This window comes from Enterococcus sp. AZ009 (assembly GCF_050548785.1).
GTDB classification, from domain to species: domain Bacteria; phylum Bacillota; class Bacilli; order Lactobacillales; family Enterococcaceae; genus Enterococcus_D; species Enterococcus_D entomosocium.
Window position 1 is genome coordinate 2,420,083 of sequence record NZ_CP172960.1, and the last position, 230,686, is coordinate 2,650,768.

The following is a 230,686-nucleotide window of genomic DNA, read 5'->3' on the forward strand; positions in this document are numbered from 1 at the left end:
GTAACATAAAGTCACGGTCATAGGCATCCTGATAGAACTCCCACTGGAATAATCCTTGGAACTGAGTGTCCATTACTACAGCAACGTCTAAAACTCCACCTTCAATCACTTCATCATCATTGACTACCGCTAGCGGTAATGTGCTGATATCTGATGCTGCAGCGTCTGATGACGACTCTCCTGTATCTGTCGAACCTGTTCCACCTCCGTTACTTTGTCCGCAAGCCCCTAAAACAAGCGCTGCCAATAAAGTAATCATGCCAAACTTCGTTTTCTTCATACTCTTCCTCCTTATTAAATCCCCTCATTTGTGATTCACTGATAAAAAAACCAAGCAAACAGTTTTTTTTATCTTAAAATGGCTTTTTTATTAGAAAATCTGAACGAGATTAACTAAATTATAACAATTTTCTCAAAACTCTTTCCGTCAATAATTTCATCAATCTATGAAATTATTGAAAATAAGACGAAAATCATTGATAAATCGCTATTGCTTTTTTTCAAATATCCTTAAGTTTTTCTTTTATGACGTTCCTTTTCTCTCATATTTTTCGAAAAACGCCTTGTGGAAACTGTCAAAAAAACCTTCTTAGACGAGAAAAGATGTGATACTATGAAAAAAAGGAGCGTTCAGTGAAACTATGTCAGACAAACGAATTTTCTTACAAACGAAATCGAAACCTTTTGCACCGATCTCACAGCTCTTAACTCAGCGGTTGCTTCTGGCTTACAGCTGTGTGTTGATTCTACTCGGCTTGTTCACCTCGCCGCCTCAGGCATTGTGGCAAGGATCGCTGGCTATTTTGAATGCCCCTAGCAATTTGATTTCTGATTATTTTGCAATCGGCAATCTCGGAAGCGCCTTTTTGAATAGCGGCTTATTGACTTTGATTAGTATCCTGCTTGCTAAAAAGCAAGGAACCATTATTAGTGGTCCGATGATCGCCGCTTTCTTTACCATATCCGGCTTTTCTTTTTTTGGAAAAAACATCTTTAACTCTATCCCCATTCCCTTGGGTGTCTATCTATACTCTTACATACAGCAAAGGCCCTCAACCCAGTACTCACTTGTCGCTTTATTTGGCAGTGCTGCCTCACCCGTCATTAGTTACTTAGCATTTGGCTTAGGCTTACCTTTGCCCCTAGGAATCGCGTTAGGTTATGGAATCGGCATTTTGATTGGCTTAACACTCCCCCCACTGGCAGCACAATTTTTACAATTCCATCAAGGATTTTCTTTGTACAATATTGGCTTTGCCACCGGTATTATCACTATGTTTTTCACTAGCTTTTTACGATTATTTGACATGGAAGTCTATTCGAACAAGCAATTGACGACTGACTATCACTATTATCTGACGGCTTTCTTGCTGATCCTTTGTTTTTTCTTGTTTTTTATTGGTTATTTTTTAAATAAACGATCGGTAAAAGGTTTAACGGATCTTTTTAAAACTTCTGGGAAACTGATGACCGATTATGTCACAATTTTTTCACTAGGAATCACCATGATGAACATGGCAATGATGGGGCTCTTGATGTTAGTCTTTATTTTCCTGCTGCAAGGCGAGCTTTCCGGTCCACTTTTAGGGGCTGTATTGACCGTGATTGGTTTCAGTGCCTTTGGAAACCATTGGAAAAATAGTTTGCCCGTGATGATTGGGGTGGTTTTAGCCACCAAAGTCGGTTTGACTTCTGATGTATCCACCTTCAGCTTATTACTAACAGCGATCTTTGGAACAAGTTTAGCTCCGATCAGTGGGTATTATGGTCCTGTAGCTGGTATCTTAGCAGGCATCGTCCATGCAGCACTGGTCACAAATATCACTTATTTACATGGAGGATTGAACTTATACAATAACGGTTTTTCCAGTGGATTTGTCGCGGCGGCAATGGTACCATTGTTAGATGAATACCAACAAATCAGAAGGCGGCGAAAAAAATGATTGAAAAAGAACGGGCACGACGAATCGTCGATGAAGTAGTCACCTACTTTTTGTCCCATGACTGTCAAAAGATAACGAGCGAGATGGCCTTTGAAGCAGAAGGTTTCAAAGCAGTCGTGCAGGGCCCTTTCCCTGAACAGCCCTCTGATCTAGAACATTTTATCAACATGCTCAATACACCAAGAGACAGTACCTTGGAAAACTATTACGTTGAACTGTTGGGCGGTCATCAAACGATCCATGAAGAAAAAGATTACTATTTATTGGGATTAATGATCGATGAAGCCGCCATTATGTATGATGAGGGACAACTAGTCGTTGAACTGTTTCGCAAAAAATATGACTGAAGAGTAACAAGCAAACGACGTTTCTGATTTGTGGATCACACAATTCAGAAACGTTTTTTTGTTCGTTCCTCGTGACAAAATTGAAAGTTTATTGATAGATTTTTCACACTCCTTTTCAGAAAACTAGCGTTATACTTTCATCATAATAAAAAACGAGGTGACCTATTTATGAAAAAATTTTTGATTGGACTAGCAGTTGTCGTGCTTGTGGGATTTGGTGCATTGCAAATTGCTGAATCAGTCATCATGGGAGGCGACAGCTATTATGTCCAAATCACGACAGATGGCGAAAAGACGACTTCTAAAGATGACAGTGGCAATGTCTATACTCAATACCACTATGAACTACCGGCTTATGACGAAAATGGCAAAAGCAAAACCCTTGATTTCAATGGTTTCCAAGAGCGGCCTTTGCGTAAAGAAGCCTATTTGAAACTTACTTGGAATGAGAAAAAAGGCGTGACCAGCTATGAAGAGGTCAAAGAAAAAGACATTCCCGCAAAAGCACTAACTCAATTAAAAGGAGCGTAACTTAATCATGGAAAAAATTATTCAAGCAAGTGAACTTACTAAAGTTTACGGAAAAGCCAACGAAAAACAAACCGAAGCCTTGAAAGGCATCAGCTTTGATATTGAAAAAGGTGAATTTATCGGAATCATGGGAGCTTCAGGCTCCGGTAAGTCTACCTTGTTGAACATTCTTTCAACCTTGGATCATCCAACCAAAGGTACGATCCGCATCAACAACAGCGACATCACCAAACTAAAAGGCGATGCCTTGGCAGATTTTCGCAGCCGTGAAATTGGCTTCATCTTCCAAGATTTCAATCTCCTAGAAAACTTAACAGCTTCTGAAAACATCGCGGTGCCCCTTTCTTTACAAGGGGTCAAACCAAAGATTATCCAACAACGGATCAAACGAGTCGCAGAACGTTTGTCTATCACGCATATCCTCGACAACTATCCGGCAGCAATCTCAGGTGGGCAAAAACAACGGGTGGCAGCCGCTCGAGCCTTGATCACGGAACCAACGATTCTTTTTGCGGATGAACCGACAGGTGCCTTGGATTCAAAAAGTGCCAAAGACTTATTAAATATGATGGACGACTTGAATACCAATGACCAAGTATCGATTTTATTGGTCACTCATGATCCCCTTTCTGCCAGCTATTGCCAACGTATTTTATTTATCAAGGACGGGAAGATCCATCAAGAAGTGAAACGTGAGGATCAAAGCCGGGAAGAATTTTACCGCAAGATCCTTGTCATTCTAGGAAACTTGGAACAATAAGGAGGAAGAACACATGCTTTGGAAATTATCACTTACCGGAATCAAAGGCCGGTTGAAGGATTATATCGTCCTCTTTTCTGGTTTAGTCATGGCCTCAGCCATCTTCTATATGTTCGAATCAATGGCCAGCAATGAAGCCTTTTTAAAAAGCAACTCGATCATCAGTATGGTGGTCTTTATCTTTCGCTTTGGTTCTGTCTTATTGGGGATCATCACCTTTGCCTACATTTTATACGCCAATTCTTTCTTAATGGCGATGCGGCAAAAAGACTATGCCATGTTTATGATGCTAGGAGCCAAAGGACGTAAGATCGCCCAAATGATTTTCATTGAAACATTCTTGGTCGGGATCGCCGCCACTGCTGTTGGTTCTTTACTAGGTATTGGATTAGCCAGTGGTGTCAATACCTTACTAGTGAACCAATTAAATTTACAGATCAGCCATTATGCGGCCTTTAATCTACAAGCATTAGTCGTGACACTTGCATTCTTCTCGATTCTCTTTTTGATCGCTGCTATCTTTAATGCACGGGCAATTGCCAAAAAATCAATTTTAGCCTTGTTACGAGAAACCAGCACACCGGCGCAAGTCAAGCAACGTCCTTTCATGCTCTTTTTGCAAACTGTCTTAGGGATTTGTTCTTTAGCAGTCGGTTATTATATGATGAGCGACTTGATGAAATTCCAATTGGTGGGGATCGGTGTTGCCCTAGTTACTATTATTTTAGGGACTTACCTCGTCTTTCGTTCCGTGATCATCACGATTTTATCTTTACTGAAGAGGACCGATGCCATTGCTTTGAAAAGGTTAAACAATTTCACCTTGTCTCAGCTAAGCTTTCGGATTCGTGATTATACGCAGATGCTATCGATGGTAGCCATGCTCTTTGCTCTAGCATTAGGTGCTTTGACTGTTGGTCTGGGCTTCAAAAACGAGATCCCAATTATGGCAAAATCCGTTGCCCCTTATGACTTGTATTTGAATAATGCCCAAAATGCTTCTGACGAAAAAGTTGCAGCCTTAAAGCCGACTCTTGATGTCACTTATAGTCTGAAGGAAACAGACGACACCCTTTATTACAATAAAGATCAATTCAACAAGAACAACTTGCTCAGCACCAGTACGAATCAGTTGAGTATCGACGTTACCTACAACAAGCTGTCGGGAGACCAATTAGCCAAAGACATCACCGCGCAGGACCAATTGCGTAGCTACCTCTTGCCAGAACAACGAGGCAAAGAGATCCAAGTTGTCGATCAAACCGCTTTTGACACAATCAATGCCCCTGAATCCAGCTTGCGAATGGTGCAAGTCAAAGACTTTCAAGCAAGTTACGATGCATTACATGAATTGGCGCAAACAAACCAAGAAACCAATACTACTGAAACTGCCGATACGAATTTTTCGCAACGGGTCTTCGTCTATGACACGTATAATGGTCTCTTCTCCGGTTTTGAATTTATGGGCTTTTTCTTGGGGATCGCCTTCTTGACGATGTTAGCAAGCTGCTTGATGTTTAAAATTCTTTCTGGGGCCAACAGCGACATTCAACGCTATACGATGTTGAAAAAAATCGGAACCCGGACTAGCTTATTGAAAGGATCGATCCGCAAAGAGATTGGTGTGCTCTTCCTAGTTCCTGGTATCTTAGGGATGATCCATGTCTTGTTCGGATTACAAATGTTCACAACATTGATGATCGATCCGTACCACGATCTATGGCTGCCCTTTGGCATCTTTATTGCTCTCTATGCCATTTATTACGTGGTGACCATCTGGTTATACACCAACATCGTTTTACGACCAAACAAAAAATAACTCGTACAGACTTTCTGAATTGCTCAACGCAAAGAGACCATCAATCCGCTTGATGGTCTCTTTCATTTCGTCGCTCTTCTATCGAAAAAAAACGCCGTTAGCTTTGAGGTTTAACGCCCATATGCATCGCCGCCGCACCTCCTGCATAGCTTTTGACTTGCAGCACATCAAAGCCAGCTGCCTGAAATTCTCGTTTCAATGCCTCCCTGTCAGGAAAATCCCGCGCAGACTCCTGGAGCCAGGAATATTCTTGATAGCTTTTGGCGAACAGTTTGCCAAATAACGGCATGACATGGTAAAAATAAAAAGTAAACAGTTGCCGCCAGCCGATCAGTGTGGGCTGTGATGTTTCCAGACAAACGATTTTCCCGCCTGGGCGCAGCATCCGATGGATCTCCGCCAAGACTTGTTGGCGATCCGCGACATTTCTCAACCCGAACCCGATCGTCACATAATCAAAGTGCGCGTCTGGAAAGCTTAATGCCATCGCATTGCCAGTCTGCCACTGGATCTGCGTTTGTTGCTTTTTCTTTGCCTTTGCTTTGGCAACCGTTAACATTTCTTCGCTAAAATCAACGCCGGTCACTTGCCCCGTCGGACCGACCGCTTCATTTAAAGCAAACGCCCAATCCCCGGTCCCGCAGCATAAATCTAATATCTCAGCACCCATTGGTACTGCCATCCGTTTCATGGTGTCCTTGCGCCACCGTTTGTGCAGCTGAAAGGAGATAATACCGTTCATTCGATCATAACGGGAAGCGATCGATTCAAATACATCATGTACTTTGGTTTCTTTGGCTGTTGTTGCCATTGCGGCACGTCCTTTCTTTGTTCCCTCCGTTTTGCTGTTGCTTCACGTGCTTCTGCTTTTTAGTCTAGCACGAAAAAACCTGCGGAACAAAAACCCTGCTTTCCCCTTTTCCTCCAGTAAATTCCCCACAAAAAAACAGCCTTTCCTACATAGCTCCCCGCTTGTTGACCAAGGCAATTCGGTCAGCAACAAGCGGATCCAGCAGTGAAAGACTGTTCTTCTTCTGTTTGTTTTAAAACAGGTTGTTCACGTTTAATCGATGAATTCCCAGATATTGTTCCAATAAGAAACACGGTCTGCGCCATTTTCATCTTTGTAGCGCACAGAAATCAAATTACGGATGTCATGAACAGGAATGTCAAGGGTGACAGAATCCGTTACGGGTCTTTGTTGCACGTTGTATGTTCGATAAAAGGTGCCATCCATATAGACGTCAAAGGTACTAAGATTGGAATAAAAAATTTGCAGCTGATTGTTATGAACAGCAAGATTGATCAACTCACCAGTGACAGCGCGTGTGCCGGTCTGAAGCGTGAGACTGTCTTCCCCTATCAAAATGTTTTCCGTCTCTGGCTGATTCCCCGAAACTCTACCGTTGATCGTTACCGGGGTCAGAACATTACCAGCAGCTGCCTGTTCATCCACTCGAGCAGTCAAGTTCCATTCCATGCGATCCCCCGGTGCGATTGGTCGTTCTAAGTGGATCGTGATACGATCGCCAGAAAGACTAGCCGAGGCTATATTGTCTTGGTACACGAGCGCATCGACATTTAAGAACGTCAATAAATTCGGCGAGATATCTAGTGTCACGACAGCATTCTCAATATCGTCTTTCCCAGAATTTCGCGCATCGTTGCTTTCTACGATCGTCCGCAAGATCAATTGATTGCCGACGGTGATAATCGGATTGCCTTCTTCATCACGATCAAAGCTTTGCGGTACTCGCAACGTAATCGATGGGTCAGAAGGTCGAATACTGGTGACTTCAAAGGAGAGCGCTGGTGGGAAACGTTCATCGCCAATGGCATCACGATACCCTAAATAGTCCTCATAATCGCTGGCGGACGGATTCGTGCTCCCCAACTGACCATTGGGTTCCGTCGTGGTCGTATCTGGTAAGGTTCCTACGAAATCGTCGTAACGATCATTTGCAAAATCTTTCGCGTAAAATTCGATATACACATCCTCTTCAGGATCAAGGCGACGTGGTAATTGATACTGCCATGGCACGGAGTTGCCTTGTTCGGCATCAAGCGTAATGACATATGGGTCACCTGAAGCATCACGGATCAATCCTTGCGCGGTACTCGCATAAATGGCGACTCGCTCTTTTGGCTGGTCGTCTTGCGGAGAATGAAAATCCATGATCCCCGAAACTGTTGTCGTCCGTTCATTAAAGACCTGATCCTCTGCCACTTGCAGACCAGTCGGTGGTCGTACATCCACGACGACCGCATCAGGCAAAGCGGCAATACTCTCTTCTGTTGCATGAATGAAAATCGAATCATCAACATCCTCCATCGTTGGGTCTAATCCTCGGTGGGCACGCAGCACTTCAAAACGTTGACCTGTCTTGAAAAAGTCGTCCCGCGTCCATGCGATCACACCATTATGCACCTCACCAAAAACATCGACAGTTGATTTGGAGGAAAGCCATTGCGTTTCAAGCTGGTTGCCCGCTTCGTCCTTCAAAGCAACTTCCACCCAGACCTCATCATCCCAAGCATCGCGAATCGCCCCCGTGTATTCATACGGAACGACCGCTTTGGCATAAAAGGTTTTGTCGGCATTGGTCGGGGTCACTAAGTGCTGGATCATTGGCGGATAATTATTGGCAGAAAATCGCGTGTAGGCATTCCCGCCCCTAAAAGTCGTACTGTTGAATTCATTTGAAAAAGGCTCTCCCGGCTGCGGACTAACGATTTGTGCAAAATTGACATTGCCTAGTTGATAGCTCAGTGGATTCCAGAAATTGTCCGGATCACCATCTAGATTCACGTCGTTGCGCTTTTCCCAAACCGCTAGTCCAACACGATTAGACATAAAGGTACTGTTACGGTTCGAATTAGAAAAAGCTTGTCCGCCATTCGGACGATTATTTCGGAAGTCATAAAACAGTGGTTCATCAATCACAAAATTGCTTCTGGCAACCGAACTGATTATTCCATTATTTGCACCTAGGGTCCGACCTTCCATTCGAAAAGTCGCGTCTTTTCCAGCTAAGAACTCGGCTTCTCCGCCTTGCATCCAAACAGCAGGTCCACGATGTGCATAGATATGGATTCGACTGTTTTCACCTTGTGCATGAAAAACCGAAGTTCCACTGCCATCAAGAGGAAATTGAATGCCTTGTCGACCAGCCGTATCTGAGCCATTACTGGCAGTAATGGTGGAATCAGCAGATGGGTCAAATTCTCGTTCTTCATCATTGTACTGATCAAATACGGCAAAACCTGTTTCATCAATATAGATGCAATCATCTGCCGCAGTTCTGGTGCCTGCATGGTTAAAGATATTCAACTGACCGGCTGACTCCACATAGAACTCGTTGTTCCGCCCGTACATCCGCACTGCAGCCGCATTTCCGTGGTATTTGACGATATTCATTTTCCCTTGGTCGGCAAGCACAAAGGTCTGTTCCCCGACTAAGCGAAACCGCATAACTGAACCATACTCATGATGTTGCCCATCACCAAACATATTAAACTGCGACCCTTCCCCAGTTACCGTCACATTGCCGCCGAGTTTGGTGGTCGATCCCGCTTTTGAAATTTGATTGACAAAAGCAGTGGTTCCTCTCGGTACACCACTCGTGGGAGCAGGCGCTCTAGAATAGGAGTTTACGACCGCACCACCAGAAATAATCGTACGAGAAAACTTATTTTGCGTTTCATCCCGTTGTCCAATCAAGGAAATGATTGCGCCGTTCGCTCCCGCTAAATTCATTTGTGATGAGGCATTTAAGACCGTGCCTTCTCCATCGACTTCAAAAATCACCTCGTTAGTACGTCCTTCGAGATTTGCCCAAATTGCTTGCCACTGGACACTATAGAGATCTACTTTGGAACCCTTATTGACCCGAAACGAGGTTGAGATATTATTGTTGTCTGGTCGGAGCCGAAAAATCGGCTGCGTATTTGAGATCTTGACATCCGCCTCATCTGTGATCAAGACACTTTTGACATTAAAGCTGCCAGTATCTGAACTGTTGCCCGCGGCTGGGTTCCTGTGAGCCACCCAATGGAACGTTCCGCGAATCTCGAGATTTCCTTGTTGCAAATAAAGGAAATTATTGCCTGTACTTCCCTCTAGCACACCACTTTTTGCCTCGATATTTTCTATTTTGACCGTCCAAAAAGCTGAGGCTGCCAACGATTGTTGATAGATCAACGCGTTTAATCCTAGATTGTTTCCCTGAAAATCGATCGTCATATTTTTCAACTCAAAGACCGCTGGCTGATGATCATGGGTAGTCGTCAGTTCAAAGAAACGTCCAGTAGGATTCGTGCTATAGTTTGGTGTCCCGTTCGTGTTGAAACGCTTCGGTGTGGTTAAGGTAAAGCCATTCCCATCGATGGACACCGACCGATCCAACGCTGTTAAACGATTGTTGGCCTCATCCGTATAATCAGCGGTAATGTCAGCGAGAAACACGATTTCAGAGATCGATGAATCACTAAAAGCAGCCCGCAGCGCTTGATAGTCCGAAACTTCGGCACGCTCTCCTTGCGTCGCCCGTTCTGAAAGCAGTTCGACTGCCGCTGACTCATTGGTTTCCTGCTGCAGAATGTCAAGCAAGGCTACTTCTTCTACAGCCTTGTCAGCTTCCAATCGCAAGGCTTGTCGTTCCTCGAGAGAAGGCGGAGCGATTTTTTGCAGCGTCCGATTTCCCCGCTTAAGGACAAATTCGATGGCTTCTTCTTCTCCTAAAGAAACTGGTAATGCCAAGGACAACGTTTCTTCCGTAGGCGCCACTTCGATCGCCACACCATAAACACCCTCTTGTTCAGCTGGATGCAAGGTCGCTTCCTCAAGCTCAAGCATTTCAAACATTTCTAATGACACCAGCGCTTCATGATTTGCCATCAAGAAAAGCGTCTCGCCAGCGGCTTGTTCCGATTCGATCGTCAATACATATTGTCCTGTTTCTGGGTCAAAGTGACCGGACACTTCATAAGAATTGCCACCATGGATAGCAAAGACCGCATACAAGACAGAAATAAAGATAAAGACCCCTAATGCAGCGGCAGCCAGTTTGATTTTCGAGACAGTCGCTAGAACAGTAAATGATTTCATCTAGGCACCCCTTTCCTTTGATTACTCCAACAGTTCTTGTCCCGTTTCAAAGCTTGATAGATAATACAGCTTGATAACGACACTTGCCGAAAACGCATCTGCTCCTGACGTATTGCTTCCTTGCCGATATTCGACTGATTCAACTTTTAAAAAGCGATTCAGGTTTTCCATCCGATCAATAAAACGCACGATTCCTTCATTCGTCTCACTCAGGAGGTCAAAGCCGATCCTTGTGACCCGAAATTGCGTAGCCAAAGGATTGTCACCAGTCTGATCTGCCATTTGTTCTGGTGTAGGGTAAAGCATCTCCTCATTAAAGGTCGATTGCAAAATCGTGATCGGCAATTCCGTTTCAAGGGCAGCGAGATCGGTAAAATAAGACTCGATCGCCATGCCATTGGGAATGATCGGCACCTCATTGACCGTCTCTGAGGAAAGAAGGTCTGGTTCCCCTTGTAGGTAAACCAGCTGTTCCTGAATGTCGCGGATCTCTGCTTCGATCCCAGCTAATTCCTGAGCCAATTCGATCCCTTCGGCACGTTTGGGATTCAGTAAAAATAGCCAGAAAATAAGTACGGAGGTAGCGAGAACTAGCGCAATTACCGCGGAGATGATGATGTGTTTTTTGGAGAAAAAGACTTTAGTCATCCGCTTCCACCTCGCTTTCCTCTTCGCTCTCTTCACTGATCACTTGTGGTGCAGCGATTCGTGAGAGGTAGACAGTGATGCGCCCATCTTGCGGCGTTGAACTATGAGAAAAAGATTCATAAGTCACATGATGTACCCAATCGATTGCTTCAAAAGCCGATTTAAGGCGAATCAGACTTTCATAAACATCCCCTTGGACTGCCATGCTCACCAAAGGAAACAATGGTGTACCGTCTTGGGCTGTTTCGGACATTGTCCCCTCGCCATTTAGCAGCAAATTATACGAATTGATGGTCACATCGATTCCTGATGCCACTTCCTCAAAGGTTTCCATAATAGGCGCTGTGAAATATTTCTCTTGCTTTTGCAAGGCAATGAATTCTTGCAGGTCTTGAGATTTTGACGCTAGCATCTCTTCTAACTGGCGCTGGAAAACGATGCGCTCTGCTTGACTAGACATGATATTGCTTTGATTATTGGTCACCAGCCTTTGATAATACCAAAAGCCTAACCCACAAACCCCAACGACTACTAACGAAAGGAGAAGCGAAACCGAAAGAATGACTTCAAACGCCCGATTACGGATAAATTTATTAGGCAATAGATTGATGTTCATGGTTACACCTCTTTCGTCGCTAATCCCGCAGCCAAGATATAGCGGTCGGGAATTTTTTTCTTGCTGGTTTCACTTACTTTTGCGGAAATCGTTTTGACCGGCAAAGAAGACAACTCATGAAATATTTCTTGGACTTCTTTCCGCAGCATTGGATGACCGCCGACTAAGTAGATTTTTTTCAATTCACAATCAGGCGAGATTTCCTGATAATAGTAAGCAATCACCGAATTCAAGGTTTCTGCTAACCCTTCCAGTGCTTGGATCTCCGCACTTTCCCTAAAGTTCACTTGCACAGATTGGGCTTTTTCAATATATTTCCAGTTGGCTTGATTATAATCTTCATACTGCACGTAAGTCGGCACCAATTCTTCAAAAAAGGTGATATTAGCGATGCCAGCATCTAACTCGACCAGCACAAAATTTTCACTCCAGTTGATCTGTCGCTGAAACATACGACTATACGCCAGAAAACTGCAATCGACGCCCATCAGCTGATGGCCGCCTTTTTTCAATGTGTCGCCGAGTTGAATCAAAATCGGCTCTGATGTGACCACGACTGGCACATTGCCATTGATGGTAAACCGATTCCGCTGGATGACCACAGCTTGCGGTTCTGCTTTCTCTTCCTTCTTGCTGGCTTTTTTCTTTTGTGCTTTTGGTGCTTTTTCCTTGTTACCTTTACCAAGGATCAGTAGATCAAAAATCGGGTTTTCAAAAGGCAAAGAGATGGACTCCCCCAATTCAAAATACAAGTACTCGCGAATCTCTTTTTCCGAGTTCATCTTACCGATTGGGATCTGTTTGATCAGCAGACGAGAATTTAGTGCCGTGATCACCACACTCATCGTGCGTAATCCCAAGCGTTTGGCAATCTCATTGAAGGCGGCTTCAAGACTATCAGGATTGCGCAGCTTATCATCTTTAAAAATCGTACCATTCACAACCAGCTCGCCGTATTTGAGACGGTCACCTTTTTTGGTACAGTAACGGATGCAGTTTTTTTGGATGTCGATCCCTACTAAGCGGGGAATTGTTTTTTTGCCAAACATACGAGGACCTGCTTTCTTCTTGTTGGTTTTATATGAAGGAACCAACGTTATTTCTATGTACAACGCTTGCTTAGCAAATCAAGCAAACGCCAAGGTCAGCAACCCAATTCAAAGGAACCAGCCGCTGCCAAGATAAACCATGCCGGTAGCAATGGCGATAAAGGGACCAAAAGCAATGTAGCGGCTTTTGACTTTGCCCCGTAGCATTTGGATCACGTAAAAGATCACTGCCAAGCAAGAAGCGACAAATAAAACCGTCAAGACTTGCACTGGGCCGATATACACGCCTAAGACGGCAAATAATTTGATATCGCCGCCACCCATGCCTTTTTTACTGAGCTCCGCTAATAGATACAATGGCAAGAAGCCAGCAAAGAAGCCGACGAGCCAATACCACCAAAATTCATTTTGCGGTTGGATCAACCGTAAACCGATCCCTCCGGCGAAAAAAGGGGCTAACACTTTATTGGGGATCAGCTGATAGAAGATGTCGCTGGCAGAAATAATGGCTAATAAGGCTAATAAACACCAAGCGGCAATCACTTCAGCAGTGCCCCAAAACAGCAAGGTCGTACCCGTAAATAGCATGCCGATCAACACTTCATAAAGAAAAGCAATCAGCGGGATCTTTTTTTGACACTTACGGCACTTGCCTTTTAAAATAAGGTATGATAAAACTGGAATGAGGTCCCTTGCACCTAATGTCTGTTGGCAGTCATCACAGTGCGAGCGAGTCAGCAGGGATTCCTTTTTGGGAACCCGCCAACCAACCACTAGGAAAAAAGAACCTAGACACATTCCTATGATGAAAAGATAACCAATGATTAGGCCCATTGGGATCTGTTGCAAAATTTCGTTCATAAAAAACTCCTTTTTTCCTGGGGGTGGTAGTGCTTAAGTAATTTGGTTCATGTTTATGTTAAATGTTTTATGGTGTTCCGGAACCGAATAACTGAGCACGTGTTAAACTGCTTACTGCATCTTGATCCATACCTGTTATAGCAACAGATGGTTTTGTTCCCGCAGATAGGGCAGCAGCTGGGAGATCCATTGTTAATGTCCCTTCTGATGTAATAGTGAATTGCACAGTTGATAATGAAGCGAAGCCCCCTCCATTATAAAGACCAGCAGTATTTACATCAGCAAGTGTGAAGGTATTATTATTTCCTCCACTAGCAAGACCTTCAGATGTTGACTGGTGCAATACCGCTGCCGAATAAGCAGTCTGAACATCTGAAATCGCTGCATCTTCACGGGCGTTCTGAATAATATTTCCGATTGCAATCACACCAATCCCTGATAGAATCGCAATGATCACAACAACAGCAAGTAACTCAACCAGCGACAAACCTGTCTCATCTTTCATTAATTTGTTAAAACGATTTTCTGTTTTTTCTTCTACTAAAATTGCACTAAGCATACTTTATTTACTCCTCCTACTTTTCCTAAAAATATATATCAAACAGAATGTCTAGGAACTCTGTTAATATCCAAATTGTTATCCTTGAATAGCACCAAAAAGATCAAACATCGGTACCATGATCGCAGCGACGATCAATCCAACAATGACACAAATAACTAATATCACTGTCGGTTCAAGAACTGTTTTGATTCGTTTACTGGACTCGTCCACTTCTTTTTGAAAGATAATACTTAGTCTTTTCAGCATATCTTCAAGGGAACCAGTACTTTCCCCGATTTCTACCATCTGAGTGACTAATAAAGGAACGTTAATGTTTCCACGAAAAATATCACTCATTTTGCCCCCTTCTTCTATTTGAAAGGCACAATTATCAATGATTCGCTTGATAGATTTATTGGACACGACATCCCGACTCATATTCAACGCTGTGACCATACCAACCGAACTACCCAGTAAAGTCGACAAAGTTGTCATAAACAGTGAATAATTATTTTTAATCGCTAATTCACCGAATAATGGTATTTTTAAAATGAAACGATGAACGGCAAAATCGATTTTTTCATTTCGACGGATGAGCCAAAAGCCGATCATAATGCCTACAATAAAGATTGCTAAAACCCATCCTCTAGTTTGAAGAAAGTCACTGATAGCCATGGTAATCACAGTAATTCTTGGTAAGTCTGTATCAAAACTTTCAAATACTTCGACAAACATCGGGACGATCATAACTAGTAAAATGATACCTACAACAAACGTCATCAAGATCAAAATGATTGGGTAAACCATCGCTGTTACGAGACCACTCCGATTTTCAGCACTTTTCTCATAGTAATCCGCCATATCCGTTAAGTTTTTTTCCAAAGATCCTGACATTTCCGAAACGGCGATAACGCTTGTCAACAAAACTGGAAAAGCATTTGGGTGGGCTTTATAGGCTTCTGAAAGTGGTCGTCCGCCATCAATCTCATCCCGAACTTCGCCAAGAATTTTCTTGAAATTCGGATTTTTTTGCTGTTCTTCCAGCATTCGTGAAGCATCAACAATCGTAATCCCCGAAGCGATCAATGTCGAAAACTGGCGTAAGTATGCAACTAATAATTTTAGAGATACTTTGTTGAACAATTGAATCTCTTTATTCGCCAAGGTTTCTGGCTGTTCGATCAAACTGTTGACTTTGATATGCTTTTGGCGCAGCTTTTGGCGGGCTTCAACGGAGGAATTGGCACGTAAGCTGCCAGAAAACGTTTCGCCTCGGACATTGGTGCCTTGATAGGCAAAGAGTGCCATCGGCTATTCGCCCCCTTCCTCCATCAAGTTATCTGCCACATCGGCATCGACCCGTTCCGCAGCAACGAGTTCTTCTAAAGAAGCGCTCATGGTATGCATGCCTTCGTTTTTTCCCATCTGCAGCATATTATGGATCTGGTGGGTTTTCCCTTGACGGATCAAGCTGGCGATCCCTCGGGTATTGAGCATCATTTCGGTTGCTGCTACCCGTCCGTTGCCATCGATCGTTGGCAGCAAGCGCTGGGACAAGATCCCTAGTAATGCGCCAGCAAGCTGTGTACGAATCTGAGTCTGCTGATCGGCAGGAAAGACATCGACGATCCGTTCAATAGTCGCTGGGGCACTTGACGTATGCAAGGTTCCTAATACCAAGTGTCCCGTTTCCGCTGCCGTCAAAGCAATCGAGATTGTTTCAAAATCCCGCAGCTCCCCTACTAAGATGACGTCTGGATCTTGACGCAGGGCAGCTCGTAAGCCATTGCCAAAGGACATGGTGTCGCTGCCGACTTCGCGCTGGGCAACGATGCTTTTTTTGTGGTTATGGATGTACTCAATCGGGTCTTCCAACGTCAAAATATGCGTCTTTTTGGTATCATTCAAATAGTCCAGCATCGCAGCCAGTGTCGTTGATTTCCCTGAACCGGTCGGCCCTGTAACTAAGAACAAGCCTTGGCTTTTATGGATCAGAGTCCGCAAGACGGTCGGCATACCGAGTTTGCTTAGCTTCGGGATCTCGATGGGGATCTGCCGCAAGGCGATCGAAACGGTATCTTTTTGGCGGAAAATATTGACCCGAAAGCGACAGATGTCGCCTAGTTCGTAGGCCAAGTCGGTCTCGCCTTTTCCCTTGAATTCCTCCCATTGCCGTTGGTTGCAAAGGATTTCGGCAATGGCTTCGATGTCCTTGGTGTCGATGGTCGGAACCCCTTCGATCGGTAGCAAGTCGCCGTGGCGACGAAAAATCGGCGGTACGCCTTCGACTAAATGGATATCCGATGCTTTTTGTTCGACGGCGATCATCAACCAATGATCGATCCGCTCTTTAGGTGACATGGCAGCAAATTGCGCCGCTTCGTTGCGATTGACGCCCTGTGTACTGCTGGCAGTCGTCGTTTTTGTCACTGCTTGCCGTTCTGCTTTTTGAATGATCTCCCGCGTCGAGACAGATCGGTCTTGATCGCTCTGGCGACTGTGGGCACGTTTTTTTTCTCTCAGTTCACGATTTTCCCGAATGCGGGTACGGGTCGGAGCTGTTTTTTCTCTCGTCGCCCTTTTGGTTGCTCGCTCTTGTGTTGCCACTCTCGTTTGATCCATTAAACCAGCCCCTTTCTATGTGCATTTCCTTCTAAAACAATGTATGTAGTTCTCCGGTGATCCCTGGATCACCGATAAATCAATCAGCGCCTCACTCTTCTGCAGCGACCACCTTCAAGACTTCTTCGATGGTGGAAAAGCCTTGTTGCACTTTGTCTAACCCATCATCCAACAAAAAGCGCATCTTTCGTTCCTGAACATAATCCATCAGCTGGTCGTTGGTCGCTTTGTTCGTGATCATACGGCGCAGCTTGGCATCGATCGTCAACAGCTCTTGGACGGCCATTCGCCCTTTGAATCCCGTATTGCCACACTTTGGACAGCCCACGGGTTGTGCCAGTTCCGTAACCGTGATGCCATAGGATTCAAATAACTGCTTGTCCTTGTCGCTGGCTGGTCCTACTGTCTTACAAGAAGAACAAAGGGTTCGGACGAGCCGTTGAGCTAAGATGCCTTCTAACGCATTGGCAACCAGAAACGGTTCTACCCCCATGTCGACTAAGCGATTGATGGTGCTGACGGAATCATTGGTATGCAGGGTGGATAATACCAAGTGCCCGGTCATGGAAGCCCGAATCGCAATCTCCGCCGTTTCGCCATCTCGAATCTCTCCCACCATCACGACATTGGGGTCTTGTCGCAAGATCGACCGTAATCCAGCGGAAAAGGTCAAACCGACATTGCTGTTGACTGCCACTTGGTTGATGCCTTGCAGCTGAAACTCTACTGGGTCTTCGACGGTGATAATATTGATCTCCGGCGTGTTCAACTCTTGCAGCGCCGCATACAAGGAAGATGATTTCCCTGATCCTGTCGGTCCTGTGACAAGAATGATTCCATGGGGTTTATGCAAAATCGCTTTAAAGGTCGCCAATACCTTCGGTTCAAAGCGAAACTCATCTAGGCGCCGAATGCCACTGGAGCGATCCAACACCCGAATCACGACTTTCTCCCCATGAATGACAGGCAAAACCGAGACCCGCAAATCAACCACGTTGCCCCCGTTACGAATCATTGCCCGACCATCTTGTGGCACACGTGTTTCGGTGATATCCAAGGAGGAAATGATTTTCAGTCGTGAAGTAACACCAGTCTGAATACTCTTAGGCAAGTTTTCATGGGTACGAAGCTCCCCATCGACCCGTAAGCGAACAACTAATCCTTTTTCTTGGGGATCGAAATGGATATCACTGGCGCCCCGATCCACTGCATCTTGCAGCAGGGTATTGACCAATTTTACGATTGGCGAATCATCTAATTTTGAGTCGCCTTCTGGATCGATGGTTTCAACGAGAGAGTCGCTCAAGCCATCCAAACTGATCTCAGAAGGGTAATCGCGAACGATCAGTTGTTGGATATCGGCATTGTGGGCTTTTTGCGGACGAATCAATAACCCAGTGATCAAACGCATTTCATTGATCGCCGCATAATCCCCAGGGTTTGCCATCGCAACGGTCAAGCGGTTGCCTTTTTTTTCTAATGGAAAGACGCTGTGCTGTTTGGCAAACGAGCGGGGGATCAGGGACAAAACCTCTGAGCTGATCTCTAAGTCAAACAGGTTGCCTGTTTGTGTTTTCTCAGCGGTGGTTGAACTTGGACTACTCTCAGACTTTTTGAGAGGCCTTCTAGGTTTTCTACGTGGCGTTCTTTCACTTGATTGCGGCAACTGGCGCCCTCCTTTCAATAATCGAGTTTGTTGATATAGTCAAACATTCGTGTAACGGTTAAATATGCTTCATCATCAGACCACATGTTTCGATCCAAAAAACTTCTGAGGATCGTTACCTCCCCCGGTTGCGCCTGACTTTCAAAGTCGCGGACGCGATAATTGACGCCTAATTGTTGCAGTTGATTTTCTAGTTCCACCTGGTCATCCATATAGTAAGGTACGAGAACGACCGTTCCTTCAAGACGACGGTTATGAGCCCCTGTTGCTAAAAATGTCGGGTCAAATAATGCCAAATCTGGCAGTATTTCCATGACAAAGGTCGACTCTCTATCCACAGCTAAATGAAAGGGTTCAACGCCTGTATGACCCAAGATCAGCTGGGCACCATTTTTTAAGGTGATTTGATTCCAATACGCTGGATCTCCATAATAAGAATCAAAAACCGCTGAACTGCCGGCTTCTGCTAATGCCAATCTACGAGCAGTTTTCGGCGCATCGATAAATGAAAGCCCGTGAACCTCCATTATGGTATTGCTGCCATCCAATGTGATTCTTGACGGGTCATGGGGCACTGTGAATTGATTTTGATTCTGAAAATACGAGAAATCATCGATCGTTCCACCACTAGGCATCATCGTATTCGTCAGCATAAAATCACCATAAACAGTAATCCTTCGTTCCGTATCTTCGGTACTATGCACGATCGAGCCTTCCGTGACTGGTCCCGCATAAAAATTGCTGCTCGTCAGAACCATCGACGGCTTCATAAACGTCAAACTATCATCTGCCGCAGGGTTCTGTTTCGTAGCTTCTCGATGATAAAAATTAAAATAATTGGTATTTAATTCGCCTAACCCAGTGCCCGCATCCGGTGAATTTACGGAAACATTCAGATGGCCTTCAGCAAAGAGAACCCCTTCTTGCTCAACTCTCGAAGCCGAACTATTGGTGTTGTTGATCCATACGTTTCCAGCAAGGATATCCGTATATGCTTGTGAGAGGACCAAGCGACTGCCAGCTCGACTGCCCAAATCGATATACATTCCTAAACCGGCTTGCAAGAAGATGTCTTTGATCACGTTCAACCCGTTACTAGGCTGTCCGCCATCATTCTGGATCGCAAGCAGACTTTTTGCCGAAAATTGCCCGCTTCCCTGTCCTTCCATCTGGACCCCATGATTAAAGAAAAAGGAACCATCGAAATGCAGCCAATTAAGAATCGGCTTTGTTCGAAAATCTAAAAATCTGCCGTCTTGAAAATCTTGCAGGACATTGTTGGCAAACCCGAATTGCAAGAAGTCATCCGATTCAAAAGCGAGATAATCAAACGATGGACGTACGCGTTGAAAATCGGCGACTTCAAACAATTTTCGAACCCAAGTATCGGCGGATACAGCTTGCCCTGCTGTAGAGGGTAAGTAATAGGGATAAAAAATGTTTCGCCAAATATCCAGCTGTGTTTGTCTTTGTTCGAGGTCTTCTTCTTCAAGCTGCATTTCATAGATATATTCGGCAGAAGCTGTATGTACTCGCGGTTGCCCTTCAGCCAATTGCGTCTGATCCGTGACTTGCGATTGAATTCGAATAATGATTTGAAGATTGGTTTTATCTGGCAGCATCGAGGCGGATTGGATCCATCCTTGCTCCCCACCAGATTTGGTCATTACATAAGGGGCGATCTCATTATATTCATAGTCAACGACAGAGGAGGTAAAAGAAAATGTATCATCAATGGTCTCATTCACATCGACTTCGTCCAGCACAAATCTCAATTCGTTATCTAGATGGTCTTGCCAGTCATTATTATTAGAATAGAAGCCGCCATTCTGCATGGTTCGAGTGATGAAATCATCTATTCTCAGTTTTAGCTCCTGAGAAGCGAGTTGAAAGGAATATTCGTGTACATCTTCCACTCGACGGAAGCTATCTATCGTTCGAATTTGTGAATTGACATTTCGAGCAACAAGGAAGACCAAGCCAATCATCAAAGAGGAAAGAATGATCGCCGCGAGGGCATAAATCAGCGCAAAACCAGCTTCATTTTGTCTACCATCTTCCATTCCCGGGTACCCCCCCTCTTGCTTTCTCATTGTCACGATAATTGATCGTAAATTCTCGTTTATAGATAATCTGCTTGTGGTAATCAGTGACCAGCTCCTCCATCTGCCACCAGCCAGTCAAATCATCATAATAATCCGCAAAGTTGATCGTTTCCGTGTAAAATAAAACGAAAAACTTGGTCTGGATACTGAACGTATCGCGATAATTTGGCGTATAGTGATGGGTCAACGTCGCTTCATTCTCATTTTTTTGTTGAATGATCTTTAACTTAATCGTAGGATCTTTCGTATCATAGACTCTGGCACGAATATTGTTGGTATCTGTGATATCCGTCACAACCATTCGCGGACTGCCCTCTTCCGTAATCGTTGCCCCTAAGGTTCCTTCGGGCATTGTTTTGACAATATGTTCCTCGTGGAAAAGAAGACTATCATATTTTCCTAAATACCCCGCATGTTCATAGATACCATCAATTTTGGCGATTTGGTCTGCTTGCGCCAAGATTTCATTCGCTATCCCTTGAAAGGCAGCAATTCGACCTTGACGAACAGAAGCTTGGACGATCAAAAAGAGTGTCCCAGAAAAGAGTGCAATGATGATGCCGAATATGACCATCGCCCCTAACAATTCGACAAGCGTGATTCCTTGCTCATCCTGTAATCGATGCTTCATCTGCGCCCCTCCTTTGCAACTCCGCAAGAACAGCCAGCCCTTTCAATAGTCTACTACCCAATGCAGATACGTTTCTGTCAAAAATGCGCCCGTTTGTTTATCGAAGACCTGAATAATAAGTCCGAGCCCGAGCTGACGACGGTCGTAACTGTCTTCTCGCAGTCCATGACTGGGGTCTTCGCGAATGGAGACCTTGACCAAATAGTTGGTGGTTTCTTCATTCTCCGACAAGTACGTTCCCATATAGAGGCGATTTTCTTCCGAATTTACCAAGGGCTGCGGCAAATGAGCGCCAGAATGATCGTATACCACCTTGCGAATAAATCGGCCCCGATTGAGATCATCTACAGCAATCGGGATTTCTTCATACATCGGTTGCCCTTGCGCATTGTATTGAATCCCTGAATTATCGAGGACCAAATGGTGTCGGCGAACTTCTGAGGGATCATCTGGATCGACCATCATCCAAGAAGGTCTAGCCGTAAAGATCCCGATATTCAAATCCGCCAAGTCTTGAGTCTGTGCCCGGTATATTAGCCATTCCTTGACATCATCTCGTGCTGCGATGGCTTCTTCCATTCGGGTATTGTAGCTAAGGATCAGGTTATTTTGGATGATCAGCATGGCGATCATGACCATTGCGATCCCGAGAATGACGATCGCTCCAAGGATCTCAACCAGGCTGAACCCCGATTCATCAAGTACACTATGTGCATGTCTGCCGTTTTTCAGTTTTATCACCTGCTTTTTGCCTAGCCTCCGATCAAGGAGAATCCTTTTCTTCTAGCTGGTTGATACTTGTATCTGGGTCAAGAAAAGATAATTTGCTAAGGGTAAACCCCCAGTGAATCAGTTTATTGAAATCAGGGTAGTCAGCTAATGGAATACTTTTTTTGGCTTTGCGTGTGATGCGGATTCGTTCCCTGATATAATGATACCTTTCTTCTTCAACCAGTCGCTGAATCTCGGCGATCCCTTTTTCAACATCAGGATCTTCGACATTCGCTTGCATGTATTGTTGATAGAAATAATCCAAATACTTCCCGTATTGAAGAAAATAACGGTATTCAATTTCTTCAATGACCATTTTCACGTGAATCTCTCCTTGACTTATTTTCTAGCAACTTATTGAAGTGAGTGCAAATGCCGATAGATGATCGCAGTGGCACTCTCTGGCCGATCATTGTCTAACTGAAAGACCTCCTTTAATGATTGTCGATCAGAAGCCTGAATGACTTCGACTTTCGGTAAAAGTTCGTAGGCAAGATGGCTATCGTCTGCGACACTTGTATCGATCATCACTTGTTCGATCAGTGAACGGGTGACGCCATAACCGTCTTCACTTTGATAGGATCGGTCCAAAGGGAAACTATAATAAAACCAGCCATCATCGGGATTATAGATCCAAGTATTTCGATCAATCTGACGGTAATCGCTCAAAGAACCGAATTCGATCATAATGGCTTCTGAATCGATCTGGGCGGGACTTTCAGAGACAAAGCTGCTTAGCGTTTTCACCGTTTGGGTCGGATACAAGCCAGCAGCATCGGGAAACGCACTGATCATCTCTGGCAAGTGAAAGGCACTGCCTAACCCAGATTCTGTCGTCGTGTAATCAAATGACGACTGGTCAATCGTTCCCTGTTCTCCGAGATACGTGAATCCCGTAGGTTCCTCACTGGTGGAAAAGGGGCTGGCTAGCTGCGACTCCGCCCAGTTTCGAACAAAATAACGATACCCTTCAAGATAATAACTATAGGTCAAGTTGGCTGCTTCAAAGGTCCACTCAGCAACCGGATCAGCAGGATTGAGCAGCAGCAGTTCCCCACTCATTTTCTGCATGACCGGTTGTTGGTTTCGTCGAAAGGAATAGCTGAAGTGAGCTTCGACAAGGACCGGTTCTTGCCAGAGATCTGGTGGACCATCGATCAAGTCTGATGACGGTGGCTCCTCCATTTCTTCATTGCCTTCGGTGCGATCGTAGAAGTTCTCAGGATTTTCCTGTTCTTCAGCGTCTAGTTCCCCCAATAACTCCTGCATCTCTTCACTATCGAAGGCATCCAAGGGAGGCGTGGGTGCCAACTCTTCGATCGTCTCATCGCTGATCCAAACCATCACTTGACCATCAAGAGCATTTCCAATGAGTTCTGGGATCTGCTGGGTCACGTTCTGATACCCCCTTGCTAAAATTTCGTTTTCATCAAAGCGAGACAGTACTGGTAATAAGTCTGGCGCATCACTCGCATCTGCCGCCTGCTCAAAAGCTGCTTCCTCACTGTCTGGCGCGATATAGCGCAGCACTTCTTCAAAACTTGCTCGGACAAAGACTGGCACTTCACTAGCGTTCATTACCCGAACGGATCGTTGGATCGTCGTCCCTGTAAGGGTCATTCGTTCCTGCCATTCTTCCAAAATCTCGATTTTTTCGAACACTTCATTTTCATCCGCTAATCGACGAATATGAATAGACTGATTATTCTGCCAAATCAAGATGCTAAGCAACAAAAGAAAGAAAAGCAGACCCGCGATACTATTTCTTAACACAATTTTTTTTGCACCCTTGTTTCCTCTTTTCTCAAGTAAAGAGATAAATGCCTAATAGAATGAATAAGGCGATCAATGATACACAGAAGATGATGGATAATATCAAGTTTTGATCAATAAAACGAAACACATCTGCTACATGGTTGATACTCATTGAGACTTCTCCAACGAAACGGTCTGCTTCGATGGCTTCTTCCCCAAATGCCTGTCCATCACCAATGACGGATAAATGATAGCCCTGCTCTTCGTCAGCCTCGATCGATAGTACTCGGCGAGCAATATAGCCGGTTCCTGAGCCATTTGTAAAGACCGCGAGCCCGTTTGGCTGTACTTGAGTGAAGGCTTGTTCTCTTAAAATGATCAAATCTTGTGTGCGTAATGCGGAGCTGTCAAGATTCGCCATCCCATTATCTGATAAACGCACCACCCGATGATTAAAAACTGTCATTTCGTTTTGATCAGTCACATATAAGCCGATAAACGTAAATAGGACAGTCATGCTACAAACCAAGAAAATCAGATAGATGATTTTCAGTACGAGATTGCCAGATTTCTTTTTGGCTGTTGGTTTCTTCGTCGCGGCTTTGCCTTTTTGCGGGGGACGTCGTTTCTGGGAAACTTCCGCTGGTTTTTTTCCGTGCTTGTGGGTCCCTTTTGATTTGGCATTAGGATGACTTGATTTTTTGATTTTCCCCTGCTCGTTGTGCTGACTTGGACGTGCTTGCTGCGGTGGACGCTTTTTCTTTTTGCGTGGTGCTTCACTGGTCGTACTGGCAGCTGCTCTTTCTTTTTGCTTGCTAGGATGCTGCTTTTCGGTCGGTAATTTGGGGCGATTCGCTGTGCCAGCCGCTTTTTTTCGTTTCTTTTTCACAGGCGCCTGTCCTGTCGGTTCTTTTTGGGTCGGCTTTTTTGGTCGTTTCTTGCCACTAGAAGGGCTGGCTTGCTTTCCTTGCGCCTGAAACTTTTCGATTCGGGGATTTCTCGGTGTATCCTCTGATTGGTCTCGTTTTTTTTCACGTTTGGCAGGCTGTGGCGGACGTTTTTTTCTTCTAGGTGCTTGCGACTGATTACTCATTGGCATCTACCTCGCTGCCCGCTCGTTCCATCCCTCTTAATTGGTTTGCATAAGTATTGGCATTGGCATTTTCCTGCAAGCGATCCTTGACGGTCCGAATGGACGCTGGCAAATTCCCTGAGCCTCGACGATTTGCCGCGCTTCTTTGCAAGTCTTCAAACAACGAACGGGTCGTCTCCGCTTCTTCCTTGCGGGCTGCTTCGATTGCTTGTGCACGTGTGCGTTCAATCTCTTCCAAAATCTCTTCGGTCGGCTCATTATCATAAATGGTTAGATCATAGGCCTCAATCAACGCATTCAGCTTTTGGTCATAATGGATGTCCGTAGCATAGCGCCCTGTCAACCACGCAGTTGCTTCCCGATAAGTTGGGGCATTTTCTTTCCAAACGGGGGCATAAAAGCGCGGGTTGCCTGTGATGCCTCCTCTTAGTAAGCGAGCGTAATCTTCGATGGATTCACGGTAACTTGGGTATTTACGGAAATTGGAAGAGATCGTATACCACGCACCACTTCCATCATCTTCTTGCGTATTGAAGGTCACTTTTTGCCCACGAAAGCTGCCCTTGATGCCAAAGAGATTGTGGTTTGGCGGACTGGATAAGGCACTATTTCCTGAGCCAGTCTCCAAGATGGCTTGTGCGATCATCACTGAAGCATAAAGATCATTGTTATAGGCAACATCCTGCGCGTCAGAACCAATCTCATTGATGAATTGTTGTGTCGTTAGATTACGAGAAACCGAAAATTGAAAGTTGCTTTCCCGCTCTTCTTCATCGATCGGCGATTCGGGTTCTTCAGTGATTGGATCGGGCTCTTTTTCTTTGTCCTGATTGGTTTGATTCCCATTTGATTGGTTGTTTCCGCTATTGTTGCTGCTGTTGGTATCGTTGGTTTCTTGCTCATTCGTTTCAGGTCCAGCAGGCTGATTCGGCTGTTGATCGCCTTCTGAAGGATCTGGCGTCGACGGAACGTCTTCGGCCTCTTGATTTTCTGTTTCATCCGTGCCGCTCTCCATCTCTTCCTCGTCTGTCTGTCCCTCGTCTGCCGGTCGTTCCACATCATTTACGACTTGGACTTCCGTTCCTTTTTCGCCCTGCTCCGCTTCTTCTGGAAGGGTTTCTTTTGTTTGTTCTGGAGGAGTATCAAGTTGCTCCGTTATCCTGTCAGCTCCTTCGTAAGAGACCGGTCGGAGGGCATCCGTTATCGATTGCCCACGACTTTCTCGTTGTGCATCGATGGTTTCCATATAAGTAGATGGTTCTACACCTAAGATCGATCGAACCATGGCTTCAGAAATCGTTTGATTATTGATGATTCCGATAAATGCTCCGATCGCTAACAGACTTTTTACGTTTCTTCTGGGCTTTTTCATCTTCTTGATCCTCCTCCTTGGGGCTGTTCTTGCTGGTGCCTTTTTTTGGTCGTTCATGGTCTTTGCTTTCATTTTTCTCAAGCTGCACAAGCAGCAATTGATAATGAAAGGCATTGTTCCGCAAATACATCGTAAAACCTAGCAAAAGAGCGAGTAAAAACAAGTGACTGATAGTGACATATTCTCGAAAGGCAGAGAGATAAAAATAGGCGGTCAGCTGCAAAAATACCGCTAATGGGATCAAAGAAGCAATAAAGTAGATGCGGTATAAGAATAAGAATCGTTGTTTTTGCTTTTGGGTTCTCATAGACTGCTCCTAACGTCTGTATTGCCTTCGATCAATGCTTTTTTTTCTAATAGATAGCTTTCGCTTTGGAGAAGATCAAAGTAAGCGGCTTTTCGTAAAAGATTGTCATAGTCCATCTTCATAATGCGTGCGTAAGGTTTTCTAAACCATGGTCGCTCATACAATTTGACTCGTGATTCAATCACGCTGCATTCATAAAAAACTAAACTGATATCTTTAGCAGATAGGTTGTTGTCGACCACTTGCTGCACTTGCCCTCTCTCATAGGTCAATTCTTTTTCGTTCAACGTCATTTTTTCGATCTTTTGTACGAGATTGTCATTGATGCGCCAAACCTGTTCGAGGTATTTGGCTTTTTGAAAAAGATAGGTATATTCTCGTAAGCTGATTTTCAATTGCGTATGCCAGTTCTCGTCTTCTTCATCGGTCAAGCTGTTTAAATAGTGGATACTATTTTTGATCAAAGAGGCTTCTAAGTTTTCGATGTAGATCTCAAGCTTTTGATTGGCCAAGCGCAAGCGCTCTTTGCTTGCTCGTTCTCGTTTCGCCTCTTCCTCCAACGCTAATTCATTGGCGTTGACTTTGGACAATTGCTTGGCTTTTTTTGACTGTTTTTTTTTGCTGCTTTTTTTTCGAACTTTCTTTTTGAACTTTGGTGGCTCATCCGCACTGACCTTTTGGAACTCGAGCGTGTCTTCCAGTTCTTTTTTCATTGCATTGGTTTTGCCCTGACGTTTTTCTTCATGGACTTGCGCTTTCGGGCGACTCACAAACGTGACATTTTGTTCGTCGATCACGCTTTGTACGATTTTTACCAGTTGCTCTTTAAAGTCGTTCGCATCACTTACACCAGCGGGGGCTTGCTGCTGCAAGCTAGCATGCAACTGCATCGTAAAGGGAAACTCTTCTTCGGTGTATGCGATTGGTACAAACTCCAAAAACAAATTGCTTTTCTCATCGGACACATGATTGATGCCGATTTGCGTCCACACAAACTGAGGAAATTGCTGTTCCAAGGGAATGCGTAATTTTGAGTAATCGATTTTTTTCCGTAAGATCTCCATCTCGATATGATGGGTGAAGGCTTCGATGGAATAAAATTGCTCAAAGTAATGCGTCACTTGTTTGCGAATCGAGGATTTGAGCGGCCACTTTTTTTGATAGAGGTTGTCACAGGCAGTGATTACTGATGGAAGTGCCTCTTGTTTGTAAAATAATTCCTCAAGATTTGGACTCAAGGTTGGATAGATGGCAATTTTTAAAATATCATTCGTCACATTCGTCCCAATGACCAACATTCTCATAAGAAATCAAGTCGTAGTTGTTGCCTGTGATTTCTTATACAGCATATATGGTCCTAGTGGGTTTCCCTCCTTTGTCGTGTCGCTCTCGGAAATTATTTAGCAGACCTTTTCGTCTATTCCGACTCATAACCTTCTTTTTAGTCTGGCAGATTCAACACTTTGCTATGCTGGATCAACTGCTCAAACAACCCTTTCGATTCATGATGAAACGTCGTAAGTCGTTCTTGGTATTGCTTGATCTCTTGACGGATTTTCATCACTTCCATCGATGCTTCTGAAATGATCTTGTGGGCTTCATTTTCCGCCATTTGACGTCTTCTGTCGGCTTCCAGTTCTGCTTCAGCAGCGGTTTCCCGTGCTTTTTCTTTTGCTTCGATCAAAATCGTCGCCAGCTCGTCCTTCATTTGTTCGACCTTTGCCAGCTCACGTTCCAAGTCACGCTGTAAGACATTCTTATCTGCCAATTGTTCGACTCTTGAACGTTCGAGATCCCGATATTTCGCTTCCGCTTCTTGCAAGCGCAAGTTCAACTGTTGATTTTCATTTTCAAGCGAAGTGATCCGCCGCATGCTTTCGACTTCTTTTAATTTGTAGTTTTCGATTATCGCCGCTTTTTCTTCTAAATGAATCGCTTTTTCTTCAAAAGCCTGGACTTGCTTGCTTTTTTCTTCTAATTCTTTTAGCAGTTCATCTTCTCTTTGACGCAATTGTTCGAGCTCTTCTTCTACTTCGATCAATTCGTCTTCTTGACTCGTCAACTGCTCAATTTCTTGCTCATAATTGGTTTTGAGGGCTTCTTGTTGACGTTCTGCTTCTTTTAACTGCTGCTGTAACTCGTTGTAGCGCATTTGCAGCTGCTTGTTTTCATAAATGATACTTTCTTGTTGCGTCGCTTGCGAAGCCATCCGATTGATGGATTCTTGTTTGTTTTCCAATTGCTTGGTCAAATGTTCGACGGTCTTGGTCAGTTGTGAAACGGTATTTTCTAATGCCAGCAGCTCTTCTTGGGCATCATCGTCATACTCGTCTTCCTCGTATTCTTCATCCTCGTACTCGTCGTCCTCATATTCTTCATCGTCATACTCATCGTCATCATATTCTTCATCATCGTACTCGTCTTCGTCGTACTCTTCTTCATCATATTCCTCGTCGTAGACATGAACGCCTTCGTAAGTTTCTTCATCTTTCTTTTTGCGAAATAATGCCATGTTACCCCTCCTGATTCCTCACTCATCGATGATTTGATTCGTTAACAATTTAGTGTGTCTACAAATTGGTCTGCTTGTTCGTCTGCTTTCGTGAAAAGTTGCACTTTCGCTGTTCTATCCGCGGTCGTTCTTTCAAACGAGCTGACGTTTCTGCTGTGACCTTTTGAGCAGTGATGTCCGTTTCCTTCTTGCCATCATTCGTTCAAAAAAAGAAAGCAAAAACCACCACACCCCTTGATTTTCACGACCTCCATTTATTTTGGAGGATAGAAATCAAGTCAGTGAATCGGCCTGTTTCTCAATAAAATAGCCATTAAACGAAAAGACGGCTTCCGTTCGCAGAACATCTGTTGTCTATTTGATAGTATCAAAGCAAAAACAGATTGAAAAATCAGATATTTCTTCACTTGATGAAATATCTGTCAGAGCGAGTCGGTTATCCACATGATATTGTTAAAAATTGAGCAAAATATCCTCGTATTAAGGAAACGAATGGTCTTCTTTAAACGATCTTTATCTTAAATCAACAATCACGCCTTCCTAACCGCCGATCAATCCCCTCAAAAAAAATCAGCGACCTTATAAGCCAAGGTCGCTGATCGATTCTTTACCTATTATATAGTTTTACTGCTCAGTCATCTTTCATCTATTGGAAGCGATCCCTTTTCTCTCAGTTTGAAAGCCGGTTCCTGTCTACCGATCCGCAACTGTAAGTTTTTTTCTCCCTAATGGGCTGCTCTTCTCTTGCCTTCAAAAAAAGAAAGAACCGTTTCTTGAAAATCAGTTTTCTTTAAACGAACAACTTTTTATGCATGTATAATGTCGCCATCCGATAATCATAATGGATCATCGAAAAGGCTAATAGCTCCCCATTTCTCAGATAGCTGTCGTCTCGTACGATCAATGCGGGCATGCCTTCTTCTAGATGAAAAAACGCAGCTTGTTCCTGTGATAGCGGTTTGCTTTGAATGAACTTGTCGATGAAGGCGACTGTCAGTTGTTTTTCTTCTGCCAAAGCTTGGAACATTGACCCCTCCATCATTGTTTCGGAGATCTCCCCTACGATTTCAGGTATATAATAGGAACGCTCAATCAAATACGGTTTGTCATCTAGCGTGCGAAACCGTTGGACTTCGATAAAGTGCTGATCTTTCGCAAATTGTTTTTGGCTTGGGAGAAACAACGCCTCTGATACTTTGACCAGTCGCTTTGAGGCTTTGACCGTTCGAATGTTTTTCTCGCCCCGGGTCAAGTCTTCATTGAAGCCAAGATCTCCTTGTTCAATGGTCGGTTTTTGGTTGTTATGAAAACGAATATACGAGCCGCGGCCTTGCATCTGGTAGATCCAGCCCATCTTGCTCAACTTATTGAGGGCTTGGCGTAACGTATAACGAGAAACTGGATAAATTGCCAAAAGCTCTCGTTCACTAGGCATCTTCCCCTGCTCATTTCCAATGTCACCAGCTTCGATTTTTCTGATCAATTCTGCTGCTAAGTCTTCAATACTGAGTTTCGTCATCTGCCTACTCCTTTCCTTGCGATTCTCTACTACTATTATCGTCTTTGGCGTAAAAAAAGCCAGCTATTTTTCATAGCCGGCTTATCAAAAAAACGGAAAGATTATGCCTTCGTTGCGTTTGCTTGTTCGTCCTTGTATAATTTGCCATCATACATTTTGATGAATGGGAACCAAATCAAGAAAGCAACGACTGCACAGATGATTGCTAAGACAAAGGCACGCCAGTCACCACCTGAACCAATAAAGCCGGATAAGCCAATTGGGGTCGGCCACGCTACTTGGGCAATCGGTGGGTTAACAAAGCCTAAGTTGATGCCAAAATAAGCAACGGACATTGAAACCATCGGTGCTAAGAAGAATGGGATCGCCGTGTACGGGTTGTATACCACTGGCATCCCGAACAAAATCGGTTCATTGATATTGAAGAAGGATGGCACGATCGCTGCTTTTCCTAAAGCACTTAACTGCGCTGATTTTGCAAAGAAGGCGATGAAAATCACCATTCCTAACGTCGCTCCTGAACCACCGATCGTTACGAAACTATTGTTAAACTCACCCGCAAAGGCAATGTTGGCACCATTTTGGTTTTCCACCATATTCGACAATACGATTGGCGTCAAGAATGAGGTCACGATCGTTGCCCCATGAATACCCACGATCCAGAGCGCATGCATGAAGAAGTAGATAACAAGTAGTCCGACCCAGGTACTGGTCAATTGCGTCACGAAACTAAAAGGAATCGCAATGACTTTGAAAATATCTGTGCCCATTGCGACTAATGCACCATTGATGACGATTACAGCTAATGAAGTCAGTGCCGTTGGGATCAATGCTGTAAAAGAGGAAGATACTCCTGTTGGCACTGTGTCAGGCATTTTGATGACAATATTGCGTTTCACACAGAATGCGTAGATTTTTACGGCAATAATCGCCATGATGATCGCTGTAAAGATCCCAGTTGTTCCTAAACGAGTCACCCCGCCAGCCATTTCCCAACCATCGATGATTTTTTGGTCATCAGAAATGACATTGACTAATGTTGCCATACCGCCTTCAAAAACTAATTGTGGCAAGCACATAAAGAACGCCATCATTGAAAGCAACGCGCCATTGACTGGGCTAAGAACGATTTTTTCTTCTTGTGCTTGGATTTTGGTGTACTCGTAACCAAACACGACACAGAAGTAAAGTGCTAAAATCCCCATCGTTGCGGTATTACCTAACATGTAAAGATTTTGGATCTTATCGAATGACGCACTCCAAATGCTCTCTAATGCAGGGAAGCTTTGTGGTAAAACGCTGACGATCAAGAACATTGATCCTACAATAGTGAAAGGAATCGACGCCATCCCGGCTGCCATGACCCCACGAACGATCCGTAATTGTGAGATTTTCCCCATTGGACCCATTAAGTAGCGGTCCAAGAAGGCAAACATTTTGTTATTTTCTGAATCCATTGACTGTTCCTCCTTGAGTTTCAAATGTAGTCAAATACGTGAAATATTTGTCGCGGTCATGCTCGATCAACCACGCTTTACGCTGGATGAACAGGCACGCGATCATGCCGACAGTAAACAAGGCAAGTAAGATGCCTCTACCCGATTGATTCATAAAAGGAATCAATGTTGCTTGCTGTCCGATCAAAATAAATAGAATTGCAATCAGATTGACACCGAATTGGAGCCAATATCCGATTTTTGTCACCAGTAAACGATTCGATTGCTGCCAATATTTTTGAGTTTGTTCAATAAGTATAAGTCCATCAACGATCAATAAGGCAATGGGAATCAAACCAGCCCATGTCCATTGAGACAGACTCAATATGGTCCAATAAAGATTGACAAAGAAAAAGATCGCAGTCATATAACGAAAAAGTAAAAAACGATTAAACCGCATACTTTTGTTTGCATATTCTTTCTTGGCTGCTTGGGTTACCGGTTTCCTTTTGGTCACAAGTCCTCCTCCTTTCTTTTTGCTTTCGCTCAACAACTTGTTCGAACAAGTTATATTCTAGCAGAATTCTTGTTGAATGCAACCGATTTCTTTTTGAAAGTTTCCTCTGAAAATAATCTGCTTTTTCATTTGTTATTTCTGAAAAGTTAAGCTGATCTCAAGGAACCGTGCAGGATAATACTGGAATGTTCCTGATGTTTGGCTTTTGTTCGAGCAGAAAAAAAGTTGTTTTTAGCGTTACTTTTTGCAAAAAATGTTTGTTTCTGAAGGCTTTATCCCCCATGCAAGGCAACAGGTTTGTCAACTTACTAACTTTACAGTACACTCTAAGTAACAAAATAGTTGATTTCAAACATGCGTTATTTTTATTAATCGACATTGCCTGTACTCGTTCCTTAAAACGAAAGGAGATCTCCCAATGGATGTATTAGAAACTTACTTAACCAGCATTGAAGATCCAGTAAAACAAGAAAAACTCCGTGCCTTATTTGCCGCTATTACCAAGAAATTTCCTGACCTCGTTCCAGTCATTAAATGGAATCAGCCGATGTTCACCGCCCATGAAACCTTTATTATCGGTTTCAGCGTTTCAAAACCGCACTTTTCTGTCTCTCCAGAAACCAAGTGTCTTGAACAGTTTACCGATGCCATTGAAAAAGCTGGCTACAGCCATACGGATAACATTTTTCGCATCAAGTGGACTGAGCCGATCGATCAAGCATTGATTGAAGACATGATCGCTTTCAACCTGAAAGACAAAGCGGAGATGACCCGCTTTTGGCGCTGAGCCAATTGAGACTTCGTAAAAGAATAGCAACCAAAAAATCCGCAGAAGCCTGTTCGCTTCTGCGGATTTTCTGACTATTATAAGCCCAATTCTGGTGCCGGATCAAAGAATCCTGACCATAAGCTTGTTGACATCCCTAAATGTAGATGGACGCCAGTTGAATTTCCAGTCGTTCCCATACCGCCTACATATTGTCTAGCTGAGACGCTTTGTCCGACCGAGACAGCTGGCAATGTACTAAAGTGCATGTAGTAGCTGTAAATGCCATTGGCATGTTTGATGATCACATAGTTACCAGTTGACGGACCATAGCCCGCTTCGACAACTTCGCCTGCTTGAATCGCATAGATCGGTGTTCCTGTCCCCCCGGTAAAGTCGATGCCATTATGTTGATTTCCTGATGCCCCTGTTGGATCTGTTCGATACCCAAAACGACTCGAAATATGAACCGAATCGACTGGCATTTGCCATCCACCTGTGCTTGCTTGTTCTTTTGGCTCAGTTGCTTGCTGCACAGGTGCAGGAGTAGCTGCAGTTTTTTCTGGAGCCACCGATGTTTCTGGTGCCACTGCTGCTTCCGTCTTCGGCTGTGCTGCTGTCACTGCTGCTTGTTGAACGGCAGGATTTTCAGCAGTTTTAGCTGACTCGGCTTCTGCTGCTTGCTGGCGTTTTGCTGCTTCTTCTGCTTCTTTGCGCGCTTTTGCTTCTTGTGCTTCTTGCTCAGCCAGTTGCTTCAACGCTGCTTCTCGTTGCCGTTTTGCTTCTGCTTGATCCGCTTCCAATCGGTCTTTTTTCTCTTCTTCGGTGTTCAATGCCAAGGCAAGGTCCGCTAGTTCAACTTCTTGATTCAATTTGACATCAGCTAATTCCGCTTGTTTTCCTTGCAATGCGCTTGACTGCTCTTCGATCGCAACCAATTGTTCCTGCAACTCTTTTTCCAATTTCTGGCTCATTGCGATATCTTCTTGCTGTTGTTCGACGATGCTATTGCTGGCATTCATGATCGTTACTGAAGCAATCGCCCGTTGAATGGCTTCTCCGATGGATTCAGCATCAACGATTTTTTGGAACAACCGATTGGAAGGTTCCGACGTTTGAATGTCACGCGCTTGATTCGCCAGTACCTCTGTGCGCTTGATGATTTTTTCTTCAAGGACTTGGATCTCTTGTGCCAAGGCATTGACTTCTTCTTCCGTCGTCGTTTTCTTTTGTAGGATTGCTTGGATTTCTCCTTCAATCGATTGAATCTCTGCCTCTGTGGATCGTTTCAGTGATTCTAATGAGGTAGATTCATTTTTTATGTCACTGATTTTTTCATTTTGCTGCTGGATCTTCTGATCAAAGCTGTCTGCGGATACCGTCACGACAGGCAGCGTCAGCAAAACAAGTGAACTTGCAACCAAAAGTGTCTTTTTCATTTTTTCTCCTTAACTAGATGTGTCTTATCGCTTTCTCTAGCATACCGAAAGATTTCATTCTTGGGGCTGTTTTCACACAAATAACATCTGGCTGCAAGAAATTGACATCTAGCTGAAACAAAATTGTTAGAATATTTCAACGAAAAAGATTGCTTTTCTTCGTCATTTAACCTTCGTTACTTATCAAGCGGTTCGTCTCCTGACCGATTGTCTACGAAAGTGCCGCGATTCGCAGCAATCAGTACTGGACCTATGCTATACTGAATAAAAACGGAGGTTCTCATGATACAACAAGTGACCCAATTTACTGATTCTGAATTAGAAACCATCGCCCAGATTTGGCTGCAAAGTAATTTGGATGCCCATGACTTTATTTCGGCTGCCCATTGGCAAGATAACTATGATTTTGTGAAAAAAGCCTTCTCTGATGCCCTTATTTACACCTATTCGGTGGATGATCAGCCCGTCGGCTTCATCGGGATGTTGGGTGATTATATCGCTGGTATTTTCGTTTTGAAAGACTATCGTGCCCACGGCATTGGCAAGCAGCTTTTACAAAAAGCACAAGCAGAACACGAGAAGCTGACTCTGAATGTCTACCAAAAAAATACAGCTGCTATTGCGTTTTATCTCAAAAACGGCTTTACCATCGTTTCTGAACAACTGGATTCTGATACCAATGAAATCGAAAACACCATGGAGTGGCATCGTTGATGCTGCTCTTTTTCCTTTTTTTTTCTACCTGTTAGTTAACGAACCCTTTGGAAACTGTTTAATAAAAAAAGTATAACTGATCAAACAACATATTTCCCAGCAATACATATAGGACAAATATACAAAATTTGAATGAGCAACATGATTGATTATTTTTCCCTTCGTGCAGTCCCATCTTCCCTTGGATTGGCACTGTCAAATGGTATAAAGCAGTGGATACTATGGTCATTGATGCAATGAAAGTAAACAGCCTCCTCCTAAATTTTAGGAGGAGGCTGTTTAGGATTGAATCGAACTTATACAGAAGATTCTGCTGGATACTCCCGCAAGCGATACCCGACGCCGATTTCAGTGATCAAATATTCTGGCTGTAGCGTATTGGTTTCGATTTTTTTGCGAATGTTTGAGATATTGACTCGTAAGGTTTGTGCATCCGCTGCAAAAGGTCCCCAGACTTCACTGGTGAGCGTATCGTAAGTGACGACTTTGCCTAAATTCTTGAACATTACTGCCATGATACGGTATTCGTTTTTGGTCAAATGGATCTCATTTTGATTCTTGTACAGGATTTTCTTCTCAAAATCGATCGTTAACTCCTTGTTTACGAGAATCGGGCTGCTACTAAAGGCAGCTGACTCCTTGTGCCGCAATGCCGTGCGGATACGGGCAAATAATTCATTGGTACTGAAGGGCTTTGTTACATAATCATCGGCACCGAGGTCTAACGCTTGCACTTTGTCTTGTTCATCTTTGCGGGCAGAGATCACGATGATCGGTGTGTTCATGCGCTTACGAATGATTTTTAACAGCTCCATGCCATCAATGTCCGGTAAGCCCAGATCCAGCAAGATGAAGTCAATAGTTTCTTCCTGCAAGAGCATCAATGCCTCCATGCCCGTACCAACTGACGTAAAGTTGTAGTGTTCTCTTTGCAAGACGACCTCCATAAAATCAACGATATTCGAATCATCTTCAATCAATAAAAAATGTCGCTGCATGTTCTTCCTCCTTACTGCTTTAAATAAATACGAAAGATGGTACTGCCGGCTTTCGTTTCGATCGCCAATTTGCCTTCATGGGCATGGATGATGGTTTTAACGATACTCAGTCCGATGCCTAGTCCATTTTTGGAATCCACCGGCACTTCGGTGTCATTGGTCAAATTCGCTTGGATTTTTTGGTATTGCCCTAGGGGGATCTCCCCTTGGTTCTCGATTTCAATGACCACTTCTTGCTCCTGAAAAACCCGCAAGAAAATCGGTGTATCGGCGGTTCCATGGCGTACGCCATTTTCAATCAAATTAAACAAGGCTTGTTCGATCAAGATGGGATCGACTTGGACAAAAATCAGCTGATCGGGCATCTTCACGATGATTTTTTGTTGCGGATAGACTTTTTTTAGGTGCGTTAAAACCGCTTCGATAATTTCTTCGATTGGTTCTTCACTGCGCTTGACCGCCATGTTAGTCAAATTGATGCGGGTCACCGACAGTAAGTTTTCGACCATGCGGATCAACCACTGGGATTCACTTTGGATATCTCCTAGCAGCTTTTGTTTCGTTTCCTTTTTGATCGCGCCTTCGGTTTCGCTCAATGTTTCGGCAATGCCAGAAATCGTCGTCAGTGGCGTCCGCAAGTCATGAGAAACCGCACGCAGTAGATTGCTGCGGACTTTTTCCCGTTCGTTTTCTAATTGGATCTGTTCTTTCTCACTCGCCAGAGAGACTTGCTCCAACACGGTAGCAATTTGGGTGATCACAAGGCGCAAGTAATTCAATTGACTATTGGCCAACTGATGCTCCTCGTTGCGTTCTACCCCAAGGGCGCCTAGTGGTTTGCCGTTTAAAACGATCGGCAAGTAAAATCCATTGGCACCAATCAGAGTATCTGTGCCGCGACCGGCTTCTTTTTGATTTTTCACGACCCAAAAAGCGACGGCTTTCTCATCCTTGCCAGTTAGTTGAGACAATGTTTCTCTTGAAGAATGCAGACTTCTCAAGTGACCTTCTCTGTCATATAACGCCACTTCTCGCTGGAGTAAGCGTGCCAAATAGGTGGTCGTACTTTCATAAATGTCTTGCTCATTCCGCGTTTCCATGTATTGTTTGTTCAACTCATACAATATCTCCATTTGATGCTCTTTTTCCTTGGCATTTTCTGCCTGGGTCTTCAATCGAACCATCAAATTACTGATCATTAAGGCAACGATCAGCATGATCACTAATGTGATTGGATAGCCTGCTTTATAGACCGTCAAGGAATACAAGGGTTCGACAAAGAACCAATTGTAAGAAAGGACACTAATGATCGATGCCATGGCACTCCAAAGATAGCCACTTGTGTAACGTGCCACTAAGAGAACAAAAAAGATATAAACCAGCATCAAATTCTGATCGCCGAAATGTAAGTACTGCATGCCTTCTGTCACTATGGTAGCGAGCATGATCAGCCCAAAGGTCAAGGTGAAATCTCGACCACCGCCTTCAAATAATTGCGAAAACTTCAGCCGTGGTCGCTGCATTTTTTCTTTAAAAGGAATCAAATGGATCTCAATATCATCAAGGCGCCGAATCAAGCGGTCTTCCAAATCCTCGACAAACAATTTTTGGAACCACTTCTGAGAAACCTGTTTCCCCATGATAATGTCACTGGCACCCGTCATTTTGGCATACTCTACGATGGTCTCAAAACTGTCATCCGCTTCGATGTTGATGACTTCTGCTCCCAAACGCTCTGCCAATGGCACCTCGGTAGGTGTATCATCTAACGATCGAACTTGAATCACCGTCCATTCCGCCCCCACTCCTTGGGCTAAGCGGGCGGTCCAACGAATGCATTTCTCTGCCATTTTAGGCAAGCGATCATCAATAATCGTCAAAAGCTTGCTTTGGACTCGTTTTCGACCGCCGTTCATTTGATTGATATGATTGGAAGCTTTTTGGATCGCTAATCCACGTAAATGATCAAGTTTTTCTGGCGTAAAAAAGTTTTTTAGTGCCCGCTTGGCATTTTCATCGGCATAGATTTTGCCTTGTTCCAACCGATCAATCAGTTCGTCTGGTTCAACGTCCACCACTCGTAAGCTGGCGTGCTGGAAAAAGGTGTCGGGTACAGTTTCTCTGACTTCCACTTCCGTGACCTTTTCCACGATGTCATTCAGACTTTCGATATGCTGGACATTGATGGTCGTGTAGACGGTGATTCCTACATGCAAAAGTTCATCAACATCTTGGTAACGTTTTTTGTTTCGCGCACCAATGGGATTGGTATGTGCTAACTCATCGATCAAGACGATATCTGGTTTTAGTTGGATCAGTCGATCGATATCCGGCTCATATAGGGTCAATTGCTTGTGCTGGTATTGCTTTAATGGTACTTGTGGTAACCCTTCAAGCAATCGATTGGTATCGGGACGTTTGTGGGGTTCGATATAGCCGATCACCACATTTTTGCCCATGAGCAAACACTCATGGGCTTCGGTTAACATCGTATAGGTTTTTCCGACACCGGCAGCAAAACCGAAAAATACCCGCAGCTTGCCACGTTTGGGGCCAAATCCGGCTTGCAGCAGCATCTCTTCTGGGATTGTCTGCTGGTTGTTTTCACTCATAGATGCTTCCCCCTATTCTTCGGGTAATTGATCGAGCTGCTGATTCAAGGTCATGATATTGACATATTCTCTCGTGGAGAACAGATCAGCTACTTTATTTCTGTTTATTATATCATGAATTGTTTGTTCATCGATGCCTCTTGTGTCAGCGATCCGCGGCAGTTGAAAAAGTGCCGCTTCGACACTGATATCAGGATCAACGCCACTACCCGAAGCGGTCACGAGATCGATCGGCACACTGGTTTGGGTTGGGTTTTCTGCCAGTAACGCCGCTGTCCGCTCAGCTACAGTCTTTTTTTGGGTCGGATCATAGGGCGACAATTGTGAAAAGGTTTGATCACGGCCTTGGAAGTAACCTGCTTGGTCAAAGGGTTGTGCAAGCAGCTCAGACCCTTTGACCTCTCCACCTTCCACGATCTGACTGCCGTTGGCTTGATGGGCAAAAAAGACTTGTCCGACACCGGTGACCAATAATGTATAGAGACCGCCAAATAGCACGGTACTAAATAGTAAAAATTTGATACTAGCAAAGAGGGTGTTCTTCATCATGTTTTCCTCCTAAATGACTCTTTGACTCTGATGGACTTCTCTTATAGTAGAACAGCTGACAAAAGCAAATCTACTAGCTTGATACAAATGAATGGTGCGATGATGCCGCCTAGGCCGTAGACGACAAGATTGTGCCGCAGCATTTGGCTGGCTGGTTTTTCTTGGTATTTGACCCCTTTTAACGCCAGAGGGATCAAGGCGATGATCACGACTGCATTGTAAATGACTGCGGACAAAATCGCCGTTAAGGGACTACCAAGATTCATGATATTCAGCGCTGCAAGTTCTGGATAAATCGCATAAAACAGGACAGGGATCACTGCGAAATATTTGGCGATATCATTCGCGATACTAAAGGTCGTCAATGCCCCACGGGTCATCAGCAGCTGTTTACCAATTTGGACTACTTGCAGTAATTTGGTTGGGCTGGAATCAAGGTCGATCATATTGCCCGCTTCTTTGGCTGCTTGTGTACCAGTGTTCATCGCCATTGCCACATCGGCTTGGGCGAGTGCGGGTGCATCGTTGGTTCCATCCCCCGTCATCGCCACCAAATGCCCTTTTTCCTGATATTCGCGAATCAGGTTCATTTTGTTTTCTGGTGTTGCTTCGGCTAAGAAATCATCGACGCCCGCTTCCGCAGCAATAGCAGCTGCCGTCAAGGGGTTGTCTCCGGTGATCATGATCGTCTTGATGCCCATCTTGCGCATGTCGGCAAATTTTTCTTTGACGCCGTTTTTCACGATGTCTTTTAAATAAACGACTCCGAGTACCTGGCCATTTTTCACTACGACCAATGGGGTTCCACCAGCCTTAGCGACTTTTTCTACGATCTCGTCACACGCAGTGGGATAGGTCTGCCCTTTTGCCGTCACATATTGCTTGATCGTATCGGCAGCTCCTTTACGGATCTCATCGCCACGATAATCGATCCCAGACATCCGTGTTTTGGCACTAAAATCGATCCAATGGACATCAGCTTGCTGAAATACCCGTTCACGAATATTGAAGGCTTCTTTGGCTAAAATTACGATACTGCGTCCTTCTGCCGTTTCATCGGCAAAAGATGCCAACTGCGCTGCATCTGCTAACTCTTTGGCGGTGACCCCCGGTACCGGTAAGAACTCGCTGGCACGGCGGTTTCCCAGAGTAATGGTTCCTGTTTTATCCAGCAGCAAAACATCCACATCTCCTGCAGCTTCAATCGCGCGTCCACTCATGGCGATGACGTTTTCTTTGGTCAAACGGCTCATTCCAGCGATCCCAATCGAGGAAATCAAGGCGCCGATCGTGGTTGGTGCGAGACAAATCAGTAAAGCGATCACGATCACACTGGAAATCGCCGTTCCCCGACCAGATAACTGACTGCTAAAATCAGTAAAGGGAATCAATGTGATGGAAACAGCCAAGAAGATGATGGTCAGTGTCACTAAGAACAGCTGCAAGCCAATCTCATTGGGTGTTTTTTTCCGCTGTGTCCCTTCCACCATCGCAATCATCTTATCCAAAAAAGAATGACCATTTTCAGCGGTCACTTTAATGACCAAGTAATCGGAAACGACTAAGGTTCCTCCCGTGACTGCACTACGGTCGCCACCAGATTCACGAATGACAGGTGCTGATTCTCCTGTGATGGCACTTTCGTCCACCGAAGCAGCACCTTCCACGACATCCCCATCGGCAGGAATTTGTTCGCCAGAAGGAACATAAACCAAGTCGCCTTTTTTCAAATCGGAGGAACGGACTTCGATAAAAGCCTCTTTGGCGACATCTTCCAAGGACATGACTTTGTAGGTCATGATGTCTTTTTTGGCTTGCTTCAAACTATCCGCTTGTGCTTTGCCGCGCCCTTCTGCCACTGCTTCGGCAAAATTGGCAAACAATATAGTCAACCATAAGAAGACGGTCACACTGATGCTAAACCACAACGGGACCGTTTGTTCTTGAAAACATAAAATCGTTGTCAAGATCGCCCCTAGGTAAACCACAAACATCACGGGGTTTTTGATTTGTTGGCGAGGATCCAATTTCTTAAAGGATTCGCCGATCGCCCATTGATAGATTTTTTTCATTTTTTCTCTCTCCTATTTCGTTGTAAAGAAGTCTGCGATTGGGCCTAAAGCCATCGCTGGTAAAAAGCTCAGTGCACCGATCACGATGATCACAATAATCAGCATCGTGACAAAGACTGGACTCGTGGTTGACAAGGTTCCTTCATTACGAACGGTTTTCTTTTTGGCACCCATGTTTTCTGCCAGATACAAGATGGCTGCGATGGGAACGAAACGTGAAACGAACATCAAGATACTACCCAAACTATTCAGGAAAACAGTATCTGCGGTCAAGCCGCCAAAGGCACTCCCGTTGTTGTTGCTGAAGGAAGTTGCTGCATACAATAGTTCGCTAAAGCCATGGGCGCCTTGGTTGGTTAGCCAGCTCATGATGTCAGGATGCAAGGTCATCAACATAGCCCCGAAAAGCGTCAGTAGCAATGGCGTCAAAATAACGATACTCGTCATTTTAATGTCAAAGGCTTCGATTTTTTTGCCGATATATTCTGGTGTTCGTCCCACGAGTAAACCAGCGATAAAGACCGTCAATAATAGAAAAGCGATCATGCCATAAAGTCCGCTACCGACACCGCCAAAGATGATTTCCCCCAGCTGCATCAAGAACATTGGGATCGCACCCCCGAGTGGTGTGAAACTATCCAGCATGGCATTGACTGATCCACTGGAAGCGGCGGTGGTACTCACTGCCCAGAGGCTCGACCAACCGATACCAAAACGTACTTCTTTGCCTTCTAGATTGGCCGTTCCAAGCACTTGACTGAATTGCGGTCCATAGGCTTCACTGATCACTACGCCAATAAAAGCAAGGATCAAAAAGACGGTTGCGGTGATCAAGATCGTACGTCCTTGTTTCCACTCTTTGATCCAAAAGCCAAAGGCAAAAATCAAAGCAGCTGGCAGCAACAAGATCGCTAAGTTTTCTAAAAAATTACTGAACATCGTTGGGTTTTCAAATGGATGGGCAGCGTTGGCACCAAAAAAACCGCCGCCGTTGGTCCCTAATTGCTTGATGGCGATTTGACTCGCTACCGGTCCGAGCGCCATCCAAAAGGATTCTCCCTCAAATCCATTGACTTCAATGCCGCTGCTCAACGTTTGGACGACGCCTTGAGACAGGAGCAAGATTGCTAAAATCAATGAGAGTGGTAAAAGGATATAGAGCAAGGAACGGGTGATGTCTTGCCAAAAATTTCCTACTGTTCGTTTTTGTTTTTGCTGCAGCCCACGAATCAAGGCACAAAGTGCGGCTAGTCCTACTGCCGCAGATAAGAAATTTTGCACCGTTAATCCTAATGCTTGGGAAAGATTGGTCAGTGCTTCTTCCCCAGCGTAAGCTTGCCAGTTCGTGTTCGTTACAAAACTGACGGCTGTGTTCAATGCTAAGTCAAAGGACAAATTCTCAACGGCCGCCCCTTGCGGTAACCAGTGCTGGACCATCAATAATCCGGTCAATCCGATGATGGAAAAGACGCTGACGGCCAAGACGGAAAATAGATAGGTTTTGGCGGTCATTTCTTTTTTGCTGACCGAACCAATCACTCGATAGGTCAACCGTTCAATGGGTTGAATAAAGCGGACAAACCGCGGTGTTTTTCCTTGCATGATTTCTTTGATATACCAGCCCAAAGGAACCGCTGCTGCTAGTAAGATAAGTAAAAATAAAAAGCCCTGCACAAAATAGCTACTCATCGTTCTCCCCCCTCAAACAAGTACCAAAAGAGATAGATCATTACGATCACTCCGATTATTCCTAAAACAAGATTCATATTCTTCACTCCTTCATGACGTAAGCATACGCAAAAAGAAATAAAAATAGTGTAAATCTTCTGCTAGCATCTTTATATCTTCTTTATACGGCTGCTTATCGGACAAGAAAACCGCAATACAGCAGGTTTTTTTTAGAAAAAAAACAAAAACAGCGGATATCGTGAAGGATATCCGCTGTTAGAGTCATTGAGACTTATTTTGTTTTTCTGCTTTTGTTCGTGTGTTTCTTACGAAAGAAGACGATCCCCGCTAGTGCAATAAGGCTCACTCCTGCAATCGAATAGCCTTGAGTGATGGCTGTACCGGTCTTTGGTAACACCCGCTTGTTCTTTGCGGTCGCTTTGCTTTGTTTATCAGGCTGTCCTGCATCCGTTGGTTTTTCTTGCCCTTTATTAGAATCATCTTTCTCTGGCTGCTTATCATTTTCCTCTGGTTCTTCTGCTTTTTCAATGACTTTGATCGTCGCTGTGGCGGTGACTGCTTCTTGTGAGTCAGTACCAAATAAGCGTGCGAAAAAGTTAGGAGTTGCTGCTTCATCGGTTACGATTGAATAGGTGACTTGATAGGTTCCGGTTTTTTTGGTATCAACCGAACCGTCCACCAACAGTTGCTCCAACGTAAGTGTCTTACCATCACGATCTGTAGCGGAGACAAAATTGTCGGCAGCTGTCCAGTTGTCACCAACATAAATCACGCTATCTTTCACAGTCACAGAGGTCTGGTCTGCCAACACGGTAATTGTGGCAGTGGCTTCGGCTTTGCCATTGCGATAGGTTACTTGGTATCTGCCTGGTGTGGTGCTGTCAACTGTACCTACTGTTGTGATATCAGTCAGTTGCACTTCGTTGCCGTCTTTATCTGTTGCAGACACAAAGTTATCGGCTGCTTGCCAGTCTTCACCCTCATAAATCGTACTGTCTTTGGCAACTACCGTTTCTTGGTCAGCCACCACGGTAATCATCGCAGTTGCTTTTACATTGCCATTTTGATAAACCACTGGGTACTCGTCTGCTTTGGAGGTATCGACTGTGCCACTAACCGTCACTCCTGAAAACGATAGATTTGCTCCCGTTTTGTCTGTGGCTGAGACAAAGTTGTCGGCAGCTTCCCAATCGTCGCCGACGTATAAGGTACTGTCTTTAGCTTTAATGCTTGTTTGATCAGCTAACACGGTGATCGTCGCTTTCGCCTCAGCTTTGCCATTGCGATAAATTACTTCATATTTCCCTGGTATGGCGCTGTCGACTGTACCTATCGTTGTGATATCAGCCAGTTTTACTGCGTTGCCGTCTTTGTCTGTTGCCGACACAAAGTTATCGGCAACTTGCCAGTCATCGCCTTCATAAATCGTACTATCTTTGGCGACTACCGTTTCTTGGTTGGCAACGACCGTAATCGTCGCCGTTGCTTTGACATGGCCATTTTGGTAAACCACTGGATATTCGCCTGCTTTGGAGGTATCGACTGACCCACTAACCGTCACTCCTGAAAATGGTAGGTTTGCTCCGGTTTTGTCTGTGGCTGAGACAAAGTTGTCGATTGCTTGCCAGTCATCCCCGACATATAAGGTGCTATCTTTGGCTTTAACTGATGTTTGCTCAGCTAACACGGTGATCGTCGCTTTCGCCTCAGCTTTGCCATTGCGATAAATTACTTCATATTTCCCTGGTATGGCGCTGTCGACTGTACCTATCGTTGTGATATCAGCCAGTTTTACTGCGTTACCGTCTTTGTCTGTTGCCGACACAAAGTTATCGGCGACTTGCCAGTCATCGCCTTCATAAATCGTACTATCTTTGGCGACTACCGTTTCTTGGTTGGCAACGACCGTAATCGTCGCCGTTGCTTTAACATGGCCATTCTGGTAAACCACTGGATATTCGCCTGCTTTGGAGGTATCGACTGACCCACTAACCGTCACTCCTGAAAATGGTAGGTTTGATCCGGTTTTGTCCGTTGCGGAAACAAAGTTGTCGGCGGCTTCCCATTCATCACCGACATATAAAGTACTGTCTTTAGCTTGAACGCTCGTTTGATCCGCTAACACGGTAATCGTGGCAGTTGCTTCGGCTTTGCCATTGCGATAGGTTACTTGGTATTCTCCTGGTACTTTCGTATCCACGTCACCACTGGTGGTGACTTCTGCCAAGCTTAACGGTTGTCCCTTCTTATCCGTTGCTGAAACAAAATTATCCGCAAGCTCCCACGCATCTCCAACATAAAGTGTACTATCCTTGGCAACGACTGTTTCTTGATTGGCAACCACGGTGATCGTGGCGACTGCTTTTTGATTGCCATTTTGATAAACCACTAAATATTGGCCTTCTTTGGAAGTATCCACGGCTCCACTAACTGTCACATTTGAAAATGGAACGTTCGCTCCTGTTTTGTCCGTTGCCGAAACAAAGTTATCAACCGCATGCCAGTCGTCCCCGATGTATAAGGTGCTGTCTTTGGCTTTAACCGAAGTTTGGTCTGCTAAGACCGTGATCGTAGCTGTTGCTTCGGCTTTGCCGTTACGATAGATTACTTGGTATTCTCCAGGTGTATCCGTGTCAACTTCACCGGTGATGGTCACTTCTGTGATTGCCACTGTGTTACCGTCTTTATCCGTTGCCGCTAGAAAATTATCAGCTGCTGTCCATGCATCGCCCACATATAACGTGCTGTCTTTGGCTGCCACCGTTTCTTGGTTGGCCACCACAGTGATCGTCGCTGTCTCGCTCACGTTGCCATTCATGTATTTGACTTCATAAGTGCCGACTTTAGATGTGTCGACCTCACCGTTGACGGTAATTTCCGAGAAGGTCAACGCATTGCCATGCTTGTCTGTTGCTGAGACAAAGTTATCTACAGCATGCCACTCGTCTCCCACATAGATTGTACTATCTTTCGTGACGATCGTTGATAAATCTTCTTCTGGCGTGATGCCCACAGAGAAATGATTGCCCGTCCGATTCACTTGGACTTCTTTTCCGAGTTGAAGCTCCTGGGGCACAACGTAGCCTTCTGGGACGTAAGAAACATAAAGCGTATAGGTCCCTGTATAAATATCAGCTAATTGATACTCTCCCTTCTCATCCGTTACAACAGAAATAACATCTCCAGTCAACTGATTCCAAAGCATCAATGTAACGCCTGCAATTTTCTGAGTTGGTTCTTCGGTATTATAAACATCAAGTGACGCACTAGTTTTGTAAATGATCCCGTTTGAATCACCTGCCGAAAATTGCAGGTTAGTCACCGTCGAAGTAGCCGTCCGTTTGGCTTCCGACAAGGTATCAATCGTATCAGAAACGATCGTTGCTGAAGCTGAGATTTGGCCGGCGTTTTGTGAAAGTACGTTGTAACTGATTTCGATATTTTTCGTTAAAACATAGTTTGAAAAGACAAGCTGTACGTCTCCGTCAACTTCTTTGATTTCGTAGCTATCGTCTGGCACATTTGAAACATTGATTGACCTAAGATCGATTTCACCATTGGTATTTCCCAATGATTTTAGAAGGATCATTGGATTTGCTACTTTTTTCGAGCCATCATCGATATTTTTTGTTGTGACCTTGACCTGAGTCATGTTTTTTGTATTATTCACGGTATTTTGAGTAATCCCAATAATATCCGTCGCTGTATTGGAGACCGAAACGGTTGTTGAGCCTTGCTGATTATTTGATAGCGGCTCTTTTGCAAAACCGGGTACATAAATCGTACTCATTTCCTGCCAACCATTGGCGTACTTATAGGAAATGATGTAGCGATGGTTAGTCGTCCCAAAATCAAAGGTATAATAGTTGGTTGCCTCATCATGGGTGATCGTTGGATAATTCGGATCGCTTTCTTTCATGGCTTGATTATCATAATAACCACGATCCCAGTACTGTGGATAAATGCCACTGACTTGTTCATTGGAAACATCGATGATCGAAAACACAACATCCGTATTTTTCGGAACATGGGTCTCAACAGTCAAATCACTGATGGTATCTTGACGAGCGTTGACTAAAAACTGATTCTTACTGCTTTGGAGCGTGCGTTCAGAATACAATTTTCTTCCGGTATAGACGGAGGTATGAACCGTGTCAAGTCCTGTCGCGGAAATAGTGATTGGAATTGTATCGTTAGGAATTGATTTTGTCGGTGCTAAACTATCTGGCACATAATTGAAGCCAATATCAAATTGAACAGAATAGGTAATGGGCGACGTAAAGGTGACCATCGTTCCGCCTGCTACTTCTTCAATCGTATAATCAGTTCCTAAAGTATAATAGAAGCCGACTTTTGGTACCTTTCTTAAAGAAAGATACTCGGGATGTTCAATAAACATTTGTAAATTTTCGATCGGTTGTGAGGTGCTGCCTTCGATATTGACTGAAGTGTCACTGGCATAGGCACCATTTTGATCATAATTTCCCCAAGCAGTTTCAGCGTTATTGGGATTAAGAACACTGATTGGTTCGACGTAGTTGTCTTCAACGATTTTGAATTCTTTATTAGCAATTAACGGTGTCGAGACATTGAGGATGATATCTTTCTGATCAAAGGGTACGGTTATGTTCGTGGAACCAAGAGTGAGATTGCTGTCTTTTGTGGCCGTCACAATCAGTTTGTCCCCATTATTTTCGACAGAAAAATAATCCGTAAAAGTCACATTTTGATAGAAGGCGTCTCTTGCTGTTAACTGTTTCGCCGTGATCGGCTGTCCGTTTTGACTCGAAAGAATGATTTGTTGACCTGCTTTCATCTCCGTCGGCATTTGATGAATTGATACATAGTAGTTTCCTTTAGAAAGGCCATTCATAAAACTGGCAGAAGCAACCCCCATATAATACCTAGAATCGACTTCTTTTTCATCTTTACTGGTTGCTGCGGTAAAGGAAAATCCTCTGTTTTGGGCAGCTGTTTGTTTTAGCTGTACCGAACCAAATCCGGTCGTCGGATACCCTTTTGAAAAAGAAGAAGTATAATCCGTCAACGCGGTCAAACTCATCGTGAATTGATAAGAAACACCATAGGCCTTTTGCTTGTCCATTTGTTTGACTTCAACAGCAGTATTGTAGAGACTATTTGAGGTGATTGTGTAGTCCGTCCCTTCAGTCAATGCTGTTTGTGTTTCTGGCTTGATCTTTCCTTTGATATCCACTTCATAGCTGAAGACTTTTAACGGTTGGGTCTCAATCTTTTTGAAGGAAGCCCCCGGCGTATCAACCAAATGCAGTGAAAGAGTTCCCGTTCCAGATAATGTCCGATCGGTATTGTAGTAAACCATTCCTTGCATCCCAAAGACATTTTTTTCTGACACATATTGAATCGGGTCAACTTCTTCATACAAATCAATGGCGTAGCTTGTCTGGTTTTGATCGCCCATCTCAATGGTTAGCTGAGGCTTGTCTTCTGAATAAAGATAACTGGTCAACTCGATCGAAAACGATGCATCATGAATGGATTGGTTAAAGGTGATCGTTAATTGATGGGCGCGACTATCTACTGCCCACGAAGCATTGATTGCTTCATTTGTTCCTTGCATATCACTAAAACCAAGGCCTTCCGGCAGGTCAAAAACAGCTGTGGTACCGGCTAAGTAGTCTTCGTCATTGATTTCAAAGTCTAATTTCAGTTTCACCGGACTATTGTTTAAAATCCGCGTTTCTTCCGTTTGACTGAACTCCTCACCAGCAATCGTCAGTAATGTGCCTTTTTCTAAAAGCTCTTGTCCATTGATGCGGGTGCTGACACGGGAACTCTTTTCGGCTCCTTTTGCCTCTTTCGATTCAGTTTCTGAAGAACTTGTTTGCGTCGAATCTGTAGTATCTGCTGTATGCGTTGATGAAGTTGTAGCAGGCGTTTCACTTTGACTCGTTGTTGCTGCATCCGTCTTGGAGGTTGCTTCGCCGCTTTCTTCTGAAGAACGATCCGTTTGAGTAGTCTCAGTTGTTTGCGCGTCGCTTGTGTTTGTTTCATTGGCAACGCCGCTGGTTGATTCCAGCAGATGATTTGAGTTATCTAAAGTACGAATGGTCTGTTCCTGTTCCGTGGTTTCCGCAAGCGCCATGACCGGAGTGATCACTTGGGACAGACCTAAAGCGGTAACAACAATGCCATGACGAATTCGTTTATTTCTCTTTTTCATTTTTTTCCTCCATTAAATATATGTAGTTTTAACTGATTGCTTTACGGATTTTTTTTCCAACTTCTAATTCTTCCCCATTAAAAAAGCAAAGAACATTGTTTGTTCGATCAATCATTTTGATTTGTCGCGCATTAATAATGTACGATTTGAATACTTTATAATACTCAGGCAAATCTAGCTGTTTGATGACCTTTAACGAAGTTTCAATGCACTCAACTGATTTCTTTTGATGGAATACGATTCGGTTTCGCTCACCTTTGATCGTTGTTATGTAGTTGATTGCTTCTGCATCAACGATCATCAACTCTCGTTTACTAACAATTTTTAATAAGTGTTTTTTTCCCAGCAATGATCGTTTCACTTCAATTGCTTCTGTTAACAAATTTCTTAACTGCATTGCCACATCCTTTTCTTCTGTATCGATGATTCCTAAAGGACAGATAAGATTCAGTTTCTTGATTTCGATTTTGGACGCATAGGCACCATAAAAAGCAATTTGACACTTTTTGCACTGCTCCCTCAATCGCCCTGCTAATTGAAAACTTCGATCAAATCCCATCATTTCAATGGAAAATAAAAATAAATCGTTCACATCTGTTAAGTACCCTTCAAGAAAAGAATCTAGTTCTTCCGGTGAAATGATCTCCACCATAGAATAAGGAACATGACTTTCAGTGATCATTTTTTTCATCAAATTTCCATTAAAAAAGTTGTCATCTACTATATAAACAGCGAAATTGCTCAAATTTGCAGACATCTTAATTCTCCTTTTCACATCATTTCTAATTGTATTCTTAATTAAAAATGCCTGCTTGCACTTTCAAACGAATTAGCGAAACGTTTATGCAAAAACGGTAGTTTAAATTAAAAACAAAGTAAGAAAAGACTTTATAATTGGTCTAAACCTATTATAGTAAAGGAGTTCCCGTCGTACTGCTTTCTTAACACATTTATAAGACAGAAAGCGCAAACAACAATAAAAACTTATGTTTTTTTAAGTAGTTTAACTAGTTAAATATTCCAAAACTTACCGACTACTGCCCAACCTTTCTAATGATTTTCAAAAAAATAACCTTCGTTCAAATAAAATATTAATCGTTATTTATTCTTCGTTTTTTCGCAAAAAAAAGCTACCCTTCTCTTTGGGCAGTCCGGTTAAGGGTAATCAACTGTTTCCTCTGAAGATTTTCCATCAAAATAAAAGTGATCGTTCGCTGCTGCAAGATGCAATCAAAAAAAATTTTCTACTTAATTTACCATATCGAATCTTCATGAACACGACAAAAAACCATTTATTTCGAACAATAAATGGCCTGTTTGCTGCTTTTATTATGCTTCTGATTTACATGCATCCCGTGAATTTTAATTGTTTTCTTTTTTTCCTTCTATATTAATACGGAATTTCTTACAAGTGCTCATGGGGTTTTATCATCTGTTTTTTTTAATGCTCGTTTTAGTTTTCGATTATGCCAAATCAGATAAGCGATGATCAAACATAAAACACCACCAATCGATAGATAGAGAAGGATCGGCGAAGCGGTTTCTTCAATACTGACATCTTGCTCGTTTCTTTCTTGCGCTTCTTGCCTTGCAACTTGGAAGGTCGGCTCTCCCTGCCATTCTTGATCGGCTGCTTTGAGGGTCGCTTTTATTTCATACTCTCCTGATAGCAGTTCCTTTCCATCCAGCGGAAGTGCGTAATTCATTAATGCATTGGGCGCTAATTGGATCTCTTTTTCTCCTTTGATGGCTGTTGCTTTTCCTTCATGAAACACTTCATAAGCAAGCGTGGCTTTACTGAGATAATCGGCTGCTGCATTTTCCACCGCTACGATGATGACATTGCGGCGGTTGATCTCTTCCAAATGGGCTTCTTCAATTCGGACCGCTGGCGGGATGTCTGACTCTTTATTTCGGAGCAATACCGCCACTTCTCTTGCTAATAGGTTTTGAACATTCCCTTGAAATTCTTCACTGCCGGTTTGCTGTACGTATAGTCCCCCTGCCAAAATCCCATCAAAGGATTTAGATGGCATCCGGACTGTCAAGGTGATTTCTTTTTGTTCATTAGGGGCTAATGAAAGTGTTTCATCACTCAAAGTAACGAGTTCTTCGATCGCGTACGGAGCAGAAGGCGTTGCTTCCTCATTTACCCCAGAGTACTCAACGACGCCAGTCATGTTCGTGACCGCTCGATTAAACGATAGCTGTAGATTGATTGGTTGCTCGCTTTTATTGGAAACCATGACTGCTAGTTTTTCTTCTGCCTTGGGCTCCAGCAACAAATCATAGTACATTAACTCTTTGTCCCGCTGTGACTCCGGCAATTTGATTTGAACATCGAAGGTATCAAGTGAATCTGCTGCCCCCGTACTACTAGTACCAATGAAAAATAAGACCGTTAGAATACTTACTACCCAATACTGAAATCCTTTGCCTCGAAGTTTGTTCTGATGCATCCTGTCAGATCCTTTCTACACAAAATAGGAAAGAAAAATCAGCTAGCATAAAAAGCAGCCGCTTAGGCAAGCTGCTTTTTTTCTGCTAACTGTTAAGCAATGACTACTAACCTATGGGGTCGTCGGAGCACTGCTGATCGTCCAAACGAGGGTCGTTTGATAGGTTGCCGATTGTTTTTCCGTATTGGCTGGGATCGAAAGGGTAAATTGTTCTAGAGGCATCGACGTTTCACCGATCCCTTCACCAGCATTGGCGGTCAAGAAAGCATATTCATTGTTGATCGCCGCAAAATCAAGCTCGCCATTGGCAATATCACTGGTTCCGGTTGGCGGCGAACTTAAGTTGTTGGTCAATGTACCCGTATCTACCGTTAATACCGCACCGTCCAACGTACTGTCTCCTGCCGTAAATTGGGTTGCTTGCCGTACTTTAATTGCCCAAGAAGAGTTTGCCTGTCCTCGGTTATCACTGACTGCAACTGCCCCTCTTTGCAGCGTGGACCCATCGCCAGGTAGTCCAGTCCCATCCGTAGTAGCCACCCACGTTTCGGCATTTTCTGTTTGGATCTCATGGGCCCCAAAATCTAAATTCGTTGGTAGCTGCGTATTGGGATCACTCCCGCCTTTATCCGGGTCAAACACGATGCCACCAGAGGTATATTCTACGACACCGGTCGTATCGTCCGCTTGCACCGTGGTCACAATACTAAGGGCGGTCAATACCCCCAATGCGCCTATTACCGATTTCTTTGAAATCATTTTGCCATCCTCCTTTTTTTGATGCAAATGATCAATGTCAGACTAATGAAGAATCCACCTATTAAGGGCAGCCAAAAGTGATTGGTTTCAGCAAGCTGCGGCAGTGGTTCTTCTACGTTAGTGACCGTTTCTTGACTGGGCGGTGGTTCAATTTCTTCATCAATTGAATCACTGCTAGCTGTTTCCGTTGGTCCTTCATAAAACTCAATGTTGCCGGTCGTCGTATTGGCTACTGCTGATGGAACGAAACTGCAGAAACTGCCGATCATCAAAATCAGAAGCAGCACAAGGGAATTCTTTTTCATTCTGCTCTTCCTTTTCAAGGTGTATCGGAAACGGTCCACACGACTGTGGCGCGATACTGACCTTGAAATTTAGGTGTTTTCTCAGGTACAAATAAATTGAACTGGGAAAAATTAACGGTCAGTCCACCAGTCGATGCCGCATTTTCCAACGCCACCACATTTTTTTCGACATTTTGCTGCAGGGCAATCGTTGCATTATCAGGTAAAACCACTCGACCATCCGTAAAGGTCGAATTGACAGTGCCAAGCTGAACCCTTAATTCGGCGGCTGGCAATGTGCGTGTCCCATTGACCCAATTGGTGGATTGTCTGACCTTTACTTGCCATTTTTTCTGCCGATTGCGGGTATCATTGATCCGTAAAATCCCAGTTGTAGCAGCTGCGCTTTGATCGCCGTTGGCGGTTGCCCGCCACGTCTCACTCTTTTTCGTTTGAATGGCATGTCGGCCAAAATTCAGCTGAGTCGGTAGATTCGTCCGATCCATCGTCAGTGCTTCGACCATGAAATAAATCATGGTTTGGCGACTGCTGATATTTAGCGCACTAAAGTTCAAGAGATTGATGTCCGTCGGCTTTGCTTTCAAAACAGAAGCGGAAAAATTAGCGGTCCAATTTGCAGTCAACTGACCCGGACCTGAAAGTAACGTCGGAATTTGAACATCCGTTGCTCCTAAAACAGCTGCATCCGCCAGCTGTTCTTGGACAGTTGTCAAATCATTCAACGCTGAGTTCACGGTGCTAAGCAGAGTATTGAGCAACCCTTGCAGCAATGCGCGCACGACGCCGCCAATATCGATGCCGATCACTCGGATCTGGGTATTTTGAATCGCGGTACTTAAATTCCGTAGAATTTGCGGGACATTGGTTCCTAAGACGACACCAAGGTTCGAACTCATATTGGCATATAAAGCTTCTTTCTGGGTCGTAAACTGCAACGGACTGGTAAATTCAACATTCCCAATATTTCCGACAGTCTTTAGTAAAGAAATCTGCTGATTGATCGCTGTCAAATCGATTTGAACAATCCCAAGGTTGAGATTTAGTGAACTGGTCAAGGAATCAAGCGCTGTTAAGATCGCATTCAAAAGTGGGACATTGGCAATATTGACTGTGGTCGACGTCTTGATCGATGCGGATCCATTGGCACTAATGCTAGTTCTCAATTCTGCTGGGATCGCTAATAAAGCAAGTTTATCTTCCCCACTGACATTGACAGAAGCGTTCAACCCGCCGTTGCCTTTAATAGAAAAAGTCACTGGTCGATTTGTCACGCTACCTGGCCATGGAACGCTTACTGAGGTGCCACTTGTATTGGCACTCGTTAAATTGCTTAAAATCTCCACATCTAAAACATTCACTGCTGCTTCGGCTTTTATTGTCGTTGTTAAAAGATACAAATTGACGAAACTGATGCTGGTCAACAAGAAAATCAACTGAGCGATCGTCCATTTGTAAAGACGTTTTCCCCTCCTTCTGCTTTCCATACCATTTCTAACCCTTTCTTTACGAAACGATGATCATTGCTTCAAAACTATTGTTCACTAGAGATACCAGCGGAGGATGTCCACTCCGCTGGTAAAGTCATGCTATTTTTGTTGGTCTTTTTTCTTTCTTGCTTTGAAGAACAAACCAATTCCTCCTACAACGAAGACTGCTGCCCCAATCAGTGAAGCATACCAAGTTCCTTCAGATCCCGTTTTCGGTAGGTACTTACTTCCCCACCAGCTTTGGTTGTTATTGCTACCGTTGCCGTTGTTGTTCCCCCAACTGCCCCAGTTACCCCAAGCGCCGTTGCTTCCGTCGGTACCATTCGTTCCATTGGTACCGTCCGTGCCATTGCTACCGTCCGTGCCGTCGGTACCATCCGTACCATTGTCACCCGTTGGTACCACGATTGGTGTTGCTGCACTGCGGTATTCTCTGCCACCTGCTGTAACGATAGCCACAACGTTAAGGGTTTCTTCTGGTGAAACATCCTCTGGGTCTAATGTGATGCTGAAGGCACCATTCCCATTGGTCGTTCCAGTTCCGACAACGTCACCCGCTTCATTCAAGATTTCGATCGTCGCATTGGCTGGCCCATTCCCGAAGACTGGATAGCCATCGGTAGGATTGCCAGTGATCGTGGCAACCGGTGCGTCAACCGTCAAGGCACCGACTACGGTCGTCGTCGGATCACTTAAGGTTTCGCCTTCGGCTAAAGCAAGAACCGTAACGGTTTCGCCTTCCGTCGCTTCCGCGGATAACTCAACATCCCAGTCACCATTTTGATCGGCGATCGTTGTGATTGGTCCTTCAGCCGCGAAGATGGTCAGGAATCTACTTGTTAACGGATCGCTGATGGTAACGGTGATCGTAGCACCTGGCTCACTCGTTCCGCTGATCGTTGTATCACCAGCCGTAACTGGGTCAATGGTTGGTGTATCTGTCTTGATGCTTTCATCATCGACAGGTACGACGATTGGTGTCGGATTACTGCGGTAGTCATCCCCACCAGCAGTGACGATCGCCACAACCGATAAGTTTTCTTCTGGTGCGACATCCTCACTAGTCAATGTGATCGTATAGTCACCATTTTCATCGGTCGTGCCTGTTTCAACGACATCCCCCGCTTCATTCAAAATTTCAATCGCTGCATTGGCAGGCCCGTTCCCGGCTACTGGATAGCCTTCTTGGGAATTACCCGTAATGGACGCTGAAGGTGCGTTGACCGTGATGCCATTAACAACGGTCGTTGCTGGTTCACTGGTGGTTTCTCCTTCACTTTGCGCCACTGCTGTTACGATTTCATCTCGAGAAACTTCTGCAACTTCCACTGACCAATTTCCTGCTTCATCTGCTTCGGTTTCAACCGCTTCTTCGCCCGTTACCGTCACGGTGACCGTCGATCCCGGTACAGCAGTACCATTGATGGTCGTATCACCAGCTGTGACTGGTTCGATGATTGGTGTGGCGGTTTGATCAATCGTATTCTCAACGGGCACTACAATTGGTGTCGCATTACTACGGTAGTCTTTGCCGCCGGCTGTAATGATCGCAACGACGTTCAATGATTCTTCAGGAGAAACATCTTCACCAGAGAGCGTGATGGTGTAGTTGCCATTTTCATCGGTATTGCCTGATCCAACGACATCCCCCGCTTCATTCACGATTTCAATCGCCGCATTTGGTGCTGCCATCCCCGTCACTGGATAACCATCCTCTGGATTGCCAGTGATGGAAGCGGTCGGTGCTGAAACCGTGATGCCATCCACACTCACTGTGATTGGTGCACTAGGGTCTTTTTCAGGGGATTGTGCCACAACAGTGACGGTATCACCCTCCGCAACTTCAGGTACTTCGACTGTCCAATTGCCCTCTTCGTCCGTTTCAGTTGTGATCGGTTCATTTTCACCAATCGTTACCGTCACCGTTGAACCTGGTTCGGCAGTCCCGCTGATCGTCGTATCGCCAGCTTTGACTGGATCGATCGTTGGTGTTGCAGTTTGTTGCTCTTCTTGATCCAAAGGTACCACGATCGGTGTCGCATTACTGCGGTATTCTTTGCCGCCAGCTGTCAGAACTGCGACGACGGTTAGGCTTTCCGCTGGTGCAACAGCTGTTGGTTCAAGAGTGATGCTGTAGCTTCCTTCTGCGTCTGCAGTTCCTGAACCGACGATTTGTCCATCGCTATTCAAGATTTGCACGGTGGCATTGGCTGGTGCCGTTCCAGTTACTGGATAGCCATCCGTGCTATTGCCTGTGATAGTTGCACTAGGAGCAGTGACCGTCAACGCACCCACACCAACTGTGACTGGAGCGCTTGGCTCTTTGTCAAGTGATTGTGCCACAACAGTGACTGCATCGCCTTCAGAAACTTCTGGTACTTCTGCCGTCCAATTGCCTTCGTCATCCGTTTCAGCCGTGATTGGTTCCGCATCTGGTACGGTGATCGTCACGGTTGAACCTGGTTCAGCCGTTCCGCTGATGCTGGTATCCCCCGCCGTGATTGGATCGATCGTTGGTGCTGCTGTCTGATCCACTACCGTATCCGCTGGTACGATGACCGCTGTTGGATTACTGCGGTACTCTTTCCCACCAGCTGTAACGATGGCAACGACGTTTAAGGTTTCTTCTGGATCGACAGTTTCAGCAGTTAAGGCCACTGTATAGTTGCCGTCCCCATCAGCAGTGCCTGTTCCAACGACTTCATTGTCTGCGTTCAAGATCTCGATCGCTGCATTGGCTGGTGCTGTACCAGTCACTGGGTAGCCATCCGTGCTGTTGCCGCTGATGGAAGCTGTTGGTGCTGCGACAGTCACTCCTTCAACGATGACAGTGATTGGATCACTTGGGTCTTTGCCGTCACTGTCTGCGACGACTGTGATGGTATCCCCTTCAGACAATTCAGGCACATCGACACTCCAGTTGCCCTCATCATCTGTTTCGGCGGTTTCTTCTGTGCCGTCAGGTAGTGTCACAGTCACAGTTGAGCCTGGTTCTGCCGTTCCGCTAACTGTTTCATCGCCTGCTTTGATTGGATCAACCGTTGGTGCCGTTGTTTGATTTTCACCCGGTTCAGCTGGCACCATGATTGGTGTCGCTGGACTACGATAATCTGTACCACCAGCTGTGACCACCGCAACTACCGTCAAGTTTTCTTCAGGAGAGACATTTTCACTGGTCAAATCGATCGTGTAAAGCCCTGCATCATTGGTCGTACCCGTTCCAACTGTCTCGCCAGCTTCGTTCAAGATTTCGATGGTCGCATTCGCTGGTCCTGTTCCGGTCACTGGATAACCTTCGGCTGCATTGCCACTGATGGACGCACTAGGAGCCGCCACCGTTAATGCACCGACTGTGATCGTTGCTGGTGTACTTGGTGTTTCATTTTCTACTTCTGCTACTGCCGTAACAGTCGTCCCTTCGGAAAGCTCTGGCACATCAACTTGCCAATTGCCCTCTTCGTCAACTTCGGCTGAGATTGGGTCTTGCTCACCGACCGTCACATTGACTATTGCTCCTGGTTCGGCTGTCCCGCTAATTTCTGTTGCGCCGGCAACTGCTGGATTGATCGTTGGTGTCGTCGTTTGATCCGCAGGTACCACGACAGCCGTTGGTTGACTACGGAAGTCATCCCCACCTGCTGAAACGATGGCAATGACACGGACCGTTTCTCCTGCTGATGCCTCTTCACTGGTCAAGGTAACGGTGTAAACACCATTCTCATTGGCCGTCCCTGTGCCAATTACTTGATCATCAGCATTTAAGATTTCGATTGACGCATTAGCTGGTGCTGTACCAGTTACTGGATAGCCATCTGCACTATTGCCAGAAATCGTTGCCGTTGGTGCTGCCACGATCAGCCCTTGCACCGTCACTGTTACTGGTAAACTTTCTGTTTTGCCGTCTGCCAAGGCAGTAACTGTCAAGACATCATCCAGAGAAACCGTCGGCACAGTTGCCGTCCACTCACCTTCGTCATTCGCTGCCACTGTAACAGTATCGCCGTTTGGTAGTTCAACCGTTACATCTGCCCCAGGTTCAGCCGTTCCGCTAACGGTTGTAGCCCCAGCAATCACTGGTGCGACAGTCGGTGCCGCTGTTTGGTCTTCTGCGTTATCTTCTGGCACCACGATAGTAGTTGCCGGACTGCGATAGTCTTGACCGCCGGCTGATACGATAGCCACCACTCGCAAGGTTTCTGCTGGTGAAACACCTTCTGTCAAGGTGATCGTATACTCACCGTCTCCATTGGCAGTACCACTGCCTACCACTTCATTGGCAGCATTTAAGATTTCAATGGTTGCGTTGGCTGGTGCTGTTCCTGTGACTGGATAGCCGTCAGTACTGTTGCCCGTGATCGTTGCGGTTGGTGCAGCCACGTTCAAGGCACCGACACCAACACTGATTGGTGCACTTGGGTCTTTGCCTTCAGCTTCAGCAACCACTGTGACCGTGTCGCCTTCTGAAAGTTCTGGTACGGTGACTGTCCAATTGCCTTCCTCATCCGTTTCGGCAGTCACTGGATCTTCTCCAGGAATCGTTACCGTCACCGTTGAACCAGGTTCGGCAGTTCCTCCGACGGATGTATCACCTGCTTGCACTGGATCGATCGTTGGGGTGGTCGTTTGGTCTGCTGGTACCACGATGGAGAGCGGCGCACTGCGGTACTCATCGCCGCCAGCTGTTACCACTGCCACCACCTGAAGTGCTTCTGAAGGATTAACATCGTCGCTGCTCAATGTGATGCTGTAAGCACCTTCCTCATTTGCTTCACCGCTACCAACAACCTCACCGGCTGCATTTAAGATCTCAATCGCTGCATTTGGCGTGGCCGTTCCGGTTACTGGATACCCCTCCGAACTATTGCCGCTGATCGCTGCTGTCGGTGTCGCCACAGTGAGTGGATTTACGACGACCGTAGCTGCATCACTTGGTGTTTCCCCATCAAGGGTCGCTACCACAGAAACAATTTCTCCTTGAGAAACCTCGGGCACAGTTGCCGTCCAATTGCCTTCGTCATCCGCTTCGGCAGTGACTGGCTCTGCGTCACCAATCGTGACTGAGACTGTCGCGCCAGGTTCAGCCGTACCACTGATGGTCGTGTCGCCGGCTGTCACCGATTCAATCGTTGGGACTGCAGTTTGATCCAAAGGTACTGTGATTGGTGCAGCCGCACTGCGGTACTCTTGACCACCGGCTGTGACTACCGCCACCACCCGTAAGGCTTCAGCTGGAGACGCGTCATTACTCGTTAACGTGATCGTATATTGGCCTTCGTCATTGGCGGTGCCAGTACCTATGACCTCGTCATCGGCATTCAAGATTTTGATGGCTGCATTGGCTGGTGCCGTTCCCGTTACTGGGTAACCTGCGGTACTATTGCCGCTGATCGTCGCGGTTGGTGTAGCGATCGTCAACCCATTGACTCCAACACTGATCGGTGCACTTGGGTCTTTGTCTGGTGCTTGTGCGACCACTGTGACGGTTTCTCCTTCAGAAACTTCAGGAACTTCAACTGTCCAGTTCCCCTCGTCATCGGCTTCACCAGTAACAGGTTCTTCACCTGGGATCGTTACCGTCACCGTAGCGCCTGGTTCTGCGGTCCCACTGATCGTCGTATCCCCGGCATTGATTGGGTCGATGGTTGGTGATGCTGTTTGTTCAAGCTCATCTGCTGGGACCGTCACCGGTGTGGCAGGACTGCGGTACTGATCTCCGCCTGCTGTAACGATCGCAACGACAGACAAGGTTTCTTCTGGTGCTGCATCGGATGGTGCGATGGTTACCGTATAGTTTCCATCCCCATCGGCTGTCCCAGTACCGATCACATCGCCTGACTCATTCAACACTTCGATCGCTGCGTTCGCTGGAGCAGTCCCCGTGATTGGATAGCCATCGGTACTATTGCCGCTGATGATCGCTGTTGGTGCTGCAACGGTGACTCCATTGACTCCAACGCTGACTGGCGCGCTTGGCTCTTTGCCTTCGGCTTCCGCAACGACTGTGACTGTATCACCACCAGAGACTGCTGGCACTTCCGCAAGCCAGTTTCCTTCGTCATCCGTTTCAGCCGTTACTGGTTCTTGATCGGTGATCGTCACAGTAACCGTCGACCCTGGTTCTGCCGTTCCGCTAATCGTGGTATCACCTGCTGTGACCGGATCGATCGTTGGTGTCCCTGTTTGTTCAATGTCTGCTGGTACCGTGATTGGTGTGGCATTACTGCGGTAGTCTTGACCGCCCGCTGTCACAACTGCCACCACCTGCAAGGCTTCTTCTGGCGCCACATCGGCTGGATCTAAGGTCACGGTATAAGCACCCGTGTCATCCGCCGTCGTGCTACCAACAACATCGCCTGCTTCATTCAAAATCTCAATGGCCGCATTCGGTGTCGTTGTTCCGCTGACTGGATAACCATCCGTGCTATTGCCTGTGATGGAAGCGCTCGGTGCACTGACCGTAACACCATCAACGGTCACGGTAATCGGTGCACTTGGCTCTTTGCCTTCAGCTTCGGCAACGACTGTTACCGTATCGCCTTCTGATAATTCAGGAACCGTCGCTTCCCAGTTGCCTTCGTCATCGGCTTCTGCCGTGATCGGATCGCCTTCAGGCAGCGTGATCGTCACAGTTGCCCCTGGTTCAGCCGTTCCGCTGACGGTCGTATCCCCAGCTGTTACTGGGTCGATCGTTGGTGTTTCAGTTAAATTTTCTACATCATCTGCAGGAACTACAAGCGGTGTGCCTGTACTGCGATAATCTTCACCACCAGCCGTCACGATCGCTTCCACTCGTAAGTTGTCGCCAGCTGTCACCTCTTGAGGATCAAGGGTGATCGTGAAGTTACCATCCTCATCAGCTGTTCCGCTACCAACGACCTCTCCTGCTTCATTCAAAATTTCAATTGCTGCATTGGCAGTCGCTGTTCCCGTTACTGGATACCCATCTGTGCTATTTCCGGTGATCGTAGCCGTTGGCGCCGCCACGGTTAAACCGTTTACACTCACGGTGATTGGGGCACTCGGAACTTTGCCTTCAGACTCAGCTACGACGGTCACGGAATCGCCTTCTGATAATTCAGGAACCGTTGCTTCCCAGTTGCCTTCATCATCGGCTTCAGCCGTGATTGGATCGCCTTCAGGAAGCGTGATCGTTACCGTTGCCCCCGGTTCCGCTGTCCCACTAACGGTCGTATCTCCAGCACTGACTGGATCGATCGTTGGTGTTTCCGTCTGCAGGATATCTGCAGGCACCACAACAGGTGTTGGGTTGCTTCGATAGGTTTCGCCGCCAGCGGTCACAACCGCTGTCACATTCAGGGTTTCTTCCGCGTCAACATCCGCTGGATCTAACGTGACTGTATAAACACCATTCTCATTGGCGGTACCTGTTCCGACAATTTCGCCATCCGCATTGGTGATCTCAATGGCCGCATTTGGTGCAGCTGTTCCAGTCACTGGATAGCCCTCTTGACTATTTCCTGTGATCGAAGCTGTTGGGGCATTGACCGTCAAGGCAGACACGGTGGTACTTGCTGGCTGACTTGGTGTTTGTCCTGCTAGTTCGGCGACAGCTGAAACCGTATCGCCCTCTGACACTTCGTCCACATCAACACGCCAATTGCCCTCTTCATCGGCTTCCGTCACGATCGGATCGGCACCGTTGACCGTCACAGTAATCGAGGCACCAGGCTCAGCCGTTCCGCTGACGCTTGTATCCCCGGCAGTCACTGGTTGGATCGTTGGTGTTCCCGTTTGTTGCTCGGCATCGTCTGCTGGAACGACGATTGGCGTATTGCCACTGCGGTAAGTTTGACCGCCAGCAGTAACGATTGCAGCAACATTCAAGTTTTCATTTTCTGCTACATCTGCTGGGTTCAACGTGATACTGTAGTTGCCGTTCTCATTTGCCGTACCAGTGCCAACGACTTCACCCTCGGCATTGGTGATTTCAATGGCTGCATTTGCTGCGGCTGTCCCCGTCACAGGATACCCATCGGTGCTGTTTCCTGTAATCGAAGCCGTTGGGGCATTAACCACTGGTGCTGCTACCGTTGCCGTCGCAGGTTCACTCGCTGATTCCCCATCCGCTTCCGCTACTGCTGTGACTGTATCACCTTCTACCAATTCAGGGACATCGGTCGTCCAATTGCCGTCACCATCTGCGGTTGTGGTAATAGGTGCACCGCCGTTGATCGCCAATGTGATGGCTGCGCCTGGCTCAGCTGTTCCGCTGATCGTCGTTTCCCCTGCTGTCAATGGATTGATTGTTGGTGTATCGGTTTGATCTTCTGGTGTATCTGGCGCAAACCAAATCGAGTTATTGCCGTCAGCATCCGTAAATAAATCAATGGTGATCAAATCAAGTTGAGACATCGTTCCTTCGAAGCGGGCTTCGTAAGGATTAGATGGATTCGCCACGCCGTTTTCAACCAATTGTGCATAGGTCGGACTGGTGACATTCGTTGGAATGACTACATTGGTTTGACCTAAAACAGATGCAGAAGCGATTTGATCTGCTAAATCTGTCGTTGCATTGAAGACTGTTTGTGCCGTTTCAACCGTTGCGTTTAAAGTGGCTTTAGCTGTATTAACGGTACTTTGTACCAACGTATTGATTTGACCGATCAAGGTACCGATGCCTGGAATCCCACTTGCACCATCCAAAATACTGACTTGAATCTGGGCTGCTTGTAAATTATCGAGAATTTGATTGATGCGTTGATTGATAACGATAAATAAACCATCATCCACATTGGCAATCAGGGCACGTTCGTTATCGGTTAATCCAGCTGGAACTTCAAAATTCGCTTGGCCAAATTGTCCAAGTTGATTTAATAAGTCTAACTGGGTAGTGATTTCATCTAAGTTGACGGAAATCACTTGGCTAACATCCACGATTGAAGCCGCTGTATACAACGGATTTGGCAAGCCGCCAACGATTGTTGGCGGAATATCAAGTGCATCAGCTAAATTTTGATTGACGATTCCATCCACCGTGCTGATCAAGGTATTGACTGCTGGTGTGACTGTACCGATCAATGTTTGCAAGGCTGGGAAATTCCCCAGTTGGAGTATCACATTGGTGGAAATCGATGCATTCCCTGCCGGTTGAACCAAACCAGTAAGGCCTTGAGGAACCCCAACAACCGCGACTTTATCCCCATTCAAGACATCAACCGTTACTGCATTCGATCCAGAAATCGAGAAATTGACTTGGTTCGTTGCACCAGGAGTTGCATAAGGTGCAGACGCACTCGTGCCTGAGTTATTAGACGCTGTGATATCTGAGAAAAGTTCAGCTGAAACCAAAGCAGCTTCAACCGTCGTTGGTGCCCATAACAAACTTGCTGGCACAACCACCGTACTTGTCAACAACATTCCACTGACAGTTAAATTCGCAATAATATTTTTCTTTGTTCGAACGCGTGTGTTTTTCTTTGAATCCATGAGCTTTTTATAATTAATGCCTTTCATTCATTCTCCTCCTGTTCGAAAAAAATTTAACCGACAAAAGATAAAACTGATGATCTCTGGAATCCTTCTTTCCCCCTTTAAAACCAGATGAAAATCTATTTCAACCCAACACCAAAAGGCATAGAGAGAAAACAAAAAGTAACCGATCGCAAGGCGAAGATTTTTTCGCATGCTTTCTGAAAAACCCAGTGATTTTTGTTCAAATAGTTTAGAAGCACATTAGCTCACTCTTGTGAAACTAAAAAATAAAATAACTAAACGAACACACTGTGTACCAAAATTCTAGCAAATTTATTTCTTTCCAACAAATTATAAACACGATAAATAATTAAAAAAACACTGAATTTCACCTTTCAAAACACAAAAGGTTTATTTTATAAACAAGCAGAAATTATTTATATTTATCTTATAAACAAATGTATAATGATAAAATATTGCCTTTTTTCGTCAGTTAACCTTTCTTTTTTTTATATTTAATCAATATAATGAATACGATTTCAATTGCATGTTTATACACTGGGATAGAGAAAAATGATGATTGTGTTTTTCATGATTTTAACCTCGTTTTTTACCTCCGCAAATAAAAAAACAAAAATAATTTATACGTTTTTCACGATATCACCTAAAATAACTCTTGCTAACGAAAAAAAGGAATCGAAACGCTGGCAGAAAGTTCTGTGAAAAAAGAATGAAACTATTCTATCAAAATCAACGTTGCACTATTATGAACGATTATTTCTTCAGTTGCTCTTCACTGCTTTTCATCCTCACCTAGTTATTTGGTCCTACATTTCGGACGTAAACGTTCATTCTACTTTAAGCGGTTATACTTGTTGGTAAGAAGGAAACACCGCTGCCCAATTGGCTTCTTCTAATACGACTTAAGGAGCAATAAACGATGCATTGGCTAGTAATGATTTTTCTATTGATCTGCCTCAGTTTTGTCTAAAAAAAGCGTGAGAACCGAATGTTCTCACGCTTTTCTACGATCCCCCTTTGAGGATCCTCTATCACAAAGATTACTGAACGATTTCTTCCACCAAATCAAGGAAAGTCTGAAATAAAAGACCTTTTAGATTCCTCTATTGGCTTTACTTTACTATAATGAGGATACATGATTTCATTAATTCAACGAGAGCGGAGGCTTTCTTATGTATGGCGAAACGATCAGACAAATTCGATTGAAAAAAGGCTTCACCCAAAAAGAAGTCTATGGCACGATTATTTCAAAGTCTTATGCCATCGAGTTCGAAAAAGGCAAGCATCAAATTGCTGCCAACTTGCTGTTGCAAATTTTAGAAAATCTCTCAATGGATATCGATGAATTTCTCTATATCGCGAATGGCTATCGCCTGGATGAGCAAAACAGCTATAATCATCGGTATAATCAATATTCAAACAAACACGATCTGCCAAATTTACAAAAGCTGTTACAGGAACTACAACAAACCACTAGTAGACTGAACAATATCCGTATTGCAGAGGTTCGCTCGCGAATTCGCATGCTACAATGCTTGGCAAAACATGGGGTCTATCGACAAAGTGCTGTTTTAGAATGCGATCGCCAAACGATCACTTCTTACCTCATTGATGTTGAGAGCTGGACGTTACAAGAAATCCAACTATTTGGCAACACCATCGATCTTCTGGACAACGACCATAATTTCCTCTTTTTCAAAAAAGTATCCAAGATGCTCGAGTACTACATCGATATGGAAAAAGGTCGTGAAATCTACTGCGCCTTGCTGATCAATTTGATTGAATATACGCTAAAACACCAGCAGTACGATGCGACGGAAGTTCTCGTTGTCCAATTGAAACTTTTAGCGACAGACTACAAAGAATTTTTCCACCAAACCGTCTGCAAGTTTTTCCAAGGCGTGTTGCTCATAAGAACCGGCGATCAAAAAGCTGGTGAAACGATCACGCAAAAGATGTTGGCTATTATGCGAGAACTGGATCAAGAAGCCCTTGCCGATGATTTTGCTTTGCTATTGGATGAAGATTATCTCCAAGCATTTGCCTCCTCCGAGTGATAAAGCGGCAACTGCAGCGTTCGTTAATAAAAAAAGGAAGTGATGGCAATCATCACTTCCTTTTTCAGCTATTAGCTAACACTACGTTCGTCTGTCGCTCCAAAGTATTGATACATTGGTTTTTGGTTGCCATTGAGCAATTGATCCACCGTCACAAATTCATAGCCTTGCGCTTTCAGCGTTTGAATAATACCAGGTACGGCTTGAACGGATTTCGGATGAATATCATGGAGCAGAATTATTGAACCATCGTAGACATTATTTTGTACGACCTTCAAAATTTTGTTCGGATCTTTTAGCTTCCAATCCTCGGTATCAACACTCCATTGAATGATCGATTTTCCTGCCGCTTGGGCGCTCTGTTGATCGATCGCCCCATACGGCGGGCGCAAATTCTTAGGTAAGACTCCTGTTGCCTGATAGATTGCTTTGTCGGTCTTAGTTATTTCAGCTTTGACATCCTCCGGCGACAACGTATTTAATTGCGGATGTGAATAGGAGTGACTGGCAATTTCATGCCCTTCCTCATGGACTTTTTTCGATACTTCAGGATATCGATCCACCATTTGTCCTAATTCAAAAAACGTTGCTTTGACATCGTTGTCCTTTAAAATCTTCAAAAGATCTAATGTGGTTGTGTCGTTAGGGCCATCATCGAAAGTCAGTGCAACATATTTTTTGTTTTGGTCCAATGTCGATTGTTGCTCTTTCAATTGATCCGCATTAACAAGTTCCGGATCAATAAACGGTGCAATCTCTTTGTACGCCAACGTGATCTCAGATACGCCAGTTTGATTTTGGGGCAACTGGATCGTTAATTTTTCAGGATCATACGTAAATTTCGACTCATAGGTGATTCGATCCATCGCCAAGACCGCATCAATGACTTTATCAGGTTCCTTGGCTTGGTCTAAAATCTTTTGCTGAATGACTTGCTGGATCCCTAGCAAGCTGCCCTCGTCTGGAACCAAGTCTTTCAAGGATAATTCATTGCCGGTTTTCTCGGAAATAAAAATTGGATCGGCAACCACGCTATCCGCATCTTCAAAGCGACCAGTTTCCCGATTCCAAACATAGCTGTCCGCTTTTAAAGAATAGGTTGACACTTTCGATGCGACAGCTTGTGCTTCAATCCGAGCAACAGTGACTGTCTCTTTGTCGGTGTGTTTTTTGCATAATTTGTTCGCCATGGTCGACAATTTCTTGCTTGCATCTTTGACAGGAATCGTACTTTCTTCTTTTGGTCGGAAAATCAATTCTTTCTTGTCCCCATTAGACAATGTTTCGAGTTTTGCTGGGATTCCCTCTTTAACTTGTTCTTCTTGGATCGATGCCAATAACTTTTCAGCAGCAGCCTCATATTTTTCCCGTGCCAAGGCTTCTTGCTGCTTCAACGTAAAGGCGATATAGCCGCCAGTGGCGATAATGACAATTGTCAGAAGCGTCATCAATGAAAAGAGATACTTACGATGGGTTGGCTTCTTTTTAGAAACTTGACGATTGGTGGTTTGCGTGCGTTTTGCCGTTCCCGTTGTTTGCTTTTGATGTGATTCGACCCTTGAAAAAGGTGCTTGTTTTTCAGACATCGCTTCTTTATGTTGTGAATTATTTGAATAATTGCTTGATTTCTTCATAAACATTCTCCCTAAAACATAATAACGTAAACAAAATGTAACATAAGCGTAATAATATTTCAACAGTGTTACAGAGATTCTTATAAACTTCTCTTTTTGTTCACCATTTTTGAGAATTGTTCTTAGAAATCTTTTATTCTGATACTAATAAAATCAAGCCTGTCAGTCATGATATCGTATTCACTCCTTTTTATTTTCGTTTAAAAATAATGAGAGATATCTTTTTGTACTTTGATGTTTTTTCTGTTTATAATTCAGCTTGTGGCAATTACTTTAAAGGATGTGTTCAAAATGAAACACAAGTCAGCAATGTATTTATTTATTCTCACATTAGTCATCGGTTTAACCTATCAAATGCTTCCCTATACACCCCTAAGCGATTCCGTTTTATCCATCGTTGGTACTGTATGGAATGTGATTTTGGCATTTGGTGCAGGGTACTTCCTCTTACGAAGGACCTTTTTGGAACAATTCAAGCATTTTCGTTTCATTGTTTTATTATGGGGTGTGCCTTTCGTCATTTTGACTGGCGTGTTCTTTTCCTTTATTTATGCCGCTATTTTTGGACAACCGACAACTAATTCGATCAGCGAGACTATCACCGTCCAAATGGTCTTTCTACAAGTTCCCTTCATGCTCATGGGGGAAGAATTGCTTAGCACCAATCTCTTGTTGGCTTTACAGAAAAAAGGACTCTCTTTCTTCTGGTCTTCCGTCATTTGCAGTGTGCTATTCGCTTTGTGGCACATCCCAGCGTACGGTTTTCATCCAGCACAATTATTGATCACCTTGATGCCTGCCAGATTGGCACTCAACTACGTTTGGAAAAAATCCAATAGCGTATGGGTCAGCTGGATCTGCCATTTTCTTTATGATTCCCTTGGGTTCATTTCATTTTTAGGTAAATAAGCAACAAAAAGGACAGCTGAATCGCAGCTGTCCTTTTTTTAGTCAGTAACGCCTTTCCCCGATGATTTAATCAATTGTTACTTTCGCTTTTTAAAATAAAGCCAGCTTGCCGTGGCGATAAAGCACAAACCAACTACAAATGGGAACAACGTCCCCTGCTCATCGGTTTGCGGCAATCTTTGTGCAGAAGCGCTTTTTTTCGAAACAACAGTTTGCACAGGAGCTTTTTCTCTATTATCAGAACTATCAACTGTTGCAGCTTGTTCTTTTGTATAAACGTACGTCACAGTTGCCCCCAGCTTGCCGAATGTTCCTTTCGCATTTTGTGGCAAACGACTTCGATCTAAGACGTAGTCGTTGATTGATATTTAGTATTTTTCTGTGCTAGCATCGTAAGGTTCGCCTACATTTCCTGATAGGATTTGGGAAGCATGAATTTCGTTACCTTCTGTGTCTACATACTCCACCGTTACATCCGCTGCTGGTACCGGACTTTTTGTGTAGATGTAGGTGACTGTTTGCGCTGTTTCGCTAAACACACCTTTACTGTTTTTTGGTAATTGGATAGGCTACAATTAACTAGACAGAAAAATTAAGGTGTGTAGACTAGAAGAAAACATACCAGGAGGAATTTTTATGTCTAAGAGAACACGAAGAACTTTTTCACAAGAATTCAAGCAACAAATCGTCAATCTTTACTTAGCTGGAAAGCCACGTGTAGAAATCATTCGAGAATATGAACTAACGGCTTCAGCATTTGACAAATGGGTAAAGCAATCTAAAACGAGTGGTTCATTCAAAGAAAAAGATAATCTTACGCCTGAACAAAAAGAATTGTTAGAACTACGTAAAAGAAACCAGCAATTAGAAATGGAAAATGATATTTTAAAGCAAGCAGCGCTGATATTCGGACGAAGAGACAAGTAATCGATGCGAATAAGCATCTTTACCCTATATCAGCGATGTGCAGAATATTAGGTCTATCACGTCAGTCCTATTATTATCAATCAAAACCAAAGAAAGATGAATCAGAACTTGAAGAAGTAGTCGCTGAAGAATTTATCCGCAGCCGAAAGGCCTACGGCTCAAGAAAAATAAAAAAAGCCTTATCAAAACGAGGCATTCAGATCAGCCGACGAAAAATTAGTAGAATCATGAAAAATAGAGGATTAAAATCGAGCTATACTGTTGCTTATTTTAAAGTACATCATTCTACTTGCAATGAAGCCAAAACGACAAACGTATTGAATCGTAAATTCTTAAGAGACAACCCATTAGAAGCGATCGTAACAGACTTGACTTATGTACGAGTCGGGAAAAAATGGAATTATGTCTGTTTCATTTTGGATCTGTTCAATCGAGAAATTCTCGGCTATTCTTGTGGAGAACATAAAGATGCCGTTCTAGTAAAAAAAGCATTTAGCCGTATCAAACAACCTCTGACAGAGGTTGAGATTTTTCATACTGATCGTGGAAAAGAGTTTGATAACCAAGCTATTGATGAATTATTAACAACTTTTGATATCAATCGATCATTAAGTCATAAAGGCTGTCCTTTTGATAATGCCGTAGCTGAACCAACTTACAAGTCGTTGAAAGTAGAATTTGTCTATCAATACACATTTGAAACCTTACAACAATTGGATTTGGAGTTATTTGACTATGTCAATTGGTGGAACCACCTTCGGTTGCACGGTACACTTGGCTACGAGACACCGGTTGGTTACCGTAACCAGAGATTGGCGCAGCGAATCCTTGATAATGAGCTCGGATGTGCTAACGCTAGCGAGGCAGTCTAACTTTAACTGTTAGCTCCTGCCGAAGATCGTCACATCCGAGGAGGCTCATTGTCAAGGACAATCGGAATAGCATACGGAAAGAAGTTCTGCACCTTATAAAATTTGTCAAAAAAACTGTTGCCATTCCATCTACTCGTTTTTCTAGAGTGAGTTTCATCTTTCTTTTTGGCATACAAAATACCCCCTATACAGGACTTTTATATTTCAGTGTCCTATATAGGGGGAGCATATCATCGAGTATTCAACGTGGTCTTTTTTCAACTAGTTTAAAACATATCTCTCACATAAAAATGTAGCGTTACATCAATAAATTCCTTATATTATCCACGTATTGCCGATACTAACTGCTTGAAACTAACTTTGATTTTATTAGTATTAATGGCAATATAAATAGAGAAGCAAATCAAAAATAAAATAAAACTTACTAAATTAGAAAGTAACATATTTGATACTATAAAAATAATTGTTATAATTATTTCCTGAATAAGATTACCCACAATATTTATCTCTAGTACTTTGCTTAACAATAATTCAGCTAAAATACATCGGAAAGCTAAGCAGATCATTATTCCTAAAACTACTAAATCAATATTGTTAAAATAAAAAATAGTAATCACTGAAAGAACTATAGTTAACAATAAAGAAGCCATATTGGCCAGCAATATATATTTCTCTTTTCGGATTGTTTTTAAATAGGTATTTATTAACAGAGACATTCTTCCTTCATAAATAACCATTGGAAATAAAACGCCCATAAATCTTAGACTGTCTTTATATGCTGGGAGCCAGTTTTCTAAAATTATTCGTATAGGATTAAAAAAGAGTAACAACGAAAAAGTAAGTGGAACAAATACTGTTCTGATTTGCTCATAAAGAATTTTTAAATTACTACGATTCGTACGTCGTAATAAAGGAAAAATCACAATACCAACAGCGTTTATAAAAGTCATAAACATATTCGAAATACTTAAAGTAAATGACAGTTTACCAAAAGTTTCTATATCCCATTTATTTTCCACAAGTAACCTTGTAATCCCAATAATCAGCATACTTGCAATATTACTAATCATTAGGTTACTACCAATTTTTATATTTTCAAGTATTTCAGAAAAATATTTTTTCCCCCTTTTCACCTTATTAAAAACAATATCATTAATCTGATATATTCCCCATAAGGTTACTATTAATCTTGAAAATATGTCACTTACTGCTAAAACAACAAAACTTCTTCCCCCTAGAAACAAGTATATAAAAATAAAGACTATATATATATATCTATCGAAGCGAGAAAGGTTAGCATACTCTTTAATTCTATTCGTTGATTGAAAAATATATAAGATAAACATTCTTAAATTCGTAATGATGGTAACTACAGCTGTACAGAGTAAGATTAGACTCTTTTCTCCAGAGTCATGTCTTAATAATACATATAGGACGATTCCGAAAGCAATAAATATTTGCGATACAAATAAATACCAAAACTGGACATTTAAACTAACCTTATCTAAATTGTCATACTCTTCCCCACCTATTTTTAGGTATATTCCATCAAGCCAACCAAAATGCAAAAAACCTACATAGCTTGAATAAAATACATACAATTGCCAGTAGCTATATTCCTTGATTCCCAAAATCCGAGGAACAAATAAATTTAAAACTACTGATATTATTAATATCGATAAATTAGCCGATATTGTATATCTAAGATTTCTAAATAAATTTTTTGCTTTATTATTCATTTATATTTATCATCCTCAATGGTGAAGCATCTTCGCCAAAGCTTCTTGCCAACTAGGTATCTCAAAACCTATGTTCTTTGCTTTGCTCAGATCCATCACTGAATATTGTGGACGTTCTGCTTTTTGTGGGAATTCTTCAGAGGTGACAGGCAAAACAGTAACTTTCTGATTGTCTTTGAGGATTTCTTTAGCAAATTCGTACCATGAACACACCCCGTCGTTTGACAAATGATACACACCATATGGCGCTTTCTTTTCAATGACAAAAAGCATGAATTCCGCTAAAGTTCTGGTCCATGTTGGTCGCCCAAATTGGTCATTGACCACAGTTAATGTATCCCGTGACTCCGCTAGTTTTTGCATGGTAAATACAAAATTATGTCCGTACTGACCAAATACCCATGATGTTCGAATGATATAATAATCCTCCAAGGTTTCTTGAACAGCTTGTTCTCCTAACAACTTGGTACGGCCATATTCATTCAATGGATGTGTCGGATCATCGACCTGATACTCGCCGTCTTTTTTCGTGCCGTCAAACACATAATCGGTACTGATGTACACCAATGTTGCTCCGACTTCTTTTGCGGCCAAAGCAACATTTTTCGTTCCTTCGACATTGATTCGTTCATCTATCTCTTTGCCTTCGTCCTCAGCTTTGTCTACTGCGGTGTAAGCGGCACAGTGAAAAATGACTGAAGGCTTCAATTCTTTAATAAATGTCTTTGTCTGTTGGGCATCGGTGATATCCAATTCATCTCGATCCGTCGCCACTACTTCTTGTTGAGGCATCTGTTCATTTAACAGATGACGTAATTCTGTCCCTAGTTGTCCATTACTGCCAGTGATTAAAAACATTTTTCCCATCCTTTCAAAAAAGCAGGATCACTCCTGCTTTATTTGCTGTTGCTCTTTATTGATCGTTCTTGGCATAAGCCGCTTCTACAGCTGCTTTTCCCGCATGCCACCATGCTTGATTTTCAGTATACCATTGGATGGTAGCATCCAAGCCTTCTCGGAAATCAGTAAACTCTGGCTGCCAGCCTAACTCTTCACGGAGTCTTGTGGAATCAATGGCATAACGGAGATCGTGTCCTGCGCGATCCTTGACTTGATCATAAGCATCTTTCGGCTGTCCCATAGCCTCTAAAATCATTTCTAAGACAGTCTTGTTGTCTTGTTCACCATCAGCACCGATCAAATAAGTTTCCCCGATTTTTCCTTTTGTTAGGATTAACCAAACAGCGGAAGAATGATCGTTTGTATGAATCCAATCTCGGACATTCTTTCCTTCACCATACAATTTAGGGCGAATACCGCTTAAGATATTCGTAATCTGACGAGGGATAAATTTTTCAATATGCTGATATGGACCATAATTATTGGAACAATTAGAGATCGTCGCCTGTAAGCCAAATGAACGAACCCACGCACGAACCAAAAGATCTGAACCTGCCTTCGTAGAAGAATAAGGACTTGAAGGATTATACGCTGTTTCCGCGGTGAATTTTTCTCCTGCTCCTTCTCCATGACCTGGAAGATCTTCTCGCAGTGGGAGATCGCCATAAACTTCATCCGTCGATACATGATGGTAACGCACATTATACTTACGACAAGCTTCCAACAAAGTATACGTACCGATCAGATTTGTTTGTACAAATGGAAACGGATCTTTCAATGAGTTATCATTGTGAGATTCTGCCGCATAATGCACTACAGCATCTGTATCTTGAACAAGTTTATCTACCAATGGTGCATCAGTGATATCACCAACCACCAATTCTACCCGGTCTTCTGGTAATCCGGCTAGATTTTCTTTATTGCCGGCATAGGTCAACTTATCCAAAACCGTCACATGAACGTCCGGATGATTGTTAACGACATAATGAACAAAGTTAGAACCGATAAACCCAGCTCCTCCAGTAACAATAATTTTTTTCATTTCAGCTTGCTCCTCACTCTAGATCTCACCATATACAAATGGATTTTCTGCTTCGAACACTTTTAATGTTGGGTGATGATGATCTTTTTCCGACATAATCGCTTGTTCACGACCAATCGGCCAATTAATGTCTAGATCTGGATCATCAAAGGCAATTCCACCATCCGCTTCAGCATTGTAATAATTATCGCATTTGTAAAGGAAGTTCACATCTGGAGTCAGTGTCACAAAACCATGCGCATAGCCCTTTGGTACCAGTAATTGACGGTGATTGTATTCCGAAAGAAGATACCCTTCCCATTGCCCATAGGTAGGACTGCCTTTGCGGATATCAACGATCACATCCCAGACCACACCAGTCACTACACGAATCAATTTTGTTTGAGCCGCTTCACCCTTTTGAAAATGAAGCCCACGTAAAACGCCTGGTTGTGTCGATAAAGAATGGTTATCTTGAATAAAGTCATAGGCAATACCTGCTTCTTCAAAATCGACCGCTGAATAACTTTCTGTAAAAAAGCCGCGGTGATCGCCAAAAACAGCAGGTTCGATGATTTTCACATCGGTTAGTTTGGTAGTGGTTACTTTGATTTTCCCCATGATTACGCCTCATTTGCTAAACGGAGCAGGTAGCGTCCGTATTGATTTTTTTTCAATGGCTGTGCTAATTCTACCAGTTTTTCTTTAGTGATATAGCCCATCCGATACGCGATTTCTTCTAAACAAGCGACTTTTAGATTTTGTCGTTTCTCAATCGTTTCAATAAACGTCGAAGCCTCCAACAATGATTCGTGGGTTCCGGTATCTAGCCAAGCAAAGCCGCGTCCCATTACTTCAACAGACAGTTTACCTTTTTCCAAATAAGCTTGGTTGATATCTGTAATTTCTAATTCTCCACGAGGCGATGGTTTGATTTTTTTCGCGATCTCTACCACGTCGTTATCATAGAAGTAAAGACCTGTCACCGCATAATTTGATTTGGGCTCTTCCGGTTTTTCTTCGATCGAGATGGCTTGCCTTTGGTCATCAAATTCAACAACTCCAAACCGTTCCGGATCATTTACATGGTAGCCAAACACTGTGGCACCCGTTTCTTTTTGCGCTGCACGTTGCAGCATTTGTGACAAGCCACCACCATAATAAATATTATCACCTAATACCAGACAAACACTGTCGTTGCCGATAAATTCTTCTCCAATGATAAAAGCTTGGGCTAGACCATCCGGACTTGGTTGTACTGCGTATTCAATATGGATTCCTAATTCATTCCCATCACCAAATAATTCTTGAAATCTTGGTGTATCTTGCGGTGTTGAAATGATCAAGATCTCATGGATCCCTGCCAACATCAAGACGGACATCGGATAATAGATCATTGGTTTGTCGTAGATGGGCATTAGTTGTTTCGATGTCGCTTTAGTTAATGGGTACAGACGAGTGCCTGAACCACCTGCTAGGATTATACCTTTCATTATTATTTCCTCTTCCTAAAAATCAAGCTATTATGATTAGTCTCTTCTAAAAATATCTCTCGTATAAACTTTGTCCTCTACGTCTTTAAGCAAAGGTTCAACACGGTTTGATACAATCACATCTGAAATAGCTTTAAATTCTTCAAAGTCTTTAACCACTTTAGAATTAAAGAAATCTTCCGCATCTAATGTTGGTTCATAAACAACCACTTCGATTCCTTTTGCTTTGATCCGTTTCATAACACCTTGAATTGATGAGTAACGGAAATTATCAGAATTGGCCTTCATTGTTAATCGATAAATTCCGACCACTTTAGGATTTTTAGCAATAATTTGTTCTGCTATGAAATCTTTACGAGTTGTATTTGCTTCCACAATGGCTCCGATAATGTTGCTTGGTACATCTTCATAATTTGCTCGAAGCTGTTTCGTATCTTTAGGTAGGCAATAACCGCCGTAACCAAATGAAGGATTATTGTAATGTGATCCAATACGTGGATCTAATCCCACTCCTTCAATGATTTGTCGGCTGTCTAAACCACGAGACTCTGCATAGGTATCTAATTCGTTAAAATAAGCTACACGCAAAGCTAAATACGTATTTGAAAATAGTTTGATGGCTTCTGCTTCTGTTGAATGTGTCAACAAAACAGAAATATCCTCGTCTAATGCATTCTCTTTAAACATATTCGCAACTTCTTGTCCACGATCAGAATACTCTCCAACAACAATCCGTGAAGGATGCAAATTGTCATACAATGCTTTACCTTCCCGTAAGAATTCCGGAGAAAAAATAATATTTTCAGTTTGGAATTTTGCTTTCAATTCCAATGTATATCCTACCGGTACAGTAGATTTTATGATAAATGTTGCATCTGGACGAATCAATAAAGCTTTTTCAATGACATCTTCTACTGTAGATGTATTAAAATAGTTTTTCTTTTCGTCGTAATCCGTTGGTGTTGCGACAATTAAGTAATCTCCAAATAAAACAGCCTCTTCAAAATCTTTAGTGAATTCTACGTTCAAATCATCTCGTTCAAGAAATTCATGAACTTCTTTATCTTCCAGAGGTGATTGTCTTTTTTGCAGCATATCGATTTTTGTTTCAACGATATCGTATGCCTTTACTTCTTCTTTTTGACTCATTAAAAGTGCATTTGCTAAACCAACATAACCTAGTCCAAAAACCGAAATTTTCATAAATGTTCACTCCTATTAATAGTAGTTTAGTTATCTACTATTATCATCTAAATTCTATTAGTTAGTTTGAATATAATATACTTTTCTAAAGTACCCATTGAAAAAAGAACTTTATAAACGCTTAGTTTCCAAACACTTATTCCCAGATATTCTTTTAAATAGACTATTTCAGAATATTTAATAATTTTTTGTCGTTTAAAAAAGCTTTTTATATTTTTTTTAACAGTATTCCCACCAAAGTGTGTTACTTGCTGTTTAACTATAATAGCAGCTTTATAGTCCTTTTTTTTAAGTTTAAAAAAAAGATTATTCTCCTCACCATATAAAAAAGTTCTTTCATCAAACAATCCGATACTTTGAAAAACAGAAGCCTTAATCCCAAAAAAACACCCTGAGATTACGTCAACTTCTTTGATATCTGAATTAAAATCTGAATCGTAAAATCTTGAGAGATTCAATTTATTCATAAGAAATGTTGAAAAAGCGAAAGTTTCAGATAATATATGGTAGTACTTTGGAAGCCTCCATGCAAAATTTTTAGCAATTTCCCCACTTTTATTCTTTATCAATCCACTTACAGCAACAAATTTGTTAGTATCTAAACACTCACAAATTTTCCTAATTGTATTCTCATCAACTTCTATATCTGGATTACTTATAATAAAATTATTAACCTCGTAATTTTTTAAAGCATAATTCAATCCAAAATTATTTCCTGCTGCATACCCTCTATTTTCTTGAGTTGAAAGAACCTCTATTCTATCATTAGACATGCTAGTCAAAAATTCATACGAATTATCAGTAGACTTATTATCGACGATAATAATCTTATCTAAAATTTTGTACTTCTCTATATTCTTTACATATTCTTTGGTCATCAACCAATCATTGTAGTTCAAAATAATCATTATATTCAAGGGAAATCCACCTTATATTTTATATTTAGGGTTTTTTATTTCTATTGGAATCCCTATGAACCGTTAATCTCATAAAATTTCAGAAATATGAGCTTAAAAATAAAAATTATGGTTTATTATTAAACATACTAATTTGATTAATTTTTTTTGAAACATTTTCCCATGAATATTCTTCATGATATTTTACGGCTTCTTGTCTAACCTTAGAAAAAATTTCTTCATTTGTTAGCAATTGTTGAATTTTATTTGACAATTCTTCAGCTGAGTCAGGTTCTTCCAGTAAATATCCATTTTCTCCATTTTGAATAAAATGTCTCATTTCAAATTTATTCGTACCGATACAAGGCAAGCCAAAGCTTAATGCTTCTATAAAAACTAAACCATACGCTTCAAACTTTGAAGGCATACAAAATATATCGCATATTTCAAAATAGTATTTTAAATCTTCTTGACTTAAATCTCCCAAAAAAATGATATTTGAATCCAATTCATAACCATTTAAATGTTTAGGTCCTGCTATATAAAGTTCTAGTTCATCAAATATATCATTTTTTAATTTTTTAAAGGCTTGGACTAAGACTGGTCCGCCTTTTCTCTCAAAATCACGACCAACGAATAAAATTCTACGTCTATTCTTTTTTCTGACAGTTAGAGGCAAAGGTAAATTAATTCCCCCTCCAACATGAAAAACTTTTTCAGCAGGAATTTGTTCTACGTTAACCAAAAAATCTTCAAGTGTTTTAGACATTGTTAAGATTCCTTTAGCTTTTTCATACCTTTTTTTTTGTATTTGATCTCTTTTTTCTAATTTAGCAATTGGGATATCTTGAAAATTACTATATTTAAAAGCTTCAGGATCATTTTTTCTAACATGAAGTAAAAATCCTACAGATAAGTCTTGATAAATGTAAGAATCTTCAATTTCTGCTAGATCACCAATTTGTAAAATAAATACCTCTGCTTTATTATCTTTTATTTCTCTATTTATATTTTTGGAGACCTTATTTAAAAAAGGCCAGTTAAAATTCATATTTTTCTCAAATTCTCCATATTTAATAAAAGAATAAGCTCCAAATATAATTTTATTTAACTTTGAACTTTGATGTACTTCGATATTTTTAATTTGGTTAGTTTTTTCTAACGATTCCTTTAAAGAATATGTCGTCCCTGACCAAGTTTTTTTTTTGTTTTTATCCCAATTTGCTACAAATATCATAGTTAATAATCATTCCTTTTATTTTTAATACAGAATTATTACAATACTTTGCTTTATGTTTTGAAAAGACTTTATTTATTTTTTAGCATTCAAAAAAATATTTGTACTTTCTTAATTTTAATTCTTCTAAGAATCCTAAGAAATAATTCAACTATTACAAAAAGCACTGTTCAAAAATGAACTTACTTAAATTTTTATCATTCTTTCGTTTGATGAAAATACTTACCTTACATTTATTTTGAGTGGCTTATCTTCAAGATAGCTATTTTTGAATTTTTAATAGTAACGATTTTTTAGATTAATTATTATACAACAACGTTATTAAATTCTTATACATGAAAAATTTATATAACCACCTATTTTAATTGATTATTTACATTTTTCCTAGCAATAAAGAGCAGTAAGATAGTACACCAATACCCTGCTGAAAGATAGCCACCTCTTTGAAATGAAAAGATTGTAAGCATACAGGCTAACCAAAAGTTTGTCTTCCCCATATAAAAAATCAACAAACAAAAAAGAATAAGTGGAATCAGTCCTAATTCTGTTAATAAATATGCAAATATATTAAAAATAGGTGGGGAATTGCCAATACCAATCCCTCCAATATAATCAGAAACATATTGCCAACTACCCACTATCCTAGCCGTTCCAGAACCATCGTTACCATTTATAATTTCATTAAATCTAATAATTATCGTTTGAGTTAACTCTTCTCTGAATATTAAAATTAACACAACAATACCAATAAAAAATAAAATAATTTTTCTATTGAATAATTTCTTAAATGATTTTGATTTTATCATTTGTATTATGGGAAGAATTGCTACAGTTAGTATCGTAGAGAACGAAAACGTAAGTAATGAACAAAAAATTATAAACCAATTTTTTTTATTACTAATTCTAAAGCCTACCTGATTAAAATATGAAAGAGCTAATGAAACCGTCAACATCATCCCTAAACCTTGCGGCTCATTTGATAATCCACGCAATCTTATAATTGAACTTCCACGATAAGTATAACTTTCAGCATCCTGTCTAGAAAAATACCAGAGAGCCCTATAAGGCAACCCAATTAATTGAGCTACGTATATATAGAGAGAGAGAATACACATTAGCAATGTATAGTTAATAAATATCTCAATTACTTTTTTTTGTAAATTAAATTCGGTTACAAAATTATATACATTAAATGTAAAAAGTAAAAAGACAGGTATTTTTATCAAATAAATCAAAGAACTATTTAAATCATAATTAGTAGTAGATATATTTATTCCATAAAATATGTTAGTAATAACAATTGAAATACATAAAATAAAAATAAATATTTGAGAAATTTTAATTTTATGGAAAAATACGCTTGAGCAAATCAGTCCCAAGATCAAAAAAATATCTGAGAAAGTTCCTCCAAATGTAGGAGAAAGCATCAAATCATTTAGAAAAAATGAAAGACATAATAAATGTATAGAAAGATGGGCCATAGTTTCAGAAAATTTATTCAGCACGGGTATATCCCTTTTTATGGATTTATCTATGGTCACATTAGGATAATTCACTAGCTCTTACCTCCTTTACTCTTTAAAGTTTTTCGCTCCTTGCAACATATATTTTAATGCTTCTATTCTCTTTACGTTATTACTACTATCGTATCTTCTCAGCCAAAATTGTAAAATAAGGAAAAAAGATAACTTTCCACCAAGAGCTTGGTATAATGCTCCTTTATCTACATAATATTTTTTATTGAATCCCTCAAACCACGAAGACATGTCATTATAAACATCAGAAATTGTTATAGGGATTGAATAAATTTTTAATTTAGTTTTTAGAGCACTCCATAAAAATAGTGTGTCTTCTCCAGAACCGTATCGTGTTCCTCCACCAAATAATAGTGAGAAAGATAGGTTCTTTTTTAGTATGCTATTTCTTTTAAATGTAAAAGTGACAGTTCCATATTTCAGTGAATTATAAAACTTTACTTTTCCTTCTTTTTTTGTAGTTTCTCGGATTTTATTTCCTTGATGAACTCTAACATTAAATATAATCATATCTGCATCTGGATATTTTGAATAGGCTTCGTTAATTATTTTTTCATATCCATCCACAAAAACTTCATCCTCATCAGCCATTACAATGATATCATCAGAAGCCCTCATCAAGGCATTATTTCGACTACGACCTACTCCTTTTTCAGACATAGAATAGAATTTCCAAGTCCTGTCATTTATAACTTGTTGTTTATATGAAAAATTTTCTGATATATTTGGGGTTTGATTAATGACAACTGCATTTGTTTGAATATTCATTTTTTCTAATAAAGACATATCTTTATTCATACTTGATACTAAAACTTCCATAATAATTACTCTACCTTGTACTTTCTGCTTTTTCCCAAAATGGTTTGGATTTTCCAGTAATCTCTCTGTAGCCACCAATTAGCTGAGCCAATATTGTCATTACATAGTAAGAAAGAAATTTTAAATATTTATTACTTGAATTTCGACCAACTAATGCTAGTAAATATGCCATGAGCTGTAGAATAAACAAAAAAACATATATTGAGTTAAAACTGTCAATTGCTAAAAACAGATTTGTTATAAAAACAATTACATGCATTAGATATAGATTATTTCTAAGTGTTCTATGTGAGATATAAAAAAGAGTAAATAATCCATGGTCAAAGAAATTATATTTATTGAGATCAATAAAATTAATCATTATTATTTTACGTGACATTCTAATTTTCCGATTAAACTCATCATTATCTGTTTCTCCTGCTTTTTCAAATGCTATTGCTTTTTCATTGTAAAAAGCTTTTTTTCCTAAATTAACAAATTTAGGTGGAAATATACTATCATGACTATAAATTGGATTGATTTTCATATATTCTTTTTTTCTAACAGCATATATACTTCCATTACCAGCTGTTATAGAGGCTAAATCTGATTCGATTTTTCTCATCCTAAGATCCAGATCCCAATAGGTGGATTCTGATTCACTTGTTGAATTTACACTATTATTAGTGTAAACTAGTTTACCTGCTACATATCCTATCTCTGAATTTGATAATGATAACACAAGCTCGGTAACTGAATTTTTTTCTAACATAGAATTAGCATCAGTAAAAACTATAATTTCCCCCTGAGCTACTTCTACTGCTTCATCCTGTGCATTTGTTTTTCCTTTTCGTTCTTTCACAACATGTAACTTAACTATTTCTGGAAATCTTGCTACATATTGGTTAACTATTTCATTCGTTGTATCTGTGCTATTATCAGAAGCAACGATTATTTCTAGTTTATTAGCTTCATAATCCAAGCTCAACAAATTTAATATTTTTTTTTCAATGACAGATTCTTCATTGTGGGCTGGAACTATTATAGATACACTTGGACGATAACTATCATCAAATTTGACTTGCTTTTTATGGATAAATTTATTCAAAAGTTCAAGCAATATAGGATAACCTATCATGGTATATACAATTAATATTAGAAATAGATAAAATAAGATTTTCATAATTCCCCCACTTTACTCTTCGTTACCAGTAAACCTTTCTTTGGTAGAACTGGTTGTCGAAGAAATACCTTCTTTAACTAGCACCTTTTTAATAGTTAAAAAGAAAATAATAATATCTTGTTTGAAAGTCACGCTATCGACATACTCACAGTCTAACTGAAACTTTTCTGTCCAGCTAATTGCATTTCTGCCATTAATTTGTGCAAGCCCAGTTAACCCCGGACGTACTAGATGTCTTCTTTTTTGTTCTGCATTATAAAGCTCTAAATACTCCACAAGCAACGGACGCGGTCCAATAATGCTCATATCACCTTTTAAAATGTTTATCAATTCTGGAAGTTCATCCAAACTAGTTGCCCGCAGAAGTTTTCCAAATTTAGTTAGGCGGATTTCATCTGATAATAAATTTCCCGCAGAATCTCTTTCATCAGTCATTGTTCGAAATTTATACATTGAAAATATTTTTTCATTTAATCCTGGACGCTGCTGTTTAAAGATAACCGGTGATCCTAACTTTATTCGAACTAATATAGCAACTATCAGCATAACAGGACTCAATACTATTAACCCTATCCCCGATAAAAGTACATCCAAACCTCTTTTAAAATATTTTTCATATACTCCTAAAGAATTATGCATTTTTAATCGCTCGCTTAATTGTTGTAATTACTCGTTGTAAATCTTCATCTGTCATCTTTGTATCTGAAGGCAGGCAAACACCTGTCTCAAATAATTTTTGTCCTACATTATTTCCAATATAGTCATATTTTTCAAATACAGGTTGTAGATGCATTGGTTTCCAAATAGGACGAGACTCAATATTCTCTTTCTCTAATTCATCCATTAAATAGTTTGGATCTATTCCATCAAGAGTGATTGCGGATAGCCAAAAGTTAGAAACACTATAATCATTTTCCGGCATAAAGTTTATTTGTGTCAGATTTTTTAATTCTTCTTTATAAAAGTCATGAATGTATCTTTTCTTAGCAACACGGTCATTAAGAACCTTTAACTGTCCTCTTCCAATTCCAGCCACGATATTACTCATCCGATAATTATAGCCTATTTCACTATGTTGATAATGACGTGCTTTATCTCTTGCTTGAGTTGACCAAAATCTAACTTTCTCAATTCGTTCCGCATCCTCAGAAACAAGCATCCCACCACCAGAGGTAGTGATAATTTTATTTCCATTAAATGAATAGATACCATATTTACCAAAAGTACCTGTATATTTCCCTTTATAAGTGGTTCCCAAAGATTCTGCCGCATCTTCAATCAATGTCACATCAAATTCTTGACAGATAGAAAGAATCTCATCCAACTGTGCAGCTAATCCATATAAATGCACAACAATGACAGCTTTTGTTTCTGGATACTTTTCTAATGCTTTTCTCAACGCTACAGGATCCATATTCCAAGTTTCTAAATCACTATCTACAAAGACAGGAGTAGCACCTTGATAAATAATTGGATTTGCAGTCGCAGAAAAAGTCAATGATTGACAAACAACAATATCACCTTGTCCAACCCCCGCCGCTTTCAGAGCCATGTGGATAGCAGAAGTACCTGAAGCTAATGCAGCTGCATGTCCAATTTTTACAAACGAAGCTAATTCCTGCTCGAACCCATTTACATTTGCGCCTAGTGGAGCAATCCAGTTAGTGTCAAATGCTTCCTTTACAAATTCTTGTTCATATCCTTTATCACTCATATGAGGTGATGCTAATAAAATTCTTTCTTTTTCCATTCTTACTCCCAACTTTCTATTACACGTGTAGGATTTCCTACATTTTTTGTATTTTTATCAATATTTCTAATAACAACACTACCCGCACCAACAATAGAACTGTCACCAATAGAAATATTTTGAATAAGTTTTGCTCCGACTCCAATTTCTATATTATTTTGAATAAGTGTGTGTCCGGAAATACTTACTGTTGGATATATAGAATTAAAATCACCAATTGTTGAATCATGTCCAATAGTAGAACCGATATTAATCATATTAAAATTTCCAATATTAATATCAGCAACAAAAGTTGTATTAGCCATTACTACATTACCTTCACCAAACTTGATATTGAATCCTATTAATGCTGTAGGATCGATTAAATTTGGAAACTTTAAATTTTTGTTTTTCTTTAATTTCTCTAGAATTATCCCTTTAATTTTAGGTGAGGCGACTCCAATAGCTACACCAATGGGTTCTTTCCAATTTACTAATTTATCAATTGCGCCCATTATAATCCCAACTTTCTATAACTCTCGCAGGCACTCCCACTAATTTTTTTTTATCATTTACTTTTTTTATTACTACACTACCTGCCCCTAAAATATTTTCATCTCCTATTTTAATGTTTTGAATGACCTTTGTTCCAACACCAATTTCGTTATATGATCCTATTTTAACATTGCCTGATATATTAACATTTGGATAAATAGAATTATAGTTTTGGATCTCACAATCATGTCCTATTGTAGAATGAATATTGATCATATTAAAATCCCCAATACGAATTCCTGCAGTAAATGTGGTATAAGGTGAAATTATATTTCCAATTCCAAACTTAACATCTTTCCCAATTAATGCTGTAGAATCGATGATATTCGGAAAAAACAAATTTTCATTGCTTTTATGTTGATTATAAATGTTTTCTTTGATTCTAGGATTTGCAATTCCAATAGCAATTGCAGTACCTTTACTTATCCTGTTTAAATAATTTAAATTTCCAAGAATGGGATAGCCAAGCATTTTTTTTGGGAGAGATTGATAATTATCATCAACAAAACCCAAAACTGTAAAAGTTCCAACTCTATCTAACAAAAATAAGATTTCTTTTGCAAATCCACCAGCACCAACTATAATCAATTCCGTTTGAATCACCTCATTTATTTGATTCATTTGCAAATTTCACGATTTCATTAGCCAATGAAGCACTCTCTTTAGGAAGTGCTTCTACAAAATAAAGTACCTCTTCCAATGAATATCCTTTGATATTTCCAACAAAAATTTTCTCAAAGACTGCTTCATCATTCCGTTCTTTATCTAGTAATAATTCTTCGTATAATTTTTCACCAGGCCGAATCCCTGTTTCAATAATCTCAATCTCTTCTTCGCTATAACCACTTAGACGAATCATATTCTTCGCAAGATCAACAATTTTCACCGGTTCGCCCATATCTAAAATGAAGATTTCGCCACCTTTAGCAAGTGCCCCTGACTGAATAACTAAGCGGCTAGCTTCTGGGATTGTCATGAAATAGCGAGTCATGCGAAAATCAGTCACTGTGATTGGCCCGCCTTTTGCTATTTGCTCACGGAATACTGGAATCACACTGCCTCTTGAACCTAAGACATTGCCAAAACGCACAGCAGAAAATTTCGTGCACCCTTTTTCATTTAAGCCAGTAACAATCATCTCAGAGATGCGCTTTGTTGCCCCCATGACGTTTGGTGGATTATTGGCTTTATCCGTAGACACCATTACAAAGTTTTTCACTTTCGCAGCTTTGGCAGCTTCAGCGGTATTTTTCGTTCCGTAAATATTGTTTTTAACTGCTTCTTTAGGATTGTATTCCATCAACGGTACGTGTTTATGTGCTGCCGCATGATAAACGATATCCGGTTCGACTTCCTTCATGATTTCAAACATCTTTTCTCGATCTTGTATATCGGCTATAACAGGAACGATTTCGGTAATATTATCTTTAAAATTGATTTTCAACTCACGGTCAATTAAGTAAATCGAGTTTTCTCCATGTCCTAACAAAACTAGTTTTTTAGGATTGAATTGAATCACTTGGCGACAGATTTCGGAACCGATCGATCCACCAGCACCAGTCACTAATATCGTCTTTCCAGTAATTTGATCTTTGATGGAGTCGATATCCAATTTGACTTCGTCTCTGCCTAGCAAATCAACGACATCGATTTTCTTCAAACGTGATGTGCTGATTTTTCCAGAGGCGATTTCTTCCATTGATGGCATCGTGTTGACTTTGACATGCAAAGGTTCAATTAAGCTAAAAATACTCCGCAATTTTTTCCGTGACAAGGATGGAATAGCGATCGTAACCATATTGATCTCATACTTTTGAATCAAATCAGGTAAATCACTGATACAACCCAAGACTTTTTTCCCAGAAAGATAAGTGTTTCGTTTATTCGGATCATCATCGACAAATCCGATAATATTAATATCACTTGCCGTTTTCGAACCTACAAAGCTATTATAAAGAATACGGCCGCCTTCTCCTGCACCGACGATCAGGGTATTTTTGACAACCTCATTGGACGTCCCCCTCATGTTTTTTCTTTCAATATAGATCCGCCAAATCAATCGACTAGCAATAATCAAAAAGAGCGAAAGAAAGTACGTAAAGATCACTAAGCGCACGCTATAGGTTTCATCACCGAAAAACAAGATCACGTTACAAGTAAAAGCGCTGCATGATACAGCCAAGAAGATAGCAATCATTTCTTTCAAGTTCGTGTAACGATTGATTCGAGAAAAAACACGAAACACGGAACCATAAAAAAGATAGAAACCGACAGAAAGGCTCACCGACATCAATGTAAATTCTTTTGGAATCGCCACAAAGGGTTTCATAAAATAAACTGCTGCTATATTCGCTGCTATGATCAATAAACTATCTACAACTATCAAAGTTACAATTTTTCTTCTTCTCGTTAATTCAAACAACCCAGTTGCCCCCTAAAATAACCCGAATTTCTTTTTTTTCACTTCTGTAAAAGCTGGAAAACTGATTTGATCCCCGTTTATCAAATCTTTTGCTACTTGTTTCATCAATGTTACTTTGAGCATGCCAAAATCTTGCTCAATTTGCTCATAAGCTTCTTTTAAATTAAAGGTGCGTTTTGTAACGCCATGAGCATCCGAAGCGACCATCTGAACAAGATTATGTTCAACCATTGTTTTTGCTGTTTTTTGGATTTCTTTTCCAAATACGCCGACATAACTTGGCGCAGTTAACTGTGCCAAACAGCCCATATCCAAAAAAGGGATGAGATTGTTAGGGTCTTTTCTAAAATGAGCATTCCGCTCAGGGTGGACAATGACTGGAATCTTTCCCAGCTGTAGTAAATCGAAGAATATTTGTTCTGTATACGTAGGCACTTCAATCGTAGGAAATTCTATCAAGATATACGTATCATCAAGATCTGTAAAAAGGATGTCATTTTTCTGTATATCCTCAATTAAATCTCCTGTTATCCTAACCTCTTGCCCCTCAAGAACTGTCAAGGGCAGGTTCCGTGCGTCTAATTCTTCTTGTAAAGAGGTAACGAGAGAAATGACCTCTGACTTCGGATTGCGGTATTTTCCATTGTTATGATGTGGGGTACAAAGGATATGCGTAATTCCTTGGCTAATCGCTTTTTCGGCCATAGCGATGCTCGCATTGATGTCTTCAGCCCCATCATCAATTCCTGGTAAAATGTGGCAATGTAAATCAATCATTTCTCTCGTCTCCTTCAAATTAATTAATTTCCATAATAATAGTAGTAACCTGAATCTTTCGAGTGTTCGGCACCGTTATAGACCACCCCAATGATTCTTGCTTGAACCATATTCAAAAGATCTCTCGCTTTTGTTAAGGATTCTTTACGTGCAACATTTTCTCGAACCACTAAGATCGTCCCATCTGCTTTAGATGCCATGATTTGTGCATCGGTGACTGCTACAACTGGTGGCATATCAAAGATAACCACATCGTAAAGGTTTTTCGCTTCTTCCATCACTTGGTTCATTCGTGCTGACCCAAGTAGCTCAGATGGATTTGGTGGTTTTGGTCCGCTGGTTAAGACAGATAAATTATCAATCACCGTTTTTTGAGCTGCTTCAAGGACGCTCGTTGAGGTACTTAATACGGTACTCAATCCACTCGCATTGTTTAAGCTAAATGTTTTGTATACAGTAGGCTTTCGCATATCGGCATCAACTAACAATACTCGTTGTCCTGATTTTGCAAAAACAACCGCTAAATTAGCTGAAGTTGTCGATTTCCCTTCACCTGGACCAGAAGAGGTAACAACAATGGTCTTGATTTGTTTATCTGCTGAAGACGCAAATTGAATATTTGTACGGATCGTACGATATTGCTCTGAGATTGGTGAAGAAGGATCAATTAGCGTGATCAAACTTACTGCATGTGTCTGTGTCCCAGTACGTTCTTGTTTTTTTGCCATCATTGTTCCCTCCTAGACCCGGCTACGACTACGGCGTGATTCTGCCGTTTTGTCGCCTTGCGGTTTCTTAATAAATGGTGCGCTTGGCTTTTTCTGAATGGTTGCAGCCAATTCTTTTGGTGACATTTGGGGTACAGTACCCAATACGGTAAAGCCTAATGTTTCGGTTACAAATTTATCATCTTTGACAGTTCGATCTAGTAGCTCCAATAAGAAGGCTAAACCGACACCGACCATGATCCCTAATACCAGACCAATGGCTAAATTTAGTTTGTTGTTAGGTGAAACTGGTGTAGTACTAGCTACCGCACTTGAAATGATTGAGATTTTATCAACATTCATAACATCTTGGGCATTTTCTTGAAAGACCAATGCTGTCGTATTGGCAATATTTTGCGCTGACACTGCATTTGTACTAGTTGCCTGAATGGAAAACATTTGTGAGTTCTGTGACTGGTTGATCGAAATGGATTCTTTCAATTGTCCGACAGTCAAGTCAAGGTTATTTTCAGACTCCAAACGATCCTTTACTTGTGTCATAACCAAGTCACTGACAATCATATCTTTATACGTATTGATCATTTGCAAGTTTGTATTCACATCGTTGGCATTGGTAGTTTCGGATTGAGGCAATGTCACAATCAACTGAGCTTGTGAACTGTATTTCGGTGTAATGACAAAGAAGGTGAATATCCCTGCTAAAGCTAAACCAGCAAACATTGAAATAAAAATAGCAGCTAAGTGTTTCCGTAGAATTGCGAATATTTCTTTTAAGCTAATTGTTTCTTCCATCTTTTCTCCACTTTCCTATTCATTCTCTAGATTTAGTTGAGCTTTCAACTCTTTTTGAACTCTTGCTAGTTCTTCGTCACTCACACGCTGATATGAGATGCCGTCTTGCATGAATCCTTCCCCTTGCAACTGATCTTGTTTGATCGTTTGAAAGGCACTGCGATAGTTAAATGCTAAGGTTCGCATGTCATCGAAACTCATATCTGTCTTCATGTTTTGCTCAACGGCATTTAAGATCGTTTGATATTGGGTGATTCCATCAAGACTCAAGACTTTCTTAACGATCCCTTCAACGATTTTACGTTGGCGTTCTTGACGCCCATAATCGCCGTTTGGATCTTCATAACGCATTCTTGAATAGGCAAGGGCTTGTTCGCCATTTAGTGATGTACGTCCGATAGCAAAATCAAAGCCGTCTTGCGAAAAGGTGATTTCATTATCAACTTCAATGCCGCCAACCGCATCGACTAATTCTTTCAAACCAGCCATATTGATTGATACATAATGATCGATCGGAATATCCAAGAATTTTTCTACGGTATTCATTGCCATCGCTGGTCCACCAAAAGCATAGGCATGATTAATTTTATCTGTCGTCCCATGTCCAACGATATCAACATAGGAATCTCTTCCAATACTCACCACCGTCGTCTGATTGTCTTGTGGGCTGATGGTCGCCACCATCATGGTATCAGAACGTCCTTGTTCGACTCTTCCTAAATCACCGGTATCGATCCCCATCAGTAAAACCGAGAAGGAATCTTTTTGGGATAGGTCGACATCATTTTCACGTAGACGATCTTCTCGATCACGTTCGACTGATTGATAGGTTTCTTGAATTGAGTTTGATACATCAAAATATAATTTTGCAGCGACACCGATCATTCCGATGACTAAAACTGCAACGATTGAAAAGATGATTAAAAAGATTTTTTTTCCTTTTGACATTTGCTTTCCTCCAGTTATCTCTATTTTCTTCGATACATCTTTAAATTAGTAAACAGTGTCTGAACTTTGATCTGTCCAGGTGCCATCTCCTGCGGATGTATCCTCTGAATAACTTTCCGTTGAAGCGGGGGGTGTATACGTGCTGTATCCTGTGTACCCCATTTGGGTAGCGACTTTATCTGCTAATTCGGTGAATTTCTCTTTCAATTCTTCGTTGCGAACTTTGCTGATACTGTCGACTGCACTCAGGTATTTTTCTAAGGTGACTTCACTTGTCACCTCATCCCCATCAAGCATTTCATCAAAAGTTTCTTGTAATTTTGCAATGCGGTCCAATTGAGTATCCGCATATTCTAAATAGGAAACAACTAACTCTTTCCATTTACTATCCTCAAAAAAGCTCAGATTTTCACGGACATTCCCAACATCCGTTTCTTTTAGATCAGCTCTAATGGTGACATCATTTTCAGCACTTTGCCAATTTGAAACACCTTCAGTAAATAAGGCTTCCGTATCCGCTTGTACTTTTAATTTTGCCTCGATGTCTTTTAGCTGATCATCAAGGGCGGTTTTTTCTTGTTGGATCTCCACTGACTCACTTGGTAGTGCATCATCATCGATCCCATAATCATCTGCAGATACTTTCACTGCAGAAAGTTTTGCGACTGTTTTAAGAACGTCTTCTTCTTTAAGATCTTTCCGCAAAAACGTTTGATCTTCGTTGCTGTAAAATTCAGCAATTTCATTTGACAACTCATTGATGCGATCTTTTTCGCTTGCAATCGCTGTCTGTGCATATTCGACTCGCTGCTGATATTGCCTTTGGTTATTTTGTCGGTAACCAATAAAACAAATTGTAACGGCGCCAATACCAACGGCTAAAACAGTCAAAGTCTTTATTAACGGCTTTCCCATGAACACACTCCCTACTTCAATTGTGCTTGTTTAAGCATTCTGCCTTCCTCTCACATAATAAAGGCAATTCTAGTTTATTATAAGAGAAATGTATCATTAAATAAAGGAAATTCCCGTTTTTTATTTATTAAGGTATATTTTTCGTCAATAAAAGACTTATATAATGCCAAACATCAGTTATTTTAAAAAACCATAAATAACGTCTACTTTACTTGACAGTTTTTTTAAACCCTCATTTTAAATAATGAATAATTCAGTTATAATCGTTGTTCTCATCACCTTTGAAGGTTGTCACATCATAGAAAAATAACCTTAAGAGATTATATTCGTTCACTTTCTCAACATCTTTTCATTATAAATAGAAAAGATAAGAAATTCAGAAAGTATTTTTATACACTTTTCTTGTTATTATAAATTAATTTGGCAAAGCTGAATTCTTTTCTTGGCGCACTTAGGGTTTCCTTTGCGGCTGCTATTTATTTACGTCAATCGTTCCTGTTAAAATTATAAGTTGTCTTTCGCAAAGTGACTTTTTTCTTCAATTCTGTTCCCCTTAATATTCAATCGCCCCCCGAAAAACAATAATCATTTAATCTTTATTCCACCACTAAAAACTTATCGTCTCGCCCACTCTCTGGCTATTCAATTTCCATCAATCTTCTTCGACATGCTGGAAAAAACGTGTTTCTACCTATATATATGCCGATCGTCAGTTGATTTATAGAAAATGCAAAAAATCTCGCATAGACTCAGGTATAGATTTCACCAATCGATGAAATACGTGATTTGTTTTTTCTTCCCTATCTTCTTTAAGATGAATAAGTAAGATTTGCGATTTTGTTCATGAAAGGAGCCACGTCTTGAGAAATTTTCAAATAAATTTTATTACTAATACTGCAACGATTCGATGGCTGAAAATTTTGAGGGCATTCGAGAAAAATTATCAATGTTCGACTCAAGGTTTGGCAAAAATTTCAGGAAGTACCACGCGAACGATCGTTACGGATGTGACGGATCTAAAAGAGTACTTTGGCGATTGTTTATCGATCGACTCTTCTCACAAGGGCTATATTTTTTCGATCAAACATTCCGCTGTGTATTTAACGAAAAAACGTGCACTGATTGCCAATGAGATTCTGTTCCATATCATCGAAAGTATTTTCCACAATGATCTTTATAGCTCATCTGAATGGGCTGAGAAATACCATATATCAGAAAGCACTGTTCTTCGCTATTTGCGGAAAGTGCAACCGATTTTTTCTTTCTATCGTTTGGAGATCCAAACCAATCCTATTTGCTTTATTGGTGAGGAGATCAATATTCGCAAGTTTTTCCATGATTTCTATTACGAATCGGAAATTACTGCCCATACGATTTTTCCGCCGATCGCCATCCAAAATATCACTGCTAGCGCTTTTTCTAGATGTTATCAACTTGACCAGCATGCTTGTTCATTTGGTGAATTCAATTATTACTTGTATATCACCTTTGAGCGCCATTGTGCGGGTCAAGGTATAGAGTTGCCTAAGCAAATAAAAAAGATATTTGAGCAATATAATGATTTTCGGCTATTTTCTGAAATCAACGAGGCAATGAGTGAACAATACCAAAAAGAACTTCCCTATGAGGAAGTCCTTTATTTGTTCTTATTGGTGAAAACCCGTCGCTCGATCAGCAATTTGGCGATCGAACAAACCTTTTGTAAAGAGTATAATCATTGGCCTGAAATTAAGCAGCTTGCTGCAGCCTTTGTCAAGGATTGTTTGCCAGATACTCAAGATAGCGCTCGTGACCGGCTCTTAGTAGAATCCTTTTTTACGGTAGCAAAAATCAAGCAATTATTATCCCCCTTATTAAACCATATGATTTCGGATACCGTTCATTTTGTCGAAGAGGCGTATATGGATGATTACCATCTATTTAAAAACTATCTGTTGACGCAACCATTAGCCAGAGAAATTTGGGACAGTATCACACTGGAACACTTAGGAACGAGTCTTACGATGTACGTTACCTCTATTAAATCTTTGTACTGGCAAGCAAAGAAGAATATCGCTTTTTTGTTTGAAGGCCCCTTTTATTTATGCCAATTATTAAAATGCAAATCTGTTCGTTATTTGCGCAGCTCTCGGACATTTTATTTTCCAGACTCCAATGAATTGTCGGCAGGCTATTTGGAAAAAAATCAAATTGACTTGATCGTCACCAACTATACGGAATACATTACCGAATATGCCCAAGACATTGATTATTTGCTATTCAAAACTTTTCCCGATGAACACGACTGGGAAGCTTTAGAAGAAAAACTGAATGCCAACTTCAATCCTTGATAAACGAAAATCTTGGCCCTTTAATTTTATGGGACTGAGGAATCATAACTGATTCTTCAGCCCCATTTTCATTTTAGGTATTAAAAAACATATCGTTCTCTAGTATGATTAGATCACCACAAAATAAATAACTGAGAGAACGATTGTAAGGACTTGTGAGCAATTTAAATCAAAATAGAGCGTATCGTTCGGGTCGGCACTGACACAGCGATACGCTCTCTACTTATGCCTTATTCTATTAAAAGCAAAAAAAGAAGCAGCCACTTCATTCAGTGAGCTGCTTCTTGCTAGTTGATTGATTAATCAAGAATCGTTACTTTTACTTGACGACGTCCCCATTGGATACATTGTGCTACGTTATCAAAGTGAACATCAATGATATTTCCTTTGATCGCGCCACCAGTATCAAGCGCTAGTGCTACGCCATAGCCTTCAACATTGACTAAGGTGCCTAACGGAATCACGCTTGGATCCACGGCAACTGCCATTGGATTTTTACGTAAGTCTGTACCGCTTGCTGTAAAGAAACTGGAGCCAGCTTCTTTATAAGAGTAGGCAGTTGATTCCATCATCAATGTCCGACCACTACTTGTATTGCTGTTGTTGCTATTGTTATTGTTAGTGTTTGTATTGCTTGAGCTGCTATTTGAGCTATTGTTACTGCTTGAAGAGCTGCTCGATGATGAGGTGCTGCTTTCAGTCGTATTGCTGCTCGATGAAGCAGCCGCTTGTGATTCAGAAGCGCTTGAACGTTCGGCAGCTTGGGCTGCTTCTTTTTCTGCTTTTTCTTTCGCTGCTTGTTCTGCCGCTTCTTTGGCTGCTCGTTCTTCTGCTGCTTTTTCAGCAGCTAAGCGAGCTGTTTCAGCTTCTTTGCTTGAAGCGATTTGTGCCAAGGTTGATTCGTTTTCTTTCAATTGGGCTTGTAGATTCGCAATTTTTGAATCCAGTGTTTTGGCTTCTGATTCTAATGCGGTTTGATTTTCTTTCAATGATTGCTGTGTTGACTGTGCTTTTTCTTCTAAAGCTTCTAGCTTTTCTTTTTCAGCTGTTAATGAATCGATCTTTTCTTTTTCCAAGTTTTGTAACATCGTCATCGCATAGGCACGATTGATAAAATCTTGGATGTTTGATGATTCTAACAGTACCGTCCAGTCTCTGGTAGCCCCGCCATTGACTTGGATGTCTTTCATACGTTCCGCAACGACTGCTTCACGCTTTTCAATTGTTTCTTGTGCAGTTTTGATTTCTGCTTTGGTTGTTGCTAATGATTCTTCATTTTCAGCGATTTGAGCTTTTAGCTCTTCTACCTCACTGTATTTCGCATTCACATCAGTCAATGCAATCTGTACTTCCGTACTGATTTCCTGACTTTGCTGCATGACGGCACTTTCTTGCTCTTGCAATGATTCAAGTGACTCAGCCTGCGCAAAGATTGGAGAAACGATTCCTGCCGCAAAGACAGCGACAACGATTGTTCGTAGTTTCTTTGCCTTCAAAAAATTCCCTCACTTCTCACTATGTTTTCCAACATATCCTATTATACAAATTCTTAAGAAGAATTTTATTGCAGGACCTTTACAATTTGTTACAAATTATCGTAATAGTGGGTGTTTTAATCGTCTGTTTCAACTAAAATCAGTCAGAAGTGGGAAGAATCAGCATTGATAAGGGTTTATTTTTTGTAATCTTACCGTAACAAACCTATTTTTTCTTACGGATCGCTTCAATAAATCGAGACAATTCCTGACTGCTTTTTATCTGATTGATTTCTAACTTTTGAAAGTTTTTTAAGAGTCTTCTTTGATGGAAATTCAATCTCGGTAGATTCTGTTTTAATACGCGCCATTCTTCTGGAAACGCTGCGAAGCGCCCTTGCCAATCGTTTTTATATTGCTCAATATTTTCAGCCAATTCTTTTTTGTGCTGTTCAAAGGCTTGATTGACCTGTTGCACCGCTTTCTGAAAGGCAACCAAGTTAGCTAGGGTATAGCCCATATCAAAAGAGAGAACCATTAATAAGAAAACTGGTAATAAGAATCCTACGCGAGCACTCAATGTTTGAACAATCTCCAGCATTTGCGGATGAACAAATCGAACAATGAGCACACAGCACACGCCCCAAAAAAGAGAAATCGGCAATGCCACCCTTCCATTGATATTTAATGGGACTTCTTTATAATCCCACCATGAGGCATGAAAAAAACGCTCAAGTAAATAACTTGTCACATATTCAAGCACGGTAACCAACAACGCTGCCGCAAAGAACAGTGGAATCACTTGCTCATGCAATGGCCGCAATAAATAGACAACGCCAAGAATCCCAAAGCCGTAGATGGGTGTGATGGGACCAACAAGGAAGCCCCGATAAACAAAGTGCTTGGCTTTTAGTGAGCAATAAATGGTTTCCCAAAGCCAACCGATAAATGAGTACAAGAAAAATAATAAAATGATCCGTTCAAATTGAACCATACCTATCCGCTCCTTTTCAAACTGTCACAATGATCTGTGCAATCGTACTTGTCATCACAATCATACCACAAATCAATCAGTCTTATTTTGAATCAGTGCAGTAGCTTATTCCCTGTTTGAACGTTCTTTTTTCGTTGCTTATTGATCACCAAAAATAATTGATGGGTGCACTTGTTCTTTCAAACTATAGCCACACAGTTCTTTGTTAAAGGTAAAATGATCTTGTTCCACATTTGCAATGATCTCATCTTCGGAAAATCCGTGAAAATCGTAGTCATTGATATAACTGCGAAGTAATACTAATTTTGCATCGATCAAGAGAACTCTTTGGATATCCATCCAAAAAGCCATGTCTTTGTTTTTCAATATTTTTTTCAATTCTGCTTCCTGTGCTAACCAGTACGCATAGACTGATGGCATTTCACCTTTAATGGTTTCAGCAGATAATCCTTCTCTCATTTTTACTAGATACTCATTTACTGATTGATAAAACAATTTCCTTCCCCCTAGTTCCATTATTTTTAAACGTAGATCTTATGTTTCTTCTATTCCTCGCCGCTTTGAGCTATCTTTCTCTATCCGGCTGTCGCTGATGTCGCCCTACTTTTTGTATCGAAAGAAGCCATAGTATTTCGCAACAAAATTCTGACAATTATTCAAAACAAATAGATAAATAAAAAACACACTATTATTTTATAGATATAACCGACACAATTTTTAACTTCACTATTCTTTTAATGCTTCCTTTCTTTTCTAAAGCATAGCAAAAGTCGCCCCGTATTTATAATCAACTTTTGCATCAATCTAAGAAAAAAGTGAAAATAAGCGGTAACAGTCAGTTATTTCGGCTTCATTTTTTTAAATTTATTATTTAACAATCCTTTATTTTTTTCTTTTCATGCAGTAACTGAGAATATTTTATTGCGTTATTTCCTTTCCTATTATACGATTAACTAAATAATGTTGGTTATTTGAAAATAGAAAACAAAGGGGAACGTGAGAATAATGAGAAAAAGTGTTGTTTTTAGTTTATTGGGGTTCACACTTCTTTTTGCTGGCTGTACGCCAAAAGAGGAGAAACCAGCTTCAGAAAGCACGGAAAATGCAAGCGCTACAAGCTTATCTATGACTTCGTCAACAGAAGTCGCGCAAGAATCGACGGGCTCTTCCAGCGAAGCGTCTTTACCGAGTTCGGAACAAACCATCACAGGCGTGAGTGGAACAAACTATACCATCGATTTGCCTAGTAATTGGCAAGAGGTACCCGATTTCACTTCATTGAATCCTGACAATGATTTCATGTTGTCAGATGCGTTAGAAACGAAATACTTAGCTGCAGTCGTTGAATCGAAACAAGATTTTGCCGATTTAGAAACTTATCTCGGATTGGTTCAAGAAAATTTGGCAACAAGCTTCGATACGACCGCCACCTTTTTACCAATTCCTGACACGAAGGCCTATTTCGTTGATTTCCCAGCGACAGTTGAAGGGCTAAATATCCACTATATTTATTATGTACTTGAAACCGACAATAATTATGTTCAGTTGTATGGTTGGACGTTAGAAAGCTTATACGACTCTTCAAAAGACGAGCTAACAGCGATCATGAACAGCTTCAAAGAAGAATAAACAAAACATCTGGAACCATTTTGGCAAATAGCCGCAAAAATGGTTCCAGATGTTTTTTCATTTTATCTACGGACTACAAGACGCTGTCCTACAAGAATCAATGAGCCAGAAAGATTATTCCACTGCATCAACTGATTCACAGTCACACTGTAGCGTTGCGAAATGCCCCATAGAGTGTCTCCCGAACGTACGGTATAGGTGGTGCTGTTTGATGAGGAAGTGTTCGTTTCTTGAACATACGCTGCACTTACCCAGCCACGCCCTTCAATTCGATACCAGACGTTGTTGCCATTCACACTGGTTCCGGTCTTTTGCGCAACCGCGCGAAAAGAGGAGTTGTTTAACAAAGAACCAACTATTCTGGCACTGGTAGACGCATCAGAGCGAATATTCAATGTTGCGGTTGTACGAAACTCTTTGTTGATGCTTTGCTCAGAGCTATTACTTCCAGCGTTCACTTCTGTCACGTACGTAGCACTCACCCAGCCGCGTCCTTGAATTCGATACCACACATTGTTTCCGTTGACACTCGTTCCCGTCTTTTGAGCGACTGCTCGAAATGTCGCATTACTTGCCAAGGAGCCAACAACAGAAGCGCTAGTCGATGCATCTGAACGGATGTTCAAGGCAGCAGTTGTGCGGAACTCTTTGTTGATGCTTTGTTCGGCATTGTTGTTATTGTTGTTATTGTTGTTACCATTATTATTGTTGTTATCATTCCCACCCGTATTCGATGAGATCTCCGTCACGTGAGCAGCACTTACCCAGCCACGTCCTTGAATTCGATACCACGTCGTATTGCCGTTCACACTGGTACCAGTTTTTTGCGCTACTGCTTCAAATGTTGCATTGGCAGCCAATGAACCAACGATCGAGGCGCTTGTGGAAGCATCCGAACGGATATTGAGTGCTGCATTTGTTCTGAATTGCTTATTGATCGCCTGCTCAGAATTGTTATTGTTGTTATCATTTGAACCGCCACCACTTGATGTATCGTACTGGGTCAAATTGTGCGTTTCAATCAAGTTGTTTAGCTTACTTGCATAAGAAGTATCGGTGGCATAACGTCCTTGCAGCCATTGAGTCGCGTCACGATAAGAATTTGTATTAGACTTCCATGCCCCATGGTAGAAGAAAACACCCGGCGAAAATGAGGTAGTTCTCAAAACGTGTGCATTGTCTTGAAAAGATTCTTTTAATGAGGGGTATTTACGAAACCTAGCAATAATCGGATAGAGATTGCCATTCCCGTCATCTTCCATGGTTTGCATCTCTACAAATTGTCCATTGTAAGATCCCTTGATACCAAACATATTATTTGCAAGAGTGGTCAGCGTGGATTGCCCCCAACCCGATTCTAAGATCGCTTGGGCAATCATGACCGAAGCGTAGAGGTCATTTGCCCCGGCAACTTCTTGTGCCATTGGTCCTACTTGCTGAATAAATGCTTGCTGATTGTTGGAACGTGCCATTGGATTGTTGTAGTTGGGCATGACCTTCGTTTCAATGGCGATCCGCTCTTCTTCTGACAGAACAGGAATATCACTATCGGTTTCTGCTTTATTCTGTTCAGAAGCATCATCTGCTGGTGCATTTTCGGGTACCTCTTGGATGTCTACTCCATCCGCACTTTCAGCTTCTGATGGATCGGTACTATCTTGAGTTGCTGGTGATCCTTCGTTCACTTCTTGATCTTCTACAATGCTCACTGAATCATGCGTCGATGTGTCTTGGGTTGACTCTGCTGTTTCAACTACTTGAACACCATTTTGGGCTTCTGCTGACTCGAGTGTATCTGCTAAAACATTCATCGGCAAAATATTCACCGTACTAACAAGTGCAGCGGTTGCCGCCGCACTTTTACGGTAAAGAAGCCCTCTTTTTTGTTTCTTCGCACGATAACGAAGTTGTTTTCTTTCTTCCATTTGTCTCTCCTTAAAACTACAGCTAGCTACTTCTTACATTCTTACTGCAAAGCTAGGTGTAAAATGAGCGGTGCTGCCAACAGAAACATTTTGTCCTGGGCGTGGTGCATGAATGTATTGTCCGCCACCTAAAGCAATGGCTACATGATAGGTGCTACCTGATGAACCCCAGAATAAAAGATCTCCTGGTTGTGCTTGGCTAACGGAAATCACTGTACCGGCTGTTTCTTGTGGCACCGTCCATCCACCAATATCTCTCCCTGTTACTTGTAAAAAGACATAGCGAGTAAACCCAGAACAGTCAAAGCTGTCCGGTCCTTTGGCACCCCACACATAGGGTTTTCCGATATGCTTATAAGCTTCTGCCACGATTGCAGCACCATTTGTTGATGCTGGTGCAGAAGGTGCTGGCGGCGTCACGATCGGTGCAGGTGACGGAGCAGGCGTTGGCACCGGTGTTGGTGTAACGGGCGTCGGTGCAGGAACTGCAGGTGCGCTGTCCGCTGGTGTCTCCGGTGCTGCAGGTGTCACTGGTGTTTCTGGCTCTTGAATTTCTGGTGTATCTACTGGTGTTTCCTCTGGAACCTCTGGTGTTTCAACCGGTTCAGATTCTTGTGTATCCTCTGGTTGCGTTTCTGCTGGTGCTTCTGGCTCTTCCACTGGCGCTGGGCTCTCTGTTTCTGCGTCAGGTTCTGTGCTCTCTACTTGAACAGCTGCTTCATTCAAGGCTGCTTCTTCCGCTGCAGCTTGTTCTGCCTGCTGTTGCGCCGCTTGTTCCGCTTGGGCTTGTAAAGCAGCTACTCGGGCAGCTTCTTCACGAATTCTTGCTTGCTCCGCTTCATAGGCTTCTTTTTCCGCACGCAGCTGTTCTTTTTCTTCTTCTTTCGTTGCTTCTTCGTAGGCTAAATTACTAACTAAGACATTTAATTCTGCTTGGCTTGCTTCCAAAACACCTTTTTGTGCTTCCAGATGGCTCTGTGCTGCTTGCAATTCTGCCACTTTTTCTTGTGATTCCGCACGCTTTTGTTCAACAGCTTGTTGGTCGGCTTTTTGCTGTTCGATCACTTCATTATTCGCTCGAATGATCGTCGTCATCGCATGCAAACGACCGACTAGATCACTGACAGAGTCCGCCTCTAGTACCGCTGTTAGAAAATGGTCGCCTTTTCCATTAACTTGTGTTTCTCTGGCTTGCTTTTCAATGTTTTCTGAGCGTTTGGCAATGCGCTCTTCTAACTGACTGATTTCCTGATCCAATCCTTCGATCGCTTGCAACAAATCACTTTGCTGCGCTAAAATGATTGCTGCTTCTTGATTTAACGAATCAATTTCTGCAGACAATCCGTCAATTTCCCCTTGTACGCTTTGACGTTGCTGTCTCAACTGATCAATTTCGTTATTTTTTTGTTCGATCAATTGATCGTGATTCGTAGCAAAAACGGTCACAGGTCCGCCGAATGATGACAATACAATGCCGCACATACACACTGTTGCAAAGATTTTCTTCTTCATCTGATCCTCCAAATTCAGTTTTAAAACTTTTTTTTCATTTATTTGACCATTTTCATTTTACCATAGTTCAGCAACAAACCCAATCCGTAAGCGATTTACATTTTAGTTACATAAATAAGCTCTGTTTTTTTATTACATGTTCCCCACTCCTATCCCACCGACACGCCGAGTGAATCCCTATGTATCAACTGTTCAAGAAAACTTCATAGAAAAAGTCCTTTTTCTTAAGAAAAAATAAATAATGTTGTAGATTTCACTTTTATTACATTAATTTTCTGCAAAATATGCTTGATTCACAAAGTTATAAACAGACGAAAAAAGCTCCTTCCTAGTGTTTTCTAGAAAAGAGCGAGTTTTTTTGTCTGTGTTATTCACGATAAGGGAGTAGTTGTCTCATTACGGCGATTTGGTCATCAATGGTCTGTTCTGTGATGTGACCGGTCAGAGCCAAAATCCCTAATCCTTCAATCACGAACATATAGTTTTCTGCAATCACTGCCAAGTTTTCATCTTTTAATACACCTTGCTGAACGCCCACTTGAAAAATCTCATGGATCGTCCGTTTCGTCTCAGCGAGTTGAGCTTGCTGCAGTGAACTGGAGGCTTCGGTTTTATGCGTATAGTAATACTCGTAGACGGCTCGCAGCATACCGTCAGAAATGCTGTGGAGTAGACGCTTGCGATGGTCGGAAAAATATTTGTTTAAAATCGTTTCAAAGGGTACTTGCTCCATGATCATCTCTCGTACATCATCAAATTTTCGTTTGGAACGCTGCTCTAACACTGCCAAAAAAATCTCATCCACCGAACGAAAGTACAAATAAATGCCGCCGCGACTAATGCCGCACTCTTCGATAATGTCCTTCATTGTCGCATCAATCAAACCTTTCTTACTAAAGACGACTTTGGCACTTTCAAGAATCAAATCACGCTTTTGTTGTTTTTTCTTTTCCGCTGTAGTCAATTCGCTCTGCTGCTTCTTCGCCATTTTTTTGGCTCCTTTCATCACATTATTAATGACACTCGTGTCATTTTGTTGTATAATCAACCTAACTTAAAAATGACACAAGTGTCATTATAAAAAAAGGAGTTTTTACAATGAATACAAAAAGCAAAACCTATCGCCTTGTCATTCGTGCCATTTTAACTGCTATTATTATTTTACAGACGATGGTGCCTTTCCTTGGATTTATTCCGATCGGTATCACTAGTTTGACGATCATCCATATCACGGTAATCGTCGCTGCCATCGTTTTAGGGACAAAAGACGGGATGTTCATTGGCTTAGTCTGGGGCATTTTTACCATGATCCGTGCGTTTACCTCCCCGACAACGCCCTTGGACATTGCCGTTTTCACCAACCCAATCATCTCGGTGGTCCCCCGTGTGTTGGTTGGCTTAGTGGCTGGTCTCTTATTTACGATCATTTACAAAAAGACCAAAAAAGTCGTCGCTGCTTCGATTGTTGCAGCAATCTTTGGGACCATCACAAATACAGTTTTGGTCTTAACCCTAATGGGAACCTTATATACTGGCTTAGTTGCCAATACCTATGGTGTCGATGCTTCGGCTTTATTCGTGACCCTCGGTGGAATTGCTATAACAAATGGAATCTCTGAGGTGATCACAGCTGCGATCTTAACACCCATTCTAGTAAAAGCCTTATTTGCGGCAACCAGTTTACGTCCAGAAAATCGTTAGTCCCTTCTCTTATCCTATCATTTTTTTCACGTTCTGAGTACTCTTTGCCCAAACATTAAAAGCCCCCGATTTAAGAAAGCTTCTATTGTATAGAAAGGCTTTCTTAGATTAGGGGGCTTCTTCTTTTATTGGTTAAAAAAAGGTGGACAGCAAGGCAAGGATCGCTAGACCGCCTTGGGTCAAAATAATTTTCTTGTCGCTAGTCACACTGCCATATGCAGCTACTAAGATAATGTAGATCAGCAACAAGCGACTGATTTCCAATGGTGCTGAAGCAAAGGTAATACTATACAGTAACCCCAAACCAATGAGTCCATTGTAAACCCCTTGGTTTTTGAACAAGGTCACAACGATCGGTCGTTCAAGTTCTGCTTTCGTCACGTTGAAGACCCGCGCCGTTGCTTTGGACGTAGTGGCAAATGTTTCTAAATAGAGAATATAGAAAAACTCTAAGGCAACCAGTACAATTAAAATCGTCGATAAAATCGTCATCTTTATTCTCCTTGTTGAGCGACAATGATCTCGCTCGGTTTGGCTGCAAAGTCAGGCATTTGCTGGAATAATTGTTGCAGCAGCGGGTTTTGATTGTGGGCGGTGATCGCTTCTTGACTCGCCCATTTTTCGACCATGACAAACCGATTGTTTTCTTCCAATGATTCATAGAGATGATAGCCGTGGCAGCCATCCTCAGTTCTTGCCGATGCTATTAATGGGGTAACAGCGGCTAAAAAATCTGCCCGCTTTTCTTCTTTGATGTAAAACGTTGCATTGATGATTTCCATCGTTTTCCCTCCTCTTATAGAAATGTCGTAATTTGTTCTGCGTCTAACCGAACGGATTCATAGCCTAATTCTTTGGCTTTTCCGACTGAAAGGATCATGACAGGAACATAACGTTCTTTGTCTAAGCCAAAAGCTTCTGCTAATTGATCTGCTTCAAAGCCGCCGATTGGGTTGGTTTCATAGCCATGCGCCCGCGCAACTAACATAAATTGCATCGCTGCTAAACTAGCGTCGATCTTCACCACATCATTCATTTGTTCTTTTGTAAGATTTTCGTAATGAGGAATGATCGCTGCTAATTGTTGGTCACGTACTTCCGCTGGCATTTTGCCTTCTGCTACTGCTTTGTTATAAATTTCTTCTCCTAGTTCATGACAAAGCATATCGCCAAAAATCAAGACCATTGCAGAAGATGTATCATTTTGTCGGACGTTGAAACGAATCAACGGTTTCAATTTTGCTTTTTGCTCATCGCTTTCCACAACGACAAAGCGCCAAGGCTGCATATTGACTGAGGAAGGTGCTGTCGTTGACTCTTGGATCATGGTCAACATTTCTTCATGGGGGATTTTGTAGGTTTCATCATAGACACGAACCGATTTTCGGCCAAAGGTGATCTCTGAAAAATTGTTATTGCTGTATTCTGTCATGGGTTTGCCTTCTTTCATGGAACTAATTTCATAAGTAATGTTAGAAGCTGTGCTTCTTCTTCTTCGGTCAAATTGATGCCTAACGACTCCTCAGAGCTGGCATGCTTTGAAGCACAACTAGCCAAATCGGCTTGTGCTTTCGGTGTCAAAGAAACAAAAATCTCGCGGTTATTGTCTTTGTTTCGTTCCCGTGTCACAAATTGTTTTTCTTCGAGAATCTTCAAATGCCGAGTGACCGCTGCACTATCGATCTTCAATTCATTCTGTACTTGATTTTGGGTACAGCGTCCTTGCTCATTCAAAAACTGCAGCAACTGATAACGGGTCAGACTAAAGCCAGTCTCTTTTTCAAAGATCGCCGTTAATTCTTGATTCACGATTTTCATCCGATACAGCAATCCGCTTAGCTCACGTAAATTCATTGCATAAACCGCTCCTTTCATCATTGACTTGTCAACTGTTGACTAGTCAAGTATAAATCATTTTCTTTTGCTTGTAAAGAGTAAGCAAAAAAGACCCGCAGCTAGGCGAACTTCATCAAGGATCGAATCAAGAATCCTTTGGCGAAGTTGCGCCATTAGGCTGCAGGTCTTCGTTACTCCGGTATTGAGAAAATACTGGAGAATTTATTTTATTTTAATTGGAAGAGTTTCTTCAAGCCCATCACAATCAGTGTAGAGATCGCTGCAGCAACGAAGATGATCCCCCACGTGCCGGCTTGAATTGGCATCGTGTCTAATAGCTCATTCATAAACGGTACATAGACCGCTGAAAGCTGCAAGCCTACGGAAAGGAGCAATGCCCCCATCAACGGTTTATTTTTCAAGAGAGTTTTGTCTAAGCCAAAACCGCTGCTCTTACGAACGTTGAAAATATGCATCAATTGTGCTACTGCCATAAAGGTAAAGGTCGCTGTTTGTGCATAAAGCAACTCGTGATCCGTCAACATCAAGAAATTGAAGAAGCCAAACGCCACCAAACCAATCACAACACCACTTAAAATGATGCGTCCTAAGAAGCGTTTGTTGACGAGGCCATCAGCTTTCGACCGTGGCTGACGTTTCATGATATCGTCTTCTGCTGGTTCAAAGGCTAACGCCATTGCTGGCGCAATATCGATGACTAGATTCAAGAAAAGGATATGCAGCGGTTGGATCGGCATTGGCATCAAGAAGATGACACTTAAAAAGATCGTCACGATCTCAACCATATTACATGAGAATAAGAAAGAAACATATTTTTTGATGTTGTCAAAAATGATGCGTCCTTCTTTGATGGCATCGACGATTGTTCCAAAACGGTCATCCGTTAAAATCATATCGGAAGATTCTTTGGCTACTTCTGTCCCACGAATCCCCATGGCGATCCCGATATCGGCGCCGTTGAGTGCCGGCGCATCGTTAACGCCATCGCCAGTCATAGAAACGATATCGCCTTCTTCACGCAAGGCTTCCACAAGTTGTAATTTATTTTTTGGAGAGACTCGAGCAAAGACAGCGACTTCTTCGATTTTTTTGTTAAAGCCTTCCTGCCCTGCCAATTCATCGATCTCGCGACCTGTCATGGTTTTTTCATGATCTTTTAAGCCAATTTCTTTGGCGATCATTGATGCGGTCTTCGGATGGTCCCCCGTGATCATCTTCACTCGGATCCCCGCTTCTTGGGCGACCTTCACTGCTTCTTTGACATCTGTTCGTGGCGGATCGACGATGCCCGCAAAGCCTTGGATCTTGATTTCCTGCAGTGCTGCTTTCAGCTCTGCTTCGTCCGTTCCACCTTGATAATCCTTGATGCACCCGACAGCGATCACCCGCTGCCCATGACTGGCTAACGTGTCATTGTATTCATGAAGTTGTTCTTTTTCTGTGGCATCAGCATCAGCTAAATCAATTAAGACATCTGGTGCCCCTTTGATGATCAATGTCCGTTGCTCTCCTTCATACACGGTCACCATGTATTTGTTGTCGGAATCAAAGGGCATTTCTGCGATTTTCTTCAGCCCGCTGTCCTGCTCTTTTTGCCGATCGATGCCGATCTTTTGACCTAAAACGACAAACGCTCCATCCGTTGGATCACCGAGGATCTCGTATTGCCCTTCGTTTTCACGTAAAGTGGCGGTGGTACATAAAGCGCCATTTGCAACCATCCCTTGCAGCGCATCATGATTGGCTGCATCGATCTCGGAATTATCATCCGAGTCTGCCTTATAGAATTTTCCGTTGGGTTCATACCCATTTCCTGTCACTTTGAACATTTCTCCTGAACCTAAAATGATCTCAGCAACCGTCATTTGGTTTTCTGTCAGCGTCCCCGTTTTGTCACTGGCAATGATACTGGTGGCGCCAAGAGTCTCTACGGCTGATAACGTTTTGACGAGTGCTTTGTGCTCGGCCATCGTCCGCATGCCTCGAGACAATGTGATTGTCGAAACGGCTGGCATTGCTTCAGGTATCGCTGCGACCGCTAAAATAATCGAGATATGGATCATTTCGACAAATGGCTGATTCGTCAAAATACCTGCGACCAAAACTGCCACCGCAGCAAAGAGCGCTGCAATAATGATTGCTTTTCCTAGCTTGTCCAATTCGATATCTAACGGCGTTTGACGTTTTTTGTCACCCGTCAGCATGTCACTGATTTTTCCAACCTCGGTCTTCATGCCGGTTTCTGTCACTACTGCATAGGCATTTCCCCGAGTTGCCGCAGTTCCTGCGAAAACGACATTGCGGCGATCGCCTAATGGAACATCTTCTTCATAAGTTTCTCGTGCATCTTTTTCAACAGCTTCTGACTCACCGGTCAGCGCTGATTCGATGCAGGCAAAGTTGCTCGTTTCAAGTAAGCGGGCATCTGCCGCAATAGCATCCCCTTCTTCCAAAACGAGAATATCGCCTGGAACGATCTTTGCCGACTCGATCTCCATTACTTCTCCATCACGAATCACTTTTGCGGTAGTGTAAATCATGCTTTGAAGTGAATCAATTGATTTTTGTGCTCGTAATTCTGTAATGAAACCGGTCATTACAGCAATCACCACGGCAATCAATACTGCAATTCCTTCAACCGTTTCCCCCATCGCAAAAGAGAGTAACGCAGCTGCTAGCAAGAGATAAACAATCAAGTTGTTCAAGTTATGCCACAGCAATTCCCATACAGAAAGGGATTCTTGTTGCTGGATCGTGTTTTCTCCGTATTTTTCTAAGCGTTTGTCGGCTTCTTTCCCGCTTAGGCCTTGCTTGCGGTCACTTTCAAAATGTTTCAAGGTCTCTTCAGTCTTTTGCTGGTAAAATTTTTCCATCAAATTCCTCCTTTTAATTGTAAACTTCTTGCCGAGGGTTTCCACGTTTCTGAAGGGATAAATCGGTACAGATACCTTGCACAGTCATTTTTTGATTTTTAATCGGTTCAGGCAATTGCTGATTGAAGGGAATATAACCAATAAGAAAAGCAAGCGCAGATTGACTGGCTGAGGGAAAAGGTATGTGTGATGAGCATCGATCATTTTGCGAGCAGTGAAGTAACTTTTTTTGGTAGTCGCAAGTGATCTTTCTATGTACGTACTTTGTGAAAAAACCATTCGGCCTATTTCTAACCTATCATGGATGAAGATGTTCGCAAAGGATTTTGCTTCACAAGTAAAGTAAAAAAACAGTCGTGACAAAATTAGCACCTCAGCTTTTGGTGTCGATTTGACAGCGTGCCAGTAATGGCAAACAGGCACTCGTTTCGGCGTTTTCTTAATAACCTGAGCTTTCGCTATGTTGTGATTTACAATGTTACAACTCTAGCAAAAAAATAACTTTAAAAAGAGAACGCTCATTGTCCTTACTTTATTTTAACAAAAAAACACAAACTTTTGAACAAAAAAACTGTTTACTGCTAAAAAAATAGATAAATCGCTGCATCTTTCCGCTTACAATCTAATTCCTGATCGTCAAAAAAGCCTAAAGTTAAAACAAGCCATTGATCCTTTGTGTTCATTCAACACGAGCTCACCACTACCCAAAACAAGCATTCCTGTGTTGAATTGTGAATCACCAACCGAAGAATGCTTCGTATTTATTCTACTTTATGAGGGAACTTCCTCACTCTCGATATAGCAATAGACCCTCAGTTCAGGCAAAGCCTGTTTTATTTGCTGCTCAATGGTATCAATAAACGTGCTTGGTTCTTCATCCGGCGCTAGTTTCAAGCTAAGGTCGGCGACGATCAAAAGTTCCTCTGGGCTTAGATGGAGGGTTCGTAAATCTTTGATTTGAATGATGGCAGGGTTGGCTAAAATTTGTTTGATCGCCATTAAATCTGATGCGGATGCCCCTTCGCCAATCAAAAGGCTATAAAATTCTTTGGCTAAAAAGACAGCAGCAGCTATCAACAACAATCCACCTAAAATGCCCCCGAGGGAATCAAATACCGGATTGCCTGTCAAAGCAGTCAATGAGATTCCTGCGATGGCGATCGTCACACTACCTAAGGCAAACAAATTTTCCGTGAAGCCTAAAAGCAGATCGGAATCGCGGCTTTCTTTTAAGAAACGGACGAGGGGCTGGTTTTGCTTGTTTTGTTCTTTGACTTCTTGCCATCCCTCTTGTACAGCCGTCACTTCAATGAACAAACTGACAAATAAGATCGCTGCCACCAGCTGGAGCTGTTCCACTTCGTGGGTTGGGTCCAGCAAATCGCGGCTGGCTTCAACAACCGCTAAAATCCCACCGCCTAAAAAAACTGTCATGGCAACTACGGTACTAAAAAAATAGGTCGCTCGTCCTTCACCAAACTGATGCAGTTCACTGCGTCCTCGCTGTGCTCGGTTTTCACCGATGGCTAGAAGTCCTTGATTGATGCAATCGATCAGACTATGGATACTTTCGTTCATCAAGACAGCACTGCCGCTAAAGAAGTAGCCGTTGGCTTTCATGATCAACCCTAAGACGTGGGTCAGCAAAACGATTCTACGGGCTTTTTGTTCTTGCTGTTTTTCCATCATGGTTCCTCCCCCAGTGTATGACTTGCTGCAACAAGTTGTCTCTTTTCTTAAGAATAGCACTGCACTTCTGAGATGCAAACGAAAGCGGCTTGAGAGACTGAACTTGTTTTCAATCGATTTTTAAAGGTCTGAGGGTATAAAAAAAGTCAGGAATGTTCCTGACTTTTTTCTCTTGATTAGTAGCCGGTTCCGTCATCAACGACATCCGAGCCGTATCCGTCACCAGTTCCTGCACCTGTCTCGTTTCCAACACCGGTTTGTGTTTCTGTATTGGCATCTGCTTGCGAATCTGCTGGTGCTTGACCTAAGGCTTTCAGCATATCATTACGGATTTCATTGTAAGAATAGTCTTGAATATATACGATCGATTGTCCATCATAAGATTCCCCATCGTACCATTCAAAGGTATGTTTTTGAATATCGAACCCAGACAACATATTGCCCGCTAAAGATACTAAGTCTTCAAACTTAAAGTTTGTATTCACATCTTCGCTGACAGAATCTAAAATTTCTTGGTACTTGGTGACATTATTGATTTTCAAAGCTTGGTGGATCGCTGCTTCAATAACTTCTTGCTGACGGTTTCCTCGATCCACATCAGTATCCATTTTCCGGATACGGGCAAAAATCAAGGCTTGTTCACCGTTCAACAATTGACGTCCTTCTGGAATCAACGTTTCTCCCGTGTTGTCTGAAGTATATTTCTTGTTGATGTCGTAAGGCACATCAACAGTGATTCCGCCAATCGCATCGATTATTTTTTCAAAACTTGTAAAATTGATGTTTACGTAATAGTCAATTGGCAATTGCAGGTAGTTTTGGACTGTTTCAATCGTTGCGTCTTCCTCACCAATCGTGAATGCACTATTGATCTTGGCTGTAGTAGCAATTGTCCCAGTTCCTGTTCCATCATAAATATTGGTCCAAATATCTCTAGGGAGACTAACCATATCGATTTTCTTGTTTTCGCCATCATATACCATGTAAATCAAACTGTCGGTACGGGCACTGTCCAAATGTTCTGTCTTTTCACGTTCCGCGTCATTATCGACACCCATCAGCAAGATCCCAAACTTTGAATTAACATCAGAAGCTTTCAATGAGTTGTCTTCTTTACTTTTATTGGAACTGATTACAGCGGATTCTTTAAACATTTTATCCACTGAATTTTTTGCTGCATAATACGTATAGCCGGCAAATAAAACGATGCCTGCAATGGCGAAAAGAAAGATTCCTCCAATAATCACGCGTTTGTTGCGCGCTTTGTGGGCTCTTTGCTGTTTATATCTCGTCTTTCTATCCATAGTGCCTCCTTCATTTCTCCTGAATTGCTCTCCCCGATTGTACCAGAATTTTTGCGATCCGCCTATTTTTTTAAGAAGTTTTATTCTTTTTCTGTGAAGTCCTTTAAACATTCCTTAAAAATAATTCTGATGATGAAAGAAAGCTGGATAATTAGTCAACTTCTATGGATATTTTATTAAAAAACGATTTTTTTCATTCACCCTTTTTTGATGGATCAACTTCTTTTTCGACAGTAAGCTGAATAATTACACCAAATGGATCGCGAACACTTGCATAAAAAAACGCAAACGGATTTTCACTAGGTGCCTGGATCACCTGACTGCCCTTTTCCACTAGTCGTTGATAAAGCTTTTGAGCTGTTTTGGTGTCGTCTATCGTCAAACTCAAGGATAAGTGATTCCCTGCTTGAATGGGCTCCCCTTCGATCAATGGATTGTCAGCCAGCTGCAACTGGAAATCTCCGATTTGTAGGATGGAATGAGAAAGATACTGTTCTTGACCTGCAAGAATCTCCAGTGTTGGATCAAGTTTTTCTTGATATTCTTGGTTGGTGATGGCGAATAAGAGGGTCGCGTCTAATGTTTCCTGATAAAAGTGGATGGCTTCTTGGGCTTTGCCGTCTAAGGTTAAAAATAAAGCGATTTTTGGTTCGATCATTTGTTGGTTCCTCCTTTTCTTGTTACCATAAGTGTAACTGTGAATATTGCCAAAACTTGGCACCATTGGAGAAAGAAATGAAAAAATCAGAACGTTTAACTCAGGAGCTATTGTATTTACAAGGAAAAACCACTTTTCATCTAGCTGATTTGATGAAAACCTTTGCGATTTCAAAACGCACAGCCGTCCGCGATGTCCAATCGTTGGAAGAGCTGGGATTGCCTCTCGTGGTAGAAACCGGTCGTTATGGCGGCTATCAGATCTTAAAAAATCAACTGACCCCCTTGTACTTTGACAAAAATGAACGTTATACCCTTTTCTTTGCTTTACAGCTCTTACAAAAATTATCCGATTCTCCTTTTGATCGGAGCTATCAAGGGCTGCGGCGAAAACTTTTGCAGTCTTTTTATCAAGGAGATACCGACTGGTTAGAAAAAATGGAGACGGCGGTTTCATTTCAAGGGGTGCCTCAATTGACGAGTGCACCGATCCTCTCAGCGCTTTTTTCAGCGATCGTACAAGAACAGGTCATCCAATTTACCTATCAGCGTTATCAAAAAACGAACAAGACCGTACAACCCTTTCAGCTGGATTTTCGTGCTGGTTACTGGTATTGTTTGGCCTTTGATTGTCAAAAGCAGGCCTTTCGCCGCTATCGCTGTGATACAATGCAGGGACTTGTTGTAACGACAACAAAGGGCTATCCCTTAGATCAGTTAGCCAGAAAACAGACGCAACAGCGAGTAATAACTCAAACATTGGCCTATCAGATCCGCTTGATACCGCAAGTGAAAGAACGAGTTATGCAAGAACGATATCCTGACATGAGAGTGACCGAACGCTCTAGTGAGCTTTGTTTGGATGGCTATATCAGCGAAAATGAGCTTGATTTTCTAGCTGACTTTCTCTTGCAATTTGGGCCAACCATCAAAGAAATCGAACCGTTAGCCCTCAAACAGGCGTATACTGAAAAAGTTCGGCGGATGCTGCAGCCATTTACAACTGACTAAGCGTCTTCACGCTGTTCGATGATGGTTGACACTCTGCCTAAAACGATTCTTACTTATAAGGAGTTTTCTACCCATGTTTCTTTTAAATAAAAAAACCTTCCAAGCGTTGGCAGCCCCCTATTTGACGGAAGGAGCTGTGATCGGCTATGCAAAATGGCAGTCCTTCAATGCCATCACCAGCCGTACCCTGCTCGTCTTAGATGATCAGCAATTGACGATTTTGGCATTGAATCTTTTCTCGACAAAAGTCCTGCAGCACAAAATCTTGCCGCTTGCTGAGCTAAAAAAACAGCACAAAGATCCTGTTGTAGGGATGCTCGTCCCGATTCGCTTTACTTATAAAGGGGAAACCTACCGTTTTCAAATGCAGCGAGTGATTTTGCCCTTGGGCGATTGGCAAAAAACCTTTCTTGCCCGCTGGCAGGCGTGGTAAGTAGGCAGCAACTGGCAAGTTCTGATTGTAAAAGAAAGAATTTTCATGAAATTTACACTCTTTTACAAGAAAGTTGTTGTATTTTTCTGATAATGTTTTCGGCTATTTCGTTCTATGGTAAGATGTCCCTAAAGAAATGGAGGCTGTCTATGGTATGTATGGAAAGTGAACGGTTAACGATCCGTCCGTTTCAAGAAAGTGATTTTGCCGATACCTTTGCTATTTATCAGCAAGCGGAAGTTTGCCGTTTCTTACTTCATGAGCCTTGGCAGACAGAAACGGCAGCGGCGTCTTTTGCCAAAAAATGTCAACAGCACACCTTGACGGACCAAGCAGGTCTTTCTTTGGCGGTACTACACGATCAAACGGTCATCGGCGATTTGTCGGTGTGGTCTACTGGTCAGCCGTCTTCCGTTGAAATCGGCTATGCCTTCCATCCGTCATTTGGCGGACAAGGGTTTGCTCAAGAAGCCTTGAAAGAGTTGTTGGACTGGTTGTTTGCCAGTCAGAAGATCCATCGGGTCCAAGCGACGCTAGATGCCCGCAATCAGGCCTCAGCCAAGCTTTGCCAACGGATTGGATTGCGCCAAGAAGCACATTTTATCCAAGACTGGTGGAACAAGGGGGAATGGACCGATAGTTTGGTTTTTGCCTGTTTAGCCAGTGAATATCCTGCTCATCCGAAATAATTTAGGAGGTTTTTTATGATAAGCTTGTTACGCTACGCCAAGGATTATCGCAAACAGATTATTCTTGGTCCGTTTTTCAAATTTTTAGAAGCGGTGTTTGAATTGGTCCTGCCTTTGCAGATGGCCGCTTTAGTCGATGAGGGGCTACGGCAAAACAATTGGTCGAAGGTCGTTGAAATGACGATCTGGATGATTGTGATGTCCGTGGTGGGGATGATCTGTGCAGTCATCTGTCAGTATTATGCTTCCGTCGCTTCTCAAGGATTCGGGACAGAATTACGCAATCGCTTGATGAAAAAAATCAACACCCTTTCCCATAGCGAACTGAACTTATTCGGTACTGATACGTTGATTACTCGAATGACCAACGACATCAATCAGATGCAGATTGCTTTGGCGATGCTGATTCGGCTGGTTGTCCGGGCGCCCTTCTTAAGCATCGGTTCTGTGATTATGGCCTTTGTCATTGATTGGCAAGCTGGCTTGATTTTCCTACTCGTTTTACCGCTCTTTTGTATCGTCTTATTCTGGATCATCGCCAAAACCGTGCCATTGTATAAGAAAGTTCAAGTCCATTTAGATGAGTTGAATGAGCTAGTTAGTCAAAATTTAAGCGGGATTCGGGTGATTCGTGCCTTTGCCCGCACAAAAACGGAAACGAAACGCTTTGATAAGGCAACTGATGATTTAAGTGATGTCTATTTACGGGTGACAAACCTGTCTGCTTTATTGACGCCTGCCACCACCTTGATCATGAATGTCGGCATTATCGCGTTGTTTTATATCGGTGGATTCAAAGTCAATATAGGCAATTTGCAGCAAGGACAAGTGCTGGCACTGGTCAATTACATGAATCAAATGCTCTTAGCATTGATCGTGGTTTCCAACTTAGTGATCATCTTTACCCGTGCGGCAGCATCAGGTTCACGGATCAACGAAGTTTTAACCACTGAGCCGTCGATCGGCGATGAACTTTCAGAAGTCTTTATGGATCAGCCGAAAAACAACGTCGGAGCGATTCGCTTTGAACATGTTGATTTCCGCTTTTCAAAAGAATACGGATTAGCTTTGAAAAACATTGATTTCCAAGTCGCGCCAGGGTCTATTTTAGGTATCACTGGACCAACCGGTAGTGGGAAATCTGCCTTGACCCAATTGATTCCCCGCTTCTACGATGTAGCAGATGGCAAAGTGATCGTTGACGGTCACGATGTACGGAAATGGCCTTTACAGCAATTACGCCAAAAAATCGCTATGGTGCCTCAAACCGCCGTGCTGTTTACGGGGACGATTCGGGAAAACTTGCAATGGGGCAAAAAAGAGGCCACCGATGAAGAATGCTGGCGCGCTTTAGAGATCGCTCAAAGCCGTGACTTCGTTGAAGCCTTGCCGCAGCAACTGGATACCCCGATTTTTGAAGGTGGCAAGAACTTTTCTGGGGGACAAAAACAACGGTTAACGATCGCCAGAGCGTTGATTGCTAAACCAGATATCTTGATTTTGGATGATTCCCTAAGCGCCCTTGACTATCAAACCGATCTTGATTTGCGGATGGCTTTAAAAGAAAGCATTCGTGGCACGGTCATCATTATCTCTCAACGGGTTCGCTCCATTCAAGATGCGCAGCAGATCTTAGTCTTAGACCAAGGGAATTTGGTAGGCAAAGGGACCCATGAAGAGCTGTTGGCATCTTCAAAAGAATACCAAGAAATCGTGGCATCACAGGCAGAGGAGGAAGAAGCATGAAAAAGAAATCATTCGATTGGTCGGCCTTTCGTCGCTACCTCCCTTATTTGACTGCCTATGCGAAGGAAACTTGGGCAGCAGTTGTCCTCGGGATCGCTGCTGGCGTCTCCTCGGTTTATATGACGTATCAGATTGGTCAAGCCGTCGATCAGCTGATAGGTGCTGATCAAGTGCAATTTAGCACTCTCTATCGTATTTTGCTTCTGTTTGCCGGAGTGGTTTTAGTGACTGTGGTCAGTCAATGGTTGATCCAGCGACTGGGTAACCGCGTGGCGTATTTATCTGTCGCCGATTTGCGCAAAAAAGGTTTTGCGCATCTCAATACATTGCCTTTGCGCTATTATGACCAAAACTCCCACGGCAACATCGTCAGTCGTTTTACCAATGACATGGATAATATTTCCATTGCCGTCGCTGCAGTCTTCAACCAGCTGTTTTCTGGTATTTCGGTCGTCTTGATCGCCTTAGTCGTCATGCTGCAAATGAGTGTGCCCTTAACGTTGGTCGTATTGGTTTCGACCCCGATCATCTTTTTGGTCAACTGGATCGTGGCACGAACGTCACAATCGCATTTTGCTCGGCAACAAGAAATCGTCGGCGAAATTTCTGGCTTTGTTACGGAAATGATCGGCAATCAAAAAATCGTCAAAGCCTTTGATCGAGAAACCATCAACCAAAACCGTTTTGAAACGATCAACCAAGAATTGAATGTCCGGGGGCAAAAGGCACAGTTTTCTTCTTCTTTGACCAATCCCCTTTCACGATTCGTCGATCATTTGGCGTATCTGTCAGTCGGCTTTGTCGGCGGTCTGCTTTACTTTTCTGGTTCAGGTGCTGTCACGGTTGGGATGATTTCCAGCTTTACGATCTACTCCAGTCAGTTTTCGAAACCATTCATTGAATTGTCAGGAATTACGACCCAGATCCAAACGGCATTGGCTGGACTTTCAAGAACCTTTGAGCTGTTGGATCAAGAGCCAGAAACAGCCGATGATCAAGAATCTCAATCACTGGGAGAGATCAAAGGCGAGATTGCCTTTGAGCAGGTGTCTTTTGCTTATGATCCTGGTCAAAAATTGATCGAAGATTTCACTTTTACTGCAAAACCTGGAGAAACCGTCGCAATCGTCGGAAAAACCGGTGCCGGTAAATCGACGTTGGTCAATTTGTTGATGCGTTTCTATGATGTCGATAAAGGCGTGATCAAGATCGATGGCACCGATATTCGTCAGTTGAAACGAGAAGAATTACGGCAAAGCTTCGGAATGGTCTTGCAAGATACATGGCTCTTTGATGCCTCTTTACGAGAAAACTTGCAATACGGAAATGACACTGCCACAGATGAAGAAATCTATGATGCCCTAAAGCATGCCTATATGTATGAATATGTGATGCGCTTACCAGAAACACTAGATACACCGATCGGTCATCAAGGCATCAAGATCTCTGACGGACAACGACAGCTATTGACGATTGCCCGCACGATGATCAGTAACCCACCAATGCTGATTTTGGATGAAGCAACCAGTTCGGTTGATACTCTGACTGAGAAAAAAATTCAAGATGCCTTTTTGAAAATGATGGAAGGCAAAACCAGCTTTGTGATCGCCCATCGGTTATCAACGATTCGAGCAGCAGACAAGATCCTTGTAATGGATGCCGGTCAAATCGTGGAGCAAGGAACCCATGAAGAATTACTGGCAGAACAAGGCTATTACTATCGCCTGTACCATGCTCAATTCCAACATTGATCAGTCATACAACAACCCCCACCACCTCAAAGAGAGCCTCTTGAGTTGGTGGGGGTTGTTTTGGTTGATTTATTGGTTCCAAACATCGGCATATTCTGGTTTGCGTTCAAATTCTTTTTTGGCAAAGGGACACAAAGGAATGATTTTCTTTTGTTCTTTGCGGGCTTTTTCCACCCCTTTTGCCACTAATTTTTCGGCGAGTCCTTGTCCCCGATAAGCAGGATCGACAAAGGTATGATCAATGATCATACGCGTTTCACCGGCTTTTGACCACGTCATTTCACCAATTTCTTTATCACCGTCTTTTAACACAAATCGAGCATTTTCTTCTAAGATTTCCATGATTGTTCCTCCTTTAACACATACTTTAATGCACCGCTTGGACAGGTATGGATCACTTGTGCCGCTTGGGCTGCTTCCCCATTATCAGGAATCACCCAGGGACGCCGTCCAACTTCAAAAATGGCGGGATTGCCCCGCACACAATTACCGCTGTGGGTGCAGATCTCTTTGTTGTAATAAATATCGATCGCTTCACCACGATACTTCCGATATCCTGCAGCAATCAACCCTTCTTCTGTTTCATTCGCTAGTGGCTGTTCGTCCATGTTGAACACCCTCCTCTTACTGATTGTCAGAAGCAAACTGCCTGCCTCCTCCTTCATCATACGACTTCTCGAGAAAAAAATAAATCATTTGTTCTAAAATAGCCTCTCAGTTGCCGATCATTAGCCAAAAGCTTACGGCAGCACAATAAAGCGTCCCGTCAAAACATGCTGCTTTGACGGGACGCTTTTTTCATTCGTGGGGCACTTTTGCAACAAAATGAAACCGCTGCGTGGCGTAATCCCCGGCTAAATGAGGATCGATATATAACCCGAGTTGCATCAATTCATCGCCACCGAAGTTCTCTCCCCCACTTTGATAGGTGAGGTCAGGATCAAGACCAGCCAGCTTTAAAGTAACCAATGGTGCAGAGGCTTCAGCTAAAACTCGGAAGTAAAAGACGATCGCTTCTTTTTTATCCTGAGAAACATACAGCCAGGCGGCGTCATTGCCTTCATAAGGGCTGAGCAGTCGAACAAAGCGGCCCAACTGCAGCAGGCGCCGATGTTTTTTATAAAAAGTGATTTGTTCTTTGATTTGCGCTTTTTCTTCTTCTGTCAGCTGTGTTAAGTCAAGCTCATAGCCCAGCAAGCCAGACATCGCAGCATTGCCGCGAATCGCTAGATCCGTTGCCCGTTGGGTCTGATGGTTCGGGATCGCTGAGACATGTGCCCCCATGGTGGATGGCGGATAGGCCAGACTGGTTCCGTACTGGATCTTCAAGCGGGCGATGGCGTCGGTGTTGTCGCTGGTCCAAATCTGCGGCATATAATACAAGAAACCGGCATCAAAGCGCCCGCCACCGCCAGAACAGCCTTCAAACAGGATCGTCGGATAGGCAGTGGTCAGTTTCTCGAGGAACTCGTACAAGCCCAGCAGATAGCGATGCGCGACCTCCCCTTGCTGGGCAGGATCGAGGAGCAAGGAATAGACATCCGACAGACTGCGGTTCATGTCCCATTTGATATAGTCGATGGCAACCGTATCAAACAGTTGGGATAATTGCTGATAGAGATGGTCTCTGACATCTTGTCGAGAAAAGTCCAACACATACTGACTGCGGCTAAGCGCTGGCTTGCGATTGGGTACTTGTAACAGCCAATCAGGGTGCTGTTGGTTTAGTTCACTGTCACCAGAAATCATTTCTGGTTCCAGCCAAAGCCCGAATTGCAGCCCTTTGTCATGGACTTTTTGGGCAAATCCTGCCAAGCCAGAAGCTAGCTTGCCTTCGTTTTCAAACCAATCGCCTAATGAGGTTTGGTCATCTTCTCGCTGACCAAACCAGCCGTCATCCAAAACAAACAGTTCGATTCCCAGCTCCTTCGCTTCATCAACGAGGGCATCCAGTTTTTCTTCATTGAAATCAAAGTACGTTGCTTCCCAGTTATTGATCAGGATCGGCCGTTCTTGCTTTTTGTATTTGCCCCGAATCAAATGCTCATCATAAAAGTCATGATAGGTGGCTGACAGCTGGTTCAAGCCAGCCTCACTATAAGCAATCACGGCTTCTGGGGCTTGAAAGCTTTCAGTTGGCGGCAATTGCCAGGCAAATTGATGGCTGTTGATCCCCATTATCACACGAGTCTGATGGTAAGGATCTTTTTCGATGATAATTTCATGGTTGCCACTATACAGCAAACTAAAACCAAAACACTCCCCAGCAAACTCCGTAGCATTAGGTTCCAGTATGACGGCAAAGGGATTTTGCTGATGGCTACTGGAACCACGCTTGCTGTCCAAACGCTTGATGCCGCGATTGATTGGTTCTCGGGTGACTTGGCGTTCTTTCGCCCATGCCCCCGGCAAGTGGATCAAATCAAAGGGACGGTTAGGAAAATCGAGCGCTTGACTCGCCAGCTGCTCGATCGTAACAGGCTGGTTTCCGTGGTTGATTACTTTACTTGAGCGGACGATCACTGCCGCATCCTCGAAAATCGTGTAAAACAGCTGCAGTTCGAGTCCCGTCACATCATCTTTTAAGGACAGAATCAGTGTTTCGATCCCGTCGACGGCACCATGGGTCTGAGGCAATCCTGCTAGGGCGGGTTTGCCTTGTTGAATCTGGTAATCACTAAAGACAAAATGGCTGACTCGGCTACCGTTAGACTGGCGAATCCTATAAGCTGCTTCTCGAAAATCTCCGAAGCCGTTGCCAGGAAATTCCATCATCAAGGTGTCTAATGAGAAAAGTCGGTCGCTGCTGTCTGGGGGATTGGGCGAAAAGGACCGATCAAGACGTGGATAACGATAGCCGCCAGAATAATGAGCGATTTTTTTTCCAAAATAAAGGTGTGCCACATTGCCCCCTTCTTCTATTTGTATGAGATAGCTGATCTGGTCGTTGCTTAAATGAAAGACGTTTAATTGTTTGTCAAAAAGAATCATATCGTACCCTCTACTTTATAATTGTTCGCTGATGCCCCGCTTATTTCACGGATCCCAGCATACCTTGGACAAATTGTTTTTGTAAAACGAAGAAAATGATGGCCGTTGGCAGTGTGGCGATCACAATGCCGCACATCATCATGCCATAATCAGGTGTATAAGAAGCACCCATAGCCGAAAGAACCAGTGGAACGGTCCGTTTGTCTGGTGATTGCAAGGCAACTAATGGCCACAAATAATTGTTCCAGCTGCCCATAAACGTAATGATCGCGGCAGCTGCGTAGGTATTTTTAGCCGTAGGCATGTAGACTCTAAAGAAAATACTCAGTTCATTCAAGCCATCGATCCGAGCAGCTTCGACTAATTCTCTAGGGAATGCCTTGATGTTTTGGCGGAAAAAGAAAATCAAAAAGGCGGTACAGACCGAGGGCAAAATCACGACAGCGAAGGTATTGATCCCGATTGGTGTGCCGCTAAGCTTGCTGAACATCCGATATAACGGGATCATTAGCGCGGCAAAAGGTACCATCATCGACAGCAACAGAATATTAAAGATACGGTCTTTGGTTTTCGTCCGATAGATCTCAAAGCCATACCCTGCCATGGAGGAGAACAACAGTGCAAAGAAGGTCGTAATCACGGCAATCACCGCTGAGTTTCCTAATGCCCGAGTAAAATTCAAATCGGAAGAAAAAAGATTTTGGAAGTTGATCACCAATTGATCCCCAATCATGATTTTCCCGGCAACGATATCAAAGGTTTGATTGGTCATCCCTAGGATCATCCAAACAAATGGAAAAATAGAGATGAAAGCCAAAATCGCCAGAAAGACGTATTTTAAAGTGAGTGAGATTGTTTTCAATTTTCTTTTCCTCCTATTTTCGTTTGGATGATCGATAAAATCACGATTGCAATCACGATAACAAAGGAGACCGCAGCGGCATACCCAAAGTTTGGCGTGAATTTGTAACTTAAATTGTAGATGTATTGTGACAAGGTCGTCGTAGCATTGGCTGGTCCACCGCCAGTAATATTTTGAACTTCATCGAATAATTGCAGCGTACCGATCGTTGAAGTGATCGTGGTAAATAGGATGATTGGACGCAAGTTGGGAATCGTGATTTTGAAGAATTGATCCCATTTTGAAGCGCCATCGATCTCTGCCGCTTCATAAATACTTGGATCGATATTCTGCATGCCTGAGATGAAAAAGATCATATTGTAGCCGGTCCAACGCCACGTGATGGCAAAAATAATCAGTACTTTTGCCCAAAAAGGATCTGTCAACCATTGGATCGGCGCATCGATCAGATGTAGCTGCGTCAAAAAGTTATTGACTAACCCGTTTGCCGAAAAGAGACTTTTCATGATCAAGGAATAAGAAACCAAAGATGTGATACATGGTAAAAACAAGGCGGTGCGGAACAGCCCTTTAAATTTCAATTTTTTGTCATTCAATATGTTCGATACGATCAGCGCCAAAAAGAGCATGATCGGAACTTGGACTAATAAGTATAAAAACGTATTGCCAAAGGCTTTTTTAAAGGTTGAGTCGCTCAACATCCGCTGATAGTTGCCAAGACCGTTAAAGGTCATCGCTGTCGGTGGTCCTGATTGGAATGACGTGAACAATGCCGAGACCATCGGGATAAAGACCAGCATCGTGATCAAAATGACGGGTAAGGTAATAAAGGCATTGCCGTTTGCAAACCAATTTTTTGTTTTGTTTTTCATTGTAATTCCCCCTTAACACAGAAACTCGCGATCGCTCACGAGTTTCTGCAAAGTTGTTCGATTAGTTTGCAATTTGTGCTTCCACTTGTGATTGTGCTTCTTCTAATACTTTATCGATGTCTTCACCGTTGATCACTCGTTGCAAGCTTTCAGTCAAGACGGATTCAATGGCATAGGTGTGATTGCCGTAGTTCACGGCTGGAATTTCTTGTGACCATTGTGAGAAATCTTGGAAGACTTTTTGACCGCCATAGAAATCAAGACCCGACGTATATTCTTCCGTTTCTTCTGCAGCATTCATGGTTGAAACTAAACCGATCTCGGTAGCTAATGTACCCATCAATTCTTTGTTTGAAGCAAAGGTATTGGCTAAAAAGTCTTTGGCATTTTCTTCGCCGTCAACCCCTTTGATCACGTACCAGCCTGCTCCGCCGATGCTGGAAGCATTGACTGAATTGCTATCGCCAGCGATGGATGGGATCGGAGCGATCGCCCATTTGCCGCTTTGATCTTCAGCGCCTTGAATTGTGCTAGAATACCACGCACCGGTTGGCGCAGACGCAACATTCCCCGATTGAACAGCATTGACCCCGCCATCCCAATCGGAAACTTGTTCAACTAAGCCTTCATTCAACAATGTTGCCAAGACAGTTAGACCGGCTTTGAAGGATTCATTGTCTTTGATGGTCACGGTGGAGCCATCTTCACCGGTATACCATTCGCCTGCCGATTGCATAATGATTCGTGCCAAGCCAAGATCGCTTGGGTCTAACGACATCATAGCGTGACCCGTTTTTTCTTTGACATCTTTGGCAATGCTGATAAAATCATCCCAGGTAATATCTTGGAGATCCGCTTGCTCATAGCCTGCATCGGTCAAATAATCTGTGCGGTAAAATAGTCCTGCGACGCCACTGTCAAATGGCACCCCATAAATGACATCGTCGACTTTATTGACCGCAAATTTATAGCTGGAGAAATCCTCCTCATTCACGATATCCGTTAGATCACTAAACGCATCTGGATAAGAAGAAAGGTACCCTTGGATGCGGTAGTCTTCGATCAAGACGATATTTGGCAGTCCGTCCGTATTTCCTGATGCCAGACTAGTATTTAATTTTTGGACGATATCATCTTGCGACATCGTCACAACTTCCACATCGACATCTTGATTTTCATACACTTTTTTGGCTTCATTGACTGCCTTGATGTTGAAGGTCTCATCCCATGCCCAGACCGTGACTTTGTTTGAGGACTCGCCGGAATCCCCAGAGCTTGTGTTGCTGTTTCCGCAAGCCGCCAAAGTCAGCACTGCAGCCGCCGTTACCATCGATGCAAGTAGTTTTTTCATTTTTATCCCTCTTTCCTTTTATTTACAAGGCTAACTATACACTGATTTTGTAACCGTATTCAACGATTATGAAAGAGCTTACTAAATTTGTCCAAAAATAGAAAAAAGTTACAATACCTTTCTTTTTTGAAAGCGTTTATAATAAAGAAGAGATATAGGGGGGATACCATGACTATTTTACGCACGGTCTTAGTCGTTGATGATGAGGCAACGATCCGAGATGGATTGAAACATATGATACGTTGGGAGCAAGAAGGGTTCCGTCTCTTAGGCGATGCAGCGAACGGGCAAGAAGCATTGGCGCTGATCCATGAGCTGAATCCCGACATCGTGATTACGGATTTGAAAATGCCACAAATGGACGGCCTTCAACTCACAACGATCATTCAACAACAATATCCAGAAGTCCATTTTTTGGTCTTGAGCAGCTACGATGATTTCCAATACGTCAGTCAATCTTTTAGAAATGGTGCCGTAGATTATCTTTTAAAACCGACACTGACACCGACACTCTTGTTGAAGACGCTACACAACATCACACAAAAGCTGTCACATACAAAAGGCTCCGTGACTGAGGAGACGCAGCTGCAAGAATCGTTGAATCGCTATTTAGCAGGGTATGAAGAACCGTTGGCTCCTTTGGCGGACTACCTTGCATTAGATCAGTCGCAACAGCAAGCCCAAATTTTGACCACCAATTTTAGCGGCTTTCGTGCCAATGATCAGCTGCTGCATGCATTAACGGAATTTACTCAATCACAACCGCAGGTAAAGACGCTCTTTTTTCAAACCAGTAACAAAGATGCCGGCTTAGTGATCAGTTATCCAGAAGGAACGGATGTTTATTCCTCTTTGAAAGAAACGTTGGAACAATTGCGTTTTACCGAGCCAGACGCCTTCTTTACTCTCAGTGTGCCCTTTCAAAAGATTGAACAGTTGCGGGACCATTTTGTGACCCTCAAAGCCAAAAGCCAAGGACAATCGTTTTTTTATAAACGTCAACGGTTGGTGCCAGAACAAGAACTCTTTTTGTACATTGAAAGTGATCGCTTTGATACGAAGAAGTTCTTACGGGCTTTGTTAGACAACAACTTTTTATTAGGAATCACCAGAATTGAGGAATATTTTAATGACATGATCTTATCCAATGTCGATCCGACATTTTTAAAACAGCAGGCCAGCAGTATTTTTTACACGTTACTCTCCCGCTTGGAAGAAGAATTTCCCACTGCTCCCCGCTTTAGCCGCTTAAAAGCTGAATTTTTGCATGCCATCGGTCACGTGCAGTATTTGGAAGATTTTTCTGATTTGTTGTTGGCGACCATTGATGATATTCGTCAACAGCTGACGACCTTATCACCGCTGGATGAAGATGATCTACTCGTTGCGATCCAGCGCTTTATTCAAGACAACTACACCAAAAGTCTGTCTTTGTCTGAACTGGCTGAAACCTTTCATTTTAGTTACACCTATCTTTCGGCTTTTCTTTCTGCGAAACTGAAAATGAGCTTTTCTGAGTATGTAAAGAAAACCCGCTTGGATAAAGCCAAAGAACTACTGACACAATCTGATCTGAATCTATCTGAAATCAGTGAAGCGGTCGGGTATTCGGATATCAGCTATTTTTCTCGCATCTTTAAGAAAGAATGCCAAGTCACCCCATCGAAGTATCGGCGGTTGAATCAATTATGAAAATCAACCAATGGATTCAGAAAAATGAATTATTCAGTCGGATCTTCCTCTTTGTTGTCGTCGGGGTCATTAGTGTTTGTCTGCTAACCGTCGTCGTGATCTATGGTCGCTCGAAAGATGCCTATGTTGCTTCGTACCAGAGTTCCAATCAGCTGCTACTGGAAAAAATCCAAGAAGATTATGAGCGTCTGAACGAGAATATCCATCGAATTTTTGATATCGTCGATGAAAGCAAAGCCGTTGAAACATACTTAGAAGGCGACATGAATCAAGGCCGTACGATTTTAGAATTAAACGAGCAATTAAAAGACACGCGCTCTTTGTTTCAAGACATCCCCTCGAATTTAGTGTTGATAGGGGTCAACGGAGGTACTTTTTTTCAAAACGATGCGGTTCGCAATCAATCGGTGGATGATTTTCTCGCCAGTGCCTTTATCCAGCAGATCAATGACAATGACGCCATCAGTCAGTATTATTTCTTGGACCAAGGCTTAAGTACCTCCACCAGCGACTCCTCCGGCTTGATGTACGTGCGCAAATTAATGAAAGAAGAAACGATTTTCGGCTATGCCCTGATTTTCTTAAAGGAATCTGATTTTTCTTCGATCTATCGTCAACTCTTAGATACCAGTCTTCACTCGATCTATATCGTCAATGAGCAGAATCAAATTCTCTCCACTTCTGATCCGAGCCTTTTAGGCATGCCGTTTGAGGATCGTCTCGTCACGGTCAAAAGAGATACTAGCATCAATCAGCTGCCCCTTTATTCGTATCACTTTACTTTTTATGATGTTTTGGATGAATCGCATCTGGTACGCAATATGAATCTGATCAAGCCAGCTCTTTTGATTTCTGTCGTCAGTATTTTACTCTTTAGTCTGCTGGCATTTTGGATCATCCGCAACATCACCCAACCGATTTATCAGCTGATCGCCAAGCTGCCGGCGGTCACGCAAGGCGATTTCAGCGATAAAGTCACCATCAACGGGACGTATGAAACGCGAGAATTGGGGCGTGCGTATAACTTGATGCTAGAGGACTTGGAATCTTATGTCGATCATTTAATGGTTACAGAATCCGAAAAACGCAAGTTCGAGATCCGCTCGTTGCAAATGCAGATCCAACCGCATTTTGTCTACAACACATTGACTGCCATCAAGTTTTTGATCTGGCAAAACGAACAAGAAGCCGCCACCCAAGCGATTGAAAGCTTTGTCCAATTGTTGCGGCACACCTTTAACCGCAAAGAGATCGTCCCCTTAAAAGATGAGCTAGCGATCGTGGAAGAATACCTCGTGTTAATGAACGTACGTTACGGCAATCGCATCCAGTCAACGATTTTTTCAGAAGATGGCTGCGAAGATATTCTCGTACCGAAGATGATTTTGCAACCGATTATCGAAAATGCCTACCTGCATGCCTTTCCCGAAGAGGATTCAGGATTGATCCAGATTTTTTCTCGTATCAGTAAGGAAGGCCTGAAAATTGAGATCATCGATACGGGCATCGGGTTCAATGAAGAGCACCCAACCAGCTCCGCGAACCACTTTGAACACTATTCGGGTATTGGCTTAGACAATATTGATCAGCGTATCAAGCTGCTCTATGGGGAGAAATATGGATTGACTGTAGAATCACGCATCAACGAAGGAACCACCGTTCGCTTGCTGCTGCCGATCCAGCGGGAGGAAGCAGCATAATTTCTTTCGTTAAATAAGAAAAACGCCAACAGAACCAGGCTGCTTCCATGAGCAGTTCTGTTCCGCTGGCGTTTCTTTCCTTAATGATAATCGTTAGTTAACTGGCTTAAGCCAAGTCTTCCCCATTTGAGGCAATCACTTTTTTGTACCAATAAAAGGATTGCTTTTTGCTGCGGGCTAATGTGCCATTGCCTTCATTGTCGCGATCGACATAGATATAGCCATAGCGTTTCTTCATTTCTCCGGTTCCTGCAGAAACCAAATCGATACAGCCCCATGAAGTATAGCCCAACAGTTCCACACCGTCTTGGTCAATCGCTTCTTTCATCGCAGCGATATGCGCACGTAGATAGTCGATGCGATACACATCATTGATTTTTCCATCTTCGTTTGGCGTATCCACCGCTCCTAGACCGTTTTCGACGATGAAAAGCGGCTTTTGGTAACGATCATAGAGATCATTCATCGTGATTCGCAAACCAAGCGGATCAATCTGCCAGCCCCATTCTGACGCTTCTAAATACGGGTTTTTAATGGTCGGGAACAAGTTGCCTTCCGTTTTCTCAACACCGGAATCTTCTGAAGCAGCAACCCGAGAGGCATAGTATGAAAAGGAAATAAAATCGACGGTATGGGCTTTTAATAAAGCCGCATCTTCGGCGGTTCGTTCCAAAGTGATTCCTTTATCAGCTAGCATCTTCAAACCATAATTTGGATATTCTCCTCGCGATTGCACATCGATAAAGAAATAGTTGCCGCGATCGCTTTTTTTGCTTTCCCAGACATCTTTCGGATTGCAGCTGTAAGGATAATAACTAGCCGCAGCCAGCATACAGCCAACTTTATTTTCTGGATCGATCTCGTGGGCGATTTTTGTTGCCAACGCACTTGCGACTAATTCATGATGAGCAGCTTGGTATTTAATTTGTTCTTCATTTTCGCCTTCAGCAAAGGTAAGCCCTGCACCGAGAAACGGGGCATGCAAGATCATATTGATTTCGTTAAAGGTCAGCCAGTACTTCACCAATCCTTTGTATCGAGTAAAGATTGCCTGACAAAGATTTTCATAAAAGCTGATCATCTTGCGGTTGCGCCAGCCGCCATATTCTTTGATCAAATGGATCGGACAGTCAAAATGCGTGATCGTCACCAAGGGTTCGATTTGGTATTTCCGGCACTCTAAAAATAGTTCTTCATAAAAGCGCAAGCCTTCTTCATTAGGGGTTTCTTCGTCCCCCTTCGGAAAAATTCTTGACCAAGCAATCGATAAACGATAGGTTTTAAAGCCCATCTCCGCAAACAAGGCGATATCTTCTTTGAAATGATGGTACATATCGATCGCTTCTTTGGCTGGATAGAAATACCCTTCTTCAAAGGCAAGCATCTCACGCTTGCCGGTAATAACTGCTCGGCGGTCCTTGCCAGTCGGAATTACATCGACATTGGCAAGCCCACGCCCGCCTTGATCAAACCCGCCTTCACATTGATTGGCGGCTGTTGCACCGCCCCATAAAAAGTTTTTTGGAAATCCCATGTCTTATTCTCCTTTTTTAGCCGATCACTTTGATGATTTGATCGCCAAACGTAATCGGGCCACTGTTAGCCGTCAAAATGTCCCCCACTTCAGTACTGTTGGTGATAACAATCGGCGTGATTACTGGATAGCCTTTTTCTTTGATAAATTCAATATCAAACGTAATCAATGGATCCCCGACTGATACTTTTTGCCCTTTTTCTGCTTGATAGGCATAGCCTTCGCCATTCAATTGCACCGTATCGATCCCCACGTGGATCAACAGCTCAATGCCTTCCTCACTAGTCAAGCCAATGGCATGTTTTGAATCAAAGACTGCTGTGACAGTCCCGTTTACTGGAGCTAGCACTTCTCCGACGGTTGGCTCAATCGCTACCCCTTGGCCAAGAATCTCTTCCGAAAACATGCCGTCATTGACTGCTTGCAAGCTTTTTAGTTCCCCTTTTAAAGGTGCTTTGATCTCTGCGCCGCTGATTTGATGTGCGGGTTCTTGCTCTTTGTCTGCCGGTGTTGCTTCAGGTGCTTCTTCTGTGACAGGGTCTTTGTATAAGAATAATGTCGCAATAAATGTGATCACGATACTGATTGCCGCACCGATACAAGCATTGGTCAAATGACGTAAGGTGTCATCGCCGATATAGCTTGGCAAAGTCAACAGGCCTGGTGATCCGCCTGAGAAATTGCGGACACGCATGATCCCCATAAATAGACCACCAAATCCGCCACCGATCATTGCTGCATACAAGGGTGTTTTAAACCGCAAATTGACCCCATACAACGCCGGTTCAGTAATGCCGAATAGCCCAGTCAGACCAGCAGAAAATGCCAGTTGTTTGATCGTAGAATCTTTTGATTTAAAACCAACGCCGATAGCTGCAGCTCCCTGACTGACGTTTGAAGCCAGCATGCCAGGGTAGATCACTGTGTCATAACCTGTGGTCATCCGGTTGTTGATACCGATAGGAACCAATCCATAGTGGGTACCAGTTGCCACGAACAATGGCGTGAAGGCACCAATCAGTAATGGAACGATCCATGGGCTAACCGTTTCTAAGGCTTGGATCCCTGTAGAGATCGCTTCACTGATCATGTAGCCTAGAGGGCCTAAAGCAACTAATGCTACTGTCCCTACGACGAAGATCGTTAGCAACGGTTTGCTGAAGAATTTGATTGCTTTTGGCGAGACTTTATCGGCGATCGGTTCAACGTAAGACATGAACCAAACACTCAAGATGATTGGGATAACCGATGATGAATAACTCACTGGTGAAATCGGCAAGCCGAATAAATGGATGCCGCCACCTGCCTCATTGACTGCTGTCACCATCGCGATAAAGTTCGGATGGAGTAAAATCCCCCCTACCATCATAGCTAAGTACATATTGGCTTTGAATTTTTGTGCAGAAGAAGCAGCCAGCAAAATCGGCAAGAAGTAGAACGCCGCATCCGCCATAAAGTTTAATATTTGGTAACTTTGACTCTCTGCCGTCAAGACATTGAAGACCACTAGCAATGAAAGAACCGCTTTTAGCATCCCAGCTGCCGTGATGGCTGGTAATATTGGAGTGAAGATCCCGGTGATCGTATCGATGACTTTCGCAACACGTCCGCGATCGTCTTCTACTGTTTCTTGGTCACTAGTCAAATTGGTTTGGGCAGTGATTTCGTTGTAGACATTGCCAACATCACTACCGATGATTACTTGGTATTGCCCACCTTTATTGACCACACCCATGATCCCTGGTGTATGTTTTAAAGTACTTTCTTGGGGTTTGCTATCATCTTTCAAGTTGAAGCGCAAGCGTGTCGCACAATGGGTCAAGCTTTGGATATTTTCTTCCCCACCAACATTGGTGATGATCGTTTTTGCTAACTCTTTGTAATTCATGTCGTTCCTCCTATTTTGGTCTTTCGCTTGTTTTTTGTGTGTCAAACCATAAAAAAATACCTAAACAAACCCCTTGGGAGTTCATTTAGGTATAGCCTGCCAATCCAGTAACAATCCTAAGCACTTGTTATTCGTTTGATGTGTATAGTTAAATAGATCAATTCGTCTTCTTCTAACGGTCTACCGAATTCTTTGTTGATGTAGTCACTGATTTTCAACGCACACGCATATTCCTTCATGTATCGGTCTTTCAACATAAAAATAAAACTGCCGGTTCCTGCATCATCGAGCTTTGTACCGCTGAATAAGCGCTGGACAAAAAATTTCAAATGGGTCACAAAGCGTTCGTAGTTCAATGAATACTCATCAAGCTCCATTGAAAAATGATATTTGACGATGTTTAGGATATGCTGAATGATCTTCGCCATTTCCGATACTTGACTGACCTGCGCCATATCCAACTCAGCATTGACAATGTGCAGAGCAATGAAGCCGGCTTCATCTTCCGGCAGCTCGATCGCCAAGCGATTTTTAATGATCGATAACGCTTCTTTGCCAATGAGGTATTCATGGTTATAAAACCGCTTGATCTCCCATAGCAAGGCATTTTTAATTTCCATGCCGTTTTGATAGCGCTCGATAGCATAATTGATATGATCGGTCAGCGTCAGAAACAATTTTTCGCTCAACTTTTTCCCAAGGGAAACTTTTGCAAAACTGATGATCTCATTCGCTGCTTGAATATGTTCGATAGGGATAGAAGAAAGTAATTGGGTTAGTTTTGTGACATTCCACTCTTGTGTACTGAGATAGACTTTTTCAATCTTGGTATCGTCGATCGCATCGCCCGGCTTTTTCTTAAAGCCTAAGCCTTTGCCCATGACGACCAATTCTTGTTTTTCCTCATTCTCAGAAATCACAATGTTGTTATTGATCACTTTTGTTACGTTCATTTTAACGACCCTATTCTTCTTTAGATTTCTTCACACAAAAAAATAGGTATAGCCCGCCTAAAGCGGTAACAATCCTCAGAGCCAGTGTAGCATGAGAAAAATCACTCGTCAATGGGGATTTTCAACCGCTTGTTTAAAAGCAGAAAACAGCGCTGCTGCCATTTGACTCTTTGGCAGAACGCTGTTCACTGGTTTATAAATCACTAGCTCTCTTGATGAGAGGTAAAATTAGATACGGTTTTCGTGGTCAGCAGTTTTAACTAAGTTTGCTCCCACCATACCACCGATTGACGTAAGAGCGAGTCCTAAGACCATTGCCACAAAACCCCAAATAGACGCTTTGGCTGTTGCATCACTTGCTTCTTCCGCTTTTTGACGAGCGTCTTCCACTGCTTGGTCAATGTCTTGTTTGGCTTGTTCAAGATTTTGTTGTGCATTTTCGATTTGTTTTTGTGCTTCATCAGAAGCATCTTGTAAGCCGTTCACGATATTGTTCGTTGCTTCTTCCGCTTCTTGTTGGCTTAGATCTGTGTTTTGAGCCACTGCATTTGTGATTGCTTCTTTATCGACTGAATCACCGATCGTTGTAGCACGATCTTGTAATTTGCTTGCTAAATCATCAATGATTTTATCCGCATCATTTGGATTGGTTGCAATGTCTTTGCCGGCATCTTTGATGTCGTTCGTCGCATCAGACAATTGATTTTGCAAGTAGTCTGGTTGCAATTCAGGAACATCGGTATCTTGTAAAACATCATTGACATTCGCTTGTAATTCATCTGTATTGACGTCTTCCATGTTTCCTGTTATTTCATCGAAGGCTTTTGAAGCGACATCGCCAGCACCTGAGGCAACTGTTTCAACGCCACTGCCAACAGCAGAAGCAACGTTTCCTAAAAGTGAACCGACTACAGAAAATGCACCGATCGTTAAGTAAGAGAGCATAACCATCATCACGATCATACTAGTTGCCCATGTTAAGAAACCATGAACCAATCCAACACGTCGAGCCGCCACACCTGAAACAAAACCAGCACCGAATAATGCCAAGACAAAGGTAATGACTGTCCAAATCAATAATCCTGTACCCACACCATCTAATGGATTATTTGATGTTGGTTCCACCAAACCAAAACCGATTGCTGAGCCGATCATTGACAGTGTCATGAACAATGCGATAAATGTTACGACCCCTGCAAAGATAGAACCCCAAGACAAATTATAGCCTGCCTCCCGCTCATCTGAACCTAAATAATTTCTGAATCCTTTTTTCATCATTACATCCCCTTTTTGTTTTTTTAACCTGTATTCAGTCTAACAACTGATTGTTTTTTTATCAATCAACTCGACTTGCGCTATCTTTTTGTAAGAAAAATGAATGATTCTGAATTGTTTGACTATTTATTAAAATAAAACAAAAATTCATTCGTGTATTTTAACTAAAAAAATCTTTCCACGCTCTTTCTTCCGATTACAGGCTTGTTTCTCACATTCTTCTCTTGATTCGCTATTTTGAAGCTAACAAGGTTTCACTAGAGAAAAAACAGCTCTTCTCAATGTGTCACAAATGAGTAGCGATCACAAAAAACCACCTTCGCCCAAGGCAAAGGTGGTTGTCTACTTATTTTTCTTCATTTAGTCGATCTGGCATCATGTTTTCCATAAAACCCCAAACGCCGTTTTGTAATACGAGTTCCTCACGTTCGTAAGTAGAAACCGTGGTGCGGATCAACTCATCTTGACCGTCTAAGACTTTTTGTCCCCAATGAGGATCGATCAACAATGCCCGCCCCACTGCAACAAAATCTGCATGTTCTAGCAAGCCCGCGGCATCTTTCGACGTTCGGACATCCCCTACACCAATCAAAGGAACCCGCTGAGCGATTTTTTCATAGACATACGCCAACATCGATTTTTCTTGATACGCTTTTGAAATCGATTTACGGGTATAATCCGCAAGAGAAATGTGCAGATAGTCTAATCCTTTTTCTGCCAGTTGGTCCACTAAGAACAACGTATCTTCAAAGCGAATCCCTGGTTCTTCGAATTCTTCCGGTGAAAACCGATAACCGACGATAAACTCCTTCACACCTGATTGGTCTACTGTTTCCAATACTTCATCGACGAGCTTCTCAATAAAACGATAACGGTTCTCTAGTGAGCCACCCCATTCATCGGATCGACGATTTGAGTGAGGAGAAAAGAATTGTTGAATCAAATACGTATTGGCTCCGTGGAGTTCTACGCCATCAAACCCCGCCTTGATCGCCCGTTCGGTAGCTTTTTTAAAGTTTTCAATAATCGCTAATATCTCATCCACCGTAACTTCTCGGGGAACTTGGGCATTTGGTCGTTCAGCTGCAACCGCGCTGGCGGATATGGGTTGTGTGCCTCGTAGAACTGAGTCATCCGTCATCCGACCGGCATGAAAAATCTGTAAAATGGCTTTGGTCCCATTTGTTTTGATGGTGCTGGCTAATTTGCTTAATCCAGGTAAAAAGGCATCGTCATAAGCGCCTAATTCCCCTTCCCAGCCCTTGCCATCTTCTTGGACATTGGCTGCCGCTGTGATGACTGCTCCGACTTCCCCAGAGCGTAAGCCATAGTAAGCCAACTCATCTTTCGTAATCACCCCATCAAAGAAGGACATCTTGGTCGTCATTGGTGCCATAATGATTCGATTTTTCAACTGTAATCCGCGCTTAAATGTTGCTTTGTCTGTTACATTTCGCATGGGTTTCCCACCTTTTCCATTGGATTCATTTCGCTTTGTAAATCTGACTGGCTTCGTTACCTAAGGAGATCCCTAAAGCAAATCGGTGCATTTTTTTCTCTTTTGCCAAAATATACATGCACATGCATCTATATTACAAAAGAATCAAGGAGAAAACAAGTGAAAACATCTTTAGTCTAGCATTTCCTCCAAGACTTTTTCAAAAACGACTTTTGAGCGCTGCAGTTTCTTTTCCCCTGATTGGGTCAAATCAATATAGATCCCCCGCTTATCCTCTTGACAAGAATGCCGTTCGATCACACCACACAGGTTGTCTTCCATGCGCATGATCATGCGTGACATCGCACTTTGACTCAAATCAAAATGGGCGATCAAATCGTTGAGGCGCATGCTATGATTGGGGGTCTTTTCTAAGTAATAAAGCACGTAATACTCATTCAAAGACAGATTGCTTTCTGCTTTGAGGGCTTGTTCCAAGCGAGCTTCGATCGCTTGATGCTGATTCGTGAAGGCTAACCATTGGCCCATCCGTTCTTTTTCCATCCTCTTCACCACCCCATTCTCCTATACCAAGGTATTTTAATCTAGATCCCTGCGTTACGCAAGCCGCCAGAAAGCTTCGCCACTATGGCTGAAACTTTATTATACAAAACTAGCCAGCTGCTGCGGACGTTAATGAATATTTTATGATAGAATTGACGAAAAATTCAGCAAAAACTTCCTATTCTTTTTCAGTGTTCTGGATTAAAATATCTTTAACATTAAAGAATATTTAAACGCTATGTCAGCAAAATTGTGCATTTCGCTACAATAGTTTGCTTGTTTTAGATGCTTTAGTATTCTAAGGAAAGGATGAAGTAAACAATGAAAAAAACATTTTCTTTGATTGGCACACTGACGCTCGTCAGTCTGGGGCTTTTGACAGGCTGTAACAACGAAAAAGATACCGCGCAATCAACAAGCGAGCTAAGTCAGAGTCGTGTGTCTACTGAAAGCAAAAAAAGCACGACGGCGCAAACGACTGAAAGTAGTTCATTCGATTCAACCTCTACTTCAAAAACTTCAACCACAAGCCAGCAATCGACGGATCACTCTGACGCAACGCAAACAACAGCAAGCTCAGTATCCACCAATGAGTTTCCATATGCCGTTGATCTTTCCCAATATGGCCCTTCACTGACTTTTTATTTCCATGGCGTCAATGTACCAGATGCTGTCACGATTCAAAATACGAGCCCATTGATCATTTCGATCGGCGACAGCGCAAGCTATGAAGCACAAGTCGATACGATCGCAACAAAAGAGATTCGCGTGTTTTCTGCGAAAAACAATGAGATTCGCACAGTAAAAGTGAACACTCAGTTGACCTTTTCGAAAGGGATCACTTCCAATGGAAATCCTGATTTTAACCAAAACCTGTACCTATTTACAAATAAAGAGGGTGGTCTATCTTTAATCACACCAAATTATGCGGGGAATGTCAGCGATGACCAACGAGATGTGATGTTAGAAGTACTTCAATAAACGAAAAACAGGGAAACGAAGCGTGCTTCGTTTCCCTGTTTCGTTACCCGATCATCACGGTTTCATCAGGATATTTGTAGCCGGCTTCTTGTTTGTTGGCTTTTTTCATCAGTGAAAAAGCAACGGTCATGATGCCAACTCGACCAATGAACATCAAAAAAATGATCAATAGTTTGCCAAAAACCGACAAGTAAGGCGTCAACCCCATGGTCAACCCCACGGTTCCAAAAGCGGAAAAAACTTCAAAGGCAATGGTTGGCAACCCAAAGTTTGGGGTTTGCGGCATACGCTCAGTGATCGACAATAAGAAAATCGCTACGAAGCATAACGTCAAGGTAAGGAAGAACAACGTAAAGGCACGCGATACAGCAGATTCTTTGATCGTGCGACCGAACACTTCCGCTCGACTGCGCCCTTTCAATAAACTGCGGATCTTGATGATCAAGACTGCAAACGTCGTTGTCTTCAATCCCCCAGCCGTTGATCCCGAGGTCCCGCCGATATACATTAAAATCATCGTCAGCATCAAGCCTGCTTGACTCATTTGTCCGTAATCAATACTGAAAAATCCCGCGGTTCTTGGGGTGACCGCTAAGAAGAGGTATTGGAAAAAACGTTCGATGACCGAGTCACCCGTGATCAACTGTGAATTGGCTTCGGTCAAAAAGAACCCTGCCGTTCCAAAAACCACCAAAACGATCATAGCGATCCATGCCAAGCGGCTATGCAGGGACCGTTTTTTGGACGCCGTATGCAGGAGATCGAACCAAACGAGAAACCCAAGACCGCCGGCAATGATCAAGAAACTGATAATCCCCAGCACAAACGGGTCATTTTGAAACCCTACCATGCTGTTTCCGAACAAATCAAACCCAGCATTACAAAAGGCCGAGATCGCATGAAAAACACTGTACCAAAGGCCTTGCTCCCAACCAAAACGGGGCACGAATGCAAAAGCCAGTAAGATAATCCCGCTGACTTGGATCAAAAAGGCGATCCGAATCAGGTACCATGCCAAATGAATCTCTCCAGACATCCGATCCAGATTCAATGATTCCCGCAAAATCATCCTGGTACTAAGATGGACTCTTTTTCTCGCCAAGATGTAAAAGAAGACGGGAATCGACATGAAGCCGATCCCACCGATCTCAATCAACATCAGCAAGATCCCTTGGCCCCAGAGATTGTAATGGTCGGCTACTGTCAAGGTCGAAAGACCCGTCACGCAAACAGCCGATGTGGCAGTAAACAGTGCATCTAAAAAGTTGGTACCTTCACCACTTTGGGTGACAGCCGGCAGCATCAGTAAGCCAGTTCCTGCCAATATCAACAAAACGAAGACCAGTGTGACGATCTGCGGAATCAAAAAGCGTTGCGATGCCAGCTTTTTTTTCAAACGATTTCTTTTTTTCATTTTCATTTCCTTTGACCTTTTGCAAAAACCAATGGCTTGGTAATCCTAGTTTATTGCAGTTGTTTTTCACTTATCATACCATTTTATTTTGATTTATTCTTCACTTTGATCATTCTTGTTACGTTTGCTCGTTCATTTTCTTCCAGCCGCATTTTGATTCCATAAATGGCTTCTTCCAGCTCGGGAATCGTCAAATATTCTAGGGCATTGACGCGTCGGCGAGTACGTTCGATTTCCCCTGCCATCAATTGACAGGTCTTTTCGATTTCCGTTAGCTCCAACAGCTTCGGCATGGCGTCGGTAAAACGGGCGACCGCATTATCTAACGGAACATTGGAATTCAAAAAGCCATACTCGATCGGCGCTTGCATCACCGTATCGTCATAATCAAAATGCATCACTGGCACTTCCACACTCATGATATTTTTCGTGGATAACTCAAGGGAGACCTCAGTTGCTGGTAAAATAAACATTTCTTCAATGTATTTTTCATTGATCGTGGCATTGGCTAAGCGAAATGCCTTCATGGCACGCTGCAATTGTTCTTCTACTTCTTTACGCAAGTGGTCATTCTTTTTGATCAATTCAATAAATTGACGCATGAGTTCGTCTTGTTTGTCTTTTAATAATTTATGTCCGCGTTTGGCTGTCGCCAATTGTTTGCTGAGGCGCGACAACTCCATGCGGGTTGGATTAACGTTTTTTTGCGCCATTGTTCTCCTCTCCCGGTAAGTATTCCGCCAGTAAGGCATCGCTGATCCGCTTCAGTTCGACTTTTGGCAGCATCGCCAACAAGTCCCACCCTAATTCCAAGGTTTCGATAATCGAACGGTTGGTGCGGTACCCTTGGTTCAAATATTCATTTTCGAAGCGTTCTGCAAATTTGGCATAGGTTTTATCTACTTCCGACAATGCCGATTCTCCTAAAACGACTGCCAATTCCTTGGCTTGCTTTCCTTGAGCATACGCAGAAAACAACTGGTTCATCGTTGCGGCATGGTCTTTACGTGTCTTGCCTTCGCCGGTCCCTTTATCTTTTAACCGTGACAATGACGGCAAGACATCGATGGGCGGCTGGATGCCGTTTTTATACAAATCACGAGACAAGATGATTTGTCCTTCGGTGATATAGCCGGTCAAATCGGGAATCGGATGGGTTTTGTCATCTTCTGGCATGGTCAAAATCGGCAGCTGGGTTACTGAGCCTTTCAAGCCGCGAATCCGTCCAGCACGTTCATATAACGTGGATAGATTGGTATATAGATACCCAGGATAGCCGCGACGTCCTGGCACTTCACGACGAGCAGAGGAGATCTCCCGCAAAGCTTCACAGTAGTTGGTCATATCCGTCATGATCACCAAGACATGCATGCCCTTTTCATAAGCCAAGTATTCGGCTGCCGTCAGTGCCATTCGGGGAGTAGCGATCCGCTCGATCGCTGGATCATTGGCTAGATTCATAAAGACGACAGAATGGTCGATGGCGCCAGTTTGACGAAAATCTTCCATGAAATATTCTGCTTCTTCAAAGGTGATCCCGATGCCAGCAAACACAACAGCGAAATCGTCTTCCGAGTTCAACACTTGTGCTTGACGCGCAATTTGCGAAGCCAATTCTTTATGAGGCAGACCAGAACCAGAAAAAATCGGCAGCTTTTGTCCCCGAACGAGCGTATTCAAGTGGTCGATCGATGAGATCCCCGTTTGAATAAACTCATCAGGATAATCCCGCGCTGCTGGATTGATCACTTCGCCGTTGATGTCCATAAATTTTTCTGGGACGATCTCTACTCCGCCATCTTTGACCCGACCTAAACCGTCAAAGACTCGCCCGATCATTTGCTCGGAAACGCCTAATTCCAAAGGATGTCCTAAGAAACGCACCGCAGATTCCCGCAAATTGATCCCGCCGGTTCCTTCAAAAATTTGGACCAACGCTTTGTCTTCTTGGATCTCCAGTACTTGTCCTTGCCGCGTTTCGCCGTTTTGCATGCGGACTTCGATCAACTCTTCGTATTTGACACCGGAGACGCGATCGACGGCCATCAATGGTCCGACGACTTCTCCAATCGTTTTATATTCCTTGATCATCGGTGCGGTCTCCTTTCTGTAAAATTTCTTTCATCGTTGCTTTGATCTCTTGATGCAAAGCAGGAATTTTTGCTAATTCCGTTTCAGGCAGGTACTTCATACGTGCCACTTTGTCTCGCAATTCTTCGGTTCCTGCATAGATTTCTGAAAGATACGCACCTAGCGTCAACGCATCTTCCGCTTCTTTGTGGAGCAGCAAGATCGTTTCCAGCATTTTGAACTGCTTTTCACGAGAGGTAAACGTATCGACGTCGTCAAAAGCGTTTTGCTGCAAGAAATCTTCTCGCAAAGACTTGGTGGTTTCCAGCAATAACTGATCTTTTTCGGATAAAGCGTCGATGCCGACAAGTCGAACGATCTCTGACAACTCAGATTCTTTTTGCAGCATCCGCATGGCTTCTGTTACTTGTTTGGACCAATCTACTTGCATTTGTTGGTCCAAAAAGGCACCCAATTCGTTTTCGTATAAAGAATAGCTCTTCAACCAATCGATCGATGGAAAATGACGCTTTTGCGCTAAGGTGGCATCTAAGCCCCAAAAGACTTTAACGACCCGCAACGTATTTTGGGTAACTGGTTCTGAAATATCACCGCCTGATGGTGAAACAGCGCTGATGGCAGTGATGCTGCCTTCTTGATCAGAACCTAAGCAAATCGCTTTTCCAGAACGCTCATAATACTCTGCCAAGCGGCTGCCTAAGTAAGCCGGATACCCTTCATCCCCGGGCATTTCTTCCAGACGACCAGACATTTCCCGCAGTGCTTCTGCCCAACGTGAGGTGGAATCCGCCATGATCGCCACGGAATACCCCATGTCTCGGAAGTATTCCGCAATCGTGATCCCAGTATAAATCGACGCTTCCCGAGCGGCTACCGGCATATTGGAGGTGTTAGCGATCAACACGGTTCTCGCCATTAAAGATTCACCACTGCGAGGGTCGATCAACTCTGGGAACTCGTTCATTACATCGGTCATTTCATTGCCGCGTTCGCCGCAGCCGACATAGACGACTAGGTCGACATCCGCCCATTTGGCGATTTGGTGCTGAACGACAGTCTTCCCTGCACCAAAAGGTCCTGGAACGGCTGATGCCCCGCCTTTAGCGATTGGAAAGAAGGTGTCGATCACTCGCTGGCCAGTAATCATTGGTTCGACTGGATTCAGTTTTTGCTTTACAGGACGACTATGACGAACGGGCCATTTTTGCAGCATCGTGAAAGACCGTTCTCCTTTGGGGGTATCTAAAACATAAATCGTTTCATCGATCGTAAATTCCCCCGCATAAACAGCCTTGACTGTTCCTGAAACGCCATGAGGAACCATGATCTTGTGATTGATCAACGGTGTTTCTTGCACGGTGCCGATGACCATCCCGGTACTGACTGTTGCGCCGACTTCCACGGTCGGTACAAAAGGCCACTTTTTCTCATGATCCAACGCAGGCAATTGCACCCCACGCGACAAGAAGTTACTTTGGGTGACAGACATGAAGGTTTCTAAGGGACGTTGGATGCCATCAAACATTTGTGACATGATCCCAGGCGCCAATTCTACGGATAGCGGTTCACCGGTGGTTTCGACTGGTTCACCAGGTCCGATCCCGGACGTTTCTTCATAGACTTGGATCGAAGCGACGTCGCCGCGCATTTCGATGATCTCACCGACCACGCCTAAATCTCCTACATAACAGATATCTTCTAAACTTGCATGGCCCATATTTTTGGCTAACACCAATGGACCGGATACTTTAATAATTGTTCCTTTTTCCACAACATCGGCTCCTCTCTATAGTATGTTTTGCCCAACTGCTTTTTCGACATTTTCTTGAATCATTCGTTTGCCGATTCCTCGGGAACCATCGTAATCAGGGATCAAGATGACTGCAGGTGTCATTTTTTGTTGGACTTTTGCTAATTCATCGGGAATCAGCTCTGCACATTTTTCAGTCAGGTAGATGATCGTACTGTTCTTCATTAATTTTGCCAGCGCCTGCTTCACTTCTTTTTCTTCCGAGGCATAGCAGACCTGAAAGCCAAATAGTTGAAAAGGAATGACGGATTCTTTCTCGCCGATCACGCCGATTTTATGAGTCATAGTGCCGCATCCTTTCTCTGATTTGTTCTTCCGTAAAGCCGCTGCGTTTGCCTACCAGCAAGATACGCAGATTTTGCAGTTCCAAAACCTTAGCATTCAAAAATGCGAGTAAAGGCAGTGGTCCTAAAGCATCCGTTTGAGCTTGACCATAGCTTTCTGTGATCAAATTGTCTTGTAAAAGTGCCAAGCCAGCAAAGTCGATCACCTGTTCATGAATCAAAGGCCGCAATACTTCCTGATAATCACTTTCTAATAAGAAGGCTAAAAAGTCGCTATAGGACGCATCCGCAAACGCTAAAAATTCTTCTTTTGGTATACTGCCGACACTCACTAGGACTGCCTCCATAAAACTGCGCGATCGTTTTTGAAGTACACAACGAGCGGCGATCGTTAGATTGGTCAGATCGATCATTTTGATGACAGCTTCTTGTAGCTCAAGGATCTTGATTTCATCTGCCAGTCGCCGTTGTTCATGTAAATACCGGCGATCGTAAATGATATCGATGCCTTGCAGCACGGCGCCGCCTTCTAAGTACTCCCGCACCTCTTGGATCGTAGTCACGATTTTCTCAGGCAATACCTCTGAGGTTCCCGTTTTGATGGCGGTCCGACACTCATCGATCGTGTAAAAACCGTCTTCGATCAGTAGATGATCATAATCTTTTCCAGTGACTGACTCTTTGGTCAAGACTTTTAGATTATGGAAAGTAAAAGGCATCATATACAGTCGGAGGATCTCTTGATCAGGAACCAGCTCGGCCAATTCTTTGATCGTCTTTAACAATTCTTCATCGAGATAGGTTTCGAATCGTTCATGAAAATCTGGCTTCAAATAGCGTTGATAATGGGTCTGCTGCAAGACAGCTTCGACTTCAGCAAACCCTTTTGCCGCAATCATTTGCTCGACTTCTTGCGACTTTAACAACGTCATCTCTTTCAGCCGAATGATTGGATTCAATTGATGATAGTTCCTCATGGATCAACCTCCTTGTTGTATGATCTGCAACCACCGTTCTCGGGTTTCTTTCTTGTATTCATCAAGCAGTACCTGATAGGTAAAATTGTATTGAATGCCGTTGTCATCTACCAAAAAGCCCGCTTCTGTCAATGGTGCGCCTGCTTTGATTTGATACGGTAGTTTTGATTGACAAGACGTAAGCCAAGCGGCATCTAGATGGGCTGCTTGCTCAGGACCAGCGTGGAAGGTCACCGTCCCACTGATCGGCAACTGCTGCAGCACATTTTCAGCAAATGACTGCAGCTCTTCTGGCGTCCAGGCAACCATTTTTTGATACGCTTGCTCAAAAAGTTGTGTCAGGTATTCGTTTTGTTTCACCATTTGCTGCTGCTTAGCGGCACTTGCTTGGCGATTCAGGGCTTGCTGATAATGTTTTTCGGCTTGCTTTTTTGCTTGCTGGGCACGAAGCTGCAAGTCCGACTCTTTTTTCGCCCAGTCACGTGCCATCGTTTCACTGATCCTAGCACGTTCAGCGGCAGCCAAACGTTCCCGTTTTGTCTGCGCTTCTTGGTCTAGTTCAGCAATCATTTTGTCGATTGCGTCCATACCTTCGCCCCCTTTAAATCGTTCCTAAAAGTAAGAAAGAAATAACAAAACCTAAGATGGCATACATCTCAACCATTACTGAGAACATGACCCCTTTAAAGAAATGCTCTGGTTTCTTCGCTAAAATTTGAATCCCAGCTGCAGCGACCTTCCCTTGGGCCATTCCTGAGAATAAGCCAGTAAAGGCAACTGGCAGTGAGGCCATCAAATACGCCATACCAGTCACTGTCGACATTTCACCACTTAAGCTACCATAGATCATAAACGCAATAACGAATCCGTATAGCCCTTGCGTTCCGGGAAGTAATTGTAAAATCAAGGCTTGTCCAAACTTCTCCGGCTGATTCGTCGTTAAGGCTGCCGCTGCTTCACCAGTTTGGCCCACCCCTTTGGCTGAACCGATCCCAGAAAAGATCGTAGCGATCCCCATTCCGATAATTGCAAACACCATACCACCATTATTATTAATTAAGTAATCAATCATTTATTGTCTCCTCCATTTTCTTTATCAAAATCAACGTATTTCTCACTTGGCTTGAAGGTTTCAAATTGGCGCCCCCCACCAGTGAAAAATTTTCCGAAAAACTCTACATATTGTAAACGTGCGGCATGCACATATGCACTCAGTAACGATAAAAAGATGTTTAAAGCTTGTAGGACAACCAATAAGAGAATGCCTACAGAAAAACGAGCGGCTGGCGGCAAGTAGCCCACCAATAAGTTGAAAGCTGCTGCGATACTCCCACCGGAGATCCCTAATGCCATCAAGCGGCTGTAGCTGACAAAGTCGCCGATGTAACTGGTCACACCGTATAAGTCATACAACCCTAAAAAGAAGCCGCCCACTTTGGTTTTCCCTTTCAGAATCGGTACCACGATGATCAATAAGGCACTAAAGCCTGCTAAAATCAAGCCGACGGTTGTTAGTGCTGGGACATCGATCAAAAGATTGCCTGCGGCTGCCACTAAAAGACCACTCAAAAGTCCTAGCCACGCAAAGCCATCGTTGACTGCACCTAAAAGATCCTTTTTGCGGATATTTTCTTTGGCTGCTAAATAAAGGCCTGTAAACAGTTGGATCCCACCAAAAATCATGGATAGACCAAAGATCGCCATAAAATCTTCGGAGGGTGATAAAAGTTGGAAGGGCAATGTAGCGCCAAAGAAAGAGCCGTAGACTGCGCCCCAAATCATAGTTGGCACGGACAAAATCTGGAACAATTTCAGAAACCGTTTGGTCCCTTTGGGCAAACGCATGGCGTGCAGCCCGATCGTGGTCGCTACAGCCATTAATGCACCATAACCTAAGTCAGCCACCATCATACCAAAGAAAACATAGTAAAAGGGCGTCATCCATGGGGTTGGATCGATCTCATCGTATTTTGGCAGGCTGTACATCTCCGTCAACATTTCAAAGGGTTGAATAAACGAGGCGTTTTTTAGCTTCGTTGGCACTTGATTAGCAGCGATCTCCTCTGAAGTGGGTTCTTCAAACGAATAGTAAATCTCGTTGGCAAAGGATTCTTGGACCATTTCCGCCACTAACGGTTGATCCTTTTCTGCGATCCAGCCGCGCAAGAGGGCAAAGGTCTGACCAGCTGCTAAGCGCTGTTGCATCATTGCCCGATTCTCACGAGTCAAAAACAGTTCTTCCGCTTGCTGTAACAGGATCAGCCGTTGTTTGTGCTGACTGATTTCTGTAATCAGTTCTTTGCGCTGCTGGGTCAAGGAAGTCAACGCTTGTTTCGCGTTTTGCAAAACCACTTTTGGTGATTCGGATGTTAGACCGGTTTCTTTCTTCACCCCATATCGGTGAAACAATTGGAACACTTGCTCTTCGATCGCTGCTAAAAATAGGCAGCTGAAATTGACTTTTTTTGGCTCAGAATAGATCACTTCGATATGAACCTCTTCCAATTGTCGCAAGGCTTCAGCTAGATCTTCCCAGCGTGGGCCTTCGACACGCCCAGCAAAAAAACTTGTATGAGCAGGTGCTTCGATCTCCAACGGCACGTCAAGATTTTGCCACTGTGTCGCCCATTCTTCCGTCTGCGTCGCTGCTTCGATCGCTTCGATCGTCTCTACCCAGCGCTCTTGCAACTTCTCGACTTCAACCAGCTCCGTCAATGCTGCTGCTTCATCGAAGCTTGTTTCAAAGTCCGACAGCCGCAAGGCATCTCGTTGCCATTCTATGCCTTTTTTCGCATCACCATTTTGGCGAATAAAGCGGATTGCTTCTTGCAGTCGACGAATCATTGGTTGGTGAGAAGCACCTTCTGGGGTGGCTCCTGCAAAAAATTCCCGTAGCCAAGTTTCGTTCGCTTCCTGCTCAAATACGTTCTCGATTTCAACAAACTGCATCGTTTGCAGCTTCGTCAATAACCTTTCTTGGTAGTGCTTCGGGGTGATCAACGTTAGTTTATTTAGTTTGGTTACTGCCATAAGTTCCGATCACTCCTTCAACGATCTGTTGAACCGCTTGCTCTTGGAAGCTTTGCATATTTTTTTGGTAACGATCTAACACTTGCTGGGTCTCTTTTGCCAGCTGCTGCTTTTGTGCTTCTAGTGACTGTTGCAACTGGTCTTCGACTGTTGCTTGTTCCTGAGCAAGGGCTTCTTCCAAAGCGGAAGCCCGCTCTTGCAATGCTTGTTGCTGCTGCGCTTCTTCCGACTGCAGTTCTTTTTTCAAAGCGAGCAATTGCTGTTCATTGGCTTCTTCTGCTTCTCGTAAACGAGTCAAAGCTTCTCTCATCGATTTCCCTCCCATAGTGATTTATATTCCCAACTGAAAAATAAACAAAAAAAGCATACCTCACGAAGAAGTATGCTGATAACAAAAAAAAGGCCAGCATTCCTCCAAGAATGTTTGCCTCACCCCTTGGCAAACCTGATCCTTGAAGCATAAAAAATGCTCAACCTTTATCTATTTTATTTTTCAATTCCTGAACTATTATAGCAAAAAAAAATGTTTCCTTCAAGTAGAATCGTTTTTTATGAGAAAAAGACGATTTCTACTATTGTATGTTCGCTCGTAATTCCACTGCTCTTGGCTGTCCGAATAACCATTACTATTCGTTCAGTCTCTTGGGGACTTTTCACCTAACATTTGTCAGTGATCGGATTGTTCTTACTAAATTGAAATCGGTCAAAATCAATTTAAGCCTTAGAATGGTCTGAATGAAGAACGTTGAGATTTTTTGAAAATGCTAGACATCATTTGATTGGTACCAAAAAGGAGATAACAATTCCAACAACCCGTTCGATCCCTGACAAATCTTAAGTGAGAAGTTCGCTTATTTCGCTTCTCTTTTTATCGATGGCAGCGGTTGGCCCTTTTCTTCACAAATGAAATAACCGCCTCGGTAAAGGCATGTATAAATCTTACCGGGCTCCATTGTTAGGGGAAGCCCATTTTTTAAATACATCGGTTTTCTTTCCATTGAGCTCACCTTGTCTTTCGTGGGATAATAAGTCAAAATAAAAAACAACAGCTATTTCTAATCTTATCTTCAAGATTACCAAAAAATAAACTAATTTTCTAGTTTTTAATCAAAATATCGCAACTATATTGAATATTTTATAAAAAGATGGATATTTATCCGAGAGCGTGTGTAAAGAATGAACAGGAGGAAAAAAGGATGTCAGATGAACGTTGGTTTCAAATAAGAAGAAAGCGAAACATCGAATTAGGAATTTGTTTGCTCGTCGTCCTGCCGATGGTCTATGGCTTGTGGTTTCAACTGGCTTTTTTGATCCATTACATGTCGTTTTTGTTTCTGGTTGCTGTCTTTACTGCAATCTACGAAGGAATTCGTTGTATCTGGGCTTTCATTAGAAAAAAACGATCTTGAGAAAGCTTTGCTCTGCTATAATAAATGAAACGAGCAGAGAGGAGTGCTTCTATGAAACGAATCATTATGGCTTGTGACTTACAACATACCCCCAAAGCTTTACAAGAATCCGCCCTTTCTTTTGACCCCTTTATCCCGGATTCTCGAAGTGTCGCAGAACTTTTTTATTCGGCCTATCATGAAACGACGGATGACGAAGGGGAATCGATTGCTGACTGGCAAAGAGAGCTGAGAGAGACTGCTGACGGAAAATACGGTCCCTTGAGTCCAGAGCTTTCTTTTCGGTTGCAAATGGATAATTATCCTATCGGTGCCGTAGTAACCAGCACGTTTCAAGAGCTTCCCCTGCTATTATTTGTTGTTATGAGCGCAGCCTTTAAAGGCAAAGGCTTATCCAAGCTAATGATGAATGAAGTGATCCAACGAGCAAAAGCCATGGGACTCACTCACCTTTATCTGGTAGTGACGGTTGAAAATCAGCCAGCCTACAAGCTGTATGAAGCATGCGGTTTTTCCTTTGCAGGTGAAAGCTGGGCTGATCTTTCCCCTTAGCTAGGCTCGCAAGTTATCCGTGTCATTTTCTACTATTTGAAAAGGAGCTTCGAACCAATGAATGAACGACTAGCTGCTGCGATCCAACTGCGGGCTGAAAAAAAGCTGCAACAATCAAATGAACAATTGATTCAATTAGCTGCCGAAAATCCCCAAGATGCCTTTGTCCACTACCAAACGGCTTGGAGTTATGATCTTTTAGGGGAAGAACAACAGGCAATTCCTTATTATGAACAAGCAATCGCGTTAGGTTTATCAGAAAACGACTTGCCAGATGCCTACCTAGGTCTAGGCAGCACCTATCGTGCCCTCGGCAAGTATCAAAAAGCCGAAGAAGTGTTTTTACACGCGATACAGCTGTTTCCAAAAAATCATGCTTTGCAAACCTTCTATGCCATGACACTGTTTAATCTAGCCGAGTATGAGCAAGCCGCTGAACGATTATTGACCCTGCTTGCCGAAACCTCTAGCGATCCAGACATCCAGTCTTACCGACAGGCACTTTTGTTTTATGCGGATAAACTCAATGAGACATAGGGTTAGATGTTTCCGTCGGATCAATCAAGCACTCCCTTCTCGATTAAAGAAAGGGAGTATTTCTTTTTTCCTGTCCCTTAATTACTCCTTCGCTATCAGCGCTTTGCTGAATCAATAGCCATCGACTTTCCTATGGTCCTTTTTCCTTCAATCAATACCAAACATCCATTATCGAAAATTTCGATAACAAAACCAATTGACGAGTACTGTCAAATTTGCTAATTTATCTATGCTTTTTTTATCACTATCTTGGAGGAATGCCTATGCCCTTTATTGTCTATTTTTTTCTATCCTTATTGATCATTTATATTCCAACTCCCACACTTTTGTTGTTTTTTCAAAAACTCGCCTCCCAGCATGACAATCTGACGGCTTTCAGTAAACTTTTTCTACTGCTGATGGTCTTGTTGGATTATTACTTAAGCTATTATTGGTTGAAAAACTGCAAGGTCAAAAAAGCGCACTACCTTTATTTAGTCCTTGTCAATGTCTTCGAATGGCTGATCCACTTCTATCTTTATTCACGATTTGAAACGATCAATCTACTAGTCATTTTGTTGTTCCAGACCGTGCTACTATGCTGTATGATCTTTTTTCCTGTCTCGGAGAAATTTCGCTCATTCCTTTTTACCTAAAAAAAGAGCATCCTTGGTTTCCACATAAAAAACTCCAGCTTCTCAATCGTTTCTTTCTAAGAACCGATTTACACGATAGCCCACCTTTGTTACGATTGATAAAAAGGATGTGTTGTGATGTCATTGATCGTCTTGATTGGCGCGCAAGCGGTAGGAAAAATGACTGTGGGGAAAGAACTGGAAAAACGATTGGATGCAAAACTATTATTCAATCACCAGACCATTGATCTTTTTGCGAATTTTCTTGGCTATAGCCCAGCAGCATTTGCTTTGTCTAATCAAACGCGGATCGAACTCTTCAAAGCCTTTGTTCATAATGAAGCCAATAATACGACAAAATCAATCATCTTTACGGTCTTGATTGATTTCGATCAAGCGGGAGATTTAGCTTTTTTACAAGAGATCGCCCAGCTATTTACCGATGCCCGACAAGAGGTCTATTTTATCGAATTAGTGGCTGATATTGAGGAACGTTTAAAGCGCAATTGCCATGAGGACCGTTTAGCCGCAAAGCCGTCAAAAAGAGCGCTGGCTTTTTCTAGAAATGAGCTTTTGTCTTCGTATGAACACTATCGCTTAGAAAGCCTGCCACAGGAATTAACTACCCTTTTCCCAACGATTCCTTCGCTGAAAATCAACAATACCCACTTATCACCTGATGAAGTAAGTCAAACAATTATTGCCCATTTTTCCTTGACTTAAGTGCCAAAGAAACGCCATTTTCAAGCTTTGCTTCAATACGAAAATGTCTATTGACTTTGACGCTGCGTCAAGCGGTATCCTCTAATTAAGAGGAGGTGTCAAAATGAAAGTATATGTTATGCCAATGTTTTACCAATTGAAGACAAAAGATATTGAACAATCATCAAAATGGTTTGCAGAAATCTTGGGGTTCCAGTCATTGTATCAGTTTCGCAATCAAGAAAATCAAGTGACGATGGACCATCTGCGTCTTGCTGACTACCAAGATTTGATGCTGATTGCCGCAGACTCGTTCACTGTTGGCGATGGAGCAATTTTGAATGTAGCGATGATTGATCTTCAGAATATCGCTCAGAAAATTCCCGAAAAGTGGATCGTGGAACCTTTGATGGAAAAGCCTTGGAATGCCCTTGAAATGACCATCAAAGACCCCAACGGTTATTTGTTTACCCTAACAGAGGCGATAAGAAAAAACGAATCAGACTTTCAAGCCTTGATGGACCAAACCAAGGATTACTTACAATAAAAAGGAACCGAGTAAGAAGGATGGCTTTCTTACTCGGTTCCTTTTTTATAAAACTTGATTCTGGCAGCAATGACAAAAAAAACGACCCTTTCCTAGATTTACCTAGCGAAACTTTTTGCCCCATCAGATGTGCCAATACACCGCTTTAGTATATTTTTAAGTATAGAAGGTAATTATTAACACGCCTAACTCAGAACATGTTACACTAAGTGAAAAGGAGGATTTCCTATGGAAAAGAAATCGCAGCTTCCGTGGTACAAGCGTAAAAAATTCTACCTTCCAGTTGCCGTCGTCCTCGGCGTGATTGGGTTTCTTCCCAGTCTCGTTTCTCTTTTCGGGGTATCGATCGATGATGAATTCAATCCTGATTACTATTCTGATCCGAATGAACCAATGTTTAAGAAAAAGCAAAACTGACTGTTGCGATGCCGTATGTAGGTTTTTTGACCAACAAAAAAAGAGCAATCACTCGCTGTTGTGTTTGCTCCTTTTTTAAAAGGGATTCGGCAAACCTACGCACCTTGACAGGGTAAGCTGTTTGGGGAGAGGGCGTTTGAATGCGCGAATGAACAGTAACTTATTACGTGAAACCACTTATACTTTTTTCCTGTTAAAAAATCAATTGCTAACCAATCACAAAGGATCGATTATTTGAAGAAAGAAAAAACGTTAGCCATTAGTTCTACAACTTCCCAGGGAAAACTAAAAAAATCAAACATCCATTTCTCCTCCTTTAATTGACTTTCTTCAAGTTTACCCGCAAAATAAAGCTGTAACATATTTGGACTATTTTTCCGTCCACTTTTTTTAGGAGGGATTTTTTGAAGGCCAATGACTTGTTAAAAGAGTTACGAACGGAACGAAATATCTCACAGCGAAAATTGGTTGAGAACATTTCAGAACGCAGTACACTGGCAACCTTTGAACAAAAAGGGCATCGCATCGCCTTTGATATTTTGCACCAATATTTGGACCGCTTAAATGTCACCTTAGAGGAATTTGAGTATCGCTTGGATGACAATCAAGTCAGCGAGAAAAAACAGCTATCCAAACAGTTGACCACCGCTTACTATGAAAGCAATTATTCTGAAGTACTCTCTTTGATCAACAAAGCCCAAGCACTGTATAAAACCACGAAGGATTTTTTCTATTATGTATTGTATAGTCAATTCTTTTTGATTTTAGAGAAAAAAGGCGTAGTTACCGACGAGGAAGAACGTTGCATCATCGAAGCGACCATCAAGAAATACTTGGAACGAATCGACACGTGGGGAAAGTTTGAAATCTCCTTATTTACCAATCTGCTTTTCCTTTTTTCTGACGAGTACATCTTGTATCAAATGAAACACCTGAATAAAAAAATTTTTTACAGCAATACGCTAAGTATCAATTATCAAATCTACACAAAATTGCTGACGAATGCGGCTTTCTTGTTTATCGATCGCAAAAAACCTGCCGAGTTGGCGCATGTGCTGACGTATCTAGCCGATCACCTGCCGCCGGACAATGATCGTATCCGCCTGATGATTCGTTATTTCGAAGGCATTTACGCCTTGTTCCAAGGAGATCGTACGCTGGGAATGGCCACGATTGAAAAAGCCTTGGACTATCTGCGATTTATTGGACAAGAAGCCTTTGCCAAAGAATTAGAGGTACTGGCTCATAGTATCTAAAAAAAACCTGCTGCTTCCTCTCAGTAAGAGAACGACTCTCTTACACGGAGGAAACAGCAGGTTTATTTTTTCTTAAAGTAAATGCAATGCTTCTTTCCAGAGCAAAACTCGTTTGACGGAAGCATTCAAATCAGCTTCCAAATAGCGGCCATCTTCAACCGCTTGTACGACAAAGGGGATCTGTTCTTGGTAGGTAGATGAGATCACTAGATCATTTCCCGCCTGCAACGCCTGTAATGCGGCTTCATTTTGCGGAATGAACTCAGAAAGTCCTGCCATATCCAAGTCATCCGTCATGATGACCCCTTCAAAATGCAATTCATTTCGGAGCAGCTCATGCACGGGTTTTGAAATAGAGGCGGGTACAGTGTTATCGATACTATTGACAATCGTATGGGCCACCAAAATACTATCGGCACCAGCCTTGATCCCTGCGGCAAAAGGCAGAAAATCCGTTTCCCGCAGTGCAGATAGCGGGCGGTCATCGGTGACGATGGCGACATGCGAGTCACGATTGTTGCCATAGCCGGGAAAATGCTTCAAGGTTGACCCCACGTGGTGTTTCTGCAAAACATGAACCACACGTTCTACAAACGCACTCGTGCCCTGCGCATCCATGCCAATGGTTCGGTCGTAGATAAAGGACTGCGGATCAGTGGAAACATCGGCAACGGGAAACAGCCCGGCATTGATGCCATACGCTTTTAAAATTTCCGCTTTCTTTGCTATATCTTCTTCGATCGCCGACCATCCACCTTGGGCATATAGCTGTTGTGGTGAGAGAAAACGCTGATCCGTAAGGTTCGGATTGCGGCTGATGCGAGTCACCGTGCCCCCTTCTTCATCCATACCGATCAACAGCGGAATGGCGCTGGCTGCTTGGTAATCTGAAATTTTCTGTTTCAAGCTCTCCGCCGTCTCATTTTCGGTATCACGGCCGAATAACAGATAGCCGCCAAAGTGATAGTTTTGAAGTTCTTCGATTTGATTGCTTTCAGGTACACGCACAAAAAACAATTGCCCGACCTTCTCCTCCAAACTCATCGTGGCGATTTTTTCTTCTATTGCCTCTTCTGACTGTTCTTGCGTGGAAGTGGAAACAGAAGGTGACGTGGAAACTGAGGTGGTTTCTTGGCTTGCACTGCTTTCTTCCTTTGTTTCGTCTCTCGAGCTGCTTTGCTGGATCACGGATGACTCCTCCGTTTGCTGTTTTTGCTGTTCTATCACCCACTTCATCCCTCCCATTGCTGCTAAGACTAAGAAAAGAAACAGTCCCATAGCGAGTCCTTTTTTATTCATAGGTTCACCTTCCCCTCTAAACAAGTTATTGAGAATGACTAAGCCCATCCTTAGAAAGAAAAAAGTGAACCACTGACGAAATATTCGCAGATGATTCACTTCAATGGATGTTATCGTTCTTTTTTACTCGTTAAACGAACCGTCGGATCAGCCGTTTGTATGGTACCGCACGCCCTACGATGTAAATCAACGCAGTTTGTATCGGGAACATGATGACTGCTTTTAGCAAGCGGACCGACCAGATGGCCCAGCTTGTCAAAGGAATATTCAGCATCATGGCTAACCAGATCGGAGTTAAGATCAAGGTTATCAAAATAGTATTTAACAAGACGACCGTTGCCGCTCGTTTTAATGTGACTTCTTTCCGATAGAAGAAGTAGCCATAAATCAGTCCACCAACAAAGGCATTGATGGTAAAGCCGAAAAAGTAGGCTGATTTTGGAAAAATCACCATTCCTGCGATATCAGCTAATGACGATCCAACTGCGGTCCAAAACGGACCAAACAGCATACCCATGATCAGCTGTGGTACAAAGGAAAATGTGATTTTGATATAGGAGGTTTCAAACCCCAAGATTTGCGACAAGACCACCATTAAGGCAATCAAAAGTCCCATGACCGCAATCATGTGTGCATCGACTTTTCTTTTCATAGCGAGCATCTCCTTTTAGAGTTGCTACAAATTCATGCAGCGAATGCGAAAATAAAACCGCGAACGAATGACCGTTCTTCGTCCGAAAGGCAACATCCCATCCTTTCAGCACTTAACGCTTTATTTCCTACTCTGATTTTTATTAGGTATTACTACCCAGACACACTATAGCATACAAGCGCGGACTGCCACAATTTTTCTTGCTTATTTTCTTGTACAAACTCTGCAATGTTCGCTTTTCTTTTTTGCGCATCAAAAAAAACGCTTTTCTTATGTGAATTTTTCTGCCACTAGTAAGTGAGCAACAAACATTCTCAAAAAAAGCGTTCATTCCTGTTTCTTGTTTCATTTTATGCCTTATGACAATTTATCCAATTAAATTGTCATTGATCAATACCGATTTGATGTCGCGTAATTGATGATCGATAGCAAGTTGTTCATGGGTCATCGTTGCGGTGACCTCTTTCATAGCGTGCATTTCTTCATTTAATTCGTTGATGTTCGTCACTAATTTGTTCAATGCTTCAATAATCAATTGATTGTTATCCATGGTGAAACACTCCTTTTTGTGATGGTTGAGGTCATTCTTCTTCGTTGATTGGCTGCTTCAAAGTACCAACGGCGGCAACTGCGCGTTTCGTTTTATAAAACAATTTGTATAAAACAAGAACGACGACTGGGATCAGTCCGCATAAGATGTAGATCTGCGAGTAATCAAACAGACCGTGCAAGCTTCCTAATGCATAGGGACCTACGCCTAAGCCGAGGTCCAGCCCGATGAAATAGGTGGAGAGCGCTACGCCGACACGGTGAGGATCGACCTCTTTTAGACAAACGGCTTGGCCATTCGACATGAAGGTGCCATAGCCCAAGCCGACAAAGCAACCCGCAAGCAACAACATCCAGCTGTTGCCGGTAATACTCAATAGGAAAAGACCAAGAGTCAAGAAAAGAAAGCTAGGATACATGACCGCATCTGCGCCATGGCGGTCAAATAGTTTGCCAGTCATTGGTCGTGTGAAGGTCACGGAAAGTGCATAGACGATGAAGAAAAAGGCACCGGCCGTTTCTAACCCAAGCTCACTGGCGTAGATCGACAAGAAGCCGAGAACACTGGAGTAAGCCAACCCGATCAAAAAGGCAATCCCGGAAATGAAAAAGACTTTTGGTTCGACAAAACTTTTGATGGACCATTTTTTTAGTTGTGCTCTGTGTTCTTCTGTTAATGGGATGTTTTTGACTGGGAACCAGAAACACGCGATGGCTGTTGCGATTGATAAGATGGTTGCTAACCAAATAATGAAATCAAAGCCGACGGTCGGTAATAATAGCATGCCAATAAAAGGCCCGACTGCCGCTGCTAAACTGGTACTTAATCCATAGTAATTGATCCCTTCGCCATGTTTGGAAGCTGGGATATATGCTGTGACGATCGCATTAGCCGCAGTTGAGACAGCACCATAAGCAAAGCCATTGAAAAAGCGCACGGTATCTAAAATGTAGATGTTGACCGAGACCAAATAAGCAGCGGTGGTAATGACATAAAACAATATCCCCCAGCGCAAAACAGCTTTACGACCAACTAATTCTAAAATTTTTCCAACATACAAGCGAGCGATCAAGGTCCCGATAATGTAGATCCCCGCTGCCAAGCCAGCTTGTGCGGTGGATGCCCCTAACTCCTGAGTGGCAAATTTCGCAGTGATGACGACAAAACAATAATACACGAGAAAGACGATAAAATTGATCAAGGTAATCGTGATAAACCCTTTGTTCCATAGTTTTTCATTTTTGGTTGACGGCGTCGAGCTGACGATTCCTTCTTGATTGGTTTCCCTGTCTGACATGTTTCTTCCATTCCTCCTGTTTGTGCTGTGATGCGTTTTACTATACCGAAACTTCCTCTACTTGAAATGCGCTTTTGCTGTTAAAAAAGAGCATTAACAAGAAACATTAACATTTGTTATTGCTTTTTCACTAGAAATGTCTTTTAATGAAGCTTGAATAGAGGATATTTCATCTTTTTTTCAGAAAATGTTGGGTTGGCATCAAGTGAAGGAGTAACGCGGGTGGAAAAACAGATATTACGTGATTATTTAGAAAAACAAGCAATACCGATCGTTATCCGTAAGAAAAAGAGTTACTTGACGTATGAGGGGATCCCGGATCGGTACGTCTATATTTTAAAAAAAGGCATCATCAAAACTAGCGTAGTGACCCATGAAGGGCGCGAATTCAACTTGCGCTATTTGACGGATTTCGAGATTGTCTCTTTGTTTAAAGACGAATCCTCTCAAGAAGTCGAAGCCCCTTTTAATGTGCGGGTTGAATCAGAAGAAGCCGAATTATACAAAATCGTGCGGGATCAATTTTGGGCAGATGTCAATCGTGACCGTCTGCTACAGGATTATGTCAAAGAGTATTATCGGAGAAACTTGATGGATACGATGAAAAAGATGCAGCAAATGCTGATGAACGGCAAATTCGGTGCTGTCTGTACCCAAATCAATGAGCTCTATGAAACTTTTGGGGTTCAAACAACAGAGGGCGTCTTGATCGACTTTGAAGTCACCAATGAAGAGATCGCTCGCTTTTGCGGCATTACCTCTGCCAGCAGTGTCAATCGAATGATGCAAAAATTACGAGAATCTGGTGCTCTAAAGAGTGTCGATCGCAAACTATTAGTGACCGATATCGACTTTATTCGGGAGAATATTATTTATTGATTTTAGTGTGAATGAGCTATAAATGGAAACTAAATAGTAACAGCATATAAAATGACAGGCACAACACTGCAATGAGTAAACTCATCATCGCTATGTTGTGCCTTGTATGGTATTTGTGTATCGCTGTATTTACTAATTAGTTTCTCAGTAGATACAAGATTCGCTCTTTTTCGATAAATGTTCCCCGATACTTCCAGCAGGATGCCATTTTAAATAAGTCTGAGCATCTAATTGCTTTTCTTCCTGCAGTAATATAGATAACTCTTGGATAACCATCATCTGAGCAAGAATCGAAGCTCTTGGCGGTTTGTTTAAATCATCCCCTTCTCTCACTACTTTTACAGTAATCGCATGTGTCGATAACTTAGCCATTGAAGAAGATGCATTACTAGAGATTGTTATAATCTTGGCATGATTATTTTTTAGCACTTGCAAAGTAGCAATCATTTCTTTCGTTTCTCCACTGTTTGAAATAGCGATCACAACATCATTTTCAGCAACCTGCCCACTTGAACCATGTACCGCCTCCGTACCATCCAAGTAGTAAGCAGGTGTACCAGTGGATGACAATAGTGATGCGCCATAGGCAGCAACATATGAAGGTTTTCCGATTCCTGTTAAATGAATCCTTCCATTCTGCAACTCACATCCCAATATTTCTTGGACAGCTTTTTTCAAATCAGAATCGTTCACGTTGCTAATCACACTGTTTATTGCCAGCTGGGCACTTTCTTTGTATTCCTTCAGCATCGTTGTTCACCTCCCTAAATTTTTATTTGTTCAAAAATACTATACTCCTTTGTGTCCATTGGAGTTGTTTGGTAGTAAAAACGAATACCATTTTTCTGTAATTCGCGTATTTTCTGCAAATCTTTATGATCATAATAATAATCTAGCTTCCTAATCAAAAACCTACTTGCTGGATATGGTATTTGTACTTCTTTAAGCGGATAGCCGTTTTGATAAGCGGAATAAACATCCGAAATTTTTTTGAACAGCAATATGATGTTTATTTTTCTCGCATCGGTATCCCTCTCTAATTCTTGATGAAAAGATAATAACTGATCTGCAGAAAGTATCTTTACATTGATTGTTGAAGGTAAAGATAACTGAAGTACTTGTTCGAAAAATAGATCTCCTTTACTTTTTTCATCAACGATAATAATTTGACTCGCATTGACAAACCTGCTCCAATTTAACGCTACTGTCGCATGAAGCAATCGATTATCGACACGTACTAACTTTACTTTCCCGCTCATAGCTGCCCACCTGCCTGCTCTTGCTTTTGATCATTCTTAAACAGCTTAGAAAGCATGTAAAAAAGAACTTTCCCTTGAAACGTTCCCCTTATATCAAGTCCAAATTGTTCCTCGTATTTCTTTAGCTTATAAACGAGTGTGTTCTTATGAACAAAAAGTTTCTCTGCAGCCTGTGTGACATTATAGTCTGCTTGAAACAAACTGTCGGCAATCATCACCATTTCATCAATCTCACTTGTTGAAATAGTTTCGTAGTAATAGTTAAAGTTTTGATTTACTTTACTTTCAATTAAATGTGAAACAAAAAAATCAACTTGATAGTCTTCAAAAAAGACAGTTTGATTGACCGCTATTCTTTTTTGATGGGTTAGCCACAAGCAAGCCTCATAACTCTGTTTATAATAGGAGAGTTTATTTTGAACAGATCCTACATAATACCTGCACTCTGCGAGTCCCCAATCTTTTAATTCCTCAATAAAGGAAGTAATTACTTCTTTTACCATTCCCATCTTGATTGATTGAGGTAAGGTTTTAAAAAGTAGGAGCCTTTTTGAATCTAATAGTGCTAGAATCGTTCCTTTATGCTCTGTTCGATATTTCAGACGTTTCACTTCTTCTGCTTCAAACCCTCGGTTACTGCATATCAGTACTGCCACTCGTGGAAGCGTCCAGTCAATTTTCATTTCCTGCATCAATTCTTTTGTCGCTTGCAAATCCATCTTCTCTTCATCAAGCAATAATTTGATAAGCTGTTCGTCTAAACTAGCATTCATCTGTAAAAATTCGTCAGCTAGTTCATATTCTATTCGAGTAGCTAAGGACTGTGCGAGTAATCTACCGACAATTTCAATTTCAGAGTCTTCACTATAGACCCAAAGATAACCAAAATTCTGCTTTTTAACATGAACTTTGAATACGAGATTTCTCTTATCAGCGCTATGCAAAGGAATAATATTTCCAATCAATTTTTTTTCACTGCTGAATTTGATCCTTCCAGAATCATCTAGCAAGCCGATTACGTAATTGCGGTAGTCTTTGACGACTAAAATAAACTCATAAAAGATTTGTTCTAATTTCACTCTCGTCACCCTGTTTCATGAAATAATAGGTTTTAAACATTCTACCATTTTTGCAACAGTGTCTTGCTAATACTATAAAATATTTTGATTGCGAAATTCCTCAATCAACGTCTGGACTTTGTTCTGATCATCTGCGCTTAGTTCATTTACAGGTTTTCTTGCTGGGCCTACTTGTGCAATGCCTGCTTGTTCTACGGCATACTTCAATACCGAAGGAACACTTCCAAGAGGCAAAATACTTCTTAGTGACTCTATATGATTTTGATAGTTTCGGGCTTTTGTCTCATTGCCTTCTCTTAAAGATTTATCTAACTGAACAAGGCTTTTTGTTAGAAGATTGCTCGTTCCTGCAATAGCTCCTGATGCGCCTAATTGATACCCATCACTAATTTTCGAATCTGACCCCACTAGAACATCGATACCAGTTTCTTTGCCTACTGACAGAAACGACTTTAATGTTTCTAAGTCCCCACTACTGTCTTTGATTGCTTGAATATTCCCGACAGCTTTCAACTCTTCGAGCAAGGAGGGAGAAATATTGCAGCCTGTATTCTTGGTAATGTTATAAAGAACGATAGGTATTCGAACCGATTGTGCAATCTCTTTAAAATAACCCAGTAACTCTTGTTGACTCGGTGTAATGAAATAAGGAGTGATAATAGATAATGCATCGACTCCTAAAGCTTCGGCTTCTTGGGACAACCAGACTGCTTCTTTTGTTGCGCATGATCCTGTTCCAGCAAATACAGGAACGCGATGATCGGTTACTTCTACAACAAATTTTAGAAATGCTTTTTTTTCTTCCCTAGATAGTAGATGAAATTCACCATTGCTTCCTAAGGGAAAAATCCCTTGAACACCACAACTTATAAGATGCTCTATTAGTTCTTCTGCTGCCGAATAGTTAATCGCTTGTTCTGGATTTCTGTAAAAAGGGGTTAAAATTGGAGTGATGATGCCCTCGAACATAGTGTTAGTCCTCCTCAACTACTTGATTTGTATAGATAATGGCTTGCTGTGCCGATGCAATAAATTGCTGCATGATTTCAGTGTCTGACTGCTGATCCTTACTCATATACACTTCAATGAATAACGGCATACTAAGTCCTGCGATTACATGATGTCCATATTTTCTGGTTAAAACAGTCAACACATTTGATGGGGTGCCACCAAACAAATCCACTAGAGCAATTGTGGTTCCAGACATTTTTCTTAACAAAGAATCAGCTTGATTCATAAAGTCTTCAAATGATTGTTCTGGAAGAAGTGAAATTGAATAAACATTTTCAAGATTACCTAAAATCATTTCTGCCGAATTTTTTAATTCTTCACCAAATTTTCCATGTGTTGCAATAATTATGTTCATTTCTTTCTCCTCTTTCATATATTACTGGAAATGATTAATAATCTTTTCTGCCGAAAAATTACAGGTTCGTTTTTCTGCCTCTTCTGTTCGTGCTCCTATATGAGAAGTAAGATAAAAATTATCAAGTGTTACTAATTTATATCCACATTGCGGGGGCTCCTTTGAAAAAACATCAAAGCAAGCGCTGCGAATTTTACCCTGTGTCAAGGCTTCATATAAGGCTTCTTCATCAACAATTCCTCCCCGAGCCGTATTTATTAAGCAAGCACTTTTCTTCATTTTTTCAAATGCCGTCTGTGAGAGCATGTTTTTAGTTTCGTCTACGAGAGGAAGATGTAAAGACAAATAGTCCGCATGTAAAAGTATTTCTTCAAATGAAGCCTCATTAACCGCTGATTTTTTTAATTCATTTTCTTTGATTGGAAGAATATCTTGAACGAGAACCTTCATTCCTAAACTCAAGGCAATTTCAGCTAATCTTTTCCCGATCGCTCCATAACCAACAATTCCTAAAACTTTGCCTGAAATTTCATATCCTGTCGGCTTGTTCCAAAAACCGTCCTTGACTTCTGCGATATTTCTATAGAGATTTTTCGCATCCAAAAACATCAATGCAGCAACATGTTCAGCGACTGCATTCGTATTTGTTCCCAAAGTTCTTTCTACGACGATTCCTTTCTCCTTGCAAAAATCAGTATCGATATTATCAATACCAACACCAAATTTGCAGATAATTTGTAGTCTGGGACAAGCTTCTAAAAATGAACGATCGATGTCGTCCACTCCCACAATTAACGCATCAGCGTCTTGGGATTTTTTTAGAAGTTCTTCTTTGGAATACGCTCTTCCAGTATCATTGTAATCCACGGTAAAACCAGCTTTTTCTAAAACTACTATTTCTTCTAAACCATAGGACGAAAAGCCTCTAGGCGTTATGACTAGCTTCATCTTGATTCTCCTTTATATAATTCCCAAAAATGTCAGTAAAATAGCAAGTACCATTGTTACCAGAATGATCTGCAAATATTTTGGGCCGCGTTTAATAATATAAAAGTACATAGCCATTACTAAGAAAAACGGCAACATATTTGGCAAAATATCATTTAATAGCTCTTGTACTTTAACCGTCTCTGTGTCGCTGACAAATTCCAACGCTGTGGAGAAATTGACATAGGCTGCCGAAAGACAACCAATCATAAAGAGCCCAACAATACTTGCTATATCGATCACCTTTTTGATCATTCCAGAGTTTAAAATATTCAACACGGAATTCTTTCCAAATGTATATCCTTTGTTAAACAAAAGCCAAGACCAGCCAAACGACCAGGCAAGATAAATCAATCCTGGAATAAAAGCAGCAATAACTGAACCATTAAGAGCCATCGGAACAAAAATAGCTAATGGGATGGTTGCTACAATCCCTTGATCCACACTATCCCCAATACCAGCCAAAGGTCCCATCAATCCAATTTTTAAAGACTCGATGATTTCCGGTGTTATTTCTTCATTTCCATTTGCCCTTTGCTCTTCAAGAGAGATAACAATTCCATGAATTATACTTCCCCAGTCACAATTCGTATTAAACATTTGAACATGGCGTTGCATAGCAGCTTGCAATTCATCAGGATCATTTGCATATAGCTTTCTTAGAATCTTATTTAGAGAATAACTGAATGCTAATGCTTGCATCCTATCAAAACTAACAGGTACTTCTACTGCTAAGCACCATTTCCACCATGCCTTAAGCAGATCCATGCGGGTAATTTTCTTTTCAATGACTACATCTTGATTCATGCGTATTCCTCCTCATCAGAACTTTGTTTATATAACGAAGAAATCATTGCGATACATACAGCAAAAACGGCACCCGTCAGCATAGAAAAGCCCAAAACGGAATAAGCAAAGAAACCAATGACAAAAAATGGCAAATATTGCTTTTTCCCCATAACAACTAGCGTTAGCGCAAATCCTAATGCAGGTAGCATACCACCAGCATTTGAAAGTTCATTCATCAACCATTCGGGAATAATATTAATAAATGCTTGAACCACATTTGCTCCAAACATAGTCGCTACAAATACGGGAGTGAAATACAGTAAACCATTAGTCAACCAAGGAATGACGAATGAAAACAATGATAACCGTTCATATTGATGCTCAGAAACAAATTTATCCGCTTGAGTATTATAAAAAGAATTAATGGTTCTACGTACGTTATTTATCAACACACCCAGTACACCAAAAGGAACCGCTAATGCAACTGCTGTGTTTGGATCTAGCCCATTTTGTAGAGCTGCAGGAATAGCAATACAAGCAGCTAAGGCACGATCACTGGGAATGTTTCCACCAGCCTCGATCCCTCCCATGTAAAGAAGCTGGATCGTCGCCCCGTAAAGTAATCCAGCTGAAACATCGCCAAAAATCCAGCCAATCACTACTCCGAGTACAACTGGGTTTCTAAAAGCAAACGAAAAATAATACTGTGCTCTTCCCATTGCCAACCAATAAGTAAGACCTACTAAAATCGATGGTATCAACATTTTTATTTCCCCCTATGTCATAATTTTGCGACTGCTTTTTTTAGTGGTTCTGATGGATAATCTGGTGTGGTTTGCAAATAAATCGAAATCCCTTTCTTTTCTAAAGCCAAAAGTAGGTCTGCATCGGTCTGATCTAAAGTGATGGCATTATTCACTGCTTTTCTGCCCGGACCTCCGCCTAAACCACCAATTTGAATTTCTTTTAAATCTAAGCCATTCATCACTGTTTTATAAAGTTCTTGCACATTTTTAAATAAAAGCATAATCCGATTACGATCAAACTCCTTATTTTGAAAAGCAAGAACTGCCTGTTCGCTAGACAAAATTCGAATTTTAACACCTTTTGGCGCAGCCATTTTAAATACATCTTGCATAAAGGTATCTTGACTAAGCTGTGTATCAATCGTCACAATTTCATTAATGTCACATTGTTTAAGCCAACGGGTAATTACTTGTCCATGAATCAATCGAAAATCTACTCTTGTTAGTGCGATCATTTAAATCCCTCTTTTCGTATCTTTCTATTTGCTTCAATAATTTTGCAAATCTCTTTGGCATTTGTTTCGATTTCCTCAGATGAACCTTTCGTCAAAAGAGAACCAAAGCCGCAAACATCGACACCGTTTGCAAGCCAATCTCGCAAATTGCTCAAATCAATTCCTCCACTCGCTAGAATAGGCATATCAGATAAAGGCGTCTTAAATACTTTGGGTAAACGTTCACCGTAAAAATCGGATATCGGAAACGCTTTAATAAATGAAGCACCTAAAGTCAATGCTTCAACCGCTTCAGTAAAGCTTGTACATCCAGGAGCATAAGGAATCTGGTATCGATTACATATTTTTGCGACTTCTTCACTATAATTTGGCGCTATGATAAACTGTGCCTCGTTTAAAATAGCATGACGAGCTGTTTCGCTATCCAGGACAGTCCCAGCGCCAACGATCAGTTTATCTTTGTATTTTTCACGTAACTGCCTTATCATGTTTCCAGCGCTATTTAACGTATAGCTCATCTCCATTACAGGAATTCCGCCACGAATACAGGCTTCGGCAATTTCGCAAGCCCTTTCAAAACTCTCAGTGCGAACAATTGCTAGTGCACCAACTTCAAACATACTTTTTGCGATCATTGTTTTCTTCATCTTTCTCACCTCTGATTAGTATTTTTCCATAATTTCATCAGAAAGAATATATTCATTGCACACAAAAAAAATTGGATTTTTTGTGTGTCAAAGGATATTTAAGAACACAAATCTTTAAAGAATAAAAAAAAACTCTGCTTCAACAGTTGAAGCAGAGTTTCACAAATGAATATTATTTTTTAAATAAACGTCACTGTTTCCGTCACTTCGATCGTTGGATCTAACGATTGGATCACGGGGCAATTTGGTGAAACGAGTTTTAGGCAACGGGTCGCTTTGTCATGATCAGCTTCGGCGATTTTCGCATAAAACTGAATTTGGATAGCACTGACTGGTTGGGCTTTTTTATTGTCGTCTCGGTCATAGCTGACTTCGATCTTTTCGATTTCTGCTTCAACCTTTGAATTCTCTAAGACAGATGCGTATACATAGCCGCCGCAAGCAGCTACCGCACTCACAAGCATTTGGACAGGCGAATAGCCTTTTTCCCGTGCTAACACCCAATTGCCAGTTGGGGTCGTCATTTCAAATTTGTCGCTTCCTTGATGGATCGTCAATGTTTCTACTGTCATCGTTTTTCTCTCCTCACAAAATGATCTGGTTCAACTTCGACCCATTCATACAATGGTGTCAAAGTAATCGTGCTTTGAATTTCCGTTTGTTCCATCGCACCTCTTGCTAACACAGGATCAGCGATCGGAGCTGCTGCTAATAATTTCTTCGTGTAAGGATGCAGCGGATTTTCAAACAAACGATCGGTAGGTGCCAATTCAACTAATTTCCCTTGATACATGACGGCTGTTCGATCACTGATATGACGAATCACGGACAAGTCATGGGAAATGAATAAATAAGACAATGAAAACTCTTTTTGTAGACGCAGCAGCAATTGGATGATCTGAGCCTGAATGGAGACATCTAATGCCGAAGTCGGTTCATCACACAAGACGAACGCCGGGCGATTGACCACCGCACGAGCGATACCGATCCGTTGCCGTTGTCCGCCGCTGAAACTGCGAGGCAGTTTATGGACGTCATCACCGGTGATCCCGACGATCGCTAAGATTTCTTTGGCTTTCGCTCGAGCAGCATCTTTCGTTTCATGATACAACGGCTCCATCACCAGTTCAAGTGCTGTCATACGGGGATTCAATGATGAATACGGATCTTGGAAAATGATCTGCATTTGCTGGTACGCTGCTTTGCGATCTTCTGCCGTCAATGCTGTTATCTCTTTGCCTTCAAAGAAAATCTCCCCGCTTGTTAAGGTCTCTAAATTTAAAATACTGCGTCCTAAAGTGGTTTTCCCACTCCCAGATTCCCCCACTAGCCCCAATGTCTCGCCCCGATGGATCGTTAGGCTGACATCTTCGACCGCTCGGACTTCACTGACAGTGCCGCGCCAGTTTTTACTGCGAAAGATTTTCGTCGCATGTTCTACGCGAATCAGTTCTTCCATTATTCTGTCACCTCCTGATTGCGCCAGACGCGATGTGTCTTAGATAGTTGCGTTTCTTGCAGTTCATCTGCCAATGTCTCATGATAGTCAAAGACTTTTAATTCGGCATGCTTGTCGCCTAAATGGGCCGCCTGCAATAATTGTTTCGTATAAGGATGTTCCGGCTGATAAAAAATTTCTTCCGTGGTTCCTTCTTCCACGACTCGGCCTTGATACATCACTTTAATAAAGTCGCACATTCCTGCAACGACCCCAAAGTCATGGGTCACAAGGACGACGGAAAGCTGGTTCTCTCTTTGCAGGTTTTTGATCAATGCCAAAATCTGTGCTTGGATCGTCACATCTAAAGCCGTTGTCGGTTCATCTGCGATCAGCAATTTCGGTTGCGCCAACAAAGCCATGGCAATCATCACCCGCTGACGCATCCCCCCAGATAGCTCATGAGGATATTGTTTCATGCGTTGTGCTGGAAAAGGTATGCCGACTTTTTCTAACTCTTTGACGGCGATTTCTTGTGCTGCTTTTTTCGATACTTTTTGTGAGCGGCGAATCACTTCTATCAAATGATAGCCAATCGTGCGCAAAGGATTTAACGAAGTCATCGGGTCTTGAAAAATCATGGCGATCGGTAATGTTCGACGATCGGTCACTGCTGCTCCTTCAAATGTATAACTGGTATAGTGATCGATCACTTTATCAGGCAAAAGATCCATGACGCTTTTCATGGTCATACTTTTGCCGCTGCCAGATTCGCCAACGATCCCAACGACTTTGCCCTTAGGAATTACCAGATCAAGATTTTTTACTAACGGTTTCGGACCGGTTTTGCTTTGAAATGTCACATTCAACGCTTCGATCGCTAATAACTCTGTCTTCATCGGTCACACCTCTCTCTGCAAGACATGTTTGATCATGTCGCCGATATTGTTAAAGGAATAGATGGTGAAAATAACAAAGAGCCCTGGAAGAATCGCCATGTATGGTGCCCGCTGCAAGCTGTTTTGCGCGTTTTGCAACAGACTGCCCCACGAAGCCATCGGTTGCTGTATTCCTAAGCCTAGAAAACTCAAAGCCGATTCGGTCATGATCGCTCCTGAAATACTTGCAGATGCCGCAACGATCAAGGTAGGAAGCACTGCTGGGAAAACATGCTTCACGATAATACTAAATGAAGAACGTCCGATAAATTTCCCGTATGCGACATATTCCCGTTCTTTCGCCGCTAACGTTTCACCACGAATCAAACGAGCGATGTTCATCCAGGAGAAGCCGCCGATCACAATAATAATCGTGGTTAGTCCGGGACGTAAAAAGACGCTCAAAACGATCACTAACACCAACCAAGGAATCGATGACAATACATCGACGAGCCGCATCAGCAGGTTGTCGATCCAACCGCCAAAGTAGCCAGAAACAAGACCGACAAGAGTCCCAATAAACGTCGCTGTGATCATTGCCAAAACACCTACAAACAATGATACCCGACCGCCGTAGACGACCCGAATAAAGTAATCTCGCCCCACTTCATCGGTTCCAAATAAATGAGACCAACTCGGCGGCTGTGACATGTTGCTGACATCCGTTGCATTAGGATCGATGGGGATCAAAGGTGCAACAAGCGACAAAATAATCAATAACGTCAGGAAAACGACAGAAAAGGTATAGATGGGCGAAGCAAGCATGACTTCACTGATTTTTTTGAAACGTTTCATTACTTACTCCCTCCTTTACGGATACGTGGATCAACCACGGAGTATAATACATCCGCTAACAAATTCCCTAAGATGACCAGTGTTGCTGACAACAGCATGATGGCCATGATCACAGGATAATCGAGGCTTTTCGTCGCACTCATCAAGTAAGGGCCGACGCCCGGCCAGCCGTAGATCGTTTCTGTAATGATCGCACCGGTAACTAACATCGGCAACGCCAAGCCGATTTGGGTGACAACGGGAATCAAAATATTTCGACTAATATGACGGCTGAAAATCTGCCATTTGCTGGCATGAAATGCCCGTTGCACCATCACGTAGTCTTCTGAAACTTGTTGTGTCGCTGATGCCCGAATATACCGCGTCAAATCTGGGAAGAAGGCGACAGTCAATGTGGTATAAGGCAAAATAAAATGCTGCAGAAAATCGCCAAAATCCCCTTCTTTACCGACCGTATACATGCCAATGATTGGAAACATATTTAATAAGTAACCAAACACATAAATCAAGATCATCGCAAACCAGAAGGTCGGCACAGCGATTCCTAGAGATGCCACAGCGTCAATGATCCGATCCCAAATCTTTCCTTTGTTGGCAGCAGCCAACAGGCCCAAAATGATGGCCAACAACAAGGCAGTCAAATAAGCGGGGATCACTAGGCGCATGGTATTGGGAATCCGAGTCGCAAGTTCTTGTGAAATACTACTTTGAGACACCAAAGAAAAGCCAAGATTACCGGTAAGAATATTTCTGATCCAAAGAAAATATTGAACCAAAAAGGGTTGATCCAAGCCATAGCGCTGCCGCAAAAGATCGATTTGCTCTTGCGACATATTGGGTGTCGTGATGGAGTCGATCACATCATACGGTGCGATATGTATAAGTGAAAAAACGATAAAAGAGATCACAAACAGCAAAGGGATTGCTTGCAATACTCGTTTTGCAATGTATCGAAACATAACTGACCTACTTTCTTTTTCATAGAAAAAAGCTGTGATAAAAAAGATTCCTCTTTATCACAGCCAATGGATTTACTTGATTGTCAATTTAGACATATCTTCGAATGTATAGATTGGGATCAAACCTGCATCTTCTACATTACCAATTCGGTTATTGACCGCTAGGATTTTCTTGTTGTCAACGATTGGGTAAATGATCGCTTCATCAGCAATGGCCTTTTGCAAATCATCATACAATGCTTCACGTTTGTCCGTGTCTAATTCAACTGCTGCTTGGGCAAACAAATTGTCAATGGTTTCGCTATTGCTTTGGAAGTAGTTGGCACTACCGCCAGTTTCAAATAGACTGCCGTATAAGTCAGGGTCATTTCCCATGATATACCCGCCAAGGAATAAGTTGTACTTCGTTGAATCAGGTTTCTTCAACTCGGTAAAGATCGCTGTACCATCGCCACCTTCAAGTGTAACCGTTATGCCTGCTTGTTGCAATTGTTGTTGGATCAACGTAGCTTGGATCGTTTGGGCTGGATCGGTTGAGTTGAAAGCCAAATTCAATGACAAATCAGTCACACCAGCTTCTTGTAAAAGTTCTTTTGCTTTTTCAGCATTCGTCTCATATTTTTCAACATCATCAGTAACGTATGGGTTGTTTGGTGGCAAGAATGAATATGGTGTTGCATAATACTCTTCATCTAAATATGCTGCTTGATTTAATTCATCTTTGTTCAACGCATAGAGAACTGCTTGTCGAACTTTCACATCTTGCAAAGCATCTGAGTGAGTGTTCAAGCCTAGATAACCAACACGGTTTTCAGTATAAGGATAAACAGAGATCTGCTCATCATCTAAGTCTTCAATATCTGAAGGCAAGACAACGGCTGCATCCACTTCCCCTTTTTGCAAAGCGACTTTCGCAGTATCGGTACTTTCGATGATGCGCAACGTCACATTTTGAATCGAAGGCTTGCCGCCATAATAGTTTTCATTGGCTTCAAAAGTAAAGTACTCACCACGTTTGTATTCTTTCAGTTGATACGGACCAGTGCCGACTGGTTTTTCAGGCAGTTCACTGACAGAGAAGTCGGTAACATCTTTAAAGATATGCTCGGGAATGATGTATGTTTCGGTTGCAATATTACTGATCGCTGCCGCACTCGGTGTCGGCAACACGAATTTGACGGTGTATTCATCCACTTTTTCGATCGCGATTGGTTGGTCGTCGACCCAAAGGGAATCGGCATTGCCATTTTCTTTTTTGACTTTTTGTTCATATGTGAAAACAACGTCATCGGCGGTAAAGTCTTCGCCATCTGACCATTTCACATCTTGTTTCAAATGTACTGTCAATGAAAGGCCGTCTTCAGCTGGTTCCACTGATTCTGCCAACGCATTTTGTGTTGTTCCGTCTGCTTCCACTGTAACTAGTGGAGAATAGATCATGTTTGTCACTGTCAATCCCCAACGATCACTGGTGTTGATCGGGTTAGTGGACGATGGGTCCCCGCTGATCGCATAAGTGAATGTTGAATCATCCCCAGCTCCAGCTGCACTACTGGTTGACGTTTCTTCTGTATTTGATCCACCGCAGGCTGCTAGAACAAATCCTAGTCCAACGACGGCAACACTTGCTAAACCTTTTTTCCAATTTATCATTTTTCCATCCTACTTCCTGTTCCTATATAGTAATAGTCGTTTTTAACTTTCTATTCCCATACAGGTATACTAGATTTCTTTGTTACTTCCTCGATGATTGCTTTTACTTCATCGGTCTGATAATATCGAACGACCGTTTGGTAAACGTCATTGTCTGCTTCGTCTGCTCGCGCAGCGATCACATTATAATAAGGCTTGGAGGAATCAGCCACAGGTTCTAAGAAAATCGCATCTTCTGTAGGAACCAAACCAGCATCGACGGCCATGCCATTATTGATCAAAGAAATGTCGACATCGGTCATTGCCCGAGCAGTTTGATTGGAGTCAAGTAGCTCAAATTTCAGGGCTTTGGGATTGTCAATGACATCACTGGTTGTTGGCAGTAAACCTTTTGATTCATCCAAAGTGATCAAACCGGCGGTCTGTAAGAGTAATAGTGCACGGCTCTCATTTGAGACATCATTGGGTAAAGCCACCGTAGCACCATCTGCCAATTCGTTGACATCGGTGATTTTATCGGAATAAATACCAAGTGGGTTTAATGTCGTATAGGCAATCGTCGTGTTGGAATAACCACTTTCTTCGTTGACATTGTCCATAAAAATCTCCGTCAATGCTGCGTGAAGGTCAATTGAGCCATCCTCAAGCGCCACGATTGGCTGACGATAATCGGTGAATTTCACCAATTGCAAGTCGATATTTTCGTTTTCCTTCAATTCTTCCTGCACATGTTCCCAGGCTTCGTTTTGCTCACCCACGACACCCAATTTGACAACGGTGGCTTCCTCATCTGCTTGACTGCTGCCGCAAGCGGCGAAGCTGAACAATGCCAGCAATCCAAGAGCCCCTGTTGCCAATCCCTTTACTACGTTTCTTTTCATCCCTTTTTCCCCTTTTGTTCCCTCCTCAGATCAATCGTCCCGTTTTCTTGACGTATTGCTCAACTAGACCAATTTCACCTCTGTTTCTCAAAACAAATTGTTTTTTCAAAGGAGAAATGGCAAATGCCTGTTGCCGTCAACTGAAAACATCGGACTCACTATTCATATGTAGTGTAACTTTATCCTATACAACTAAAACTGTCAATAAAATTACTCTACAAAAGTAAGTTTTTAACTAGCTGATCTGTGGTCGGGTTATTTGAATATCTTCAGTGCATTTTCTAAGTCATCGATCAAATCTTTACTACTTTCGATCCCAATGGAGATCCGTAAAAGATCCGGCGTCAACCCATAAGATTCTCGTACCTCTTGAGGAATATCCGCGTGGGTCTGTGTCGTTGGATACGTGATGAGACTTTCCACACCACCTAGGCTTTCCGCAAAGGTAAAGACCTGTAATGCTGCTAAAAAGCCGCTGATTTTGGTTTCATCAAGCACCCGAATACTGATCATCGCGCCGGCATTCGGGTACAGCACCTCTTTGATCGCCGGATGGGCTCGTAAAAAACGGCCGACTTCCTTGGCGTTGGCTTCCTGTCGTTCAAAGCGCAACGGCAGCGTCTTTAAACTTCGGATAAATAACCACGTATCAAAGCTGCTCAAAGTCGGGCCTGAAGTATTGGCTAAATAATTCAAACGCTCCCCTACTTGCGCATCTTTGGCGATCACGACACCAGCCAAAATATCATTGTGACCAGATAAGAATTTGGTGCCTGAATGGATCACTAGATCCGCGCCTTCTTCTAATGGCAACTGCCGTAACGGCGTCAAAAAGGTATTATCCACGATCAATAGTGCCCCATGATCGTGAGCAAGCTTGGCGGTTTCAGCAATATCCGTCACGGTCATCAAAGGATTCGTTGGGGTCTCTAAAAAGACAGCCGTTACCTCGTCAGTTAATTTTTCACTTAATTCTGTTACAGTACTGAAGGTATCGAAGAATGCCCGTTGGCTTTTTTCCAGTTCCGCAAAATAGCGAAAGCTGCCGCCATACAAATCACGAGAAACCAAAAAGCGTCTCCCGCTGGTAAATAAGTCAAAAATCAAAGCGATCGCACTCATGCCAGAGCTGGTCACTACTGCCCGAGCTCCTTTTTCTAATTCGGCAAGACCCGCTTCTAAAATATCCCGGGTCGGATTTTTGGTCCGAGTATAATCATAGCCGGTACTTTGCCCCAATTCAGGATGTGCAAAGGTCGTGGAAAGATAAATTGGCGGACTGATCGCCCCGGTTTGCTGATCCGAATGATTGCCTAATTGGGCCAGAAAAGTTGCTGTATCAATGGTCATGTCGTTCCTCCTTTTTGATTGCCTCGATCAAACGATCAAGGGCTTTTTGAATGATCGTTGGTGTTGTCGCAAGATTCAGACGAATCATGCCCTGACCGTCTTTGGCGAACCATTCCCCATAATCGACTGCGAGACCGGCAGTATCTTGGACCACGTGCTTGGTTCGTTCTTTGGCGATGACTTGCCTCAGATCGACCCAGAGAAGATAGGTTCCTTCTAATGGCAGGAGCTCAATTTTGGGAAATGCTTCTTGCAGTTGCTGGCGGACCATTTGTTCATTGGCAGCAATCACCAAAAGCAGGTCATCTAGCCATTGATCCCCCGATTCATACGCGGCTTTCGCAGCCACCAATCCCAAACGATTGACTTCCGTCTGCTTGTATTGTCGGCACCAAGCCTGATAGGCTCTGCGCATCTCTAAATCAGGAATCCAAACATGAGAGAGTAACAATCCTGCTAAGTTGAAGGTTTTTGAGGGCGAATCCAGAACGATCAGCTTCTCAAAGCCGAACCCCTGTGCCACTGTCACGGCTGAAACAAATTGCTGCTCACCGAGTATCAGTTCACGATGGATCTCGTCGGCGATCACGACAACCTCATGTTTTTGGCAAATGGCCAATAACTGATGCAATTCTTTCTCTTGCCAGACCCGCCCTACTGGATTGTGGGGGGAGCAGAGAATAAATAGTTTCACTTTTTCTTCAATGATTTTGGCTTCAAAAGCAGCAAAATCGATTTGATAGGAATTCTTCACCTTTTGCAAGGGTGCTTCTATCAAGCACCTTTTCGTCTCTTTGATGCTGTCAAAAAAGGGATAATAGACGGGCGGCTGGATCAAGATGCCATCGTCTCGTTCTGTGAAACAATGAAGCAAATCAACCAAAGATTGGACGACCCCTGTGGAAAACGAGAGCCATTTTTCTTCGAATTTCGTCCCCCAGTGGCGATCTTGCCAAGCTTGATAGGCTAAAAAATAGCCTGAGGGGGGAATCGCATAGCCAAAGGTTCCTTGAGCAACCAGTTGCTGCAAGGCTTCTTCCACTGCCTTTGGCGCCGCAAAATCCATATCAGCTACCCATAAAGGCAAAAGCTTTTCTCCTTGGAACCGTTGATCGACAAGATCCCATTTTAAAGAATTGGTGCCTTTTCGCTGCCTGGCATAGTGGGAGAGAAAATGCTCAATCGTCATTGATACTCACCCGACCTTCTGGCTCGCTACCGATCCGATAGCCTTCTTTCGTGGGCGTGACGGACAGGTCATACGGCGTTCGCAAATAGGTTTCATTGATCCAATTGCTGAAAAACAAAGAGGCATGTCCTCGCCAACGGTTGGTGATTTTTCCGCCTAAGCGGTCATAGGCAAAGTAATTTTTGGGCAATGCGGTAGCTAAGCCCCGTTCCATGTCTCGCAAGTACTCTTCATTCAAGGTCGTTGAATGGTATTCAAAATGTCCTAGCAAGAAGGCATTTTTATGATCTTCTGATACGAAGATGGAAGGCCCTGTTTCAACGCCCGCTGCCAATATTTCTAAAGGCGCTTGGGCCAGCTGGACATCATCGATGCCAGTATAGCGCGAATGCGGTGTATAAAAGACGTCGTCAAAGCCCCGAACCAGTGGATGAAAATGCGTGACTGTTTGTTCGAAGACACCGAACAATTTGCTTTGGTACAATACTTTGTCGATGCCGTAATGGTAATAAAGCCCCGCTTGTGCCCCCCAGCAAATATGTAGGACTGAAGTGCAATTCGTCTGACTCCAATCCATGATTTCTTGTAGTTCTTGCCAATAGTCAATGGCTTCGAATGCCATTTTTTCAACTGGGGCTCCGGTGATGATCAAGCCATCGAATCGTTGCGGCTGGATCACTGAAAATTCTTGATAAAACTTTTCCATGTGATCGACAGAGGTGTTTTTGCTTTCGTGGTATTTCATTTTTAGTAAAGTCACCTCAATTTGCAGTGGACTTTGGGAAAGTAAACGCAACAACTGATTTTCTGTAGCGATCTTTTTCGGCATCAAATTGACGATCGCGATTTTCAAGGGACGGATCTCTTGCTTCGCCGCTTTATGCTGCAGTAAGGCAAAGACATTTTCTTTTTGCAGGACCGCTGCAGCGGGTAATTCTTTGGGAATAATGATTGGCATTGCTTCAACCCCTTACAGATAAATTTCTTGTTGAAGAGAAAGCGAACAGTTTCGGCTGTGAAAAACAAAAAAAGCCGCCCTTTTATCCTTATGGATAAAAGGGACGACTTGATGCGCGTTACCACCCTAATTCGTGCTATTCTCACAAATAACACCTCAACAGTACACTATGATACTTGGCGCTGTAACGGGCGCATGCCGTTTTGCTGGCGTGAACCAACAAAAAAACTCAGAGCTCATCTTCACTGATCACCGCATGTCTCCTTTTTCACCAACCGGAGTCTCTGTACCTTTGTTGATCTGCTACTCTTCTCTTCAACGTTATCGAATTCTTTGTTTAATTTTAAAAAATTATAATTGTTTTTTCATTTACTGTCAACGGCAAGTTGAGACTTTTTCTTAGATTTCTTCTAAATATAAGTATTGCTGACCCATTTTTTCATAGATCGCTGCTAAGTCTTCTTTGCTGACTTCGCGATCCTTATGCCCATAAGGGTCGTTGACATACATCGTATCACCATCGATGCCAGTGATCACTACCGAATGGATCAATGCAGTCACAAGGATTTCGCCATTTTGGGTATTCCATTGAAAGAAATCAGCATCGGTAGGTACTTGTAATTCTAACGTCGCGATCATCCAAACTGGTTTCCCAGATTGCAGGACTTTGACGATCTCATCAAAACTTTTGTCTCGTCCACTAACGACTTCATATTGCTCTTTTACAATACTTTCGGCGACATCAGTGATCGGTTCTACGTCAACACCCATCGCGCTATCGCCGCCATAGATGTTTCCAACAAAGCCTTCTCGCGGATCTCCATGGTGATTATAATCCTCATAAAGTGGGACATACACTAATTCTTCTGCCAATTGATTTTTATTGGTATCAAATCCGTAAAAATTCAAGAGCATCGATAAAGCCGTTACTTCACAACCATTTCCTAACGTAACTTCATCGAATTGATTTTCTAACGGAACGTCCAATTGAATAACGTCACTGTATTCAGGCTCTGGTGTTTGTTCTTCATCCGAAAGTGCTAGTGTCAATTCATCCTCTATCTTTTCAAAGGGGGACTGCCCATTCTTACTGTCATAAAAAATCAGCAGAAAGAAGAGCATCAAGACGAACATACCTAAAAGTAACCGTTTTAACTTTTTCTTCTTCATCTACTTCCTCCTCTTTTATATTATAACTTATTTCTGTTTATTATTTCACTATAATAAACGTTTTAAGAAGGAGTATTTTCTTAATCTGAATACAAAAAAATAGACCCGTTTACGCAGCGGGTCTATTCAAACTGGCGCTTATGCCGCTTTCTTCTGTTTCTGAATAAAGCGTCCTTTTGCTTTTGAAAACGAACGAATATCAAATTGTTTGCTTAAGGCACCTGCAACAAAATAAGCCAAATTGAAATCGATCAAGCTATGGATCAAGCCACCGATCCCCATCAAAACGAACAAGAAATAGTAGAAATTGCCATCGAATGCTGTCCCTGGTACATTTCCTGTGAAGTAAAAGGCGGCAACGACTGCCATTTCAACGGCAGAATGAATCAGTCCGATAATCAAGTTAAAGCTCTGAAATTTGATATTCAATAAAGAGGGTTTGCCATTTTTCAGTAAAATATCTGGGTGCTTCTGTAAATAAAAGGCACCGATGACTGCAAAAACAACATGGGACAATGCCCGTAATGCAATGATTGGTGGTAGTGTTAAGAAAAAGCCAAAGGTTGTTCCTAAAGCTACAGCGATCGCCATCGCTGGTGAAAAGAACATCGCCACAAATACGGGAACATGGCTAGCTAAGGTAAAAGACGCAGGTCCGATGACGATTTTGGGCATTACCATGGGAATGACGATTCCCATGCCGATTAACAATGCAGCGATCGTTAAATGGCGGATGGAATGATTTTTCATTTATACTCTCTCCTTAAATGTGTCATGACAGTTCTGTCTTGCTTATTCTACTGGTATTTCCACAAGGTGTCAAGACACAAAAAAACGAATGTTTATTCAACATCCGTTTTTATAGAAGTTATCCTTTGCGCGCTTGCATTTCATTGCTTAATTTGGCAAATTCCGCTAACGACAGCGTTTCTCCACGACGTTTCGGATCGATCCCACTTGCTTCTAAACTGTCTGCCAACCACTGTTTGGTTTCTTCATCTTTTCCATAGCTATTTTGCAAATTGTTCCAAAGGGTTTTACGACGCAACTGAAAGGCTGCTTTCGTTAATTTAAAGAACTCTTTTTCATCGGTGACTGCGACCGCTGGTTGTGGACGGCGCGTCAATTTCAAAATAGCCGAATCAACATTCGGTTGGGGTACAAAAACGGTTTTCGGGACGATGAATGCCAGTTTTGCTTCCATGTAGTATTGCACAGCGATCGACAACGAGCCATAGGCTTTGGTCCCGGGAACTGCTGAGATTCGATCAGCCACTTCTTTTTGCATCATCACGACCATTTCATCTACTGGTACCTGAGACTCTAAAAAGTGCATCATGATAGGCGTAGTAATATAATAAGGCAGATTTGCGACAACTTTTAATGAAGCAGCCGTATCGCTGAATTCTGACCGAATGGTCGTTGATAGGTCTGCTTGCAAGACATCTTGATGAATGATCTTTACGTTTGCGTAAGGCTGCATCGTATCAGCTAATACAGGGATCAACCGATCATCGATTTCAAACGCCAACACTTGCTTGGCGTGTTTTGCCAACTGTTCGGTCAGCGCACCGATTCCAGGTCCAACCTCAATGACGTTTGTCGTTTCGTCGATGCCTGCTGTTTCTACGATTTTCCGTAAAATATTCGGTTCTGTTAAGAAGTTTTGTCCTAAACTTTTTTTAAAGGTAAAGCCATGTTTCGCTAAAATCTCTTTGGTTCTTGAGGGGGTTGCTATATCCCGTTCTTCCTTCACAATTCTTCCTCCACTGTTTTCATAGCTTCTGCCAACTCTGCATCGGTGATACGAAACATTGCCAGCCGCTTCTCTAATTGTTTGCCGTTCGTATAGCCGATGCGTAAAAGATCTCCTAGCCGCTCTCGTTTCTCTTTTGCTCCAGCGCCTGCGATCAAGCCATACGCTAATAACTGTTGGCGATCAATGGTTCCTTCACTGACTTCATTTGAAGCAATCGGGGTTACGACTTTTCGCAAGGCTTCTTTCAATGCTTCATGGCTGGCGTGTTCCACGCCCAAACTGCCTTTGCTTTTCGGTGCTGCCTGACTGCGCGGTAAAAAGGCATGCTTGGCATCCGGAACCACTTCCATAATGATTTTGCGGATCTTTTCTCCCGAAAAATCGGGATCGGTAAACACGATGACCCCTCGTGTTTCTTGGGCATGCTCGATTTGATCAAGGATCGTATCATCGATCGCTGAACCGATCGTTTCGATCGTATCTACTTCGAACACTTCTTGCAATCGACGGGTGTCGTCTTTGCCTTCGACGACAATGATTTCTTCGATTTTCGGTTTATCAGTCATTGATCCTAAACAAGCGGTGGGCATTTTTTGTCGTGTAGGCCGCAACATCAGCGACCGCTTCTTGCCGCAGCTCCGCGATTTTATCCACCACATAATGGGTATAGCCGGGTTCATTGCGTTTGCCGCGATAAGGAACAGGGGCTAAATACGGCGCGTCAGTCTCAACGAGTAGCCGATCTTGTGGTACGACTAGTGCAGCTTCTTGTACCTCCGTGGCCTTTTTGAAGGTCACGACACCACTAAAGGAAATGTACATTCCTAGATCCAAGAACTTTTTCGCCCATTCTCCGTCTCCACTAAAGCTGTGCATAATACCACCGATTGTTTGGACTTTTTCATCCTTTAAGATCGCATAGGTATCTTCTAAGGCTTCACGGGTATGAATACTGATGGGCAGCTGATGTTCACGAGCGATTGCCATTTGCCGACGAAAGACCTTTTCTTGAACTTCTTTCGGATCTTCCATCCAATGGTAGTCTAAACCGATTTCACCTAAGGCAACGACTTTTGGTCGTTCCAAGCGCTCTTGCAAATAGGTTTCTACGTGTGGGGTATAAGAACCAGCTTCGGTGGGATGCCAACCGATAATGCTGTAAATGCCAGGATATTCTTTGCTTAATGCTAACGATTTTTCAATCGTTGGCTGATCGAAACCGACGACCGCCATCTCCGTTACTCCTAGTTCATGCGCACGGGCGACGGTTTCGGGAATGTCTTCGTTAAACTGTTCTGCATTCAAATGTGTATGAGAATCAAAAATCATGAAATCTCCTCCTTAGTCCTTCTATACTCTAGCATATTTTGACGGTTTAAGAAACGAATCCTCTCCGCTTTTTTCAGCAGTTTAAGAAAACTTTCAGCAAGCAAAAAAAATCCGCCCAAAGTTGGAGGACGCCGAAGCTTATTTTCTCTATACTGAGGGTAACGAAATCGTATGGAGGTGGAAATATGGAACGATCAAAAATTGATCCCGGCCGCTTTTTTTCTGGCCAAAAAGCAGCAACTAAAGGCACGTTAAAAAATCAATATCACTACTATCGGAAGCAAAATGCCCATCAAGCATTCAATAGCGATTTTCAGCGAAATTTCCAGCAAGATTTCCCCAATTTTGCTACATGGCTAAAACTGCAGCAGCAGACGCCACAAAAGAATCAAACAGCGACTTTTTCTCACTGGTTATTGGTTGGTTTCTTCGGACTTTTGACGGCAGCAAGTTTTTCGCAACAGCTCTTATTCCTACTTTTTGTCTTTGTCATAGCTGCTCTCGTCAAAGGCCCAGGCATGATCTTATGGGGCATCGTTTATTCCTTCTTAGTTAGTCTGTTTCCTCCATTGGGTATCGTTCTTTCTGGCTTGTTTTTCTTACTGACCTTGCGTCAATTAACCAAAAATGTCACTTTCGTTTTGACTGCATTGTACTTTTACGGCTATCCGTTTGTCATCACAGCCCTCCAGCACTTCACGAATTGGGACCCGCAATGGCTGTGGGTCGGGAGTATCGGTTTTGCCTTGATCAGTGGCCATTTTGTCTTACAGCAAAACTATCCCTTTGCTTCAAGTAAAAGTCTCGCATGGGCGATCATCTCTGTCCCTTATGATTGTGTCATGGCTTTGATCCCTGTCAAACACAAGGCACGCTTCAAACGATTGGTGAAAATCAAATAATTGCGATCTAGGATACAAAAGATAGGCTGTTGCAGCTTCTTTTGTATCTTTTTTAATGGAAAAATCAAGCGAAATACGATGGATATTTTTTGTTATTTTTGCTTCCGTATGATTGCTTTTTTTGTAAGAATCTACTATGCTAGAAACTAGCAAATCAAAAAAGGAGCCACGCCATGTACACCCTCATTCTTATTGCATTCCTCCTTACGGGCTTGCTAGTTTACTCCTTTATTATTGAACCGCATCTTCTCAAACAACGGCATTATCTCATAAAAAAAGACAAGCGCACCGTCTTAGATATTTCAAAAGCTTATGACCTTTACCAAGCAGAAAGCAATATCGTGATTGCCCATATCAGTGATCTCCATTTTTCTCGTTGGTTTAAACCAAGACGAATGAATCGCATCATTCGATCAACGATCCAAAACAAGCCGGATCTGATCATCATCACGGGGGATCTGATCGATAATTATAAAAAATGGCCGCATCGTTCAACCAAGCGACTGATCGAAAAGTTGAAAAAATTGCAAGCGCCTCTGGGTAAGATCGCAGTTATGGGGAACCATGACCATTTGAATGACGGTCATTACTTTGTTAAGGAAATATACCAGCATGCAGGGTTTACCTTACTTGATAATGAGTCGGTTTTTGGTTCTGATGACAAGACGTCGATGAATATTGTCGGTATCGATATAGAAAGTCCGAAAGTCAGTTTTACCTATGAAGCAACCTTAGCAGAATGGCAGCTGCTTTTGCTCCATGAACCCGATTATGTTTCTCGGATCACCAATCTGCCAAACTACGACTTGATTCTTTCTGGCCATAGCCATGGCGGGCAGATTCGCTTGCCTTTTTATTATGCGAAAACAAAGGGCGCGTTGAAATATACCGATGGGCTCTACCTTTTAGGAAATGAGACCTTATTGAGTGTTTCCAGTGGGGTCGGTATGACCAAGATTCCCGCCCGACTCGGCGTCCCGCCAGAGATCCTTTATTACCATTTAGAACCGCAACAGCAATTGAACGTTTCTTAACTGTTCATCGTTGTAATTGGGAAAAAATCAGCAAATCGTTTCAGCAAACGTTCGATTCGCTGATTTTCTTTTTGCCCCTATCGTGTTAAAATATACCAAATAAATACTTTTAAACAATTAGGAGGAACCAAAAAATGGTCATCTCAGGAACACTCTGGTTTTTGATCGCCTTCTTTGCTTATACAGCCTATGTTTACGGTCAGGGGTTGTACTTTCCTGTCATCGCATTTCTTGCTGCCTTGATGGGCTGCGGATTTTATCTCTTTGCTTTTCTCCAGCACAAAAATACGACGAAAAAACATCCTTAGCCAGAACGAGCTAAGGATGTTTTTGTATTATTGATTCAAGCCTTGATAAATCGTCTCGAGATTCCACTTCATCATGTTATAGTAGCTGTCGCCTTCTTCTCCCGGTTCTGCAATCGAATCGGTAAAGACGGTTCCGAAAATCGGAATGCCCGCATCACGAGAAACACTTTGCATTGGACGAGTATTGACGCTGCTTTCTACAAACAAGGAAGCGACGGCTGAGTTTTGCAGCTGATCCACTAAGTTTTTGATTTGCGCAGGGGTACCTTCTTCTTCGGTATTGATTTCCCAAATATAGGCAGACGGTACACCATAGGCTTTAGAGAAGTATTTGAAGGCTCCCTCACTGGTGACGATCAATTTCTTCTCTTCAGGAATCGATTGGAAGTTTTCCTTCGCTTGCTGATCCAGTTCTTCTAATGAAGCCAAGTAGCGTTCAAGGTTTTCTTCATAGAAAGAGCGATTGTCAGGGTCCTTTTCACTCAGGCGTTGAGCGATGTTACGGGCATAGATCATGCCGTTTTCTAGATTTAACCATGCATGAGGATCGGCTTTGCTGTGGTCTTCATCATCAGATAAATAAAGCACATCCACGCCATCACTGACGGCAAAGTAATCTTCATTTTCTACCTTATTGGCATTGTTCATCAATTTGGTAAACCAGCCATTGCCGCCAGTTTCTAGATTCAAGCCGTTGTAAAGGATAAGATCAGCATCGGTCGCTTTTCGAACATCTTCCACTAAAGGTTCATATTCATGGGGATCACGCCCCACTGGTACGATACTGTGAAGATCGATTCGATCACCGGCAATGTTTTCCGTAATATCAGCAATGATCGAATTGGTCGCTACTACTGAAAGTTTCCCTTCTGTTTGGGCCATCTGTCCGTTTTGCTGTGCCAAAAAGAAGCCACCGGCTACAGCTGCCGTTGCTAAAACCGCTGTCGCTGACCAGCGCTTGACTGGACTGGTCTTTTGTTTTGGTGAGAACAAGAAACCGATCACGAAAAAGGCTCCTGCGGTCAAAACGATACTTGATCCTGCGGCAATATTAAAGCTGTACCCGATAAACAAGCCGATAAATGAGGCGAGACCACCTAAAACCCCTGCGATGATCATCATATGCTTCAATTGTTTTGTATATAAATAAGCCGTTGCTGCTGGAGTGACTAATAAAGCCACGATCAAGATCGTTCCGACGCTTTGCATCGCTGTCACTGAAACCAAAGTTAATAAGAACATCAATAAGTAGTGATAGGCTTGCACTTTCATCCCAAAAGCCTTTGCCATCATCGGATCAAAAGACGTGATCAACAGTGGACGGAAGAAAAGGATGATCACTGCCAGCACAAGGATAGCGATAGCGATCGTCAGCCATTTGTCGCTATCTTGTACCGCTAGCACATTCCCAAACAAAATGTGAAACAAATCAGTCGAACTGTTTGCTACCCCAATCAAGATAACCCCTAAAGCTAGAAACGAACTAAAGGTGATACCGATCGCCGTATCACTTTTGATCAGGCTGTTATTGGCGATATAGGTAATAATCATGGAAGCCAAGATCCCAAAGAAGATTGCCCCGACAAAAAAATGAACGCCGAAGATATAAGACAAGGCTACCCCTGGTAAGACCGCATGAGAGATTGCATCCCCCATCAAGGACATCCCTCGTAAGATAATAAAACAACCGATCACCCCTGCGACGATTCCGATCGCGACTGCCGTGATCAAGGCATTTTGCAAGAAATGATAGTTACTTAAACTGGTAAAAAAGCTTGTCAACATGTTAAACGCCTCCTTTCACGATGATCGCATCGCCAAATGTTTGCTTCAAATTGCTTTCGGTAAAGACTTCACTCACTGGGCCCGCAGCGATCAGGGTTTGATTGAGAAAAACCAAGTAATCAAAGTATTCGGTGATTTTCCCCAGATCATGATGAACGATAAAAATCGTCTTTCCGGCATCTCGCAAGTTACGCAACAGGCCGACGATGATCGCTTCACTGGTGGCATCGATCCCTACAAAGGGCTCATCGAGGAAGATATAGTTAGCATCTTGCACCAACGTTCGAGCAATCAAGACCCGCTGAAACTGCCCACCGGACAATTCCCCAATCTGACGCTCCGCAAAGGATTCCATTTCTACCGCTGCCAGAGCGGCTGTCACTTTCTGCCAATCGTTGGCTGACATTCTTTGGAACATGCGCATCTTAGGATACAAGCCTAAAGATACGACTTCTTTGACTGTGATCGGAAACGTGTAATCAACCGCAGTCTTTTGTTCGACATAGGCAATTTCCTTTTGAAAGTCTTTTAACGCTTTTTTGTTGACACTCATGTTCCCACTGGAAGGGATCAACTTCAACGCCGCTTTGATCAGCGTCGACTTCCCTGCCCCATTTGGTCCGATGATCCCTACGATCGCTGGTTTCTCTACTTGAAACGACAAATCCGAGATCACTTGATGATTGCCATCATAGGCTGCGGATATTTCTGAAAAAGTAATCATTATTTTCACTCCATTTCCATAGTTAAGGATAGTTTATTTATTTTTTAGGTAGACCTAACTTATTTTTATTATACAAGAAAGGATTGGTTTTGCAAGACAGTTCTCTTGATTTTTTTAAGAAACACCGCAATTTTTTGGCAATGGTTCTTGAAACCCAAGATTCTATCTCTATTTATTGAATAAAAATTGGCGACCACAAATACTGATTCCACTAATTTCTTTCTATCTTTTGATCGCAAAGCGTTTAATTTATTTTCAATAAAAGAGATCGTTCCTCGGCACCTCAGTGACGTACTTTTTTTCAATAACAGAAAAGAGAAAAATTAAATCTCATTTCATACTCCCTTCATGATTAATACCAAACAAATCAAAGAATCAGTAATTCTTCTATTTCCACAAATTCACGAATCTACTCTTTTTTATGATGACCAAGAAACCCTTTCATCTCGACTAAAACGCTTTATAAATTAAACTTTTCTAATTATTATGTGATTTTTCGAACAAAACCTAAAAATAACATGACAACTATGTTAGTCTTTGATTTGGAAAAAGTTTTAGGAGGAATAAAAACAATGAAGAAAATTTTCCAAACACTATTAGTCCTAACCTCGTTAGCAACTTTGAGTGCTTGTGGCGCTGATTCACAAACAAGCAGCAGCACAAGTACTGGTTCATCTGCTAATGAAGAAACAGATGCAACTTCCGCTGCATCTGGTCAAGAATACACAGACCCTAGCGAACTTGCAGACAGCTACGATGTCGTGATTGTCGGTGCGGGTGGCGCTGGAATGGCCGCTGCGATCCAAGCAAAGGAAGCTGGCGCAAACCCAGTTATTTTAGAAAAAATGCCAATTTCTGGTGGGAATACATTGAAATCTTCTGCAGGAATGAACGCTTCAGAAACCAAATTCCAAGAAGCAGAAGGCATTGAAGATTCAAACGATCTATTCTATGAAGAAACATTAGCTGGCGGTCACAACACCAATGATGAAGAATTGTTGCGCTACTTTGTGGATCATTCAGCAGAAGCGATCGATTGGTTAGATTCCATGGGTATCACTTTAGACAACTTAACAACGACTGGCGGGATGAGTGAAAAAAGAACGCACCGTCCATCTGATGGTTCCGCGGTTGGGGAATACTTAGTTGATGGCTTGATGCGCAACATCCATGAATTGGAAATCCCAATTTTTGTAAATGCCGATGTCAAAGAAATCAATGAAGAAGATGGTCAAGTCAACGGGGTGACCGTTGAAGTAGAAGGAAACGAACAAACCATTGATGCCAAAGCAGTTGTCGTTACAACAGGCGGTTTCGGTGCCAATTTCGACATGATCACCGAGTACAAACCAGAATTGGCAGACTACGTGACAACGAACCAAGAGGGTTCGACTGGTGATGGAATCAAAATGATCGAAGCATTAGGCGGACAAACGGTTGATTTAGAACAAATCCAAATTCACCCAACAGTGGATCAGTCTAAATCACTGTTGATCACTGAAGCTGTCCGTGGAGAAGGCGCGATCTTGGTCAATCAAGAAGGCGAACGGTTCTTCAATGAAATGGAAACACGAGACAAAGTCTCTGAAGCGATCATTGCCCTGCCTGAAAAATCAGCAACGTTAGTTTTTGATGCAGGTGTCAAAGAACGCGTAACAGCCATTGATTTTTACGAGCAACAAGGATTAGTCAAATCCGCTGACACGATCGAAGAATTGGCAAAAGAATTGGGCATGCCAGAAGCAGCGCTTGCTGAAACGATCGCTACCTGGAACAGCAGTGTGGCTGCTGGTGAAGACGAAGCCTTTGGACGCAGCACAGCAATGGACAACGATTTGTCAACAGGACCTTACTATGCCATCGCTATCGCTCCTGGTATCCACCACACGATGGGCGGCGTGAAGATCAACACCAACACAGAAGTGATCGCTACGGATAACGAGATCATTCCAGGTCTCTTTGCAGCCGGTGAAGTAACTGGTGGGTTGCATGGTGAAAACCGAATTGGCGGAAATGCAGTTGCCGATATCATCATCTTCGGACGCCAAGCAGGAACAAAAGCTGCCGAATTTGCGCAAGAAAATTAAACCATTCTCTATAAAAAAGAAGTACTAACGCTTTTCATCAGCGTTAGTACTTCTTTTTTCTCATATAATTGACACAATAGTTTTTATTGATCTTATGCTGTCACTTTGATGATCTGCACCTCATAAGGCGCCAACTGAAGAAGTTGGCTTGTCGTTTTTCCAGTAAGCAAATCGATTCCTGAAGTTGCTACCTCTACTTCTTGATTTTCTTCGGAAAAATTCATCACAAAATAATAGGTGGTCGGAGCGAGCTGCTCTTGCTGACTTTCTCTACTTTGGATCGACACGTTCGTTGAACCTTGGCGGACCCACTCATTTTGTAAGCGAAGCTGTTGTGTTACTTCTTGATAGAAGTCTTCCAAAAAGGCTTGATCCGTCCGTCCTCCAAGATAGTAGGCACTTCCTTCACCATAATCATTTACGGTCACTGCAGCTTGACCTTGATAAAAATCTGCACTGTACACCCCTAACGTTTGGGCGGTGTTTGTTTGGACAATACTACAATAATCATGAATTTGGTACTGCTGTTCCTTCATTAAAAGCAGATTTTTTTGCTTCGGATATAACGTATCGATTTCTTTCACAGACACACCAAACAGTTCTTCTAACTCTTGGGGCCATCCTCCTAAATAGGTCAAGTCCGTTTCATTCACGATCCCCGTCAAATAAGTGGAAACCAGTGTCCCGCCATTTTTCGTATACTGTTGAAATTTTTTCATAGTTTCTTTTGGTAAGAGGTAAAGCATCGGAGCGATGATCAATTGATAAGCATCAAAGTCATGATCTTTCGTGATGACATCAACCGCGATGTCATGATCCCAAAAATAGCGGTAATGCTCTTGCAACGTTTGTGGGTAGCGTTTGCTCTCTAAACCAAAACCTTGCGCATCATTGAGCGCCCAATTGTTATCCCAATCATAGATGATCGCCACTTTGGCTTTTTTGTGCAATCCTTTGATTTCTTTGATTTCTTCTAAGGCTTTCCCCACTTCTGCTACATCTTGAAAAACACGATTTTGCTCGTCGTTGTCATGGTCCACGACGGCCCCATGGAACTTCTCAGATGAGCCTCGAGATTTTCGCCATTGAAAATAAAGATTACTATCTGAACCGTGAGCAATAAATTGCATAGAAGACAACAGATGCATCCCGGGGCGTTTCGTGCGGTTGACTGGATGCCAATTCACACCACTAGGGGTTGATTCCATGATCAAAAATGGTTGCTTTTTCAAGCTACGATATTGATCATTGATAAACCCAACCTTACTTGCCAAATCGGCTGTCGTTCCCCAATCATTATGCCAAGCAGGATAACAGTCCCAACTAATGACATCCACATGCTGGGCAAATTTTCCATAATCAAGACTATAAAAGGGAATCAAATCACGGGTATCTGCCATGAAATTCGTTGTGATCGGCACATCTGGAGACAAACGACGAATGTCTTTGATCTCATGTTCATAGAAATCAATAGTCTGATCGGTTACAAAACGATGCCAGTCTAGATTTAGTCCATGAACTTGCATTTCGCCGATCGGTGAAGGAGATTCGATTTGCGACCAATCGGTGATCGTATGGCTCCAGAACGGTCCCCACCAGGCCTCATTCAAGGCTGCTAGCGTTTGATACTTCTGCTTGACCCACTGACGAAAGTTTTCTTGGCAAATAGGACAATGACAATCTCCAGAATACTCATTGGAAATATGCCACATCAATAGTGCTGGGTGATCGTGGTAGCGTTCAGCTAATTTCCGATTGATGATCGCCACTTTCTCACGATAGATTGGCGAAGAAAAACAGTGATTGTGTCGCCCACCGTGTAACATTTTTTCCCGTTTTTCATTGGTCCGGAGAACTTCAGGGTATGCTTTAGACAACCAGGCAGGACGCGCACCGCTTGGCGTCGCTAAAATGACGTTACTGTTTCGTTCGGCGAGCTGATCCATGATTTTGTCTAACCATTCAAATTGAAACACCCCTTCTGCTGGCTCTAAGGCACTCCAAGCAAAAATACCAAGGGAAAATGTATTAGCATGAGCTTTTTCCATTAGTTCTAAATCTTTGGCTAAGATCTCGGGATAATTTAGCCACTGGTCAGGATTATAATCCCCACCATGTAAAAAGCGTTCTTCTAAGTTATATCTTGTCATCTTCTCTTCCTATCCTTTTGTGCCGCCAGCGGTCAAACCGGTGACAAAATGTTTTTGTAATGCAATAAAGACGAGCGCGATCGGAATACTGATCAAAATGGCCCCTGCCGCAAAAGTCGTATAGCTGGCACCCATTTTATCCGTGACTAATTTGTATAACCCGATGGGTAATGTATAGTACTCAGGATTACGTAAAATCACTGAAGACAGGGCAAAGTCTCCCAGTGGTCCGGTGAAACCATTCATGGCAACCACTGCGAGCATTGGTCGAGATAATGGAATCAAAATTTGCCAGAATATTCGCGTATTGCTTGCACCATCTATCTTGGCACTCTCGTCTAAATCTAACGGAATCGAGTCAAAATATCCTTTCAATAAGTACGTGTTCATGGGAATCTGACCCCCAACGTAAATCAAGATCAGCAACCAATGACTATTGATCAAGCCGAGCATTTGCGCCAGTACAAAAATTGCGATCAAGGCAGAGAACTGCGGGATCATTTGTAGTAGTAAGAACAGCATCAATCCATTTTTACGGCCTGTAAAACGAAACCGTGAAAAGGAATAAGCCGTCATGGAGACAAAGATCAGTGACAGGAACATAGTGCATACACTGATTTTCAATGAATTCAAATACCATTGACTATAATATAGCGAGTTGTCACCAGCAAACAATTTCGTGTAGTGACTTAATGTCGGACTCGTCGGAATCAGACTCGTACTTATTAAACTGTTCCCAGGATTAAAACTAGCACCGATCGTCCATAGTAAAGGGTAGACGATCACCACTACCGTAAAAATCAGTACAAGATATGTCAAGGATAGGCGGACAAATTTTTGTTTTTTCATACTTGCTGCCTTCATGTTATCCAACCTCCTTGAATGAATTTGTTCGGCGGAATTGCCATAAAGCAATCGCGATCACGACGATCGATAAGAGAATCGTCAATGCTGCTGCTAGTGCATATTGACTATTTTGCATCGTGAGCTTATAGATCCATGAAACCAAAATATCGGTACCACCAGCGGTCGAACCAGGAACTGCCGGTCCGCCAGAATTAAACAGATAAATGATATTGAAATTGTTGAAGTTAAACGTATATTGCGTAATCAAAATTGGTGCCATTGCATAAAGCAGTAATGGCAATGTGATTCGTCGGAATTTTTGCATAGCTGAAGCACCATCGATGGTCGCCGCCTCATACAAATCATCAGGAATGGATTGCAGCGTCCCTGTAGTCACGATAAAAATATACGGAAAGCCTAGCCAGCCTTGAATCAGTAACAAAGCTAAACGGGTCCAATTCGCACTCGTTAGCCAAGGAATCGGTGAAATCTGGAAGAAATTCAAAATCGTATTATTGATCGCACCAAAGGAATCATTGAACATTCCTGAAAATACCAAGATCGTAACAAATCCCGGAACTGCCCATGGGAGGATCAAAATCGTTCGAAAGAACTTTTTGAATCGTAGTTCTTTTTGATGCACCAGCACCGCTAAAAATATTCCGATAGAAACTTGTAACGTTGAGGCGATCAAGGTCCAGATAACTGTCCAGCCTAGAACATTGAAGAAGGTACTACGCCAAATATCGACAGTAAAAATCTTCTTAAAGGTCTCTAATCCCACCCAATCTGCTAAATTGGCAGGTGCAGAATGATAGAGATCATAGTTCGTAAAAGCTAACGCGATACTAAAGAGAATCGGAAAAATAACAGAAAACACGAGTAAGAAAAATGCTGGGCTACTCATTAAATAAGGATAGCCTTCTCTTAATAGTGCCTGGTAGCTTTCACGGATAGAGTTGACTGGTAGCTCATTGTCTCTTAATTCGCCGTTTTTATAGGCATCACGGATGTTTAAATAATAGAACAACAGACCAAAACCGATGACGATCAAGGCAACTAATCCTTCTGCTAATAAAAAGATGGAATTGTCTCTCGGCACTTCCACGCCTAATGTCACGATGCCCCAAAGTCCCATATTAAATAAATCTTTAAAGACGACAAGATACATAGCAAAAAAGAAGAAAAATAAAGCGCCTTTGCTTTTTTGCCGATTATAAAATTGACCGAATCCTGGTATTATCGAGAATAGCATTGCTCGTTTTGCATACGACTGCGTGTTTTTCACATTTTCGCCCCCTGTAAGAAAAAGCCGCTGACAAACGTTTCGTTCGGCATTACTTGATTCCTAGTGCTGAATCACCATCCGAAACGTTTGTCCTCGTAACGACTTTTTAGTTTTGAATTGCTGCAATGGCTGATTTGATCTGATCGACTGCCTGTGGTAGAGCTATTTTCGGTTCAGCCTTTCCAGTAGCAATGGTTTGCAATGCGGCATCCATTGGTTCCCATACTGAATTCATTTCAGTGATCCCTGGTGTTAGTTCTGCGTGTTGGGACTGAGCGGCGATGGCTGCAGCACTTTCACTTTCTTGAACTGATGGATCATCTGCCAAAGAAGCAACCGCTGGTACTTCTTGTGTTTTTTCATAACGGACTTTTGAATTCTCCTCATTGCTGATAAATTTCACGAACGCTTCAGCTAATTCAGGGTTTTGGGAATAGCTACTTACGTTGTAGCTTTTGACACCGATAAAGGAGCCCATATGTTCACCATTCCCTAATAATGGCAATTCTTTCACACCATAGTCGATGCCCGCTTCTTTATAAGGAGACAAGTTCCATGGTCCCGAGACGACAGCTGCAGCTTTTCCTTCCGTAAATAAAGAGTCCAACACATTGATTCCTTGTTCACCGACCAATCCGGATGGAAAAACACCTGCATCATAAAACTGTTGGATATAGTCCGCTCCTTCGATCGCACCTTCATTAGCTAATCCAATATCTTCAGGGTCATAGGATCCATCGGCATTCTCGCCAAAAACATAACCGCCATAACCGCTCAATACACCTTGTGCGTAATAAATTTGATCCCATAATGCCAGTAACCCATAACTGTCAGCACCTAAAACAGATTTAGAATACTCTAGCCACTCATCCGTTGTCTGTGGCAAGTCTTCTTCGGAAATTAGCTCTTTGTTATAATACAAAATTTGTGTTTCAACCGCTTTTGGTAAGCCGTAAACTTTGCCATCAACGATTTGCGATTGCATTGCTGATTCCGTATACAGATCTTGTAGCGTTTGATCGACTGTTAATTCTTTCAACAACCCTTCGGTAACTGCTGTACCGATTTGATCACCAGGAATTGTGATGACATCCGCACCTGTACCAGCGGGTCCATCCAATCGTAAATCTTCAATCTGTCCACCATAGGCTTTTTCGACCACTTTGATCGTCACATCGTGTTCTTCTTCAAATTGTTTGACTGCCTCTTCAATCCCAGCTGATTTTGCTTGGTCTTCCCAGACCAATAGATCATAGTCCTTATCGCTGCCACTATTTGCTGCAGTACTATCTGTCCCTTCACTTTGTGGACCGCAAGCACCTAATCCTAAAGCTGCTACACTTAAAAAAAGAACTCGAGACATTTTTTTCATCATCATTTCTCCACCTTTTCTTTATTTTGCAAACGCTATCTTCTTGTTTATAATAAATTATTTTACTTAATATGTAAATAGTTTTACTAAATTAATTTCTTCAAAGGAGTAAATAAACGGATAAAATCAAGGTTTATCACACAAATATTTTTTTCGAAATACCTCTATGTTATTAACTTCCACTATTCAGTAAATATATTTAGTAAATTCATTTACTTGGTAAAGTTGTTAGCGTATACTAGAAGAAAGAGGTGAAGAAGATTGGTTACAATAAAAAAAATTGCCGAGCAATCAGGCTTTTCACAAGCGACTGTTTCCCGATTATTGAAAGGCGACGAATCGTTGTCGATCGCAGCCGATACGCGTCAAAAAATTATTCATACCGCTTTATCACTAGGTTATGATCGCTCAAAAATAAAAACAACACTAGAAAAAATCGCCGTCCTTTTCTGGCTGACAGAACAAGAAGAGCTTCAAGATGTCTATTTTCGACAATTGCGAATCTCTTTAGAAAAATATGCGAAAATCAACAATTTGGAAATTCAACTGATCACCCATGAAGATGATGTTTTAGAAACATTGCAAGAGGTCGCCGGGTTTATTGGGATTGGCTCTTTCACTGAGAAAGAAACGCAGCAGTTCAAATCCGTTTGCCCCTATGGTGTCCTTTTGGAAATCAACCCCTGTCCAGAGCTGTTCGATACGGTCAAACCCGATACTGATCGAATGACGCAACTGGCGATCGATCTGTTTTTAACAAAAGGATACCGTAAGATCGGCTTTATTGGTGGCGCTTATCTAAACCCTGATACTCAACGTGCAGAAATGGATAGTCGCGAGATCATCTTCCGTCAAACGCTGGCTCGTCGAGATGCGTTCGATGAGGCGTTCCTGTTTACTGGTGGCAATTTTTCCGTTGAAACCGGCTATCGTTTGGCGAAAAAAATGGTGGAATCCCTTGGTGACAATTTGCCAGAGGCGCTCTTTGTGGCTTCTGACACCGTCGCAGTTGGTGTGCTCCAAGCGTTAAATGAACGATCTATCATCATTCCTGATCGCTTGGAATTAATCAGTATCAATGACAATGAGATCGCAAAATTTGTGGCTCCCCCACTAACAACGTTTAACATCGATGTGGAGGAAATCGCCAAAACCGCGATCGATTTATTGGTGGATCAGATCGTTCATCCTCGAACAATCACCAAAACAGTCCTTTTAGGGGCTGAACTCATCGAACGAAAAAGCTTTACGCAAGCATAAAAAACGCCCCTAGAAAGTTAGAAAAAGCTAACTTCCTAGGGGCATTTCATTGTCTAAATCGAAAAAAGCATTCTTTCGTTTTTCACATCTCTTTCGCCACAGCATACACAAGATGCGGCATGTCCACTTGTCGATAGTGTTTAACAAAGCGATCCACCAGCTTCATTCCATTGCGCAATGCCACATTTATGGAGGCTTGATTGGTCTCACGAATGATCGAATAAACAATGGCGGCATTCAGCGTTGCAAACGCATAGTCTTTACAGGCCTGGGCGGCTTCTGTGGCAAACCCATGATGCCAGAAGTTCTTTTGAAACAAGTACCCAATTTCTAAAACGGCTTCTCCCTTGACGTCTTGCCATGTCAACCCGCATTGACCGATCGCTTGCCCGGATGCTTTCTCAATCACTAGCCACAAGCCAATGTGATCGTTTTGATAGTGTTGCAGCTGTTTGTCGATCCAACCAGTGACTTCTTGCTCACTGAAGGGTCCTTCATAGGCAATCATAACTTCTGGATCTTGCAAAATCTTTTCAATCGCTGGTCGATCGTCATGACTCATTTCTCGCAGCACTAATCGCTTAGTTTCAATTAGTGGTTCCATGGTGGTTGCGCTCCTTCCTATTCCATTCGGTTTCTTTTCAAAAAATACCAACTCGCTGACCATGCGGTGATGGGTAAAATAATCACCGCTGCCAGCCCCGTGATCAAACAAACGATCAATTCTGAGACGAACGCCTTTGAATTGATCATTTCACCAAAGGAGATCGACAAATCTTGAAACCACGCAATCAACGCCAGATTACTTCCCATAAAGGCAAACAATAAGGTATTGATCGTCGAAGACAATACGTCTGATACCACTGTCATACTACTTTTACTTAATGCCTTGATTGAGACTTGCGGGTTTGCTTGAAAAAGTTCATAGGTCGCAGTGCTGATCGCCATACTCCCATCTGCCACCGCCCCCGAAAAACTCATCAAAATGATCGCAGTCATCAATGTCTTAAAATCGATAGCTACATCAAAGGAATACATCGCCAACTCATCGAGTTCCTCTGCCGAAAACCCATGAAGATTCATTGCAGAGAGCACAAGAGGAAATAATAGTAGAAAAAGCCCTAGAAAGACCAACACACAGACAAAGGCAATTTTGGTTTTCTGATTGACGCCGTTCACGAAAAACAAGGTGATCGCCGCCACGGCTAAAAAGGCAACACAAGCCGCTGGTAAAATCGGTGCCCCTCGGTCAATCAGGACCAGTAGCGCTAGAAAGACGGCCACATTCATAAACAGACCTGTGACTTGAAACAGCCCTTCGATCCGAAAAACAGCGAAAGTCAGCAAGAGAAAAAGCAAGATCAACACAAACAAAACAGTCATTTTGCTTTCCTCCTTTGTAGTTCAAAGCAAAGAAGCGTCAACGGTACCGATAAAACCAGCGCAAAGCCGCCGCATAATGTACGCACTATTTCTAAAGAAAGATGCATCGGCAATGCTTGCGACAGCAGCCAGCCATTTGCTAGGTAAAACAATAGCGCTGGCATACTCCCACTTAAATAGGCAAACAACAAGACATTGATCATCGAAGAAGTCGTATCTTGCGCGATGGACCGACCGATCGCTAATCGTTCCTTGCGGCTCGTCTGGGGATTGATGCGTTGGATCTCATCTAAACTGGCAATCAGCATGACGATATTGTCCATGCTGGCACCAATCGCGCCAATCAGCAGACTCCCTAGATAGACACTGCGATACGGACGGGTCAGAAACGACATTTCTTCATAGCGCAACCCATGATCTTGCAAAAGATCCATGGCGAACCGACAGAGAAAAAACGCCAAGAGGACGCTGGCTAACGAGGCAATGATTTTGCGGCTGTCGATCGTACGAAAGCCATAGGAAATCCCCATCGTCAAAACCAACGAGACGATCGTAAAAACGATCATCAAAAAGACCAATGAAAAGGAGCTGTTGCCTTTGTGAAACCAAAGAAAAAGGAGCAGCAAGCCAGTATTCACAAAGATACTAAGCAAAGCCCGTAAGCCCTTTTTGCCACCAATTGCGACTACTGCCATCAGGAATAAGGCAAGGAAGAAAAAGAGATACCCATCCCGTTTTTTTGCTTGTACCTGCCAGCCATCCCCTTCTTTTTGCAAAAGCAGCTGTTGTCCGTTCTGATACAACGGATGAATCGCACCGTTGGGGGTGTATTGCGTAGTGACTGTCCGCAGTACCCCAGCTTCTTCTCCGTTGCGAAGGATCCCTTGAATCTGCTGCTGATCGGCTGTGACTTGAACCGTCTGTACTTCTATAATCGGCTGTGCATAAAAGCGGCTACTTTGGGTTTGGATCAGCCAGCTAAAGACAACCAAGCTGATAAAGACCGCTAGATAATAATACTTTTTCAAGACCGTCTCCTTTCTTTTTCAGCAAAAAAAGACTTAGACAAACCACCAGTCCTACGACCGACCACCTTATGAGGCTAGATGACTGGTCGAAATGGTTACTGTGTTGGCGAGACTAACTGCTTTACTAGTCGCCTGCTTTGTCAAAGTCCTTTTAATTGCTCGTTTTGCTTACACGACATTTTGCGCTGTACCTGCTTTAAAGCCGCTTAGGTTCGCCACAGCGATCCCCATCAAACGACGTCGGGTTTCGACGGGCGCCCAAGCGATATGCGGCGTCAAATAGCAATTTGGTGCTTGCAACAAGGGATTGTCCGCTGCAATCGGTTCTTTCGAGACGACATCTGCCGCCAAGGCTGCAATCTGCCCGGTTTTCAGCGCTTCAGCAACTGCTGCTTCATCAATCAAGCCGCCACGCGAGGTATTGATCAGGATCGCAGAAGGTTTCATTTGTGCCAAAGCTGTGCGATCGATCATTTTTTCTGTCTCAGGAAACTGTGGAACATGAAGGCTAATGATATCTGCTTCTTGATACAGTTCCGCCAACGACACTTGTTTTGCCCAAGCAGCTTGTGCTGGTTTTGGTCGATGATTAAAGTAGATTACTTTCAATTGAAACGCATGTGCGATCGTGGCAACTGCTTGAGCGATCGCACCATATCCAATCAGCCCAATCGTTTTGCCTGCCAATTCCATCAATGGCGTCTGCCAATAAGAAAAATCTTTGCTGGTTTGCCAGTCACCCTGATGCACGGAACGATTATGGTGTCCCACTTGGTTCGTCACTTCCAGCAGCAAAGCAAAGGTCGCTTGTGCCACTGCATTGGTACTGTAGCTAGGAATATTGGTCACGGTGATTCCTTGTTCCCTCGCTGCTGCCAAATCAACGACATTGTATCCAGTTGCTAGTACCCCAATGTAGGTCAATTGCGGACATGCTTTGAGCACATCAGCGGTGATCGGTGTTTTATTTGTCAAAATCGCTTCGGCATCACCGATTCGCTCAATTATTTCTTGTTTATCTGTATATGAGGTACGATCATACACCGTCACCTCTCCTAATTCTTCAAACCCTTGCCAAGCCAAATCCCCTGGATTCAACGCATAGCCATCAAGTACAACGATCTTCATTCTTTCGCCCCTCTCGCTTTTCCTTTTGCTTTTCCATAAAAAACGGGAATTCCTAGTAATGTCACGCCGATTCCCACGACTGCTAACCACGTGTCAGTGATCAAGGTCATGATCAAGATAAAACAGCCACCTAAAATCGCAATCAAGGGAATGATTGGATAGAAGGGAACTTTATACGGACGCTTCATCTGTGGTTCTGTTTTTCGCAAACGAAAAACTCCTACAAACAATAATACACTAAAGAACCACATAACAAAAACCAGCATATCGGTCAAAAGATCAAAGGTGCCTAAAAGCATCATGATACAAGCGATCCCTAATTGTAAAAAGGCCGCCGCATAGGGTGCATTGGTGGTTTTGCTTAAAGTGGCAAAGGTCTTGCTGAAAGGAATCTCATCTTCCAACGCCATCGCATATGGGACCCGCAAGCCAGTCATTGTATAGCCGTTCAATGCGCCATAAACAGAGATCAAGATACCGATCGTGACCAGTTTTCCGCCAAAACTGCCGAACAAGGCCATCGCAGTTTCTGAGGCACTGTTCAAATTACCAGCGATTTGATCGATCGGCAATGTTTTTAAAAAAGCAACATTGATCAACACGTACACCAAGGTAACAAAACTCAACCCAAAGATGATGGCTTTAGGCAAATCTTTTTCGGGTCGCTTCATTTCTCCAGCGACATTGCCGACCCCCATCCAGCCATCATAAGCAAAAAGGGTTGCTAAGAGGGCACTACTGATACCAGCTGCAAGGGAGCCTTGAGTATTGGAAGAAAAATCCACCAATGAGACCGATACTTGCCCTGGTGTCATCAGGCCAGCCACGATAATCACCGCAATCGGAATCAGCTTGACTGCTAAGGTGACGGACTGGACTTGAGCTGCAGCTTTTGTTCCCAAAAGATTAATCAAGGTCACACTCGTTCCGGTCAAAATCGATAAAGGAAGCAAATAATTGCTAGGTAGATGAAATAAGTTCAAACATTGTGTTGCGAAAATAATACTTAAAGCCGCCACGTTCGCTGGAAAGTAAATGATACTTTGTGCCCAGCCTAATAAAAAGGAGGGTAATTTCCCATAAATTCTTTCGATATATCGAATAGGTCCGCCGGTCTCAGGAATCGCCGTCGCTAACTCTGCCACGGTCAAACCGCCGCAAATCGTTAGAAAGCCGGCAAGCAGCCAAACCAACAAGGTCAATCCAGTCGATTGGGTCTGCTGGACCACAGCCGCTGCTTTGAAAAACACGCCGGCGCCAATCACCGTTCCCATTACTGTCGATAATGCCCCAAAAAAACTGATTTCTTTTTTCAATTGACTTTTCACAACATCACTTCCTTTTTAAATGAATAAGTCAAAGTATAGCGGATAGAAACTATCTTGACTAGAGGAATTTCAGAAAACAAAAAGCAAATACCATGAAAAGACGGCATTTGCTCCAAAATTTTTTTATTCTTTTGTGGATTCTTGAAAAACCAGCAACGGAAGCTGTCGTTTTTTGTGCATTTGTTGAACCAAATAAATTCCTGCCAGCAAGATGATCGGGAAAATGATCGCACCTAAAATCCCAACCTGCAGCTGTTGTCCCGTCCATTCGACGATGCTACCGACGACAGCGGGTCCGATTGAACATCCTAGATCTCCCGCTAATGCCAAATAAGCAAATAGCGCCGTCCCGCCGTTGCGAATGTATTGCGCAGAAAGACTAAAGACCCCCGGCCACATGATCCCTACGGCAAAACCGCTTAAGCCGCAGCCAAGGAACCCGATCAATGGCAATGAAGCAAAGCCGATCATCATATACGCCAGTAGGCAAAGCAAAACACTCAAAAACATAAAGCGTTTCAAATCGATTCGTTCTCCAAATTTGCCGTAAAGCAAGCGGGAGATCCCCATCATCAAGGCAAAAACCATCGGTCCTGCCAAATCGCCTAGTGTCTTACTAACACCTAAGCCCTGTTCAGCAAAGGTCGATGCCCATTGGCTGACTGCTTGTTCGCTGGCTCCAGCACAGACCATCATCACCAGAAACAGCCAAAAGCTTTTCAAGGAAAAGAGCTGCCGAGTGGTCAACCCTCGTTCTCCTTCGGCAACGATTGGCGCCAACGGGACTTTGGTAAAGAAAAACAAATTGACCAACGGGATCAGCGCCCAGACGATCGCTAAAATCGGCCACTGTTGAATACCGAACACCATGAAGAACGCCGTTGAGAACAAAACGACCCCCACGTACCCCCAGCAATAAAACGAGTGCAGCATGCTCATCGTTTTTTCCTTATGTTCCGTTGGACAGGCTTCAACGATGGGACTGACTAAAACTTCCAGCAAGCCACCGCCAATGGCATACAGCAAAACCGCTGCTAATAATCCGCTAAACGGGGTCGGAAACCATAAGGGAAAAATGGCTAAACCAATCAAGCCGATCGCTGCAAAAAAATGCGCCGCTACGATCGAAATACGATAGCCGATACGGTCTACAAAAAAGATTGCTGCAAAATCGACGGCTAACTGAGTCAAAAAGTTAAAACTGACCAACAAAGTTATCTGGCTGATTGGTAGCTGGTATTGGCTTTGAAAGGTCAAAAATAATAAGGGGGCAAAATTATTGATCACGGCTTGAACGATGTACCCTACAAAGCAAGCCGCAATCGTCGAACGATAACTTTTCATTTTCACTTCTCCTTTACTCGTCTTATCAGTATACCAAGTCCAATCAGCCGGGAACCATGGAGAAAACACTTTTTTTACCCAGAGAATCTTAAGGAAATCAGGATTCCTCTTTCTTCAGATGATTTCCTTAAATGGAAGCAGCAAAAAAGCTGCCCTCACAGACAGCTTTTTCCGACTTATTCTCAAGGCTAGGCGTTTTTCCTTCGGGCAGCGATGGTTTTCATGGTGGCTTCAAAGATTGGGCCAATAAAGACGATACACAAGAGAGTACCTAACCCAACACTGGCGCCTAACGCAAAACCGATCAAGACCATCGCAGCATCCAAGCCGATACGGATCGTTTTTTGGGTCAATTTGCTTCGTTTATAGATCAAGGCCGTCAAGGCTTCTAACGCCGCTGAACCTTTGTTGGAAGAAACGTAAATGCCGGCGCCGATGCCAAATAAGATCGGTGCAGCGAAAATAGCGATCCATGGGTAGAAAGGCAAATGAATTGATACTTTGTCCATCACTGGTTCAAAGATCCCAATCAACAAGCCTAAGCCGATCCCATTGATAAAACTGCCAATGCCTAATTCGGCACGATCAAAGACTGCAACGATCAACAAAACAACAATGTTAAAACACAAACTGGCTATCCAAAAAGGGACATCGATAAAATTCAAAATTCCTAACAAAAACGTACTGATCGTATCATATCCTTGATGGGCAGTGATCAATAAGGATATGGCTAACGCAATCAGCCCGGTACCTATCAAAACTTGTGCAAATTTTTTGGTTTCTTTCACAACATCACGCTCTCTTCTTTATTTTTCCTCTCTTAGTTTACCGTGAAAGCGTCACAATTACTATCATTTAATCACAAAAACCGGATTTTTTTTGAAGAAATCTAAATTCAATCAAGGGATTCATAATGCTGTTCATAGGTATCGCGAAACTCTTTGGGGGTCAAACCATTCAATTTCTTAAACATTTTGGAAAAATAGTTGGTATTGTTGTAACCAATGCGATCCCCGATCTCACTGATCGTGGCTTTCGAATGAAGCAGCAGCTGTTGGGCTTGCTTGATGCGCACCAGATTGACATACTGATTAAAGCTCATTTCCGTTTCTTTCTTAAAGAGCTGCCCCAAATAAACAACACTAACGTGCAGTTCTTCTGCCGCTGATTTGACCGTCAAATCATGGGTATAACCTTCTTCAATCAGCTGGATCGTCTTTTGAACGATCTCTGAATAACGTTTTTGCGGCGGTTGTGATTTAGCCAATTCCAGCACATCATCAAAGAGTTGCCGCAAATCTGCCAATGTATTGGACTCGCGGATTCGTGCTAAAATCTGCTCATGGTTTTCTTGGGAAAGCACCGGCAGTTGCCGATAAATATCATTGAACAATAAAAAAGAAACATAACGAACATGCTCAGGGTCTGCTTGGGTTTGTTCCAAAATAGCGAACATTTTATCCAACTCATGTTGGATCGTTTTAACATCCCCGATGGTCAGTGCTTTGTTAAAAGATAGAAACGGGAGTTCTTCGTTTCGCTCTAATATATCCACGTGGATCGTCTGTTCTTGTAAGAACAGATCTGGGTAGAAGGCTTGCAGTGATTGAACTTGCTTGATTTTCTCATAGGCTTTATACAAATTCTCCCACTCGTTGATGGTTTCGCTCATGATCAACTGCCAGTCTTTACTATTAAGTTGCTGGGCTAATGCTTTTAAGACAGCGTTGATTTGTTGTCTTGGTCCGGCTGCGGTAATGATCACTTGGTTTTCATCTAATCGCCCTGGTAAGATCAATGGCTGATCGTGTTGCTGAAAAAACGTCGTGATTTTTTGTAAGATCTCGGCAGTCCCATTGAACTGCAAAACGGTAAAGGGTGCTGCTAACGGCACCCTCTGCTGCGCCAGCAAATGGAGGTACTCGCTTTCGTTCAATTCATCATTCAACCAAAGCAGCAGGCTTGATTCTTGATAAAGTTCTTTTTCTGCCAACAGTTTTTGCTGCTCCTCTAACTCAGCTGCAATTGCTTGAACACTGCTACGCAGTTCTTCTTTGTTAACAGGTTTGACCAGATAATTACGCACACCTAACGCCATGCCTTGTTTGACAAAGGCAAACTCTTGATAGCCTGAGAGAATGATCGAGAAGAATCGATTCCCAAACGCTTGCGCTTGGCGGATCATATCGATGCCGTTCATTTCTGGCATCCGAATATCCGTGATCAGCAAATCAACGGAATGTTCTTGTAGATACTCGAGAGCCTCACTAGCACTTTTCGCTGTATGCACCACCTCAAAGCCCAGCTCTTGCCAAGGCAAGATCATCTGCAGCCCTTGCAAGATCATGTATTCATCGTCAACGAACATTGCTTTATACATCTGCCTCATGCCCCCTTTGCAAACTGTTTTCATCTAGACGGATCTTGACCGTAAACCCAGCGGCTGCTTGAGACGTAACATCCATTTGATAGGCGCCGTTGAACATCCCCCGCAACCGTTCGTGAACATTTTTGATCCCGATCGAGGTTTGGGCTCCGATCTCCTGATTTTGCAATTCTTCATGAATCATCCCTAACTGCTGCGGATCTGCGCCTTTGCCGTTGTCTTTGACTTCAATCACGATTTGACCGGCTTCTTTATAAGCTTTGATACTGATGGCGTTATCATTGCGCTGATAATCGATGCCGTGAACAAAATAGTTTTCGACAAGTGGCTGCAGTGTGAACTTCGGCAATTCCAACTGTTCTAATGCCGGATCGATGGTTACATGATAGGCGATCTTATCTGGGTAGCGCATCTGAAACAAGTAGACATATTTTTCACAAAAATCGATTTCTTCTTTTAAGGTCTTCGTCTTTTCTTGCGTCGTGTTGTTCCGTAATAGGGCCGAAAAAGCATAGACGACATCCGCCAGCTCTTCTTGGTTGCGGCTCAAGGCATACATTCGAATGTATTCTAAGGTGTTATAGAGAAAATGCGGATTGATCTGGGCTTGCAATGCCCGCATGTCGGCATCCCGTTGTTTGATCTCCAGTGTGTAAATATCTTTGATGTACTCGTTGATACTGTAAGTCATTTGATTAATGGCTTCTGCGATTTCTTTCAGTTCTTGTTGGACATTGGCGGTATCGATCCGTTTGTCAAAATTCCCTTGGCTGACTTCTTTCGTCGCATAGACGATCTGCTCTACTTGCGATGTATAGCGCTTAAAGGTGCGATGAAGCACCCATAGGACCAATAATAGAATCCCAATCCCAAAACTAAAGATCCAAATGGCGCTGGAAAAAATATCCCGCCAAATCACCCTTTTTGACAACAAAACAAGGGACACTTCTCCGCTGACAGTGGTTTGTTTTTTGATATAAAAGTCTTTCGAAAGAGTGTCGTGAATGGTTCCGTGAGCAACCGCCTGATCAATTTTGGCTAAAGTTTCCTTGCTGAGGTTCGTGGCATCCTTGTAAAGGCGCTGACCATTTGAGGTAAACAAAAAACTGTTGATTCCATGAACTTGGTTGTCTTCTTGTCGATTGGCTAAAACATCGTCTGAACGAAAGATCACGTAGACTTGTCCTAAGGGCTGGGCATAATTACTTGGTTGGGCGATCGAACGAACAAAAAACAGACGATTTTTTAAATCAATCTGTTTGCCGCTGTGTTTTTCTCCATAAGGTGTATCCGGCGTTGCCACTAATGTCTCATTGCTTTCATCCAATTGAATGATGATCTCTTCGATACTAGGATGATTACGAATCAAACGATAGAGAATATTGGGCAAGTATACACTCTGTCCCGTCTGGCGAAAAATATCATTACTATAGGAAAAATAATCTGGCAATGAAAGCTGCAAATAGTTGCGTAATGATTCAAAGGCGGTATCTGAACTAGTAAATTCGCCAAGTACCGTTGAAACAACGGTATTTTGATCTTGCACGTAAGCATCCAGCTGCAAGCTTGTGCTCTCCACTAAACGTTCACTCGTAGTAAAACGATCCGCTCCGGTATAAGCGGTCAGGACCAACATAATAATGATGGAGATGATCACCAAGAGTACACTGTACAGCTGCATCAACTGATTGATCAAAAAATCGTGTTTGAACAAACGAAAACGCCACTTAGTCATGTGCCAAATCCCGATCAATGACGTTTTTTTCCTGACTGATCGCCACATGGCACCATAAAATCAGTAAGCTGAAGGTTCCAAAGAGCAAGAGCCCTTTCATCATCCAAGTAAAAACTAGAATACTAGCGATCCCAACCAGCAATTTTAGAAAGGTCGCCATATGAAGAAACAGACACACAAAGGACAATTTCAGGTTATTCCACAAGGATATCTCATAAGACGTGTCAAAAACCACACTTAACAGGTACAGTAAAATACTCAATCCACTGACAACAACTAAAACAAAAGAGATCATCAACCAAATCAAGCCTTGGATCTGGGTAGCTAAATACAGGTTATACACTAAGAACCCTGTCAGTAGGAAGAACAGATAAAACTGCTTATTGGCCTTGACAAAGACGTTGCGCCAAATGCGCCATGCGCTACGAAAACTTTGATTCTCATAATTTAGTCCATCTTCGTGGATCAAAGCACTGATGGTATGAAACGCTGGACCAATCCCTAAGATTCCCCCACCGGCAAGCGTCAATACGACAAAAAACAAATTCAACTTCACGATCGCCCAAATCAAGCGAAAGCCCTTGACCAACCCGCTATTTGCTGTTTCTTCCATTTAAAATTCCTCCCTTATTTGTTCCCTACCGAAAATGTAGCATGATTTCAGCTTCCTACTCAAGCTACCTGAGAATCTTTTAATGCTATGTACGTTTTAGATGCAACATGCTTGCTGTTTGAACGTTAAAAACAAAAGTAACGTTTTTTATCAAAGATTTTGCTATTTACTTTAAAAGAAAAAGCAGCCAAAAGCTAGACGTGGGAACCATTGGTCCTGATGCGTTTAGCCTCCGGCTTGCTTGATCTATTGATTTATGAGAACCACCTGTTGCTTATTCTTGGCTTGCGCGGTACTCATCAAATTGTTTTTGCATTTCATCGCGGACCTTCTCCCAGCCAGCGGTTTTTAATTCTTCGTTTAGTTTCGGAACATTTTCTTCTGGATCGATCGTTCCGGTTGCTAAACTTGCTTTGTAACGGTTCATGACATTGGCGATATTCGTGATTTCTGTTTTCACGTTATCAGTCTTGAAGTTGAACCCTAAGATTGGTGATGCTTCCGCGTTAGCGATGTTTTCATCACGCTCTTTGATCATATCGTCTGTGATGGATTCTTGTGTGTAAAGGATCATGTTGTTCCCAGTGTTCCAAGCAGCCATCCGGGTATTTGGCAAGTAGCCATCAAGGAGACGGATTTTGTTGTCTTGGCCTTCGATTTTTTCCCATGCTTCACCTTCGACACCCCAAACCAATCCATTCAACAATTCAGGATCGCTGTTCAACAAGCCCAACACTTCCACTGCTTTTTCTTTGTTTTTCGAAACATTCGCTACGACAAAGTTTGCCATTTGCGCTTGTCCGGTTGATTTTAATTGTTTCGTGATTGGACGTGAAACCAATTCATGACCTGCGGCATTGCTTAAGATCGTATCACCGTAATCCATTGGTCCTTGGGTTTCTTCACGCATGAACCATGTGTTGCCTTCTAATGGGTAACCAGTTGTATTGGTGGCTGCATCGGTTGGGATCAAGCCTTCGTTGTACCATTTGTGCATCAATTTCAAGTTTTCCATTTGTTCATCATCTTCGTATTGATTGATGATCTTCGTTGTATCGCCATCCAATTTGACAGCAAATGGGTAATCTTTCCCAATCACATAATCATAGTTTCCAGAAACATTAAAGGTTTGTCCGATCGCAAACGGTGCGATGTTTGGTTCTTCTTCTTTGAACTTCTTCAACACGTCTTCGGCATCTGCATAAGATTCGATCCCGCTGATATCCAAATCATATTTGTCTAAATATTGTTTATTGAAGGTCAAGACTTGTTGGGCATAAATATTGCCGTTGACTGGAAAGGCATATAATTTTCCGTCGATCGTATTGCCTTTGATATAAGATTCGTCTAATTGATCATACGCTTCTTTGGCATATTTTGGTGCTAACTCCGTCAAATCTGCATACGCGCCTTTTTGCGCATTGGCAACATAGTTTGAGGCAAAAGAAATATCGTAGTTTTCACCCGATGAAATGATGGTGCTCATTTTTTGATCCCAGTCTCCCCAGCCGATGTACTGCAGATCGATGCGAGCGTTGGTTTTTTCTTCAATGCGTTTATTAGCGATCTCCATTAATTGATCAAAGTTTTCTGGCTTGTCCCCGACTTGATACATCAATAAAGTCGTTACGCCGTCTGCATTGTTCTCTGAATCGGATGTTGCGCCGTTCGACCCACAGGCAGCCATTCCCAAAGTTGCCGCTGCGGCCATCCCAGCAAAAGCTGTTTTTTTCCACAAATTCATTTTTGTTTCCTCCCTATACTCATTTGATTATTCTTTGACGCCACCAATTGTCAGACCACCGACAAAATACCGTTGGAAGAATGGATAGGTGATCGCAATCGGTAAGGTTGCAACAACAACGATTGCCATGCGAGCAGTTTCGCTTGGCAAAGCGGCCAAACCACCTTGGATCTGGGCAGCCATACCAGAGCTTTTGGCTAGATAGTCCAAGTTACTTTGAATCCGCATCAAAAGTGCTTGTAACGGCACTAAAGAGTCTTTTTGAATATACAACAATGCATTGAACCAGTCGTTCCAATAGCCAAGAGCGGCAAATAGACTGATCGTTGCGATCCCTGGAACCGCTAAGGGCAACACGATGGACAGAAAAATCTTCATTTCGCTGGCACCGTCGATGCGCGCAGATTCTATAATACTATCTGGTACCGTCTTTTTAAAGAAGGTCCGCATAACAAGGATATTAAAAGGCCCTAAGGCAAGGGGTAAAATCAACGCCCAAATCGTGTCTTTCAATTGGATCAAGTTGACCATCACTAAGTAATTGGCAACCATCCCTGGCGCAAACAACATGGTGATCAAAGCAAAGATCGTAAAGAACCGACGGAATGGAAAATTTGAGCGAGAGATGACATAGGCATATAGTGAAGTCATCGTTGCATTGACGAAGGTACCAAAAACAGTGATAAAAATAGATACGCCAAATGCTTGGAAAATTTTGCTGCTCATTTGTCCGCTAAACAGGTAGGTATATGCTGCGAACGAAAATTCTTGTGGCCAAAAGCGATAGCCGTTTTCTGCCAAAGAGGTTTCACTGGTCAATGAGATCGCGATCACAAAGAGAAACGGCAAGACACAGGAAATCGCGAACAGACCGATCACGATATTAAAAATCAGGTTGACCGTTGGGTTAAAGGAGCGGATCTCGACTTTCGTTACTTTTTTCTTCATTTATCCATCCTCCTTAGAATAATGCTGAATCTGGTTCTAGTTTACGAACAACCAAATTCGCTGTTAGTAATAATAATGCCCCAACCACTGATTGATAAAGGCCGGCAGCTGCGGTCATCCCGAAGTCGCCTGTGGCAGTCAGTCCATTATAAATGTACGTATCTAAAACGGAGGTGACTTGGTACAACGCCCCAGAGTTTCGTGGGACTTGATAGAAAAGTCCGAAGTCGGCACGGAAGATCCCACCGATGTTCAAAATCAACAAGACGGAAATCATTGGAATCAGTTGTGGCAACGTCACATTTTTAATCTGCTGCCATTTGCTGGCGCCATCGACCATCGCGGCTTCGTAATACGTTTGATCGATCCCGACCACTGACGCATAATAGATGATGCTGTTGTAACCTAAGCTCTTCCAGACATTCATAAAGACGAAAATAAACGGCCACCATTTCGGATCAGCATACCAGTTGATTCCTTCACCGCCCATACCCGTGATCCATTGGTTGATGATCCCTTTGTCTGGACTCAAAAAGGCATAGACAAAGTACGAAATAACCACCCAAGAAAGGAAGTACGGCAACAGTGACATCGTGTGATAAACTTTTACCAAACGCTTATTGCGTAGCTCACTCATTATAATGGCAAAGGCAATCGCAAAGAATAGGTTGAATGCTAAAAATACGATATTGTAGAGTAACGTATTTCTAGTGATCAGCCAAGCATCATTGGATGCAAATAAAAATTTAAAGTTATCAAAGCCGACCCACGGGCTTTGTTTCAAACTGGCAAAAAAGCCGTCTGGTGAAATGTGGAAATCTTTGAACGCCACCACATTTGCGAATACAGGTATATAGAAAAAAAAGATAAACCAGACAACACCTGGCAAAGCCATCAATATTAACGCTTTGTATTGCCAGACATTCCTCCAAAACCCCTTTTTCTTCACATCTCATCATCTCCTTCATGCTACTAGAATAACGCTTTCATCCCTAAAAAATAAGGAACAAACTAAAGATAAAATGAAACAAATTAAAGGTCTTTGTTTATATTTTGTTTTTATTCTCTAAAAACCAGAAAAACGTCCTACCTTTTGCAAGATAGGACGCTTCATTGAGTTGTTTTTTACAAAGGATCAATCGACAAAGCCGTTTTGCTGAATCACTTCACGGAACCACTCACCTGACTTTTTGATGGTGCGTTTTTGGGTAGCCAAATCAACGGCAATAAACCCGTAACGATTTTTGAATTCATTCAGCCAAGACCAATTATCCATGCAAGTCCACATGTGATACCCGCGGCACCGGCTGCCTTCTTGGATTGCTTGGTGAACATACCGCAAATGATCTTTGATAAAGGTGATGCGGTACTCATCTTGGATCTGACCGCTGGCATCGATAAAGCGTGTTTCATCTTCGACTCCCATGCCGTTTTCTGAAATATAACAAGGGATATTGCCGTAGTTGTCTCGTAGGTTGATCAAGGTATCATAAATGCCTCGTTCATAAATTTCCCAGCCTCGATGGGGATTGATTTTCTTTTCTGGCCAATCATAAACATCGAAGTAATCTTCTGGCATTGGAGTGTCCGCTGTTTTGGCAGAACGCTTTTGCTGCACCCGCCGCGGCTGATAATAGTTGACCCCCAAGAGATCGACCGTGTTTTCTTTAATGATCTGCAAATCTTCTGCTCTGGTTTCTGGCATGATCGCCAACTCGTTTAAGACAGTGATCAATTCTTCCGGAAAGGTGCCTTTGACCGCTGGATCTAAGAAGGAACGGTTGAAAAAGGCATCTGCCAGTTGCGCCGCTTGGCCATCTTTTTCATCATTCGGATCTTTCGGATAGGTCGGTGTCAAATTCAAGATGATGCCGATTTCGCCTGATTGCTGAGACTGACGGAAGCGTTGGATCGCTAAAGCGCTGGCGAGTGCTTCATGGTAGCCGACTTGCACCGCATGTGCCAAGTTGATTTCTGCTGGGTAATGCTGTTGATACAAATACCCCATCTCCACTGGCACGATCGGTTCATTTTGCGTGAACCAACGGCGGACTTGATCACCGAACAATTCAAAACACAAAGCGGCATAATCTGCAAATGCTGTGACAGTCTCGCGATTGAGCCAGCCGCCTTCTTTTTGCAGTGCCATCGGCATATCAAAATGATACAAATTGATGAAGGGCTCGATGCCATGATCGATCAAAGTGGCGAAGTACTCGCGATAAAACGTCACCGCTTGTTGATTGACCGCCCCTCTTCCTTCTGGCAGCAAGCGACTCCACTGGATCGAGGTTCGAAAAGAATTAAAACCGATCTCTTTCATCAGCGCCACATCTTCTGGGTAACGCTGCAGCAGCTGGACGGTATCTTTGGGTCCCCGTTTTTGATAAAAGCGTTCTGGTTCCGTTGCGTACCAATAGTCCCAAATCGAATCGCCTTTGCCATCATCGGCCGTTCGTCCTTCAGTTTGCGGACCGCTGGCAGCGGCTCCCCACCAAAAATCTTTAGGAAAATGCAGGTTAGTCATGGGCAGTCACCTGCTCTTTGCCTAACAAGAGACAGCCGATAATGCCACTTTTGTTCGGCAAGCCCCAAGTGACGATGTAGTCTTCCACTGGTGGTGTCTCCATATAGCCTGCCATTTGTTTCAGGAAGGCTTGTTGGATTTGAGCGAGTAAATGCGGCTGATTCATGACCCCACCGCCTAAAATGATTATCTCAGGTGCTAAAGTTAACGTGATATTGACCAGCGCTTGCCCTAGATAAAAGGCCTGCAACCCCCAAATCTCGTGCGCTTGCGGCAAGTCTTGTCCTTTGATCCCCGTACGTCCTTCCAAAGAAGGCCCTGCGGCTAATCCTTCCAGACAGTCGCCGTGATACGGGCATGTACCAGCATACATATCTTCACTGTGACGTTTGACATAGGTATGACCGATTTCTGGATGACCGATCCCTTCGAAAATCTTTCCTTCACGAACGACCCCGGCGCCAATGCCGGTCCCGACCGTCAAATAGACACAGCTGTCTTTGCCTTGTGCCGCTCCTTGGCGTAATTCTCCATAAGCGGCAGCATTGACATCTGTTGTCCAAGCAAATGCTGTCTCTGGGTAGCGCTTCTTCAACGCACCGAGAAAATCGAACTGCTGCCAGCCCTGTTTCGGCGTGGCTAGTATGTGGCCATAGGTCGCTTGGGTTGGATCGATCCCGATCGGACCAAAGGAACCGACCCCTAATGACACGAGATCGTAGGGATCGAAAAAGGCAAAGATCGCCGCTAACGTTTCCTCTGGCGTTGTCGTTGGGATCGACTCTTGGGCGATGATCGTCAGCTGTTCATCGGCAACGGCACAAATCATTTTTGTGCCGCCGGCTTCAATTCCTCCGTAAACCATCATTTCTCACTCCTTTACTCCAATGGTTCGAATTTCATATGGGTGTAATTGCTCATTGACGGACGATGCTTGTTCTTCCTCTAATAGGTTCAACAGACAGAGTGTCGCCTGCTCTTTTTGCACATGAAAGGCAGTGGCTTGATCCGCCAAATTATAGCCCCGCAAAACGATCTGCTGGTCTTGGCGATTGCGTTTTAAGGCGGTGATAGCTACCGTTGTTCCATGAGCTTCCATGTATTGGTTGCTGCTGGCTAGCTTGCCTTGATGCTTGTCGGTCTGGCTTGCCGTCCAAGGAACTTGGGCAGCTTGTGCTTGGCGATACGTTTCATAACGTTCTTCAGGAGCCCCATGACAGGCTACGCCATATTCAAAGGTGTGGCTGCCTAAGCATTGCGCTTCTGGTGTTGGGAAGTAGCCCCAATCGCCTAGCTCTCCCGTACAGCGCAACAAGGTCAAGCAGATCTGATCCTTCACGATTTCATATTCGTTCAAACCAAAATTAGAAACCGTCATGCCGCCTGTTTCATCATGCAAGTTGACAAAGGCGTGTTGATGCTGCGGATTCGTTGGGTTTTCCCAATGACTGGAAACCTGATTCGGCCGTTTTACGACTTCATAAATGCTGTCAGCTTCATGGAAATCCGTGATGATCCCTGTTGGGAATAAAACCCGCAGTCGGTGATCTTTGCTTTGGTTGTTGACGGTGGTTTTAAATGCCAGGCGGTTGCTGGTTCGTTCTAAGCGAATCTCCGTCTCGATCTTGAAAGCAACCAATTCTTGACTCCGCTGTGCTTTACGGAAACGGAAATCGACGACAGCTTTTTGTTCTTCTAACAAACGGTCATCTGCTGAAACAGGAATCTGTAATTCTTGTGTCAGTCGCACAATTCCCACCAGCGGATCGTTTTGTTCGATCGTCACCTGATGCGGAAATTGCGTCGATAAGATTGCTTGATCCCCTTCTGGTTGTTTGAAGATGTACTCATTGGCGATATCCCCCACATCCTCGAAAACCAGTAAATTGCGATACGTTTTTTGGGTTGCTTTGTCTGTAATCGTCAAGCTGCCGTTTTCAGTAATGACGGCTTCCAAATGTGCGTTGGCAAGTTTACGCCCTCCTTCTGAAACGATCGGTGCACTCTCTACTGGCGTAGCGGCTTTTTCCACTAGGGCAAAGGTCTGCCATGAGAATTCCGGCAACTGGTTTGCTTCTACTTGGACCGTGACAAAGCGTTTCATGAAAGGAATCCGAAAGGCATCTTTAGGCAATTCATAGTCAAAAAGGACCTCTTCTTCACTGATGATCGCAGCAACAGGTTTCCCCTGTTCATCGATCACCGAATAAGAACCTTTTGGCTTCGCCAATAATTCGTGGTAAAGCTTGCTTGGCAATCCTTCACGGAATGTTTTACGCTCAAGTTCGATCACGACTTCCACTAAACCAGAACGGGTGCTGCCAGTGGTGTTGAAGACCACAAAGGGACGACTCTCCTCAGGAAACCTGCTCGTGTCGATGGCGGCTACTAAATTGCGTAACGCTTCATCTGCCACGAACTTACCAATTTCATTGGCTTTTTCAAAGCGCGGCATCATTTCTCGGTGTACTTCGTCCACTGAACAGCCGCAGATACTGTCGTGAGGATGATTTTGCATCAGTGTTTTCCACGCATGATCCAACATATCGTGAGGATAGCTGTCGCTTGCTTCATAAGCCATAGTTGCTAATGGTTCAGCGACATTTTCTAATTGGCGGGAAACCTTTGTATTCCATTGTTTCAGATAGACTCGGGAAGAGGCGGTATTGGCTAGAGTATACCAACCATCGGTTTCTTGACTGGTCAATTCACCGGTGACAGTTCCTAGGTCATCTGGCAGATCTGCTTGCACCGCTTCAAGGTATTCGGTAAAGCTGGCGTGTTTGAATTCATACTCTGGGAAAAGCTCGTTAGCTGTACGAATCGCTGCCGAAATGTCTTTTTGGACAGGTTGATGATCGACCCCATTCATCATTAAGTAATGATTGGTGGCACCAAATTTCTCTACATCTTGCAATTTTTGCGTCCAAAAAGCTTCGGCTTCTGCTTTATCCACCGGAATCTCATTGCCATTGGAGTACCAGTTGGCAAAAAGTAGACCAAAGATTTGACTGCCATCTGGTCCTTCCCAATGCATTTCAGAATATTGGGAAGTAAATTGATCATCGGGTAAAACTTCGTTGTCAAAGCCGATTGGTTTGACGCCACGTCCAAATGCAGCACTTTCAAGATTGGCTTGCAGCATCATTTGCGGGGTTTGCCCCATATTGCCGAAAGTATCTGGGAAATACCCCAACATAACAGGGGTGCCCCACTTTTTGCTTTCTGCCATTCCAATCAGCATATTACGGGTGTTTGATTCAGCACTGATCAAAAAGTCATCTTGCAAAATATAAAACGGACCGATCTGTAATTTTCCTTGTTTGATGGCCGCTTTGACCGCTTCGCGTTTTTCAGGTCGCACTTCTAAATAGTCATCCAAGATGATCGTCTGCCCATCTAGATGGAAGCTGTGGAACTCAGGGTCATTTTCAATTAACTCTAAAAGATCATCCATCAATTCAACTAGCCGCATGTGATGCTGTTCGTAAGGCATGTACCATTCCCGATCCCAGTGGCTGTGAGAGATGATATAAACTTGTTTCTTCATTGATTTTTACTCCTCGCTGTTTGCGTCGTTGGACTGCTTTTTGTGTCACTCGAACGGTCGTGGGTCGTGCTGCTTATTTTTCCACTCGGATATCGAAATAATCCATGACCAATTCACAAAACATCATGTTCGCCCAAGAGAACCATTCTCTCGTGTATTGCGAAGGATCATCGACATCGAACCCTTCATGCATCAAATTTGTACCCGCATCTGTCGCCACTAACTGATCCAAAATTCGTTTCTTTTCTTCTTTGTCAGTGGCGGTCATGCCTTCCATTGCCATGGCGATCGGCCACACATAATTTTCTGGCGTATGAGAGCTGCCAATGCCTTTAGCGTATTTGCCTTCATAGAAATACGGATTTTCACTGCTCAACAACGTTTTACGGGTCTGAAGATAAAGGGGATCTTCCATACTGCCATACCCCAAGTAAGGGGCGGCGATCAAATTCGGCACGTTGCTGTCATCCATCAGTGTGCCATTGCCGAATCCATCCACTTCATACGCGTAGACTTCTTCGCCAGCTTGATTTTTGGTCAACCCGTATGCTTTAATCCCTGCTTCGATCTCTGCTTGCAATTTTTTCGCTTGTGCCACGATCGCTGTGTCTTCTAAAACCGTCGTAAAGATTTCTTGGATATAGCCTAAGACCACCACCGCAAACATATTGGAGGGAATCAAATAGCCGTATTTGCAGGCATCATCACTTGGTCGAAAACCTGACCAAGTCAAGCCAACGGGTTTCACCGGCGCGCCTTTGCCGTCATGAGTCAAGGTATCTTCTTTTCGCCAGGTATCCCGTTCAAAGCGATACGGGGATTCCTCATGGTTTTGTTCTGTTACAAACACCTCCAAGGCTTTTTTGATGCCTGTTACAAAATCATCATTGAACTGATCTGTTCTGCCTGTGTTTTTATATAGCAGATAGGCCAGTTGGATCGGATAACACAAAGAATCGATCTCATATTTGCGTTCCCAGATCCAATCGTTCATTTCTGTATCGTCTGTTTGGTGGCCAGCGCCATTGGCTGATTCGTTAAAGGCATTTGCGTAAGGATCGATCGTAATATAGTAGAATTGCTTCTTGACCAACCCGCTGATCATACTTGCTAAGTCTTCATCTTCTTTGGCGATCACTAAATACGGACGAACTTGCGCAGTGGAATCTCGCAGCCACATGGCTGGAATATCCCCCGTCAGTAAAAAGGTCGTGCCATCCTCATGACGCTTGACCGTCGTTAATAGTGTATTAGCAAAAGCTGCATTAAAATTTTTCGCCCAATCGGCATGCGTTTCTCCGCATAGATCCGTAATCGTTTCCATAAATGTTGCTACTGAAGTTGGTATTTCTTTATAAACCATTCCATCACCTTCCCTGATTTGATATATCAATTTACGAACCTAGTATATCATGAATCATGTGAATGTCTAGCGCTTTTTCAAAATAATTAAAGGGTTTTCATTTTTATCGGTTTATGGTATGCTAACAAATATGATATATCAAAAGGGGTTTTCTTATGAAACAACCATTATATAAAAAAATTTACTCGGAGCTTCACGAAGCCATCGTTGAAGGGCGATTAGCTCCGGGCAGTCGTGTCCCTACTGAAAAAGAACTATCTGAACAATACCAAGTCAGTCGGATCACCTCTAAAAGAGCCTTGACGGAACTGGAACAAAATCAGCTGATCTATCGCGTGCAAGGCAGCGGCAGCTTTGTCCGAGAATTGAAGGAAAAAAAAGCGACTGGACGTATTTTGTTTGTCTTGCCCTTTGCCAATGATCTCTCTTTAGGAAACTTTACCGAAGGCATTTACCCCGTGATGCAAGAACACGGCTTTGAACTTTTGATGACACCAGTGGATTATTTGGAAAAAACGACGGCAGCTGAGCTGATGCAAGAATTCGACGGCCTGATCTATTACGCCAGCAATACGTTTTCTTACTATGACTTGCTGTTCGAATGTGCTGAAAAACACTTTCCTATCGTGACCTTAGATAAAAAGCTGCATGAGTTTGATTTTCCAGCGGTCATGCCAGATAACTTTCAAGGTGGACAGCTAGCTACGGAGCATTTACTTGCGTTGGGGCATCAACGGATCGCTTATATTTTTGGTGATACCCATCATCCACAATCCGTCCGTCAGCGTTATCTAGGTTACATCGATGCGCTGAAAAAAGCCCAAAGAACCTTTCGCACCAAGCTCGACGACACAGCTGCCAGTATCGCAAATGCGCTTGCCTACCTGGAAGAACATCAGGTCACGGCAGCCGTCTGTGAAAATGACTTGATCGCCATCGAATTGATGCGTGCACTGCGTCAAGCAGATTTGCACGTCCCTGCCAACATTTCCCTGGTTGGTTTCGATAATATCCAAGCCGCTGCCCTCGTTGATCCAGCACTAACGACCATCGGGCAGAATTTTGCGGAGATGGGGCGCTTGGCAGGAAACCAAGTGATTGAGAAAATCAACGCTGCGAAGGCAGCACCCCCAGTACCAATGGAGACGACCACCCATTTAGTGGCTGTTTCTTTGATCAAAAGAGAATCAACCCAATTAAAGGAGTGAACCAAGTGAACGTATCAATGATCGACACACGACACGGAACAGACAACCAATATAGTTTTTCCCATGGCAACTGCCTGCCTTATACAGGGGTTCCTTTTGGCATGAACTACTTTGCCCCGCAAACCAGTGATCAACGAGGCAGTTGGTGGTTTCATCCAGAAGATCGAACCTTTCAGGGCTTTCGCATCACCCATCAGCCTAGCCCTTGGATGGGTGATTTCAGCCATCTGACGATGCTGCCGATAAACGGCACGCTTTCTGAAAATACCCTTTTCCATGCGCAAAGCTCGTATCGTCCGGAAGAAAGCACCTTTAATCCAGCCTTTCTTAAAATCAAGACGCAGCGGTATTTAACAACAACGACGTTGATTCCCAGTATGTATGGCGGTGTGCTGTCTATTGAAAACTGCGGGGATCAGCCGGGTCTTGGCTTGTCACTGCCGGGTGACTATGTCTTAGAACAGTTGGATGAACAGACAGTGGCTGGTCAACTGATCGTATTTTCAGGATGCGAAGACGAAAGCTTCACCATCCATTTCGTCTATCGTTTTGAAACACCCATCACGGCGATCGAAGGTGCCTTGACAGGCAAAGAAGCCTTCGTCGTTCTCCGCTTTGATGATTGCCAAACACAGACGATCCGTTTTGCAACCTCGTTTCTCAGTCGCGAACAAGCTTGTTTGAACTTGCAGCGGGAACAGCAATGGGCTCCTGCCGATTATCTGGCTTCTGTCCAACAGCAATGGAATCATTTTTTGCAAAAAATCGAGATCGAGCATCACGATCAAGCACAAGTTTCTACTTTTTATCATAATTTTTATCGCTTATTCTTGTTTCCTCAAACCTTCTTCGAAATCGATCAAGAGGGTTGCAAAGTGCACTGGGATACCTTGGCAAAAGCGATCAAACCAGGACCACTGTACACAAACAACGGCTTTTGGGATACGTATAAAACTGTCTACCCGCTCTTTTCACTCTTGGCTGTCGAACAATTGGAAGACATGCTGGAAGGCTTTTTGAACAGTTATCGCGAAAGCGGCTTTTTACCAAAATGGCTATCACCTGATGAGCGGGGGTTGATGCCCGGGACGCTGATCGATGCCGTGATCGCTGATGCCGCAGTAAAAGGTATCCGTCCCGATTTGATGCCCAAATTTTTAGCAGCGATGAAAAAAGGTGCCACCGTCCAAAGTGAAAATCCCAATTATGGTCGGCGCGGCACGACGGACTATTTGACTTACGGGTATGTGCCATTGACGCATCATGAATCGGTCAATCACACCCTTGATTATTGTTACAGTGATTTTTGTATCTCACAAGTCGCGCAACAGCTGGGTGACGAGCAAGCAGACTATTATCAGCAGCAATCGCAAAATTACCGCAACATTTTCGATCAGGAGACCGGCTTTATGCGGGCAAAAGACCCAGATGGCGCTTTTCGTCCAGAGTTTAGTGACACACGCTGGGGCTTGGATTATGCAGAAGGCAGTGCGTGGCAAAGTAGTTTTGCTGTTTACCATGATTTCGCTGGCTTGATCACTGCACACGGCGGCAAAGCGGCCTTTGAAGCAAAACTGATTGACTTGTGCAATCAAGAACCTCGCTATACGACAGAAGGTTACGGGTTCGAGATCCATGAAATGAGTGAGATGGCCGCACTCGATTTTGGTCAGCTGGCGATCTCCAATCAGCCAAGCTTCCACTATCCGTATCTATTCAGCTATTTGGGCAAACCAGAAATGGCACAGCCCTTGATCAAGCAGCTACTGACACAGTGCTTCAATGACTCACCAAAAGGCTTTCCTGGCGATGAAGACAACGGCAGCATGGCTGGTTGGTACATCTTCAATGCCTTGGGCTTTTATCCAGTCACACCGGGGACAGGCGAATATGTCATTGGCATGCCCTTATTTGATCAAGCAACACTGCATCTTGCTTCAGGCAAAGACTTAGTGATCAAGAGCACGCCCAATGCGCCGCAACAGCTCTTCGTGGATAAAATTACATTGAACGAAGAACCCTTCGAGCGATTATTTTTCACCCACCAAGAATTGACTGCCGGTGGTACATTGAACTTCCAGCTAGGTATCGTCCCTCGCAGCAAAGAGTGGTCAGCCGATGCCTATCCTTATAGCGTCAGTCAACCACATGCATAACGAAAAAACCGCTCCTTAGCAACAGGCAGCAGTCTACTTTCAGTCAATTGAAAGTGCACGCTGTCCCTGCCAGGGAGCGATTTTTTTATTGTTTCATTTGTAGCGGTAACAGACGTTCGATAGTTTTCAGCACGCCATTTTCATCGTTTGATTTGGTCACAAACGCTGCCGCTGCCTTGACTTCCTCAAAGGCATTGCTCATGGCGAAACTAAACGTGCCAGCTGCCATCAACTCCAAATCGTTCAAGCCATCGCCGAAAACCATTGTCTCCTCGGGTGTGACGTGCAGCAATTCTTGCAAGTGTGCCACAGTCGTTCCTTTGTGGACGCCTTGATTGGTGATATCGATCCAAGCGGCTTCCGAAGCCACGATGTACGCTTCATTGGTAAATTCGCTTAACTGTTGGACATGCTCAAAACAACGTAGTTTGGGATCAAAAATAGTGAGCTTCACAAAATCTTCTGTGATAGTTTGATAATCCGCCACCGTTTTGACCACCCGATAAGAGCCACGCACTTTCTGCGCATCCGCTTCATTGGTTGTGTCAGCAATGTACGCCGCAGTCGGTGTACAAGCGATGATCACATGATCTTGCGCAATCGCAGCGAGCTTCGCAATGATCCGCCGCCCTAATTCGTTTGGCAGCAGCGATTCAAAGATGTACTCTCCTTGATGTTTGATGCGGGTCGCGCTATCCCCAAGAATCCAAACATCCGCTGCTGCTTCACCAAACAGTTCTTCCACTCGTTCACACTGTTTGCCGGTACACGCAGCAAAAGCAACACCCGCTTCTTTCATTTGTTGGCTGACTTGTTCATAATAAGGCCGATCAAAACTGCCTTGGCTGTTCAAAAATGTACCGTCTAAATCTGTGATGACTAATTTGATCATACGTTTCTCTTCCCCTCTACCTCGTGTCCTCTTCATTCCAAATCACTTAATTAACGTTATTAATTAAGTATACTTATTTTCAAGTTTTCCGTCAAGTCAGTCTTTTAAAAACTTTACATCGTTTCATCCCGTCGGTATACTTAATTAAATCACTTCATTAAGGAGAACATTTATGGCTTCTACCACCCATACCATTCGCCAGCAAAACAAACAGCTGGTTTTAAAAACTTTGTTTCAAAACGGGGCATTATTCGCCTCCGATTTAGTGAAGAAAACCGGCATCAGCATGGTCACCACTAACTCATTATTAAAAGAATTGTTAACAGAGGGGGAAATCACGAAAGGTCCGCTGGAGCAAAAAGAGCTAGGACGACCAGCAGTGACCTATCAGCTAAATCAAGACCGAGGTCATTCTCTTTTGCTTAGCTTTATCGATCACGATGGCTCCTTGGCTCTTTGGTCCATGCTGATCGACCGCAAGGGGAAGGTTTTGGCAAAACACGACCAGCCCTTTCCTGATGTTGCCCCTCATCGCTTTCAAGAATGTGTAACGAACGAGCTGGCATTATTTCCTTCTGTGGAACAGATCGCCCTCTTTTTACCAGGAAAAATCAGTGGAGGAACCGTGACTTCCAGCTGGTATGAAAAATTTAACGGCTGGCAGCTGGCAGCCCTCGTGGCAGAGGTCACTGCACTGCCCTTCTACTGTCAAAACGATGCCCATATTTTAACGATCGGCTATTGCATCGCCCAACAGATCTCCTTGCAGCAAACCATCGTTGGCATGTACAATCCTGAAAAAAGCATGCCCGGTATCACGCTCCTAGTCAATGGTGCGCTTTTAGAAGGAAAAGATGCCCTAGCGGGAGAGGCAAAATTTTTACCCGGCTACTTGGATCAAGGTGCACCGCAAGACCGCACGGCTTTGGTCCAGCGCCTGACAAGCATACTGCCATTTTACAATGCAGCTTTTGCCCCCCACTGTATCATTTTAGCCAGCAGTGATGCAGTAAAAACCGATCTCCTAGACGCGATCCAAAAAAATCCATTGCTGCAGCAACAACCCAATCAGCCCGCTTTCCATTATATCGATGCTATCGATGAAGCCATGGTGCTAGGCATGCACTGGCTGATTTTCCGCAAGACACCTTTTGACTTAGCCCGTTGATGACACAAAGACCATAGAATAATTGAGGTGGTGTGATATGAAAATAGCGATCATTGGTGCTGGTCCTCGTGGACTTTCACTTTCAGAACGGCTGATTGCTCATAGCAAACAAAACAAACAAGCCATCGACTTGCTGCTGTTTGATCCTTTTCTTCCTGGGGCAGTTTGGCGCACGGACCAATCGGCAGATTTGCTATTGAATTCTGTGACCAGCCAAGTCACCCTTTTCACGGATGACACATTAAGCACCGGCGGCCCCGTGGTCAAAGGACCTACCTTGTACGAATGGGCAGTGACAGAAGGGAAACATTTCGCAGCCATCCATGCCCCTGAGCTCGTTGCGGAATGCACAGCACTTGATTCACTTGATCCTAACGGGCATTGCTCGCGGGCGTTATATGGACTCTATCAACAGTGGTTTTATCAGCAGTTGTTAATAGAGCTACCTGAATCCATTACCGTCAACCATCTGTCAGATAGTGTCAGCTCTTTGACCCCTCTTTCCAAAAATCGCTACCAGTTGACGACGGCTCACCAAACATTCCTTGTTGATGCCGTCGTCTTAGCTACAGGACATTCACAAGCCCAACTGTCATCAGGGGAACAACAATTGGCGGCTGCCGCAGAAAATAATGGCTGGTTTTATGCACCGCCAGCCAATGCGGCAGATACGGATCTAACGGCTGTGAAAGCTGGCGAACCTGTGATTTTACGGGGACTAGGACTTGCCTTTTACGATTACGTCACCCGCTTGACCAGTGGTCGGGGCGGAACCTTCGTCAAAGTCAATGAATCCCTCGTCTATCAACCTTCTGGTGAAGAACCGCAAATCATCGCCGGTTCTCGTCGGGGTGTCCCGTATCATCCTCGTGGCCGCAATCAAAAAACACCAACGCAGCAGCGAAAGCCCGTTTTTTTGACCCCTGAACGCCTAGCTGCTTGGCAAGCAGCCAAAACGGTTGCTGGCAAGACACTGCTCTTCTATTTAAAGAAAGAGGCAGAACTCGTCTATTATCAGACGCTGCTTTTAGAAAAACAGCGGCTTGACAAAGAGCAGCTTGACGCTTTTACCACCGCCTTTGTTGCCACGGAAGGATCTGAAGACTTGCTAAAAAAATGGCAGCTTCCTAAGAGGGAATGGTGGTCATGGCACCAACTAGCCGATCCCTTTGCTCAGAAAGAGCAGCAGTCCTTGCAAGACTTTTTCATTGCGCTATTACGTACCCAAATCCAAGATGCCGAAAAAGGCAATCTAACAGGACCTATCAGCAGTGCCTTGGAAGTCTTCAAAGATCTGCGTGACCCGATTCGGTTTGTTCTCGATCATCAGCTAATGCCAGCAAAAGACCTGAAAACACTCTTTTGGCAGTCTTTCGTTCCCTTTAACAGCTTTTTATCGATCGGTCCGCCGGTTCAACGACTGCAGGAACTGGTCGCCTTGATGGAAGCCGGAGTGGTGACCTTACTAGGTCCTGACATGACTGTTGAGATTGAGGAGGCTTATTGTACGTATTCAAAGCGATTTCCCGACACACGCTATCACGCGACGCAACTAATTGAGGCCCGCATTCCATCGACAGCGATTCGTCGAACCAACAATTCCTTGTTGCGGCAACTGCTAAACGATCGGATCATTCACCCGCACCAGTTGCCGATCCCCAATGAGGAGCCTTTTGAGATGGGTGCTATCGCCATCGATCCTGAGACCAATCAGGTCCTTAGACTAGATGAACGCCCCTACACTGCCCTCTATTGTTTCGGGATTCCCACAGAAGGCATCCACTGGCTGACGGCTGCCACTGCTCAGCCGGGAACCGATGCTTGGAATTTACGGCAGGCGGACCAGATCGCCGCTGACCTCTTGCACCACACCTTCTAGTCACTTCTTTTCTATCAAACGCAAACTTCCGAGGAAACGCTTCGGAAGTTTTTTGCTTTTCTTCCGCAAACCCGCAGGCAGGATTTTCCTTTTTTTTGAATATTCTTGAAATTTTCTTTAATTGTTACACGAAAATTGCGACAGTCCTAGAAAACCGTTACAATGGAAGAAACGAACGTAGGGAGGTTATCAGATGACCGCTGAATTACAAAAAATAGATGCCTTGATCGCAGAAGTGGAAAAAGTGATTTTAGGCAAACGAGATGTGATCCAATTTACCGTGGCTGCGCTGCTTGCTGGCGGACACGTTTTATTCGAAGATATCCCCGGTGTTGGGAAAACGATGTTGGTCAAATCATTAGCCAAAGCCATTCAAAGTGACTACAAACGGGTACAGTTTACCCCAGACCTTTTGCCTAACGATGTGTTAGGTGTGTCGATTTTTAATTCCCAAAGCCACCAGTTCGAGTTTCGTCCCGGCCCGATCTTCACCTCCGTCCTCTTGGCAGATGAGATCAACCGAACCACACCAAGGACGCAAGCCTCGCTCTTAGAAGCCATGTCAGAAAATCATGTCACCATCGACAATCAAACGTACCCATTGAGTCCCCACTTTTTTGTGTTAGCTACCCAAAACCCAATCGAATATGAAGGAACGTATCCTTTGCCTGAAGCCCAATTGGATCGTTTTTTGTTCCGCCTGCATATCGGTTACCCAGATTTTCAAGATGAGCTCGCCCTCTTGACTGGAAAACGACAGCAAAGCTTGGATCAGATCCAAACCATTTTACATGCTGATGAAGTGACCGCTTTGAAAGCGATGGTGGACGACGTGTATGTCGATGAGCGGGTCGCCCGTTACGCATTGCAGCTGGTTCAAGCGAGCCGCCAGCATAATGCCATTGACCTTGGTATCAGTCCTCGTGGTGGGATCGCCTTCTTAAAAGGGGCAAAAGCGTTAGCGTTGACGGAAGGACGGACCTTTGTCACGCCGCAAGACTTGCAGCGAATTTTACCAGCAGTCTTCGGTCATCGTTTATTACTGAAAGGCGGCGTTCATGCTAGCGCGGAGACCCTTTCAGATTTGATGAAACAGATGATCCAACGGGTGCCTGTCCCTACGAGGAAATAGCGATGAAGAAAAAAAAGCTTGAACGCGTGCTGCGCCTCCTGTTGTTTAGCGCTGCCTATTTTTTGCTGCTGGCTTACTGTGTGATCTTTAATAATAATGCCGGTTGGAGCCTCTGGTTTTTACTGACTCTGTTATTGTTGCTTGACGCAGTATTCTTGCTGCCCTCCCTCAAGAAGGTCCAAATCGTTTTAGAAGAATCGATCCAAGCTGAAACACAGACAGCGATCACCTTACCGCTGCAAGTCTTCAAGTATCGCCCGACGCTGCTGCCGCTGGTCGATTTCACCTTGCAGTTTGACGATCGTTTCAAGGAAAGTCATCACAGCGCCTTTTATCGAGGCAATCTGATTCGGCTCCAGCTGCCTTGGACCCCAAAGGAGCGCGGCAGCTATGAAGAATTGCCCGTTCAATTGTACAGCCATGATCTCTTTGGCTTTTTTGAAAAAAGCTACGCTGCAGGTGCGAAACAATCGATTTTGATCCTACCGAAATTGAAGCTAGAAGCCGTTGCCCTATTGCCATTTTTTAAACAGCAAGTCCGCAGCCAAACCCATGGGGAACCCAATTTTTCTATTCGACAGTTCCGTCAATACCAGTTAGGGGATTCATTAAAAAATATCGATTGGAAATTATCCAGCAAACAACAGGAATTGATCTATCGCGAACGAGAATACGAAGAAGAACAAGACATCTTTCTGCTCTTTTGGGGAGAAGATCATCCTGCTTTTGAAGAGACCTTGACACTGTTTTATTCGATCCACCATTTCTCACAAAATCAACGACTTTTTCAGCCGCTCTTGATTGGTGACGGATTGACTTCTCCTTACCAAACCGATGCCGCTGCCTATGCCCAGATCCTTCCCTTCGAGAAAGTTCCTGAAGGGGTACCGCTCTTGACTGGCAGCCATCTTATCTTCATTACCCCGGTTTTCACCCCACAACTGGAAAACTACCTCAGTCAGTTGGAAGCAAAAAACAGCTGCCAAGTGTTTACCTACGCTGATTTAATGAGGCAGTTGAATGAACTTGAGGAGGTGGTAGGATGAGATTTATTAAGAAAACACTGATTGGTCTTTTGACCTTTCTCAGTCTATCACTGGTGATCTTGCCGTTTATCGCAGTTTATGACCTTGGCAATCAGTTCACCCTTTTAACTTATGCCTTTAGTGTCTGTTTGATTTTGACCGTCGTACCGAAAGTCCGTTACAGTTTGCCTTTGCTGGCAGCCGCTTGGCTGATCGTCTTGTATCGGATCTTTCCTTATGGGACTGCCTTTTCTTTTGATTGGCTACTGCGTTTTTGGCTAGATCTGCACCGTGCCTTTCAAGAGATCCTCAGCGGTGAAGTCGGCTATATCACCGAACTGGCGGCGGTGACATTGATCGTTAGTTGGGTCTTGTTTTTAGCGATCTTACCGATTGCTTATCAACGCTTTTTCTTGATTTACGGTACCATGATCGGCTACTTGCTGACAGTCGTGATTTTTAATCAATTTGATTTGACGTGGCATTTGATCGGTATTTTTCTTTGCGCGCTGGCTTCTTCCATGATCCAGCGCAGTGCCTTTCAATCCAGTCAAACGATCGCCCCTTGGTTTGGCGTGATGCTATTGATTGGTGGCTTAGCCGTCACTGCTGTCTACTTGCCGCAGACGAGCGTGCGGGATCAGTTGGCAGCCCGTTCCACGCCTATACGGACAAATCTGAATCAGCTGGGTTTTTATCAATTTATTGAAGAACATGGCACCCCCACTGGTTCTCGCACGGGTTTCAGTGAAAATGATCGTCAATTAGGCGGACCACTACTTGATGATGCGACGATTTTATTTGAAGCGCAACAAGAAACCCCGCATTACTGGCGGGTGGAAAGCAAAGACTTTTATTCTGGTAAAGGCTGGATCAGTACGAGCCGCGAAGACGTTCGCTTGGAAGCAGACGATGTCACCATCGCTGACCAGAGCTATCAACAAACCTATCCTGAGAATGAACAAGTGCGGATCCAATTCCAAAACCATGGAGACTATGTGCCATTGCCCTATGGCCGCAGTAGGTTATCCCTTGAAAGCGGCGCACGTGGCTTTCAAATCAGCGACGCTATTCAACGGGTCGATTTGATTGATTCGCTACCAGACACGGCCTTGACCCTCGATTGGGACCATCCAGATTTTTCCGCAGAAAATCTTCAAAATCTGCCTTTGATCTATCCGGATTCTCCGATCGATTATATCCAATTACCCGATTCTTTGCCGCAGCGGGTACGAGATCTCGCCGCTGAGATCACCACTGACAGCAACAGTCTGTTTGACCGAGTCACCGCAATTGAAAGCTATTTGAAAGATCCGCTCGTATTTCGCTATTCCAAGACCGATGCCGTCGTGCCTGCAGAAGAGCAAGATTACGTTGATCAATTTTTATTTGAATCACAAGTCGGCTACTGCGACAATTTTTCCACGGCAATGGTCGTTCTACTACGGAGTTTAGAGATCCCTGCTCGCTGGGCAAAAGGCTTTTCTCCCGGCTCTCCTACAACAGAAAACGGCATCACTACCTATACCGTTCGCAACTTGAATGCCCACTCGTGGGTGGAAGTCTACTTTGACGGATACGGTTGGGTGCCTTTTGAACCGACACCTAGTTTCCAAAATCCAGATCGTCCCGTGTTGACGCAAGAATCTACTAGCTCCGAAGAAACGCCGACCGCTAGCAGCGAGACAATACCAACGAGCAGCACGGAAACAGAAAGTAGTGAAACCACGACCAGCAGTTCTGCAACAGCCGCGGTTACCGATGATGTTTGGTTGACTGAGGAGCTGAAACAAACGCTGCGTAATGGCTTCTTTGGAGGCTTAGCTCTCCTAGGACTTGGCCTGCTTTTCTATTTCCGCCATTCGTTTTTCCGTATTCATTTATGGTTGATCTGCCGCTTTAACAAACAGCCGCTAGTTACTGCCTATCCTTTGTTTTTAAGGCAAACGACGAAAGTTTTGTACCGTAACGAGGCGGAGCCGTTGATCGATTATGCCCAACGACTCGAAGCATTCTATCCACTGTTTCATGGTGATTTTATCCGCTTGACGCAGCAATACGAAGCCTACCTTTACAGCCAAGAACAGCCGGCTGGTCAAGAAGCCTTCTTGAAGCAAGTCGCTGCCCAAATCAGTCAGCTGAAAAAAATCAACTAAGCAGTGAGGAGAAACGACAAAAAAACGTATCGATCAAAGGATCGATACGTTTTTTGCTTTAGGCGTTTCCTTGACGTTTTTGAACGGCAATAATAATCAACTTTGTGATTTCCATCAAAACAACTGCCACAGCAGCCATTGCGATACATAGACCGACATGTCCTAAAGTGAAGGTTGCTGGAATCGCAAAGACTTCACGGATGCCAGGAATCAAGGTAATGCTGTATAGTCCACCACAAACGACGATCGCCAACCACACCATTTTATTGGCAAAAAGGCCAGCTTGCCAAGCAGTCTCGGTATTTGAGCGTGCTGGCAATGTTTGCAATGTCCGGCTCCAGATAAGTGTTGAGAAGGCCATCGCTACACCTAACTCAGGTGATTGGCTCATCCCTAACCATTGTGCCAAAATCACGACAGCGGCAATCAAAATACCGCGATACGTTACTGAGATCAAAGTTTTTCCAGTGAAGATACCTGCATTTGGATCTCTAGGCTGACGTTGCATGATGGTTGGTTCGGCTTTTTCCATTCCCAGAGCAATTGCTGGTAATGAGTCGTTGACTAAGTTGATAAAGAGTAGCTGCAAGGCAGTAAATGGATTGTCCCAACCCATCACTAAGGCAAAGACGATCGCAATGATCGCACCTAGGTTTCCAGCAAACAAATACGAAATGGCTTTTTTGATGTTGTCAAAGACGTTTCGGCCAACTTCTACGGCACGAATGATCGAGGCAAAGTTATCATCCGTCAAGACCATCGCCGCTGCATCTTTGGCAACGTCCGTTCCGGTTCCCATTGCGATCCCGATATCCGCTTGTTTCAAGGCGGGTGCATCATTGACTCCATCTCCGGTCATGGCAGAGATCTTGCCTTTGTCTTGCCAAGCCCGCACGATACGGATTTTGTTTTCCGGCGAAACACGAGCATAAACCGTGATTTTGTCTAATTGATCCGCTAGTTCGGTTTCAGAAAGAGCATCCAATTCCGTACCAGTCAAGGCTAAGTCGCCCTCAGCTGAAATACCGATCTCTTGTGCGATCGCCACGGCTGTCGTTTTGTGGTCCCCTGTGATCATCACTGTTTTGATACCGGCAGATTTGGCATCTGCTACGGCTTGTTTGACTTCTTTACGAGGAGGATCGATCATTGCCATCAAACCAACCAAAATCAGCTCGTTTTCATCCTCAAGTGTCAATTCTCGTGATTGGGCATCGGTCAATGGACGGTAAGCAAACGCCAAGACCCGTAATGCCCGTTTTGAGAATTCTTCGTTTTGATGCTGCAATTTATTTCTGATTTCATCTGTTAAAGGCACGACTTGATCATCGATCAAGACTTTGTTACTGCGGCCAAAGACGATGTCTGGACCACCTTTGGTCAACAACAAATGTTCGCCATCGATCTCATGTAAGGTGGACATCAATTTACGATCAGAATCGAAAGGCAATTCTTGCAAACGAGGAAACTGTTGACGAATCGCCCGATATGGCTGATTTAGTTTCTCACTGTAATCCAGAAAAGCAATTTCAGTAGGGTCGCCTAGCTTCGCCCCATCTTCACTGATGGCAGCATCATTTGCCAAGACACTGATTTCTACCAAGCGTTTTTCAGGCAATGTCCAGGTAGTTGGCTCATCGGGGAACGTGCCCGTTTGTCCATTTGGTAAATAGTAGTCAACAACGGTCATTTTGTTTTGGGTCAAGGTCCCTGTCTTATCTGTACAAACGATACTCGTTGAACCCAATGTTTCAACCGCTGGTAGTTTTCGAATGATGGCATGACGCTTCGCCATTTGTTTTGTTCCGATCGAAAGGACGATCGTCACGATCGATTGCAATGCTTCTGGAATCGCTGCTACGGCTACGGCTACCGCAAACATAAAGGCGTTGACTAAGTCTTCCGTCATATCACCTGTTCCGTCACCTAAGAACAACCGTGCGACTTGAACCCCTAAAATAATCAATGAAAGGACCAAGATTGCCAAGCTCAGTTTTTTACTGAAGCTGTCCAGTCCTCTTTGCAATGGCGTTTTGTGTTCAACCGTACTTTCCAATAAGCCAGCCACTTGACCGATTTCCGTCACATTACCAGTCGCGGTTACGATAAACCGACCACGCCCATAAGTGACGATCGTTCCACTGAAGACCATATTGTCACGGTCGCCGATCGGTGCGGTACGATCGATCACACCTAATTCTTTTTCCGCTGGCGTTGATTCCCCAGTCAGCATTCCTTCATCGACCTTCAAAGAACCCTCTTCGATCAATCGACCATCTGCTGGTACATAGTCCCCAGCTTCTAAAATAACGATATCGCCGACAACCAATTCTTTCGCCAGCACACTTTGTTCTTTGCCATCCCGAATGACGTTAGCATCTGGTGCTGACAAGCTTTTCAAAGCGTCTAACGATCCTTCGGCTTTTTTCGTTTGTATCACACTGACGACGGAATTCAACAAGAGTACTGCGAAGATAACGATGGACTCAACGTGCGCACCCATAACCATTTGGATGATTGCCACGATCAACAAGACGATCACCATCGCATCTTTGAAGGTATCTAAGAATAAGGCAAAGCTAGATTTCTTAGGTGCTTCCTTCAGCTGGTTCAGGCCATTTTCTAACCGCTTGGCTGCCTCTTGCTGCGTCAACCCCTCTGGACTGCTCTGGACCTCTGCCATAATTTCCGAGATTTCTTTTTGATACATTTCTTTCGCCAATTTTTTTGCCCCTTTTAATTTTATTTTCCTTAGGCACTCTGCTAGAAAAAAAGAGACCTAAGACAAGTATACGCTTGTCTTAGGTCTCACCATTTCAAATAATACCAGAAAGCTGTCGCCAGCTTACTTACTGTTGATATTATCGCAGCTTGCGCCACCGGTTACTCCCCTAAGGAATAATAATAAGAATGTATCATTATCATAACGGAAACTGTTGTGCTTGGCAACTATAAAACATCAATTTGAAAATTTTTTGAAAACATTCTTTTTGTTCCCATTCCTTTTTTTCTGTTACACTAAAGAAGAAAGAAATTTGTACGTTACAGGAGGAAAAACGATGGATCTTTTTGATACTTTTACCCGCCACAGCTCTGTCAGAGATTTTCAACCCCGGTCACTATCAAAGGAACTCAAGCAAAAATTAGTAACGGTTGCCCAGAGCGGCTCCAGTTCGAACTTTGTTCAAGCTTATTCGATCATTGAGGTCAGTGATCCTGAAAAACTGGCTGCTATCGAAAAAATTGCCGGTGCCCCAAACTACATCACTCGAACGGGGGTCTTCTATCTTTTTGTCGCCGACTTACATAAGCATCAGCAGCTGCTGGCCCAAGCAGGATTGCCGGATACCCACTTAACCACGATGGAACCATTTATTGTGTCAGTCGTTGATACGACGATCGCTGCCCAAAATATGGTAGCATATGCTGAAGCACAAGACTTAGGAATTTGCTACATCGGCGGCATCCGCAATGATTTGCCTCGTATCGCAGAACTCGTCGGCTTACCAAAATTGACGTTTCCGTTATTCGGTTTAACGATCGGCTATCCGCAACACAGAAATGAGCCGAAAGTCCGCTTGCCCCAAGAAGCGATCGTAAGTGTCGATCAGTATCAACCGCTGACGCAGGAGCAAACAGCCCAGTACAACCAAACGACAGAAGCCTATTATGCACAACGCAGCAGCAATCAACAGCAAACCAATTGGCAAACGAAAATGACGGAATTTTTCCGTGAACCGCGACGTCCAGATGTCGCTGCCTTTATGAAGCAACAAGGCTTCTCAGACCACTTTGGCGAATGAGGACACTAATCACCACGGGAAAATAAAAAACGATCTTTGGCAAGGAATCTTGTCAGGATCGTTTTTTTACTTGGTGTAAAAAATCAGGTTCAGGCTGCTCTTGTATCTTTGTCGCGCTAATTAACGTGCGGCTTCTTGTGCGGTTTCGTTGACGGCAACTGCCTGCTCACATTTTTCCATTAATTCTACGAATGCTTTATCTAACACGGCTGCATTTTCGGAGGTTCGCTGACTGATTTGCGTCATAGGTTGCGCCGCAAGATCCAGCAAATAGGTAGGGATTGCTTCTTTTTCAGAAAAAGTGCCCTTGATCAGCGGCTGGTAGACAGACTCGCCACAAGGTCCAGTTTTGATAAAGGCTAGTTCGAACTGCGCCTTCCCTGACAAGCGCAACCGATAGACCCCTTCATTGGTCAGCAGTTTTTCATCGGTAAAGCGTGCCTGTAATCGTGCAAAGCGTTCATAATCCATGGTATCTGCTCCTTTTTGATTCCTTCTTTCCTCTAGTGTAGCAAATTTCTTGTTAGCAAAACATCTTTTTCATAGAGAACTCCCCCTTTTTCCTCGTTTGGTGATTTTCCACTTTACAAACAGAACAAACGTTCGTATAATTCAAGTGAGGTGAATGCGTATGCCAGCTGCAAAAATCGCTTATGCAAAACAAGAAACCTATGCATTTGAAAAACACTATTATGAATTGGTAAACTTTCCCACACCAGTGGCGCTTTTGTTTGATGAATTCGCATTGACGATGGAGCGCAATCAAAAATCATATATTGCGATCCCCGCGCGCTATTCCGTCTTAAAGGTTCCGCTCGTCTTTGTTTTTCGACTAGAGACTAAGGATGCGCCTGTTTATTATTATGAGCACGTACTTGCTGAAAATAAGATCATTCGCCGCTACAACCCCGAGCGTAACTATTTGCCCGGCGGAAGATAGACCAATGGTCCCCACCCCCGTTTACTGTACCAAGCGGCTGCTCTCTCCTCATGAAAATCACTGAGCAGCAGTTCGAATGTTTGTCATCAAAACAAAACCCCTCTATACTAAAAAGAAAGGGGTTTTTCACAATGACGAAAAAACCGCCGCAAACGTCTGAAGAAAAAGAAGCCGCTTCTAACAATATGGGATTGGGGATCGGTGTCGGAATGGCCTTAGGTGCTGCATTTGGGATGCTGTTTTTTGACAACCTGGCATTAGGCATGGGTTTAGGCATCGCACTAGGTGTAGCGATCGGTGCCGGTATGGATCAAAAAAGCAACAAAGACAAGAAATAGCTGAAGCAAAGAGCTGTGTTTATCTGTCACAGCTTGCTGCCCAGTAAATACAAAAAAAGCCTAGGTTCTGCACTTGTTGTACAGGACCTGGGCTTTTTTGCTACTTCGAGCAATTTTCTCGAAAACAGTTGCTTCACAGTTGGTTACAGCAGATTTCTTTTCGCCATTTCCGTGCGATACAGTTCATAAACCGCATCACTTTGCTTTGCATGACTGCGGTAAAAGAGCCCATAAGAGAAAATCGCTTGGAAATTGCTTCCTTGATTTGCTCGTGCTACAGCGTGGTACAAATTCGCCAACTGCTGATCAGACATCTTCCCGCTTTTGATTTGTTTGGCAACTGCTTTTTGAGAAAGGGTAAATAAAACCGTCGTAAATACTTGATAAACCACCCAAATCGCCAGAATGACCAAAATAAATTTCACCAAATCAGGCATCACTTTTCAACTCCTTACAAAAAGTAAATCATTCGGATGATTTGATGTCAATAATAAAATAACCCAACGAAAATAAAATATTTATTTTCTAAAGTAATAAAATAACAGTACGAAAATGATTGAAACAATCAGTCGTACTGCTATTCCTTTATTACCTCTATTCATCTAAGTATCAATAAATCGACTCAGCTAAAAAAAGAATAGACGGTATCAATGTCTCTTTATTTCGCCAAACGGTAGATAGCATCTGCATAGATCACCGCTGCGTTGAATAGGTCATCCAAGCTCATGAATTCATTGGCTTGGTGCATGGTGTCAACATAGCCTGGGAACATTGCGCCATAGGCAACGCCGCGTTTCAATAGACGGCCGTATGTGCCGCCGCCGATGATTTGTTCAAAGCCTTTTTCGCCGGTATGTTCTTCATAAACCGCCAATAAAGTTTCTACCAATGGATCATCTGCTGGCACGTAGTGAGGTTCCATGTTGCGGTCATTGCGAGTAACGGTGGCCCCTTCCATACCGACGGTGCGTTCCACACCGATTTCAAGTCCTTCCGCAGTTACACCTTTAGGATAACGGAAGTTCAAGGCGATAAAGTTGTCTGCTTGCGTTCCTGCTTGGTTCGCTTTAAAAGCAAACAAGCCAGCATTCATAGTTAATTTACCCATTTTTTCGTCTTCGTACGCCACACCTAATTTTTCACCGTAGAAATCTTCATGGACATAGGCTGCTGCTGCATGGATGAATTGTTTTGCGCCGCCGCCAAAGGCATAGTTATCTAAGAAGACAGCTAAGAAGGTTCCCGCATTGATTCCTGATTGTGGGCTGGCACCATGGGCACCTTTACCGACTAATTCGATCGTCACTTGTTCATTTTCTGTTTCAATTGTGCCCGTCACTGGATTGGCTTCAACGTAATCGAAAAAGGCTTTTTCGATCGCTAATGCTTCTTCTGTTGATGGAGCAATGAAGCTTGCCGTTGCCGTTCCTGGTACCATATTTTCTCGCAAGCCAGCAGTGAAACTTTGTAGCGTGAAGTCTCCTTCATTGTTGCCTTGGAAATGGATCCCTAATGTCACATTTCCTTTTTCTCCATTGATGATTGGGAAATTGGCATCTGGCGAGAAGCCAAAATCAGGCTTTTCTTCATGCTCAAAGTAGTAATCCATATCTGCCCAGCCGCTTTCTTCATCAGAACCAACGACAAAACGGATTTTTTTCGATAATGGCAAGCCCAATTCTTTAATGATTTTCATCCCATAATAGGCGGCCATTGAAGGACCTTTATCATCAGAAGAACCACGAGCATAGATTTTGTTGTCATTGATGACTGGATCATAAGGATCGGTTGACCAGCCGTCACCTGCAGGAACAACATCCATGTGACCGAAGATCCCTAATGTTTCGTCTCCTTCACCAAATTCGATGTGACCAGCGTAATTATCGACGTTTTTGACTGTGAAGCCATCACGTTCGCCATAAGCTAGCATGTGTAGCAACGCATCACGAGGTCCAGGACCAAATGGCGCGTCCGCAGTCACTTTATCATCTTCTCTTTCACTTTTCACTTTCAATAGATCAATCAAGTCGTTCAGCAAATCGTCTTTGCGGGC

199 protein-coding genes, 1 riboswitch and 1 other annotated feature (2 of these 201 running past the window's edge) are annotated in these 230,686 nt (G+C 43.0%); of the genes, 45 read left to right on the forward strand and 154 right to left on the reverse strand.

The window, feature by feature from the left end:
- Window positions 1–280, reverse strand: the 5' portion of a protein-coding gene (locus tag IGJ74_RS11640; protein ID WP_008378667.1) for an oligopeptide ABC transporter substrate-binding protein. Its footprint begins 1,514 nt before the window's first position; 280 of the gene's 1,794 nt are visible here — the first part of the coding sequence; it begins with the start codon at window positions 278–280; the stop codon falls past the left edge of the window.
- Between the two features lie 361 nt (window positions 281–641).
- Here IGJ74_RS11640 and IGJ74_RS11645 point away from each other — a divergent pair, with 361 nt between their 5' ends.
- The 5 genes from IGJ74_RS11645 to IGJ74_RS11665 all read left to right on the forward strand — a co-directional run bounded on the left by IGJ74_RS11645 (window position 642) and on the right by IGJ74_RS11665 (window position 5,400).
- Window positions 642–1,943, forward strand: coding sequence for a DUF1576 domain-containing protein (locus tag IGJ74_RS11645; RefSeq protein WP_218192944.1), 1,302 nt, complete (start codon window positions 642–644; stop codon window positions 1,941–1,943).
- Window positions 1,940–2,290 carry a hypothetical protein gene (locus IGJ74_RS11650; protein WP_008378669.1) on the forward strand — a complete coding sequence of 117 codons (351 nt, stop codon included), beginning with the start codon at window positions 1,940–1,942 and terminating at the stop codon, window positions 2,288–2,290. The genes IGJ74_RS11645 and IGJ74_RS11650 overlap by 4 nt, the downstream gene beginning before the upstream one ends.
- A gap of 168 nt (window positions 2,291–2,458) precedes the next feature.
- Window positions 2,459–2,821, forward strand: coding sequence for a YxeA family protein (locus IGJ74_RS11655; RefSeq protein WP_005235132.1), 363 nt, complete (start codon window positions 2,459–2,461; stop codon window positions 2,819–2,821).
- Between the two features lie 7 nt (window positions 2,822–2,828).
- Window positions 2,829–3,581, forward strand: coding sequence for an ABC transporter ATP-binding protein (locus tag IGJ74_RS11660; protein WP_005235131.1), 753 nt, complete (start codon window positions 2,829–2,831; stop codon window positions 3,579–3,581).
- 13 nt (window positions 3,582–3,594) lie between these two features.
- Window positions 3,595–5,400 (forward strand): ABC transporter permease, encoded by a 1,806-nt coding sequence (locus IGJ74_RS11665; RefSeq protein ID WP_005235129.1) that lies wholly within the window; start codon window positions 3,595–3,597, stop codon window positions 5,398–5,400.
- Window positions 5,401–5,497: 97 nt separating this feature from the next.
- Here IGJ74_RS11665 and IGJ74_RS11670 read toward each other — a convergent pair whose 3' ends face one another.
- The 23 genes from IGJ74_RS11670 to IGJ74_RS11780 form a co-directional block, all read right to left on the reverse strand.
- Window positions 5,498–6,211, reverse strand: a complete 714-nt coding sequence (locus IGJ74_RS11670; protein WP_086332506.1) for a demethylmenaquinone methyltransferase — start codon at window positions 6,209–6,211, stop codon at window positions 5,498–5,500.
- A gap of 252 nt (window positions 6,212–6,463) precedes the next feature.
- A complete protein-coding gene (locus tag IGJ74_RS11675) occupies window positions 6,464–10,507 on the reverse strand; it encodes a pectate lyase-like adhesive domain-containing protein (protein ID WP_218192943.1) in 4,044 nt (1,347 codons plus the stop codon).
- 21 nt (window positions 10,508–10,528) lie between these two features.
- Window positions 10,529–11,155 (reverse strand): hypothetical protein, encoded by a 627-nt coding sequence (locus IGJ74_RS11680; protein WP_086316318.1) that lies wholly within the window; start codon window positions 11,153–11,155, stop codon window positions 10,529–10,531.
- The gene (locus IGJ74_RS11685; RefSeq protein WP_218192942.1) at window positions 11,148–11,771 is read right to left on the reverse strand and encodes a hypothetical protein; all 624 of its coding nucleotides are present in this window, start codon (window positions 11,769–11,771) and stop codon (window positions 11,148–11,150) included. The genes IGJ74_RS11680 and IGJ74_RS11685 overlap by 8 nt, the downstream gene beginning before the upstream one ends.
- 2 nt (window positions 11,772–11,773) lie before the next feature.
- The gene (pilM, locus tag IGJ74_RS11690; protein WP_086316320.1) at window positions 11,774–12,820 is read right to left on the reverse strand and encodes a type IV pilus biogenesis protein PilM; all 1,047 of its coding nucleotides are present in this window, start codon (window positions 12,818–12,820) and stop codon (window positions 11,774–11,776) included.
- A 108-nt stretch (window positions 12,821–12,928) separates the two neighbouring features.
- Complete coding sequence (locus tag IGJ74_RS11695) at window positions 12,929–13,681, reverse strand: prepilin peptidase (protein WP_008378680.1); 753 nt, start codon at window positions 13,679–13,681, stop codon at window positions 12,929–12,931.
- 67 nt (window positions 13,682–13,748) lie between these two features.
- The gene (locus IGJ74_RS11700; RefSeq protein ID WP_016613456.1) at window positions 13,749–14,240 is read right to left on the reverse strand and encodes a pilus assembly FimT family protein; all 492 of its coding nucleotides are present in this window, start codon (window positions 14,238–14,240) and stop codon (window positions 13,749–13,751) included.
- 78 nt (window positions 14,241–14,318) lie between these two features.
- The gene (locus IGJ74_RS11705) at window positions 14,319–15,530 is read right to left on the reverse strand and encodes a type II secretion system F family protein (RefSeq protein WP_016613457.1); all 1,212 of its coding nucleotides are present in this window, start codon (window positions 15,528–15,530) and stop codon (window positions 14,319–14,321) included.
- Between the two features lie 3 nt (window positions 15,531–15,533).
- A complete protein-coding gene (locus IGJ74_RS11710) occupies window positions 15,534–16,844 on the reverse strand; it encodes a type IV pilus twitching motility protein PilT (RefSeq protein ID WP_008378685.1) in 1,311 nt (436 codons plus the stop codon).
- A 91-nt stretch (window positions 16,845–16,935) separates the two neighbouring features.
- Window positions 16,936–18,510 (reverse strand): GspE/PulE family protein, encoded by a 1,575-nt coding sequence (locus IGJ74_RS11715; protein WP_008378687.1) that lies wholly within the window; start codon window positions 18,508–18,510, stop codon window positions 16,936–16,938.
- A gap of 14 nt (window positions 18,511–18,524) precedes the next feature.
- Window positions 18,525–20,573 carry a type II secretion system protein gene (locus tag IGJ74_RS11720; protein WP_142971669.1) on the reverse strand — a complete coding sequence of 683 codons (2,049 nt, stop codon included), beginning with the start codon at window positions 20,571–20,573 and terminating at the stop codon, window positions 18,525–18,527.
- On the reverse strand, window positions 20,560–21,246 hold the full coding sequence (locus IGJ74_RS11725) for a PulJ/GspJ family protein (RefSeq protein WP_016613462.1): 687 nt from the start codon (window positions 21,244–21,246) through the stop codon (window positions 20,560–20,562). The genes IGJ74_RS11720 and IGJ74_RS11725 overlap by 14 nt, the downstream gene beginning before the upstream one ends.
- A gap of 42 nt (window positions 21,247–21,288) precedes the next feature.
- Window positions 21,289–21,987, reverse strand: coding sequence for a type IV pilus modification PilV family protein (locus IGJ74_RS11730; protein ID WP_254908531.1), 699 nt, complete (start codon window positions 21,985–21,987; stop codon window positions 21,289–21,291).
- A gap of 22 nt (window positions 21,988–22,009) precedes the next feature.
- On the reverse strand, window positions 22,010–22,333 hold the full coding sequence (locus IGJ74_RS11735) for a hypothetical protein (RefSeq protein WP_016610400.1): 324 nt from the start codon (window positions 22,331–22,333) through the stop codon (window positions 22,010–22,012).
- A gap of 38 nt (window positions 22,334–22,371) precedes the next feature.
- Window positions 22,372–23,790, reverse strand: a complete 1,419-nt coding sequence (locus IGJ74_RS11740; RefSeq protein WP_430608436.1) for a hypothetical protein — start codon at window positions 23,788–23,790, stop codon at window positions 22,372–22,374.
- A gap of 31 nt (window positions 23,791–23,821) precedes the next feature.
- Window positions 23,822–24,865 carry a hypothetical protein gene (locus IGJ74_RS11745; RefSeq protein WP_008378699.1) on the reverse strand — a complete coding sequence of 348 codons (1,044 nt, stop codon included), beginning with the start codon at window positions 24,863–24,865 and terminating at the stop codon, window positions 23,822–23,824.
- Window positions 24,858–26,237 carry a glucosaminidase domain-containing protein gene (locus IGJ74_RS11750; RefSeq protein WP_034872257.1) on the reverse strand — a complete coding sequence of 460 codons (1,380 nt, stop codon included), beginning with the start codon at window positions 26,235–26,237 and terminating at the stop codon, window positions 24,858–24,860. Before IGJ74_RS11750 ends, IGJ74_RS11745 begins: the two co-directional genes overlap by 8 nt.
- Window positions 26,170–26,544, reverse strand: a complete 375-nt coding sequence (locus IGJ74_RS11755; protein ID WP_005235091.1) for a hypothetical protein — start codon at window positions 26,542–26,544, stop codon at window positions 26,170–26,172. The genes IGJ74_RS11750 and IGJ74_RS11755 overlap by 68 nt, the downstream gene beginning before the upstream one ends.
- Window positions 26,541–27,848, reverse strand: coding sequence for a hypothetical protein (locus tag IGJ74_RS11760; RefSeq protein ID WP_101699187.1), 1,308 nt, complete (start codon window positions 27,846–27,848; stop codon window positions 26,541–26,543). Before IGJ74_RS11760 ends, IGJ74_RS11755 begins: the two co-directional genes overlap by 4 nt.
- 137 nt (window positions 27,849–27,985) lie before the next feature.
- Window positions 27,986–29,056 carry a DivIVA domain-containing protein gene (locus IGJ74_RS11765; RefSeq protein WP_086299313.1) on the reverse strand — a complete coding sequence of 357 codons (1,071 nt, stop codon included), beginning with the start codon at window positions 29,054–29,056 and terminating at the stop codon, window positions 27,986–27,988.
- 790 nt (window positions 29,057–29,846) lie between these two features.
- A complete protein-coding gene (locus tag IGJ74_RS11770; RefSeq protein WP_008378710.1) occupies window positions 29,847–30,575 on the reverse strand; it encodes a GntR family transcriptional regulator in 729 nt (242 codons plus the stop codon).
- A 101-nt stretch (window positions 30,576–30,676) separates the two neighbouring features.
- A complete protein-coding gene (gene celB, locus IGJ74_RS11775) occupies window positions 30,677–32,032 on the reverse strand; it encodes a PTS cellobiose transporter subunit IIC (RefSeq protein ID WP_086373107.1) in 1,356 nt (451 codons plus the stop codon).
- Entirely contained in the window at window positions 32,016–32,528 is a 513-nt protein-coding gene (locus IGJ74_RS11780; RefSeq protein WP_086316331.1) for a hypothetical protein, read from the reverse strand. Before IGJ74_RS11780 ends, celB begins: the two co-directional genes overlap by 17 nt.
- 418 nt (window positions 32,529–32,946) lie before the next feature.
- On the opposite strand from IGJ74_RS11780, the gene IGJ74_RS11785 reads away from it, so the two are divergent.
- Complete coding sequence (locus IGJ74_RS11785; protein ID WP_086373108.1) at window positions 32,947–33,315, forward strand: iron chaperone; 369 nt, start codon at window positions 32,947–32,949, stop codon at window positions 33,313–33,315.
- Between the two features lie 77 nt (window positions 33,316–33,392).
- On the opposite strand, the gene IGJ74_RS11790 is transcribed toward IGJ74_RS11785, so the two are convergent.
- Window positions 33,393–34,733 carry a peptidoglycan DD-metalloendopeptidase family protein gene (locus IGJ74_RS11790; RefSeq protein WP_087663936.1) on the reverse strand — a complete coding sequence of 447 codons (1,341 nt, stop codon included), beginning with the start codon at window positions 34,731–34,733 and terminating at the stop codon, window positions 33,393–33,395.
- 282 nt (window positions 34,734–35,015) lie between these two features.
- Here IGJ74_RS11790 and IGJ74_RS11795 point away from each other — a divergent pair, with 282 nt between their 5' ends.
- Window positions 35,016–35,447, forward strand: a complete 432-nt coding sequence (locus IGJ74_RS11795) for a GNAT family N-acetyltransferase (protein ID WP_016613476.1) — start codon at window positions 35,016–35,018, stop codon at window positions 35,445–35,447.
- 296 nt (window positions 35,448–35,743) lie between these two features.
- On the opposite strand, the gene IGJ74_RS11800 is transcribed toward IGJ74_RS11795, so the two are convergent.
- The 12 genes from IGJ74_RS11800 to IGJ74_RS11855 form a co-directional block, all read right to left on the reverse strand.
- Window positions 35,744–36,445 (reverse strand): response regulator transcription factor, encoded by a 702-nt coding sequence (locus tag IGJ74_RS11800; RefSeq protein WP_016613477.1) that lies wholly within the window; start codon window positions 36,443–36,445, stop codon window positions 35,744–35,746.
- An 11-nt stretch (window positions 36,446–36,456) separates the two neighbouring features.
- The gene (locus IGJ74_RS11805; RefSeq protein WP_087663935.1) at window positions 36,457–39,057 is read right to left on the reverse strand and encodes a sensor histidine kinase; all 2,601 of its coding nucleotides are present in this window, start codon (window positions 39,055–39,057) and stop codon (window positions 36,457–36,459) included.
- A gap of 12 nt (window positions 39,058–39,069) precedes the next feature.
- Complete coding sequence (locus IGJ74_RS11810; RefSeq protein WP_087663934.1) at window positions 39,070–39,606, reverse strand: potassium-transporting ATPase subunit C; 537 nt, start codon at window positions 39,604–39,606, stop codon at window positions 39,070–39,072.
- A 41-nt stretch (window positions 39,607–39,647) separates the two neighbouring features.
- Window positions 39,648–41,678 carry a potassium-transporting ATPase subunit KdpB gene (gene kdpB, locus IGJ74_RS11815; RefSeq protein WP_087663933.1) on the reverse strand — a complete coding sequence of 677 codons (2,031 nt, stop codon included), beginning with the start codon at window positions 41,676–41,678 and terminating at the stop codon, window positions 39,648–39,650.
- 12 nt (window positions 41,679–41,690) lie between these two features.
- Entirely contained in the window at window positions 41,691–43,367 is a 1,677-nt protein-coding gene (kdpA, locus tag IGJ74_RS11820; protein WP_087663932.1) for a potassium-transporting ATPase subunit KdpA, read from the reverse strand.
- 271 nt (window positions 43,368–43,638) lie between these two features.
- Complete coding sequence (locus tag IGJ74_RS11825) at window positions 43,639–49,569, reverse strand: bacterial Ig-like domain-containing protein (protein ID WP_218192940.1); 5,931 nt, start codon at window positions 49,567–49,569, stop codon at window positions 43,639–43,641.
- A gap of 28 nt (window positions 49,570–49,597) precedes the next feature.
- Window positions 49,598–50,326 carry a LytTR family DNA-binding domain-containing protein gene (locus tag IGJ74_RS11830; protein ID WP_005235024.1) on the reverse strand — a complete coding sequence of 243 codons (729 nt, stop codon included), beginning with the start codon at window positions 50,324–50,326 and terminating at the stop codon, window positions 49,598–49,600.
- 658 nt (window positions 50,327–50,984) lie between these two features.
- Window positions 50,985–52,028: a DUF916 and DUF3324 domain-containing protein gene (locus IGJ74_RS11835; protein ID WP_087663930.1), complete on the reverse strand. Its 1,044-nt coding sequence runs from the start codon at window positions 52,026–52,028 to the stop codon at window positions 50,985–50,987.
- A gap of 111 nt (window positions 52,029–52,139) precedes the next feature.
- The gene (locus IGJ74_RS11840) at window positions 52,140–52,787 is read right to left on the reverse strand and encodes a WxL domain-containing protein (RefSeq protein WP_005235021.1); all 648 of its coding nucleotides are present in this window, start codon (window positions 52,785–52,787) and stop codon (window positions 52,140–52,142) included.
- Complete coding sequence (locus IGJ74_RS11845) at window positions 52,784–53,092, reverse strand: hypothetical protein (protein ID WP_016620539.1); 309 nt, start codon at window positions 53,090–53,092, stop codon at window positions 52,784–52,786. Before IGJ74_RS11845 ends, IGJ74_RS11840 begins: the two co-directional genes overlap by 4 nt.
- A gap of 14 nt (window positions 53,093–53,106) precedes the next feature.
- Window positions 53,107–54,576 (reverse strand): adhesive domain-containing protein, encoded by a 1,470-nt coding sequence (locus IGJ74_RS11850; RefSeq protein WP_218192939.1) that lies wholly within the window; start codon window positions 54,574–54,576, stop codon window positions 53,107–53,109.
- A 102-nt stretch (window positions 54,577–54,678) separates the two neighbouring features.
- Window positions 54,679–64,053, reverse strand: coding sequence for an Ig-like domain-containing protein (locus IGJ74_RS11855; protein WP_218192938.1), 9,375 nt, complete (start codon window positions 64,051–64,053; stop codon window positions 54,679–54,681).
- Between the two features lie 1,151 nt (window positions 64,054–65,204).
- On the opposite strand from IGJ74_RS11855, the gene IGJ74_RS11860 reads away from it, so the two are divergent.
- Entirely contained in the window at window positions 65,205–66,089 is an 885-nt protein-coding gene (locus IGJ74_RS11860; RefSeq protein ID WP_061054341.1) for a helix-turn-helix domain-containing protein, read from the forward strand.
- A gap of 71 nt (window positions 66,090–66,160) precedes the next feature.
- Here the strand turns inward: IGJ74_RS11860 and IGJ74_RS11865 are convergent, their stop codons facing one another.
- Window positions 66,161–67,723 carry a polysaccharide deacetylase family protein gene (locus IGJ74_RS11865; protein ID WP_194199537.1) on the reverse strand — a complete coding sequence of 521 codons (1,563 nt, stop codon included), beginning with the start codon at window positions 67,721–67,723 and terminating at the stop codon, window positions 66,161–66,163.
- 234 nt (window positions 67,724–67,957) lie between these two features.
- Here IGJ74_RS11865 and IGJ74_RS11870 point away from each other — a divergent pair, with 234 nt between their 5' ends.
- Entirely contained in the window at window positions 67,958–68,632 is a 675-nt protein-coding gene (locus IGJ74_RS11870) for a CPBP family intramembrane glutamic endopeptidase (protein WP_218193597.1), read from the forward strand.
- Between the two features lie 77 nt (window positions 68,633–68,709).
- On the opposite strand, the gene IGJ74_RS11875 is transcribed toward IGJ74_RS11870, so the two are convergent.
- Window positions 68,710–68,919, reverse strand: coding sequence for an LPXTG cell wall anchor domain-containing protein (locus IGJ74_RS11875; RefSeq protein WP_413130541.1), 210 nt, complete (start codon window positions 68,917–68,919; stop codon window positions 68,710–68,712).
- Between the two features lie 81 nt (window positions 68,920–69,000).
- Window positions 69,001–69,198 carry a MucBP domain-containing protein gene (locus tag IGJ74_RS11880; RefSeq protein WP_275855253.1) on the reverse strand — a complete coding sequence of 66 codons (198 nt, stop codon included), beginning with the start codon at window positions 69,196–69,198 and terminating at the stop codon, window positions 69,001–69,003.
- Window positions 69,199–69,268: 70 nt separating this feature from the next.
- Between IGJ74_RS11880 and IGJ74_RS11885 the strand changes: the two genes are divergently transcribed.
- Window positions 69,269–70,431, forward strand: a protein-coding gene (locus IGJ74_RS11885) for an IS3 family transposase (RefSeq protein WP_139152374.1) whose coding sequence is annotated in 2 segments (ribosomal slippage) — window positions 69,269–69,545 and window positions 69,545–70,431 — 1,164 coding nt in all. Because the reading frame shifts where the segments join, the coding sequence is not laid out codon by codon here.
- Window positions 70,432–70,751: 320 nt separating this feature from the next.
- Here IGJ74_RS11885 and IGJ74_RS11890 read toward each other — a convergent pair.
- From IGJ74_RS11890 to IGJ74_RS11990, 21 genes are all read right to left on the reverse strand, one after another.
- Window positions 70,752–72,170 (reverse strand): lipopolysaccharide biosynthesis protein, encoded by a 1,419-nt coding sequence (locus IGJ74_RS11890; protein WP_074535089.1) that lies wholly within the window; start codon window positions 72,168–72,170, stop codon window positions 70,752–70,754.
- A 15-nt stretch (window positions 72,171–72,185) separates the two neighbouring features.
- Window positions 72,186–73,028, reverse strand: coding sequence for a dTDP-4-dehydrorhamnose reductase (rfbD, locus tag IGJ74_RS11895; RefSeq protein WP_074535088.1), 843 nt, complete (start codon window positions 73,026–73,028; stop codon window positions 72,186–72,188).
- Window positions 73,029–73,083: 55 nt separating this feature from the next.
- Entirely contained in the window at window positions 73,084–74,112 is a 1,029-nt protein-coding gene (gene rfbB / locus IGJ74_RS11900) for a dTDP-glucose 4,6-dehydratase (RefSeq protein WP_074535087.1), read from the reverse strand.
- 18 nt (window positions 74,113–74,130) lie between these two features.
- Window positions 74,131–74,703 (reverse strand): dTDP-4-dehydrorhamnose 3,5-epimerase, encoded by a 573-nt coding sequence (gene rfbC, locus IGJ74_RS11905; protein ID WP_308169238.1) that lies wholly within the window; start codon window positions 74,701–74,703, stop codon window positions 74,131–74,133.
- A gap of 11 nt (window positions 74,704–74,714) precedes the next feature.
- Window positions 74,715–75,584, reverse strand: a complete 870-nt coding sequence (gene rfbA, locus IGJ74_RS11910) for a glucose-1-phosphate thymidylyltransferase RfbA (RefSeq protein WP_074535085.1) — start codon at window positions 75,582–75,584, stop codon at window positions 74,715–74,717.
- A gap of 36 nt (window positions 75,585–75,620) precedes the next feature.
- A complete protein-coding gene (locus IGJ74_RS11915) occupies window positions 75,621–76,787 on the reverse strand; it encodes a nucleotide sugar dehydrogenase (protein ID WP_137231621.1) in 1,167 nt (388 codons plus the stop codon).
- A gap of 47 nt (window positions 76,788–76,834) precedes the next feature.
- Entirely contained in the window at window positions 76,835–77,695 is an 861-nt protein-coding gene (locus IGJ74_RS11920) for a glycosyltransferase (protein ID WP_016628439.1), read from the reverse strand.
- A gap of 115 nt (window positions 77,696–77,810) precedes the next feature.
- Window positions 77,811–78,920: a glycosyltransferase family 4 protein gene (locus IGJ74_RS11925; protein WP_430608444.1), complete on the reverse strand. Its 1,110-nt coding sequence runs from the start codon at window positions 78,918–78,920 to the stop codon at window positions 77,811–77,813.
- A gap of 356 nt (window positions 78,921–79,276) precedes the next feature.
- Entirely contained in the window at window positions 79,277–80,476 is a 1,200-nt protein-coding gene (locus IGJ74_RS11930; protein ID WP_238703026.1) for a hypothetical protein, read from the reverse strand.
- A 15-nt stretch (window positions 80,477–80,491) separates the two neighbouring features.
- Entirely contained in the window at window positions 80,492–81,274 is a 783-nt protein-coding gene (locus IGJ74_RS11935) for a glycosyltransferase family 2 protein (protein WP_218193183.1), read from the reverse strand.
- Between the two features lie 10 nt (window positions 81,275–81,284).
- Window positions 81,285–82,436: a glycosyltransferase family 2 protein gene (locus tag IGJ74_RS11940; protein WP_137231625.1), complete on the reverse strand. Its 1,152-nt coding sequence runs from the start codon at window positions 82,434–82,436 to the stop codon at window positions 81,285–81,287.
- 12 nt (window positions 82,437–82,448) lie between these two features.
- Window positions 82,449–83,075: a sugar transferase gene (locus IGJ74_RS11945; RefSeq protein WP_074535081.1), complete on the reverse strand. Its 627-nt coding sequence runs from the start codon at window positions 83,073–83,075 to the stop codon at window positions 82,449–82,451.
- On the reverse strand, window positions 83,068–84,186 hold the full coding sequence (locus IGJ74_RS11950) for a DegT/DnrJ/EryC1/StrS family aminotransferase (RefSeq protein WP_074535080.1): 1,119 nt from the start codon (window positions 84,184–84,186) through the stop codon (window positions 83,068–83,070). The genes IGJ74_RS11945 and IGJ74_RS11950 overlap by 8 nt, the downstream gene beginning before the upstream one ends.
- Window positions 84,187–84,188: 2 nt before the next feature.
- Window positions 84,189–84,680: a hypothetical protein gene (locus tag IGJ74_RS11955; protein WP_074535079.1), complete on the reverse strand. Its 492-nt coding sequence runs from the start codon at window positions 84,678–84,680 to the stop codon at window positions 84,189–84,191.
- Window positions 84,667–85,341 (reverse strand): acetyltransferase, encoded by a 675-nt coding sequence (locus tag IGJ74_RS11960; protein ID WP_074535078.1) that lies wholly within the window; start codon window positions 85,339–85,341, stop codon window positions 84,667–84,669. Before IGJ74_RS11960 ends, IGJ74_RS11955 begins: the two co-directional genes overlap by 14 nt.
- Window positions 85,325–87,142 carry a nucleoside-diphosphate sugar epimerase/dehydratase gene (locus tag IGJ74_RS11965; protein WP_218193184.1) on the reverse strand — a complete coding sequence of 606 codons (1,818 nt, stop codon included), beginning with the start codon at window positions 87,140–87,142 and terminating at the stop codon, window positions 85,325–85,327. The genes IGJ74_RS11960 and IGJ74_RS11965 overlap by 17 nt, the downstream gene beginning before the upstream one ends.
- Window positions 87,143–87,154: 12 nt before the next feature.
- Complete coding sequence (locus IGJ74_RS11970; protein WP_008378782.1) at window positions 87,155–87,919, reverse strand: tyrosine-protein phosphatase; 765 nt, start codon at window positions 87,917–87,919, stop codon at window positions 87,155–87,157.
- A 23-nt stretch (window positions 87,920–87,942) separates the two neighbouring features.
- Window positions 87,943–88,650, reverse strand: a complete 708-nt coding sequence (locus IGJ74_RS11975; RefSeq protein WP_005234973.1) for a CpsD/CapB family tyrosine-protein kinase — start codon at window positions 88,648–88,650, stop codon at window positions 87,943–87,945.
- Between the two features lie 9 nt (window positions 88,651–88,659).
- Window positions 88,660–89,439 carry a YveK family protein gene (locus IGJ74_RS11980; RefSeq protein WP_008378786.1) on the reverse strand — a complete coding sequence of 260 codons (780 nt, stop codon included), beginning with the start codon at window positions 89,437–89,439 and terminating at the stop codon, window positions 88,660–88,662.
- 15 nt (window positions 89,440–89,454) lie between these two features.
- Window positions 89,455–90,387 carry an LCP family protein gene (locus IGJ74_RS11985; protein WP_005234969.1) on the reverse strand — a complete coding sequence of 311 codons (933 nt, stop codon included), beginning with the start codon at window positions 90,385–90,387 and terminating at the stop codon, window positions 89,455–89,457.
- A 45-nt stretch (window positions 90,388–90,432) separates the two neighbouring features.
- The gene (locus IGJ74_RS11990) at window positions 90,433–91,302 is read right to left on the reverse strand and encodes a hypothetical protein (protein ID WP_086296841.1); all 870 of its coding nucleotides are present in this window, start codon (window positions 91,300–91,302) and stop codon (window positions 90,433–90,435) included.
- An 860-nt stretch (window positions 91,303–92,162) separates the two neighbouring features.
- Here IGJ74_RS11990 and IGJ74_RS11995 point away from each other — a divergent pair.
- On the forward strand, window positions 92,163–93,632 hold the full coding sequence (locus IGJ74_RS11995; protein ID WP_016621502.1) for a helix-turn-helix domain-containing protein: 1,470 nt from the start codon (window positions 92,163–92,165) through the stop codon (window positions 93,630–93,632).
- Window positions 93,633–93,931: 299 nt separating this feature from the next.
- On the opposite strand, the gene IGJ74_RS12000 is transcribed toward IGJ74_RS11995, so the two are convergent.
- The 3 genes from IGJ74_RS12000 to IGJ74_RS12010 form a co-directional block, all read right to left on the reverse strand.
- A complete protein-coding gene (locus IGJ74_RS12000) occupies window positions 93,932–95,128 on the reverse strand; it encodes a 3D domain-containing protein (protein WP_016621504.1) in 1,197 nt (398 codons plus the stop codon).
- Between the two features lie 205 nt (window positions 95,129–95,333).
- A complete protein-coding gene (locus IGJ74_RS12005) occupies window positions 95,334–96,101 on the reverse strand; it encodes a putative ABC transporter permease (RefSeq protein WP_005234965.1) in 768 nt (255 codons plus the stop codon).
- Window positions 96,102–96,239: 138 nt separating this feature from the next.
- Complete coding sequence (locus IGJ74_RS12010) at window positions 96,240–96,617, reverse strand: DUF7006 family protein (RefSeq protein WP_005234961.1); 378 nt, start codon at window positions 96,615–96,617, stop codon at window positions 96,240–96,242.
- 489 nt (window positions 96,618–97,106) lie between these two features.
- Between IGJ74_RS12010 and IGJ74_RS12015 the strand changes: the two genes are divergently transcribed.
- Entirely contained in the window at window positions 97,107–97,730 is a 624-nt protein-coding gene (locus IGJ74_RS12015) for a hypothetical protein (protein WP_016621505.1), read from the forward strand.
- 62 nt (window positions 97,731–97,792) lie between these two features.
- Here IGJ74_RS12015 and IGJ74_RS12020 read toward each other — a convergent pair whose 3' ends face one another.
- The 3 genes from IGJ74_RS12020 to IGJ74_RS12030 form a co-directional block, all read right to left on the reverse strand.
- Window positions 97,793–99,655 carry a glucosaminidase domain-containing protein gene (locus tag IGJ74_RS12020; RefSeq protein WP_218193185.1) on the reverse strand — a complete coding sequence of 621 codons (1,863 nt, stop codon included), beginning with the start codon at window positions 99,653–99,655 and terminating at the stop codon, window positions 97,793–97,795.
- Between the two features lie 33 nt (window positions 99,656–99,688).
- On the reverse strand, window positions 99,689–101,167 hold the full coding sequence (locus IGJ74_RS12025) for an NlpC/P60 family protein (RefSeq protein WP_194188371.1): 1,479 nt from the start codon (window positions 101,165–101,167) through the stop codon (window positions 99,689–99,691).
- 367 nt (window positions 101,168–101,534) lie between these two features.
- Window positions 101,535–102,155, reverse strand: coding sequence for a TetR/AcrR family transcriptional regulator (locus IGJ74_RS12030; protein WP_005225615.1), 621 nt, complete (start codon window positions 102,153–102,155; stop codon window positions 101,535–101,537).
- Window positions 102,156–102,265: 110 nt separating this feature from the next.
- Between IGJ74_RS12030 and IGJ74_RS12035 the strand changes: the two genes are divergently transcribed.
- Window positions 102,266–102,868: an ECF transporter S component gene (locus tag IGJ74_RS12035; protein ID WP_005234954.1), complete on the forward strand. Its 603-nt coding sequence runs from the start codon at window positions 102,266–102,268 to the stop codon at window positions 102,866–102,868.
- Window positions 102,869–103,000: 132 nt separating this feature from the next.
- On the opposite strand, the gene IGJ74_RS12040 is transcribed toward IGJ74_RS12035, so the two are convergent.
- From IGJ74_RS12040 to IGJ74_RS12075, 8 genes are all read right to left on the reverse strand, one after another.
- Window positions 103,001–103,360, reverse strand: coding sequence for a DUF1304 domain-containing protein (locus tag IGJ74_RS12040; RefSeq protein WP_016613516.1), 360 nt, complete (start codon window positions 103,358–103,360; stop codon window positions 103,001–103,003).
- Between the two features lie 2 nt (window positions 103,361–103,362).
- Window positions 103,363–103,650: a putative quinol monooxygenase gene (locus IGJ74_RS12045; RefSeq protein WP_016613517.1), complete on the reverse strand. Its 288-nt coding sequence runs from the start codon at window positions 103,648–103,650 to the stop codon at window positions 103,363–103,365.
- Window positions 103,651–103,664: 14 nt separating this feature from the next.
- A complete protein-coding gene (locus IGJ74_RS12050) occupies window positions 103,665–104,300 on the reverse strand; it encodes a nitroreductase family protein (RefSeq protein ID WP_008378805.1) in 636 nt (211 codons plus the stop codon).
- Window positions 104,301–104,314: 14 nt separating this feature from the next.
- Window positions 104,315–104,722, reverse strand: a complete 408-nt coding sequence (locus IGJ74_RS12055) for a MarR family winged helix-turn-helix transcriptional regulator (RefSeq protein ID WP_008378808.1) — start codon at window positions 104,720–104,722, stop codon at window positions 104,315–104,317.
- A gap of 209 nt (window positions 104,723–104,931) precedes the next feature.
- Window positions 104,932–107,598, reverse strand: coding sequence for an HAD-IC family P-type ATPase (locus tag IGJ74_RS12060; protein WP_218193186.1), 2,667 nt, complete (start codon window positions 107,596–107,598; stop codon window positions 104,932–104,934).
- Window positions 107,599–108,369: 771 nt separating this feature from the next.
- Entirely contained in the window at window positions 108,370–109,287 is a 918-nt protein-coding gene (locus tag IGJ74_RS12065) for a cation diffusion facilitator family transporter (RefSeq protein WP_218193187.1), read from the reverse strand.
- Between the two features lie 176 nt (window positions 109,288–109,463).
- Window positions 109,464–110,591 carry an LCP family protein gene (locus IGJ74_RS12070; protein WP_008378814.1) on the reverse strand — a complete coding sequence of 376 codons (1,128 nt, stop codon included), beginning with the start codon at window positions 110,589–110,591 and terminating at the stop codon, window positions 109,464–109,466.
- 193 nt (window positions 110,592–110,784) lie between these two features.
- A complete protein-coding gene (locus tag IGJ74_RS12075) occupies window positions 110,785–111,249 on the reverse strand; it encodes a VOC family protein (RefSeq protein ID WP_086373142.1) in 465 nt (154 codons plus the stop codon).
- Window positions 111,250–111,326: 77 nt separating this feature from the next.
- Here IGJ74_RS12075 and IGJ74_RS12080 point away from each other — a divergent pair, with 77 nt between their 5' ends.
- The 5 genes from IGJ74_RS12080 (at window position 111,327) to IGJ74_RS12100 (ending at window position 116,878) form a co-directional block, all read left to right on the forward strand.
- Window positions 111,327–112,259: a WYL domain-containing protein gene (locus tag IGJ74_RS12080; protein WP_218193188.1), complete on the forward strand. Its 933-nt coding sequence runs from the start codon at window positions 111,327–111,329 to the stop codon at window positions 112,257–112,259.
- Window positions 112,260–112,332: 73 nt separating this feature from the next.
- Window positions 112,333–112,692 carry a hypothetical protein gene (locus IGJ74_RS12085; RefSeq protein WP_218193189.1) on the forward strand — a complete coding sequence of 120 codons (360 nt, stop codon included), beginning with the start codon at window positions 112,333–112,335 and terminating at the stop codon, window positions 112,690–112,692.
- A gap of 149 nt (window positions 112,693–112,841) precedes the next feature.
- A complete protein-coding gene (locus tag IGJ74_RS12090) occupies window positions 112,842–113,381 on the forward strand; it encodes a GNAT family N-acetyltransferase (RefSeq protein WP_218193190.1) in 540 nt (179 codons plus the stop codon).
- Between the two features lie 15 nt (window positions 113,382–113,396).
- The gene (locus IGJ74_RS12095) at window positions 113,397–115,127 is read left to right on the forward strand and encodes an ABC transporter ATP-binding protein (RefSeq protein WP_086373144.1); all 1,731 of its coding nucleotides are present in this window, start codon (window positions 113,397–113,399) and stop codon (window positions 115,125–115,127) included.
- On the forward strand, window positions 115,124–116,878 hold the full coding sequence (locus IGJ74_RS12100; protein WP_005234933.1) for an ABC transporter ATP-binding protein: 1,755 nt from the start codon (window positions 115,124–115,126) through the stop codon (window positions 116,876–116,878). The genes IGJ74_RS12095 and IGJ74_RS12100 overlap by 4 nt, the downstream gene beginning before the upstream one ends.
- A 69-nt stretch (window positions 116,879–116,947) precedes the next feature.
- Here IGJ74_RS12100 and IGJ74_RS12105 read toward each other — a convergent pair whose 3' ends face one another.
- The 6 genes from IGJ74_RS12105 to IGJ74_RS12130 all read right to left on the reverse strand — a co-directional run bounded on the left by IGJ74_RS12105 (window position 116,948) and on the right by IGJ74_RS12130 (window position 122,954).
- Window positions 116,948–117,220, reverse strand: a complete 273-nt coding sequence (locus tag IGJ74_RS12105) for a GNAT family N-acetyltransferase (protein WP_005234932.1) — start codon at window positions 117,218–117,220, stop codon at window positions 116,948–116,950.
- On the reverse strand, window positions 117,208–117,486 hold the full coding sequence (locus tag IGJ74_RS12110) for a (4Fe-4S)-binding protein (protein WP_008378829.1): 279 nt from the start codon (window positions 117,484–117,486) through the stop codon (window positions 117,208–117,210). Before IGJ74_RS12110 ends, IGJ74_RS12105 begins: the two co-directional genes overlap by 13 nt.
- Window positions 117,487–117,676: 190 nt before the next feature.
- Complete coding sequence (locus IGJ74_RS12115; RefSeq protein WP_218193191.1) at window positions 117,677–119,869, reverse strand: alpha-galactosidase; 2,193 nt, start codon at window positions 119,867–119,869, stop codon at window positions 117,677–117,679.
- A gap of 40 nt (window positions 119,870–119,909) precedes the next feature.
- Entirely contained in the window at window positions 119,910–120,731 is an 822-nt protein-coding gene (locus tag IGJ74_RS12120) for a carbohydrate ABC transporter permease (protein WP_008378833.1), read from the reverse strand.
- Window positions 120,728–121,603, reverse strand: coding sequence for a carbohydrate ABC transporter permease (locus IGJ74_RS12125; RefSeq protein WP_005225588.1), 876 nt, complete (start codon window positions 121,601–121,603; stop codon window positions 120,728–120,730). Before IGJ74_RS12125 ends, IGJ74_RS12120 begins: the two co-directional genes overlap by 4 nt.
- A gap of 61 nt (window positions 121,604–121,664) precedes the next feature.
- Complete coding sequence (locus tag IGJ74_RS12130) at window positions 121,665–122,954, reverse strand: ABC transporter substrate-binding protein (RefSeq protein WP_005234924.1); 1,290 nt, start codon at window positions 122,952–122,954, stop codon at window positions 121,665–121,667.
- 168 nt (window positions 122,955–123,122) lie between these two features.
- On the opposite strand from IGJ74_RS12130, the gene IGJ74_RS12135 reads away from it, so the two are divergent.
- Window positions 123,123–124,646 carry a response regulator transcription factor gene (locus tag IGJ74_RS12135; protein ID WP_139960099.1) on the forward strand — a complete coding sequence of 508 codons (1,524 nt, stop codon included), beginning with the start codon at window positions 123,123–123,125 and terminating at the stop codon, window positions 124,644–124,646.
- Entirely contained in the window at window positions 124,643–126,346 is a 1,704-nt protein-coding gene (locus IGJ74_RS12140) for a sensor histidine kinase (protein WP_218193192.1), read from the forward strand. Before IGJ74_RS12135 ends, IGJ74_RS12140 begins: the two co-directional genes overlap by 4 nt.
- A 106-nt stretch (window positions 126,347–126,452) precedes the next feature.
- On the opposite strand, the gene IGJ74_RS12145 is transcribed toward IGJ74_RS12140, so the two are convergent.
- The 6 genes from IGJ74_RS12145 to IGJ74_RS12170 form a co-directional block, all read right to left on the reverse strand.
- Window positions 126,453–127,880: a 6-phospho-beta-glucosidase gene (locus IGJ74_RS12145; RefSeq protein WP_218193193.1), complete on the reverse strand. Its 1,428-nt coding sequence runs from the start codon at window positions 127,878–127,880 to the stop codon at window positions 126,453–126,455.
- Window positions 127,881–127,896: 16 nt separating this feature from the next.
- On the reverse strand, window positions 127,897–129,768 hold the full coding sequence (locus tag IGJ74_RS12150) for a beta-glucoside-specific PTS transporter subunit IIABC (protein ID WP_218193194.1): 1,872 nt from the start codon (window positions 129,766–129,768) through the stop codon (window positions 127,897–127,899).
- 116 nt (window positions 129,769–129,884) lie between these two features.
- Window positions 129,885–130,721: a BglG family transcription antiterminator LicT gene (licT, locus tag IGJ74_RS12155; RefSeq protein WP_005234912.1), complete on the reverse strand. Its 837-nt coding sequence runs from the start codon at window positions 130,719–130,721 to the stop codon at window positions 129,885–129,887.
- A gap of 228 nt (window positions 130,722–130,949) precedes the next feature.
- On the reverse strand, window positions 130,950–131,996 hold the full coding sequence (locus IGJ74_RS12160; protein ID WP_181154896.1) for a hypothetical protein: 1,047 nt from the start codon (window positions 131,994–131,996) through the stop codon (window positions 130,950–130,952).
- 346 nt (window positions 131,997–132,342) lie between these two features.
- Window positions 132,343–133,455 carry an NADH-dependent flavin oxidoreductase gene (locus tag IGJ74_RS12165; RefSeq protein WP_061054377.1) on the reverse strand — a complete coding sequence of 371 codons (1,113 nt, stop codon included), beginning with the start codon at window positions 133,453–133,455 and terminating at the stop codon, window positions 132,343–132,345.
- A gap of 171 nt (window positions 133,456–133,626) precedes the next feature.
- Window positions 133,627–133,998: a MarR family winged helix-turn-helix transcriptional regulator gene (locus IGJ74_RS12170; protein WP_016613534.1), complete on the reverse strand. Its 372-nt coding sequence runs from the start codon at window positions 133,996–133,998 to the stop codon at window positions 133,627–133,629.
- A gap of 321 nt (window positions 133,999–134,319) precedes the next feature.
- Between IGJ74_RS12170 and IGJ74_RS12175 the strand changes: the two genes are divergently transcribed.
- Complete coding sequence (locus tag IGJ74_RS12175; RefSeq protein ID WP_008378864.1) at window positions 134,320–134,979, forward strand: hypothetical protein; 660 nt, start codon at window positions 134,320–134,322, stop codon at window positions 134,977–134,979.
- Between the two features lie 43 nt (window positions 134,980–135,022).
- Here IGJ74_RS12175 and IGJ74_RS12180 read toward each other — a convergent pair whose 3' ends face one another.
- The 10 genes from IGJ74_RS12180 to IGJ74_RS12225 all read right to left on the reverse strand — a co-directional run bounded on the left by IGJ74_RS12180 (window position 135,023) and on the right by IGJ74_RS12225 (window position 144,895).
- Complete coding sequence (locus IGJ74_RS12180) at window positions 135,023–136,399, reverse strand: TrkH family potassium uptake protein (protein WP_086296973.1); 1,377 nt, start codon at window positions 136,397–136,399, stop codon at window positions 135,023–135,025.
- Window positions 136,400–136,476: 77 nt separating this feature from the next.
- Window positions 136,477–137,106, reverse strand: coding sequence for a V-type ATP synthase subunit D (locus tag IGJ74_RS12185; RefSeq protein WP_005234899.1), 630 nt, complete (start codon window positions 137,104–137,106; stop codon window positions 136,477–136,479).
- A complete protein-coding gene (locus IGJ74_RS12190; RefSeq protein ID WP_005234898.1) occupies window positions 137,087–138,484 on the reverse strand; it encodes a V-type ATP synthase subunit B in 1,398 nt (465 codons plus the stop codon). Before IGJ74_RS12190 ends, IGJ74_RS12185 begins: the two co-directional genes overlap by 20 nt.
- Window positions 138,468–140,255, reverse strand: a complete 1,788-nt coding sequence (locus IGJ74_RS12195) for a V-type ATP synthase subunit A (protein ID WP_218193195.1) — start codon at window positions 140,253–140,255, stop codon at window positions 138,468–138,470. The genes IGJ74_RS12190 and IGJ74_RS12195 overlap by 17 nt, the downstream gene beginning before the upstream one ends.
- A gap of 15 nt (window positions 140,256–140,270) precedes the next feature.
- On the reverse strand, window positions 140,271–140,579 hold the full coding sequence (locus IGJ74_RS12200; RefSeq protein ID WP_005225570.1) for a V-type ATP synthase subunit F: 309 nt from the start codon (window positions 140,577–140,579) through the stop codon (window positions 140,271–140,273).
- Window positions 140,569–141,555: a V0D/AC39 family V-type ATPase subunit gene (locus IGJ74_RS12205; RefSeq protein WP_218193196.1), complete on the reverse strand. Its 987-nt coding sequence runs from the start codon at window positions 141,553–141,555 to the stop codon at window positions 140,569–140,571. The genes IGJ74_RS12200 and IGJ74_RS12205 overlap by 11 nt, the downstream gene beginning before the upstream one ends.
- A 3-nt stretch (window positions 141,556–141,558) precedes the next feature.
- Window positions 141,559–142,143, reverse strand: a complete 585-nt coding sequence (locus IGJ74_RS12210; protein ID WP_008378878.1) for a hypothetical protein — start codon at window positions 142,141–142,143, stop codon at window positions 141,559–141,561.
- Window positions 142,144–142,156: 13 nt separating this feature from the next.
- The gene (locus IGJ74_RS12215; protein WP_005225567.1) at window positions 142,157–142,627 is read right to left on the reverse strand and encodes a V-type ATP synthase subunit K; all 471 of its coding nucleotides are present in this window, start codon (window positions 142,625–142,627) and stop codon (window positions 142,157–142,159) included.
- Entirely contained in the window at window positions 142,624–144,585 is a 1,962-nt protein-coding gene (locus IGJ74_RS12220; RefSeq protein ID WP_218193197.1) for a V-type ATP synthase subunit I, read from the reverse strand. The genes IGJ74_RS12215 and IGJ74_RS12220 overlap by 4 nt, the downstream gene beginning before the upstream one ends.
- Entirely contained in the window at window positions 144,563–144,895 is a 333-nt protein-coding gene (locus IGJ74_RS12225) for a hypothetical protein (RefSeq protein ID WP_008378883.1), read from the reverse strand. The genes IGJ74_RS12220 and IGJ74_RS12225 overlap by 23 nt, the downstream gene beginning before the upstream one ends.
- A 112-nt stretch (window positions 144,896–145,007) precedes the next feature.
- Window positions 145,008–145,061 (reverse strand) — a sequence feature (sodium ion sensor (DUF1646 type); this cis-regulatory element may regulate processes involved in with the transportation of sodium ions).
- A 720-nt stretch (window positions 145,062–145,781) separates the two neighbouring features.
- Between IGJ74_RS12225 and IGJ74_RS12230 the strand changes: the two genes are divergently transcribed.
- The 8 genes from IGJ74_RS12230 to IGJ74_RS12265 all read left to right on the forward strand — a co-directional run bounded on the left by IGJ74_RS12230 (window position 145,782) and on the right by IGJ74_RS12265 (window position 150,619).
- Window positions 145,782–145,994, forward strand: a complete 213-nt coding sequence (locus IGJ74_RS12230) for a hypothetical protein (protein WP_008378885.1) — start codon at window positions 145,782–145,784, stop codon at window positions 145,992–145,994.
- A 24-nt stretch (window positions 145,995–146,018) separates the two neighbouring features.
- Window positions 146,019–146,546, forward strand: coding sequence for a GNAT family N-acetyltransferase (locus IGJ74_RS12235; RefSeq protein ID WP_016613544.1), 528 nt, complete (start codon window positions 146,019–146,021; stop codon window positions 146,544–146,546).
- A gap of 57 nt (window positions 146,547–146,603) precedes the next feature.
- Window positions 146,604–147,083: a tetratricopeptide repeat protein gene (locus tag IGJ74_RS12240; RefSeq protein WP_016621542.1), complete on the forward strand. Its 480-nt coding sequence runs from the start codon at window positions 146,604–146,606 to the stop codon at window positions 147,081–147,083.
- A 263-nt stretch (window positions 147,084–147,346) separates the two neighbouring features.
- Window positions 147,347–147,718: a hypothetical protein gene (locus tag IGJ74_RS12245; RefSeq protein ID WP_005234865.1), complete on the forward strand. Its 372-nt coding sequence runs from the start codon at window positions 147,347–147,349 to the stop codon at window positions 147,716–147,718.
- A gap of 117 nt (window positions 147,719–147,835) precedes the next feature.
- A complete protein-coding gene (locus IGJ74_RS12250; RefSeq protein WP_016621543.1) occupies window positions 147,836–148,420 on the forward strand; it encodes an AAA family ATPase in 585 nt (194 codons plus the stop codon).
- Between the two features lie 103 nt (window positions 148,421–148,523).
- The gene (locus IGJ74_RS12255; protein ID WP_016621544.1) at window positions 148,524–148,946 is read left to right on the forward strand and encodes a glyoxalase; all 423 of its coding nucleotides are present in this window, start codon (window positions 148,524–148,526) and stop codon (window positions 148,944–148,946) included.
- Window positions 148,947–149,174: 228 nt separating this feature from the next.
- Window positions 149,175–149,363, forward strand: coding sequence for a hypothetical protein (locus IGJ74_RS12260; protein ID WP_005234854.1), 189 nt, complete (start codon window positions 149,175–149,177; stop codon window positions 149,361–149,363).
- Window positions 149,364–149,767: 404 nt separating this feature from the next.
- Complete coding sequence (locus tag IGJ74_RS12265; protein WP_008378897.1) at window positions 149,768–150,619, forward strand: Rgg/GadR/MutR family transcriptional regulator; 852 nt, start codon at window positions 149,768–149,770, stop codon at window positions 150,617–150,619.
- Window positions 150,620–150,691: 72 nt separating this feature from the next.
- Here the strand turns inward: IGJ74_RS12265 and IGJ74_RS12270 are convergent, their stop codons facing one another.
- The 4 genes from IGJ74_RS12270 to IGJ74_RS12285 form a co-directional block, all read right to left on the reverse strand.
- Window positions 150,692–151,918, reverse strand: a complete 1,227-nt coding sequence (locus IGJ74_RS12270) for a glycoside hydrolase family 3 N-terminal domain-containing protein (RefSeq protein WP_042890475.1) — start codon at window positions 151,916–151,918, stop codon at window positions 150,692–150,694.
- Window positions 151,919–152,048: 130 nt separating this feature from the next.
- Window positions 152,049–152,579 carry a folate family ECF transporter S component gene (locus IGJ74_RS12275; RefSeq protein WP_005234846.1) on the reverse strand — a complete coding sequence of 177 codons (531 nt, stop codon included), beginning with the start codon at window positions 152,577–152,579 and terminating at the stop codon, window positions 152,049–152,051.
- A gap of 26 nt (window positions 152,580–152,605) precedes the next feature.
- Window positions 152,606–152,707: riboswitch (THF riboswitch) on the reverse strand.
- A gap of 230 nt (window positions 152,708–152,937) precedes the next feature.
- On the reverse strand, window positions 152,938–153,120 hold the full coding sequence (locus IGJ74_RS12280; RefSeq protein ID WP_005225550.1) for a hypothetical protein: 183 nt from the start codon (window positions 153,118–153,120) through the stop codon (window positions 152,938–152,940).
- Window positions 153,121–153,151: 31 nt separating this feature from the next.
- Window positions 153,152–154,417 (reverse strand): MFS transporter, encoded by a 1,266-nt coding sequence (locus IGJ74_RS12285; RefSeq protein ID WP_016621547.1) that lies wholly within the window; start codon window positions 154,415–154,417, stop codon window positions 153,152–153,154.
- Window positions 154,418–154,639: 222 nt separating this feature from the next.
- On the opposite strand from IGJ74_RS12285, the gene IGJ74_RS12290 reads away from it, so the two are divergent.
- A complete protein-coding gene (locus tag IGJ74_RS12290; protein ID WP_034872302.1) occupies window positions 154,640–155,296 on the forward strand; it encodes a Crp/Fnr family transcriptional regulator in 657 nt (218 codons plus the stop codon).
- A 144-nt stretch (window positions 155,297–155,440) separates the two neighbouring features.
- Here IGJ74_RS12290 and IGJ74_RS12295 read toward each other — a convergent pair whose 3' ends face one another.
- The 25 genes from IGJ74_RS12295 to IGJ74_RS12415 all read right to left on the reverse strand — a co-directional run bounded on the left by IGJ74_RS12295 (window position 155,441) and on the right by IGJ74_RS12415 (window position 177,103).
- Window positions 155,441–156,046, reverse strand: a complete 606-nt coding sequence (locus IGJ74_RS12295) for an SIS domain-containing protein (RefSeq protein ID WP_016621548.1) — start codon at window positions 156,044–156,046, stop codon at window positions 155,441–155,443.
- A gap of 14 nt (window positions 156,047–156,060) precedes the next feature.
- Complete coding sequence (locus IGJ74_RS12300; protein WP_016621549.1) at window positions 156,061–156,555, reverse strand: PTS sugar transporter subunit IIB; 495 nt, start codon at window positions 156,553–156,555, stop codon at window positions 156,061–156,063.
- Window positions 156,552–157,634, reverse strand: a complete 1,083-nt coding sequence (locus IGJ74_RS12305) for a PucR family transcriptional regulator (RefSeq protein WP_016621550.1) — start codon at window positions 157,632–157,634, stop codon at window positions 156,552–156,554. Before IGJ74_RS12305 ends, IGJ74_RS12300 begins: the two co-directional genes overlap by 4 nt.
- Before the next feature lie 72 nt (window positions 157,635–157,706).
- Window positions 157,707–158,603, reverse strand: a complete 897-nt coding sequence (locus IGJ74_RS12310; RefSeq protein ID WP_218193198.1) for a dihydrodipicolinate synthase family protein — start codon at window positions 158,601–158,603, stop codon at window positions 157,707–157,709.
- Between the two features lie 4 nt (window positions 158,604–158,607).
- Window positions 158,608–159,000: a PTS sugar transporter subunit IIA gene (locus IGJ74_RS12315; RefSeq protein WP_244323936.1), complete on the reverse strand. Its 393-nt coding sequence runs from the start codon at window positions 158,998–159,000 to the stop codon at window positions 158,608–158,610.
- Between the two features lie 21 nt (window positions 159,001–159,021).
- A complete protein-coding gene (locus tag IGJ74_RS12320) occupies window positions 159,022–159,948 on the reverse strand; it encodes a phosphoglycerate dehydrogenase (protein WP_016621553.1) in 927 nt (308 codons plus the stop codon).
- Between the two features lie 12 nt (window positions 159,949–159,960).
- Complete coding sequence (locus tag IGJ74_RS12325) at window positions 159,961–160,794, reverse strand: PTS system mannose/fructose/sorbose family transporter subunit IID (protein WP_218193199.1); 834 nt, start codon at window positions 160,792–160,794, stop codon at window positions 159,961–159,963.
- Window positions 160,791–161,540, reverse strand: a complete 750-nt coding sequence (locus IGJ74_RS12330) for a PTS sugar transporter subunit IIC (protein WP_218193200.1) — start codon at window positions 161,538–161,540, stop codon at window positions 160,791–160,793. The genes IGJ74_RS12325 and IGJ74_RS12330 overlap by 4 nt, the downstream gene beginning before the upstream one ends.
- A gap of 17 nt (window positions 161,541–161,557) precedes the next feature.
- The gene (locus IGJ74_RS12335) at window positions 161,558–162,037 is read right to left on the reverse strand and encodes a PTS system mannose/fructose/N-acetylgalactosamine-transporter subunit IIB (RefSeq protein WP_016608210.1); all 480 of its coding nucleotides are present in this window, start codon (window positions 162,035–162,037) and stop codon (window positions 161,558–161,560) included.
- A complete protein-coding gene (locus tag IGJ74_RS12340) occupies window positions 162,034–162,684 on the reverse strand; it encodes a KDPG and KHG aldolase (protein WP_016621555.1) in 651 nt (216 codons plus the stop codon). Before IGJ74_RS12340 ends, IGJ74_RS12335 begins: the two co-directional genes overlap by 4 nt.
- Before the next feature lie 179 nt (window positions 162,685–162,863).
- Window positions 162,864–163,256, reverse strand: a complete 393-nt coding sequence (locus IGJ74_RS12345) for an OsmC family protein (protein ID WP_016621556.1) — start codon at window positions 163,254–163,256, stop codon at window positions 162,864–162,866.
- Window positions 163,253–164,143: an ATP-binding cassette domain-containing protein gene (locus IGJ74_RS12350; protein WP_008378908.1), complete on the reverse strand. Its 891-nt coding sequence runs from the start codon at window positions 164,141–164,143 to the stop codon at window positions 163,253–163,255. Before IGJ74_RS12350 ends, IGJ74_RS12345 begins: the two co-directional genes overlap by 4 nt.
- Window positions 164,143–165,021, reverse strand: a complete 879-nt coding sequence (locus tag IGJ74_RS12355) for an ABC transporter ATP-binding protein (protein ID WP_016621557.1) — start codon at window positions 165,019–165,021, stop codon at window positions 164,143–164,145. The genes IGJ74_RS12350 and IGJ74_RS12355 overlap by 1 nt, the downstream gene beginning before the upstream one ends.
- Window positions 165,022–165,024: 3 nt before the next feature.
- On the reverse strand, window positions 165,025–165,855 hold the full coding sequence (locus IGJ74_RS12360; RefSeq protein WP_005234832.1) for an ABC transporter permease: 831 nt from the start codon (window positions 165,853–165,855) through the stop codon (window positions 165,025–165,027).
- Window positions 165,855–166,814, reverse strand: a complete 960-nt coding sequence (locus IGJ74_RS12365) for an ABC transporter permease (RefSeq protein WP_005234830.1) — start codon at window positions 166,812–166,814, stop codon at window positions 165,855–165,857. The genes IGJ74_RS12360 and IGJ74_RS12365 overlap by 1 nt, the downstream gene beginning before the upstream one ends.
- A 72-nt stretch (window positions 166,815–166,886) precedes the next feature.
- On the reverse strand, window positions 166,887–168,467 hold the full coding sequence (locus IGJ74_RS12370; protein ID WP_016613557.1) for an ABC transporter substrate-binding protein: 1,581 nt from the start codon (window positions 168,465–168,467) through the stop codon (window positions 166,887–166,889).
- A 50-nt stretch (window positions 168,468–168,517) separates the two neighbouring features.
- Window positions 168,518–169,348, reverse strand: a complete 831-nt coding sequence (locus IGJ74_RS12375) for a MetQ/NlpA family ABC transporter substrate-binding protein (RefSeq protein ID WP_005234826.1) — start codon at window positions 169,346–169,348, stop codon at window positions 168,518–168,520.
- 255 nt (window positions 169,349–169,603) lie between these two features.
- Entirely contained in the window at window positions 169,604–170,698 is a 1,095-nt protein-coding gene (locus IGJ74_RS12380; protein WP_016621558.1) for an aminotransferase class I/II-fold pyridoxal phosphate-dependent enzyme, read from the reverse strand.
- Window positions 170,688–171,887: a PatB family C-S lyase gene (locus IGJ74_RS12385; RefSeq protein WP_218193201.1), complete on the reverse strand. Its 1,200-nt coding sequence runs from the start codon at window positions 171,885–171,887 to the stop codon at window positions 170,688–170,690. The genes IGJ74_RS12380 and IGJ74_RS12385 overlap by 11 nt, the downstream gene beginning before the upstream one ends.
- Window positions 171,877–172,845, reverse strand: coding sequence for a homoserine O-succinyltransferase (locus IGJ74_RS12390; protein WP_218193202.1), 969 nt, complete (start codon window positions 172,843–172,845; stop codon window positions 171,877–171,879). Before IGJ74_RS12390 ends, IGJ74_RS12385 begins: the two co-directional genes overlap by 11 nt.
- A 399-nt stretch (window positions 172,846–173,244) precedes the next feature.
- Window positions 173,245–174,015: a C39 family peptidase gene (locus IGJ74_RS12395; protein WP_016613561.1), complete on the reverse strand. Its 771-nt coding sequence runs from the start codon at window positions 174,013–174,015 to the stop codon at window positions 173,245–173,247.
- A gap of 138 nt (window positions 174,016–174,153) precedes the next feature.
- A complete protein-coding gene (locus tag IGJ74_RS12400) occupies window positions 174,154–174,765 on the reverse strand; it encodes a hypothetical protein (protein ID WP_005225537.1) in 612 nt (203 codons plus the stop codon).
- A 118-nt stretch (window positions 174,766–174,883) separates the two neighbouring features.
- Window positions 174,884–175,771 (reverse strand): 16S rRNA (adenine(1518)-N(6)/adenine(1519)-N(6))-dimethyltransferase RsmA, encoded by an 888-nt coding sequence (gene rsmA, locus IGJ74_RS12405; RefSeq protein WP_008378923.1) that lies wholly within the window; start codon window positions 175,769–175,771, stop codon window positions 174,884–174,886.
- Window positions 175,768–176,340 (reverse strand): ribonuclease M5, encoded by a 573-nt coding sequence (gene rnmV / locus IGJ74_RS12410; RefSeq protein ID WP_005234813.1) that lies wholly within the window; start codon window positions 176,338–176,340, stop codon window positions 175,768–175,770. Before rnmV ends, rsmA begins: the two co-directional genes overlap by 4 nt.
- Complete coding sequence (locus IGJ74_RS12415; protein WP_016613564.1) at window positions 176,333–177,103, reverse strand: TatD family hydrolase; 771 nt, start codon at window positions 177,101–177,103, stop codon at window positions 176,333–176,335. The genes rnmV and IGJ74_RS12415 overlap by 8 nt, the downstream gene beginning before the upstream one ends.
- A 185-nt stretch (window positions 177,104–177,288) precedes the next feature.
- Here IGJ74_RS12415 and IGJ74_RS12420 point away from each other — a divergent pair, with 185 nt between their 5' ends.
- From IGJ74_RS12420 to IGJ74_RS12430, 3 genes are all read left to right on the forward strand, one after another.
- A complete protein-coding gene (locus IGJ74_RS12420) occupies window positions 177,289–178,005 on the forward strand; it encodes a hypothetical protein (RefSeq protein ID WP_218193203.1) in 717 nt (238 codons plus the stop codon).
- A gap of 173 nt (window positions 178,006–178,178) precedes the next feature.
- Window positions 178,179–179,039 carry a metallophosphoesterase gene (locus tag IGJ74_RS12425; protein ID WP_005234806.1) on the forward strand — a complete coding sequence of 287 codons (861 nt, stop codon included), beginning with the start codon at window positions 178,179–178,181 and terminating at the stop codon, window positions 179,037–179,039.
- Window positions 179,040–179,173: 134 nt separating this feature from the next.
- The gene (locus IGJ74_RS12430) at window positions 179,174–179,347 is read left to right on the forward strand and encodes a hypothetical protein (protein ID WP_005234804.1); all 174 of its coding nucleotides are present in this window, start codon (window positions 179,174–179,176) and stop codon (window positions 179,345–179,347) included.
- Window positions 179,348–179,374: 27 nt separating this feature from the next.
- Here the strand turns inward: IGJ74_RS12430 and IGJ74_RS12435 are convergent, their stop codons facing one another.
- A complete protein-coding gene (locus IGJ74_RS12435) occupies window positions 179,375–181,132 on the reverse strand; it encodes a metal ABC transporter permease subunit (RefSeq protein ID WP_008378930.1) in 1,758 nt (585 codons plus the stop codon).
- A gap of 1 nt (window position 181,133) precedes the next feature.
- Window positions 181,134–181,856, reverse strand: coding sequence for a metal ABC transporter ATP-binding protein (locus IGJ74_RS12440; protein ID WP_005234801.1), 723 nt, complete (start codon window positions 181,854–181,856; stop codon window positions 181,134–181,136).
- A gap of 572 nt (window positions 181,857–182,428) precedes the next feature.
- On the opposite strand from IGJ74_RS12440, the gene IGJ74_RS12445 reads away from it, so the two are divergent.
- Entirely contained in the window at window positions 182,429–183,943 is a 1,515-nt protein-coding gene (locus IGJ74_RS12445; RefSeq protein WP_218193204.1) for a flavocytochrome c, read from the forward strand.
- 92 nt (window positions 183,944–184,035) lie between these two features.
- Here IGJ74_RS12445 and IGJ74_RS12450 read toward each other — a convergent pair whose 3' ends face one another.
- The 4 genes from IGJ74_RS12450 to IGJ74_RS12465 all read right to left on the reverse strand — a co-directional run bounded on the left by IGJ74_RS12450 (window position 184,036) and on the right by IGJ74_RS12465 (window position 189,605).
- Window positions 184,036–186,093: a beta-galactosidase gene (locus IGJ74_RS12450; RefSeq protein WP_218193205.1), complete on the reverse strand. Its 2,058-nt coding sequence runs from the start codon at window positions 186,091–186,093 to the stop codon at window positions 184,036–184,038.
- Between the two features lie 9 nt (window positions 186,094–186,102).
- Window positions 186,103–186,957, reverse strand: coding sequence for a sugar ABC transporter permease (locus IGJ74_RS12455; protein WP_008378938.1), 855 nt, complete (start codon window positions 186,955–186,957; stop codon window positions 186,103–186,105).
- Between the two features lies 1 nt (window position 186,958).
- Window positions 186,959–188,194, reverse strand: a complete 1,236-nt coding sequence (locus IGJ74_RS12460; protein ID WP_218193215.1) for a carbohydrate ABC transporter permease — start codon at window positions 188,192–188,194, stop codon at window positions 186,959–186,961.
- 139 nt (window positions 188,195–188,333) lie between these two features.
- Window positions 188,334–189,605, reverse strand: a complete 1,272-nt coding sequence (locus IGJ74_RS12465; RefSeq protein WP_430608465.1) for an extracellular solute-binding protein — start codon at window positions 189,603–189,605, stop codon at window positions 188,334–188,336.
- 255 nt (window positions 189,606–189,860) lie between these two features.
- Between IGJ74_RS12465 and IGJ74_RS12470 the strand changes: the two genes are divergently transcribed.
- Window positions 189,861–190,859, forward strand: coding sequence for a LacI family DNA-binding transcriptional regulator (locus IGJ74_RS12470; RefSeq protein WP_218193206.1), 999 nt, complete (start codon window positions 189,861–189,863; stop codon window positions 190,857–190,859).
- A gap of 82 nt (window positions 190,860–190,941) precedes the next feature.
- On the opposite strand, the gene IGJ74_RS12475 is transcribed toward IGJ74_RS12470, so the two are convergent.
- From IGJ74_RS12475 to IGJ74_RS12555, 17 genes are all read right to left on the reverse strand, one after another.
- Entirely contained in the window at window positions 190,942–191,463 is a 522-nt protein-coding gene (locus IGJ74_RS12475; RefSeq protein WP_074535022.1) for a GNAT family N-acetyltransferase, read from the reverse strand.
- Window positions 191,464–191,480: 17 nt separating this feature from the next.
- Window positions 191,481–192,242 carry a YibE/F family protein gene (locus IGJ74_RS12480; protein WP_218193207.1) on the reverse strand — a complete coding sequence of 254 codons (762 nt, stop codon included), beginning with the start codon at window positions 192,240–192,242 and terminating at the stop codon, window positions 191,481–191,483.
- Window positions 192,239–193,270, reverse strand: coding sequence for a YibE/F family protein (locus IGJ74_RS12485; RefSeq protein ID WP_218193208.1), 1,032 nt, complete (start codon window positions 193,268–193,270; stop codon window positions 192,239–192,241). The genes IGJ74_RS12480 and IGJ74_RS12485 overlap by 4 nt, the downstream gene beginning before the upstream one ends.
- Window positions 193,271–193,438: 168 nt before the next feature.
- The gene (locus IGJ74_RS12490; RefSeq protein WP_218193209.1) at window positions 193,439–194,398 is read right to left on the reverse strand and encodes a D-2-hydroxyacid dehydrogenase; all 960 of its coding nucleotides are present in this window, start codon (window positions 194,396–194,398) and stop codon (window positions 193,439–193,441) included.
- Window positions 194,395–195,726, reverse strand: a complete 1,332-nt coding sequence (locus IGJ74_RS12495; RefSeq protein ID WP_008378950.1) for an APC family permease — start codon at window positions 195,724–195,726, stop codon at window positions 194,395–194,397. Before IGJ74_RS12495 ends, IGJ74_RS12490 begins: the two co-directional genes overlap by 4 nt.
- Window positions 195,727–195,849: 123 nt before the next feature.
- Window positions 195,850–197,070 carry an MFS transporter gene (locus IGJ74_RS12500; RefSeq protein ID WP_042890478.1) on the reverse strand — a complete coding sequence of 407 codons (1,221 nt, stop codon included), beginning with the start codon at window positions 197,068–197,070 and terminating at the stop codon, window positions 195,850–195,852.
- A 188-nt stretch (window positions 197,071–197,258) separates the two neighbouring features.
- Window positions 197,259–197,858, reverse strand: coding sequence for a YczE/YyaS/YitT family protein (locus IGJ74_RS12505; protein ID WP_005234774.1), 600 nt, complete (start codon window positions 197,856–197,858; stop codon window positions 197,259–197,261).
- A gap of 107 nt (window positions 197,859–197,965) precedes the next feature.
- Window positions 197,966–199,450 (reverse strand): response regulator transcription factor, encoded by a 1,485-nt coding sequence (locus tag IGJ74_RS12510; protein WP_086373171.1) that lies wholly within the window; start codon window positions 199,448–199,450, stop codon window positions 197,966–197,968.
- Window positions 199,443–201,191, reverse strand: coding sequence for a sensor histidine kinase (locus IGJ74_RS12515; RefSeq protein WP_218193210.1), 1,749 nt, complete (start codon window positions 201,189–201,191; stop codon window positions 199,443–199,445). The genes IGJ74_RS12510 and IGJ74_RS12515 overlap by 8 nt, the downstream gene beginning before the upstream one ends.
- The gene (locus tag IGJ74_RS12520) at window positions 201,184–201,804 is read right to left on the reverse strand and encodes a DUF624 domain-containing protein (protein WP_016613577.1); all 621 of its coding nucleotides are present in this window, start codon (window positions 201,802–201,804) and stop codon (window positions 201,184–201,186) included. Before IGJ74_RS12520 ends, IGJ74_RS12515 begins: the two co-directional genes overlap by 8 nt.
- 274 nt (window positions 201,805–202,078) lie before the next feature.
- Window positions 202,079–203,548: an ABC transporter substrate-binding protein gene (locus IGJ74_RS12525; protein ID WP_016613578.1), complete on the reverse strand. Its 1,470-nt coding sequence runs from the start codon at window positions 203,546–203,548 to the stop codon at window positions 202,079–202,081.
- Window positions 203,549–203,575: 27 nt separating this feature from the next.
- On the reverse strand, window positions 203,576–204,496 hold the full coding sequence (locus IGJ74_RS12530) for a carbohydrate ABC transporter permease (protein ID WP_005225516.1): 921 nt from the start codon (window positions 204,494–204,496) through the stop codon (window positions 203,576–203,578).
- 13 nt (window positions 204,497–204,509) lie between these two features.
- Window positions 204,510–205,391 (reverse strand): ABC transporter permease, encoded by an 882-nt coding sequence (locus tag IGJ74_RS12535; RefSeq protein ID WP_086294872.1) that lies wholly within the window; start codon window positions 205,389–205,391, stop codon window positions 204,510–204,512.
- Between the two features lie 240 nt (window positions 205,392–205,631).
- Complete coding sequence (locus IGJ74_RS12540; protein ID WP_087664948.1) at window positions 205,632–207,023, reverse strand: glycoside hydrolase family 1 protein; 1,392 nt, start codon at window positions 207,021–207,023, stop codon at window positions 205,632–205,634.
- The gene (locus IGJ74_RS12545) at window positions 207,016–207,891 is read right to left on the reverse strand and encodes an ROK family protein (protein WP_005234751.1); all 876 of its coding nucleotides are present in this window, start codon (window positions 207,889–207,891) and stop codon (window positions 207,016–207,018) included. Before IGJ74_RS12545 ends, IGJ74_RS12540 begins: the two co-directional genes overlap by 8 nt.
- 3 nt (window positions 207,892–207,894) lie before the next feature.
- Entirely contained in the window at window positions 207,895–210,573 is a 2,679-nt protein-coding gene (locus tag IGJ74_RS12550) for a glycoside hydrolase family 38 C-terminal domain-containing protein (RefSeq protein ID WP_218193211.1), read from the reverse strand.
- A gap of 73 nt (window positions 210,574–210,646) precedes the next feature.
- Entirely contained in the window at window positions 210,647–211,936 is a 1,290-nt protein-coding gene (locus IGJ74_RS12555; protein WP_008378962.1) for a glycoside hydrolase family 125 protein, read from the reverse strand.
- Window positions 211,937–212,091: 155 nt separating this feature from the next.
- Here IGJ74_RS12555 and IGJ74_RS12560 point away from each other — a divergent pair, with 155 nt between their 5' ends.
- On the forward strand, window positions 212,092–213,144 hold the full coding sequence (locus tag IGJ74_RS12560) for a GntR family transcriptional regulator (protein WP_087664950.1): 1,053 nt from the start codon (window positions 212,092–212,094) through the stop codon (window positions 213,142–213,144).
- A gap of 5 nt (window positions 213,145–213,149) precedes the next feature.
- Complete coding sequence (locus tag IGJ74_RS12565; protein WP_087664951.1) at window positions 213,150–215,300, forward strand: GH92 family glycosyl hydrolase; 2,151 nt, start codon at window positions 213,150–213,152, stop codon at window positions 215,298–215,300.
- Window positions 215,301–215,385: 85 nt separating this feature from the next.
- On the opposite strand, the gene IGJ74_RS12570 is transcribed toward IGJ74_RS12565, so the two are convergent.
- Window positions 215,386–216,192 (reverse strand): Cof-type HAD-IIB family hydrolase, encoded by an 807-nt coding sequence (locus IGJ74_RS12570; protein WP_042890481.1) that lies wholly within the window; start codon window positions 216,190–216,192, stop codon window positions 215,386–215,388.
- A 172-nt stretch (window positions 216,193–216,364) separates the two neighbouring features.
- On the opposite strand from IGJ74_RS12570, the gene IGJ74_RS12575 reads away from it, so the two are divergent.
- The 5 genes from IGJ74_RS12575 to IGJ74_RS12595 all read left to right on the forward strand — a co-directional run bounded on the left by IGJ74_RS12575 (window position 216,365) and on the right by IGJ74_RS12595 (window position 223,552).
- Complete coding sequence (locus tag IGJ74_RS12575; RefSeq protein WP_087664952.1) at window positions 216,365–217,360, forward strand: ROK family protein; 996 nt, start codon at window positions 216,365–216,367, stop codon at window positions 217,358–217,360.
- Window positions 217,361–217,397: 37 nt separating this feature from the next.
- Window positions 217,398–219,239, forward strand: a complete 1,842-nt coding sequence (locus IGJ74_RS12580) for an FAD/NAD(P)-binding protein (protein ID WP_087664953.1) — start codon at window positions 217,398–217,400, stop codon at window positions 219,237–219,239.
- Window positions 219,240–219,432: 193 nt separating this feature from the next.
- Window positions 219,433–220,371, forward strand: coding sequence for an AAA family ATPase (locus tag IGJ74_RS12585; RefSeq protein WP_005234736.1), 939 nt, complete (start codon window positions 219,433–219,435; stop codon window positions 220,369–220,371).
- Window positions 220,372–220,373: 2 nt separating this feature from the next.
- Window positions 220,374–221,417 carry a DUF58 domain-containing protein gene (locus IGJ74_RS12590; protein ID WP_087664954.1) on the forward strand — a complete coding sequence of 348 codons (1,044 nt, stop codon included), beginning with the start codon at window positions 220,374–220,376 and terminating at the stop codon, window positions 221,415–221,417.
- Window positions 221,414–223,552 carry a transglutaminase-like domain-containing protein gene (locus IGJ74_RS12595; RefSeq protein ID WP_087664955.1) on the forward strand — a complete coding sequence of 713 codons (2,139 nt, stop codon included), beginning with the start codon at window positions 221,414–221,416 and terminating at the stop codon, window positions 223,550–223,552. Before IGJ74_RS12590 ends, IGJ74_RS12595 begins: the two co-directional genes overlap by 4 nt.
- A gap of 58 nt (window positions 223,553–223,610) precedes the next feature.
- Here the strand turns inward: IGJ74_RS12595 and IGJ74_RS12600 are convergent, their stop codons facing one another.
- On the reverse strand, window positions 223,611–226,262 hold the full coding sequence (locus IGJ74_RS12600) for a cation-translocating P-type ATPase (protein WP_218193216.1): 2,652 nt from the start codon (window positions 226,260–226,262) through the stop codon (window positions 223,611–223,613).
- Window positions 226,263–226,611: 349 nt separating this feature from the next.
- Between IGJ74_RS12600 and IGJ74_RS12605 the strand changes: the two genes are divergently transcribed.
- Window positions 226,612–227,355, forward strand: coding sequence for an NADPH-dependent oxidoreductase (locus IGJ74_RS12605; protein ID WP_087664956.1), 744 nt, complete (start codon window positions 226,612–226,614; stop codon window positions 227,353–227,355).
- Window positions 227,356–227,475: 120 nt separating this feature from the next.
- Here the strand turns inward: IGJ74_RS12605 and IGJ74_RS12610 are convergent, their stop codons facing one another.
- Entirely contained in the window at window positions 227,476–227,826 is a 351-nt protein-coding gene (locus IGJ74_RS12610; RefSeq protein ID WP_142971541.1) for a hypothetical protein, read from the reverse strand.
- A gap of 160 nt (window positions 227,827–227,986) precedes the next feature.
- Between IGJ74_RS12610 and IGJ74_RS12615 the strand changes: the two genes are divergently transcribed.
- Together IGJ74_RS12615 and IGJ74_RS12620 are read left to right on the forward strand one after the other, a co-directional pair.
- Window positions 227,987–228,295, forward strand: a complete 309-nt coding sequence (locus tag IGJ74_RS12615) for a DUF5960 family protein (RefSeq protein ID WP_008378984.1) — start codon at window positions 227,987–227,989, stop codon at window positions 228,293–228,295.
- Window positions 228,296–228,426: 131 nt separating this feature from the next.
- Window positions 228,427–228,633: a hypothetical protein gene (locus IGJ74_RS12620; protein ID WP_008378986.1), complete on the forward strand. Its 207-nt coding sequence runs from the start codon at window positions 228,427–228,429 to the stop codon at window positions 228,631–228,633.
- A gap of 143 nt (window positions 228,634–228,776) precedes the next feature.
- Here IGJ74_RS12620 and IGJ74_RS12625 read toward each other — a convergent pair whose 3' ends face one another.
- Window positions 228,777–229,070 (reverse strand): hypothetical protein, encoded by a 294-nt coding sequence (locus IGJ74_RS12625; RefSeq protein ID WP_087664958.1) that lies wholly within the window; start codon window positions 229,068–229,070, stop codon window positions 228,777–228,779.
- Window positions 229,071–229,291: 221 nt separating this feature from the next.
- Window positions 229,292–230,686 carry the 3' portion of a dipeptidase PepV gene (gene pepV, locus IGJ74_RS12630; RefSeq protein ID WP_008378990.1) on the reverse strand. Its footprint extends 30 nt past the window's final position, so 1,395 of the gene's 1,425 nt are visible here — the last part of the coding sequence; its start codon lies off the right edge, out of view; its stop codon occupies window positions 229,292–229,294.

What these genes read in the sequence shown, in the direction of transcription:
- IGJ74_RS12340 (WP_016621555.1), bottom strand. Translation starts at nt 162,684, where the DNA reads ATGAAGAAAACAATGATCGCAAAAAGTATGTTTGAAGTTGGTGCACTA.
- IGJ74_RS12270 (WP_042890475.1), bottom strand. Translation starts at nt 151,918, where the DNA reads ATGAATAAAAAAGGACTCGCTATGGGACTGTTTCTTTTCTTAGTCTTA.
- IGJ74_RS11920 (WP_016628439.1), bottom strand. Translation starts at nt 77,695, where the DNA reads ATGATTATTTTGAACTACAATGATTGGTTGATGACCAAAGAATATGTA.
- IGJ74_RS11750 (WP_034872257.1), bottom strand. Translation starts at nt 26,237, where the DNA reads ATGAAAAAGCCCAGAAGAAACGTAAAAAGTCTGTTAGCGATCGGAGCA.
- IGJ74_RS12240 (WP_016621542.1), top strand. Translation starts at nt 146,604, where the DNA reads ATGAATGAACGACTAGCTGCTGCGATCCAACTGCGGGCTGAAAAAAAG.
- IGJ74_RS11785 (WP_086373108.1), top strand. Translation starts at nt 32,947, where the DNA reads ATGGATGTATTAGAAACTTACTTAACCAGCATTGAAGATCCAGTAAAA.
- IGJ74_RS12385 (WP_218193201.1), bottom strand. Translation starts at nt 171,887, where the DNA reads ATGACGATTGAGCATTTTCTCTCCCACTATGCCAGGCAGCGAAAAGGC.
- IGJ74_RS12020 (WP_218193185.1), bottom strand. Translation starts at nt 99,655, where the DNA reads ATGGAAGAAAGAAAACAACTTCGTTATCGTGCGAAGAAACAAAAAAGA.
- IGJ74_RS12375 (WP_005234826.1), bottom strand. Translation starts at nt 169,348, where the DNA reads ATGAAAAGAAACGTAGTAAAGGGATTGGCAACAGGGGCTCTTGGATTG.
- IGJ74_RS12390 (WP_218193202.1), bottom strand. Translation starts at nt 172,845, where the DNA reads ATGCCAATCATTATTCCCAAAGAATTACCCGCTGCAGCGGTCCTGCAA.
- IGJ74_RS11660 (WP_005235131.1), top strand. Translation starts at nt 2,829, where the DNA reads ATGGAAAAAATTATTCAAGCAAGTGAACTTACTAAAGTTTACGGAAAA.
- IGJ74_RS12325 (WP_218193199.1), bottom strand. Translation starts at nt 160,794, where the DNA reads ATGAATCAAGATGTAGTCATTGAAAAGAAAATTACCCGCATGGATCTG.
- IGJ74_RS12525 (WP_016613578.1), bottom strand. Translation starts at nt 203,548, where the DNA reads ATGAATTTGTGGAAAAAAACAGCTTTTGCTGGGATGGCCGCAGCGGCA.
- IGJ74_RS11760 (WP_101699187.1), bottom strand. Translation starts at nt 27,848, where the DNA reads ATGAGAATGTTGGTCATTGGGACGAATGTGACGAATGATATTTTAAAA.
- IGJ74_RS12050 (WP_008378805.1), bottom strand. Translation starts at nt 104,300, where the DNA reads ATGACAGAATACAGCAATAACAATTTTTCAGAGATCACCTTTGGCCGA.
- IGJ74_RS11945 (WP_074535081.1), bottom strand. Translation starts at nt 83,075, where the DNA reads ATGCATAATTCTTTAGGAGTATATGAAAAATATTTTAAAAGAGGTTTG.
- IGJ74_RS12040 (WP_016613516.1), bottom strand. Translation starts at nt 103,360, where the DNA reads ATGACGATTTTATCGACGATTTTAATTGTACTGGTTGCCTTAGAGTTT.
- IGJ74_RS12150 (WP_218193194.1), bottom strand. Translation starts at nt 129,768, where the DNA reads ATGAATTACAAAGAGTTAGCAAAAACGATCATCACCAATGTTGGTGGG.
- IGJ74_RS11915 (WP_137231621.1), bottom strand. Translation starts at nt 76,787, where the DNA reads ATGAAAATTTCGGTTTTTGGACTAGGTTATGTTGGTTTAGCAAATGCA.
- licT (WP_005234912.1), bottom strand. Translation starts at nt 130,721, where the DNA reads ATGAACGTAACAAAAGTGATCAATAACAACATTGTGATTTCTGAGAAT.
- IGJ74_RS11870 (WP_218193597.1), top strand. Translation starts at nt 67,958, where the DNA reads ATGTTTTTTCTGTTTATAATTCAGCTTGTGGCAATTACTTTAAAGGAT.
- IGJ74_RS12135 (WP_139960099.1), top strand. Translation starts at nt 123,123, where the DNA reads ATGACTATTTTACGCACGGTCTTAGTCGTTGATGATGAGGCAACGATC.
- IGJ74_RS11855 (WP_218192938.1), bottom strand. Translation starts at nt 64,053, where the DNA reads ATGAAAGGCATTAATTATAAAAAGCTCATGGATTCAAAGAAAAACACA.
- IGJ74_RS12515 (WP_218193210.1), bottom strand. Translation starts at nt 201,191, where the DNA reads ATGACTAAGTGGCGTTTTCGTTTGTTCAAACACGATTTTTTGATCAAT.
- IGJ74_RS12215 (WP_005225567.1), bottom strand. Translation starts at nt 142,627, where the DNA reads ATGATTGATTACTTAATTAATAATAATGGTGGTATGGTGTTTGCAATT.
- IGJ74_RS11650 (WP_008378669.1), top strand. Translation starts at nt 1,940, where the DNA reads ATGATTGAAAAAGAACGGGCACGACGAATCGTCGATGAAGTAGTCACC.
- IGJ74_RS11645 (WP_218192944.1), top strand. Translation starts at nt 642, where the DNA reads ATGTCAGACAAACGAATTTTCTTACAAACGAAATCGAAACCTTTTGCA.
- IGJ74_RS11865 (WP_194199537.1), bottom strand. Translation starts at nt 67,723, where the DNA reads ATGAAGAAATCAAGCAATTATTCAAATAATTCACAACATAAAGAAGCG.
- IGJ74_RS12365 (WP_005234830.1), bottom strand. Translation starts at nt 166,814, where the DNA reads ATGTTTCGATACATTGCAAAACGAGTATTGCAAGCAATCCCTTTGCTG.
- IGJ74_RS12545 (WP_005234751.1), bottom strand. Translation starts at nt 207,891, where the DNA reads ATGATGGTTTACGGAGGAATTGAAGCCGGCGGCACAAAAATGATTTGT.
- IGJ74_RS12535 (WP_086294872.1), bottom strand. Translation starts at nt 205,391, where the DNA reads ATGGCTTTGCCAGGTGTTGTCTGGTTTATCTTTTTTTTCTATATACCT.
- IGJ74_RS12125 (WP_005225588.1), bottom strand. Translation starts at nt 121,603, where the DNA reads ATGAAAAACAAAACAAAAAATTGGTTTGCAAACGGCAATGCCTTTATT.
- IGJ74_RS12345 (WP_016621556.1), bottom strand. Translation starts at nt 163,256, where the DNA reads ATGACAGTAGAAACATTGACGATCCATCAAGGAAGCGACAAATTTGAA.
- IGJ74_RS12425 (WP_005234806.1), top strand. Translation starts at nt 178,179, where the DNA reads ATGTACACCCTCATTCTTATTGCATTCCTCCTTACGGGCTTGCTAGTT.
- IGJ74_RS11990 (WP_086296841.1), bottom strand. Translation starts at nt 91,302, where the DNA reads ATGGGAAAGCCGTTAATAAAGACTTTGACTGTTTTAGCCGTTGGTATT.
- IGJ74_RS11935 (WP_218193183.1), bottom strand. Translation starts at nt 81,274, where the DNA reads ATGGAAGTTTTAGTATCAAGTATGAATAAAGATATGTCTTTATTAGAA.
- IGJ74_RS11695 (WP_008378680.1), bottom strand. Translation starts at nt 13,681, where the DNA reads ATGAACGAAATTTTGCAACAGATCCCAATGGGCCTAATCATTGGTTAT.
- IGJ74_RS12430 (WP_005234804.1), top strand. Translation starts at nt 179,174, where the DNA reads ATGGTCATCTCAGGAACACTCTGGTTTTTGATCGCCTTCTTTGCTTAT.
- IGJ74_RS12080 (WP_218193188.1), top strand. Translation starts at nt 111,327, where the DNA reads ATGAAAAAATCAGAACGTTTAACTCAGGAGCTATTGTATTTACAAGGA.
- IGJ74_RS12175 (WP_008378864.1), top strand. Translation starts at nt 134,320, where the DNA reads ATGAAAAAAACATTTTCTTTGATTGGCACACTGACGCTCGTCAGTCTG.
- IGJ74_RS12130 (WP_005234924.1), bottom strand. Translation starts at nt 122,954, where the DNA reads ATGAAAAAACTACTTGCATCGATGGTAACGGCGGCTGCAGTGCTGACT.
- IGJ74_RS11735 (WP_016610400.1), bottom strand. Translation starts at nt 22,333, where the DNA reads ATGGTCATTGAAGAAATTGAATACCGTTATTTTCTTCAATACGGGAAG.
- IGJ74_RS12110 (WP_008378829.1), bottom strand. Translation starts at nt 117,486, where the DNA reads ATGGACGAACAGCCACTAGCGAATGAAACAGAAGAAGGGTTGATTGCT.
- IGJ74_RS12295 (WP_016621548.1), bottom strand. Translation starts at nt 156,046, where the DNA reads ATGCTGAAGGAATACAAAGAAAGTGCCCAGCTGGCAATAAACAGTGTG.
- celB (WP_086373107.1), bottom strand. Translation starts at nt 32,032, where the DNA reads ATGGATTCAGAAAATAACAAAATGTTTGCCTTCTTGGACCGCTACTTA.
- IGJ74_RS11860 (WP_061054341.1), top strand. Translation starts at nt 65,205, where the DNA reads ATGTATGGCGAAACGATCAGACAAATTCGATTGAAAAAAGGCTTCACC.
- IGJ74_RS12045 (WP_016613517.1), bottom strand. Translation starts at nt 103,650, where the DNA reads ATGGAAATCATCAATGCAACGTTTTACATCAAAGAAGAAAAGCGGGCA.
- IGJ74_RS12200 (WP_005225570.1), bottom strand. Translation starts at nt 140,579, where the DNA reads ATGACTCATAAAATCGGCGTGATCGGCGAGAAAGAATCCGTCATTCCT.
- IGJ74_RS12595 (WP_087664955.1), top strand. Translation starts at nt 221,414, where the DNA reads ATGAGATTTATTAAGAAAACACTGATTGGTCTTTTGACCTTTCTCAGT.
- IGJ74_RS11725 (WP_016613462.1), bottom strand. Translation starts at nt 21,246, where the DNA reads ATGAAGCATCGATTACAGGATGAGCAAGGAATCACGCTTGTCGAATTG.
- IGJ74_RS12500 (WP_042890478.1), bottom strand. Translation starts at nt 197,070, where the DNA reads ATGAAAAGTTATCGTTCGACGATTGCGGCTTGCTTTGTAGGGTACATC.
- IGJ74_RS12625 (WP_087664958.1), bottom strand. Translation starts at nt 229,070, where the DNA reads ATGCCTGATTTGGTGAAATTTATTTTGGTCATTCTGGCGATTTGGGTG.
- IGJ74_RS12465 (WP_430608465.1), bottom strand. Translation starts at nt 189,605, where the DNA reads ATGATGATGAAAAAAATGTCTCGAGTTCTTTTTTTAAGTGTAGCAGCT.
- IGJ74_RS12350 (WP_008378908.1), bottom strand. Translation starts at nt 164,143, where the DNA reads ATGGAAGAACTGATTCGCGTAGAACATGCGACGAAAATCTTTCGCAGT.
- IGJ74_RS12615 (WP_008378984.1), top strand. Translation starts at nt 227,987, where the DNA reads ATGCCAGCTGCAAAAATCGCTTATGCAAAACAAGAAACCTATGCATTT.
- IGJ74_RS11745 (WP_008378699.1), bottom strand. Translation starts at nt 24,865, where the DNA reads ATGAGTAATCAGTCGCAAGCACCTAGAAGAAAAAAACGTCCGCCACAG.
- IGJ74_RS12600 (WP_218193216.1), bottom strand. Translation starts at nt 226,262, where the DNA reads ATGTATCAAAAAGAAATCTCGGAAATTATGGCAGAGGTCCAGAGCAGT.
- IGJ74_RS12210 (WP_008378878.1), bottom strand. Translation starts at nt 142,143, where the DNA reads ATGGACGCAATCGACAAAATGATTGCTGAACTAGACCAAGAAGCGCAG.
- IGJ74_RS12320 (WP_016621553.1), bottom strand. Translation starts at nt 159,948, where the DNA reads ATGAAGCTAGTCATAACGCCTAGAGGCTTTTCGTCCTATGGTTTAGAA.
- IGJ74_RS11720 (WP_142971669.1), bottom strand. Translation starts at nt 20,573, where the DNA reads ATGGAAGATGGTAGACAAAATGAAGCTGGTTTTGCGCTGATTTATGCC.
- IGJ74_RS12010 (WP_005234961.1), bottom strand. Translation starts at nt 96,617, where the DNA reads ATGGAACTAGGGGGAAGGAAATTGTTTTATCAATCAGTAAATGAGTAT.
- IGJ74_RS12205 (WP_218193196.1), bottom strand. Translation starts at nt 141,555, where the DNA reads ATGAGGAACTATCATCAATTGAATCCAATCATTCGGCTGAAAGAGATG.
- kdpA (WP_087663932.1), bottom strand. Translation starts at nt 43,367, where the DNA reads ATGAGTAGCTATTTTGTGCAGGGCTTTTTATTTTTACTTATCTTACTA.
- kdpB (WP_087663933.1), bottom strand. Translation starts at nt 41,678, where the DNA reads ATGAAAAAAATCTATCAATGGGCGATCGGCGAATCCTTTAAGAAATTG.
- IGJ74_RS12540 (WP_087664948.1), bottom strand. Translation starts at nt 207,023, where the DNA reads ATGACTAACCTGCATTTTCCTAAAGATTTTTGGTGGGGAGCCGCTGCC.
- IGJ74_RS12570 (WP_042890481.1), bottom strand. Translation starts at nt 216,192, where the DNA reads ATGATCAAATTAGTCATCACAGATTTAGACGGTACATTTTTGAACAGC.
- IGJ74_RS12475 (WP_074535022.1), bottom strand. Translation starts at nt 191,463, where the DNA reads ATGGAACCACTAATTGAAACTAAGCGATTAGTGCTGCGAGAAATGAGT.
- IGJ74_RS11810 (WP_087663934.1), bottom strand. Translation starts at nt 39,606, where the DNA reads ATGATGAAGAACACCCTCTTTGCTAGTATCAAATTTTTACTATTTAGT.
- IGJ74_RS11685 (WP_218192942.1), bottom strand. Translation starts at nt 11,771, where the DNA reads ATGAACATCAATCTATTGCCTAATAAATTTATCCGTAATCGGGCGTTT.
- IGJ74_RS12445 (WP_218193204.1), top strand. Translation starts at nt 182,429, where the DNA reads ATGAAGAAAATTTTCCAAACACTATTAGTCCTAACCTCGTTAGCAACT.
- IGJ74_RS12190 (WP_005234898.1), bottom strand. Translation starts at nt 138,484, where the DNA reads ATGATCAAGGAATATAAAACGATTGGAGAAGTCGTCGGACCATTGATG.
- IGJ74_RS12260 (WP_005234854.1), top strand. Translation starts at nt 149,175, where the DNA reads ATGGAAAAGAAATCGCAGCTTCCGTGGTACAAGCGTAAAAAATTCTAC.
- IGJ74_RS12620 (WP_008378986.1), top strand. Translation starts at nt 228,427, where the DNA reads ATGACGAAAAAACCGCCGCAAACGTCTGAAGAAAAAGAAGCCGCTTCT.
- IGJ74_RS12095 (WP_086373144.1), top strand. Translation starts at nt 113,397, where the DNA reads ATGATAAGCTTGTTACGCTACGCCAAGGATTATCGCAAACAGATTATT.
- IGJ74_RS12480 (WP_218193207.1), bottom strand. Translation starts at nt 192,242, where the DNA reads ATGACTGTTTTGTTTGTGTTGATCTTGCTTTTTCTCTTGCTGACTTTC.
- IGJ74_RS11665 (WP_005235129.1), top strand. Translation starts at nt 3,595, where the DNA reads ATGCTTTGGAAATTATCACTTACCGGAATCAAAGGCCGGTTGAAGGAT.
- IGJ74_RS12575 (WP_087664952.1), top strand. Translation starts at nt 216,365, where the DNA reads ATGGCTTCTACCACCCATACCATTCGCCAGCAAAACAAACAGCTGGTT.
- IGJ74_RS12435 (WP_008378930.1), bottom strand. Translation starts at nt 181,132, where the DNA reads ATGTTGACAAGCTTTTTTACCAGTTTAAGTAACTATCATTTCTTGCAA.
- IGJ74_RS12250 (WP_016621543.1), top strand. Translation starts at nt 147,836, where the DNA reads ATGTCATTGATCGTCTTGATTGGCGCGCAAGCGGTAGGAAAAATGACT.
- IGJ74_RS11795 (WP_016613476.1), top strand. Translation starts at nt 35,016, where the DNA reads ATGATACAACAAGTGACCCAATTTACTGATTCTGAATTAGAAACCATC.
- IGJ74_RS12400 (WP_005225537.1), bottom strand. Translation starts at nt 174,765, where the DNA reads ATGAAAAATCATTCCATCCGCCATTTAACGATCGCTGCATTGTTAATC.
- IGJ74_RS12075 (WP_086373142.1), bottom strand. Translation starts at nt 111,249, where the DNA reads ATGATCGAACCAAAAATCGCTTTATTTTTAACCTTAGACGGCAAAGCC.
- IGJ74_RS11840 (WP_005235021.1), bottom strand. Translation starts at nt 52,787, where the DNA reads ATGATTTCAAAGAAATCGGTAATAGGCGCATTGGGGGTATTGACCGCC.
- IGJ74_RS11670 (WP_086332506.1), bottom strand. Translation starts at nt 6,211, where the DNA reads ATGGCAACAACAGCCAAAGAAACCAAAGTACATGATGTATTTGAATCG.
- IGJ74_RS12530 (WP_005225516.1), bottom strand. Translation starts at nt 204,496, where the DNA reads ATGAAGAAAAAAGTAACGAAAGTCGAGATCCGCTCCTTTAACCCAACG.
- IGJ74_RS12180 (WP_086296973.1), bottom strand. Translation starts at nt 136,399, where the DNA reads ATGAAAATGAAAAAAAGAAATCGTTTGAAAAAAAAGCTGGCATCGCAA.
- IGJ74_RS12355 (WP_016621557.1), bottom strand. Translation starts at nt 165,021, where the DNA reads ATGAAGACAGAGTTATTAGCGATCGAAGCGTTGAATGTGACATTTCAA.
- IGJ74_RS12170 (WP_016613534.1), bottom strand. Translation starts at nt 133,998, where the DNA reads ATGGAAAAAGAACGGATGGGCCAATGGTTAGCCTTCACGAATCAGCAT.
- IGJ74_RS12420 (WP_218193203.1), top strand. Translation starts at nt 177,289, where the DNA reads ATGGAACGATCAAAAATTGATCCCGGCCGCTTTTTTTCTGGCCAAAAA.
- IGJ74_RS12605 (WP_087664956.1), top strand. Translation starts at nt 226,612, where the DNA reads ATGGATCTTTTTGATACTTTTACCCGCCACAGCTCTGTCAGAGATTTT.
- IGJ74_RS12145 (WP_218193193.1), bottom strand. Translation starts at nt 127,880, where the DNA reads ATGGGATTTCCAAAAAACTTTTTATGGGGCGGTGCAACAGCCGCCAAT.
- IGJ74_RS11805 (WP_087663935.1), bottom strand. Translation starts at nt 39,057, where the DNA reads ATGAGTGAAAACAACCAGCAGACAATCCCAGAAGAGATGCTGCTGCAA.
- IGJ74_RS12455 (WP_008378938.1), bottom strand. Translation starts at nt 186,957, where the DNA reads ATGAAGGCAGCAAGTATGAAAAAACAAAAATTTGTCCGCCTATCCTTG.
- IGJ74_RS11950 (WP_074535080.1), bottom strand. Translation starts at nt 84,186, where the DNA reads ATGGAAAAAGAAAGAATTTTATTAGCATCACCTCATATGAGTGATAAA.
- IGJ74_RS12380 (WP_016621558.1), bottom strand. Translation starts at nt 170,698, where the DNA reads ATGACCATTGATACAGCAACTTTTCTGGCCCAATTAGGCAATCATTCG.
- IGJ74_RS12555 (WP_008378962.1), bottom strand. Translation starts at nt 211,936, where the DNA reads ATGGTTTATAAAGAAATACCAACTTCAGTAGCAACATTTATGGAAACG.
- IGJ74_RS12275 (WP_005234846.1), bottom strand. Translation starts at nt 152,579, where the DNA reads ATGCTCGCTATGAAAAGAAAAGTCGATGCACACATGATTGCGGTCATG.
- IGJ74_RS11980 (WP_008378786.1), bottom strand. Translation starts at nt 89,439, where the DNA reads ATGGAAGAAACAATTAGCTTAAAAGAAATATTCGCAATTCTACGGAAA.
- IGJ74_RS11970 (WP_008378782.1), bottom strand. Translation starts at nt 87,919, where the DNA reads ATGATTGATTTACATTGCCACATTTTACCAGGAATTGATGATGGGGCT.
- IGJ74_RS12510 (WP_086373171.1), bottom strand. Translation starts at nt 199,450, where the DNA reads ATGTATAAAGCAATGTTCGTTGACGATGAATACATGATCTTGCAAGGG.
- rfbA (WP_074535085.1), bottom strand. Translation starts at nt 75,584, where the DNA reads ATGAAAGGTATAATCCTAGCAGGTGGTTCAGGCACTCGTCTGTACCCA.
- IGJ74_RS11835 (WP_087663930.1), bottom strand. Translation starts at nt 52,028, where the DNA reads ATGCATCAGAACAAACTTCGAGGCAAAGGATTTCAGTATTGGGTAGTA.
- IGJ74_RS12030 (WP_005225615.1), bottom strand. Translation starts at nt 102,155, where the DNA reads ATGGCGAAGAAGCAGCAGAGCGAATTGACTACAGCGGAAAAGAAAAAA.
- IGJ74_RS12590 (WP_087664954.1), top strand. Translation starts at nt 220,374, where the DNA reads ATGAAGAAAAAAAAGCTTGAACGCGTGCTGCGCCTCCTGTTGTTTAGC.
- IGJ74_RS11960 (WP_074535078.1), bottom strand. Translation starts at nt 85,341, where the DNA reads ATGAATCAAATAAATGAGGTGATTCAAACGGAATTGATTATAGTTGGT.
- IGJ74_RS12580 (WP_087664953.1), top strand. Translation starts at nt 217,398, where the DNA reads ATGAAAATAGCGATCATTGGTGCTGGTCCTCGTGGACTTTCACTTTCA.
- IGJ74_RS11710 (WP_008378685.1), bottom strand. Translation starts at nt 16,844, where the DNA reads ATGGATCAAACGAGAGTGGCAACACAAGAGCGAGCAACCAAAAGGGCG.
- IGJ74_RS11800 (WP_016613477.1), bottom strand. Translation starts at nt 36,445, where the DNA reads ATGCAGCGACATTTTTTATTGATTGAAGATGATTCGAATATCGTTGAT.
- IGJ74_RS12220 (WP_218193197.1), bottom strand. Translation starts at nt 144,585, where the DNA reads ATGGCAGTAACCAAACTAAATAAACTAACGTTGATCACCCCGAAGCAC.
- IGJ74_RS12065 (WP_218193187.1), bottom strand. Translation starts at nt 109,287, where the DNA reads ATGATGGAAAAACAGCAAGAACAAAAAGCCCGTAGAATCGTTTTGCTG.
- IGJ74_RS12035 (WP_005234954.1), top strand. Translation starts at nt 102,266, where the DNA reads ATGAATACAAAAAGCAAAACCTATCGCCTTGTCATTCGTGCCATTTTA.
- IGJ74_RS11680 (WP_086316318.1), bottom strand. Translation starts at nt 11,155, where the DNA reads ATGACTAAAGTCTTTTTCTCCAAAAAACACATCATCATCTCCGCGGTA.
- IGJ74_RS12520 (WP_016613577.1), bottom strand. Translation starts at nt 201,804, where the DNA reads ATGGAAGAAACAGCAAATAGCGGGTTGGTCAAGGGCTTTCGCTTGATT.
- IGJ74_RS12255 (WP_016621544.1), top strand. Translation starts at nt 148,524, where the DNA reads ATGAAAGTATATGTTATGCCAATGTTTTACCAATTGAAGACAAAAGAT.
- rfbB (WP_074535087.1), bottom strand. Translation starts at nt 74,112, where the DNA reads ATGAAAAAAATTATTGTTACTGGAGGAGCTGGGTTTATCGGTTCTAAC.
- IGJ74_RS12025 (WP_194188371.1), bottom strand. Translation starts at nt 101,167, where the DNA reads ATGAAGAAGAAAATCTTTGCAACAGTGTGTATGTGCGGCATTGTATTG.
- IGJ74_RS12115 (WP_218193191.1), bottom strand. Translation starts at nt 119,869, where the DNA reads ATGATTCTTTTTGACAAACAATTAAACGTCTTTCATTTAAGCAACGAC.
- IGJ74_RS11700 (WP_016613456.1), bottom strand. Translation starts at nt 14,240, where the DNA reads ATGCTTAGTGCAATTTTAGTAGAAGAAAAAACAGAAAATCGTTTTAAC.
- rnmV (WP_005234813.1), bottom strand. Translation starts at nt 176,340, where the DNA reads ATGACTGATAAACCGAAAATCGAAGAAATCATTGTCGTCGAAGGCAAA.
- IGJ74_RS11845 (WP_016620539.1), bottom strand. Translation starts at nt 53,092, where the DNA reads ATGAAAAAGAATTCCCTTGTGCTGCTTCTGATTTTGATGATCGGCAGT.
- IGJ74_RS12285 (WP_016621547.1), bottom strand. Translation starts at nt 154,417, where the DNA reads ATGTCAGACAGGGAAACCAATCAAGAAGGAATCGTCAGCTCGACGCCG.
- IGJ74_RS12440 (WP_005234801.1), bottom strand. Translation starts at nt 181,856, where the DNA reads ATGATTACTTTTTCAGAAATATCCGCAGCCTATGATGGCAATCATCAA.
- IGJ74_RS12160 (WP_181154896.1), bottom strand. Translation starts at nt 131,996, where the DNA reads ATGAAAAAAGGATTCAGAAATTATTTAGGTTCAGATGAGCGGGAGGCA.
- IGJ74_RS12330 (WP_218193200.1), bottom strand. Translation starts at nt 161,540, where the DNA reads ATGTTGATACCATCGATTTTAGTAGGTCTTACTTATTGGTTGGCAATG.
- IGJ74_RS11705 (WP_016613457.1), bottom strand. Translation starts at nt 15,530, where the DNA reads ATGGCACTCTTTGCCTATCAAGGCACCAATGTCCGAGGCGAAACGTTT.
- IGJ74_RS12185 (WP_005234899.1), bottom strand. Translation starts at nt 137,106, where the DNA reads ATGGCGCAAAAAAACGTTAATCCAACCCGCATGGAGTTGTCGCGCCTC.
- IGJ74_RS12230 (WP_008378885.1), top strand. Translation starts at nt 145,782, where the DNA reads ATGTCAGATGAACGTTGGTTTCAAATAAGAAGAAAGCGAAACATCGAA.
- IGJ74_RS12450 (WP_218193205.1), bottom strand. Translation starts at nt 186,093, where the DNA reads ATGACAAGATATAACTTAGAAGAACGCTTTTTACATGGTGGGGATTAT.
- IGJ74_RS11925 (WP_430608444.1), bottom strand. Translation starts at nt 78,920, where the DNA reads ATGATATTTGTAGCAAATTGGGATAAAAACAAAAAAAAAACTTGGTCA.
- IGJ74_RS11890 (WP_074535089.1), bottom strand. Translation starts at nt 72,170, where the DNA reads ATGAATAATAAAGCAAAAAATTTATTTAGAAATCTTAGATATACAATA.
- IGJ74_RS11765 (WP_086299313.1), bottom strand. Translation starts at nt 29,056, where the DNA reads ATGGCATTATTTCGCAAAAAGAAAGATGAAGAAACTTACGAAGGCGTT.
- IGJ74_RS12015 (WP_016621505.1), top strand. Translation starts at nt 97,107, where the DNA reads ATGAGAAAAAGTGTTGTTTTTAGTTTATTGGGGTTCACACTTCTTTTT.
- IGJ74_RS11940 (WP_137231625.1), bottom strand. Translation starts at nt 82,436, where the DNA reads ATGAAAATCTTATTTTATCTATTTCTAATATTAATTGTATATACCATG.
- IGJ74_RS12060 (WP_218193186.1), bottom strand. Translation starts at nt 107,598, where the DNA reads ATGGAAAAATTTTACCAGCAAAAGACTGAAGAGACCTTGAAACATTTT.
- IGJ74_RS12235 (WP_016613544.1), top strand. Translation starts at nt 146,019, where the DNA reads ATGAAACGAGCAGAGAGGAGTGCTTCTATGAAACGAATCATTATGGCT.
- IGJ74_RS12245 (WP_005234865.1), top strand. Translation starts at nt 147,347, where the DNA reads ATGCCCTTTATTGTCTATTTTTTTCTATCCTTATTGATCATTTATATT.
- IGJ74_RS12460 (WP_218193215.1), bottom strand. Translation starts at nt 188,194, where the DNA reads ATGCTATTCTCGATAATACCAGGATTCGGTCAATTTTATAATCGGCAA.
- IGJ74_RS12280 (WP_005225550.1), bottom strand. Translation starts at nt 153,120, where the DNA reads ATGGATAACAATCAATTGATTATTGAAGCATTGAACAAATTAGTGACG.
- IGJ74_RS11975 (WP_005234973.1), bottom strand. Translation starts at nt 88,650, where the DNA reads ATGATGGCAAAAAAACAAGAACGTACTGGGACACAGACACATGCAGTA.
- IGJ74_RS11655 (WP_005235132.1), top strand. Translation starts at nt 2,459, where the DNA reads ATGAAAAAATTTTTGATTGGACTAGCAGTTGTCGTGCTTGTGGGATTT.
- IGJ74_RS12005 (WP_005234965.1), bottom strand. Translation starts at nt 96,101, where the DNA reads ATGGTTCAATTTGAACGGATCATTTTATTATTTTTCTTGTACTCATTT.
- IGJ74_RS12100 (WP_005234933.1), top strand. Translation starts at nt 115,124, where the DNA reads ATGAAAAAGAAATCATTCGATTGGTCGGCCTTTCGTCGCTACCTCCCT.
- IGJ74_RS12560 (WP_087664950.1), top strand. Translation starts at nt 212,092, where the DNA reads ATGAAACAACCATTATATAAAAAAATTTACTCGGAGCTTCACGAAGCC.
- IGJ74_RS11790 (WP_087663936.1), bottom strand. Translation starts at nt 34,733, where the DNA reads ATGAAAAAGACACTTTTGGTTGCAAGTTCACTTGTTTTGCTGACGCTG.
- IGJ74_RS12105 (WP_005234932.1), bottom strand. Translation starts at nt 117,220, where the DNA reads ATGGAAATCTTAGAAGAAAATGCTCGATTTGTGTTAAAAGACGGTGAT.
- IGJ74_RS12415 (WP_016613564.1), bottom strand. Translation starts at nt 177,103, where the DNA reads ATGATTTTTGATTCTCATACACATTTGAATGCAGAACAGTTTAACGAA.
- IGJ74_RS12055 (WP_008378808.1), bottom strand. Translation starts at nt 104,722, where the DNA reads ATGAATTTACGTGAGCTAAGCGGATTGCTGTATCGGATGAAAATCGTG.
- IGJ74_RS11825 (WP_218192940.1), bottom strand. Translation starts at nt 49,569, where the DNA reads ATGAAAAAGAGAAATAAACGAATTCGTCATGGCATTGTTGTTACCGCT.
- IGJ74_RS11675 (WP_218192943.1), bottom strand. Translation starts at nt 10,507, where the DNA reads ATGAAATCATTTACTGTTCTAGCGACTGTCTCGAAAATCAAACTGGCT.
- IGJ74_RS12585 (WP_005234736.1), top strand. Translation starts at nt 219,433, where the DNA reads ATGACCGCTGAATTACAAAAAATAGATGCCTTGATCGCAGAAGTGGAA.
- IGJ74_RS12225 (WP_008378883.1), bottom strand. Translation starts at nt 144,895, where the DNA reads ATGAGAGAAGCTTTGACTCGTTTACGAGAAGCAGAAGAAGCCAATGAA.
- IGJ74_RS11830 (WP_005235024.1), bottom strand. Translation starts at nt 50,326, where the DNA reads ATGTCTGCAAATTTGAGCAATTTCGCTGTTTATATAGTAGATGACAAC.
- IGJ74_RS12300 (WP_016621549.1), bottom strand. Translation starts at nt 156,555, where the DNA reads ATGAGCGGGAAAGTAAAGTTAGTACGTGTCGATAATCGATTGCTTCAT.
- rfbD (WP_074535088.1), bottom strand. Translation starts at nt 73,028, where the DNA reads ATGTTTTTAATCACTGGCAGTAATGGACAACTAGGGACAGAATTACGT.
- IGJ74_RS11755 (WP_005235091.1), bottom strand. Translation starts at nt 26,544, where the DNA reads ATGAGAACCCAAAAGCAAAAACAACGATTCTTATTCTTATACCGCATC.
- IGJ74_RS12395 (WP_016613561.1), bottom strand. Translation starts at nt 174,015, where the DNA reads ATGAAGAAGAAAAAGTTAAAACGGTTACTTTTAGGTATGTTCGTCTTG.
- IGJ74_RS12550 (WP_218193211.1), bottom strand. Translation starts at nt 210,573, where the DNA reads ATGAAGAAACAAGTTTATATCATCTCTCACAGCCACTGGGATCGGGAA.
- IGJ74_RS12610 (WP_142971541.1), bottom strand. Translation starts at nt 227,826, where the DNA reads ATGGATTATGAACGCTTTGCACGATTACAGGCACGCTTTACCGATGAA.
- IGJ74_RS12140 (WP_218193192.1), top strand. Translation starts at nt 124,643, where the DNA reads ATGAAAATCAACCAATGGATTCAGAAAAATGAATTATTCAGTCGGATC.
- IGJ74_RS11985 (WP_005234969.1), bottom strand. Translation starts at nt 90,387, where the DNA reads ATGTCAAAAGGAAAAAAAATCTTTTTAATCATCTTTTCAATCGTTGCA.
- IGJ74_RS12360 (WP_005234832.1), bottom strand. Translation starts at nt 165,855, where the DNA reads ATGAAACGTTTCAAAAAAATCAGTGAAGTCATGCTTGCTTCGCCCATC.
- IGJ74_RS12370 (WP_016613557.1), bottom strand. Translation starts at nt 168,467, where the DNA reads ATGATAAATTGGAAAAAAGGTTTAGCAAGTGTTGCCGTCGTTGGACTA.
- IGJ74_RS12490 (WP_218193209.1), bottom strand. Translation starts at nt 194,398, where the DNA reads ATGAAGATCGTTGTACTTGATGGCTATGCGTTGAATCCAGGGGATTTG.
- IGJ74_RS11770 (WP_008378710.1), bottom strand. Translation starts at nt 30,575, where the DNA reads ATGACGAAACTCAGTATTGAAGACTTAGCAGCAGAATTGATCAGAAAA.
- IGJ74_RS11955 (WP_074535079.1), bottom strand. Translation starts at nt 84,680, where the DNA reads ATGGGCGCAATTGATAAATTAGTAAATTGGAAAGAACCCATTGGTGTA.
- IGJ74_RS12085 (WP_218193189.1), top strand. Translation starts at nt 112,333, where the DNA reads ATGTTTCTTTTAAATAAAAAAACCTTCCAAGCGTTGGCAGCCCCCTAT.
- IGJ74_RS12070 (WP_008378814.1), bottom strand. Translation starts at nt 110,591, where the DNA reads ATGGATAGAAAGACGAGATATAAACAGCAAAGAGCCCACAAAGCGCGC.
- IGJ74_RS12165 (WP_061054377.1), bottom strand. Translation starts at nt 133,455, where the DNA reads ATGCGAAATGTAACAGACAAAGCAACATTTAAGCGCGGATTACAGTTG.
- IGJ74_RS12310 (WP_218193198.1), bottom strand. Translation starts at nt 158,603, where the DNA reads ATGTTCGAGGGCATCATCACTCCAATTTTAACCCCTTTTTACAGAAAT.
- IGJ74_RS12335 (WP_016608210.1), bottom strand. Translation starts at nt 162,037, where the DNA reads ATGATCGCACTAACAAGAGTAGATTTTCGATTGATTCATGGACAAGTA.
- IGJ74_RS12090 (WP_218193190.1), top strand. Translation starts at nt 112,842, where the DNA reads ATGGTATGTATGGAAAGTGAACGGTTAACGATCCGTCCGTTTCAAGAA.
- IGJ74_RS12315 (WP_244323936.1), bottom strand. Translation starts at nt 159,000, where the DNA reads ATGAACATAATTATTGCAACACATGGAAAATTTGGTGAAGAATTAAAA.
- IGJ74_RS11850 (WP_218192939.1), bottom strand. Translation starts at nt 54,576, where the DNA reads ATGGAAAGCAGAAGGAGGGGAAAACGTCTTTACAAATGGACGATCGCT.
- pilM (WP_086316320.1), bottom strand. Translation starts at nt 12,820, where the DNA reads ATGTTTGGCAAAAAAACAATTCCCCGCTTAGTAGGGATCGACATCCAA.